The organism is Haemophilus aegyptius (assembly GCF_900475885.1).
GTDB lineage: Bacteria > Pseudomonadota > Gammaproteobacteria > Enterobacterales > Pasteurellaceae > Haemophilus > Haemophilus influenzae.
This window is the reverse complement of record NZ_LS483429.1, coordinates 400109-630794: the sequence shown is the minus strand read 5'-3', so window position 1 is coordinate 630794 and position 230686 is coordinate 400109. Positions and strand designations below refer to the sequence as shown.

General features: G+C 38.4%; 218 protein-coding genes, 9 tRNA genes, 3 rRNA genes, 7 pseudogenes and 1 other annotated feature (2 of these 238 cut by a window edge). Of the genes and pseudogenes, 116 read left to right on the top strand and 121 right to left on the bottom strand.

What is annotated here, in order from left to right:
• The 4 genes from lon to serA form a co-directional block, all read left to right on the top strand.
• On the top strand, positions 1-24 hold the 3' end of the coding sequence (gene lon, locus DQN49_RS03330; protein WP_006995155.1) for an endopeptidase La. 2388 nt of this gene lie to the left of the window's left edge; 24 of the gene's 2412 nt are visible here — the last part of the coding sequence; its start codon lies beyond the left edge, outside the window; its stop codon occupies positions 22-24.
• Between the two features lie 116 nt (positions 25-140).
• A complete protein-coding gene (gene hemW / locus DQN49_RS03325; protein ID WP_006995156.1) occupies positions 141-1292 on the top strand; it encodes a radical SAM family heme chaperone HemW in 1152 nt (383 codons plus the stop codon).
• A gap of 132 nt (positions 1293-1424) precedes the next feature.
• Positions 1425-2084, top strand: coding sequence for a ribose-5-phosphate isomerase RpiA (gene rpiA / locus DQN49_RS03320; RefSeq protein WP_006995157.1), 660 nt, complete (start codon positions 1425-1427; stop codon positions 2082-2084).
• A gap of 29 nt (positions 2085-2113) precedes the next feature.
• Positions 2114-3346 carry a phosphoglycerate dehydrogenase gene (gene serA, locus DQN49_RS03315; protein ID WP_006995158.1) on the top strand — a complete coding sequence of 411 codons (1233 nt, stop codon included), beginning with the start codon at positions 2114-2116 and terminating at the stop codon, positions 3344-3346.
• A gap of 42 nt (positions 3347-3388) precedes the next feature.
• On the opposite strand, the gene ygfZ is transcribed toward serA, so the two are convergent.
• Positions 3389-4231, bottom strand: a complete 843-nt coding sequence (gene ygfZ / locus DQN49_RS03310; RefSeq protein WP_006995159.1) for a CAF17-like 4Fe-4S cluster assembly/insertion protein YgfZ — start codon at positions 4229-4231, stop codon at positions 3389-3391.
• A 9-nt stretch (positions 4232-4240) separates the two neighbouring features.
• Entirely contained in the window at positions 4241-5104 is an 864-nt protein-coding gene (locus tag DQN49_RS03305) for a YicC/YloC family endoribonuclease (RefSeq protein ID WP_005652072.1), read from the bottom strand.
• A 280-nt stretch (positions 5105-5384) separates the two neighbouring features.
• Positions 5385-5521: a sequence feature (His leader region), on the top strand.
• 29 nt (positions 5522-5550) lie between these two features.
• Between DQN49_RS03305 and hisG the strand changes: the two genes are divergently transcribed.
• From hisG to DQN49_RS03255, 9 genes are all read left to right on the top strand, one after another.
• Positions 5551-6462 carry an ATP phosphoribosyltransferase gene (gene hisG, locus DQN49_RS03300; protein ID WP_005656529.1) on the top strand — a complete coding sequence of 304 codons (912 nt, stop codon included), beginning with the start codon at positions 5551-5553 and terminating at the stop codon, positions 6460-6462.
• Positions 6463-6554: 92 nt separating this feature from the next.
• Entirely contained in the window at positions 6555-7838 is a 1284-nt protein-coding gene (gene hisD, locus DQN49_RS03295) for a histidinol dehydrogenase (RefSeq protein ID WP_006995161.1), read from the top strand.
• Positions 7839-7951: 113 nt separating this feature from the next.
• Positions 7952-9010, top strand: coding sequence for a histidinol-phosphate transaminase (gene hisC / locus DQN49_RS03290; RefSeq protein WP_005669332.1), 1059 nt, complete (start codon positions 7952-7954; stop codon positions 9008-9010).
• Between the two features lie 111 nt (positions 9011-9121).
• Positions 9122-10210 (top strand): bifunctional histidinol-phosphatase/imidazoleglycerol-phosphate dehydratase HisB, encoded by a 1089-nt coding sequence (hisB, locus tag DQN49_RS03285; protein ID WP_006995163.1) that lies wholly within the window; start codon positions 9122-9124, stop codon positions 10208-10210.
• Positions 10211-10275: 65 nt separating this feature from the next.
• Complete coding sequence (gene hisH / locus DQN49_RS03280) at positions 10276-10875, top strand: imidazole glycerol phosphate synthase subunit HisH (protein ID WP_006995164.1); 600 nt, start codon at positions 10276-10278, stop codon at positions 10873-10875.
• 35 nt (positions 10876-10910) lie between these two features.
• Positions 10911-11660, top strand: a complete 750-nt coding sequence (gene hisA, locus DQN49_RS03275) for a 1-(5-phosphoribosyl)-5-[(5-phosphoribosylamino)methylideneamino]imidazole-4-carboxamide isomerase (protein ID WP_006995165.1) — start codon at positions 10911-10913, stop codon at positions 11658-11660.
• Entirely contained in the window at positions 11642-12418 is a 777-nt protein-coding gene (gene hisF, locus DQN49_RS03270; RefSeq protein ID WP_005652059.1) for an imidazole glycerol phosphate synthase subunit HisF, read from the top strand. The genes hisA and hisF overlap by 19 nt, the downstream gene beginning before the upstream one ends.
• Positions 12418-13083: a bifunctional phosphoribosyl-AMP cyclohydrolase/phosphoribosyl-ATP diphosphatase HisIE gene (gene hisIE / locus DQN49_RS03265; protein WP_005649391.1), complete on the top strand. Its 666-nt coding sequence runs from the start codon at positions 12418-12420 to the stop codon at positions 13081-13083. The genes hisF and hisIE overlap by 1 nt, the downstream gene beginning before the upstream one ends.
• A 263-nt stretch (positions 13084-13346) precedes the next feature.
• A complete protein-coding gene (locus DQN49_RS03255) occupies positions 13347-14549 on the top strand; it encodes an aromatic amino acid transporter (RefSeq protein WP_005649395.1) in 1203 nt (400 codons plus the stop codon).
• Positions 14550-14734: 185 nt separating this feature from the next.
• Here DQN49_RS03255 and DQN49_RS03250 read toward each other — a convergent pair whose 3' ends face one another.
• The 11 genes from DQN49_RS03250 to DQN49_RS03200 all read right to left on the bottom strand — a co-directional run bounded on the left by DQN49_RS03250 (position 14735) and on the right by DQN49_RS03200 (position 22849).
• Positions 14735-15163 (bottom strand): F0F1 ATP synthase subunit epsilon, encoded by a 429-nt coding sequence (locus DQN49_RS03250; protein ID WP_005669341.1) that lies wholly within the window; start codon positions 15161-15163, stop codon positions 14735-14737.
• Positions 15164-15192: 29 nt separating this feature from the next.
• A complete protein-coding gene (gene atpD, locus DQN49_RS03245) occupies positions 15193-16566 on the bottom strand; it encodes a F0F1 ATP synthase subunit beta (RefSeq protein WP_005649402.1) in 1374 nt (457 codons plus the stop codon).
• 16 nt (positions 16567-16582) lie between these two features.
• On the bottom strand, positions 16583-17452 hold the full coding sequence (atpG, locus tag DQN49_RS03240) for a F0F1 ATP synthase subunit gamma (protein WP_006995166.1): 870 nt from the start codon (positions 17450-17452) through the stop codon (positions 16583-16585).
• A gap of 15 nt (positions 17453-17467) precedes the next feature.
• Positions 17468-19009 (bottom strand): F0F1 ATP synthase subunit alpha, encoded by a 1542-nt coding sequence (gene atpA / locus DQN49_RS03235; protein ID WP_006995167.1) that lies wholly within the window; start codon positions 19007-19009, stop codon positions 17468-17470.
• Between the two features lie 12 nt (positions 19010-19021).
• A complete protein-coding gene (gene atpH / locus DQN49_RS03230) occupies positions 19022-19555 on the bottom strand; it encodes a F0F1 ATP synthase subunit delta (protein ID WP_006995168.1) in 534 nt (177 codons plus the stop codon).
• A 12-nt stretch (positions 19556-19567) separates the two neighbouring features.
• On the bottom strand, positions 19568-20038 hold the full coding sequence (atpF, locus tag DQN49_RS03225) for a F0F1 ATP synthase subunit B (RefSeq protein WP_005649414.1): 471 nt from the start codon (positions 20036-20038) through the stop codon (positions 19568-19570).
• Positions 20039-20087: 49 nt separating this feature from the next.
• Positions 20088-20342, bottom strand: coding sequence for a F0F1 ATP synthase subunit C (gene atpE, locus DQN49_RS03220; RefSeq protein WP_005652035.1), 255 nt, complete (start codon positions 20340-20342; stop codon positions 20088-20090).
• A gap of 55 nt (positions 20343-20397) precedes the next feature.
• Positions 20398-21186, bottom strand: coding sequence for a F0F1 ATP synthase subunit A (gene atpB / locus DQN49_RS03215; protein WP_005629251.1), 789 nt, complete (start codon positions 21184-21186; stop codon positions 20398-20400).
• 36 nt (positions 21187-21222) lie between these two features.
• Entirely contained in the window at positions 21223-21597 is a 375-nt protein-coding gene (locus DQN49_RS03210) for an ATP synthase subunit I (RefSeq protein WP_006995169.1), read from the bottom strand.
• Between the two features lie 125 nt (positions 21598-21722).
• Positions 21723-22334, bottom strand: coding sequence for a 16S rRNA (guanine(527)-N(7))-methyltransferase RsmG (gene rsmG / locus DQN49_RS03205; protein ID WP_005652031.1), 612 nt, complete (start codon positions 22332-22334; stop codon positions 21723-21725).
• A 137-nt stretch (positions 22335-22471) separates the two neighbouring features.
• Positions 22472-22849 (bottom strand): PRD domain-containing protein, encoded by a 378-nt coding sequence (locus tag DQN49_RS03200; RefSeq protein ID WP_006995171.1) that lies wholly within the window; start codon positions 22847-22849, stop codon positions 22472-22474.
• A gap of 115 nt (positions 22850-22964) precedes the next feature.
• Here DQN49_RS03200 and DQN49_RS03195 point away from each other — a divergent pair, with 115 nt between their 5' ends.
• The 4 genes and pseudogenes from DQN49_RS03195 to DQN49_RS03180 all read left to right on the top strand — a co-directional run bounded on the left by DQN49_RS03195 (position 22965) and on the right by DQN49_RS03180 (position 25626).
• Positions 22965-23567: a beta-phosphoglucomutase family hydrolase gene (locus DQN49_RS03195; RefSeq protein WP_006995172.1), complete on the top strand. Its 603-nt coding sequence runs from the start codon at positions 22965-22967 to the stop codon at positions 23565-23567.
• A complete protein-coding gene (locus DQN49_RS03190; RefSeq protein WP_006995173.1) occupies positions 23567-24040 on the top strand; it encodes a YqaA family protein in 474 nt (157 codons plus the stop codon). Before DQN49_RS03195 ends, DQN49_RS03190 begins: the two co-directional genes overlap by 1 nt.
• Before the next feature lie 184 nt (positions 24041-24224).
• Positions 24225-24728: an S-ribosylhomocysteine lyase gene (gene luxS / locus DQN49_RS03185; RefSeq protein WP_005656552.1), complete on the top strand. Its 504-nt coding sequence runs from the start codon at positions 24225-24227 to the stop codon at positions 24726-24728.
• A gap of 101 nt (positions 24729-24829) precedes the next feature.
• Positions 24830-25626, top strand: a pseudogene (locus DQN49_RS03180) (IS3 family transposase).
• Positions 25627-25672: 46 nt separating this feature from the next.
• Here DQN49_RS03180 and aphA read toward each other — a convergent pair.
• A complete protein-coding gene (gene aphA, locus DQN49_RS03175; RefSeq protein WP_005652021.1) occupies positions 25673-26380 on the bottom strand; it encodes an acid phosphatase AphA in 708 nt (235 codons plus the stop codon).
• Between the two features lie 219 nt (positions 26381-26599).
• Here aphA and hslV point away from each other — a divergent pair, with 219 nt between their 5' ends.
• Together hslV and hslU are read left to right on the top strand one after the other, a co-directional pair.
• The gene (gene hslV / locus DQN49_RS03170) at positions 26600-27127 is read left to right on the top strand and encodes an ATP-dependent protease subunit HslV (RefSeq protein ID WP_006995175.1); all 528 of its coding nucleotides are present in this window, start codon (positions 26600-26602) and stop codon (positions 27125-27127) included.
• A gap of 10 nt (positions 27128-27137) precedes the next feature.
• Positions 27138-28472, top strand: coding sequence for an HslU--HslV peptidase ATPase subunit (gene hslU, locus DQN49_RS03165; protein WP_013527418.1), 1335 nt, complete (start codon positions 27138-27140; stop codon positions 28470-28472).
• A gap of 69 nt (positions 28473-28541) precedes the next feature.
• On the opposite strand, the gene DQN49_RS03160 is transcribed toward hslU, so the two are convergent.
• Entirely contained in the window at positions 28542-29594 is a 1053-nt protein-coding gene (locus tag DQN49_RS03160) for an extracellular solute-binding protein (protein ID WP_006995177.1), read from the bottom strand.
• Positions 29595-29734: 140 nt separating this feature from the next.
• Here DQN49_RS03160 and DQN49_RS03155 point away from each other — a divergent pair, with 140 nt between their 5' ends.
• The 9 genes from DQN49_RS03155 to DQN49_RS03115 all read left to right on the top strand — a co-directional run bounded on the left by DQN49_RS03155 (position 29735) and on the right by DQN49_RS03115 (position 39297).
• Positions 29735-31030: an NAD(P)/FAD-dependent oxidoreductase gene (locus tag DQN49_RS03155; protein ID WP_006995178.1), complete on the top strand. Its 1296-nt coding sequence runs from the start codon at positions 29735-29737 to the stop codon at positions 31028-31030.
• Between the two features lie 164 nt (positions 31031-31194).
• A complete protein-coding gene (gene rmuC, locus DQN49_RS03150) occupies positions 31195-32637 on the top strand; it encodes a DNA recombination protein RmuC (RefSeq protein ID WP_006995179.1) in 1443 nt (480 codons plus the stop codon).
• A gap of 163 nt (positions 32638-32800) precedes the next feature.
• On the top strand, positions 32801-33220 hold the full coding sequence (gene rbsD, locus DQN49_RS03145; RefSeq protein WP_005664526.1) for a D-ribose pyranase: 420 nt from the start codon (positions 32801-32803) through the stop codon (positions 33218-33220).
• A 13-nt stretch (positions 33221-33233) separates the two neighbouring features.
• Positions 33234-34715 (top strand): ribose ABC transporter ATP-binding protein RbsA, encoded by a 1482-nt coding sequence (gene rbsA / locus DQN49_RS03140; protein WP_006995180.1) that lies wholly within the window; start codon positions 33234-33236, stop codon positions 34713-34715.
• A 15-nt stretch (positions 34716-34730) separates the two neighbouring features.
• Entirely contained in the window at positions 34731-35699 is a 969-nt protein-coding gene (rbsC, locus tag DQN49_RS03135) for a ribose ABC transporter permease (RefSeq protein ID WP_005664522.1), read from the top strand.
• A gap of 19 nt (positions 35700-35718) precedes the next feature.
• The gene (gene rbsB / locus DQN49_RS03130; protein WP_006995182.1) at positions 35719-36597 is read left to right on the top strand and encodes a ribose ABC transporter substrate-binding protein RbsB; all 879 of its coding nucleotides are present in this window, start codon (positions 35719-35721) and stop codon (positions 36595-36597) included.
• A 96-nt stretch (positions 36598-36693) separates the two neighbouring features.
• On the top strand, positions 36694-37614 hold the full coding sequence (rbsK, locus tag DQN49_RS03125) for a ribokinase (protein ID WP_013527417.1): 921 nt from the start codon (positions 36694-36696) through the stop codon (positions 37612-37614).
• A gap of 27 nt (positions 37615-37641) precedes the next feature.
• Positions 37642-38640 carry a substrate-binding domain-containing protein gene (locus tag DQN49_RS03120; protein WP_005686992.1) on the top strand — a complete coding sequence of 333 codons (999 nt, stop codon included), beginning with the start codon at positions 37642-37644 and terminating at the stop codon, positions 38638-38640.
• Between the two features lie 105 nt (positions 38641-38745).
• Positions 38746-39297, top strand: a complete 552-nt coding sequence (locus DQN49_RS03115) for a TIGR00645 family protein (RefSeq protein WP_006995184.1) — start codon at positions 38746-38748, stop codon at positions 39295-39297.
• Positions 39298-39436: 139 nt separating this feature from the next.
• On the opposite strand, the gene rraA is transcribed toward DQN49_RS03115, so the two are convergent.
• The gene (gene rraA, locus DQN49_RS03110; protein WP_005649446.1) at positions 39437-39925 is read right to left on the bottom strand and encodes a ribonuclease E activity regulator RraA; all 489 of its coding nucleotides are present in this window, start codon (positions 39923-39925) and stop codon (positions 39437-39439) included.
• A gap of 51 nt (positions 39926-39976) precedes the next feature.
• The gene (gene menA / locus DQN49_RS03105; RefSeq protein ID WP_006995185.1) at positions 39977-40888 is read right to left on the bottom strand and encodes a 1,4-dihydroxy-2-naphthoate octaprenyltransferase; all 912 of its coding nucleotides are present in this window, start codon (positions 40886-40888) and stop codon (positions 39977-39979) included.
• 61 nt (positions 40889-40949) lie between these two features.
• On the opposite strand from menA, the gene tsaA reads away from it, so the two are divergent.
• On the top strand, positions 40950-41669 hold the full coding sequence (tsaA, locus tag DQN49_RS03100; protein WP_006995186.1) for a tRNA (N6-threonylcarbamoyladenosine(37)-N6)-methyltransferase TrmO: 720 nt from the start codon (positions 40950-40952) through the stop codon (positions 41667-41669).
• A gap of 52 nt (positions 41670-41721) precedes the next feature.
• Here tsaA and tehA read toward each other — a convergent pair whose 3' ends face one another.
• From tehA to DQN49_RS03050, 9 genes are all read right to left on the bottom strand, one after another.
• Positions 41722-42666, bottom strand: coding sequence for a dicarboxylate transporter/tellurite-resistance protein TehA (tehA, locus tag DQN49_RS03095; protein WP_013527415.1), 945 nt, complete (start codon positions 42664-42666; stop codon positions 41722-41724).
• A gap of 193 nt (positions 42667-42859) precedes the next feature.
• Complete coding sequence (rpoC, locus tag DQN49_RS03090) at positions 42860-47110, bottom strand: DNA-directed RNA polymerase subunit beta' (RefSeq protein WP_006995188.1); 4251 nt, start codon at positions 47108-47110, stop codon at positions 42860-42862.
• Between the two features lie 244 nt (positions 47111-47354).
• The gene (gene rpoB / locus DQN49_RS03085; RefSeq protein WP_006995189.1) at positions 47355-51386 is read right to left on the bottom strand and encodes a DNA-directed RNA polymerase subunit beta; all 4032 of its coding nucleotides are present in this window, start codon (positions 51384-51386) and stop codon (positions 47355-47357) included.
• Between the two features lie 382 nt (positions 51387-51768).
• A complete protein-coding gene (rplA, locus tag DQN49_RS03075) occupies positions 51769-52458 on the bottom strand; it encodes a 50S ribosomal protein L1 (RefSeq protein ID WP_005649467.1) in 690 nt (229 codons plus the stop codon).
• A gap of 4 nt (positions 52459-52462) precedes the next feature.
• Positions 52463-52891 (bottom strand): 50S ribosomal protein L11, encoded by a 429-nt coding sequence (rplK, locus tag DQN49_RS03070; RefSeq protein ID WP_005627653.1) that lies wholly within the window; start codon positions 52889-52891, stop codon positions 52463-52465.
• 171 nt (positions 52892-53062) lie between these two features.
• A complete protein-coding gene (deoD, locus tag DQN49_RS03065; protein ID WP_005658023.1) occupies positions 53063-53779 on the bottom strand; it encodes a purine-nucleoside phosphorylase in 717 nt (238 codons plus the stop codon).
• Between the two features lie 83 nt (positions 53780-53862).
• Positions 53863-55116: a NupC/NupG family nucleoside CNT transporter gene (locus tag DQN49_RS03060; RefSeq protein WP_006995190.1), complete on the bottom strand. Its 1254-nt coding sequence runs from the start codon at positions 55114-55116 to the stop codon at positions 53863-53865.
• 98 nt (positions 55117-55214) lie between these two features.
• Positions 55215-56003 carry a 4Fe-4S cluster-binding domain-containing protein gene (locus DQN49_RS03055; RefSeq protein WP_006995191.1) on the bottom strand — a complete coding sequence of 263 codons (789 nt, stop codon included), beginning with the start codon at positions 56001-56003 and terminating at the stop codon, positions 55215-55217.
• Positions 56004-56011: 8 nt separating this feature from the next.
• A complete protein-coding gene (locus DQN49_RS03050; RefSeq protein ID WP_006995192.1) occupies positions 56012-57556 on the bottom strand; it encodes a YjjI family glycine radical enzyme in 1545 nt (514 codons plus the stop codon).
• Between the two features lie 216 nt (positions 57557-57772).
• Here DQN49_RS03050 and yczE point away from each other — a divergent pair, with 216 nt between their 5' ends.
• Positions 57773-58429: a membrane protein YczE gene (gene yczE / locus DQN49_RS03045; RefSeq protein WP_005649480.1), complete on the top strand. Its 657-nt coding sequence runs from the start codon at positions 57773-57775 to the stop codon at positions 58427-58429.
• Here the strand turns inward: yczE and DQN49_RS03040 are convergent.
• The 4 genes from DQN49_RS03040 to DQN49_RS03025 form a co-directional block, all read right to left on the bottom strand.
• Positions 58385-59425: a glycosyltransferase family 9 protein gene (locus tag DQN49_RS03040; RefSeq protein WP_006995193.1), complete on the bottom strand. Its 1041-nt coding sequence runs from the start codon at positions 59423-59425 to the stop codon at positions 58385-58387. The genes yczE and DQN49_RS03040 overlap by 45 nt on opposite strands.
• 66 nt (positions 59426-59491) lie before the next feature.
• Positions 59492-60571 carry a class II fructose-bisphosphate aldolase gene (gene fbaA / locus DQN49_RS03035; RefSeq protein WP_006995194.1) on the bottom strand — a complete coding sequence of 360 codons (1080 nt, stop codon included), beginning with the start codon at positions 60569-60571 and terminating at the stop codon, positions 59492-59494.
• A 110-nt stretch (positions 60572-60681) separates the two neighbouring features.
• Complete coding sequence (gene pgk / locus DQN49_RS03030; RefSeq protein ID WP_005661004.1) at positions 60682-61842, bottom strand: phosphoglycerate kinase; 1161 nt, start codon at positions 61840-61842, stop codon at positions 60682-60684.
• Positions 61843-61937: 95 nt separating this feature from the next.
• Positions 61938-62732, bottom strand: a complete 795-nt coding sequence (locus tag DQN49_RS03025) for a ribonuclease T2 family protein (protein WP_006995195.1) — start codon at positions 62730-62732, stop codon at positions 61938-61940.
• Positions 62733-62809: 77 nt separating this feature from the next.
• On the opposite strand from DQN49_RS03025, the gene DQN49_RS03020 reads away from it, so the two are divergent.
• Positions 62810-63070 (top strand): YfhL family 4Fe-4S dicluster ferredoxin, encoded by a 261-nt coding sequence (locus tag DQN49_RS03020; protein WP_005649491.1) that lies wholly within the window; start codon positions 62810-62812, stop codon positions 63068-63070.
• Between the two features lie 137 nt (positions 63071-63207).
• On the opposite strand, the gene DQN49_RS03015 is transcribed toward DQN49_RS03020, so the two are convergent.
• The 3 genes from DQN49_RS03015 to tsaD are packed head-to-tail and all read right to left on the bottom strand — an operon-like array spanning position 63208 to position 66083.
• Positions 63208-64428: an aromatic amino acid transport family protein gene (locus tag DQN49_RS03015; RefSeq protein WP_006995196.1), complete on the bottom strand. Its 1221-nt coding sequence runs from the start codon at positions 64426-64428 to the stop codon at positions 63208-63210.
• 36 nt (positions 64429-64464) lie between these two features.
• Complete coding sequence (locus DQN49_RS03010) at positions 64465-65046, bottom strand: thymidine kinase (RefSeq protein ID WP_006995197.1); 582 nt, start codon at positions 65044-65046, stop codon at positions 64465-64467.
• 8 nt (positions 65047-65054) lie between these two features.
• Entirely contained in the window at positions 65055-66083 is a 1029-nt protein-coding gene (tsaD, locus tag DQN49_RS03005; RefSeq protein ID WP_006995198.1) for a tRNA (adenosine(37)-N6)-threonylcarbamoyltransferase complex transferase subunit TsaD, read from the bottom strand.
• Positions 66084-66314: 231 nt separating this feature from the next.
• Here tsaD and rpsU point away from each other — a divergent pair, with 231 nt between their 5' ends.
• From rpsU to rpoD, 3 genes are all read left to right on the top strand, one after another.
• Entirely contained in the window at positions 66315-66530 is a 216-nt protein-coding gene (gene rpsU / locus DQN49_RS03000; protein WP_005627632.1) for a 30S ribosomal protein S21, read from the top strand.
• 133 nt (positions 66531-66663) lie between these two features.
• Positions 66664-68445 (top strand): DNA primase, encoded by a 1782-nt coding sequence (dnaG, locus tag DQN49_RS02995; RefSeq protein ID WP_006995199.1) that lies wholly within the window; start codon positions 66664-66666, stop codon positions 68443-68445.
• 69 nt (positions 68446-68514) lie between these two features.
• Entirely contained in the window at positions 68515-70404 is a 1890-nt protein-coding gene (rpoD, locus tag DQN49_RS02990; protein ID WP_006995200.1) for an RNA polymerase sigma factor RpoD, read from the top strand.
• A 321-nt stretch (positions 70405-70725) separates the two neighbouring features.
• On the opposite strand, the gene aspA is transcribed toward rpoD, so the two are convergent.
• The 8 genes from aspA to ureA form a co-directional block, all read right to left on the bottom strand.
• The gene (gene aspA / locus DQN49_RS02985; RefSeq protein WP_006995201.1) at positions 70726-72144 is read right to left on the bottom strand and encodes an aspartate ammonia-lyase; all 1419 of its coding nucleotides are present in this window, start codon (positions 72142-72144) and stop codon (positions 70726-70728) included.
• Positions 72145-72299: 155 nt separating this feature from the next.
• Positions 72300-73115 (bottom strand): urease accessory protein UreD, encoded by an 816-nt coding sequence (locus DQN49_RS02980; RefSeq protein ID WP_006995202.1) that lies wholly within the window; start codon positions 73113-73115, stop codon positions 72300-72302.
• A 74-nt stretch (positions 73116-73189) separates the two neighbouring features.
• Complete coding sequence (ureG, locus tag DQN49_RS02975; protein WP_006995203.1) at positions 73190-73867, bottom strand: urease accessory protein UreG; 678 nt, start codon at positions 73865-73867, stop codon at positions 73190-73192.
• 103 nt (positions 73868-73970) lie between these two features.
• Positions 73971-74678: an urease accessory protein UreF gene (locus DQN49_RS02970; RefSeq protein WP_005694141.1), complete on the bottom strand. Its 708-nt coding sequence runs from the start codon at positions 74676-74678 to the stop codon at positions 73971-73973.
• A complete protein-coding gene (ureE, locus tag DQN49_RS02965; protein WP_006995204.1) occupies positions 74663-75220 on the bottom strand; it encodes an urease accessory protein UreE in 558 nt (185 codons plus the stop codon). The genes DQN49_RS02970 and ureE overlap by 16 nt, the downstream gene beginning before the upstream one ends.
• 127 nt (positions 75221-75347) lie before the next feature.
• Positions 75348-77066: an urease subunit alpha gene (gene ureC, locus DQN49_RS02960; protein ID WP_005688620.1), complete on the bottom strand. Its 1719-nt coding sequence runs from the start codon at positions 77064-77066 to the stop codon at positions 75348-75350.
• 11 nt (positions 77067-77077) lie between these two features.
• Positions 77078-77383 (bottom strand): urease subunit beta, encoded by a 306-nt coding sequence (ureB, locus tag DQN49_RS02955; RefSeq protein WP_005687041.1) that lies wholly within the window; start codon positions 77381-77383, stop codon positions 77078-77080.
• Positions 77384-77459: 76 nt separating this feature from the next.
• On the bottom strand, positions 77460-77762 hold the full coding sequence (gene ureA / locus DQN49_RS02950; RefSeq protein ID WP_005688619.1) for an urease subunit gamma: 303 nt from the start codon (positions 77760-77762) through the stop codon (positions 77460-77462).
• A 162-nt stretch (positions 77763-77924) separates the two neighbouring features.
• Here ureA and DQN49_RS02945 point away from each other — a divergent pair, with 162 nt between their 5' ends.
• Together DQN49_RS02945 and groL are read left to right on the top strand one after the other, a co-directional pair.
• Positions 77925-78215, top strand: a complete 291-nt coding sequence (locus tag DQN49_RS02945) for a co-chaperone GroES (protein ID WP_005629492.1) — start codon at positions 77925-77927, stop codon at positions 78213-78215.
• 21 nt (positions 78216-78236) lie between these two features.
• Positions 78237-79883 (top strand): chaperonin GroEL, encoded by a 1647-nt coding sequence (gene groL, locus DQN49_RS02940; protein ID WP_005649509.1) that lies wholly within the window; start codon positions 78237-78239, stop codon positions 79881-79883.
• Between the two features lie 173 nt (positions 79884-80056).
• Here the strand turns inward: groL and rplI are convergent, their stop codons facing one another.
• The 5 genes from rplI to infA all read right to left on the bottom strand — a co-directional run bounded on the left by rplI (position 80057) and on the right by infA (position 81873).
• Positions 80057-80506, bottom strand: coding sequence for a 50S ribosomal protein L9 (rplI, locus tag DQN49_RS02935; protein ID WP_005669433.1), 450 nt, complete (start codon positions 80504-80506; stop codon positions 80057-80059).
• Between the two features lie 16 nt (positions 80507-80522).
• Positions 80523-80750, bottom strand: a complete 228-nt coding sequence (rpsR, locus tag DQN49_RS02930; RefSeq protein WP_005598105.1) for a 30S ribosomal protein S18 — start codon at positions 80748-80750, stop codon at positions 80523-80525.
• A gap of 12 nt (positions 80751-80762) precedes the next feature.
• Positions 80763-81089, bottom strand: coding sequence for a primosomal replication protein N (gene priB, locus DQN49_RS02925; RefSeq protein ID WP_006995205.1), 327 nt, complete (start codon positions 81087-81089; stop codon positions 80763-80765).
• Positions 81076-81453 (bottom strand): 30S ribosomal protein S6, encoded by a 378-nt coding sequence (gene rpsF / locus DQN49_RS02920; protein ID WP_005627620.1) that lies wholly within the window; start codon positions 81451-81453, stop codon positions 81076-81078. The genes priB and rpsF overlap by 14 nt, the downstream gene beginning before the upstream one ends.
• 201 nt (positions 81454-81654) lie before the next feature.
• Positions 81655-81873: a translation initiation factor IF-1 gene (infA, locus tag DQN49_RS02915; protein ID WP_005627617.1), complete on the bottom strand. Its 219-nt coding sequence runs from the start codon at positions 81871-81873 to the stop codon at positions 81655-81657.
• A gap of 135 nt (positions 81874-82008) precedes the next feature.
• On the opposite strand from infA, the gene DQN49_RS02910 reads away from it, so the two are divergent.
• The 3 genes from DQN49_RS02910 to rsmA all read left to right on the top strand — a co-directional run bounded on the left by DQN49_RS02910 (position 82009) and on the right by rsmA (position 84887).
• Positions 82009-82857 (top strand): glycosyltransferase family 25 protein, encoded by an 849-nt coding sequence (locus tag DQN49_RS02910; protein ID WP_006995207.1) that lies wholly within the window; start codon positions 82009-82011, stop codon positions 82855-82857.
• Positions 82858-82887: 30 nt separating this feature from the next.
• Positions 82888-83940 (top strand): glycosyltransferase family 4 protein, encoded by a 1053-nt coding sequence (locus tag DQN49_RS02905; RefSeq protein ID WP_006995208.1) that lies wholly within the window; start codon positions 82888-82890, stop codon positions 83938-83940.
• A gap of 83 nt (positions 83941-84023) precedes the next feature.
• Positions 84024-84887: a 16S rRNA (adenine(1518)-N(6)/adenine(1519)-N(6))-dimethyltransferase RsmA gene (gene rsmA / locus DQN49_RS02900; protein WP_006995209.1), complete on the top strand. Its 864-nt coding sequence runs from the start codon at positions 84024-84026 to the stop codon at positions 84885-84887.
• A gap of 38 nt (positions 84888-84925) precedes the next feature.
• Here rsmA and DQN49_RS02895 read toward each other — a convergent pair whose 3' ends face one another.
• Positions 84926-85798, bottom strand: coding sequence for a glycosyltransferase family 25 protein (locus tag DQN49_RS02895; protein ID WP_006995210.1), 873 nt, complete (start codon positions 85796-85798; stop codon positions 84926-84928).
• A gap of 118 nt (positions 85799-85916) precedes the next feature.
• Between DQN49_RS02895 and apaH the strand changes: the two genes are divergently transcribed.
• Together apaH and DQN49_RS02885 are read left to right on the top strand one after the other, a co-directional pair.
• On the top strand, positions 85917-86744 hold the full coding sequence (apaH, locus tag DQN49_RS02890; protein ID WP_006995211.1) for a bis(5'-nucleosyl)-tetraphosphatase (symmetrical) ApaH: 828 nt from the start codon (positions 85917-85919) through the stop codon (positions 86742-86744).
• A gap of 9 nt (positions 86745-86753) precedes the next feature.
• Positions 86754-87377 carry a glucose-6-phosphate 1-dehydrogenase family protein gene (locus tag DQN49_RS02885; protein WP_006995212.1) on the top strand — a complete coding sequence of 208 codons (624 nt, stop codon included), beginning with the start codon at positions 86754-86756 and terminating at the stop codon, positions 87375-87377.
• A 125-nt stretch (positions 87378-87502) separates the two neighbouring features.
• On the opposite strand, the gene gnd is transcribed toward DQN49_RS02885, so the two are convergent.
• The 8 genes from gnd to DQN49_RS02845 form a co-directional block, all read right to left on the bottom strand.
• Positions 87503-88957, bottom strand: coding sequence for a decarboxylating NADP(+)-dependent phosphogluconate dehydrogenase (gnd, locus tag DQN49_RS02880; RefSeq protein WP_006995213.1), 1455 nt, complete (start codon positions 88955-88957; stop codon positions 87503-87505).
• Between the two features lie 435 nt (positions 88958-89392).
• Positions 89393-89926: a transposase gene (locus DQN49_RS02875; protein WP_006995214.1), complete on the bottom strand. Its 534-nt coding sequence runs from the start codon at positions 89924-89926 to the stop codon at positions 89393-89395.
• A gap of 87 nt (positions 89927-90013) precedes the next feature.
• Complete coding sequence (locus DQN49_RS10390) at positions 90014-90172, bottom strand: DUF1304 family protein (protein ID WP_223395594.1); 159 nt, start codon at positions 90170-90172, stop codon at positions 90014-90016.
• 93 nt (positions 90173-90265) lie between these two features.
• Complete coding sequence (gene pgl / locus DQN49_RS02865) at positions 90266-90964, bottom strand: 6-phosphogluconolactonase (protein WP_006995216.1); 699 nt, start codon at positions 90962-90964, stop codon at positions 90266-90268.
• 84 nt (positions 90965-91048) lie between these two features.
• A complete protein-coding gene (zwf, locus tag DQN49_RS02860; protein ID WP_006995217.1) occupies positions 91049-92533 on the bottom strand; it encodes a glucose-6-phosphate dehydrogenase in 1485 nt (494 codons plus the stop codon).
• Between the two features lie 75 nt (positions 92534-92608).
• A complete protein-coding gene (gene cysQ, locus DQN49_RS02855) occupies positions 92609-93418 on the bottom strand; it encodes a 3'(2'),5'-bisphosphate nucleotidase CysQ (protein WP_032826246.1) in 810 nt (269 codons plus the stop codon).
• 4 nt (positions 93419-93422) lie between these two features.
• Complete coding sequence (locus DQN49_RS02850; RefSeq protein ID WP_006995219.1) at positions 93423-93839, bottom strand: hypothetical protein; 417 nt, start codon at positions 93837-93839, stop codon at positions 93423-93425.
• A 52-nt stretch (positions 93840-93891) separates the two neighbouring features.
• Positions 93892-95880 (bottom strand): OPT family oligopeptide transporter, encoded by a 1989-nt coding sequence (locus tag DQN49_RS02845; RefSeq protein WP_006995220.1) that lies wholly within the window; start codon positions 95878-95880, stop codon positions 93892-93894.
• A 228-nt stretch (positions 95881-96108) separates the two neighbouring features.
• Here DQN49_RS02845 and hslR point away from each other — a divergent pair, with 228 nt between their 5' ends.
• The gene (gene hslR / locus DQN49_RS02840; RefSeq protein WP_006995221.1) at positions 96109-96504 is read left to right on the top strand and encodes a ribosome-associated heat shock protein Hsp15; all 396 of its coding nucleotides are present in this window, start codon (positions 96109-96111) and stop codon (positions 96502-96504) included.
• Positions 96505-96530: 26 nt separating this feature from the next.
• On the opposite strand, the gene asnC is transcribed toward hslR, so the two are convergent.
• Positions 96531-96983 carry a transcriptional regulator AsnC gene (gene asnC / locus DQN49_RS02835; protein WP_006995222.1) on the bottom strand — a complete coding sequence of 151 codons (453 nt, stop codon included), beginning with the start codon at positions 96981-96983 and terminating at the stop codon, positions 96531-96533.
• 153 nt (positions 96984-97136) lie between these two features.
• Between asnC and asnA the strand changes: the two genes are divergently transcribed.
• On the top strand, positions 97137-98129 hold the full coding sequence (asnA, locus tag DQN49_RS02830; RefSeq protein ID WP_005649541.1) for an aspartate--ammonia ligase: 993 nt from the start codon (positions 97137-97139) through the stop codon (positions 98127-98129).
• Between the two features lie 64 nt (positions 98130-98193).
• Here the strand turns inward: asnA and DQN49_RS02825 are convergent, their stop codons facing one another.
• From DQN49_RS02825 to DQN49_RS02810, 4 genes are all read right to left on the bottom strand, one after another.
• Complete coding sequence (locus DQN49_RS02825) at positions 98194-98868, bottom strand: phosphoglycolate phosphatase (protein ID WP_013526394.1); 675 nt, start codon at positions 98866-98868, stop codon at positions 98194-98196.
• A 45-nt stretch (positions 98869-98913) separates the two neighbouring features.
• Positions 98914-99588 (bottom strand): ribulose-phosphate 3-epimerase, encoded by a 675-nt coding sequence (rpe, locus tag DQN49_RS02820; protein WP_006995224.1) that lies wholly within the window; start codon positions 99586-99588, stop codon positions 98914-98916.
• A 151-nt stretch (positions 99589-99739) separates the two neighbouring features.
• A complete protein-coding gene (gyrB, locus tag DQN49_RS02815; RefSeq protein WP_006995225.1) occupies positions 99740-102160 on the bottom strand; it encodes a DNA topoisomerase (ATP-hydrolyzing) subunit B in 2421 nt (806 codons plus the stop codon).
• Between the two features lie 125 nt (positions 102161-102285).
• Positions 102286-104607: a Tex family protein gene (locus DQN49_RS02810; protein ID WP_006995226.1), complete on the bottom strand. Its 2322-nt coding sequence runs from the start codon at positions 104605-104607 to the stop codon at positions 102286-102288.
• Positions 104608-104701: 94 nt separating this feature from the next.
• On the opposite strand from DQN49_RS02810, the gene greB reads away from it, so the two are divergent.
• Entirely contained in the window at positions 104702-105190 is a 489-nt protein-coding gene (gene greB / locus DQN49_RS02805; protein ID WP_006995227.1) for a transcription elongation factor GreB, read from the top strand.
• A 57-nt stretch (positions 105191-105247) separates the two neighbouring features.
• On the opposite strand, the gene fabR is transcribed toward greB, so the two are convergent.
• Together fabR and oxyR are read right to left on the bottom strand one after the other, a co-directional pair.
• A complete protein-coding gene (gene fabR, locus DQN49_RS02800) occupies positions 105248-105865 on the bottom strand; it encodes an HTH-type transcriptional repressor FabR (RefSeq protein WP_005629669.1) in 618 nt (205 codons plus the stop codon).
• Positions 105865-106770 (bottom strand): DNA-binding transcriptional regulator OxyR, encoded by a 906-nt coding sequence (oxyR, locus tag DQN49_RS02795; RefSeq protein WP_005649559.1) that lies wholly within the window; start codon positions 106768-106770, stop codon positions 105865-105867. Before oxyR ends, fabR begins: the two co-directional genes overlap by 1 nt.
• Positions 106771-106893: 123 nt before the next feature.
• Here oxyR and pgdx point away from each other — a divergent pair, with 123 nt between their 5' ends.
• Positions 106894-107619, top strand: a complete 726-nt coding sequence (gene pgdx / locus DQN49_RS02790; RefSeq protein ID WP_005692022.1) for a hybrid peroxiredoxin PGdx — start codon at positions 106894-106896, stop codon at positions 107617-107619.
• Between the two features lie 87 nt (positions 107620-107706).
• Here pgdx and DQN49_RS02785 read toward each other — a convergent pair whose 3' ends face one another.
• Positions 107707-107928, bottom strand: a complete 222-nt coding sequence (locus tag DQN49_RS02785; RefSeq protein ID WP_005649565.1) for a SlyX family protein — start codon at positions 107926-107928, stop codon at positions 107707-107709.
• A 97-nt stretch (positions 107929-108025) separates the two neighbouring features.
• On the opposite strand from DQN49_RS02785, the gene fkpA reads away from it, so the two are divergent.
• The 5 genes from fkpA (at position 108026) to DQN49_RS02760 (ending at position 110538) form a co-directional block, all read left to right on the top strand.
• The gene (gene fkpA, locus DQN49_RS02780; protein WP_006995228.1) at positions 108026-108751 is read left to right on the top strand and encodes an FKBP-type peptidyl-prolyl cis-trans isomerase; all 726 of its coding nucleotides are present in this window, start codon (positions 108026-108028) and stop codon (positions 108749-108751) included.
• Between the two features lie 89 nt (positions 108752-108840).
• On the top strand, positions 108841-109506 hold the full coding sequence (locus DQN49_RS02775) for a helix-turn-helix transcriptional regulator (RefSeq protein ID WP_006995229.1): 666 nt from the start codon (positions 108841-108843) through the stop codon (positions 109504-109506).
• A complete protein-coding gene (tusD, locus tag DQN49_RS02770) occupies positions 109506-109886 on the top strand; it encodes a sulfurtransferase complex subunit TusD (RefSeq protein WP_005654661.1) in 381 nt (126 codons plus the stop codon). Before DQN49_RS02775 ends, tusD begins: the two co-directional genes overlap by 1 nt.
• Positions 109883-110242, top strand: a complete 360-nt coding sequence (gene tusC, locus DQN49_RS02765; RefSeq protein ID WP_005654660.1) for a sulfurtransferase complex subunit TusC — start codon at positions 109883-109885, stop codon at positions 110240-110242. The genes tusD and tusC overlap by 4 nt, the downstream gene beginning before the upstream one ends.
• A gap of 8 nt (positions 110243-110250) precedes the next feature.
• Positions 110251-110538, top strand: coding sequence for a DsrH/TusB family sulfur relay protein (locus DQN49_RS02760; protein ID WP_005649577.1), 288 nt, complete (start codon positions 110251-110253; stop codon positions 110536-110538).
• A 129-nt stretch (positions 110539-110667) separates the two neighbouring features.
• Here the strand turns inward: DQN49_RS02760 and tuf (DQN49_RS02755) are convergent, their stop codons facing one another.
• The 5 genes from tuf (DQN49_RS02755) to mnmG all read right to left on the bottom strand — a co-directional run bounded on the left by tuf (DQN49_RS02755) (position 110668) and on the right by mnmG (position 117177).
• Positions 110668-111852 (bottom strand): elongation factor Tu, encoded by a 1185-nt coding sequence (gene tuf, locus DQN49_RS02755; RefSeq protein ID WP_005654658.1) that lies wholly within the window; start codon positions 111850-111852, stop codon positions 110668-110670.
• A gap of 64 nt (positions 111853-111916) precedes the next feature.
• Positions 111917-114019 (bottom strand): elongation factor G, encoded by a 2103-nt coding sequence (fusA, locus tag DQN49_RS02750; RefSeq protein WP_005651039.1) that lies wholly within the window; start codon positions 114017-114019, stop codon positions 111917-111919.
• A gap of 83 nt (positions 114020-114102) precedes the next feature.
• Positions 114103-114573, bottom strand: coding sequence for a 30S ribosomal protein S7 (gene rpsG, locus DQN49_RS02745; protein WP_005626581.1), 471 nt, complete (start codon positions 114571-114573; stop codon positions 114103-114105).
• Between the two features lie 157 nt (positions 114574-114730).
• A complete protein-coding gene (gene rpsL / locus DQN49_RS02740) occupies positions 114731-115105 on the bottom strand; it encodes a 30S ribosomal protein S12 (RefSeq protein ID WP_005543325.1) in 375 nt (124 codons plus the stop codon).
• A 182-nt stretch (positions 115106-115287) separates the two neighbouring features.
• The gene (gene mnmG, locus DQN49_RS02735) at positions 115288-117177 is read right to left on the bottom strand and encodes a tRNA uridine-5-carboxymethylaminomethyl(34) synthesis enzyme MnmG (protein ID WP_006995231.1); all 1890 of its coding nucleotides are present in this window, start codon (positions 117175-117177) and stop codon (positions 115288-115290) included.
• Between the two features lie 499 nt (positions 117178-117676).
• Between mnmG and DQN49_RS10385 the strand changes: the two are divergent.
• Positions 117677-117775: pseudogene (locus DQN49_RS10385) on the top strand (MerR family transcriptional regulator); the annotation flags it as partial.
• An 86-nt stretch (positions 117776-117861) separates the two neighbouring features.
• On the opposite strand, the gene cpdB reads toward DQN49_RS10385, so the two are convergent.
• Complete coding sequence (gene cpdB, locus DQN49_RS02725; protein ID WP_006995232.1) at positions 117862-119832, bottom strand: 2',3'-cyclic-nucleotide 2'-phosphodiesterase; 1971 nt, start codon at positions 119830-119832, stop codon at positions 117862-117864.
• 509 nt (positions 119833-120341) lie between these two features.
• Here cpdB and hdcC point away from each other — a divergent pair.
• The 5 genes and pseudogenes from hdcC (at position 120342) to hisS (ending at position 125167) form a co-directional block, all read left to right on the top strand.
• Complete coding sequence (hdcC, locus tag DQN49_RS02720) at positions 120342-121703, top strand: histidine-histamine antiporter (protein ID WP_006995233.1); 1362 nt, start codon at positions 120342-120344, stop codon at positions 121701-121703.
• Positions 121704-121726: 23 nt separating this feature from the next.
• The gene (locus tag DQN49_RS02715) at positions 121727-122878 is read left to right on the top strand and encodes a histidine decarboxylase (RefSeq protein ID WP_006995234.1); all 1152 of its coding nucleotides are present in this window, start codon (positions 121727-121729) and stop codon (positions 122876-122878) included.
• A 65-nt stretch (positions 122879-122943) separates the two neighbouring features.
• Positions 122944-123123, top strand: coding sequence for an APC family amino acid transporter, D-serine/D-alanine/glycine transporter (locus DQN49_RS02710; RefSeq protein WP_006995235.1), 180 nt, complete (start codon positions 122944-122946; stop codon positions 123121-123123).
• Positions 123089-123734: pseudogene (locus DQN49_RS10640) on the top strand (amino acid permease). The gene DQN49_RS02710 and the pseudogene DQN49_RS10640 overlap by 35 nt, the downstream one beginning before the upstream one ends.
• Positions 123735-123910: 176 nt before the next feature.
• Complete coding sequence (hisS, locus tag DQN49_RS02695) at positions 123911-125167, top strand: histidine--tRNA ligase (RefSeq protein WP_006995238.1); 1257 nt, start codon at positions 123911-123913, stop codon at positions 125165-125167.
• 122 nt (positions 125168-125289) lie between these two features.
• Here hisS and dcuC read toward each other — a convergent pair whose 3' ends face one another.
• From dcuC to DQN49_RS02680, 3 genes are all read right to left on the bottom strand, one after another.
• The gene (gene dcuC / locus DQN49_RS02690) at positions 125290-126585 is read right to left on the bottom strand and encodes a C4-dicarboxylate transporter DcuC (RefSeq protein WP_006995240.1); all 1296 of its coding nucleotides are present in this window, start codon (positions 126583-126585) and stop codon (positions 125290-125292) included.
• Positions 126586-126602: 17 nt separating this feature from the next.
• Positions 126603-127307, bottom strand: coding sequence for a dipeptidase PepE (gene pepE / locus DQN49_RS02685; RefSeq protein WP_006995241.1), 705 nt, complete (start codon positions 127305-127307; stop codon positions 126603-126605).
• A gap of 461 nt (positions 127308-127768) precedes the next feature.
• Complete coding sequence (locus tag DQN49_RS02680) at positions 127769-130780, bottom strand: TonB-dependent hemoglobin/transferrin/lactoferrin family receptor (protein ID WP_065246942.1); 3012 nt, start codon at positions 130778-130780, stop codon at positions 127769-127771.
• Between the two features lie 304 nt (positions 130781-131084).
• On the opposite strand from DQN49_RS02680, the pseudogene DQN49_RS10635 reads away from it, so the two are divergent.
• The 3 genes and pseudogenes from DQN49_RS10635 to cydC all read left to right on the top strand — a co-directional run.
• Positions 131085-131174: pseudogene (locus DQN49_RS10635) on the top strand (ABC transporter); the annotation flags it as partial.
• A 123-nt stretch (positions 131175-131297) separates the two neighbouring features.
• Positions 131298-133043, top strand: coding sequence for an ABC transporter ATP-binding protein/permease (locus DQN49_RS02670; protein ID WP_006995243.1), 1746 nt, complete (start codon positions 131298-131300; stop codon positions 133041-133043).
• The gene (cydC, locus tag DQN49_RS02665; protein ID WP_006995244.1) at positions 133036-134694 is read left to right on the top strand and encodes a thiol reductant ABC exporter subunit CydC; all 1659 of its coding nucleotides are present in this window, start codon (positions 133036-133038) and stop codon (positions 134692-134694) included. The genes DQN49_RS02670 and cydC overlap by 8 nt, the downstream gene beginning before the upstream one ends.
• 83 nt (positions 134695-134777) lie before the next feature.
• Here cydC and DQN49_RS02660 read toward each other — a convergent pair whose 3' ends face one another.
• From DQN49_RS02660 to glpX, 4 genes are all read right to left on the bottom strand, one after another.
• Positions 134778-135809 (bottom strand): type II toxin-antitoxin system HipA family toxin, encoded by a 1032-nt coding sequence (locus tag DQN49_RS02660; protein WP_006995245.1) that lies wholly within the window; start codon positions 135807-135809, stop codon positions 134778-134780.
• Entirely contained in the window at positions 135806-136126 is a 321-nt protein-coding gene (locus tag DQN49_RS02655) for a HipA N-terminal domain-containing protein (RefSeq protein ID WP_006995246.1), read from the bottom strand. Before DQN49_RS02655 ends, DQN49_RS02660 begins: the two co-directional genes overlap by 4 nt.
• Entirely contained in the window at positions 136114-136422 is a 309-nt protein-coding gene (locus tag DQN49_RS02650) for a helix-turn-helix domain-containing protein (protein ID WP_005661200.1), read from the bottom strand. Before DQN49_RS02650 ends, DQN49_RS02655 begins: the two co-directional genes overlap by 13 nt.
• 199 nt (positions 136423-136621) lie before the next feature.
• Entirely contained in the window at positions 136622-137623 is a 1002-nt protein-coding gene (gene glpX / locus DQN49_RS02645; protein ID WP_005672749.1) for a class II fructose-bisphosphatase, read from the bottom strand.
• A 161-nt stretch (positions 137624-137784) separates the two neighbouring features.
• Between glpX and DQN49_RS02640 the strand changes: the two genes are divergently transcribed.
• The 4 genes from DQN49_RS02640 (at position 137785) to DQN49_RS10180 (ending at position 139405) form a co-directional block, all read left to right on the top strand.
• Entirely contained in the window at positions 137785-138003 is a 219-nt protein-coding gene (locus DQN49_RS02640) for a cell division protein ZapB (protein ID WP_005650820.1), read from the top strand.
• A gap of 96 nt (positions 138004-138099) precedes the next feature.
• Positions 138100-138540 (top strand): FMN-binding protein MioC, encoded by a 441-nt coding sequence (gene mioC / locus DQN49_RS02635; RefSeq protein ID WP_005667635.1) that lies wholly within the window; start codon positions 138100-138102, stop codon positions 138538-138540.
• The gene (gene dtd / locus DQN49_RS02630; RefSeq protein WP_006995247.1) at positions 138537-138971 is read left to right on the top strand and encodes a D-aminoacyl-tRNA deacylase; all 435 of its coding nucleotides are present in this window, start codon (positions 138537-138539) and stop codon (positions 138969-138971) included. Before mioC ends, dtd begins: the two co-directional genes overlap by 4 nt.
• 266 nt (positions 138972-139237) lie before the next feature.
• The gene (locus tag DQN49_RS10180; protein WP_006995248.1) at positions 139238-139405 is read left to right on the top strand and encodes a hypothetical protein; all 168 of its coding nucleotides are present in this window, start codon (positions 139238-139240) and stop codon (positions 139403-139405) included.
• A gap of 69 nt (positions 139406-139474) precedes the next feature.
• Here the strand turns inward: DQN49_RS10180 and ispF are convergent, their stop codons facing one another.
• From ispF to gpt, 4 genes are all read right to left on the bottom strand, one after another.
• Entirely contained in the window at positions 139475-139951 is a 477-nt protein-coding gene (gene ispF / locus DQN49_RS02625; protein ID WP_006995249.1) for a 2-C-methyl-D-erythritol 2,4-cyclodiphosphate synthase, read from the bottom strand.
• Entirely contained in the window at positions 139948-140625 is a 678-nt protein-coding gene (ispD, locus tag DQN49_RS02620; protein WP_006995250.1) for a 2-C-methyl-D-erythritol 4-phosphate cytidylyltransferase, read from the bottom strand. The genes ispF and ispD overlap by 4 nt, the downstream gene beginning before the upstream one ends.
• On the bottom strand, positions 140625-140903 hold the full coding sequence (gene ftsB / locus DQN49_RS02615) for a cell division protein FtsB (protein ID WP_006995251.1): 279 nt from the start codon (positions 140901-140903) through the stop codon (positions 140625-140627). Before ftsB ends, ispD begins: the two co-directional genes overlap by 1 nt.
• A 122-nt stretch (positions 140904-141025) precedes the next feature.
• Positions 141026-141493: a xanthine phosphoribosyltransferase gene (gene gpt, locus DQN49_RS02610; protein ID WP_005650775.1), complete on the bottom strand. Its 468-nt coding sequence runs from the start codon at positions 141491-141493 to the stop codon at positions 141026-141028.
• 110 nt (positions 141494-141603) lie between these two features.
• Between gpt and pepD the strand changes: the two genes are divergently transcribed.
• Positions 141604-143058, top strand: coding sequence for an aminoacyl-histidine dipeptidase (gene pepD / locus DQN49_RS02605; protein WP_006995252.1), 1455 nt, complete (start codon positions 141604-141606; stop codon positions 143056-143058).
• A gap of 40 nt (positions 143059-143098) precedes the next feature.
• Here the strand turns inward: pepD and xerC are convergent, their stop codons facing one another.
• On the bottom strand, positions 143099-143998 hold the full coding sequence (xerC, locus tag DQN49_RS02600) for a tyrosine recombinase XerC (protein WP_006995253.1): 900 nt from the start codon (positions 143996-143998) through the stop codon (positions 143099-143101).
• Positions 143992-144432 carry a GNAT family N-acetyltransferase gene (locus DQN49_RS02595; protein ID WP_005655034.1) on the bottom strand — a complete coding sequence of 147 codons (441 nt, stop codon included), beginning with the start codon at positions 144430-144432 and terminating at the stop codon, positions 143992-143994. Before DQN49_RS02595 ends, xerC begins: the two co-directional genes overlap by 7 nt.
• Positions 144433-144597: 165 nt before the next feature.
• On the opposite strand from DQN49_RS02595, the gene tpiA reads away from it, so the two are divergent.
• Positions 144598-145389, top strand: coding sequence for a triose-phosphate isomerase (gene tpiA / locus DQN49_RS02590; RefSeq protein WP_006995254.1), 792 nt, complete (start codon positions 144598-144600; stop codon positions 145387-145389).
• A gap of 83 nt (positions 145390-145472) precedes the next feature.
• Here tpiA and glpE read toward each other — a convergent pair whose 3' ends face one another.
• The 3 genes from glpE to ilvY are packed head-to-tail and all read right to left on the bottom strand — an operon-like array spanning position 145473 to position 147579.
• Positions 145473-145790 carry a thiosulfate sulfurtransferase GlpE gene (gene glpE, locus DQN49_RS02585; RefSeq protein ID WP_006995255.1) on the bottom strand — a complete coding sequence of 106 codons (318 nt, stop codon included), beginning with the start codon at positions 145788-145790 and terminating at the stop codon, positions 145473-145475.
• Positions 145791-146669 carry an EamA family transporter RarD gene (gene rarD / locus DQN49_RS02580; RefSeq protein ID WP_005655039.1) on the bottom strand — a complete coding sequence of 293 codons (879 nt, stop codon included), beginning with the start codon at positions 146667-146669 and terminating at the stop codon, positions 145791-145793.
• 31 nt (positions 146670-146700) lie between these two features.
• Positions 146701-147579: an HTH-type transcriptional activator IlvY gene (ilvY, locus tag DQN49_RS02575; RefSeq protein ID WP_005694606.1), complete on the bottom strand. Its 879-nt coding sequence runs from the start codon at positions 147577-147579 to the stop codon at positions 146701-146703.
• A gap of 652 nt (positions 147580-148231) precedes the next feature.
• Between ilvY and ilvC the strand changes: the two genes are divergently transcribed.
• Positions 148232-149710 (top strand): ketol-acid reductoisomerase, encoded by a 1479-nt coding sequence (gene ilvC, locus DQN49_RS02565; RefSeq protein WP_005654301.1) that lies wholly within the window; start codon positions 148232-148234, stop codon positions 149708-149710.
• Between the two features lie 110 nt (positions 149711-149820).
• On the opposite strand, the gene glpC is transcribed toward ilvC, so the two are convergent.
• From glpC to glpA, 3 genes are read right to left on the bottom strand one after another with little or no spacing between them, the layout of a single operon-like run.
• Positions 149821-151101 (bottom strand): anaerobic glycerol-3-phosphate dehydrogenase subunit GlpC, encoded by a 1281-nt coding sequence (glpC, locus tag DQN49_RS02560; RefSeq protein WP_006995258.1) that lies wholly within the window; start codon positions 151099-151101, stop codon positions 149821-149823.
• Positions 151102-151112: 11 nt separating this feature from the next.
• A complete protein-coding gene (glpB, locus tag DQN49_RS02555; RefSeq protein WP_006995259.1) occupies positions 151113-152411 on the bottom strand; it encodes a glycerol-3-phosphate dehydrogenase subunit GlpB in 1299 nt (432 codons plus the stop codon).
• Positions 152401-154092 (bottom strand): anaerobic glycerol-3-phosphate dehydrogenase subunit A, encoded by a 1692-nt coding sequence (glpA, locus tag DQN49_RS02550; protein WP_006995260.1) that lies wholly within the window; start codon positions 154090-154092, stop codon positions 152401-152403. Before glpA ends, glpB begins: the two co-directional genes overlap by 11 nt.
• Before the next feature lie 291 nt (positions 154093-154383).
• On the opposite strand from glpA, the gene glpT reads away from it, so the two are divergent.
• The 4 genes from glpT to DQN49_RS02530 all read left to right on the top strand — a co-directional run bounded on the left by glpT (position 154384) and on the right by DQN49_RS02530 (position 158836).
• Positions 154384-155826: a glycerol-3-phosphate transporter gene (glpT, locus tag DQN49_RS02545; protein ID WP_006995261.1), complete on the top strand. Its 1443-nt coding sequence runs from the start codon at positions 154384-154386 to the stop codon at positions 155824-155826.
• 104 nt (positions 155827-155930) lie between these two features.
• Entirely contained in the window at positions 155931-157025 is a 1095-nt protein-coding gene (gene glpQ / locus DQN49_RS02540) for a glycerophosphodiester phosphodiesterase (RefSeq protein ID WP_006995262.1), read from the top strand.
• Positions 157026-157150: 125 nt separating this feature from the next.
• Positions 157151-157975 (top strand): lipoprotein e(P4), encoded by an 825-nt coding sequence (gene hel / locus DQN49_RS02535; protein ID WP_006995263.1) that lies wholly within the window; start codon positions 157151-157153, stop codon positions 157973-157975.
• A 177-nt stretch (positions 157976-158152) separates the two neighbouring features.
• Entirely contained in the window at positions 158153-158836 is a 684-nt protein-coding gene (locus DQN49_RS02530; RefSeq protein ID WP_006995264.1) for an rRNA large subunit pseudouridine synthase E, read from the top strand.
• Between the two features lie 45 nt (positions 158837-158881).
• Here DQN49_RS02530 and ppx read toward each other — a convergent pair.
• From ppx to rraB, 5 genes and pseudogenes are all read right to left on the bottom strand, one after another.
• Positions 158882-159933, bottom strand: a pseudogene (gene ppx, locus DQN49_RS02525) (exopolyphosphatase); the annotation flags it as partial.
• A 7-nt stretch (positions 159934-159940) separates the two neighbouring features.
• Positions 159941-163837, bottom strand: a complete 3897-nt coding sequence (gene tamB, locus DQN49_RS02520; RefSeq protein WP_006995266.1) for an autotransporter assembly complex protein TamB — start codon at positions 163835-163837, stop codon at positions 159941-159943.
• 9 nt (positions 163838-163846) lie between these two features.
• Entirely contained in the window at positions 163847-165583 is a 1737-nt protein-coding gene (gene tamA / locus DQN49_RS02515; protein WP_013527386.1) for an autotransporter assembly complex protein TamA, read from the bottom strand.
• 148 nt (positions 165584-165731) lie between these two features.
• Positions 165732-166343: a peptidylprolyl isomerase gene (gene slyD, locus DQN49_RS02510; protein WP_006995268.1), complete on the bottom strand. Its 612-nt coding sequence runs from the start codon at positions 166341-166343 to the stop codon at positions 165732-165734.
• A gap of 79 nt (positions 166344-166422) precedes the next feature.
• The gene (gene rraB, locus DQN49_RS02505; RefSeq protein WP_006995269.1) at positions 166423-166845 is read right to left on the bottom strand and encodes a ribonuclease E inhibitor RraB; all 423 of its coding nucleotides are present in this window, start codon (positions 166843-166845) and stop codon (positions 166423-166425) included.
• 108 nt (positions 166846-166953) lie between these two features.
• On the opposite strand from rraB, the gene truD reads away from it, so the two are divergent.
• From truD to mutS, 6 genes are all read left to right on the top strand, one after another.
• The gene (truD, locus tag DQN49_RS02500; RefSeq protein ID WP_006995270.1) at positions 166954-167973 is read left to right on the top strand and encodes a tRNA pseudouridine(13) synthase TruD; all 1020 of its coding nucleotides are present in this window, start codon (positions 166954-166956) and stop codon (positions 167971-167973) included.
• A 9-nt stretch (positions 167974-167982) separates the two neighbouring features.
• A complete protein-coding gene (gene surE, locus DQN49_RS02495) occupies positions 167983-168732 on the top strand; it encodes a 5'/3'-nucleotidase SurE (RefSeq protein ID WP_005667683.1) in 750 nt (249 codons plus the stop codon).
• An 8-nt stretch (positions 168733-168740) separates the two neighbouring features.
• Complete coding sequence (locus DQN49_RS02490; protein WP_006995271.1) at positions 168741-169319, top strand: YqaA family protein; 579 nt, start codon at positions 168741-168743, stop codon at positions 169317-169319.
• Between the two features lie 8 nt (positions 169320-169327).
• A complete protein-coding gene (locus DQN49_RS02485; RefSeq protein WP_005654318.1) occupies positions 169328-169513 on the top strand; it encodes a hypothetical protein in 186 nt (61 codons plus the stop codon).
• A gap of 23 nt (positions 169514-169536) precedes the next feature.
• Entirely contained in the window at positions 169537-170754 is a 1218-nt protein-coding gene (nlpD, locus tag DQN49_RS02480) for a murein hydrolase activator NlpD (RefSeq protein WP_006995272.1), read from the top strand.
• Positions 170755-170888: 134 nt separating this feature from the next.
• Positions 170889-173474, top strand: coding sequence for a DNA mismatch repair protein MutS (gene mutS / locus DQN49_RS02475; protein WP_006995274.1), 2586 nt, complete (start codon positions 170889-170891; stop codon positions 173472-173474).
• Between the two features lie 393 nt (positions 173475-173867).
• Here mutS and DQN49_RS02470 read toward each other — a convergent pair whose 3' ends face one another.
• Positions 173868-174956, bottom strand: a complete 1089-nt coding sequence (locus DQN49_RS02470) for an ATP-binding protein (RefSeq protein ID WP_006995275.1) — start codon at positions 174954-174956, stop codon at positions 173868-173870.
• Between the two features lie 71 nt (positions 174957-175027).
• On the opposite strand from DQN49_RS02470, the pseudogene DQN49_RS10605 reads away from it, so the two are divergent.
• Positions 175028-175135: pseudogene (locus DQN49_RS10605) on the top strand (selenocysteine synthase); the annotation flags it as partial.
• A 53-nt stretch (positions 175136-175188) separates the two neighbouring features.
• Here DQN49_RS10605 and DQN49_RS02460 read toward each other — a convergent pair.
• Entirely contained in the window at positions 175189-178167 is a 2979-nt protein-coding gene (locus DQN49_RS02460) for a TonB-dependent receptor domain-containing protein (RefSeq protein WP_081457549.1), read from the bottom strand.
• Positions 178168-178225: 58 nt separating this feature from the next.
• Entirely contained in the window at positions 178226-178396 is a 171-nt protein-coding gene (locus DQN49_RS10380; protein WP_408609791.1) for a PT domain-containing protein, read from the bottom strand.
• Positions 178397-178696: 300 nt separating this feature from the next.
• Here DQN49_RS10380 and tig point away from each other — a divergent pair, with 300 nt between their 5' ends.
• From tig to htpX, 8 genes are all read left to right on the top strand, one after another.
• Positions 178697-179995 (top strand): trigger factor, encoded by a 1299-nt coding sequence (gene tig / locus DQN49_RS02455; RefSeq protein WP_006995277.1) that lies wholly within the window; start codon positions 178697-178699, stop codon positions 179993-179995.
• Positions 179996-180087: 92 nt separating this feature from the next.
• Positions 180088-180699, top strand: a complete 612-nt coding sequence (gene clpP, locus DQN49_RS02450) for an ATP-dependent Clp endopeptidase proteolytic subunit ClpP (protein WP_257005503.1) — start codon at positions 180088-180090, stop codon at positions 180697-180699.
• A gap of 9 nt (positions 180700-180708) precedes the next feature.
• On the top strand, positions 180709-181944 hold the full coding sequence (gene clpX / locus DQN49_RS02445) for an ATP-dependent protease ATP-binding subunit ClpX (protein WP_005661954.1): 1236 nt from the start codon (positions 180709-180711) through the stop codon (positions 181942-181944).
• A 143-nt stretch (positions 181945-182087) separates the two neighbouring features.
• The gene (gene secE / locus DQN49_RS02440) at positions 182088-182504 is read left to right on the top strand and encodes a preprotein translocase subunit SecE (RefSeq protein WP_005658616.1); all 417 of its coding nucleotides are present in this window, start codon (positions 182088-182090) and stop codon (positions 182502-182504) included.
• Position 182505: 1 nt separating this feature from the next.
• Positions 182506-183063 carry a transcription termination/antitermination protein NusG gene (gene nusG, locus DQN49_RS02435; RefSeq protein WP_005648601.1) on the top strand — a complete coding sequence of 186 codons (558 nt, stop codon included), beginning with the start codon at positions 182506-182508 and terminating at the stop codon, positions 183061-183063.
• A gap of 150 nt (positions 183064-183213) precedes the next feature.
• Positions 183214-183966: an MlaA family lipoprotein gene (locus tag DQN49_RS02430; protein WP_006995279.1), complete on the top strand. Its 753-nt coding sequence runs from the start codon at positions 183214-183216 to the stop codon at positions 183964-183966.
• A 55-nt stretch (positions 183967-184021) separates the two neighbouring features.
• The gene (locus DQN49_RS02425) at positions 184022-184411 is read left to right on the top strand and encodes a RidA family protein (RefSeq protein WP_005630808.1); all 390 of its coding nucleotides are present in this window, start codon (positions 184022-184024) and stop codon (positions 184409-184411) included.
• 164 nt (positions 184412-184575) lie between these two features.
• Entirely contained in the window at positions 184576-185430 is an 855-nt protein-coding gene (htpX, locus tag DQN49_RS02420) for a protease HtpX (RefSeq protein ID WP_171034777.1), read from the top strand.
• Between the two features lie 42 nt (positions 185431-185472).
• Here the strand turns inward: htpX and tusA are convergent, their stop codons facing one another.
• On the bottom strand, positions 185473-185712 hold the full coding sequence (gene tusA / locus DQN49_RS02415; RefSeq protein WP_005661958.1) for a sulfurtransferase TusA: 240 nt from the start codon (positions 185710-185712) through the stop codon (positions 185473-185475).
• A 115-nt stretch (positions 185713-185827) separates the two neighbouring features.
• Here tusA and DQN49_RS02410 point away from each other — a divergent pair, with 115 nt between their 5' ends.
• The 16 genes from DQN49_RS02410 to rseB all read left to right on the top strand — a co-directional run bounded on the left by DQN49_RS02410 (position 185828) and on the right by rseB (position 201537).
• Positions 185828-186448 carry a YigZ family protein gene (locus DQN49_RS02410; RefSeq protein ID WP_032826248.1) on the top strand — a complete coding sequence of 207 codons (621 nt, stop codon included), beginning with the start codon at positions 185828-185830 and terminating at the stop codon, positions 186446-186448.
• A 2-nt stretch (positions 186449-186450) separates the two neighbouring features.
• Positions 186451-187914: a TrkH family potassium uptake protein gene (locus tag DQN49_RS02405; protein ID WP_006995284.1), complete on the top strand. Its 1464-nt coding sequence runs from the start codon at positions 186451-186453 to the stop codon at positions 187912-187914.
• A gap of 358 nt (positions 187915-188272) precedes the next feature.
• Positions 188273-189812: ribosomal RNA gene (locus tag DQN49_RS02400) — 16S ribosomal RNA — on the top strand.
• A 79-nt stretch (positions 189813-189891) separates the two neighbouring features.
• Positions 189892-189968 (top strand) — tRNA-Ile (locus tag DQN49_RS02395).
• A gap of 85 nt (positions 189969-190053) precedes the next feature.
• Positions 190054-190129: transfer RNA gene (locus DQN49_RS02390), tRNA-Ala, on the top strand.
• Positions 190130-190534: 405 nt separating this feature from the next.
• Positions 190535-193544 (top strand): 23S ribosomal RNA (locus DQN49_RS02385).
• A 242-nt stretch (positions 193545-193786) separates the two neighbouring features.
• A 5S ribosomal RNA gene (rrf, locus tag DQN49_RS02380) occupies positions 193787-193902 on the top strand.
• The 16S, 23S and 5S rRNA genes sit together here with 2 tRNA genes alongside, the layout of an rRNA operon.
• A 225-nt stretch (positions 193903-194127) precedes the next feature.
• The gene (gene def / locus DQN49_RS02375) at positions 194128-194637 is read left to right on the top strand and encodes a peptide deformylase (protein ID WP_006995286.1); all 510 of its coding nucleotides are present in this window, start codon (positions 194128-194130) and stop codon (positions 194635-194637) included.
• Between the two features lie 75 nt (positions 194638-194712).
• Positions 194713-195669 carry a methionyl-tRNA formyltransferase gene (fmt, locus tag DQN49_RS02370; protein ID WP_006995287.1) on the top strand — a complete coding sequence of 319 codons (957 nt, stop codon included), beginning with the start codon at positions 194713-194715 and terminating at the stop codon, positions 195667-195669.
• Positions 195669-197024, top strand: coding sequence for a 16S rRNA (cytosine(967)-C(5))-methyltransferase RsmB (gene rsmB, locus DQN49_RS02365; RefSeq protein WP_006995288.1), 1356 nt, complete (start codon positions 195669-195671; stop codon positions 197022-197024). Before fmt ends, rsmB begins: the two co-directional genes overlap by 1 nt.
• A 12-nt stretch (positions 197025-197036) precedes the next feature.
• Positions 197037-198413, top strand: a complete 1377-nt coding sequence (gene trkA / locus DQN49_RS02360; RefSeq protein WP_006995289.1) for a Trk system potassium transporter TrkA — start codon at positions 197037-197039, stop codon at positions 198411-198413.
• 73 nt (positions 198414-198486) lie between these two features.
• Complete coding sequence (gene mscL, locus DQN49_RS02355) at positions 198487-198873, top strand: large-conductance mechanosensitive channel protein MscL (RefSeq protein ID WP_006995290.1); 387 nt, start codon at positions 198487-198489, stop codon at positions 198871-198873.
• Between the two features lie 89 nt (positions 198874-198962).
• Positions 198963-199220 carry an FAD assembly factor SdhE gene (locus DQN49_RS02350; RefSeq protein WP_006995291.1) on the top strand — a complete coding sequence of 86 codons (258 nt, stop codon included), beginning with the start codon at positions 198963-198965 and terminating at the stop codon, positions 199218-199220.
• 108 nt (positions 199221-199328) lie between these two features.
• On the top strand, positions 199329-199898 hold the full coding sequence (gene rpoE / locus DQN49_RS02345) for an RNA polymerase sigma factor RpoE (protein WP_006995292.1): 570 nt from the start codon (positions 199329-199331) through the stop codon (positions 199896-199898).
• Positions 199899-199922: 24 nt separating this feature from the next.
• On the top strand, positions 199923-200510 hold the full coding sequence (locus DQN49_RS02340; RefSeq protein ID WP_006995293.1) for a sigma-E factor negative regulatory protein: 588 nt from the start codon (positions 199923-199925) through the stop codon (positions 200508-200510).
• 79 nt (positions 200511-200589) lie between these two features.
• Positions 200590-201537: a sigma-E factor regulatory protein RseB gene (gene rseB, locus DQN49_RS02335; protein ID WP_006995294.1), complete on the top strand. Its 948-nt coding sequence runs from the start codon at positions 200590-200592 to the stop codon at positions 201535-201537.
• Between the two features lie 90 nt (positions 201538-201627).
• Here the strand turns inward: rseB and coaA are convergent, their stop codons facing one another.
• Complete coding sequence (gene coaA, locus DQN49_RS02330; RefSeq protein ID WP_005655205.1) at positions 201628-202551, bottom strand: type I pantothenate kinase; 924 nt, start codon at positions 202549-202551, stop codon at positions 201628-201630.
• A 216-nt stretch (positions 202552-202767) separates the two neighbouring features.
• On the opposite strand from coaA, the gene DQN49_RS02325 reads away from it, so the two are divergent.
• The 8 genes from DQN49_RS02325 to dusA all read left to right on the top strand — a co-directional run bounded on the left by DQN49_RS02325 (position 202768) and on the right by dusA (position 206368).
• A tRNA-Thr gene (locus DQN49_RS02325) sits at positions 202768-202843 on the top strand.
• 29 nt (positions 202844-202872) lie between these two features.
• Positions 202873-202957: transfer RNA gene (locus DQN49_RS02320), tRNA-Tyr, on the top strand.
• A 42-nt stretch (positions 202958-202999) separates the two neighbouring features.
• Positions 203000-203074 (top strand) — tRNA-Gly (locus DQN49_RS02315).
• A 3-nt stretch (positions 203075-203077) separates the two neighbouring features.
• Positions 203078-203153 (top strand) — tRNA-Thr (locus tag DQN49_RS02310).
• A gap of 104 nt (positions 203154-203257) precedes the next feature.
• A complete protein-coding gene (gene tuf, locus DQN49_RS02305; RefSeq protein ID WP_005654658.1) occupies positions 203258-204442 on the top strand; it encodes an elongation factor Tu in 1185 nt (394 codons plus the stop codon).
• A 473-nt stretch (positions 204443-204915) separates the two neighbouring features.
• Complete coding sequence (locus DQN49_RS10375) at positions 204916-205203, top strand: chloride channel protein (RefSeq protein WP_006995295.1); 288 nt, start codon at positions 204916-204918, stop codon at positions 205201-205203.
• Positions 205200-205376 carry a hypothetical protein gene (locus tag DQN49_RS10370; RefSeq protein WP_006995296.1) on the top strand — a complete coding sequence of 59 codons (177 nt, stop codon included), beginning with the start codon at positions 205200-205202 and terminating at the stop codon, positions 205374-205376. The genes DQN49_RS10375 and DQN49_RS10370 overlap by 4 nt, the downstream gene beginning before the upstream one ends.
• A 2-nt stretch (positions 205377-205378) precedes the next feature.
• Entirely contained in the window at positions 205379-206368 is a 990-nt protein-coding gene (dusA, locus tag DQN49_RS02295) for a tRNA dihydrouridine(20/20a) synthase DusA (RefSeq protein WP_032826249.1), read from the top strand.
• 48 nt (positions 206369-206416) lie between these two features.
• Here the strand turns inward: dusA and DQN49_RS02290 are convergent, their stop codons facing one another.
• Both DQN49_RS02290 and trpS read right to left on the bottom strand, forming a co-directional pair.
• Positions 206417-206707 (bottom strand): YfcZ/YiiS family protein, encoded by a 291-nt coding sequence (locus tag DQN49_RS02290; protein WP_013527375.1) that lies wholly within the window; start codon positions 206705-206707, stop codon positions 206417-206419.
• A gap of 22 nt (positions 206708-206729) precedes the next feature.
• Positions 206730-207734 (bottom strand): tryptophan--tRNA ligase, encoded by a 1005-nt coding sequence (trpS, locus tag DQN49_RS02285; RefSeq protein ID WP_006995299.1) that lies wholly within the window; start codon positions 207732-207734, stop codon positions 206730-206732.
• Between the two features lie 128 nt (positions 207735-207862).
• Between trpS and hflD the strand changes: the two genes are divergently transcribed.
• From hflD to glmU, 5 genes are all read left to right on the top strand, one after another.
• Positions 207863-208480 (top strand): high frequency lysogenization protein HflD, encoded by a 618-nt coding sequence (gene hflD, locus DQN49_RS02280; RefSeq protein WP_005688125.1) that lies wholly within the window; start codon positions 207863-207865, stop codon positions 208478-208480.
• Positions 208481-208502: 22 nt separating this feature from the next.
• Complete coding sequence (gene purB, locus DQN49_RS02275) at positions 208503-209873, top strand: adenylosuccinate lyase (protein WP_006995300.1); 1371 nt, start codon at positions 208503-208505, stop codon at positions 209871-209873.
• A 271-nt stretch (positions 209874-210144) separates the two neighbouring features.
• Complete coding sequence (gene rplJ, locus DQN49_RS02270) at positions 210145-210636, top strand: 50S ribosomal protein L10 (RefSeq protein ID WP_005626605.1); 492 nt, start codon at positions 210145-210147, stop codon at positions 210634-210636.
• 54 nt (positions 210637-210690) lie between these two features.
• On the top strand, positions 210691-211062 hold the full coding sequence (gene rplL / locus DQN49_RS02265; protein WP_005650892.1) for a 50S ribosomal protein L7/L12: 372 nt from the start codon (positions 210691-210693) through the stop codon (positions 211060-211062).
• Positions 211063-211222: 160 nt separating this feature from the next.
• Positions 211223-212593: a bifunctional UDP-N-acetylglucosamine diphosphorylase/glucosamine-1-phosphate N-acetyltransferase GlmU gene (glmU, locus tag DQN49_RS02260; RefSeq protein ID WP_006995301.1), complete on the top strand. Its 1371-nt coding sequence runs from the start codon at positions 211223-211225 to the stop codon at positions 212591-212593.
• 40 nt (positions 212594-212633) lie between these two features.
• On the opposite strand, the gene DQN49_RS02255 is transcribed toward glmU, so the two are convergent.
• From DQN49_RS02255 to DQN49_RS02225, 7 genes are all read right to left on the bottom strand, one after another.
• Positions 212634-212945: a DUF5389 family protein gene (locus tag DQN49_RS02255; RefSeq protein ID WP_006995302.1), complete on the bottom strand. Its 312-nt coding sequence runs from the start codon at positions 212943-212945 to the stop codon at positions 212634-212636.
• Positions 212946-213040: 95 nt separating this feature from the next.
• Positions 213041-213117: transfer RNA gene (locus tag DQN49_RS02250), tRNA-Arg, on the bottom strand.
• A gap of 57 nt (positions 213118-213174) precedes the next feature.
• Positions 213175-213251, bottom strand: a tRNA-Arg gene (locus DQN49_RS02245).
• A 20-nt stretch (positions 213252-213271) separates the two neighbouring features.
• Positions 213272-213365, bottom strand: a tRNA-Ser gene (locus tag DQN49_RS02240).
• Positions 213366-213480: 115 nt separating this feature from the next.
• Positions 213481-214419, bottom strand: a complete 939-nt coding sequence (locus DQN49_RS02235; protein WP_006995303.1) for an alpha/beta fold hydrolase — start codon at positions 214417-214419, stop codon at positions 213481-213483.
• Positions 214420-214473: 54 nt separating this feature from the next.
• Entirely contained in the window at positions 214474-215589 is a 1116-nt protein-coding gene (asd, locus tag DQN49_RS02230) for an aspartate-semialdehyde dehydrogenase (protein ID WP_006995304.1), read from the bottom strand.
• A 158-nt stretch (positions 215590-215747) separates the two neighbouring features.
• Positions 215748-216464 (bottom strand): MgtC/SapB family protein, encoded by a 717-nt coding sequence (locus tag DQN49_RS02225; RefSeq protein WP_006995305.1) that lies wholly within the window; start codon positions 216462-216464, stop codon positions 215748-215750.
• 151 nt (positions 216465-216615) lie between these two features.
• On the opposite strand from DQN49_RS02225, the gene rimO reads away from it, so the two are divergent.
• Positions 216616-217953, top strand: a complete 1338-nt coding sequence (rimO, locus tag DQN49_RS02220) for a 30S ribosomal protein S12 methylthiotransferase RimO (protein WP_006995306.1) — start codon at positions 216616-216618, stop codon at positions 217951-217953.
• 62 nt (positions 217954-218015) lie between these two features.
• On the opposite strand, the pseudogene DQN49_RS02215 reads toward rimO, so the two are convergent.
• The 5 genes and pseudogenes from DQN49_RS02215 to waaA form a co-directional block, all read right to left on the bottom strand.
• Positions 218016-218572: pseudogene (locus DQN49_RS02215) on the bottom strand (NAD(P)H-dependent oxidoreductase).
• 286 nt (positions 218573-218858) lie between these two features.
• Positions 218859-220871 carry a DNA helicase Rep gene (gene rep / locus DQN49_RS02210; RefSeq protein WP_006995308.1) on the bottom strand — a complete coding sequence of 671 codons (2013 nt, stop codon included), beginning with the start codon at positions 220869-220871 and terminating at the stop codon, positions 218859-218861.
• A gap of 5 nt (positions 220872-220876) precedes the next feature.
• Positions 220877-221089, bottom strand: a complete 213-nt coding sequence (locus tag DQN49_RS02205; protein WP_005654525.1) for a YceK/YidQ family lipoprotein — start codon at positions 221087-221089, stop codon at positions 220877-220879.
• The gene (gene coaD, locus DQN49_RS02200; RefSeq protein ID WP_006995309.1) at positions 221086-221556 is read right to left on the bottom strand and encodes a pantetheine-phosphate adenylyltransferase; all 471 of its coding nucleotides are present in this window, start codon (positions 221554-221556) and stop codon (positions 221086-221088) included. Before coaD ends, DQN49_RS02205 begins: the two co-directional genes overlap by 4 nt.
• Entirely contained in the window at positions 221553-222836 is a 1284-nt protein-coding gene (waaA, locus tag DQN49_RS02195; RefSeq protein ID WP_006995310.1) for a lipid IV(A) 3-deoxy-D-manno-octulosonic acid transferase, read from the bottom strand. The genes coaD and waaA overlap by 4 nt, the downstream gene beginning before the upstream one ends.
• Positions 222837-222898: 62 nt before the next feature.
• Between waaA and DQN49_RS02190 the strand changes: the two genes are divergently transcribed.
• Entirely contained in the window at positions 222899-223663 is a 765-nt protein-coding gene (locus DQN49_RS02190) for a glycosyltransferase family 2 protein (protein WP_006995311.1), read from the top strand.
• On the opposite strand, the gene DQN49_RS02185 is transcribed toward DQN49_RS02190, so the two are convergent.
• The 9 genes from DQN49_RS02185 to DQN49_RS02145 all read right to left on the bottom strand — a co-directional run.
• Complete coding sequence (locus tag DQN49_RS02185) at positions 223660-224223, bottom strand: DNA-3-methyladenine glycosylase I (RefSeq protein WP_006995312.1); 564 nt, start codon at positions 224221-224223, stop codon at positions 223660-223662. The two genes, DQN49_RS02190 and DQN49_RS02185, sit on opposite strands and share 4 nt — an antisense overlap.
• Before the next feature lie 114 nt (positions 224224-224337).
• Positions 224338-225090 (bottom strand): DUF3800 domain-containing protein, encoded by a 753-nt coding sequence (locus DQN49_RS02180; RefSeq protein ID WP_006995313.1) that lies wholly within the window; start codon positions 225088-225090, stop codon positions 224338-224340.
• An 11-nt stretch (positions 225091-225101) separates the two neighbouring features.
• Positions 225102-225908 carry a shikimate dehydrogenase gene (aroE, locus tag DQN49_RS02175; protein ID WP_006995314.1) on the bottom strand — a complete coding sequence of 269 codons (807 nt, stop codon included), beginning with the start codon at positions 225906-225908 and terminating at the stop codon, positions 225102-225104.
• Between the two features lie 3 nt (positions 225909-225911).
• A complete protein-coding gene (locus DQN49_RS02170) occupies positions 225912-226463 on the bottom strand; it encodes a Sua5/YciO/YrdC/YwlC family protein (RefSeq protein ID WP_006995315.1) in 552 nt (183 codons plus the stop codon).
• 15 nt (positions 226464-226478) lie between these two features.
• Complete coding sequence (locus DQN49_RS02165; protein ID WP_006995316.1) at positions 226479-227015, bottom strand: DNA topoisomerase family protein; 537 nt, start codon at positions 227013-227015, stop codon at positions 226479-226481.
• 9 nt (positions 227016-227024) lie between these two features.
• A complete protein-coding gene (locus tag DQN49_RS02160) occupies positions 227025-228941 on the bottom strand; it encodes an ABC transporter ATP-binding protein (protein WP_006995317.1) in 1917 nt (638 codons plus the stop codon).
• Between the two features lie 160 nt (positions 228942-229101).
• A complete protein-coding gene (locus tag DQN49_RS02155; RefSeq protein WP_005650837.1) occupies positions 229102-229398 on the bottom strand; it encodes a helix-turn-helix domain-containing protein in 297 nt (98 codons plus the stop codon).
• On the bottom strand, positions 229391-229750 hold the full coding sequence (locus tag DQN49_RS02150) for a type II toxin-antitoxin system RelE/ParE family toxin (RefSeq protein WP_005694481.1): 360 nt from the start codon (positions 229748-229750) through the stop codon (positions 229391-229393). Before DQN49_RS02150 ends, DQN49_RS02155 begins: the two co-directional genes overlap by 8 nt.
• A 260-nt stretch (positions 229751-230010) precedes the next feature.
• On the bottom strand, positions 230011-230686 hold the final stretch of the coding sequence (locus DQN49_RS02145; protein ID WP_408609792.1) for a TonB-dependent hemoglobin/transferrin/lactoferrin family receptor. Its footprint extends 2066 nt past the window's final position; 676 of the gene's 2742 nt are visible here — the last part of the coding sequence; the start codon falls outside the window, past its right edge — the gene reads right to left on this strand; it ends in the stop codon at positions 230011-230013.

Here is a 230686-nt window from a genome sequence, read left to right as displayed (position 1 = left end):
AAATCAGAAAGAGCGGTCAATTAATTGAATGTTTTAGGGCTTGTGAAAACAAGCCCTTTTATTGATTTTAGAGATGATAATTTCATCTTTACACAAGGTTAATTTATACTTTTCCAAATTGAAAACTTGTTAATAACACAATGCCAAAACTTCCTCCACTTTCCCTTTATATACATATTCCTTGGTGCGTTCAAAAATGCCCTTATTGTGATTTTAATTCGCACGCACAAAAAGGCGATATACCAGAACAAGACTATATTTATCATCTTCTGCAAGATTTGCAGGCTGATTTGCAACGCTTTAAAGATGCTATTCAACAACGAAAACTCCATTCAATTTTTATTGGTGGCGGTACGCCAAGTTTGTTCTCGGCAGAAAGCATTGCGTATCTCTTAAAAGAAATAAAAAAGCAGATTGATTTTGAAGATAATATTGAAATCACATTAGAGGCTAATCCCGGTACGGTAGAAGCTGAACGTTTTAAAGGTTATGTTTCAGCAGGCATTACGCGAATTTCTATGGGAATTCAAAGTTTCAATGATGACAAATTACAGCGTCTTGGGCGGATTCATAATGCAGCAGAGGCAAAAAGTGCGGTCAATTTAGCGAAAGTTTCTGGGCTAAAAAGTTTTAATTTGGATTTAATGCACGGTTTGCCTAACCAAACGTTGGAAGAAGCCTTAGATGATCTTCGTCAAGCAATTGAGCTATCTCCTCCCCATATTTCTTGGTATCAGCTGACTATTGAACCAAATACGATGTTTGCTTATCGCCCACCTAAATTACCAGATGATGACGCACTTTGGGACATTTTTGAGCAAGGTCACCAACTTTTAACGATGGCAGGCTACCAGCAATATGAAACCTCAGCTTACGCAAAAGCAGGTTTTCAATGTAAACATAATTTGAATTATTGGCGATTTGGGGATTATTTAGCCATTGGCTGTGGCGCACACGGGAAATTGACGTTTCCGACTGGCGAGATTACTCGCTTTTCTAAAACCAAGCACCCGAAAGGTTATTTGCGTGGCGAATATCTTTACGAAGAAAAAAACGTGCCAAAAATTGACCGCCCTTTTGAGTTTTTTATGAATCGCTTTCGTTTGTTAGAAGCGGTACCCAAACAAGAATTTGAAGATTACACAGGCTTGTCGCAAAGTGCGGTGAAAAATCAAATTGATTTTGCCATTCAACAAAACTATATTGTGGAAAACGCTGATTCTTGGCAAATCACTGAACACGGCAAGTTATTTCTCAATGAACTTTTGGAATTATTTTTAACGGAAGAATAGCCTAATCGTGAAATAACCTAGTCGTGAAATAACATTGCTTGAGAAAAACGCCTGTTAAAAATTACACTTGTTTATTAAATACTCTCGTAATAAAGTAACACAATCGTTTACTTATTAAGATAAGGAAAAGAAATGAATCAATTAGAAATGAAAAAACTCGCCGCACAAGCTGCATTACAATATGTAAAAGCAGATACGATTGTTGGGGTGGGAAGTGGCTCCACGGTGAACTGCTTTATTGAGGCTTTGGGTACAATCAAAGATAAAATTCAAGGTGCCGTTGCGGCTTCAAAAGCATCAGAAGAATTATTACGTAAGCAAGGTATCGAAGTATTTAATGCAAATGATGTCTCTAGCTTAGATATTTATGTGGATGGTGCGGATGAAATCAATCCACAAAAAATGATGATTAAAGGCGGCGGCGCAGCACTCACTCGTGAAAAAATAGTCGCTGCATTAGCGAAAAAATTTATTTGTATTGTGGATTCAAGTAAGCAAGTGGATGTCTTGGGTTCAACTTTCCCATTACCAGTTGAAGTGATTCCTATGGCACGCTCACAAGTAGGCAGAAAATTAGCCGCACTTGGTGGCTCACCTGAATATCGTGAAGGCGTGGTGACAGACAACGGCAATGTGATTTTAGATGTGCACAACTTCAGTATTTTAAATCCAGTCGAAATGGAAAAAGAATTAAATAATGTTGCAGGTGTCGTCAATAATGGGATATTCGCGTTACGTGGCGCAGATGTTGTGATCGTCGGGACGCCTGAGGGTGCCAAAGTTATTGACTAATTCATAATAAAAATCATAAGGAAGCAAACATGACAAACAAAGTCTCTCTAGACAAATCAAAAATCAAATTTGTATTGTTTGAAGGTGTGCATCAAAGCGCACTTGATACGCTCCATGCGGCAGGCTATAGCAATATTGATTACTATAAAAAAGCACTAGATGGCGATGAATTAAAAGAAGCCATTAAAGATGCACATTTTATCGGCTTGCGTTCTCGCACCCATTTAACGGCAGAAATGATTGAGGCCGCACCCAAATTAATCGCTGTGGGATGTTTCTGTATTGGTACCAACCAAGTGGATTTAAATGCAGCAAAAGTGCGTGGAATTCCTGTATTTAATGCCCCATTCTCAAACACTCGTTCCGTCGCAGAACTAGTATTAGGCGAGATTTTATTACTTATGCGCAATGTGCCACAGGCTAATGCCGAAGTACATCGTGGTATCTGGAATAAATCCGCGACGGGATCTTATGAAGTGCGGGGGAAAAAATTAGGCATTATTGGTTACGGTCACATTGGTTCACAATTAAGTATTATTGCTGAATCATTAGGGATGGATGTGTATTTCTACGATATTGAAAACAAACTTCCACTCGGTAACGCCAAACAACTTCGTAGCCTTGAAGAATTACTCAGTTCTTGCGATGTGGTTTCATTACATGTGCCAGAACTGCCCTCTACCAAAAACTTAATGAACGCAGCACGTATCGCACAATTAAAACAAGGGGCAATTTTGATCAATGCTGCGCGTGGCACAGTGGTAGATATTGACGCTCTCGCTCAAGCCTTAAAAGACGGGAAACTTCAAGGTGCAGCAATTGATGTATTCCCCGTTGAGCCCGCTTCAATTAATGAAGAATTTATCTCGCCGTTACGTGAATTTGATAATGTGATTTTAACGCCACATATCGGCGGCTCAACAGCGGAAGCACAAGAAAATATCGGTTTTGAAGTGGCAGGCAAATTTGTCAAATATTCAGACAACGGATCAACCCTTTCTTCGGTAAACTTCCCAGAGGTCTCTTTACCAGAACACGAGGGAACAAAACGCTTATTGCATATTCACGAAAATCGTCCTGGTATATTGAACAAACTGAACCAAATTTTCGTCGAAGCTAACCTCAATATTGCAGCGCAATATTTACAAACTGACCCGAAAATTGGTTATGTTGTCGTAGATGTAGAAACGAATGATGCATCGCCATTACTGACGAAATTGAAGGAAATAGATGGCACAATTCGTGCGCGAGTGCTTTACTAAATAGAAAAAAGATCAGGTTAATGCCTGATCTTTTTTGCTTTATTATTCAGTAATCGAATAAGGTAACTGCACTCGCTCTAACAATATTTCACTATTCAGCAACCTAAATTGTTGCTCTGAATCAATGTCGTTATTCATCACAACTTGCAACCATAAAACACCGTCTAAATTGACCGCACTTGTAATCGTGCCAGTCTTACGCCAATTAGCTTCAAGCTGCATTTCAATTTCACTGCCAATTTCCGATTCCTGCTGAGTTTGTGCTTTAAAAATAAACATTGCGCGTTTGTTTGCACCACGATATTTCGCACGAGCCACAGTTTCTTGCCCAATATAGCAACCTTTGGTAAAAGAAATGGCTTGCTCAATAGCCTGTAAATTTAGGGCTTGTGGGATAAATTCATTTTGCGTTTGAGGACTTAAATTTGGCAATCCTGCTTGAATATCAGCTACTTCCCAAATTTTTTCATCGCCATTAAAATTCACGGGCAATTCAGTTTCATTTAATAAAATTGAACGTTGTTCATCAATTTCTAATGAAAAGTGCGGTGTAATTTTTCCACATTTTTCACCTATTACGCCGATAATTTGCCAATCACGTAAATCAAAACTAACTTTGGAAAATACCGCATATTTTTTCAAAGCATCTAGCCCGCTTGGCAAAATATCTTTCTTAACGAGTAAAAAGAATTGTTCACTGCTCACTTTAAACAAACGATAAATTGCATTCATTTTACCTTTTGGGTCGCAGTGAGCTGTAAGCGTCGTTGCGCCACTTGCTAATCGCACAACATCAGAAGTTAATTGCCCTTGCAAATATTTTTCGGCATCCGCACCCTGTACTTCAATCAGCTGATATTGAGTAAGAGAAATAAATTGAGACATTCTGTTTTCCTATTCTAAATTCTGAATTTGCTCACGCATTTGTTCAATAAGCACTTTTAGCTCCACCGCAGAAGCCGTGATATCTGCATTAATGGATTTAGACGCAAGCGTATTCGATTCCCGATTCAATTCTTGCATCATAAAATCTAATTTACGTCCAACTGCACCGCCTTTTTTCAAAATATTCGTGGTTTCTTTCACGTGCATTTGTAAACGATCTAGCTCTTCCGCCACATCAACGCGTTGAGCCAGTAAAATCATTTCTTGTTCCACACGTTGCGGATCAAGATTAACTTGAGCATCTTCAAAACGTTGCAATAAACGTTCACGCTGCCATTGTAAAACTGCTGGCATTTGTGACCGCACTTTATCCGTTTCCACTGCAATGGAATCTAAACGTTGTTGAATAATATCGTTCAGTTTTTCCCCCTCACGACCACGCATTGCAATAAAATCTGTCAGTAAATCATCAAAGGCTGTCAATAAATCTTGACTAATCGCATCTAAATCTTGCTCTTGCGCTTCCACCACGCCGGGATAACGCAACACGTCTGTCAAATTAATTTCCCCTTCTCCAGCTTGAGCTTTAATCCATTGCAAAGACTGAATTACTTGATTCGCAAGCTCTTTATTTAAATTCAACTCAGCATTTGCTTGTTTTTTTGTTTCAATGCGTAGAGAACATTCGATTTTACCGCGAGTAAGGCTTTGACGAAGTTTCTCACGCAACGTGTTTTCTAATCCGCGAAATTGCTCGGGCAAACGGAAAAAGTTTTCTAAATAACGTTGATTAACGGAACGAATTTCCCATACCGCATCGCCCCAATCTTTTTTCACTTCAAGGCGTGCAAAGGCAGTCATACTGTAAATCATAAGCTCTCCTATTTTCTCTTAGCTTTGTCTTAGTTGATTCGCTAAGTATTGTAACGAGATGAACACAGAAAGGGAAAAGAAAATTAACACAATAAAAATCTGGAAAATTATACCCCTTAAGTAAACATTTTTGATAAATTTTAACGATAGTAAAAATGTACTAAAAACACAATTTTTTCAAAAAAATTGCTTTTTTTAATTTTAAAGTGTATTTTTAAGGCCATATAAAATCTAATAACATTTGAGCGAGCATATACAATATGAATTTTATCTGCACTTACCATCATCACCACACCTGATTATCTTTCAGGCGTGATTGTATGTTTGGAAGATAATAAAATATCTTCCGAGTGTAATAAAAATCAGTGTAAAAGCAATAAATACCCCTCGGAAGGCAATTTTCGAGGGGTTTTCTTTTATCTCAACTTTAAAATAGGAAAAACATTATGACAAACACAACAATGCAACCAAACCGCCTTCGTATTGCTTTGCAAAAAAAAGGGCGTTTAAGCCAAGATTGTGCCATATTACTTAAACAATGTGGCGTGAAAATTAATTGGAATGAACAACGTTTAATCGCTTATGCGGAAAATTTGCCGATTGAAATTCTTCGCGTACGTGATGATGATATTCCTGGATTGATTTTTGATGGCGTAGTGGATCTTGGGATTATTGGCGAAAATGTGTTAGAAGAGGAAGAGCTTGGTCGCCGTGCAGCAAATGAAACAGTTACATACAAAAAACTTCGCCAACTTGATTTTGGTGATTGTCGTCTATCACTTGCGGTTGATCGCGATTGTCATTATGAGAATGTGAAAGATCTTGCTAATAGGCGTATTGCAACTTCTTACCCGCATTTACTCAAACGTTATATGAATGAGAATGGGGTGTCGTTTAAAAGTTGTTTATTAAATGGTTCAGTAGAAGTCGCACCTAGTGCGGGTATTGCTTATGCGATTTGCGACTTAGTATCATCAGGGGCAACGCTTGAAGCAAATGGCTTAAAAGAAGTGGACGTGATTTATCGTTCTAAAGCTTGTTTAATTCAGCGTGCTGAACCGCTTGAATCAACTAAACAAGCTCTTGTGGATAAACTACTCACTCGTATTCAAGGTGTGCAGCAGGCAGCAGAAAGTAAATATATTATGCTCCACGCTCCGAAAGAAAAACTTGAAAAAATCACTGCGCTTTTACCTGGCGTTGAAAATCCGACCATTTTACCATTAGCCAGTGATACAACTCGGGTAGCAATGCACGTAGTGAGCCAAGAAAATTTATTTTGGGAAACAATGGAACAGTTAAAAGAGGCAGGAGCTAGTTCAATTTTAGTGTTACCAATTGAGAAGATGATGGAGTAAATGTAGTGCGAGCTTTGACTCGCCATTTAAATAATCAATATCTCAAAATGCTGGGTTATCATCCATTTTACGGATACAAAGGAAAATAAACAATGCAAACAATTATTTGGAATCATTTATCAGAAACTGAAAAACGCAAAGTCATTATGCGTCCAGTCCAACAAAATGGGAAAAACATTCAGCAGGCAGTTAATGTCATTCGTGAAAATGTGGCATACAATGGCGATCGGGCGTTATTTGAACTCTGTGAAAAATTTGATGGCGTGAAGTTAGATAAACTCATTGTTTCGGTAGATGAAATTCAAGCGGCAAGTAGTCGGATTTCTGTAAAACTTCGCAATGCGATTGAGCAAGCCAAAACGAACATTGAAGCCTTTCACAAAGCACAGCAAAATCAGGAAATTGACCTAGAGATCCAAGAAGGCGTGCGTTGCCAAGTTGTGACTCGTCCAATTTCTTGTGTAGGGCTTTATATTCCAGGTGGTTCAGCACCGCTGTTTTCCACCGTATTGATGTTAGCTATTCCTGCTAAAATTGCAGGTTGTAAAAAAATCGTGCTTTGTTCACCGCCACCGATCTCAGATGAAATTCTCTACACTGCTCATCTTTGCGGTGTGGAAACTATCTACGCTATAGGTGGTGCTCAGGCAGTTTTTGCGATGGCTCAAGGCACGGAAAGCGTGGCGAAAGTAGATAAAATTTTCGGACCTGGAAACGCATTTGTGACAGAAGCAAAACGTCAGGTAGCACAAAATAGTACAGCGATTGATATGCCAGCGGGACCTTCAGAAGTGTTAGTAATTGCAGATGAATCGGCAGATCCTGAATTTGTGGCAAGCGATTTACTCTCTCAAGCGGAACATGGGGCAGATAGCCAAGTGATTTTGGTGGCGACCTGTCAAACTCTGGCAAAAGAGACCGCACTTGCGATTGAACGCCAACTTGCTCTATTACCTCGTGCTGAAACCGCTCGAAAAGCGTTAAACCACAGCCGTATATTTATAGCAGAAAGCCTTGAACAAGCGGTAGAAATTAGCAATGAATATGCCCCTGAACATTTAATTGTGCAAACAAAAAACGCCCGTAAATTATTACCATATTTAGATAACGCAGGCTCAATTTTCTTAGGTGCATATTCGCCTGAAAGTATGGGCGATTATGCCAGTGGTACAAACCACGTTTTGCCTACTTATGGTTACACCAAAACTTATTCTAGTCTAGGATTAGCTGATTTTAGTAAGCGAATGACAGTACAAGAACTCACACCAAAAGGTTTTAAAAACCTTGCTGAAACGGTGGAAGTGATGGCAGAAGCTGAGCAATTGGCAGCACATAAAATGGCAGTAAGTGTAAGATTGGCGAAACTCAATATCTAAGATATTAATTGTAGATCTAAGCACGACACGTAAGCAGTCAAATTTTCATACAACAATACGAAATATGTATGAATGATTACAATTCGCACATTTTACAATGGAAGAAAACAATAATGACAATCACAACTTTATCCCGACAAAATATACAAGCCTTAACGCCATATCAATCCGCTCGAAAACTCGGCGGCAATGGTACGATTTGGCTGAATGCAAATGAATATCCAACCTCGCCTGAATTTCAGCTTTCGGGTAAGGATTTAAACCGCTACCCCGAACCTCAGCCTCAAAGAGTGGTACAGGCTTATGCGAATTATGCGGGCGTTTCAACTGAAAATGTACTCGTTACTCGTGGCGGTGATGAAGGCATTGAATTGATAATCCACACTTTTTGCGAACCCAAACAAGATGCCATTTTATTCTGTCCTCCGACTTACGGAATGTATGCAGTGAGTGCTGAAACGGCAGGTGTGCTAAGTAAGACCGTGCCTTTAACTGACGATTTTCAGCTTAATTTGCCAGAAATCAAAAATCATCTTAATGATGTAAAAGTAGTCTTTGTATGCAGCCCAAATAATCCGACAGGTAATTTGCTCAAGCAATCAGATATACTCGATCTTTTGCAAATCACGGCAGGCAAAGCGATTGTGGTGGTGGACGAAGCCTATATTGAGTTCTGTCCTGAAGCAAGCGTTATTAATTTGCTTAAAAATTACCCGCACTTAGCAATTATCCGCACGCTCTCTAAAGCCTTTGCTTTAGCTGGATTGCGTTGTGGTTTTGTGTTAGCAAACCCTGAGCTAATTGACATCTTAAGTAAGGTAATCGCTCCATATCCTATCCCTGTGCCGAGTGCTGATCTTGCGGAACAAGCGTTAAGACCTGCGAACATCGCCACTGTTCAAGCTCTCACACAAGAACTTCTTTCCAATCGTCAATGGCTTGCTAAAGCTCTTTTAGTTTTACATCAAGTGGAAAAAGTGTATGAAAGTGAAGCTAATTATCTGTTGATCAAATGTCAAAACGGGCAAGCTGTGTTTAAGGCATTGTGGGAACAAGGAATTATTTTAAGAGACCAGAATAAGACATTACATTTACAAAATTGTATTCGCATTACTGTGGGAACAAGGAATGAGTGTGAGAGAGTTGTTGAAGCAATTAAGGAGGTAAAATGAACCACCTCCTATTTAAGTCACAGAGCGATTCGAGATTATTTAGTTTTATACTGTTTGTATAAAGCAAATGATAAACCTCATACCATTCATATAACATACACGGAGAAAAATATGCAACCTACTCTTTTTATCGACCGAGACGGCACATTAATTGATGAACCAAAAACTGATTTCCAAATTGACAGTTTAGAGAAACTAAAATTAGAACCGAAAGTGATTCCCGCACTCCTCAGACTGAAAGCGAAATACCGTTTTGTGATAGTTTCTAATCAAGATGGGCTTGGTACGGATGCTTTTCCGCAAACAGATTTTGATAAGCCCCACAATGTAATGATGGCATTATTTGAATCTCAGGGCATTACCTTTGATGAAGTGCTCATTTGCCCGCATAAGCCCGAAGAAAATTGTCTATGTCGCAAACCAAAAATTAAGTTGCTTGATCACTATATTCGTAAAAATTTATTCGATATTGACCGCTCTTTTGTCATTGGTGACCGAGAGACCGATGTGCAATTAGCAGAAAATCTAGGTATTCGAGCTATTCAATACGATCCACAGAAAATGAATTGGGATCTGATTGCAGAAAAATTGTTGGGGGAAACGGTCACAAACTGTGGCAAACGTCCGCCACGTTTTGCAGAAGTAATTCGTCAAACTAAAGAGACCGATATTAAAGTGCAGGTTTGGCTAGATGAAGCTGGTGTAAATGAAATCAAAACCGGTGTTGGTTTTTTTGACCATATGCTCGATCAAATCGCCACACACGGTGGGTTTAGAATGAACGTGCAGTGTAAAGGCGATTTATGGATTGACGAACATCACACGGTGGAGGACACCGCTCTCGCCCTTGGACAAGCACTGAAACAAGCCATTGGTGACAAACGTGGTATTGCCCGTTTCGGCTTTGTGCTTCCAATGGACGAATGTAAAGCAGAATGTGCTTTAGATTTATCGGGCAGACCTTGGATCAAATTCAATGCCTGCTTTAAACGCGATAAAGTGGGTGATTTTAGTACGGAACTCACTGAACATTTCTTTCAATCTTTGGCATTTTCAATGCTTGCCACGCTTCATTTAAATGTCACGGGTAATAACGATCATCATAAAATAGAGAGCTTATTTAAAGCCTTTGGGAGAACATTAAGACAGGCGATTCGGATTGAAGGAAATGAAATGCCAAGTTCAAAAGGAGTTTTATAGTTGAAAGAGCGGTTAATTTTTGTCGTATTTTTGCAAAATTCGACCGATTGTAAAAGGATAAAAAAATGACAAACATCACGATTATAGACACAGGTTGTGCCAACCTTTCTTCTGTAAAATTCGCCTTTGACCGATTAGGTTACAATACCGAGATCACTTTTGATCTTAATAAAATCAAATCTGCCGATAAGCTGATTTTACCTGGCGTAGGCACTGCAAATGCAGCAATGTATAATTTACAAGAACGTCAATTGATCGAAACCATTCAAAATCTAACACAACCAGTGCTAGGAATTTGTTTGGGTATGCAGTTAATGACCGAATTTTCCGAAGAGGGTAATGTGCCGACCTTAAACCTAATAAGCGGAAAAACTAATCGAATTCCCGATACGGGTTTACCGTTACCTCAAATGGGATGGAATCGCGTGCAATTTGTAAAAAACTGTCCGTTATTTGATGGTATTGTGCAAAATAGTCACTTCTATTTTGTGCATAGTTATGCAGTTAGCCAAAATAAACATTCGGTGGCAATAAGCAATTATGGTGTGAATTTTTCTGCTGCGATAGCGAAAGAAAATTTTTACGGTGTACAATTTCATCCCGAACGTTCGGGTAAAAATGGTGCGTTGTTGCTAAAAAATTTTGTGGAAAAAGTACCGTTTTAATCACTAGATCATATAGTCATACAGGATCAAACACAATGAAACAATCTATTATTATCCCTGCTCTTGATCTTATCAATGGTCAAGTTGTGCGGTTACACCAAGGCGATTATGCCAAGCAAACTACCTATTCTGAAAATCCAATTAAGCAATTTGATAATTATGTACGTCAAGGAGCAAAACAACTACATCTAGTCGATTTAACGGGAGCGAAAAATCCCCAGTCAAGACAAACCGCACTTATTGGAAAAATCGTTGAAGCAACACAATGTAAAGTACAAGTGGGAGGAGGCATTCGTACAGAGCAAGATGTGGCAGATTTATTGGCTGTGGGTGCGAATCGCGTGGTGATTGGTTCAACCGCCGTAACTCATCGTTCAATGGTGAAAAACTGGTTCATCAAATATGGTGCGGAAAAATTTGTTCTAGCATTAGACGTGAATATTAATGCAAGCGGTCAGAAAATCGTTGCGATTAGCGGTTGGCAGGAAGAAAGTGGTGTACTATTAGAAACGTTGATCGAAGATTTCCAAACCGTTGGCTTACAACAAGTTTTATGTACCGATATTTCACGCGATGGCACCTTGACAGGTTCAAATATTGGACTTTATCAAGAAATTTGTGAGAAATATCCACCTATTCAGTTTCAATCTTCTGGAGGGATTGGTTCACTGGCTGATATTGAGGCTCTAAAAGGCACAGGTGTGTCAGGTGTAATTGTAGGTCGAGCTTTATTAGAAGGAAAATTTACGCTTTCGGAGGCAATCAAATGTTGGCAAAACGGATAATTCCTTGTTTGGATGTACGTGATGGACAGGTGGTAAAAGGGGTACAATTCCGTAACCACGAAATTATTGGCGATATTGTGCCACTTGCTCAACGCTATGCGCAAGAAGGAGCTGATGAATTAGTATTTTATGATATTACGGCTTCATCAGACGGTCGTACCGTGGATAAAAGTTGGGTAGAACGAATCGCTCAGGTAATTGATATTCCGTTTTGCGTAGCAGGTGGGATTAAAACCATTGAAGATGCGGAAAAATTGTTTGCATTTGGGGCGGATAAAATTTCGATTAATTCCCCTGCTCTCGCTGATCCAACGCTCATTTCTCGCTTAGCAGATCGCTTTGGCGTACAAGCGATTGTAGTAGGTATTGATAGTTGGTTTGAACAGGAAACAGGTAAGTATTGGGTAAACCAATATACAGGCGATGAAACACGTACCCGACAAACTCATTGGCAGTTGTTAGATTGGGTAAAAGAAGTACAACAATGCGGTGCAGGAGAAATCGTGCTAAATATGATGAATCAAGATGGTTTACGAAACGGGTACGATTTAGCCCAGCTCAAGCTGGTGCGAGGAGTATGTAGAGTACCTCTAATTGCATCTGGCGGTGCGGGTAAAATGGTACATTTTCGTGATGCTTTTATTGAAGCAAAAGTTGATGGGGCATTAGCTGCCAGCGTATTCCATAAACAGATTATTGAAATTGGCGAGTTAAAATCCTACCTTGTGAAATCAGCCATCGAGATTCGGAGTGAATAATGAATATTACTAAAATAGACTGGCAAAAAGTTAATGGTCTTCTTCCTGTTATTATTCAAAATATAAGTACTCGTGAGGTACTAATGCTTGGCTATATGAATGAAGAAGCCCTTACAAAAACCATCAAAGAACGTAAAGTAACTTTCTTCTCTCGTACCAAACAACGATTATGGACAAAAGGAGAAATCTCGGGCAATTTTTTAAATGTGGAAGAAATGAGCTTAGATTGCGATAACGACACTTTGCTCATTTTAGTTGATCCCATTGGGGCAACTTGCCACACAGGTGAATACAGCTGCTTCCATCAATTTACCTCTCCACAATCAGAGAACAAGAAGCAACAATTTGCAAATTGGGCGTGGTTTATAAAATTAGAACAACATTTAAAAGAAAAGAAAAATGCAGATCCTTCTAATTCTTATACTGCAACATTACACGCAAAAGGTACCAAAAAAATCGCCCAAAAAGTGGGGGAAGAAGGTGTGGAAACTGCCTTGGCTGCGGTCGCACAAGATAAAGCAGAAGTCATTTCTGAAGCTACAGATTTGGTCTATCACTTAACCGTATTATTACACAATCAAGATCTTCAGTGGTACGAAATTATCGCAAAACTACAAGAACGCCATCAAGGGATTGGATTACATCCAGAAGGAGGAAATAAATAAGAAAATTGTCAGGCAATATTAAGTGAGCAATTAGAAGATTTGTTTGGACAATTCAATATCATCGTAAAATACAGTGAAACTGTGGTAATTAAATGTATTGATAAACAACAAAATTTAGGAAATATCATTTTATTCCTTCTTCTTAAGCAACAATATAGCAAGGAAGATAGTAAAAAATTCACAATTTATAAATTTTATTTACAGACTGTAAATTATACAATACAATTATCGTAAATTTTTTATTACATCATAAGGAAACAAAAATGAACAAAACTGTAGGCAGCACACTTCTTGTTGCTGGTACGATGATTGGTGCGGGAATGTTGGCTATGCCTCTCACTTCCGCTGGCATTGGCTTCGGCTTTACTTTAGTCTTGTTATTGGGGCTTTGGGCATTATTAACTTTTAGCGCACTTTTATTCGTTGAACTCTATCAAACTGCGGAAAGTGATGCAGGTATCGGCACACTTGCAGAACAATATTTTGGTAAAACAGGACGCATTATTGCCACAGCCGTGCTAATTATTTTCTTATATGCATTAATTGCCGCTTATATCAGCGGTGGCGGTTCACTACTAAAAGATTTATTACCAGAAAGTTTTGGCGATAAAGTTAGCGTCTTATTATTTACCGTGATTTTCGGTTCATTTATCGTCATCGGCACACATAGCGTAGATAAAATTAATCGCGTGTTATTTTTCGTTATGCTTGCTGCCTTTGCTGTGGTGTTAAGCTTAATGTTGCCAGAAATCAAATTTGATAACTTAATGGCGACGCCAATTGATAAGGCTTTAATTATCTCTGCAAGCCCTGTATTTTTCACGGCGTTTGGTTTCCACGGTTCCATTCCAAGTTTAAATAAATACTTAGATGGCAATGTAAAAGCATTGCGCTTCTCTATTTTGGTCGGCTCTGCCATAACACTTTGTGCTTATATTCTATGGCAACTATCCACGCACGGCTTGCTTACACAAAATGAATTTTTACAAATCTTAAAAGAAGATGCGACTTTAAATGGCTTAGTAAAAGCAACCTTCGCCATCACTGGAAGCAATGTGATCGCAAGTGCGGTAAAATTATTTTCTACATTAGCACTTATCACTTCTTTCTTAGGTGTGGGATTAGGATTATTAGAATGTATTGAAGATTTACTAAAACGTTCATTTAACGTTACAGCAGGTAGAATTTCACTTGGTTTACTGACTTTTATTCCACCACTTGTTTTTGCATTATTTTACCCAGAAGGTTTTATTTTAGCACTAGGCTACGCAGGTCAAATGTTTGCATTCTACGCCGTAGTATTGCCAGTTAGCCTTGTTTGGAAAGCTCGTCGTGTTCACCGTAATTTGCCATATAAAGTGTGGGGAGGAAATCTGACTTTAATTATCGTATTGGTATTAGGCGTGATCATTACATCCATTCCATTTGCGATTCGTGCGGGTTATTTACCCTTTGTTGTAGGTTAAAAACAAACTAAAAATTTACCGCACTTTTTATCTAAAAAAGAGTAAATATTATCCTAATTAATTTAGATAAAAATTTCAGACAAAACTTATCATTAATCTCATACAACAAAAAGGCTAAGTTCTAAAATTATAGAACTTAGCCCTTAAACTAAATGAAGTTCACTTCATCTATATTATACTTTCAATTATCGTCTTGTTTTCAATAGTTTTTCAGTGAGTTCATAAGCTCGAAGTTTTGCTAACTCTTTAGAAAGTTTTGCAACAAGTAAGTCGTGATCTGCATCAGATCCGTGAGATACTATATTTTCTTCTGCTTTACGTTTTGCTTCGTGAATACGATCTGCATCTAATTCACTACCTCGAATAGCAATATCTGCTAATACTGTCACAATATTTGGTTGAACTTCTAAAAAACCACCAGAAACATAGATAACTTCTTCATTCCCATCTTTAAGAGTAAATTTAACAATCCCAGGCTTAATTGCTGTTAGCAATGGCGTATGTCCGGGCAAAATACCAAGCTCCCCTTCCACACCAGTTACCTGAATTTGTTTTACTTCACCTTCAAAGATTTTCTGCTCTGCGCTTACTATTGTTAAATTAAATGTCGCCATTTTGTTCTCCTTCAAATGACTTGAAGTGATTACATATTTTTGGCTTTTTCTAACACTTCATCGATTGAACCAACCATATAGAACGCTTGTTCAGGAATATGGTCATATTCGCCATCTAAGATACCTTTGAAGCCACGGATGGTGTCTTTTAATGTCACGTATTTACCTGGTGAACCTGTGAAGACTTCTGCAACAAAGAATGGTTGTGATAAGAAACGTTCAATTTTACGTGCACGTGCTACCACTAGTTTATCTTCTTCAGATAATTCATCCATACCAAGAATTGCAATAATATCCTTCAATTCTTTATAACGTTGTAAAATACCTTGTACACCACGAGCAACATCATAATGTTCTTGACCAACAACAAGCGGGTCTAACTGACGTGAAGTTGAATCTAATGGATCAACTGCAGGGTAAATACCTAAAGATGCGATTTGACGACTTAATACAACAGTTGAGTCTAAATGTGCGAAAGTTGTTGCTGGAGATGGGTCAGTTAAGTCATCCGCTGGTACGTACACCGCTTGCACAGAAGTGATAGAACCTGTTTTGGTTGAAGTGATACGTTCTTGTAACACACCCATTTCTTCTGCCAATGTCGGTTGGTAACCTACCGCGGATGGCATACGACCTAATAACGCAGATACTTCCGTACCAGCAAGGGTATAACGATAAATATTATCCACAAAGAATAATACATCTCGACCTTCATCACGGAATTTTTCAGCCATAGTTAAACCAGTCAATGCAACACGTAAACGGTTACCTGGTGGCTCGTTCATTTGACCATAAACCAAAGATACTTTATCTAATACGTTAGAATCTTTCATTTCATGATAGAAGTCATTACCTTCACGAGTACGTTCGCCTACACCCGCAAATACAGAGTAACCTGAATGCTCAATCGCAATATTACGAATCAACTCCATCATATTTACGGTTTTACCTACACCTGCACCGCCGAATAAACCAACTTTACCACCTTTTGCGAATGGACAAATTAAGTCGATCACTTTGATACCAGTTTCTAATAATTCCGTACTGTTTGATTGTTCTTCATAGCTCGGTGCCGAACGGTGGATAGCCCAACGCTCTTCTTCACCAATTGCTCCTTGTTCGTCAATTGGTTCGCCCAACACATTCATAATACGACCAAGTGTTTTTGTACCTACTGGTACTTGAATTGGGTTATTTGTGTTTTCTACTTTTAAGCCACGTTTTAAACCATCAGATGTACCCAATGCAATACAACGAACTACTCCGCCACCTAATTGTTGTTGCACCTCAAGTGTTAAACCTGATTCAACTTTTAATGCATCGTAAACTTTTGGCACTGCATCTTGTGGAAATTCAACGTCAATCACCGCACCGATGATTTGTACAATTTTTCCTGCTGACATTACCGTTCCTCTTTTCTTAAATCGCTGCCGCACCGGCTACGATTTCATTCAATTCATTTGTGATACTTGCTTGACGAGCTTTGTTGTACACCAACCGCAGATCATTAATTAAATTACCTGCATTATCCGTTGCTGCTTTCATTGCTACCATTCGAGCCGCTTGTTCTGAAGCTAAATTATCTACAACCGCTTGATAAATTTGGGATTCTAAATAACGAACTAAAAGGCTATCTAATAGTACTTTTGGTTCTGGCTCATAAAGATAATCCCAAGTCTGTTGTCTTTCATTTAAATGATCGTCTTTAGATTCTGGTAAAGGAACTAACTGTTGCACAACAGGTTTTTGCGACATCGTATTAACAAATTTATTGTATGCAATATAAATTGCATCAATTTCACCATTACGATAAGCATCAAACATTGTATTTGCCACACCAATTAACTCTTCTAGAGCGGGCGTATCGCCTAAACCAGAAAGCTGACCTTTGATATTAAATCCAAAGGAACGGAAAAAACTAATCCCTTTTGAACCTATTAAGCCCAAATCTGTAGAAATATTTTGTTCTTTCCAATTTTTTATTTGGTTAAGTATGGTTTTGAATAAATTAACATTTAACCCACCACACATCCCACGATCTGTTGAAATAACCAAGATACCGATTTTCTTCACTTCTCGTTCAACTAAGAACGGATGTTTATAACCGATACTTGCCTTAGACACATGACTAATAACATTACGGATAGTTTCAGAATACGGACGAGATGCAGCCATACGATCCTGCGTTTTACGCATTTTCGAGGTTGCCACCATTTCCATTGCCTTAGTGATTTTTTGTGTACTTTGTACACTGGCAATTTTGGTTTTTATCTCTTTTGCACCTGCCATCTTATCTCTCCGTTACTACCAAGCACTATTCGCTTTAAAACCATCTAAAATACTTTTTAACGTATCTTTGATTTCATCATTATAGTTACCGGTTTTATTAAGCTCTTGCATAAATTCAGCATGATTACGGTTAGAATAATCTAAAAGTGCGGTCTCAAAACTTGCAATTTTTGATAATTCCACGTCATCCAAATAACCAAATTCAACAGCAAACAATATAACCGCTTGTTCTGCAACAGATAATGGCGCGAATTGTTTTTGTTTTAATAATTCAGTTACTTTTTCACCGTGAGAAAGTTGCTTACGAGTCGCATCATCTAGATCTGATGCAAACTGTGCAAACGCTGCTAATTCACGATATTGAGCTAGCGCGGTACGAATACCACCCGCTAATTTCTTAATAACTTTAGTTTGCGCTGAACCACCCACACGAGATACCGAAATACCTGGGTTTACCGCAGGACGAATACCTGAGTTAAACAAGTTAGATTCTAAGAAGATCTGACCATCGGTAATAGAAATTACGTTGGTTGGAACAAACGCAGATACGTCACCAGCTTGGGTTTCAATAATCGGAAGTGCGGTTAAAGAACCTGTTTTTCCTTTTACTTCGCCTTTAGTGAATTTTTCTACATAATCTTCATTTACACGAGAAGCACGTTCTAGTAAACGAGAATGTAAATAGAACACATCACCTGGATAGGCTTCACGACCTGGTGGACGACGTAATAATAATGAAATTTGACGATAAGCTACGGCTTGTTTTGATAAATCATCATAAACAATTAACGCATCTTCGCCGCGATCACGGAAATATTCCCCCATCGCACAACCAGCATAAGGGGCTAAATATTGTAACGCTGCTGATTCAGATGCAGATGCAGCTACCACGATAGTATTTGCAAGCGCACCATGTTCTTCTAATTTACGCACGACGTTTGCAATAGTAGAGGCTTTTTGACCAATCGCAACATAGATACATTTAATACCTGAATTACGCTGATTAATAATAGCGTCAATTGCTAACGCAGTTTTACCCGTTTGACGGTCACCGATGATTAACTCACGCTGACCACGACCAATCGGTACCATGGAATCGACAGCTTTATAACCAGTTTGAACAGGTTGATCAACAGAACGACGATCGATAACACCTGGCGCAATCACTTCTACTGGTGAGAAACCATCATTTTCAATTTCGCCTTTACCATCGATTGGCTGACCAAGCGTATTAACTACACGACCTAATAAACCACGACCAACTGGTACTTCAAGAATACGACCTGTACATTGAACTTCCATACCTTCCGCTAAATCTGCGTAAGGTCCCATAACTACAGCACCAACAGAATCGCGTTCAAGGTTAAGTGCCATCGCATAACGATTACCTGGTAAGGCGATCATTTCACCTTGCATCACATCGCTTAAACCGTGGATGCGAATAATACCATCGCTTACAGAAACAATTGTCCCTGTATTACGCGCTTCACTGACCACGTCGAATTGAGCGATGCGTTTTTTAATCAATTCACTAATTTCAGTTGAATTTAGTTGCATCTTGTATTCCTCTTATAATTGCAACTCGTTTGCGAGACGAGTAAGTTGCCCACGGCTACTTCCGTCAATCACAAAGTCTTCAGTACGAACAATCACACCAGCAATAAGTGCGTTATCCACGTTGCAATTTAATTTCACTTTGCGAGCTAATCTTTTTTTCATTGCAGCTGCAATTTTTTCGATTTGTGTTGCATTCAATGGTTGCGCAGATGTTACTTCAACTTCTGCAATAGCTTGGTGTTCCTCTACGTGATGTTTAAATTCTTCAAACACCGCAGGAATAGCACTCAAACGCTTATTTTCAGCCATTAACCGAATAAGATTTTGCCCATATTGATCCAATTGTTCGCCACAAATAGAAATTACTGTATCAGCTAATTTCTGTGCAGAAAGAGAACTACTTAAGTAAGCTTTTACCGTTTCATCTTCAGCTACGGCAGCAGCAAAACCTAACATTTCAGTCCATTTTTCGACCGCACTTTGTTCAATGGCAAAGTCGAATGCAGCTTTTGCATAAGGGCGAGCTATTGTAGTTAATTCTGACATAAGCTAAGCCTCTTATAACTCTGCAACTAATTTATCAATAATGTCATTGTTTGCCGCTTCATCAATAGAACGACCCACAATTTTCTCAGCACCAGCCACAGCCAATGAAGCCACTTTAAGACGTAATTCTTCTTGAACACGTTTACGTTCTGCTTCTACTTCTGCATAACCTTGAGCAATAATTTTTGCTTTTAGTTCTTCGGCTTCTGCCTTCACTTCGTCTAATACTTCATTGCGACGTTTATTCGCAGCATCTAAAATGTCTTGAGCTTGTACTTTTGCAGCTGAAAGTTCTTGTTCAACAAGATTTTTCGTATCTGCTTGCTCTTTTTTAGCTGCTTCAGCTGACGCTAAAGCGTTCGCAATTTGGCTTTGACGTGTTTCAATCGCATTAATAATTGGTGGCCAAACAAATTTCATGCAAAACCACACAAAAAGTGCGAATGCGATAAGTTGACCAATCAATGTTGCATTTAAATTCACAACGTCCTCCTTACTATGCTTGTTTTACGTTGATAAGCAAATAAGGTGATTAGTTTAATAAACCGATGAATGGGTTTGCGAAAATGAAAAGTAATGAAATACCAACAGCAATCATTGCAATCGCATCTAAAAGACCAGCTACGATAAACATTTTAGTTTGTAAGCTAGATGCTAATTCTGGTTGGCGAGCTGATGATTCTAAGAATTTACCACCTAGAATAGCAAAGCCAATTGCAGTACCTAATGCAGCAAATGCAAGAAGAATTGATGCACCGATGATTGTCGCTGTAATTACAGTTTCCATAATTTTCTCCAATAGAAGTTAAGTTTTAGCCCTAGAGCTGGTTAATAAAAAACGATTAATGATCTGCTTTGTTATAAGCAATACTTAAATAAACAACCGTCAACATCATAAAGATGAAAGCCTGCAAGGTAATAACCAAAATATGGAAAATAGCCCAAGCAAGATGTAACGGAATCCCTAATGCTGCAATGGCCATATTAGCGGAATACATTACAGCGATAAGAATAAAGATTAACTCCCCTGCATACATGTTACCGAATAAACGGAAAGCAAGTGAAATTGGTTTAGCCAATAAAGTCACCGTTTCAAGAATAAAGTTAACAGGAATAAACGCCCAATGATTGAATGGATGAAGCGTATATTCTTTAACTAAGCCTTTGAATCCTTTAGATTTTATTGTGTAGAAAAGAATTAAAAAGAAAACACAAATGGACATACCCAAAGTTGCGCTAATATCTGCTGTCGGCACTGCACGAAGATAATGAATACCGAACAAACCTGCAAATTGAGGTAAGAAATCAACAGGAATTAAGTCGATAGCATTCATGATGAATACCCAACAGAAAATTGTTAATGCAAGTGGTGCAACTACGTTACGTGGACCATGAAAATTTTCTTTCACGATTCCATTAACCCATTCCACAACAATTTCAACTAAGCATTGCATTTTTCCTGGAACGCCAGTTGTTGCTTTTTTCCCTACTCGAGAAAAAACAAATAGGAAAATAACCGCAGCAAGAATAGAAAAGAACAACGTATCTATATGAACATTCCAAAATCCATCCCCTGTTTTGAGAAAGGATAAATGGTGGCTAATGTATTCCGATGTTGTTTGTCCAGACATAATCGATCCTTTGTTCTGAAGAAGAATAACCCAAAGTTAAATTTTATTGAGAATAAGTGGAATAATATTATTCAGCACTAATGCCAATAAAAAACCAACAAAAAACGCAATAAAATTGATAACGAATAACCATTTGATGGCAACAATGATAAAAACCATCGTTAAAATAAACTTTATTGCTTCAGCACGATAAAGTGCGGTCAGTTTTGTTGAAAAATTTTGTTTTCTGTAAAAAATGATAAATATAAATGTACAAAAAGGCAAAAAGGCACTTAAAAAACCGTAGCTAAAATCTACCGCACTTTGGCGTTGCCATCCATAAATAAGCAAATAAAAAACTACAAGCAAAAGACTCTCAATAATAATAGCTTTTCTGTAGTTTTTTTTAGCGTGAGATAAAATGCGCGACATCACTTTTACAAAATAATTTTAGCCCGCCGATTATACCTTTGCTGGCTTTAGATTCAACTTAAAAACACATAAAAAGTGTTATATAAATCACACTTTTAGAAAATAATTTATCTATTTGTTACTTTTTAACGTAAAACGATTAAATGTCGTTCGCCTATAAGTTCAGGAACAGATAATTCAATCACTTTTTGAATAGTATATTTTTTATTCAATTCATTAATTTCATCTTCCTGATAAATCCCTTTTAATGCATAAAAATATCCATTTTCTTTTGGTAAATGATGACACCAATCTGTCATATCTTTTAACGAAGCAAAAGCACGGCTTAATACACCATCAAATTTATCTTCAGGTTGATATTCTTCTACTCGACTTAAAACGGGGGTTACATTAGTTAGTCTAAGCTCACGTATAGCATTTCGAATAAAACTAATACGCTTACCTAAGCTATCAAGGAGGACAAATTGTTTGGAAGGATTAATAATTGCCAAAGGTAAACCAGGCAAACCAGGCCCTGTACCGACATCAATAAAACGATCACCTTGTAAATAAGGACTTACAACAAGACTATCTAAAATATGTTTAACTAACATTTCTTGTGGATCACGAACTGACGTCAAATTATAAGCTTTATTCCATTTATTGAGTAAATTGACCAGATTAATCAACTGCTGAATTTGTTGATCACTTATTTTTATATTTGCTTGCGCAAGTAAACTGACTAATTTGGCTTTCATATTTATTATCTCTTTGAAAAATTACGCTATTTTACTTAAAAGTGCGGTAAATTTCCTTAATGTTTTAGTAATTTGAGAATTATTTACCGAATCAATGTCCAGTTTTACACCATAAATTGAATGCACCTCCGCATAATTCATTTCAAAGGCTTTAATTGCTTCTGTTCAAGAACCAAAGAATGAATGTTCGCTAAAAAATAAGTTTGTTCTGCTTCAGGAATGGAAAATGGCATTAACTTGAGTAAATCTCGATGAATAGCTAAAACTTGTGGAAAAATGACCGCACTTTGCATTTCTTCGAGCATTTCTGAATAAAGCGAAGAAACACAACCTCCTCGTTCTATTCGACCTAAGCTGCAAGCAATGTGTAGCAGCATAAAATCCACTTGAGGCGTATTCACATCAGCTTGCCAGTAATGAGCTAATCGATTTCGTAAACGAAATATCACATCAATAATAGATTGATTTATTTGCTTGCGAATTTTCCAACGTTCTAGTTGCTTAAATAACCGCATTTGTTTTTGTTAGTTCAAAATTTGTTCGCTAATTTACCGCACTTTACTGAAATAAAACAGTGCATAGATCACAGTTTTGTAGCAAAATGGTAAAAAAATTTGTAAGGATGTAAAAATGTTAGATTACGAGATCTTCAATCCATATGAAGGATTGATTTTTGATATGGATGGAACTTTAATTGATACAATGCCCGTGCATGCACAGGCTTGGACAATGGTGGGAAAGAAATTTGGCTATGAATTTGATTTTCAAATTATGTATAACTTCGGCGGGGCGACGGTTCGAACTATCGCGGGGGAAATGATGAAAGCGGCGAATATGCCACTAGATCGAATTGAGGATGTGCTGGCTGCAAAACGTGAGTTGTCTTATCAACTTATTCCGACTCAATCAAAGTTATTGCCAACCTTTGAAATTGTTAAATCCTTCCATCAGAAAAAGCCGATGGCTTTAGGTTCTGGCTCACACCGTAAAATTATTGATATGTTGATGGATAAACTGGCTATCGCACCTTACTTTAATGCAATTGTCAGTGCAGATGATGTAAAAGAACATAAACCACACCCAGAAACTTTTTTACGTTGTGCGGAGTTAATTCAAGCAAATCCAAGTCGTTGTATCGTATTTGAAGATGCGGATTTAGGCGTGCAAGCAGGATTAAGTGCGGGAATGGATGTGTTTGATGTTCGCACACGAGAAATTATTTCGCCAAGATAATGGATATTTTTTCATTTTTTAGTGCTGATTTTTGGCAGGCTAATAGCTTATGCTTTATGTTTATCAGCGCGTTTTTGAGTGCAACAGTATTACCAGGTAATTCAGAAGTTATATTTGTTGCGCTTGCTGTACCTAAATTAATGTTAGGTTCTTTATTTAACGCAGATATATTAGCTCTAATATTGATTGCAACCGCTGGAAATAGCTTAGGAAGTTTAACCACTTACGGAATTGGACGATGGATGCCAAAATTCGAGCCCAAAAATTACCGCACTTTATGGGCAATAAATCAGCTACGGCGTTATGGGGCGATTGCTTTACTTTTGAGCTGGCTGCCTGTAGTTGGCGATTTATTTTGTGCCATAGCTGGTTGGTTAAGATTAAATTTTGTAACGAGTAGTCTCTTTATCTTTCTGGGAAAAATGGTTCGTTATGTTGCGTTATTGTTTTTGAGTACACCATTCTTACTATAAAATGAGCAAGAAAAAACCCCACAATAAATGTGGGGCAAATAACCTAAGGAACCAATTTTATTAAAACAACTGCAAGTTGCTTATTCTATAAGACAATGAACCTTACTATAAAGTTCATTAAAATTTGTAAAAAATAAATATTTATTCAATTATTTCTTAACCAACTGATTTATAAGGAAAATTTATGCCATTACTTGATAGTTTTAAAGTGGATCACACAAAAATGAACGCACCTGCAGTACGCATTGCAAAAACGATGCTCACGCCAAAAGGCGATAATATTACTGTTTTTGATTTACGTTTTTGTATTCCAAACAAAGAAATTCTTTCCCCAAAAGGCATTCATACACTTGAACATTTATTTGCTGGATTTATGCGCGATCACTTAAATGGCGATAGCATAGAAATTATTGATATTTCTCCGATGGGATGTCGCACGGGATTTTATATGTCTTTGATTGGCACACCAAATGAACAGGAAGTGTCTGAGGCTTGGTTAGCTTCAATGCAAGATGTTTTAGGTGTACAAGATCAAGCTTCTATTCCCGAATTAAATATCTATCAATGCGGAAGCTATACGGAACATTCCTTAGAAGATGCACACGAAATTGCCAAAAATGTTATCGCACGCGGTATAGGTGTAAATAAAAATGAAGATTTGTCACTCGATAATTCCTTATTAAAATAGGAAGACGCTTGATTAACCTAAAAAAGTTAGTAGTAAAAAACGCATTTTATGATCTACACCCCAAAAATTGACTAAATAACCAACTAAGGTGTAGATTTTTTATGACCAAATACAACACTCTTTTCAAACAACAAGTCATCGAATTTGATCTTCAAAATGGTAAAAATCGTTCACTTACCCGCAGGTATTTTCAACTTGCCTAAATAACACTAAAACGTTGGATTAACCAATTAATCATAGTTAAATCAATAGATTATCCGTACTTAGTAAGAAGCAAAATTACTTACCTGAATTTAAACTTAACATAATACAAGCGGTTAAAAATGGGCAATTTTCTGCAGAAGCCGCATATTTACATTTTGGCATTACCAATTCAGACGTTGTTAATCAATGGCTGCAAGCCTTTGAAAAACAAGGTATAAACGGCTTAATCCTCAAACCTAAAAGTCGTCCAATCATGAAACCGAAATACCCTAAGATGCCACCTAAACCGAAAACATGAGGGGAAGAACTAGAATTGGAAAATTTACTACGTGCGGAGAACGCAATTCTAAAAAAGTTGCAAGAACTCAACCAACAAAAAAGACTTGAAGACGCAAAACCCAATTTTACATTCCGACCAAGGTTGGCTGTATCAAATGGTCGGTTATCAGGCGATTTTACGAGAGAATAGCATTCAACAGAATATGTCAAGGAAAGGAAATTATTTAGATAACAATGCGATGGAAAACTTCTTTGGACGATTAAAAACTGAATGTTATTACGACAAACGATTTGAGAAGTTCAAACAACTGAAAAAACAACTCATGAGTATATTCATTATTACAACCATGATCACATTCAGGGGAAACTAAAAGGGCTGAGCCCTGTGAATGACAGAACTCAGTCCTTGAACTAAATCAATCTAACTTTTTGGGGGAAGATAAATCCCAACTTGCGGTCAATTAATAGCTTGAATTGATTAACACTTCTTCGCCATAGCCGCCTAAAGTTGGCATTGGTTGATAAGTAGAGTTTGCGGCACGCATTAAACGAATACCACGAACACCTGCTTCTTTAGCTGCTAGTACATCATCATCGCTGTCGCCATAGTGAATACTCACTTTATGTGAAATGATTGCAGGCGTTTTGTTATATTTTGTTGTACGTTCACGGCTGCCCATAAATTCAACTGGGTGCATATTCTTAATATTGAACGTTTTTTCTAAAATTGGTGTTACACCATCCACTTTGCCAGCAGTACGGCCAGTGAAAAAGTAAACTTGGTCGCCACGTGCTTGGTGCATATTAATTAAATCTATGGCAATTTGTTTAGGAATAGAATATTTATCGCAACCTGCATTTACTTCATTCCAGAAATCTTGGTTTTTCAAATAATCGTGTTTACCTGGTGAGAATTTTTGTTGTCCGTGGTAAAAGCAAGGGCTACTGAAAAGCACGGTATCATCAATATCAAAGCTTACATTAATTGGTGCTTTACCTTCTAAACTTTGTTTGATTTGATCAACACTAATCCAATGAATTGCTTGCTCTTGTAACATTTCACGAGCATTAGTGCCAGATTGAGTATAAGGTTCTGTTTTGCCTGCCATCGCTGGAACTGCAGCTGCAGTTAAAAGTGCGATTACAGATAATTTTATGCCGTTTTTCATTGCCTTTCCTCACAAACGTTGATTTAAAAACCGCTCAGATCATACATTTTTTTAGCTTATATTCAATAATTAGCAATCGTTTGCTGTTTCAAAGTATGATCCACTTCACATTTTTTATTTATGAGTGAAGAATAAATCTACAATATAAATTTCCCTCTTGAATTTAATCAATTTGTCGCCATATAACGAACAACTTTTCACTTTATAAAGGACAGAACAATGACAACGATTGTAAGCGTACATCGCAATGGGCAAGTCGTCGTAGGCGGTGATGGACAAGTTTCTTTAGGCAATACCGTAATGAAAGGTAATGCCCGTAAAGTACGCCGTTTATATAATGGCAAAGTGCTTGCTGGTTTTGCGGGTGGAACGGCAGATGCATTTACACTTTTTGAATTATTTGAACGTAAACTTGAAATGCATCAAGGGCATTTGCTAAAAAGTGCGGTGGAATTAGCGAAAGATTGGCGTACAGATCGCGCACTTCGTAAGTTAGAAGCGATGTTAATTGTGGCGGATGAAAAAGAAAGTTTAATCATCACGGGTATTGGCGATGTGGTTCAGCCCGAAGAAGATCAAATTTTAGCAATCGGATCGGGGGGTAACTATGCGTTGTCTGCAGCACGTGCATTGGCGGAAAATACCGAACTTTCTGCTCGTGAAATTGTTGAAAAATCTTTGAAAATTGCGGGTGATATTTGCGTGTTCACAAATACCAATTTCACTATTGAAGAATTACCGAATTAAGGAAAAAGCTATGTCTGAAATGACTCCTCGTGAAATAGTTTCTGAATTAGATCAACATATTATTGGTCAAGCCGATGCAAAGCGTGCAGTGGCGATTGCGCTGCGTAATCGCTGGCGTCGTATGCAGCTTCAAGAACCTCTGCGTCACGAAGTAACCCCAAAAAATATCCTGATGATTGGCCCAACTGGTGTGGGTAAAACTGAAATTGCGCGCCGTTTAGCAAAATTAGCTAACGCACCATTTATCAAAGTGGAAGCAACGAAATTTACTGAAGTAGGTTACGTGGGGAAAGAGGTGGATTCCATTATTCGTGATTTAACGGATAGTGCGATGAAACTTGTTCGCCAACAAGAAATTGCGAAGAACAGAGCAAGAGCTGAAGACGTGGCTGAAGAGCGTATTTTGGATGCTTTACTTCCTCCAGCAAAAAATCAGTGGGGCGAAGTTGAAAACCATGATAGTCACAGCAGTACTCGCCAAGCGTTCCGTAAAAAATTACGTGAAGGTCAATTAGATGATAAAGAAATCGAAATTGATGTGTCTGCTGGCGTATCTATGGGGGTTGAAATTATGGCTCCTCCAGGCATGGAAGAAATGACAAATCAACTGCAATCATTGTTCCAAAATTTGGGTTCAGATAAAACGAAAAAACGCAAAATGAAAATTAAAGATGCGTTGAAAACGTTGATTGATGATGAAGCAGCGAAATTAATTAACCCTGAAGAACTTAAACAAAAAGCCATTGATGCTGTGGAACAAAATGGTATCGTCTTCATCGATGAAATCGACAAAATTTGTAAGAAAGGCGAATACAGTGGTGCTGATGTATCGCGTGAAGGCGTGCAACGTGATTTACTTCCGTTAGTAGAAGGCTCGACAGTTAGCACCAAGCACGGAATGGTTAAAACTGATCATATCTTATTTATTGCATCGGGTGCATTCCAAGTTGCTCGTCCTTCAGATTTAATCCCTGAACTACAAGGGCGTTTGCCGATTCGTGTTGAACTTACCGCATTAAGTGCGGCGGATTTTGAGCGTATTTTAACAGAGCCACATGCTTCTTTAACCGAACAATATAAAGCGTTGATGGCAACAGAAGGCGTGAATATTGAATTTACAACAGAGGCGGTTAAGAAAATTGCTGAGGCGGCATTCCGAGTGAATGAAAAAACGGAAAATATCGGTGCACGCCGTTTGCATACGGTAATGGAGCGTTTAATGGATAAAATTTCTTTCAGTGCAAGCGATATGAATGGTCAAACGGTCAATATTGATGCGGCTTATGTTGCGGATGCACTTGGCGAAGTGGTTGAAAATGAAGATTTGAGTCGTTTTATTCTTTAAAGATAAAAATTTTACATATAAAAGTGCGGTAAATTTTTACCGCACTTTTTTGTTTTCTAAATTGAGAAACTAATTAGTTTTTAATTTACTCCAATATTTTTCATAAATATCGACCGCTTCTCCTACATCGCCTTGCATAATTCCTTTTTCCACTTCTTCCGCTGGTGGGAATAATTTTGGATCATTAGCAACTTCCGTGCTTAGCAATGTTTTCGCCCCATTATTTGGCATAGAAAAGCCCATACGTTCGATAACAATTTTTGCATTTTCAGGGCGAAGTAAAAAGTCGATGAACTTATGTGCGCCTTCCACGTTTTGAGCGGAATTCGGAATAGCATAATTATCCATCCAGAAAATAGCCCCTTCTTTTGGATACACAAATTGAAGAGATTGATTTTCTTTCTGCGCTAAATAAGCTGAACCATTCCAAATCATACCAATTGCAACTTCGCCTTGTACGTAAGGGACTTCAGGAGAATCAGAGTTAAAAGTCGCTACATTTGGTAACAGTTTTTCTAAACGCTCATAAGCTGTTTTGATGTCTTCTTCATTGGTGGTATTTGGCGATTTACCATCCAGCAATAATGCTACGTGAAACACTTCACGCGCATCACTGGTCATGAGAACTTTGCCTTTAAATTCAGGTTTCCATAAATCCGCCCAGCTAGTGATGGTTTTAGGATCAATCTCATCCGCATTAACTTCAATACCTGTTAAGCCGTAAACGTAAGGTAATGAATATTTATTTTCTGGGTCGAATTCTTTATTTAATAAATGTTTAGGGATTTGATGAATATTGGTCAATTTACTTTGATCAATCGGTTGGAGCATCTTTTCCTTAATCATTTTATTTACGTAGTAACTTGATGGAAACACCAAATCATAGCCAGAACCAGTATTCTGAGTAAGTTTAAGTTTCGCATACATTTCTTCGTTGCTTTCAAAGGTAGAATAAATTACCTCGATGCCAGTTTCTTTAGAGAACTGTGCGACTAAATCAGAAGGCACATAGTCTGTCCAGTTATAGACGTAAAGTTTGTTATTGGCAAAAGCGGAAGCCGCGAAAAGTGCGGTGGTGGAAAGGAAAAGATTTTTGAGTGAGTGAGCAAAGAATTTTTTCAATTTATTGACCTCCGAGGGTTATCGTTCATCATAAAACACGCAAATTTTGCGCGCGCACAGTATAGCATTTTTTTCTAAAAGGTTTGACATATTTCCCTTTCGGGGTAAGATTTTGCCAGTTTTTTCCTAAGGGATTTTTTATGCTTAATTTTGCCTATCAAGAACACGTTCGCTCTTATTATTTCGACTCTCGTAACCAAGATTTTCAATTCCCGCCGCTCACTCAAATTGAACATGCTGATGTATGTGTGATCGGGGCTGGATTTTTTGGTTTATCTGCAGCATTAGAACTGGCGGAGAAAGGAAAAAAAGTCATTGTATTAGAGGGCGCTCGAGTAGGATTTGGTGCTTCTGGTCGTAGTGGTGGGCAGGCAATTAATGGCTTTGAAGAAGGCATTGATGAATACGTTAAACAAGTTGGCGAAGATAAAGCACATAAACTTTGGAATATGTCATTAGAGACCATTGATATTATTGATGAACGTATTGAAAAATATAGCATTCAATGCGACTGGAAAAAAGGCTATGCCACATTAGCATTAAATGAACGCCGAATGGATGACTTAATTGAAATGGAAAAAGAAAGTCATAAAAATTTTGGCTATCAGAATATGCAACTTTGGGATAAAACTAAATTAAAACAGCACTTAGGCAGTGATATTTATGTGGGGGGGCTATTTGATAGTAATTCAGGGCATTTGCATCCACTTAATTATTGTTTAGGTTTAGCGAAAGCTTGTGTCGATCTGGGTGTTCAGATTTTTGAACAATCTCCTGTCGTGGATATGGTTGAGAAAAATGGTTGTGTTGAGGTTAAAACAGCTAAAAGTGCGGTTATTTCTCAAGACGTTATTTTAGCCACCAATGCTTATATTGATGTCCTCCCGAAATCTATTCATCACGGAATTAATCGTAAAATATTACCTATGGAAAGTTTTATTATCGCCACAGAGCCGTTAAGCCAAGCGGTTGCTGATTCTGTCATTAATAATGGCATGTCGGTGTGCGATAACAATTTATTATTAGACTATTATCGTTTAAGTGCTGACAATCGCTTGCTTTTTGGTAGTGATTCGAGCTCAGAAAAAGATATGGTCGCGATTATGCGGAAAAATATGTTGTGTGTATTTCCGCAACTTGAAAATGTAAAAATCGATTATGGCTGGGCTGGCCCGATTGATATGACCTTAAACTCAACGCCACATTTTGGTCGTATTTCTCCGCATATTTATTTTGCTCATGGTTATTCTGGTCACGGTGTTGCTTTGACTGGTCTTGCGGGGCGAATTGTAGCTGAGGCGATTTTGGGTGACGATGAACGTTTATCTATTTTTGAAGGACTGAAAGTCCCTTCTGTTTATGGTGGTCGAATTATCAAAGATCTTGCGACAAAGATTGGTGTGCAGTATTACAAGTTTTTAGATAAATACCGTTAAAATACAACAATTTTTTTCTAAAGCATTGCCATCAAAATTGACTAAAATAATTAAATTTTGTATGGATATAAATTCTAAATCAGTTAAAAAATTTACCGCACTTTAAAGCAAGAATTAAAATAATATTTTTCGCTACAATTTGTGTTTTCCATTAAGAGAGAAATATGTCAGAAAATTTGTTACTTTTCAGCTTGTTAGCTGTTGTTATTATATTGATTTTATTACTTATTCTACGCCAGCAAAAATATACACATCTTCATCAAGAATTATCGAAGACGACTCAAGATTATAATCAGCTTGCCAGTAAATTTGATGAACTTAGTAGCATTAAAAACCAGTTTGAACAACAAACAATTAAAGTACAGACTGAAAATCAAGGACTGCAATATCGTTTAACTGAACGTGATGAACAAATACATCATCTCACGCAAGAACGACAAAATTTGACTGAAAAATTGACCGCACTTTCTCAAGAATTAACGGGGTTACAAACAACCTTAACAGAGAAAGAAAAATATTTTTCCGCACAACAACAGAACTTTGAACAATCTAAGCTGCAGTTGAGTGTGGAATTTCAAAACCTAGCAAATCGTATTTTGGATGAAAAAAGTCGATCATTTAGTCAATCAAATCAAACGGCATTGGAAACCTTGCTCAAGCCTTTCCGTGAGCAAATTGAAGGTTTCCAAAAACGCGTCAATGAAATTCACTCCGAATCCGTGAAAGGCAATGCTGGATTGGAAGCGGAAATTAAAAAAGTGCTGGAAATTGGTCTGAATATGTCGCAAGAGGCGAGTAATTTAACTTCTGCACTGAAAGGCGAAAAGAAAACGTTAGGCAACTGGGGCGAAGTGCAATTAGAACGAGCGTTGCAACTGGCAGGACTTGAAGAAAATGTACATTACCGCACTCAAGTGCATTTTAAAGATGAACAAGGTGGACGAAATTATCCTGATTTTGTGTTGAATTTACCTGATGAAAAACACTTAATTATCGACAGCAAAATGTCGTTAGTGGCTTACGAAAGTGCGGTGAATTCTGAGGATGATTTTGAACGAGAGCGTTTACTGAAAGAACATATTTCTGCATTAAAAACCCATATTAACGATCTGCATAAAAAAGATTACAGCAATCTGATTGGCATGCGTAGTCCGAATTTTGTTCTTATGTTTATTGCGGTGGAACCTGCGTATATTGAGGCTTTAAAAGCTGATCCTGCCTTATTTAATTACGGTTATGAACGCAATGTAATTATGGTCTCTCACACTACGCTAATGCCGATTTTACGCACCGTGGCAAACCTCTGGCGTATCGAACGTGGTAATGCTGAAGCCAAAGAAATTGCTGAAAAAGCGGGCGAAATCTATAACCAAATTTGTTTGGTGGCAGAGCGTTTAAACAAACTCGGCAATACGCTTTCCACTGTCAGCAACCAATACAACAGCACCGTCACCGCACTTGTTGGCCAACAAGGGTTAGTTGGCAAAGTAGAGCGATTTAAAACCCTTTCCGCAAAAGCCAATAAAACGATGCCCGATGTGGACTTATTGAATAATCAGCTGGATTTGGCTAGATTGAATGTCTTAAATCAAGAAAATCTTCAATAATTTATTCTCCGATTGAATGTAAATTTGGTCGGAGAATTTTTTATCCTATCTAGAAATTTTGTGATCAATATCCCAAATTTGAAATTTCTTAGTTGTTTTTCTATTTTTGTTATCTATATTTGTCTTATCGAAACGTTTCGATAAAGGTGGAAAGAGGAAATATATGAAAAAAACAATGTTATTAAATGCGCAACTTTCTCGTTGTATCGCTTCTGTTGGTCACACAGAAAGTTTGACGATTTGCGATGCGGGACTTCCAATTCCATTAAGTGTGGAACGTATCGATCTCGCATTAACTGCGGGTGTACCAAGTTTTCTACAAACGTTGAATGTAGTAACGAATGAAATGTATGTTGAACGCGTTGTTATTGCAGAAGAAATTAAAGAAAAAAATCCAGAAATATTGACCGCACTTTTAACACAACTTCAACAACTTGAAAGCCATCAGGGTAATCAAATACAAGTGGAATTTGTATCGCACGAAACTTTTAAAAAATTCACCCTCGAAAGTAAAGCTATTGTTCGTACTGGAGAATGTTCACCTTATGCCAATGTGATTTTATATTCTGGCGTGCCATTTTAATCAGGGTGAAATTATGGAAACTTTACTCAAAATTAGTGGTGTTGATAAGTCATTTCCAGGTGTGAAAGCCTTGAATAATGCCTGTTTCTCTGTTTACGCTGGACGCGTAATGGCATTGATGGGAGAAAATGGGGCGGGTAAATCGACTTTGATGAAGGTGCTTACTGGTATTTATTCTAAAGATGCAGGCACAATTGAGTATCTTAATCGATCAGTTAATTTCAATGGACCTAAAGCCTCACAGGAAGCTGGCATTAGTATTATTCACCAAGAACTGAATTTGGTCGGTAATCTCACGATTGCAGAAAACATTTTCCTTGGTCGTGAATTTAAAACCTCGTGGGGAGCGATTAACTGGCAGAAAATGCACCAAGAAGCAGACAAGCTACTTGCGCGTTTGGGGGTAACTCACAGCAGTAAACAGCTTTGCGCTGAACTTTCTATTGGTGAGCAACAAATGGTGGAGATAGCCAAAGCCTTAAGTTTTGAATCCAAAGTTATCATTATGGATGAACCAACCGATGCGCTCACAGATACGGAGACCGAAGCCCTATTCAATGTGATTCGTGAACTCAAAGCAGAAAATCGTGGCATTGTTTATATCTCTCATCGTTTAAAAGAAATTTTCCAAATTTGTGATGATGTGACGGTTTTACGCGATGGTCAATTTATCGGTGAACGCATTGTGGCAGAAATTACAGAAGATGATTTAATTGAAATGATGGTTGGTCGTCGTCTTGATGAACAATATCCGCATTTATCACAAGAAAAAGGCGAATGTGTATTGGATGTGAAACATGTGAGCGGAAGCGGCATTGATGATGTTTCCTTCAAATTGCATGCTGGTGAAATTGTTGGTGTCTCGGGCTTAATGGGCGCGGGTAGAACGGAACTCGGCAAGCTACTTTACGGTGCTTTGCCAAAAACGGCGGGAAAAGTGCGGTTAAAAAATCAAGAGATTGAGAATCTCAGTCCGCAAGATGGTTTGGATAATGGTATTGTATATATTTCTGAAGATCGTAAAGGTGATGGCTTGGTTTTAGGAATGTCAGTAAAAGAAAATATGTCACTCACATCGCTCGATCATTTTTCACAAAAAGGCAGTATTCGTCATCAAGCGGAAAAAATGGCAGTAGATGACTTTATTCTGATGTTTAACATTAAAACACCTAATCGTGATCAACAAGTAGGTTTGCTATCTGGTGGAAATCAACAAAAAGTGGCAATTGCTCGTGGATTAATGACTCGCCCAAATGTGTTAATTTTAGATGAACCAACTCGTGGCGTAGATGTTGGCGCGAAGAAAGAAATTTATCAGTTGATTAATGAATTTAAGAAAGAGGGCTTGAGTATTTTAATGATCTCATCTGATATGCCAGAAGCGCTTGGTATGAGCGATCGAGTGTTGGTAATGCGTGAAGGTAAAATTAGTGCAGAATTTTCTCGTGAAGAGGCAACACAAGAAAAGTTATTAGCAGCAGCTATTGGTAAATAAGAGTAGGTAAGTATGATGAAAAATGAAACATCTAATTTTCAAATAGGAAGATTTTTGATTGAACAGCGTTCTTTTATTGCGTTGATTATTCTTATCGCGATTGTATCAATGATTAATCCTGATTTTTTTAGCGTAGATAATATTTTGAATATTTTACGCCAAACTTCAGTTAATGCGATTATTGCCGTGGGTATGACTTTCGTTATTTTAATTGCAGGTATAGATCTTTCTGTTGGATCTGTATTGGCATTGACAGGTGCAATCGCCGCTTCAATGGTGAGTATCGAATTGCCTATTTTTTTAGTCATTCCTGTGGTTTTATTGATTGGAACACTTCTTGGTGGCATAAGTGGTGTAATTGTGGCAAAAGGGAAAGTTCAGGCTTTTATTGCTACCTTGGTTACCATGACCTTACTGCGTGGTATAACAATGGTTTATACAGATGGTCGCCCTATTACGACAGGTTTTTCGGATAATGCTGATCTATTTGCTAGCATTGGTACAGGCTATGTTTTAGGTATCCCAGTACCAATTTGGATTATGAGTATCGTGTTTGCGGTTGCTTGGTATATTTTAAAACACACACCAATCGGTCGCTATATTTATGCTTTAGGTGGAAATGAGGCAGCGACCCAACTTTCAGGTATTAACGTCAATAAAATCAAAGTATTTGTTTTTGCGGTGAGTGGATTTCTTTCTGCGCTGGCGGGTTTAATTGTAACTTCACGTTTATCTTCCGCTCAACCCACTGCTGGCGTATCTTATGAATTAGATGCAATTGCCGCCGTGGTAGTCGGTGGAACCAGTTTGATGGGGGGGAAAGGTCGTGTAATGGGAACTCTCATCGGTGCATTAATCATCGGATTTTTAAACAATGCATTAAATTTATTAGATATTTCATCTTACTATCAAATGATAGCAAAAGCGTTGGTTATTTTGGTTGCTGTTTTAGCCGATAACTATCTTGGTACAAAAAAACTGTAACTCACTTTAAGGAGAAACTATGAAAAAACTAACCGCACTTACTTCTGCTTTATTATTAGGTTTGGCTGTTTCTGGCTCTGCTTCTGCACAAGACACAATCGCTTTGGCAGTATCTACATTAGATAACCCATTTTTTGTAACGTTAAAAGATGGCGCACAGAAAAAAGCGGATGAATTAGGTTATAAGTTAGTCGTGCTTGATTCACAAAATGACCCTGCTAAAGAATTAGCTAATGTCGAAGATTTAACTGTGCGTGGTGCAAAAATATTATTGATCAATCCAACTGATTCTGAAGCAGTTGGCAACGCAGTGGCGATTGCAAACCGTAAGCATATTCCAGTAATTACATTAGATCGTGGCGCAGCTAAAGGAAACGTAGTGAGCCATATCGCATCTGACAATATCGCAGGTGGTAAAATGGCAGGTGATTTTATCGCACAGAAATTAGGCGATAATGCCAAGGTGATTCAACTTGAAGGTATTGCAGGAACATCTGCGGCACGCGAACGAGGTGAGGGTTTCAAACAAGCTATTGATGCTCATAAATTCAATGTGCTTGCCAGTCAGCCAGCAGATTTTGATCGAACAAAAGGTTTGAATGTAACGGAAAATTTGTTGGCATCTAAAGGTGATGTTCAAGCAATTTTTGCGCAAAATGATGAAATGGCATTAGGTGCATTACGTGCGGTGAAAGCCGCAAATAAAAAAGTCCTTATCGTAGGTTTTGATGGTACCGATGATGGTGTTAAAGCGGTAAAAAGTGGCAAAATGGCAGCAACTATCGCACAACAACCCGAGCTTATTGGTTCATTAGGTATTGTTACCGCTGATAAAATCTTAAAGGTCGAAAAAGTTGAAGCGAAAATTCCAGTAGATTTGAAAGTAATAAGTGAATAATCTATCTACTAAATAAGCTCGTTATATCACATTATGGGGCAAATTATATTGTCCCATTGTGTAGAAAGAAAAAATATAACAATACAGGATAAAATAATGAGAAAAACCCTCACGGTTCTCGGTAGTATCAATGCTGATCACGTTATTTCTGTGCCTTACTTTGCTAAACCCGGTGAAACGCTAACAGGTCAAAATTATCAAATTGCCTATGGTGGCAAAGGTGCCAATCAAGCAGTGGCAGCCGCTCGTTTAGGGGCAAAGGTCGCGTTCATTAGTTGCATTGGATCAGATAGCATAGGCAAAACAATGAAAAATGCGTTTGAGCAAGAAGGAATTGATACAACCCATATTAATACCGTTTCACAGGAAATGACGGGAATGGCATTTATTCAAGTCGCCAAGTCTAGTGAGAACAGTATTGTGTTGGCTAGCGGTGCAAATGCACATTTGGGTGAGATGGTTGTTCGTCAAAGTGAGGCACAAATTGCACAATCGGATTGCTTGTTAATGCAATTAGAAACCCCACTTTCTGGTGTGGAGCTGGCTGCTCAAATCGCTAAGAAAAATGGTGTTAAGGTTGTGCTAAATCCTGCTCCAGCGCAGATTTTATCGGACGAATTATTGAGTTTGATTGATATTATTACACCAAATGAAACTGAAGCTGAAATCCTGACGGGGGTAGCGGTAACCGACGAGCAAAGTGCGGTGAAAGCTGCGAGTGTTTTTCACGATCAAGGCATTAAAACCGTAATGATTACCCTTGGTGCGAAAGGCGTGTTTGTCAGTCGAAAAGGTAAAAGCCGCATCATTAAGGGCTTTTGTGTGCAAGCAATAGATACTACCGCAGCTGGTGATACATTTAATGGCGGTTTTGTTACGGCTTTATTGGAAGAAAAATCCTTTGATGAAGCCATTCGTTTTGGGCAAGCTGCCGCTGCGATTAGTGTGACGAAAAAAGGGGCTCAATCCTCTATTCCAATGCGGCAAGAAACTTTGGAATTTCTTGAACACGCTTAAAGTGCGGTGAATTTTTAGGGTGTTTTTATGGCGACAATGAAAGATATTGCACGACTGGCGCAAGTTTCGACTTCCACAGTTTCACATGTCATTAATGGATCGCGTTTTGTTAGCGATGAAATTCGTGAGAAAGTGATGCGTATTGTCGCTGAACTGAATTACACCCCCTCAGCTGTTGCACGAAGCCTTAAGGTGCGCGAAACCAAAACTATCGGGCTACTTGTCACCGCAACAAATAATCCCTTCTTTGCGGAAGTGATGGCTGGCGTGGAGCAATATTGTCAGAAAAATCAATATAATCTTATTATTGCTACAACGGGTGGAGATGCCAAACGCCTACAACAAAATCTGCAAACTCTAATGCACAAACAAGTGGATGGTTTGCTTTTGATGTGTGGTGATAGCCGTTTTCAGGCTGATATAGAGTTAGCCATTTCGCTGCCACTGGTTGTGATGGACTGGTGGTTTACTGAGTTAAATGCAGATAAAATACTCGAAAATTCAGCACTTGGTGGCTATTTGGCGACAAAAGCATTAATTGATGCAGGACATCGTAAAATTGGCATTATTACGGGAAATCTCAAAAAATCTGTCGCACAAAATCGTTTGCAAGGTTATAAAAATGCGCTCTCGGAAGCAAAAATTGCGTTAAATCCTCATTGGATTGTCGAAAGTCATTTTGACTTTGAAGGCGGTGTACTTGGCATACAATCTTTACTTACTCAATCTTCACGTCCAACAGCAGTTTTTTGTTGTAGTGACACCATTGCTGTTGGTGCATACCAAGCTATTCAGCAACAAGGCTTACGTATTCCGCAAGATCTTTCAATTATGGGTTATGATGACATTGAATTGGCTCGTTACCTCTCGCCTCCTCTCTCCACCATTTGCCAACCGAAAGCTGAACTTGGCAAACTCGCTGTTGAAACACTATTGCAACGAATTAAAAATCCTAATGAAAATTACCGCACTTTGGTTTTAGAACCGACTTGTGTGTTAAGAGAGTCTATTTACAGTTTCAAATAAAATTAGAATAACTCAATTTCCTTATTGCTATTTTCAAAAAAACTGCTATTTTCTTGCGTTTTTTTTGTTTATTTAACCCACTGTTTAATTTAGGAATAAAATCTTATGAAAGAAAACAAACCTGTTGATCCTTATGCGAAATATAACGAACAATCGAATATTATCGCGAAAATCATTTTTGCTAGTCGCTGGTTGCAAGTGCCGATTTATTTGGGCTTGATTGTCACCCTTGCAATCTACTCTTATAAATTTATCAAAGGATTATGGGCGTTGGTGATTAATGTCAATGATATGGATTCCAACACAATTATGTTAGGCGTGTTGAATTTGATTGATGTCGTGATGATCGCCAACTTGCTTGTGATGGTGACTATCGGCGGTTATGAAATCTTTGTATCTAAATTGCGTACGCGTAATCATCCTGATCAGCCTGAATGGATGAGCCACGTAAATGCCACCGTGTTGAAAGTTAAACTTTCTATGTCTATTATCGGCATTTCATCTATCCATATGTTGCAAACTTTTGTGAATGCAAGCAATATGCCAGAAAAAACGATGATGTGGCAGTTATTGTTGCACTTAGGCTTTTTAGTGTCGGCAATTGCTTTAGCTTATACGGACAAAATTTTGTATAGCACAAGCCATAAAACACATTAAAAATTTACCGCACTTTTAACCCCGTTCAAATTGAACGGGGTTTTATATATGATATAGTTACAATTTAATTTTTTAGTATCATACGCCGTTTAGAATAGGAAAGCTTAAATAAAATACTAAGATGTTAATCAAGTAGAAATTAATCTTCTAAATCTAGAGGCTCTTGCGAAAGTATAATTCCTGTCAGATCTGCGTAAATATAATCTTCTGGGAAAAAGGTTACGCCACCAAAATTCACTGGAATATCACTCTCGCCAGCACTGCTTTCATCTGCACTGACTGGAATTGGCGCAAGGGCATGAATACCAATATCGAGGTTTTCTAATTGCTGAATTTGGCGTACTGCACCATATACAATAATGCCTTCCCAACCATTATCAACGGCAAGTTGAGCCAATTCTGCATCAATCAAACCACGGCGTACCGCACCACCGCCATCAATGACAAGCACTCGACCTTCGCCGTTTTCTTCTAATACTTCAGCAATTAATCCATTACTTTCAAAGCATTTTACTGTAGTGACTTTACCGTAAAAATGACTTACGCCACCAAAGCTTGAAAAAATTGGCTCCACGACATCCACTTGTTCTGCATAAAGATCGCAAAGTTCTGAAGTATCAATAAACATAACTTTCCCCTATCGATTGTTAAAATTTTGTTTGCTTTAGTATATGCCGATTTAGCCGATAAGCAAGCCTAAACTAAACAAGATATTGATTAATAACGAAATCATAGACATTTGAGCCAACATTGGACGCAATTCACTTGGCTGCTGACTGTGATAAACAAAGATCGCGTGTTTAGCTAACAACGGCATTGCTAATACAAATAAATAATTTGTCCAAGAAATAGCCGTTACCACCGCAAATGCTAAATAACATAGGGTCGCCACACTTAATAAAATACAATGATAAACACGCCCTTTATATGCACCTAAACGAACGGCTAGGGTATTTTTGCTAGCTTTCGCATCCTGTTCAATATCGCGTAAATTATTGATATTTAATACCGCACTTGCCAATAAGCCAGAACCAATAGCAGGCAAAATAATGTGGCTATCAATACTGTGAGTTTGCAAATAATAAGTACCGCCAACACCAAGCAAACCAAAAAATACCAACACAGAAATATCGCCCAAGCCCATATAACCATAAGGTTTTACCCCAACTGTGTAAGTAATGGCAGCAACAATAGCTAAAATTCCAAGCCCAGCGAAAGCGAATAAATCTGAGAGATTTTCATAAGCGATTCCAATCAAGAAACTTCCTGAAAGAAAACTTGCCATCACCATTAGAATTAATCCCCATTTCAGTTCTTTTGCTGAAATTGCGCCTTTTTGAATGCCACGTAATGGCCCAATACGTTCTTCAGTATCTGAACCTTTTTGATGATCCCCATAATCATTGGCAAAATTAGAAAGCACCTGCAATAAAATTGTCGTGAGTAAACAAAGCACCATTACAAGCCCATTAAAACCTTGTGGATTCGCCCAATAACCTAATGCCGAACCCGTGAAAATCGATGCCAACGCTAAGGGCAAAGTTTTTGGTCGAGCCGTTTCCCACCACATTTTCAATTTTTCATTTGTCATTTTTTTTGACCGCACTTTTGATTACAATAAGCCGCGTATTCTACACTAAGACACCCAATTTATGAATGATTTAACCTTATCGCCTATCGCCATTATCTACACGCCTTATAAAGAAAAATTCTCCGTACCACGCCAACCTAATTTAGTTGAAGACGGAGTAGGCATTGTAGAACTCTTACCGCCTTATAATTCGCCTGAAGCCGTGAGAGGATTAGAACAATTCAGTCATCTTTGGTTAATTTTTCAGTTCGACCAAATCCAACAAGGAAAATGGCAACCCACCGTACGCCCACCTCGGTTAGGCGGTAATCAACGAGTTGGTGTATTTGCTTCACGCACAACGCACCGCCCAAATCCTCTCGGTTTATCCAAAGTTAAATTACATCAAGTAGAATGCATCAACGGTAACGTTTTTCTCCATTTAGGTGCGGTGGATTTAGTGGATGGCACGCCCATTTTCGATATCAAACCCTATATTGCCTATGCGGATAGCGAGCCAAATGCGCAATCGAGCTTTGCCCAAGAAAAACCACCAGTAAAACTGACTGTTGAATTTACCGAGCAAGTCAAAAGTGCGGTAAAAAAACGAGAAGAAAAACGACCGCACTTAAGTCGTTTCATTCGCCAAGTGTTAGAGCAAGATCCTCGCCCAGCCTATCAACAAGGTAAACCGAGTGATCGTATTTATGGTATGAGTTTGTATGAATTTAATGTGAAATGGCGAATTAAAGCGGGTACGCTTGATTGTGTAGAAGTGATTGAAATAGAAAAAGACAAATAGATGTAATATGTAAATAAGGCAGGTAATCCCTGCCTTAGTTAATTTAAATGTCTTATTTTAGGAAAAACTGCCCTTTAGCTAATTTAATAACTGTTATTAGAACTAATAAGCCAATCATTAAATTTGAGAAAACAAAGGCAAAAATAGACACGCCTTGTAAAACATTGCCATGATAGAAAGCGGTAGCACTGTTTGCCATAGACGCTAATCCGAATGAGAATGCCCATAAGCCAATGTTAAGTCCTTTTTCCACAATCCAAGGGAATAATCGCAATAAGAAAAATAATTGCAAAAATCCATATCCCCAAAGGATTTTAGCTAACGTATCCACCTCGCCGTGATTGAGTGACAAATAAGCAGATACACACACAAACGCAGGTGCTAAAACAATCCCCATTGTGGCTCTAAATGGTGGCTCAAGAGATGAAATACGTAAATGTTGTAATAATACAGGCTCAAAAAAAATCCAAGCAATCATTCCTGCGCCAAAGAATAAGTAGGCTAAATCATGATAGCCAAGTAATGCTAATGAACTTGCGCTGGTAAAATTTGCAGCAACCGCAGGCAAATAAAACGAAGGATGAGTAGATTTTTGCTCAAATACACCACCTTGCCATAATTCACTGACACGTAATGTTGAGAAAAGTAATTGACCAATCGTTCCAATCCAAATTAAAACTTCAGCAATTAAAGGATTCCAACGATAAAGAATATCGCCTACCAACATAGTTGTAATAGGAATCAATGCAATAAAGGAAAAACGAACTGGGCTATGATACTCTGCACGAACTTCCTCAAAGTAATAACGAAGTTTATACGCATACATTAAAATAAATAAAATCCAGACCGCACTTGCTACAATGCCAAGAACATCACTTACCATTCGCGCAGCAGGAAATAAGTTTTCTAAATGAAACCAAGCTAAAGATAAGGCTGCCAAACCAAGAGGAATACCGAAATATCCTGTTGGAAGAGGAAAAGGCTTTGTTATATTCATAGTATGATCCTTATTTTGAAAAATATGAGCAAAGTGTAACATAACTATCAACAACAGACTTTTCTAAAAGTCTCAAATTTTTGTGAATTTCTATGAAGAAACATACTTGTTGTTCTGGCATAAAACCTCTACCCATTTTCATAAAAATAAAAAACCCGAACTTTCATTCGGGTTTTCTCATACAGGGAATTAATTATTCCGCATCATCTGCCATGTTAAGCATTTCAGCTAAGTTCGCACTTGCATCATCTGCAGTCATAACAAATTCATCAGCGATAGCAGCTTCATCTTCTTCAGATAATTTCGCTACGACATCATCAACTAAACGATGTTTGTGACGATTTTGATGATACGCAAAACCTGTACCTGCTGGGATTAAACGACCTACGATTACGTTCTCTTTCAAGCCACGCAATTCATCACGTTTACCTGCCACTGCTGCTTCGGTAAGAACACGAGTAGTTTCTTGGAACGATGCGGCAGAGATGAAGGATTCAGTCGCAAGAGACGCTTTAGTGATACCCAATAATTCACGTTCAAATTCAACTGGTGGTTTACCTTCTGCTTCACGTTGGCGATTAACAATTTTCACGCGAGCCACTTCGACTTGTTCTCCCTCAAGGAATTCTGAGTCGTAAGCTTTAGTAATTACCGCTTTACGTAACATTTGGCGAACAATTACTTCGATATGTTTATCGTTGATTTTTACCCCTTGTAAGCGGTAAACATCTTGCACTTCGTTCACGATGTATTCAGTTACTGCACGCACGCCACGTAAACGTAAAATGTCATGTGGTGTTTCAGCACCATCAGAAATTACGTCACCACGTTGTACCATTTCGCCTTCAAATACGTTGAGCTGACGCCATTTTGGAATCATTTCTTCGTAAGTTTCGCCTTCTGCAGGAGTAATTAATAAACGGCGTTTACCTTTGGTTTCTTTACCGAAAGACACGATACCAGAAATTTCAGCTAAGATAGCGGGTTCTTTTGGTTTACGTGCTTCAAATAAATCCGCAACACGTGGTAGACCACCAGTAATATCTTTAGTACCCACAGATTCTTGCGGAATACGTGCTAATGGTTCCCCTACTTTCACTGCTGCGCCATCGTCTAAACTTACAATTGCTTTACCCGGTAAGAAGTACTGTGCAAGAACATCAGTTTCAGGTAAGAAAATATCGTTGCCATTTGCATCAACTAATTTAATAGTTGGACGTAAATCTTTACCCGCAGTTGCACGTTCACCCACATCTTGAACCACGATTGATGATAAACCTGTTAATTCATCTGTTTGACGCGTCACAGTTAAACCATCAATAATGTCTACAAATTTCACAAAACCAGATACTTCAGAGACAACTGGCATGGTATGTGGATCCCAATTTGCGATAGTTTCGCCTGCAGTGACTTCTTGACCGTTACCTTTGCTTAATACCGCACCATAAGGCACTTTATAATGTTCTTTAGTACGACCAAATGCATCAGTAATAGTTAATTCCGTGTTACGAGAAGTTAATACTAGTTTGCTTTCATCGTTAGTCACGAATTTTGCATTCATTAAATGCACTGTACCAGTGTTTTTAACTTGCACACTAGATTCTTTCGCTGCCGCAGATGCCGCACCACCAATATGGAACGTACGCATTGTTAGCTGTGTACCCGGCTCACCGATAGATTGAGCGGCAATAACGCCCACCGCTTCGCCTTGGTTGATTAAATGACCACGCGCAAGATCACGTCCATAACATTTCGCACATACACCAAAATCAGTATCACAAGTTACAACAGAACGTACTTTTACGCTATCTACAGAGTTTGCATCCAACACATCACAGAGTTTTTCATCTAATAAGGTGTTACGCGGAATTAATACTTCTTCTGTACCTGGTTTTAAAATATCTTCTGCAGCTACACGACCTAACACTAATTCACGAAGTGGCACTTTTTCATCTCCACCTTCAATTAATGGGGTCATGACTAAGCCTTCATGCGTACCACAGTCATCTTCTACGATCACTAAGTCTTGTGCCACATCAACTAAACGACGAGTTAAGTAACCTGAGTTCGCTGTTTTTAATGCGGTATCCGCCAAACCTTTACGAGCACCGTGGGTTGAAATAAAGTACTGTAATACGTTCAAACCTTCACGGAAGTTTGCTGTAATTGGGGTTTCAATGATCGAGCCATCTGGACGAGCCATCAAACCACGCATACCTGCTAACTGACGAATCTGCGCTGCAGAACCACGCGCACCAGAATCAGCCATCATAAAGATACTGTTAAAGGACGCTTGTTTTTCAGGATTACCTTCGCGATTGATGACTTCTTCTTGAGATAAGTTTTCCATCATCGCTTTCGCTACGCGCTCATTCGCGGCAGCCCAAATATCGATTACTTTATTATAGCGTTCACCTGCCGTCACAAGACCTGATTGGAATTGTTCTTGGATCTCAGCTACTTCTTCTTCCGCTGCAGAAATAATTTCGTATTTCTTCGCTGGAATTTCCATATCATCAATACCAACTGATGAACCAGAACGTGCTGCATACGCAAAACCGGTATACATAATTTGGTCAGCGAACATTACCGCTTCTTTTAAACCTAAACGACGATAAGCTTCGTTAATCAGTTTAGAAATGGCTTTTTTACCTAATGTTTGGTTGAACAATGAATAAGGCATGCCTTTCGGCGCGATCATCCATAAGATTGCACGACCGATAGTTGTATTAGTCAGCGTGGTTTTCGCATCAAATTCGCCCACTTCATTTTTCACATATTCAGTAATACGCACTTTCACGCGAGAATGTAATTCTGCTTCGCCTGTACGATATGCTTTTTCAGCTTCGCGAGGATCTTGCAATAACATACCTTCACCTTTACCGTTCACTTTTTCGCGGGTCATATAGTAAAGACCTAATACCACGTCTTGTGATGGAACGATAATAGGATCACCGTTTGCTGGAGAAAGCACGTTATTGGTGGACATCATCAACGCACGAGCTTCCAATTGCGCTTCAAGGGTTAATGGAACGTGTACCGCCATTTGGTCACCATCGAAGTCTGCGTTGAACGCACCACAAACGAGTGGGTGTAATTGAATAGCTTTACCTTCGATTAAGATCGGTTCAAACGCTTGGATACCCAAACGGTGAAGTGTTGGCGCACGGTTCAATAGAATTGGGTGTTCACGAATAACTTCCGCAAGAATATCCCAAACGATCGCATCTTCACGCTCAACCATTTTCTTAGCCGCTTTGATTGTCGTAGCATAACCACGGCTTTCTAATTTCGCATAGATAAACGGACGGAATAATTCCAATGCCATTTTCTTAGGTAAACCACATTGGTGTAAGTGCAAGTATGGACCAACAGTGATTACAGAACGACCTGAATAGTCAACACGTTTACCTAATAAGTTTTGACGGAAACGACCTTGTTTACCTTTGATCATATCCGCTAATGATTTTAATGGGCGACGGTTAGAACCTGTAATTGCACGACCGCGACGACCATTATCTAATAAGGCATCAACAGATTCTTGTAACATACGTTTTTCGTTGCGCACAATAATATCTGGCGCAATTAAATCTAATAAACGTTTTAAACGGTTGTTACGGTTGATCACACGACGATATAAATCATTCAGATCTGAAGTCGCAAAACGACCACCATCAAGTGGTACTAATGGGCGTAAATCTGGTGGAAGAACTGGCAGTACCGTCATAACCATCCATTCTGGTTTATTACCAGATTGAACAAATGCTTCTAATAATTTTAAGCGTTTAGTGATTTTTTTACGTTTAGTTTCAGAGTTAGTTTCTTGTAATTCTTCACGTAATTTTTCATATTCAGATTCAAGATCCATACCTTTTAAGAGATCTTGAATCGCTTCGGCACCCATTTTCGCTTCAAATTCATCTTGCCAACGATCTTCAGCGTCAAGGTATTGTTCCTCTGTTAATAATTGACCGCGCTCTAAGTCCGTCATACCAGGTTCGGTCACGATGTACATTTCAAAATAAAGTACACGTTCGATATCGCGCAATGGCATATCTAAAAGTAAACCGATACGAGACGGCAATGATTTTAAGAACCAAATATGTGCAACTGGCGATGCAAGTTCAATATGACCCATACGTTCACGACGAACTTTAGTTTGAGTGACTTCAACACCACATTTTTCACAAATCACACCACGGTGTTTTAAACGTTTATATTTACCACATAAACATTCGTAATCTTTTACAGGCCCGAAGATACGCGCACAGAAAAGACCATCACGTTCAGGTTTGAACGTACGGTAGTTAATGGTTTCAGGTTTCTTCACTTCACCAAATGACCAAGAACGGATCATATCTGGGGAAGCTAACCCAATTTTAATCACATCAAAATCTTCACTGGTTTTTGATTGTGCTTTTAAAAACTTAACTAAGTCTTTCACAAATGTTCTCCTGTCGGAGTTAAAGGTTTAAAGTGCGGTTAAAAATTTCGGAGAATTTTGACCGCACTTCGGCGATTTCAAATCTTATGTTGTTGTTCCTCTTGCCTTCCCCTGCTTTGCGGGGGAAGGTGCCCGAAGGGCGGAAGGGGGCTTAGGATATAAATCCCCCCTCAGTCGCTTCGCGCCAGCTCCCCCCGTAAACGGGTGGAGCCAAGGGATCAGCACCATTTATAGTAATCAGTGATTACTCTTCGTCTAACTCGATATTTAAACCAAGTGAGCGGATTTCTTTCATAATTACGTTGAAAGATTCCGGTGTGCCTGGGTCCATATGTTGGTTGCCACTTACGATATTTTTATACATCTTCGTACGACCATTCACATCATCGGATTTCACAGTTAGCATTTCTTGTAAGGTGTAGGCTGCACCATATGCTTCAAGTGCCCATACCTCCATCTCACCGAAACGTTGGCCACCGAATTGAGCTTTACCACCCAATGGCTGTTGTGTAACAAGGCTATAAGAACCTGTTGAACGAGCGTGCATTTTATCATCAACTAAGTGGTTCAATTTTAGCATGTACATATAACCCACGGTTACTGGACGTTCAAATTTCTCGCCAGTACGACCATCGTAAAGGGTGATTTGACCTGAAGTTGGTAATCCACCAAGTTTTAATAGCTCTTTGATTTCCGCTTCGTCTGCACCATCGAACACTGGCGTTGCAACTGGTAAGCCCTTACGTAAATTTCCCGCTAAACGCAATACTTCTTCATCAGTAAAGGTGCTTAAATCCACTTTTTGTGAACCATTACCTAATAAATCGTATGCTTTTTGGATATAGCTACGTAATTTTTCCACTTCTTGTTTTTGTTTAAGCATTGCATTGATTTGATCACCAATACCTTTTGCCGCTAAACCTAAGTGAGTTTCAAGGATCTGACCGATGTTCATACGAGACGGTACGCCCAGTGGGTTTAATACGATTTCAACTGGCTGACCATTTTCATCGTATGGCATATCTTCAACTGGGTTAATTTTCGAGATAACACCTTTGTTACCGTGACGACCCGCCATTTTATCCCCCGGCTGGATTTGACGTTTCACTGCAAGGTAAACTTTCACCACTTTTAATACGCCTGGTGCAAGATCATCGCCTTTAATGATTTTCTTACGTTTCACTTCAAGTTTATGTTCAAACTCTTTACGAAGTTCTTCGTATTGCTCAGCAAGCTGTTCTAATTGGTTTTGTTTTTCTTCATCTGCAATGGTTTGTTCTAACCATTTAGTACGCTCTACTTTATCTAATTGCGCCGCATCCGCACCACTAGAAATAAGAAGATTACGCACACGAGCAAATAAACCAGCTTCTAAAATCTCTAACTCTTCAGTTAAATCTTTTTTCGCTTCACGAAGTTGCATTTCTTCGATTTCTAATGCACGTTTATCTTTTTCTACGCCGTCACGAGTGAAGACTTGAACATCAATAACCGTACCTGATGTACCATTTGGCACGCGTAATGAAGAATCTTTCACATCGGAAGCTTTTTCCCCAAAGATTGCACGTAACAATTTTTCTTCTGGGGTTAATTGAGTTTCGCCTTTAGGGGTTACTTTACCTACTAAGATGTCGCCACCTTTAACCTCAGCGCCGACATAAACGATACCAGATTCATCAAGTTTGCTTAACGCTGATTCACCTACGTTTGGAATATCCACAGTAATTTCTTCTGCACCTAACTTAGTATCACGCGCAACACAAGATAATTCTTGAATATGGATGGTAGTGAAACGGTCTTGTTGAACAACACGTTCAGAAACTAACATTGAGTCTTCAAAGTTATAGCCGTTCCAAGGCATGAACGCTACGCGAATATTTTGACCTAATGCAAGTTCCCCTAAATCAGTTGAAGGACCATCTGCTAATACTTCGCCACGATTAATTGGATCGCCTAAATTCACACAAGGAATTTGGTTAATACAAGTATTTTGGTTAGAGCGAGTGTATTTAATTAAATTATAAATATCAATACCAGCTTCACCTGCAATGGTCTCATCTTCATTTACTTTAATCACAATACGAGACGCATCAACGTACTGAACGGTACCACCACGTTTTGCAACAACCGCAACACCTGAGTCAAGTGCGATTGGTTTTTCCATACCTGTACCAACTAATGGTTTATCCGCACGTAATGTTGGAACTGCTTGACGTTGCATGTTCGCACCCATCAACGCACGGTTCGCATCGTCATGCTCAAGGAATGGAATTAATGCAGCCGCAACAGATACCACTTGTTGTGTCGAAACATCCATATAGTGAATATCTTCAGGTTTATATAAACCAGATTCACCACGTTCACCACGAGCAGTAACGAAAGCATCAGTAAAACGGTTATTTTCGTCTAAGTTTGAGTTTGCCTGTGCAATGATGTAGTTTGCTTCATCAATTACAGATAAGTATTCAATTTCTTCAGTAACTTGACCATCAACCACTTTACGATATGGTGTTTCTAAGAAACCATAATCATTAGTACGTGCAAAAGCAGAAAGTGAGTTGATCAAACCGATGTTTGGACCTTCAGGGGTTTCAATCGGACATAAACGACCATAGTGAGTATTATGTACGTCACGCACTTCAAAGCCTGCACGCTCACGCGTTAAACCGCCTGGACCTAATGCAGAAATACGACGTTTGTGTGTCACTTCTGACAATGGGTTGTTTTGATCCATAAATTGCGAAAGCTGTGAAGAACCAAAGAATTCTTTTACTGCCGCAGAAATCGGTTTCGGGTTAATTAAGTCTTGTGGCGTGATCGCATCTAAATCGCCTAAAGATAGACGTTCTTTGACCGCTCTTTCAACACGCACTAAACCGATACGGAATTGGTTTTCAGCCATTTCGCCCACGCTACGGATACGACGGTTACCCAAATGGTCAATATCGTCTACTTCGCCACGACCATTACGGATGTCGATCAATTTACGCATTACCGCAATAATATCTTCATTGCTTAAAATACCCGCACCTTCCCCTTCTGGAAAAGCTAAAGAACGGTTGAACTTCATACGACCTACTGTAGATAAATCATAACGTTCTGCAGAGAAGAATAAATTATTGAATAACACTTCTGAAGATTCTGGTGTTGGTGGCTCGCCCGGACGCATCATACGATAAATTTCGTAAAGCGCACTAGTTTTGTCATAAGTTGGATCGACACGTAGCGTTTCAGAAATATATGGACCATAATCTAAATCATTAGTAAATAAAGTTTCGATCGTGGTGTAACCAGCTTGTGCTAATTTTGCGAGGGTTTCTAACGAAATTTCGCCATTTGCAGGACAAATAATTTCGCCAGACTCTAAATCAACATAATCTTTCGACGCAACTTTACCTAAAATATATTCAGAAGGCACAACTACTTGTGAGATATTATCTTTTTCTAATGCTTTAATGTGACGAGCAGTGATGCGACGACCACGTTCAACATACACTTTGCCATTTGCTTCAATATCAAAAGAAGCCGTTTCACCACGTAAACGTTCTGGCACTAAAGTCATTAACAATTTATCGCCAGCGATTTCAAAGGTAATTTTATCAAAGAATAAGTTTAAGATTTCTTCAGTGGTGTAGCCTAATGCACGAAGAATGATTGTTGCCGGTAATTTACGACGACGGTCAATGCGCGCAAATAAGTTATCTTTTGGATCGAATTCAAAATCTAACCAAGAACCACGGTAAGGAATAATGCGTGCGTTATAAAGCACTTTACCTGAAGAATGGGTTTTACCTTTGTCAGAATCAAAGAATACACCTGGACTACGGTGTAATTGTGAAACGATAACACGCTCGGTACCATTAATTACAAAAGTACCGTTATCCGTCATTAATGGGATTTCCCCCATATAAACTTCATTTTCTTTAATATCTTTAACTGCGCGTGAAGAAGATTCTTTATCGTAGCTCACTAAACGTAATTTTACACGTAAGCCTGCTGCATAAGTTGAGCCACGAATTTGGCACTCACGTACATCAAACTCTGGCTCTTCTAAACGATAATCTACATATTGTAATTCTGTATAGCCATTATTACTGACAATAGGGAATACAGAACGGAATGCCGCTTCTAAACCTTGCTGACCTTCAGGATCTTTTTGAATAAATTTATCAAAAGAATCCAACTGAATGGTTAATAAATAAGGAACATTTAAAACTTGCGGACGTTTACCGAAATCTTTACGAATTCGTTTTTTTTCAGAATAGGAGTAACCCATTGGTTTTCCTCTGCTAACTGTTCAGTGACCTAGCCACAAACTAACTGTGACGTGAATGACCGTTAAAATGACCGCACTCTGAACCTTACTTCTATAGTGGGGTGACAACTCAAATTACATAGAACGACAACTTGAGCAAAACAACGACAAATAACGGTGAATTTGTCATTGTGTGGATGTGCTTTCTATCAAAAACACGGTTAAATTAAGCAATAAAAGGTCAAAATTGATTAAAAATCAATCTAAATCTTTGCTAATTTTAAGGCGGTAAATTTTAAATGAATGCAGCTTTCTCGTCAAGTTGAAAAATTATTTAGAAATTTTATGAAATAAAAAACCGCACTTTCAAAAAGTGCGGTTTAAAATCTATCAATTCTTTAAATTATAAAGAAGCTTGATCAACAGCAACACCTGCACCCATAGTGGTAGAGATGCTTACTTTCTTGATGAAAATACCTTTAGCAGTAGTTGGTTTTGCTTTATTTAAAGCAGCCAATAATGCTTGAAGGTTTTCTTTTAATTGAACTTCAGAGAAGTTTGCTTTACCGATAGTGGTGTGGATAATACCGTTTTTATCATTACGATAACGGATCTGACCAGATTTAGCATTTTTAACTGCTTCAGCAACGTTTGGTGTTACAGTACCAACTTTAGGGTTTGGCATTAAACCACGTGGACCTAATACTTGACCTAATTGACCAACAACACGCATTGCATCAGGAGAAGCGATAACAACATCAAAGTTCATTTCGCCTTTTTTGATTTGCTCTGCTAAATCTTCCATACCCACTAAATCAGCACCAGCTTCTTTAGCTGCATCTGCGTTAGCACCTTGAGTGAACACAGCTACACGTACTTCACGACCAGTACCGTGTGGTAATACAGTTGCACCACGAACGTTTTGATCAGATTTACGAGGATCGATACCTAGGTTTACTGCAACATCAACACTTTCTACGAATTTAGCGGTTGCGAATTGTTTTAATACCGCGATCGCTTCGTTAATTTCGTATGCTTTAGTAGAATCTACGCCAGCTTTGATTGCTTTCATTTTTTTAGTCAATTTAGCCATCGTATTATTCCTCCACCACTAAGCCCATAGAGCGAGCAGTACCAGCAATTGATTTCATTTTGGTTTCGATAGACGCACCAGTCATATCTGCTGCTTTAGTTTCAGCGATTTGACGAACTTGATCTAAAGTTACTTTACCCACTTTATCTTTGTTCGGTTTACCAGAACCAGATTTGATACCTGCAGCTTTTTTCAATAATACTGCTGCTGGTGGAGTTTTAGTGACGAAAGTAAATGAACGGTCTGCATATACAGTGATAACAACTGGAATTGGTAAACCTTTTTCTAAGCTCTCAGTACGAGCGTTGAATGCTTTACAGAATTCCATAATGTTCACACCTTGCTGACCTAATGCAGGACCAACTGGTGGTGATGGGTTAGCCATACCAGCTGCAACTTGCAACTTAACATAGGCTTGGACTTTTTTTGCCATTTTAGTTTTCCTCTAATTGGGTAATAACGCTATTAAATAGCTCCCCGATAATTTTTAGTGCAAAATTCATTGCACCACACAAAAATATGAGCCGCGAACGGCTCATAATGGGCGCCGATTATATAAAAAGTGCGGTTGTTTTTCAAGCACTTCTTAAATCCACTATAAGAATTACTGTGCATCACCAATTAATACTGAATCTAACGCAATTTCAATCATATCATTGAATGTTAATTGACGTTCTTCTGCCGTGGTTTGTTCGTGAGTACGAATGTGATCAGAAACAGTACAAATCGTTAATGCTTTTGCACCATATTCTGCAGCCACACCATAAATTCCAGCAGCTTCCATTTCCACACCTAAAATGCCGTATTTTTCCATTACATCGAACATTTCTACATCGGGTGTATAGAATAAATCCGCTGAGAATAAATTACCGACACGAACAGCTTTGCCTTTTGCTTTTGCAGCTTGAACAGCAGCTTGTGCCATATCGAAGTCAGCAATAGCTGCAAAGTCGTTATCTTTGAAACGAATACGGTTTACTTTTGAATCAGTACATGCACCTAAACCGATAATCACATCGCGCACTTTCACGTCCATACGAACTGCACCACAAGAACCTACACGGATAATTTTTTTCACGCCATATTCAGTGATTAATTCTTTCGCGTAAATAGAGCAAGATGGAATCCCCATTCCGTGCCCCATAATAGAAATTTTACGACCTTTATAAGTTCCAGTAAAACCAAGCATATTACGAACATTCGTCACTTCAACAACATCTTGTAAAAAAGTTTCTGCAATGTATTTTGCACGAAGTGGATCGCCAGGCATTAAAACAACATCAGCAAATGCACCTTCAGGCGCGTTAATATGTGGAGTCATAATTTTTCCTTATTTTTAATAATGAATAAAAATGAATAAAGTGCGGTCATTTTTTACCGCACTTTTTAATTGATTAAGATAAATTAAAGTGCTGCAGCACCTAAGCCGATAAATAAACCAGCAATAGTTGCACTCATTAAGTTAGCGAGAGTACCAGCGATAACGGCTTTGATACCTAAACGAGCAACATCACTACGACGGCTTGGTGCCATACCACCTAAACCACCAATTAAAATTGCAATTGAGCTGAAGTTAGCAAAACCACAAAGCGCGAAAGTAATAATCGCTTTGGTTTTTTCAGTTAATACAATTGCAGAATCTGGTTGTAAATATTTTGCAAATTCAAGATAACCCACAAATTCATTAACCGCTAATTTCATCCCGATCATTTGTCCTGCAATACCTGCTTCAGCACCATCAGTTACACCGATTAAGTATGCTAATGGTTTAAAAATTAAACCAAAGATAGATTGTAAGGTTAAGTCGCCATAGCCGAACCATCCGCCTACGCCACTTAAAATACCATTAATTAATGCAATTAAACCAACGAATGCGATTAACATTGCACCTACGTTTAACGCAAGTTGCATACCTGCACTCGCACCGCCCGCCATTGCTTCAAGTACGTTAGTTGGTTTTTCTGAATCATTGTCTTCTGGTTGTTTATCTGTGAATTGTTCGGTTTGTGGGAACATTAATTTCGCAAATAATAAACCTGCTGGTGCCGCCATAAATGACGCAGCGATTAAGTATGCCAATGGCACGCCCATTCCTGCGTAACCTGCCATTACTGAACCCGCGATAGACGCTGTACCACCCACCATAATGGCAAATAATTCAGATTGGGTCATATTTTTAATGTAAGGGCGAACAACTAATGGTGCTTCAGTTTGACCGACGAAGATATTCGCCGCCGCTGACATTGATTCCGCTTTTGACGTACCCAATGCTTTTTGTAATGCACCACCTAATACTTTAATCACGACTTGCATAATGCCGAGATAGTAAAGCACAGAAATTAAGCCAGAGAAGAACACGATAATCGGTAATACTTTCACTGCAAAAATGAAACCGGATGGTTTACTTGGATCCGCTAATCCGCCGAAAACGAAATTAATCCCGTCATTACCATAGGCAATAACATTGGATACCATATCCGCAGCGGCACCCAACGCTTGTTTACCTGCTGGCACATATAAAATAAGGGCGGCAAATCCTACTTGGATTGCTAACGCCCCTACTACGGTTCGAATACTAATCGCTTTACGATTATTAGAAAGTAACACGGCAATAGCGATTAATACGACCATTCCCAAAATGCTGCTTAACACACTCATTTGATTCCCCTAGATTAGTTAAGTTAATAAAATTCGGCTTATTCTACTTGTTTTCTTATGAAAAGTCGGCGAATTTTCACCGCACTTTTTGTAAACGTCTATAAAATAGTCAAAATCTTGTTAATTCCACATTGACGCGCATAAGCAGATAGCGCATTAGTTTCTTCCACACTTGGGATATACGCTGATAACCCAGCTTCATCACGTACGCCCTTGCTATGCACACGGATAATTTTTAATGCCACGTCTGGATAATTTCGTAGTAGTTGAGCAACTTTGCCCACCAAATGTTCAGCATCAAAAAAATGCTTTAAAAAAACCAACCGCACTTCTTCCACTTTATTTAATGGCAACAAGGCAGCTAAATTTTGCAAATTCCGCTCCAGTTTATCGTTTTTTATATGCAAACGTTCTAGTATCACTTGCTGTGGTACAATGCCTGCTTGATTTTTCCGATCAAAACAAAGTGTTTGCAAGCCAATGCCCTCGCCTTTGAGATCAAATAAAAATTTGTCAGTGACATCAATTAACGAACAAACACGATCAAACTCAAAAAAGCCACTACTATCCAAATAACAAGTCAATCCTTGCGAACGTAAAGCCTTAAAGAGTGGCACAAGTTTTTTGTGATGAATAGTGGGTTCTCCACCAGAAACCGTTACACCGCGAATAAATGGAACTGCCTCCATAACCTGTTCATACAAATACTGTAGACTAACCAATTTCGCATTTTCCGTATAACGAGGAATAGTTTCAGGATTATGGCAATACAAGCAATTTAGCTTGCAACTTTGCAGAAAAATGCTTGAACGATTGCCTTGCCCCTCTACATTTGAAAACGGAATAATCCGATGTAACGGCACAAAAATCTCAGAAAGTGCGGTCATTTTTCTAATTATTTTTCAGCAGTGACATCTTTTTCATCGCGTAATTGGCGATCAAACACGTTGGCACATTCATCCGTACCCGAGCCATACCAAGTTGTATCGCGTAATGCGACTTCGCCTTTACGGTATTTTTCAACTTCGCTTTTCTTCACTAGATAACCTGTAACTCGAATTAAATCTGTATTTTTCAAATAGGTGGTAATGTAGCGATAGCCTAAGGAAAATGCGCCATCAATAATATCCATCACTGCATCGCAGTGATCTACATGGGTTTGATCAAAGGCGAATAAATCCCCTGTACCAGATGGGAAATATTTATGGAACGGTGCAGACTGTTTCAAATGTGCAAGTAACGTTGGTTCTTCGCCTACACGAATACGGTGAGCCGGTGCGTTACGCTTGTCTTCTTCGTGGTTACTTGCGCCCACTTGTGCGTGTAATAAATAACGATTGCCAGTACGTTCGGCATAAACTCCTTCGTGCGCATCAGTAATTTCTTTTAATTTATCCATAATCGCTGTCGCAATTTCATCGCCACGAACGCTCGTACCAAAGGTTTCATTTAAGCCTTCACATTGCAATAAGTGATTTGTGGCATCAGCCAAGCCCACAATCGCAAACATTCCTGTAAAATTAGTGCGTTTGATAAATCCCTCTTTTTCGAGGAATGAACTGTTAAAGAAATTACTTTCTTCCACTACAAATTTGTGGCGTTTATCCATGGTTGAAAGAGTACATTTCGCCACACGCGATAATAATTCATTCAGCATTTCATCCGCACTTTTACAGGCGCGAGCAATTGTCCCTAGACGTAAACGCGTTAAGGTGTAGGCACCGCCACATTCAGGCAGTGCGTTATAGCAACTTGCTACGCCGTATTCTTCGCCTAGATCGGAAATATAGTAAGCATCGTTTGCAAAAGATGGTTTAGAAACCAACAAACAGGCTTTTGCTGCAAGTTCAGCAAACTCACGGCTTGTTTTCGATTTGTCATAACGAATAGTCATATTCGGTGTTGGTGCTTCAAGCTCAATCACGGCGCGTAAAATCAAGCGACCCGCTTTCGTATCATACGGCCCAATATTGGCATGACAGAATGAATCTGGCACAGTTTTATCAATATGATTTAAGAAACGTTTAATTTTTATGTAATCTTTTTCTTCATCAGTAATGAACGGTTCGAGCAACACATCAAGACGCCCAACATAAACAGGATAAGTCGTAATGGATGGCACGTGGGAGTAAAGAATCAATAATCCATCAAGTGCCTCATCAAGATCTTTTGGAGGCGGCAACTCTAAAAACTCGCAGCCCTTTTGGATATACACATTGTAATCAGGCAGGATATAACGAGGACGATAAATTGCGTAACCTTCACATAAATCACAAATCATCTGATTCTGTAAAAAGCCCCATTCTTCATCGGTATAACCAAGCAAATCGCGAGGATCAAATAAACGCTCGGCAATATTGCCTAATGTCATTAATTTTTGATGATAAGTCAGATTATTGGCTTTAACCGTATCAAGAATATCTTGAAGTGAAGCTAACATAACATCCCCCTTTGAAAATGGTTTTGTATTGTACGCAATGGTAACAAAATAGACAATTTTGAAAATGTGAGGAAGATCACAGTTTTAGAAAATAAACATTATGCAAACGGTTACTCAAAATAAATAATATGTTTTTGATATAAATGAACTGACAAAATTATTTCTGTTTTTGCATCTTTCCTTTTATGATAAAACGGAATATAAAAGGTAATAAATATGAAGAAAAAAGTACGCGTTATACCCCACACATCTTGGGCTGCCACATCATTATGGACCGCGCAATATAAAACCATTTCAATCTTACTTTTTGCTCTTTCTATTTTAGGTATTGGAGATGGGCTTATTGTATTATCAGGTTTAGGATCGACACCTTGGACTGTACTTTCACAAGGTATAGCAATACAGACAAATTTTGATATTGGCTGGTCATCTTTTTTAATTAGTTGCGCAGTAATGTTGGTATGGAAACCTCTCAAATTACGCCTTGGGCTTGGGACATTATTAAATATTATCGTTATTGCTCTATTTCTAGGAATCACAACAAAAATACTGGCGCCGCCAACCGCACTTTTTTCACGAATGATCTTCTGTCTGATCGGTATATTACTCTATGGTTTTGGAACTGCTTTATATCTCACTTGTCACTTAGGTGCGGGCCCTCGAGACGGATTAATGGTTGGTATTTGCCAACGTTTTCATTTAAGCATCAACGTGGTACGCTCAAGCCTTGAAATCTCGGTTTGTTTACTTGGTTTTTTACTTGGTGGTGTCGTTGGCTTGGGTACTGTCCTTTTCGCCACCAGCATAGGCAGCGTTGTTCAATTCTTCTTAAATATTATTGCTCGTTTGCCACATATTCCGTATGAAAAGTGATATTTCAGCTAACGCATTGTCTATTGAAATTAACTCTAAATTCATTTGAGTCTCTTTTCCTGCGGGTGGGCAAAAGGCAAGATGCTTATCGACATCATTAATCGGTTTCCAGCGTCTCGGCTGAGAAGAACGACTATTTGGATAAAACCCGATAGTCGGAATATTAAACGCACTGCTCAAATGCAATGGCCCAGTAGATCCCGCAATAAATAAATCTGCACAAGCCAAAGAATGAGCAAAATCCACTAAACCTTTATTCTTATCGTAAATGGCTACGCGTAAATCATTCACAAGATTTGCTAATTCATAGGCTTTTTCACTTTCGCCAGACCCTGCTGTCAGCACAATATTGCAATCAAACTCAGCCAATAAGCCTTTAATTAAATCCGCATATTGCGCTAAAGAAAGATTCGTAGCTGAACCACCAGAACCACTATGCACAAAGATCCATTTTTTATTTGCGGAAAGCCCTAAACTCTCTTGTAAAAAAACGTGCTGATTTTCCACCGCACTTTTCTCAAAGATTAAATAAGGCGGTTTAGGTTCAACAACTGGCATATTATGCTTTTGCAAAAAAGCCCGAACTAAATCTTGATTGTATTCCGCTTCTGATTTTTCAGAACGAGAACGGCGTTGTGTTAGACGGTGATTATAGAGAATTTGAACCCATTTAGTCGCAGGTGCAAGGCGATATTTAATTCCACTTTTCCAAGCGAGTTTTCCATTATGGGTATTGGAAAAGAAACTAATCATGCCATCAAACTGCTGCGCTTTGATTTCCTGCACAAGACGATTGAAATCCGTTTTATCATTTTTTTTGCTATCAATAATGACATGATCAATAAACGGACAAACTTCCGCTAGAGGCGCTGTGTAACTCGGCACAAGTGCGGTTAATTTTAAAGAAGGATTCGATAACTTCAGCATAGCAAAAGCGGGCCATGCTTGCATAAAATCGCCTAATTTATCGTTACGAATAACTAAGATCTTTTCCATAATTTCTCCGCTAAAACAAAAAACCGCACTCGAAAGTGCGGTCGTATTTTATGTTATTTTTGTGGATTATAAAACATCGACACAATTTAAGTCTTCGAAAGATTGCTCTAAGCGTTTAGACATAGATTCTTCCATTTTACGTAACCATACACGTGGATCGTAGTATTTTTTGTTTGGCGCATCTGGGCCTTCAGGGTTACCTAATTGACCTTGAAGATAAGCTTCATTTGCTTTATAGAAATTCAAAATACCATTCCAAGACGCCCATTGAGTATCGGTATCAATGTTCATTTTGATTGCACCGTAGCCAATTGCTTCGCGGATTTCTTCGCGGCTAGAACCTGAACCACCGTGGAATACGAAATTAATTGGTTTTGCAGGAAGATTGCGTTCTTTCGCAACGAACTCTTGTGATGCACCTAAAATAGATGGTTTTAATTTTACATTACCTGGTTTGTAAACACCATGTACGTTACCGAATGCAGCAGCAACGGTAAAATTAGAGCTTACTGGATGCAATTGATCGTAAACATAAAGCACATCAGAAGGTTGTGTATATAAACGTGATTCATCAACATCAGAGTTATCTACGCCGTCTTCTTCGCCACCAGTAATGCCAATTTCGATTTCAAGGGTCATCCCCATTTTATCCATACGAGCAAGATATTCACGGCAGATTGCCATATTTTCTTCCATTGACTCTTCAGATAAATCAATCATATGTGAAGAGAAAAGTGGACGACCCGTTTCGGCAAAATGTTTTTCGCCTGCATCTAATAAACCGTCGATCCAAGGTAATAATTTTTTCGCTGCGTGATCAGTATGAAGAATAACAGGCACACCGTATTCTTTCGCTAAAGTATGAACCTGTTTCGCTCCAGCAATCGCCCCTAAAACATCTGGACGAGTACCACTCGTTGGTTTGATACCTTTACCTGCGTAGAACGCTGCGCCACCATTTGAAAATTGGATAATCACTGGTGCTTTTACGCGTGCAGCAGTTTCTAACACGGCATTAACGGAGTCTGAACCCACACAGTTTACGGCAGGAATAGCAAAGTTATACTCTTTAGCATAAGCAAAAACTTTTTGCACATCTTCGCCTGTTATAACACCGGGTTTCACGATATCTAATAATTTAGCCATACTTGTGTTTCCTTTTTATGTTTAGCGGGATAAGCCCACAATTTGAAGAATTTGTATTGATGATGGCATTTTTGATGCCACCATCAATATGTTATAGAGGAAAAGTGCGGTTAGTTTTTCGCACGTTTTTCAAGAATTTCTACTGCAGGTAATACTTTGCCTTCTACAAATTCTAAGAACGCACCGCCACCCGTTGAAATGTAAGAAATCTTATCAGCAATACCAAATAAATCGATAGCCGCTAAAGTATCTCCGCCGCCAGCAATAGAGAATGCATCGCTGTTTGCAATGGCGTGAGAAATGATTTCAGTCCCTTTACGGAAGTGAGGGAACTCAAACACGCCAACTGGGCCATTCCATAAAACGGTTTTTGCATTTTTGATAATTTCAGCCAATTGTTCTGCTGATTTATCGCCAATATCAAAAATAGATTCATCATCTTTCACTTCGTTTACTGCTTTTTCTGTTGCAGCTGCCGTTTCAGAGAACTCTAAACCTACACGCACATCAACTGGAACTGGAATATCTGTATTTGCGGCTAATTCTTTCGCAACTGGAATTAAATCAGCTTCATATAAAGATTTACCTACATTGTGACCAGCTGCCGCGATGAAAGTATTCGCAATGCCACCGCCCACAATAATTTGGTCAGCGATTTTTGAAAGAGAATTTAATACTTCTAATTTAGTGGAAACTTTAGAACCACCAACAATAGCCACCATTGGACGAGCAGGTTCTTTTAATGCTTTACCTAATGCATCTAACTCAGCCGCTAATAATGGGCCTGCACAAGCGATTGGCGCAAATTCTGCAACGCCATAAGTTGAAGCTTGCGCACGGTGAGCTGTACCAAAAGCATCCATTACAAATACATCGCAAAGTGCGGCATATTTTTTACCTAATTCTGGATCATTTTTCTTTTCGCCTTTGTTTACGCGTACGTTTTCTAAAACAACGATTTCGCCATCTTTAACATCCACACCATTTAAATAATCTTGTTCTAAACGCACATTAAAGCCTGCGTTTTTTAAGTAATCAACAACTGGTTGTAAAGAATCTTCTGGTTTGAATTCTCCTTCAGTTGGACGACCTAAGTGAGAAGTTACCATCACTTTCGCGCCTTTTTCTAAGGCTAATTTTAAAGTAGGAATGGTCGCACGAATACGCGCATCTGAGGTCACTTTGCCATCTTTTACTGGCACATTAAGATCTGCACGGATAAATACACGTTTACCCGCTAAATCTAAATCGGTCATTTTGATTACTGACATAATCTATCCTCTTGTTAAGTTAAAATTAAAATTGAAAATTTTTCGTATTATACCTACTTCGTACTAGGTTGTAACGATTTAGATCAAAGAAATTCTTATTTGCTTTGGCAATTCATTACCTGCCATTTTTTATCATAACAAATAAATAATTCATTTCGACTAGCCCTCAAATACGCATTTTTTAATTGTGGATTATGTTGCTTCATCCAACCAAAAAGTTCATCTCTACTTAATTTTTGATTCGGTAATTTTAATGCGTTAAATAATTCCTGCTCCTTAGCAAAATATTGCTGGGCAGAATCAAAGGCGCAACTACCGTGTTTTTCCCATTCGCCTTGCAATAATTTCTCGCCCGGAGAAATCGCCAAATATTGTGCTAATAAACCTTTTGGCAAGGCGGGTAAATCGCCTTTGCAAAAACGAGGATGATCTGAAACAGCGCGAGCATTTGCATTTTGAGGCCATAATCCATGTACAACCCAACCAAAAGTGCGGTTATTTCCACATTGATATTGAGAGGAATAAGGCAATTGATCGCCATATTTTTCACGCTGAATATCACAAAATCCAGGCGACCAAGATAATGCCAACATATAATAATCGACAGGTGCCTTTGCATTTTGCCCAATATGATCATTGCGCATAATCACATCATAGTTTGCAAAAACATCTGGATTTTTTACCGCACTTTTTTCAATATCCGTCCGCTTTGTCTCAAATTGAGGCTCGAATTTAGGTTCAAATTTAGGCTCAGATACTTTTGTTTGCTTCGTCTGCTCAATTACGGGCGAAGATGATTGATGTTTAGTTTTGGTTGTATCGGTAAAATATTGCCAAATTGCTAATATAACGAGAACAATAAGAGAAAGAATGGAAGTAAGTTTTTTCATAAATTTTGTTTAGTTTTTGTCAATCAAGTTTTTGTCGGCTATAATTCGCCGCTTTCAACTCTCTATTAAGGATCACAATGGCATTACTCATCACTAGCAAATGTACCAACTGCGATATGTGCTTGCCTGAATGCCCAAACGAAGCCATTTCCATTGGCGATGAAATTTATGTGATCGATCCTATACTTTGTACGGAATGTGTCGGCCATTACGACACCCCAACCTGCCAAAAAGTTTGCCCAATCACTAACTGTATTAAGCCCGATCCTGAACATCAAGAAACCGAAGAACAGCTTTGGGAACGCTTTGTAATGATTCATCATTCGGATAAATTGTAGAAAATAACTTCCCTTCCCTACTTGTGGGGGAAGGTGCCCGAAGGGCGGAAGGGGGCTTTCTATATCTCCCCTCAACCTTCGGCAGCTCCCCTGCAAACAGAGGAAGAAAAGTGTTTTCTCTAGGGAAAAATCAAATATTACCCCGCCACCACTGGTAAATATCCCCATTGAATTAAAAATGGAATGAGCATAATCACGACGCCAATTAATAACGCAAACACCAAAGCGAAATTACCGCCAGAAACACGATATGGCAATGTTGGATTTTCAATACGTGTACGCCATGCCAAGCTAATTGGTAAAATTAAGCAATAGAACGCACACAATAAACCTGCGTAACTTAATGCTGTAATAAATCCTTCAGGATAAAACAATGCAAATACAAGTGGCGGTAAAAATGCGACTACAGTTAAAACAAAGCGATTATTTGGCAAATGATAACGCTTGAATAAATCCCCCAATCCCTCAAATACACCAAGCATTACGCCTAAGAAAGAAGTAATCAGTGCAAGTGATGAAAACACACGCACAACCTCTCCCATAAAATGCGAACCTGTAATTTCACGTGTTGCATTCACTAAGCCATTTAGCGTTGGGTCAGCTTGTAAAATACGCACAAATTCACTTTGACTTAATACACCATGAGTTGCTAACTGCCATACAAGGTAAGCAGCTAATGGAATCGCAGTACCAATCAAAATGGCACGACGAAATTTATCAAAACTTCCACCTAAGTAGCTATTCACACTCGCCATAATAACGTGGAAACCGAAAGAAGTAAAAAATATTGGTGCCGCAGAAACCACAAAAGCATAATCCAAAGGCAATGCCATTAAATTATCTGTTGCTACTTTTGGAAGCATCATAAACAGCACAAAAGCAAAGGCGATTAACTTACCAATAAATAAGACGCGAGTTAAGCCATCCACGCCTTTCGTTCCTACAACCACGAAAGAACCTAATACAACAGTAAAGATAATAATCGCCGTTTTAAGTGAGATTGCGTCCATTCCAAAAGCCGTTGGCAAGCCTGAAAGTAAAGATCCACCACCAGTAATATAAGCGGCTGAAAGTGCATAAAGTAAAACTAACAAACTCAACGTGGCTAAAATTCGCCCAGGAACCCCAAAATATTTTTCAGCGAGCGTGGCGACACCATCATCCAACTGATCCGCTGTTTGATACACTTCTACAAACAACAATCCGCTGTAAACCAACAAAGCCCACAAGCCAACGAGCAATAACACGGTATAACCAAAGCCCATACCCGCTGATGTAAGCGGCATAGCAAGCATACCTGCTCCAATGGTTGTGCCTGCAATAATCAGCGCACTCCCAAAAGTTTTGTTTTTTAGCATAAAATTGTCCTTATAATGTTGTGTTTAAAAACTAATTTAAATTTGACCGCACTTTTCTTTATAGTGTAAACGGCAAACAGAAAGATAAGAATCATTGCCTCCAATTTGAATTTGTGCGCCTTCTTTAATGACCTCGCCCTGATCATTTAAACGCAAAACAAAATTAGCCTTGCGGCCACAATAACAAATTGTTTTTAATTCTTCGAGTTGATCCGCCCAAGCCAGTAAATATTTACTTCCTTCAAAAAGTTCCGCTTGGAAATCTGTACGCAAGCCATAACAAAGCACAGGGATTTTGAGTTTATCAACAACATCACTCAACTGGTAAACTTGTTGTTTGCTAAGAAATTGAGCTTCATCCACCAACACGCAATGCACTTTTTCTTTTTTTAAGTGCTCATTGATTTCATCAAACAAATTGGTTTCCGAGCGAAATAAAAAGGCATCTTGCAAAATGCCAATACGCGATGTGACTTTTCCCACGCCAAAACGATCATCAATCGCAGCCGTATAAACTACTGTGTTCATATCGCGCTCACGATAGTTATAGGAAGATTGTAGCAACGTCGTTGATTTTCCAGCGTTCATTGTGGAGTAATAGAAGTAGAGTTTCGCCATTTTTCCTCCTAAATTGCCGGTAATTCCGTCATTGCCCAACGAGGTTTAACATCAATAGCCAGATCGCTATGCTGACCTTGTTTTAAACGTAAAAAACCTGTGTAAGCAATCATTGCGCCATTATCTGTACAAAATTGAGGTTGAGGATAAAACACTTCGCCACCTAAATTTTGCATTAAGTGCGCAAGCGTTTCTCGGAGTTTTTTATTTGCGCTCACCCCTCCCGCAATCACTAAACGTTTATAACCTGTTTCTTTCAATGCACGCTTACATTTAATGGCAAGAGTATCCACCACCGCATCTTGGAAAGCATAAGCAATATCTGCTTTAGTTTGCTCTATCAGTTCGCCCTCGTTTTTAATTGCTTGATTAACTGTATTCGCGGCAAATGTTTTTAAACCAGAAAAACTAAAATCAAGACCTGCACGATCTGTCATTGGGCGTGGAAATATGAAACGATTTGGTGTACCTTTTTCCGCTAAACGAGAAAGTGCCGCGCCGCCTGGATAATCTAGTCCAAGTAATTTTGCTGTTTTATCAAAGGCTTCGCCAGCAGCATCATCAATAGATTCTCCAATCACTTCATATTTTCCTACACCATCGACACGCACTAATTGAGTGTGGCCACCCGATACCAACAGAGCAACAAAAGGAAAGTGCGGTGAATTTTCATCAAGCATTGGCGCAAGTAAATGCCCTTCCATATGATGAACACCAATCGCTGGCACATTCCAAGCATAGGCTAAAGAACGTGCAATCGTAGCACCGACAAGCAATGCGCCAACAAGCCCAGGACCACTCGTGTAAGCAATACCATCAATATCGCTTGCGGTTAAATTGGCTTCCTCTAATGCCGCTTTAATAAGAGGCGCTGTTTTCCGAATATGATCACGTGATGCTAATTCAGGAACCACACCACCATAATCTGCATGCAGGGCAATTTGAGTATAAAGTTGATTAGCAATTAACCCTTTTTCTTCATCATAAATCGCCACGCCCGTTTCATCACAGGAAGTTTCAATGCCTAAGATTTTCATTGATTTTCTTAATTTATTACCTAAAATGTTGCGCGATTTTACCCTGTTTAAGCGGTTTTAACCAGTTGAAACCACAAATATTAAGGTGAATTGGCATTCTATCCTTTACTTTTTCCCTAAAAATAGATTAGAATTGCGTCCTTTATTAAATTTGTCATTTACACACAGGTGCTTTGGCAAAAATAAAATTTTAAATTGCAATTAAATTAAACTCATTGAGGTGATTGGCTTATGCCTGTAATTAAAGTACGTGAAAACGAATCATTTGACGTAGCTTTACGTCGTTTCAAACGCTCTTGCGAAAAAGCGGGAATCTTAGCTGAAGTACGCGCTCGCGAATTTTACGAAAAACCAACTACAATTCGTAAACGTGAAAATGCAACACTTGCAAAACGTCACGCAAAACGCAACGCTCGCGAAAACGCGCGCAATACCCGTTTATACTAATTTATAGTATTTTCTGACTCGAGTTAAGACAAACCGTGAATCCTTTGGACTCACGGTTTTGTTACTTTAAGCACAATAAAAATCTACGCCAAAAACGACCGCACTTTCACACCACGATCACGGAGGCTCGACAATGAAAGGTTCTATTCCTCGCCCCTTTATTGATGATTTGCTGACAAAGTCCGATATTGTCGATGTGATTAACACCCGCGTAAAACTAAAAAAAGCTGGCCGCGATTATCAAGCCTGCTGCCCTTTCCATCACGAAAAAACACCATCCTTCACAGTTAGCCAAAAGAAACAGTTTTATCATTGCTTTGGTTGTGGCGCACATGGTAATGCGATTTCCTTTTTAATGGACTATGACAAACTTGAATTTGTCGAAGCCATTGAAGAACTTGCAGCTATGGCAGGGCTTGAAATACCTTACGAAAAACGTGCTAATCACAGCGGAAAACCTCAAGCTAATTACCAAACCAAACGAAATCTCTATGAATTAATGCAAGAGATTGCCACGTTTTATCAAAACCAATTGCCATTAAATTCTCAAGCACAAGAATATTTACAACAACGTGGGCTTTCAGCTGAAATTATTGAGCGTTTCCAAATTGGGTTTGTGCCGAATGCAATGGATACTGTACTGCGTAAATTTGGTGTTAATCGTGAAGAACAACAAAAACTCATTGAATTAGGCATGCTTTCTCGAAATGATCGTGGCAATATTTACGATAAATTCCGAAATCGCATCATGTTTCCGATTCGTGATAAACGTGGTCGCACAGTGGCTTTTGGTGGGCGTGTATTAACAGATGAAAAACCGAAATATCTGAATTCGCCAGAAACCATTACTTATCATAAAGGTAAGGAGCTTTATGGTTTGTATGAAGCCTTGCAAACCAACGATGAACCCAAACAATTACTTGTTGTTGAAGGTTATATGGATGTAGTGGCATTAGCACAATTTGGCGTGGATTATGCGGTGGCTTCTTTAGGTACGTCCACGACATCAGAACAAATTCAACTTATTTTTCGTTCGACCGAACAGGTTGTTTGTTGTTACGATGGTGACCGTGCAGGGCGTGATGCTGCTTGGCGCGCACTAGAAAATGCGTTGCCCTATTTAGAAGATGGCAGACAACTCAAATTTATTTTCTTGCCAGATGGAGAAGATCCTGACACTTACATTCGTCAATACGGCAAAGAAAAATTTGAAGAATACATCGAAAGTGCGCAATCTTTAAGCGAGTTTATGTTTGCTCACTTAAGCCCACAAGTTGATTTTTCCACTAAAGAAGGGCGCGGAAAATTAGTTGCGCTAGCTGCGCCGTTAATTCACCAAATTCCAGGAGAAATGCTTCGCTTATCGCTACGCAATATACTTGCTCAAAAACTTGGGATTTTTGATCAAACTCAGCTGGAAAATCTTATTCCCAAACAATTAGAACAAGCCAATACACAACAAAAAGTCACTCATAATAAGATCAAAAAGACACCGATGCGAATGGTCATTTCATTGCTTCTGCAAAATCCTGAGTTAGTAAAACGTATGTCTGAAAGCGGCGTACAAGCATTACGTGCGGAAGCAGGGTTTGAAATTCTGGAAAAATTGACCGCACTTTGTCGCCAACGAGAGGGCATTACTACGGGGCAAATTTTGGAATACTTCCGCAATACATCTTACAGTAATCCCCTTGAAATACTGGCAACTTGGGATCATTTATTAGACGAATCCGACATAATCAACGCATTTTCTCAAAATTACCGTCGCTTAAATATTCAAGCTATTGAGCGCGATATTGAAATGCTTATTGCTAAAGAACGAACAGAGGGTCTCACTAATGAAGAAAAAACGGTACTTGTACATCTTTTAGCTGGTAAAGAACAGCAGAAAAAACAGTTAGTGAATCCGCTATAACAATGGTAGAATCTCAAGTTCATAAAAAATCTTATCTTCTCAATCACATCAAGCAAAACGAGTATAAAAATGGGAAAAAATCAACAATCTACGGCTGAACAATATTCAGAACAAATTGAGCAATTGATGGAGCTAGGTCGTACACAAGGGTATTTAACTTTTGCTGAAATCAATGACTTATTGCCCGAAGATGCTATTGATCCTGAATATTACGACAAATTGCTACAAACGTTGCAAAATGATGCTGGTATCCCTGTATTAGATGAAGCACCAGAAAGCGATGATATGATGTTGAGTGATACCATACCTGATGAAGATGCAGTGGAAGAAGCAACTCAAATTCTTTCAAATGTAGAATCTGAAATAGGTCGAACAACGGATCCCGTACGCATGTATATGCGCGAAATGGGAACGGTGGATCTTCTTACTCGTGAAGATGAAATTAGCATTGCAAAACGTATTGAAGGAGGGATTGATGAAGTTCAAACCTCTATCGCAGCCTATCCTGAAGCATTAAATGGATTACTAAAAAACTATGATGATGTAGAAAAAGGTAATTTCCGTTTGACCGATTTAATTACGGGTTTTGTTGATCCAAATGCCGAAATAGAAGAACACAACGGACTTGATGAAGACTTTTCTGACGAAGATGATGAAGAAGAATCTAGTAATGCAGATGTGGAAGACAATGAAGATGAAGAAGACAATGAATCAGAATCTACATCAGATTCAAGCGACTCTGATAACAGTATTGATCCTGAAGTTGCTCGCGAAAAATTTCAGCAATTAAGAGAACAGCACTCTAAAACCCTTGCTGTTATTGAAAAACACGGTCGCTCTGGAAAACGTGCCCAAGATCAAATTGCACTACTTGGCGAAATTTTTAAACAATTCCGTTTAGTACCAAAACAATTTGATTTACTCGTTCTATCAATGAAAGAAATGATGAAACGTGTGCGCTACCAAGAACGTCAGCTACAAAAAATATTAGTGGATATAGCAGGAATGCCAAAGGATGATTTTGAAAAAATTATTACCACTAATGGCAGTAACAGTGAATGGGTAGCAAAAGCATTAAAATCTAGCAAACCTTGGGCTAAACGTTTAATTAAATATGAAGATCGTATTTATGAAGCCTTAAACAATCTAGCGATAACAGAAGAAAATACTAAACTTACCATTACTCAAATGCGTGACATTTGCGATGCAGTCGCACGAGGCGAACAAAAAGCACGTCGAGCTAAAAAAGAAATGGTTGAAGCTAACTTGCGTTTAGTAATTTCCATCGCGAAAAAATACACAAATCGAGGTTTACAATTCTTAGATTTAATTCAAGAAGGGAATATCGGTTTAATGAAAGCGGTAGATAAATTTGAATATCGACGTGGCTACAAATTCTCTACATATGCTACTTGGTGGATTCGTCAAGCAATCACTCGCTCTATTGCGGATCAAGCGCGTACAATCCGTATTCCTGTGCATATGATTGAAACAATCAATAAACTTAATCGTATTTCTCGCCAGTTGTTACAAGAAATGGGACGTGAAGCAACACCAGAAGAATTGGCAGAACGTATGGGAATGCCAGAAGATAAAATCCGTAAAGTACTGAAAATTGCAAAAGAGCCGATTTCTATGGAAACACCTATTGGCGATGACGATGATTCGCATTTAGGGGATTTTATTGAAGATTCAACCTTAGAACTTCCTCTTGATTCTGCCACAGCACAAAGTTTAAAAGTTGCAACTCACGAAGTGCTAGAAGGCTTGACGCCACGTGAAGCAAAAGTATTACGTATGCGTTTTGGCATTGATATGAATACCGACCATACACTTGAAGAAGTGGGTAAACAATTCGATGTAACACGCGAACGTATTCGTCAAATTGAAGCAAAAGCATTACGTAAATTACGTCATCCTAGCCGTTCTGAAACACTGAGAAGTTTTTTAGATGAATAGAGAGAAACATAAAAGAGAAAAATCGATCTAATCTTAAAAAATCAGATACATTTGTTTAAGGACTAAATTCTATAATCCGCAGAATTTAGTCCTTTTACTTTTACTTTTACTTTTACTTTTACTTAAAGCACCGCATTAATATGCATTCAAATTTCAACTATTTTAGTTAGATAAGCCATTAACATTTAACAATGGCAACAAATATTGGTTATTTAAAACATTTTAATCATAAAAAAATCTGCGCCCCAATTAGCTGGTTTATTTATTCAGCTTTAAGGCACAGATTAAAGTGCGGTAAATTTTTTTGATATTTGGCGTAAATTATTTATTTAATTTCGCTTTGTAAGCTGGATTCATTAAGTTTTCTACAGAAAGAATGTCATCTAATTGTTCTTCTGTTAATAAACCTTTTTCTAACACAACTTCACGCACGCCTTTACCTGTTTGCGCACAGATTTTACCCACTAAGTCGCCGTTGTGGTGACCGATAAATGGATTCAAGTAAGTCACAATACCAATTGAATTAAACACGTAGTTTTCACAAATTTCTTTGTTTACAGTGATGCCATCCACACATTTATCGCGTAAGTTCACACAAGCATTGGTTAAGATGTCGATAGATTCGAACATTGCTTGACCAATCACTGGTTCCATTACGTTTAATTGTAATTGACCTGCTTCAGATGCGAAGGTCACAGTGGTATCGTTACCAATTACTTTAAAGCATACTTGGTTCACCACTTCAGGAACAACTGGGTTTACTTTTGCTGGCATAATAGAAGAACCCGCTTGTAATTCAGGGAGATTAATTTCTTTTAAACCTGCACGTGGGCCAGAAGAAAGTAAACGCAAGTCATTACATACTTTAGAAAGTTTCACTGCAGTACGTTTTAATGCACCGTGAACCATGACATAAGCACCACAGTCAGATGTTGCTTCAATTAAGTTTTCTGCTGGTACACAAGCTAATCCAGTTACTTCAGCAAGATGTTTTACAACTAATTCTGTATAGCCTTGTGGCGTATTTAAACCAGTACCGATTGCAGTCGCACCAAGGTTTACTTCAAGTAATAAACCTGCTGTACGTTTTAAGTTACGCACTTCTTCTTCAAGTAATACGGCGAAAGCTTTGAATTCTTGACCAACAGTCATTGGCACCGCATCTTGCAATTGGGTACGACCCATTTTTAAGATATTTGCAAACTCTTTTGCTTTATTATCAAAACCGTCGTGTAAATATTGAATTTTATCGATCAATTTTAAGATGCTGTTATACACCGCAATACGGAAACCAGTAGGATACGCATCGTTGGTTGATTGGCTTGCATTAACGTGATCCATCGGATTAATCACGTTATATTCGCCTTTTTTATGACCAATTTTTTCAAGGGCAAGATTAGCAACCACTTCATTAGTATTCATATTGACAGACGTACCTGCACCACCTTGATATACATCTGATGGGAATTGATCTAAGCATTTTCCAGTGGTAAGGATTTCATCACAAGCTGCTACAATCGCTTTTGCAATATCACTTGGAATTGCACCTAATTCGCCATTGGCTAAAGCCGTTGCTTTTTTTACCATTACCATACCACGCACAAACTCAGGCACGTCAGAAATGGTTACGTTAGAAATATTGAAATTTTCTACCGCTCTTAATGTATGAATCCCCCAATATGCTTCTGCAGGCACATCACGTTCGCCGAGTAAATCTACTTCTTTTCTAAATTGAGTCATTTTAATTACCTTTTTGGGTTAGTTAATTTATCGTCATTATAGAAATTTCAAGAAGAAAAAACTTGATGAAGATCACATTTTCAAAAAATGCTCTCAAGACATATTTTCATTTTTCGGATTAGTTTTTTTAGGGAAAAATGTTCTATCTATCAATCTTACACAGATTTCAATAGCCTACCAATTTTCTCAAATAATTTCTGAATTTGCTCTGCACGACACCCGAGTACCCGCACCATTAAACCATATTCATTGAGTTGTGATATGCCTATCAGTAGATCTTTTTCTTCCGTACTTTGTTGCTGCAAGGCTTGCACCTGTTGTTTGATTTCCGCATTATTTTTCGCCAAATTTAGATAAGTCAGCGAACCTTGATGGGAATAATTTTCCATCTGACTCAAAGCGGTAAGATTCATTTTAGACGGCAGCCACTGGATACAATCACTGACAAGCGGTCGTTTTTTGCCATCGTCTTTCAAAGTATAAATCTTCAAATGGGAAGAAAACTGACGGAAGGCAAAACGTTCATCATTCAACACCCGCCCAATCGCCACGATTTCACCGTAAATCAGCTCGCTTTGTTCGCCCATTTCAATCTGGGTTTGCTGCTTAAAAACGGAATCTTTATGTAACACCAACGGATGCGGCAAATAGAATAAACGACTGTTTTCCGCAAGCAAAATATGGGTTGTTTGCATCGCACTGTCGCCTTCATTCATCGCCTGCACCCGAGTAAATGCCTGCGTATTTAAAGAAAGTGCGGTCGATTTTGCCAATGAAATGTCGATCTCTAACAGATCGCACGCCAGCACGCCAGGGGAGGAGGACATTTGCATCGCACTCAAGCCATTCGCCCACGCATCATCGTAACTTGGCAACGTTATCACTTTAAAAGGTGGCGTCGCAAAGTATTCGGCAAGCCGGGTTTTGCCTCTTGAGGAAAGTTTGGTGGAAAGGGATAATTTGCTGTTCATAGATTTTGTAGGGGCTAATTACATTAGCCCCGATATTTCACCAATAATTGGGCAAATGTAATTTACCCCTACGATTAACGAACCAAAGATGCGGGTTCTTCTACATGCTTCAACAACGCATATTTTTCGATCCAACCGATCACGCCATCCAGATTTTCTTTTTTCATCAAATTAGTGAAAATAAACGGCTGACCGTTACGCATACGGCGGGCATCACATTCCATCACGCTTAAATCTGCCCCTACAAATAGTGCAAGGTCAGTTTTGTTAATCACAAGTAAATCTGAACGAGTGATACCCGGCCCACCTTTACGAGGGATTTTTTCCCCTTGAGCCACGTCAATCACGAAAATTGTCACGTCTGCCAAATCTGGGCTAAAAGTCGCCGAGAGGTTATCGCCGCCCGATTCAATAAATACAATTTCCACATCAGGGAAACGAGCCACCATTTCATCAACCGCTTCTAAATTCATCGAGGCATCTTCACGAATTGCTGTGTGCGGGCAACCGCCTGTTTCCACGCCCATAATTCGCTCTGGTGGAAGCAAACTATTTTTCGTTAAAAATTCCGCATCTTCTTGGGTGTAAATATCGTTAGTAATGACTGCTACGCTATATTTTGACGCTATTTCACGAGTGAGTTTTTCAATTAACGCGGTTTTGCCTGCGCCAACAGGACCTGCTACGCCAATTTTAATGTAGTTACGCATAATGTTCCTTTTGTTTATCATCGTAGCAACTGTGTTGCTCATGGGTGTAGGGGCAAGTTACATTTTCCCCAATATATCAACGATATGTTCAAGGGCAAATGTGATTTGCCCCTACAAGTAAAATTTCAATAAAAAATAACCGCACTTACGACATATAAAGTCGCGTATAAAGCACTTCGTGTTGCATAGCCCGAATATCATTCGCCAGCGTTGCTGCACCAAGCCACTCTTCGTCGGGGTCAAGGCTTAATTCCACCGCTTGCACGAGCGAGCCACGCAAGTCAAACAGAATATCTTGTCCATCCATTTGGCTGAGAGGAATTAGCTTCACGCCGTTAGTGATTACACCAACTGCTGCGTTATAGTAGAACGCATAGAGTGTATCTGCTTTGCTTAAACCCATGGCTTGAGCAACCATTGCAAACACTATTGGGAAATAGCCCTGTACTCGTTTTTCTGCAATCGCTTGCTGGTAAGCTGTGAGCAACGTATGTGTTTCATAGCGAATAAAAATTTTCAACAATCGTACGCCGAGTTTGAAACTCCCTTCGCGGCTTTCGCGTGCCACTTTGGTGGCAGAAAGTTGCCAATCCAGTTCGCACAAGCGGTCAAAATTCCCCTCACACATTGCATCAAAGGCAAGAGAAAGATACGCCCCGTCGTTGTAAATCCAGTTTTGTAAAAGCTGGGTTTGCACATATTCTTCTAGGGTCGCTTTGCTTTCTACCACACGTTGCTGGACGAAGGTTTCCAAGCCATTGGAATGGTTAAATCCACCAATCGGTAAAGTTGGATCGACCAAGTGCAACAACGCACCTAAATCCGTTAAAGAGCGGTTTAATGTTTGTGCCAATGTCCATCTCCGTGATGATGATAGCCATGATGATCATGCGAATGGCTATGAGAATGTCCGTGCCCTTGTGCAGAATTTGCTCTTAACGCTTGGCTTAAACGGCGTTCTGCTTTTTGCGGATGAAATCCCGCGGCTTGCAGCCATTCAAACATCGGCTTATCGTAAGGTAATGTTACTTCATCGCCATCTAAAAAAAGCGGCGAATGTTTGTTGCCGATTTCATAACAGGCTCTCGCCATTTCAGGCAAGGTTTTGGGCGACAGCACAATCACGTCACTCGGTAAAATTTCAATCGCAATCACTAATTCATCGCTGATAAACACTACATCATCGTGTTTCAAGCGTTGCCCCTCTTTTAGCAAGCGAAATGCTACTTCACGCCCCGTATTTGTAGTTTTACGCAAAATATTGCGTTCGCTTTCATACCACTGCAATGCTATTCGTTCAATGGGCTGTGTGGTAATTTTGCCATCTGCTTGAAGTGCGGTTAAATTTCCCAAGATATTTTCTATAATAGGGAGAATTGGGTTAATTATTTTCATCTTTCCTCTATAAATCCACTTTCTTCTCTTCGAAAGAAAAACTACAGCTACAATGATTTCTTATTTATCAAGTAAGAGGCGTATCGTACACGCCCTTTTACACTAATTCGTCTATGAAAACAGTCCTTTAGAATAGGAAATATCGCTGACCCAATGGTACGCTATCCACTGGTTCACAGGTAATTAACTCTCCATCCACTCGAACTTCATAACGTTCAGCATCAACAGTAATGTTTGGTGTTACATCATTATGAACCAGATCTTTTTTACCTACGTTGCGGCAGCCTTTCACAGCAATGGTTTCTTTGTGTAAACCGAATTTTTCACGAATATCGGCTTTTTCAGCGGCTTGTGAAACAAAAAATACCGCTGTTTGTGCCGTTGCTAAGCCTTGTGCACCGTACATTGGACGGTAGAATACAGGTTGCGGCGTTGGAATTGAGGCATTTGGGTCGCCCATTTTGGCGTAGCTAATAAAGCCTTTTTTAATGACGACTTCAGGTTTTACGCCAAAGAACATCGGTTTCCATAACACGATATCTGCGATTTTACCCACTTCTAACGAGCCAATATGCTCCGCAATACCGTGTGCAATTGCTGGGTTGATGGTGTATTTCGCGATATATCGTTTAATACGGAAGTTATCGTTTCCTTCATTACCTAGCTCACCACGTTGCATTTTCATCTTATCTGCAGTTTGCCATGTACGAATAACGACTTCGCCAATACGTCCCATCGCTTGAGAGTCTGAACTCATAATGGAGAAGACGCCCATATCATGCAAAATATCTTCTGCAGCAATGGTTTCAGGGCGGATACGGCTATCGGCAAAAGCTACGTCTTCTGGCACACGTTTATCTAAGTGATGGCAAACCATCAACATATCCAAATGTTCATCAATGGTGTTTTTGGTAAACGGACGAGTCGGGTTGGTTGAAGCAGGTAATACGTTTGAATACATCGCTGCTTTAATGATGTCAGGTGCATGACCACCACCCGCACCCTCCGTATGGAAAGTGTGAATGACACGTCCATCAATCGCTTTCATCGTGTCTTCCAAAAAGCCACTTTCATTTAGCGTGTCTGTATGGATTGCCACTTGAATATCCATTTCATCTGCGACTTTTAAGGCAGAATCAATCACGGCAGGCGTTGCGCCCCAGTCTTCGTGGATTTTTAAACCTAATGCACCCGCTTCAATTTGCTCACGCAGAGGATCTAGGGTTGAACAGTTGCCTTTACCAAAAAATCCGACGTTTACAGGCAAGGCTTCTGCCGCTTGAAACATACGTTCCATATACCATGCGCCAGGGGTACAAGTGGTTGCGTGCGTACCATCAGCAGGGCCAGTTCCACCACCAATTAACGTGGTAACGCCACTTTCAATTGCATGTTGTGCTTGTTGTGGACAAATAAAGTGAATGTGGGTATCGATACCACCAGCGGTTGCAATTAAATGTGCACCGTTATGAACTTCTGTGCTTGCACCGATAATCATGTTTGGTGTGACGTTATCCATGGTGTCAGGGTTACCTGCTTGTCCAATGCCCACAATACGCCCATCACGAATACCAATATCTGCTTTGATAATGCCTAATTTAGCATCAATGATCATCACGTTGGTAATCACAAAATCCAATACATTCGGATTGTCGCGAGTTGCCGTACCGCTTTGAGCCATGCCATCACGCACGCTTTTACCGCCACCAAATTTACACTCGTCGCCTTTGGTCAATAAATCTTGTTCAATGGTTGCCCATAAATTGGTATCGCCTAAACGGACTTTATCGCCAACTGTTGGGCCATAAGTTGCTACGTATTGAGCTCTTGAAATTGTTAATGCCATCTTGCCCTACCTTATAATTTGCCATCAATTTGATTATGGAAACCATAAATGATTTGGTTACCACCAAAAGCAACTAATTCTACTGATTTCACTTCACCGGGTTCAAAACGCACCGCATTGCCAGATGGAACATTTAAGCGCATTCCACGCGCCAAAGTGCGGTCAAATTTAAGGGCATTATTGGTTTCAAAAAAATGGTAATGCGAGCCAACTTGAATTGGGCGGTCGCCTGAATTTGTTACTTCGATTTTTACGGTTTTTCTGCCGACATTAGCGAGAATATCGCCTTCGGCTAATTGGTATTCGCCTGGGATCATATCTTTGTTCCTTGTAGGGTGGGCTTTAGCCCACCATTGATATTTTTATTTTGGTGGGCTAAAGCCCACCCTACGGTTATCTGATTGGATTATGCACGGTAACAAGTTTCGTGCCATCGGGGAAAGTAGCTTCAATCTGGACTTCATGAACCATTTCTGCCACACCTTCCATGACATCATCAACGGTTAAAAGTGTTGAGCCATACTGCATCACTTCAGCCACGCTCATTCCGTCTCTTGCTGCCTCTTGTAAATGGCTCGCAATATAAGCAATAGTTTCTGGATAGTTTAATTTAACCCCGCGTGCTTTGCGTTTTGCCGCAAGTTCGCCCGCGAGGAAAAGCATCAATTTTTCTTGTTCTCTGGAAGTTAAGTGCATATTTTCATTCCTTAATTTATTATACGAAAGTCAGCGAATTTTACGTAAAAAATCTAAAATAGGAAAAATATTTTGTCAGAATTTTTTGTAAGCCCCTTGAAAGAAAAAAAATCCTCCTTATATAGAAACCGCACTTACAAATTCTTAAGAAGGAAATTAATCATGAATATTCGTCCTTTACACGATCGTGTAATTATTAAACGTGAAGAAGTCGAAACCCGTTCAGCTGGCGGTATCGTATTAACCGGTTCAGCAGCGACTAAATCAACCCGTGCGAAAGTATTAGCTGTGGGTAAAGGTCGTATTTTAGAAAATGGCACCGTTCAACCTTTAGATGTTAAAGTTGGCGATACAGTCATTTTCAACGACGGTTACGGCGTGAAAAGCGAAAAAATCGATGGTGAAGAAGTGTTAATCATTTCTGAAAACGACATCCTAGCAATTGTAGAATAATTATTAAATGAGGGAAAAAAAATGGCAGCAAAAGACGTAAAATTTGGTAATGACGCACGCGTAAAAATGCTTAAAGGCGTGAATGTATTAGCGGATGCAGTAAAAGTAACCCTTGGCCCGAAAGGTCGTAATGTAATTTTAGATAAATCATTTGGCGCACCAACTATCACTAAAGACGGTGTGTCTGTTGCTCGTGAAATCGAATTAGAAGATAAATTCGAAAACATGGGGGCACAAATGGTGAAAGAAGTGGCATCTAAAGCAAATGATGCTGCAGGTGACGGTACAACTACTGCAACTGTACTTGCGCAAGCTATCGTAAATGAAGGCTTGAAAGCAGTAGCTGCAGGTATGAATCCAATGGATTTAAAACGTGGTATTGATAAAGCAGTAAGTGCGGTTGTTTCTGAACTTAAAAATTTATCTAAACCTTGTGAAACAGCAAAAGAAATTGAACAAGTAGGTACCATTTCTGCAAACTCTGACAGCATTGTGGGTCAATTAATCTCACAAGCGATGGAAAAAGTGGGCAAGGAAGGTGTAATTACTGTTGAAGATGGTACGGGTCTTGAAGATGAATTAGATGTGGTTGAAGGCATGCAATTCGACCGTGGTTACCTTTCTCCATATTTCATCAACAAACCAGAAACTGCAACGGTTGAATTAGATAATCCATATCTTCTTCTTGTAGATAAAAAAATCTCTAACATTCGTGAATTACTTCCCGTGTTAGAAGGCGTTGCGAAAGCAGGTAAACCGTTATTAATCATCGCTGAAGATGTGGAAGGCGAAGCGCTTGCAACCTTAGTAGTAAACACTATGCGCGGTATCGTGAAAGTTGCAGCAGTGAAAGCACCAGGCTTTGGAGATCGTCGTAAAGCGATGTTACAAGATATTGCAATTTTAACAGCGGGTACTGTGATTTCTGAAGAAATTGGTATGGAGCTTGAAAAAGCAACATTGGAAGATTTAGGTCAAGCAAAACGCGTTGTTATCAATAAAGATAACACAACCATTATTGATGGTATCGGCGATGAAGCACAAATCAAAGGTCGTGTGGCTCAAATTCGTCAGCAAATCGAAGAATCAACTTCTGACTACGACAAAGAAAAACTCCAAGAACGCGTGGCTAAATTAGCAGGCGGTGTGGCAGTAATCAAAGTGGGCGCAGCAACTGAAGTTGAAATGAAAGAGAAAAAAGATCGTGTAGATGATGCATTACATGCAACTCGTGCAGCGGTTGAAGAAGGTATCGTTGCTGGTGGTGGCGTTGCATTAGTTCGTGCAGCAGCGAAAGTTGCAGCAAGCCTAAAAGGTGACAACGAAGAACAAAATGTGGGTATCAAACTTGCATTACGTGCGATGGAAGCGCCTTTACGTCAAATCGTCACTAACGCAGGTGAAGAAGCTTCAGTTGTGGCAAGTGCGGTTAAAAATGGCGAAGGAAACTTTGGTTATAATGCAGGAACAGAACAGTACGGCGATATGATCGAAATGGGTATCTTAGATCCAACTAAAGTCACTCGTTCTGCATTGCAATTCGCAGCTTCTGTAGCAGGCTTAATGATTACCACTGAATGTATGGTAACTGATCTTCCAAAAGATGATAAAGCCGATTTAGGTGCTGCTGGAATGGGCGGTATGGGTGGAATGGGCGGAATGATGTAATTCGCTTATACGAGTAAAAAATCTATCCCAACAGAAAATTTGAGCTCTATATGACTTAGGGCTCAAATCTACTAAAATAAAGGATATTTTTTATTACCCTATTCTAAATTTATATATGATAAAAATAAAAAAACCCAGTTTTAAACTGGGTTTTATTTTATCTATTGGATAAATTATTCTGCAACAACGATTACATCTAATGTTGCAAATACTTCACCGTGAAGTTGGAAACGAACATCGTGGTCACCAAGAGTACGGATTGGACCGTTTGGTAAACGAACTTCACTTTTCGCAATTTTAACGCCTGCTGCAGTTACTGCTTCTGCCACATCACGAGTAGTGATTGCGCCGAATAAACGACCTTCATCACCTGCTTTAGATGCGATAGTCACAGAACCTAATGCAGTAACTTCTGCTGCACGAGCTTGAGCTGCTGCAAGATTTGCTGCCGCTGTCGCTTCTAATTCTGCACGACGTGCTTCAAAGTGTTCAATGTTAGCTTTAGTTGCCATAACTGCTTTACCTTGTGGGATTAAGAAGTTACGTGCAAAACCTGATTTAACATTTACTTGATCGCCCACTTGACCTAAGTGAACAATTTTATCTAAAAGAATTACTTGCATTACCGTGTCTCCTTAATTACTGATGATTGTCAGTGTATGGAAGTAACGCTAAATAGCGAGCGCGTTTGATTGCACGAGCTAATTGACGTTGGTACTTCGCACGAGTACCGGTAATACGGCTAGGTACAATTTTGCCGCTTTCTGAAATATAGTTCTTTAATGTAGCGATATCTTTATAATCGATTTCAACAACATTTTCCGCTGTGAAACGGCAGAACTTACGACGACGGAAATAACGTGCCATTTGGCTAGTCTCCTAATCTATAAATTCGATTTGCTCGGCATGTAAAACTAATTGGCATAACCCACTTTGGGTTTTATGTGATGTAATAAATCCCACCACCAAAATTTTACTACCGACCGTAATGCTTTGAGTTTTTTCTATCAATTGATTACCACTAATTTGAACAGGCATTTTTAACCAAGCTTGACGTGTGAAACCACTTTCAATCTGATCAGAACAATGTTCTAACAAAAACTTGCAATGCTCAATTCCACTAGGGCTTTTTAATCGCTTTGGCAACTGAGAAACGACTCCCATAACCGAAAAACGATTATCAATTTTCAAATTACTCTTCAGCATCCTCAAAATCGTTGTTTTCAACTTCAGCTAAAGGTTTACGTTCTTCTTTAGCCGCTTTCATTGGGGACGCTTCGGTTACGGCGTGCTTAGTATGGATAACAAGACTGCGTAATACAGCATCGTTATAACGGAAAGTCGTTTCTAGCTCGTCGATGACTTGTTGAGGCGCTTCTACATTCATAAGCACATAATGTGCTTTGTGTAATTTATTAATTGGGTACGCTAATTGACGACGACCCCAATCTTCTAGGCGATGAACTTGACCACCAGCTTCTTTTACAGAACCGGTGTAACGTTCGATCATACCTGGTACTTGCTCGCTTTGGTCCGGATGAACCATAAACACGATTTCGTAGTGACGCATTACTGCTCCTTACGGGTTAATCAGCCTTTGACGTAGATCAGCCACCAATCTGCAAAGGCAAGGAACGAAAAATTCAATGTGGCTAAGGGTTGCGGATTATACCGATTTTTTTACGCTCCGCAACCAATTTGAGTTCTTTTTGAGCAAAAAAAAAGAAGGCCGATATTATAACAATATCGGCCTATCTCAAATCTTCTGTAATTAACGACTACGGAAAATAATACGACCTTTACTTAAATCATAAGGCGTCATTTCTACAGTCACTTTATCCCCAGTCAAAATACGGATATAGTTTTTACGCATTTTTCCAGAAATATGTGCAGTAACCACGTGACCGTTTTCCAACTCCACGCGGAACATAGTATTCGGTAAAGTCTCTAAAATTGTGCCTTGCATCTCAATGCAATCTTCTTTCGCCATTGTATCCTCTAAAAATAATCGATTTTTTATCCGCACTTTAGGCGGAAAAGTTAAGAAAAACGGGCGGATTATAGCCGTTTTTAATGTTAGACGAAAGATTAAAATAAAATTGAACAGAAAAAAATAACCCTTATAATGCAAAAGCCTTTTCTCAGTAAGTATGATCCTCAAATGCATATAAATTACGTTATTAGTCTTACTTCAGCATATCAACGACGAGAGCATATTCAAAAAGAATTCTCTCAACAAAACATTCCTTTTGAATTTTTTGATGCTTTAAAACCTTCAAAAGAACTAACCTCGTTAATAGAAAAATTTATCCCTAATCTACTCCATGCAAAGTTAACTGAGGGAGAAAAAGCATGTTTTATGAGCCATTACATGCTATGGCAAAAATGCTTGTCCGAAGATCTACCCTATATTTACATTTTTGAAGATGATGTATTATTAGGTGAGAATGCAGACAAATTTCTAGCTGAAGATGAATGGTTAGAAGAACGTTTTAAACAAACTGATAAATTTATTTTAAGATTTGAAACATTCCTAAATTTTTCTAAATGTAAAGATAAAAAAATTAAACCTTATTCAGGTAGAAAAATATTAAAACTAGTATCAGAAAATTGTGGCTCCGCAGGGTATGTTATATCTAGAGAAGCAGTTAAACAACTAAGTACTCATATCTGTTCGCTCACATCCAACCATCTACTCGCGATAGATTTATTAATGTTTAATATATTTAATCAGTCTAGATACCAGGTATCACCAGGTGTATGTGTTCAAGAAGAACAGCTATATCCAAATGATATAAAATTACATAGTCAGTTAGAAACGGAAAGACAAAAATATCTTAGTGTAAAGAAAAAAAGAACACTAAAAACAGTATTAATATCTTTAGCAGGAAAACCTAAAAAAATATTGAGAAAAATATTGAGAAAAATATACAGAAAGCTATTTATTTCTAAACACATAGTACCATTTAGATAATCCAACATTATACTTTGATAAAGTAAAAATATGACTAAATTAATAACAATTTCATTAACTTGCCAAAAATTTCAATATAGCGGAGGAATGGAAAGATATCTTCTTGATATTGTTAATGGATTATCTAAGACAAATATTACACCTAAAATCTACTCTGCCAAATTTGATACAACATTATCAGAATATAATCTAATTAATCCAATTAAGATTAATCTTTCTTTTGTTCCTAAAAAATGGAGAACCTCGTTTCTTTCCTACTTTTCAAATAAATATAAAGAAACATCAGAAGTCTCACTTACCACCTCTTATACCCTATCTGACGTGGTTATTTGTGGTGGTAATCATAAAGGATATCTACAAGCATCAAAGAAAAAGCCAAGCATATCAGATCGATTTAAAATCATGGGTGAACAAAAATCCTTAAATCAATCCAAATATGTCATCGCTCATTCTGCATTGATGAAAAAAGAACTCGTTGAGTTATATCATATCCCAGAAAACAAAATTGATGTGATTTATCCCCCCATTAATACAGATAAATTCACACAAATCAATGAAGAAGAAAGAATGAAGCTCAGAGAAAAGTTGGGTTTCAAAAAAGATGAAATCATTTACCTATTTCCTTCTACTGGGCATACGCGAAAAGGTTTTGATATTTTAAAAAAATATTTTGAAAAAACTCAGTTACCGATTCGCTTAGTGGTAGCAGGAACGCCTGTAGAAGAAAATCCTAAAATCTCTTCGCTTGGTTTTTGCAAAAATATGCCTGAATTATATCAAGCGGCAGATTTCACCATTATGGCATCTCAATATGAGCCATTTGGGCTTGTTGGACTAGAATCCATATTATCTGGTACGCCAGTTATTTTTTCTGAAAACATGGGATGCCTAGAAGTATTACAAAACGAATTTGGCTATACATTTTCTAGAGAAAACATAAGTACTTTAGATGATGCAATTCAAAAATCAGTAAAACAAGCATCTGAACAGCAACACCGTATTTTCAATCCAATGGACTGTATTCGTTATAATCCAAGTTTGAGTCATCATATTAAAGCAATACTGGAAGTCATCGCTAAATGATATTGCCCATGACTGTTACACTAAAATTTACAAAAGAAATACAGGCTCTATAATAACCGCACTTTTCTTATTAAATAGTACTTATGAATTCAAAAAAACACTTAGGCCATACGGCGCGTAAACGCTTTGGTCAAAACTTTTTACATAATACTTCTGTGATTCAAGGTATCGTGGCGGCGATTTACCCACAACCTAATCAATTCTTAGTGGAAATTGGTCCAGGGCTTGGTGCATTAACAGAGCCTGTTGGTGAACTAGTCGATCATCTGACCGTGGTAGAGCTTGACCGAGACCTTGCAGAACGTTTACGCCACCATCCATTTTTACATCAAAAGCTCACCGTTATTGAAACGGATGCGATGCAATTTGATTTTGGTGCGCTTTACACAAAAGAAAATTTAGCAGAAAAAGGGCAAAAATTACGTGTGTTTGGTAACTTACCTTACAACATTTCTACGCCATTGATGTTCCACTTGTTTAAATATCATGATGTGATTCAAGATATGCACTTTATGCTGCAAAAAGAAGTGGTAAAACGCCTATGTGCCGCACCAAATAGCAAAGCCTACGGTCGTTTAACCATTATGGCGCAATATTTCTGCCAAGTGATGCCTGTGCTTGAAGTACCGCCTTCGGCATTCAAACCTGCACCGAAAGTAGATTCAGCCGTTGTGCGTTTAATTCCGCATAAGGAATTGCCGCACCCTGTAAAAGATTTATATTGGTTGAACCGTGTTTGCTCCCAAGCGTTCAATCAACGTCGTAAAACATTACGCAATGCACTCTCAACTCTATTTTCACCTGAAAATCTGACCGCACTTGGTATTGATTTAAATGCACGTGCAGAAAATTTGGCTATCGCAGATTATGCACGTTTAGCGAACTGGTTAGCGGATAATCCACCAGCAGATGTCAATAAAGATGAAATCTTAGATTCAGAAGAGTAAAAATAATAAAGGTGTAACCCTTGTTACACCTTGGCTTTCTACATAAAACGAACAATTTCTTTACCTTGCATTTCTTTAATACGTTGTTGTTCTTTCCATTTTTTTCTATTTAAAGCTCGTATAATATTTTCTTTTATCCGAGTTAAACGCTGTTTCAATGTCTTTTTCTTACGGATTTTTGGACGTTTTTGTCGTTCTTTTTCCAATCCGCTTGTTAATACACTTTTACTTTGATTCGCTTGGAGTTCTTGAATACAAATTGCTGGATTCAGTTGATAGACAATATAATTATCAACATCAACTAATTTATTAAAAATAAGTTGATCAACTGCAACAATTTCATCAGAAGGAATATTCTTTAAATATTCAATTAAATATTTAGCCGCACCTTGAGAAATAATATAACCTGCCGTCCCCCAGTGAGTTGATTTTAAAATATCAAAGTTCCTAGAATTAAAAGGTGGAATTTTAGTTTGTTTCTCAAGTTTAACTGGCTGTAAAAAAGTTTCTAAACGAATAATAAAAATATCATTAAAATCAAAACGTGTTTTTAACCATTCATTTTGGTTCAAAAATACTTCCGCATTCTCGCCAAGAATTACATCATCTTCAAAAATTTTGAGATATTCCAAATTTTCATTCACACACTTATTCCATAATAAGAAATGGCTAATTAAACAGCCTTTTTCTCCTTTAGTAAGTATTCTAGATTCCTCTATATTATGTAATATGGAGTTTGATTGATTGATTGATTGATTGATTGATTGATTGATTGATTGATTGATTGATTGATAAGTGTACGCATTAAAGAAACTAAATGAAAGTTTTTTTGATTCAAATTGCTTAGTAATATGTTTGCGACGTTCAGTTGCATTTTCCATACTAATGACAATATTTTCAATAGCACTCATATTTAAATAAAAATGGAAATAACTAAATTTTTCGCATTCTACTATACAAAAAGAATAAATCAACAATAAAAGTCTGTGTTAAAATTTTCAAAATTTATTTATAAAAGAGCGGTCAAAAATGGCAACCTATTTCGTCGGTGATTTGCAAGGCTGTTATGATGAATTACAGCTTTTATTAGAACGTGTAGATTTCAATCCTACGCAAGATAAACTTTATCTTGTGGGGGATCTTATGGCACGTGGGGATAAATCACTTGAATGTCTTCGTTTTGTAAAATCACTTGGTAATGCAGCGCAAACCGTACTAGGGAATCACGATTTACATTTAATTGCGACCGCACTGGGTATTAAAAAAGTAAAACCGCATGATCGTGTTGATGCCATTTTTAATGCGCCCGATTTTGATGAGCTGATTCATTGGTTACGTCATCAGCCATTACTTGTGCATAATGAAAAGTTAAACTTCCTGATGGTGCATGCAGGCATTTCACCTGATTGGGATTTGAAAACTGCGAAATCTTGTGCGGCTGAAGTTGAACAGATTTTACAGCACGGCGATTTTCATTATCTTATTGAAAATATGTATTCTGAACAGCCTGATCGCTGGTCGCCAGATTTACAGGGCTTAGCACGTCATCGCTACATTATTAATGCTTTCACTCGAATGCGTTTTTGCTATTTGGATCATCGCTTTGATTTTGCTTGTAAATCCCCTTTAAAAGATGCGCCAGCGGAGCTCACGCCTTGGTTTAATTTAGATAATCCACTTTATAAACAGATTCCCATTGTCTTTGGGCATTGGGCAAGTTTAGTCGATGAGCCTACTCCAAAAGGTATTTATGCCTTAGATACGGGTTGTGTGTGGAATAATCGAATGACTATGTTGCGTTGGGAAGACAAGCAGTTCTTCACTCAAAGTGCGGTCAAAAATTACAGTGATTTTTAAGGAAACACTATGCTCTCGCTTACGACTGAATCTTGCGAACTGTTCAACATTCCTTTCTACCAATTCGCCCAAATGAAAAAATTCTGCCCAGAAGATATTCCAGCGATTAAAGCGGATTACAAATTACATTGGGATAATTGGAAAGCGATAATTCAATCTGTTTCAGCACAACTCGGTACGCCTTTTGCGAAACCGCATATTGAAAGCTGGACCAATGGTTGGCAAGTACGGGCTCATTTCTTCGCTTATTTTAAATACGAGTTTAACCAAAATTCTGCCGCAATCTTTTCTGTGCTATTAAATCGTCGCCGACTAAGAGTGTGTTTAGATTGGCATTGCTATCGTGCAGATCGCTCACAAATTAATGTGCAACAATATAATCAGTGGCTTGATCAATTTGATTTCAAACAATTTGCTGATTTTGAGATTTGGCGAGAGGATGAAAGTGAATATGATGATTTTCGCCAAGTGAAGGTCATTTCTGAAAAAAATCTGATCTTACGTTCAGATGAGGATTTTTGGTGCATTGGGAAAAGTATTGAAAAAGCCGAGTTAAATCAAATAGATCCCGTTTTATTTATTACACACACCATTCAACAATTACAACCGCTTTACGATCGCTGCCATCAATAAAGTATACCCTTAGTATAAATAATTGAGCTCTACATTATGCAGAGCCCAATATTTCAGCAAATTAATAAACTATCCAAATTTATGGCAACAGTTTAAAGTGCGGTAATTCTTATTGATGTTTTTAACTACACATCATAAGTAGTTGATGCTGTATTACCGCCACGACCAGTCCAGTTGGTGTGGAAAAACTCGCCACGAGGTTTATCTGTGCATTCATAAGTATGAGCACCGAAGTAGTCGCGTTGTGCTTGCAATAAGTTTGCTGGTAAACGTGCTGAAGTATAGCCATCTAAGAAAGTAATCGCAGACGCCATACAAGGCATTGGGATACCCACTTCGATAGATTTTGCCACCACTTTACGCCAGTCACTTAATGCGTTTTCTAAAATGCCTTTGAAGTAGCTATCTGAACCTAAGAAAACAAGATTTGGATTTGCTTCATAAGCATCGCGAATATTACCTAAGAAACGGCTACGAATGATACAACCTTCACGCCATAACAACGCAGTTGCACCATAGTTAATATCCCAACCAAATTGTTCAGAGGCTTCACGAATCAGCATAAAGCCTTGTGCGTAAGAAATAATTTTTGACGCTAATAATGCTTTACGTACCGCTTCAATCCATACTTTTTTGTCGCCTTCAACTGGTGTAATAGTTTTGCCGAATAATTGATTAGCCGCAACACGTTGATCTTTAAAGGAAGACACACAGCGTGCAAAAACGGATTCAGTGATTAAAGTTAATGGAATACCAAAATCTAACGCATTGATACCTGTCCATTTACCTGTCCCTTTTTGACCTGCAGTATCCAAGATTTTTTCGACTAAAGGTTCTCCACTTTCATCTTTATAGCCAAGAATGTCGGTAGTAATATCAATCAAATAACTATCAAGTTCCGTTTTTTTCCATTCTGCGAAGATGGCTTGCATTTCTTCATAGCTTAAGCCTAAACCTTCTTTTAAGAATTGGTATGCTTCGCAAATTAACTGCATATCGCCATATTCAATACCATTGTGAACCATTTTCACAAAATGACCAGCACCTTCGCCGCCGACCCAGTCACAACAAGGTTCGCCTTGTTCTGTTTTAGCTGAGATTGCTTGGAAAATTGGTTTCACATACTGCCACGCTTCTTGATTACCGCCCGGCATAATTGAAGGCCCGTGACGCGCCCCTTCTTCGCCACCAGACACACCTGAACCGATAAAGCGAATACCTTTCTCCGCCAAGGCTTTCACTCGACGGTTCGTATCTGGATAGTTTGAGTTACCGCCATCAATAATGATGTCGCCCTCTTCTAAATGTGGTAATAATGCTTCAATGAATTGATCCACCACATCACCTGCGCGCACCATTAACATCACTTTACGTGGTTTTTCTAATTTAGCAGCTAAATCTTCTAAAGAGTATGCGCCGATAATATTGGTGCCTTTTGCCGCACCTTGTAAAAATTCATCCACTTTTGAAGTGGTACGGTTATATGCCACGACTTTAAACCCGTGGTCGTTCATATTTAAAATGAGGTTTTGCCCCATTACGGCTAAGCCGATAACACCGATGTCGCCTTTTACTGACATTGTTTTCTCCTGTTGGATTACTAAATCTTTGTTTATGATGGGGGCGCCCCTACATGTTTGTCTATGATGTAGATAAATTGTAGGAGGGAATTACATTCGCCCTTTTAATCTACATATAATTTATCTTGTTCCCATAAAATAGGATTATTTTGAATATATTCATAAATCTGTATACTGAATCTTTGTTTATGATGAGGGCTAATATAATTAGCCCCTACATGTTTTGTCTATGATGTAGATAAATTGTAGGAGGGAATTACATTCGCCCTTTTAATCTACATATAATTAATCTTGTTCCCATAAAATAGGATTATTTTGAATATATTCATAAATCTGTATACTAAATCTTTGTTTATGATGAGGGCTAATATAATTAGCCCCTACATGTTTGTCTATGATGTAGATAAATTGTAGGAGGGAATTACATTCGCCCTTTTAATCTACATATAATTTATCTTGTTCCCATAAAATAGGATTATTTTGAATATATTCATAAATCTGCAAATAGGATTTTTCATCACGAATAATATGTTCATAATAATTTCGCTGCCAAACATCAAAAATTTCACTATTTTTTCTTGCCCAAGATGTTACACCTGCTTTAAATCCACGAACTATTGAGCCAATTGTTTGAGATGTTCCCTTTTGTGCTGCTCTTGATTGTAGGGGCAAATTACATTTGCCCTTTACCTGTTCAATAATTTCAATAATACCGTGTAAATGATTTGGCATAATAACAAATTCATCAATTCGTACTTGTGGAAAGAACATTGGAATATTTTCCCAACACTGTTTTACGTAATTCCCTAAATCATTTAATTGCATTTGTTGATTAATGATATGCCCAAATAGACATTCTTTATTTTTACAACAAATGGTGATGAAATAAAATCCTTCAGAACGATAATTATAATGTTTTAAACGAATCGATCTTCGATGATGAATACCTGCATTATATTTCGTAGTCATACATTCCGCTGTAATTGTTTTTATAGGGCAAATGTAATTTGCCCCTACAAGCGATCAATTTTGCCAACACTGCAGGCAACCCCTGCTTTACCAATATCCCTTATTCTTCGTCGTAACTGCCCCAAAAACTGCGGCGATAATCACACAACCTAAAAATAAATAAATCACCGAAATTTGGTTGATGGCATAACCAAAAATAATCCCTGCTGCCAAAAAGCCGTTGTATAACCCTTGATTGGCGAACACCACTTTTGCTTTCAATGGTGAACATTTCTAAATAGAGAATGTAGAAATGTTCAAGGGTGACAAGTGCAGTTAAAATATAGGCTAAAATTTCCATTAGAGCAGCCTTGCCGCTGCTTTATCCAAATACCACTCCGTCACCCCATTTTTTGCTTTAATTTTGGCAGCGGGATAAGGCAAGTTTTCTGCTGGGGTAGTTTGAATTTCTTTTAAAATATCCGCCTTGCTTTCGCCTGTCACCAAATAGGTAATGCGTTTAGCTTGTTCAATGAGTTTGGCTGTTTTAGAAATACGAATTTGACCGCTTTCAGGGTGTTTTGCAATGACAGCAAGGTTTTCATCATCAAAATTGGTTTGATGTGGGAAAAGAGAAGCAGTATGACCATCAGTTCCCATACCTAAAATAATCCTATCAAAAACACCGTTTGGAATGACCGCACTTAATTCTTCTTCGAAACGTTTTAGCTCAAAGTGCGGTTCATTTTCACCACGAATTCGATGGATGTTTTCCGTTGGAATTTGAATATGATCGAATAAAAGTTTTTGCACTTCGCCATAGTTACTTTCAGGATCAGATGGCGGAACCATACGATCATCTCCCCACCAAAAATGCAGATTTTTCCAGTTAATTTGTTCCGCATAAGGTGATTTGGCTAGGGTTTTAAATAATAACTTAGGCGTCGAACCACCAGAAAGGGAAATATGCACAGGGTGAGTTAATTGACTATAAATCACAAATTCTTGTGCAATTTTATCGACTGCATGTTGAGCAGTTGGGAAGCTGATATAGTTCATTGATTTTCCGTAGGGTGGGCTTTAGCCCACAATTTATTATGTTAGTAAGAGCGGTGGGCTAAAGCCCACCCTACATTAGATTAGTTAAACTTTTTTCTTCATCAATCCACTTGGTTTACGCCACACTTTGCCTTGTTTTGCGATTAATTTATCAGCTGCAACAGGCCCCCAAGTGCCAGCTTCATATTCGTGAATACGACCACCATTGGCTTTGTAATCTAAAATCGGTTGCACAAATTTCCATGCGGCATGCACAGCATCAGTACGAGCAAACAAGGTTGCATCTCCTTTCATCGCATCCAACAATAAACGTTCATAAGCGGTTAATACTTGCGCGCCTGCTAAATCTGCATAACGGAAATCCATTGATACTTCTTTCGCTTCAAAACCTGCACCTGGTTTTTTCAAACCAAAACGCATTGAAATCGCTTCATCAGGTTGAATACGAATAATTAATTTATTCTCTGGTGCATTTTGGCTGAATACAGGATGTGGCGTAGTTTTAAAATGGATCACAATTTCAGTCACACGAGCTGGTAAGCGTTTACCCGTACGAACATAGAACGGCACACCAGCCCAACGCCAGTTTTCAATTTCACAACGTAATGCGATGTAGGTTTCAGTACGAGAATTTGCCGGTACGCCTTTTTCTTCTAGATAGCCTTTTTCCATTTTGCCGTTAATTTCAGCCGCAGTGTATTGACCCAAAACAAGGTTATTCTCCATATCCTCCGAAGTTAATGGACGCAAACTATGCATCACTTTTGCTACTTCATCACGCATTGAATTCGCGTTAATAATCGCTGGCGGCTCCATTGCCACCATCGCTAACACTTGCAATAAATGGTTTTGGAACATATCTCGCATTGCGCCAGAACCATCATAATAGCCCCCGCGATCTTCCACGCCAATAGATTCTGCACCGGTAATTTCCACATAATCAATGAAATTACGGTTCCAAAGCGGCTCAAACCACCCATTTGAGAAACGTAAAACAAGTAAGTTTTGTACAGTTTCTTTACCAAGATAATGGTCAATACGATAGATTTGATGCTCTTCAAAGAAACGATGAATTTGAACGTCGAGTTCTTGCGCCGTTTTTTCATCGTAGCCAAAAGGTTTTTCCACAATAATACGTTTCCAGCCATATTCTTCCGTATTTAAACCGTGTGCAGCCAAACACTCAGGAATCACGCCATAAAGACTTGGCGGAGTGGACATATAGTAAAGGGTGTTACCACAAGTTTGATATTTATCATGAAGATCATCTAAGTGTGGAACAAGTTTGCCATAATCTTGAGCATCAGAAGTATTCACAGCTTGGTAATAAAGATGAGAGCAGAAAGCATCTAAGGTTTCTGGTGTTGTTTCTTCATTATGGATTAACGCCTCACGCATTTTTTCGCGGAAAGTTTCATCGTTCAAGTCAGAACGTGCAACACCTAGAACGAAAAAGTTTTCACTCAAACGCCCGATCTTGTAGAGATTATAAAGAGCTGGAATGAGTTTACGGTGAGTTAAGTCACCAGACGCGCCAAAGATGACGATACAGTTATTATCAGTTTGCATAATTATTCCTTATAAGATTCCGAGTAATATCGGAAAATAATGCCGTATTCTAGAGAAAAAAACCAATCGAACCAATCAATTAAATTGAAAGATAGAACGCCAATCGAGCGATTGATCGCCCACCATTAAAAAATGCGGATTAATCAAGGTTTCACGTTGGTTATAGGTTAAAGGCTCAAAATGAGAGTCAAAAATGGCACCGTGAGTTTCACCCAGCAACACTTCAGCACCAGCGGTATCCCATTCGCCTGTTTTCCCTAAACAAACATAACAATCCACTGCACCTTCAGCCACCAAACCGCTTTTTAAGCTACTTGAACCGACCACAACAAATTTACAAAGAAAATCCTTCGGTAAAATCGACCGCACTTTTTCTTGAGAAGTGGTTGAACCTACCGCAATTCGTAAAGTTCGGTCAAAATCTGTCGTGTTTTTAGTGAGTTTTTTTACCTGATCCAGTTGTTTTTTAAATGCGCCGAAATTATCCATTGCATAATAAGTGATTGATAAAACTGGCGCGTGAATAACGCTTAACACTGGTTTATTTTTACGAACTAAGGTAATCAACACAGAAAATTGATCGGTACGATTAATAAATTGTTGTGTGCCATCAAGAGGATCAATTAACCAATATTCTTTCCAATTTTTACGCTCTTCAAAGGAAATATGGCAATTTTCTTCCGAAAGAACAGGGACATTAGGGAAAAGTGCGGTCAATTTTTCTGTTAAAAATTGGCTCACAAAAAGATCTGCTTCCGTCACAGGCGTATTGTCTTCTTTCCATTCAATATGAACCTGTTTTTGATAAAACTGTTGCAAATGCTTACCCGCTTGATAAGCAATCAGCAATACTTGGTTGAGTAAATGTTCGTTTAACGTCAGCATAAAATCATTCTCTTGTTTTTGGCAGCAACCACGGCATAACAAATAGAGCATAAAATACCATTCCGCACGTACTCACTAATCCGAGAGATAACCCACCCTCCGTTATCCATTGCCAAAAGGAAGCTTCTTGTTTGCCGAGCAATAACAAATAAAAATAAGATGCCATGTTGCAGTAAACAAATGAAATAATCGATGAAACGAATACAATCGAAGCAATGTTATAACGTATGTAACGGAATTTTGCAGCTAAAAGTGCGGTTAAAAATGCGGGAATTGTGGCGAGAAGAAATGCTGTGAGAGCATAGCGAGAAAAAGGAACGATAACGCCACTTGAATCATCATCAAACCAAATCAAAAGTGCGGTGACGATGACCTGCAAAATCAGAGGGAAAAAAATAAGTGTTTTTAAGTAAGATTTCATAATAAAAAATAGGCTATCCAAAAGGTAGCCTATTCTAAAATAAATTTAAGGATTAATCAGATTTTTTCGCACGTAATACGCGAGATGCAAAAATCACAATGCCCACGATAAATACGATTAAACCTAACCACTCGCCAATCGTATCCCAGTTTTCAAGATTTAAGGATAATGGCCCTTCAGAACCGCCTGTGGTAACAGAAGCAGCGATAATGAATGCTAAAATCACACCCATTAAGCTTTCACCTACAATTAAACCCGCAGAGAAAAGCGTACCGAAACGTTCTGCTTTAGCTGACACTTCTTTGTTACCAAGTTTTGCAATATGACGAGTCATGATCCACGCTAAGAATGCACCGACAATCACAGGCATATTAATTGATGGCGGTAAGTAAATACCAATCCCCACAGCAATAACTGGCAAGCCAAAGACTTTGTTGCTGACTTTTTTCAAGAATGCATCAATCGTAATTAACACAGCACCTAAACCTATACCAGTTAAGATGTAAGTCCATTCCAATTTATTTGTGAAAATACCTTGAGAAATGGTGGTCATTAGTGTTGCTTGTGGCGCAGATAAGGCTTGTGACGGATCCATATCTGGGCGTGGCAACGCACCGCTGAAACCATACGCGTGATACAAGATTTCTAATACTGGTGCGATAACAAGCGCACCCACAAAGCAGCCGATAATTAATGCGACTTGTTGGCGCCAAGGTGTTGCTTCAACTAATAAACCCGTTTTTAAATCTTGTAGATTATCATTAGAAATACAAGCTGTAGTGATTACGATAGATGCCGTAAACAATGTAAGTGCGGTCAAAAATTTCTGACCATCTACGGTTTCAAATAAGCCCGAAGCATTACCGATTGACACCAATACTAATGAAGTCACAATAACAGAAATAATTCCGATACCAGAAATTGGGCTTGAAGATGAACCCACTAAACCTGCCATATAACCAGAAGCTGCAGCCACAAAGAAGCCGATAAATACAGCTAAGAAAGTACAAACTACCACTAATAAAATGGAAAGTTCTGGTGAAATTGGTGCAGCCGAAATAAAGTGGTGTAATGAAATAACGACTAACACAACAGTCGCGATCAAGATGTAAATCATTGTTTTTGGAGAAAGGTCGATATCAACGCGGTGCTCAGATTCAACTTGTCCACCTTTCAACATACGGAAAGAATGTACCATCCCTTCAATCATTGGTTTCATTAAAATAAGTAATGTCCAAATCGCTGCGATACCAATTGTACCTACACCAATAAAGCGTACTTTCGTTTTCCAAACCACCATTGCGGCATCAATTAAGCTTGCGTCTGCTGCAATATCACCTGACATAGTGAAATATGGCACAGCCACACCCCAAGTCAAAATCACACCAACTAACATTGCGATACCGCCTACGATACCAATTAAATAACCCGCCCCAAGCAAGGCAAGTGAAAAGCCCATTGGTAATTGGAAAGCAGCTTTACTCGTTTGAATCCAAGCGCTTGCACCATCAGCCATAACGCGTAAACCATTGGTTAAAAATGCAACTAAGCTCGCTAAAACACCACCGTAAACAATATCTTTCACACCGCTGTCCCCATCTGCATGATTACCCGCTTTCAAAATTTCTGCAGCAGCTACACCTTCAGGATAAGGTAAATCACTGTTTACCACCATCGCACGGCGTAATGGAATAGTGAATAACACACCTAATGTACCACCAGCGGCACAAATCAACATGGTTTGCCAGAATGGGAAGTCTTGCCAGTAACCCATCATTAGTAAACCGGGTAAGACAAAGATGACGGAAGAAAGCGTACCCGCAGAAGATGCTTGAGTTTGCACCATATTATTTTCAAGGATACTGGAATCTTTGAAAAATTTCAGCACAGCCATAGAAATCACCGCAGCCGGAATAGATGACGCAAATGTCACCCCCACTTTTAGACCGAGATACACATTGGATGCAGTGAAAATCACTGTAATCAATGCGCCGAGGATAATTCCTCGAACGGTCAATTCTTTTAAGTTTTCGTTATGCATAAAAATGTTCCTTGAGTAAAAAAAAGAAAACCGCTCAACCTTGTCAAAAATTTGACCATTTTTCAAGTTTTTTTAACATAAAATTTGTTTTATTGAAAAATGTTTAAATTAACCTGTTTTGATTTTTTTTCATTTAATAAAAATCCTATTAAAGAATAAAATTTTTAATAACAGTTCATTAGCATACTTTGTGGTACTATTTTGTCGAATTAAAATAAGGAGAAAATAATGGCAGAAAAAGAAGTCAGATTAGATAAATGGTTGTGGGCTGCACGATTTTACAAAACACGTAGCATTGCTAAAGCCATGATTGAAAGTGGTAAAGTGCATTACAACAATCAACGTGCGAAAGTAAGTAAAATTGTGGAAGTGGGCGTAATGTTAAAACTTCGTCAAGGAAACGAAGAAAAAGAAATAAAAATTATCGCCTTAAGCGATCAACGCCGAGGTGCGCCAGAAGCACAATTACTTTATCAAGAAACCGAAAATAGCGTGAAAAAAAGAGAAGAAATCGCGTGGGCAAGAAAAAACAATTCACTTTCAATGCCCCATCCTGATCGTCGCCCAAACAAAAAAGAGCGGAGAGATTTATTGAAATTTAAACATCAGGATAAATTTGAATAAAAATCTTACCGCACTTTTCTGTGTTTTTAAGGTTTAATATCTCGCAAAATTGGATTTTGCATTGAAATCAAGGTTTCAGTGGATTGAATTTCATCTATTAACTGAATCTTTGTCGCCAAAACAGAATGTAATTCTGCGATTGTGTGTGTCATCACTTTTAAGAAAATTGAGTAATTACCCGTTGTATAATAGGCTTCCACTACCTCATCGAAACTTTCTAGCTTTTTGATTACCTTCTCATAATCTTTTGCGCTTTTTAGAATAATGCCGATAAAACAACATACATCATAGCCTAATTTACGCTCATCAATGATCACCTTCGTGCCTTCAATAATGCCCGATTGACGCATTTTTTCGACCCGAACGTGAATCGTTCCTGGACTGACGCCAAAGTTTTTAGCCATTTCGGCATAGGGAGTTCTCGCATCTTTGGTGAGTACACGTAAGATTTGCCGATCTAAACTGTCAATATTGTGCATAAAACAACCTCCTTTAGATTTTATTTAATTTTTCATTACTGAATTAGATATTATCTAATCAAAATAAGAAAGTAAATAAAATACTTGAAATAAAATCATAATTTATTGAATAATACTCAAAAATATTATTCCTCATTAAAAAAGGTTATCAAAATGAAAAAGACATTTATTTTACAACAACAAGAAATCAGCTTTGTGAAGAACACTTTCACGCAAAATCTTATTGAGCAACTTGGCATTATTGAAGTGCAAGGCCCAATTTTGAGCCAAGTGGGTAACGGAATGCAAGATAACTTATCTGGCATTGAAAAAGCCGTTCAAGTTAACGTGAAATGTATTCCAAATGCCGTATTTGAAGTAGTACATTCTCTTGCGAAATGGAAACGCCATACATTAGCTCGTTTCAACTTTAAAGAAGACGAAGGCTTGTTTGTTCATATGAAAGCATTGCGTCCCGATGAAGATTCTCTTGATCCAACGCACTCTGTTTATGTAGATCAATGGGACTGGGAAAAAGTGATTCCTGAAGGTCGTCGTAATTTTGCATACTTAAAAGAAACGGTAAATTCTATTTATCGTGCTATTCGTTTAACAGAATTAGCCGTAGAAGCACGTTTTGATATTCCTTCCATTCTTCCAAAACAGATTACCTTTGTGCATAGCGAAGATTTAGTAAAACGCTATCCAGATTTAAGCAGTAAAGAGCGTGAAAACGCAATTTGTAAAGAATACGGTGCAGTATTCTTAATCGGGATTGGCGGCAAACTTTCAGATGGCAAACCTCATGATGGTCGTGCACCTGACTATGATGACTGGACAACAGAATCTGAAAATGGCTACAAAGGCTTAAATGGCGACATTTTGGTATGGAACGACCAATTAGGCAAAGCCTTTGAACTATCCTCAATGGGTATCCGCGTGGATGAAAGTGCATTACGCTTACAAGTTGGCTTAACAGGCGATGAAGACCGTTTAAAAATGGATTGGCACCAAGATTTATTAAACGGAAAATTGCCATTAACTATCGGCGGTGGTATCGGTCAATCTCGCTTAGCGATGCTTTTACTTCGTAAAAAACATATCGGTGAAGTGCAATCAAGCGTATGGCCAAAAGAAATGTTAGAAGAATTTTCAAACATTCTTTAAAATCAATTAAGTAGATAACAAAAGTGCGGTAAAAATTAACCGCACTTTTTATTAGATGGAAAACCTAAAGAATACTTAATAGCTGGGCAAAATCATCAAACACCCAATCTGGATTGGATTCACGGATAGGGATATTGTAATTGTAGCCGTAAGTTAAACCAACAACTGCACAGCCCGCAGCGTGAGCCGCGATAATATCATTTTTAGAATCGCCCACGAAAAGCACTTGGCGTGGTTCAAAACCAAATTTTCCGCATAAATAATAAAGTGGAGCTGGATGTGGCTTAATGGCAGGTAAGGATTGACCACCCAACATTTCACTAAATAAATGATCAATGCCAAATGCTGCCAACACAGGTTGAACGTGCTTTGTGGGTTTATTGGTAACAACTGCTAGGACATAGCCTTTTTCTTTCAAGGTTTCTAAAGTTTCTTTTACATTTGGATACAAGCGACTGACATTACATAAATTCTCGCCATAATAAAAATTAAAACGTTCTGTTACTTGCTTAACCTCTGTTTCAGTTAGCACTTTTCCTGTTTGTTTTTTCGCCCAATCTAACGCTCGAGCAATTAATACAGGTGCACCATTGCCGATCCAAGTTAAAACTAATTCTTCTGGCGCTTGCGGTAAATTAAATTCAGCCAAGGCAGAATTTACGGATAACGCTAAATCAGGCAGGCTATTTACCAAGGTGCCATCTAAATCAAAGCCAATAAGTTTAAATTGTGTGTTCATTGTTTTTCTCTGTTCTATTACGATCATATTTTATTAAAATAACGGTTATACGCTAACTCTCGCTAACTGTGTACGCATTTGGTCAATAACTTGTTTATAATCTGGCTTACCAAAAATTGCAGAACCTGCCACGAACATATCTGCACCCGCCGCGGCAATTTCTGCGATGTTATCAACCTTCACGCCACCATCTACTTCAAGACGAATGTCATAACCACTTTCATCAATGATCTTACGAGCCTGTTGTAATTTCTTCAATGTTGCTGGAATAAAAGATTGTCCGCCAAATCCAGGATTCACTGACATTAATAAAACCACATCCACTTTATCCAAAACATAATCTAAATAGCTCAACGGCGTCGCAGGATTAAAAACTAATCCAGATTTACAACCACAATCGCGAATAAGCTGCAAAGAGCGGTCAATATGTTCGCTAGATTCTGGGTGAAAAGTGATGTAGTTCGCACCCGCTTTAGCAAAATCGGGAATAATGCGATCGATCGGTTTTACCATTAAATGCACATCTATCGGTGCGGTAATGCCATAATCACGTAAAGCTTGACATACCGCAGACCCAAAAGTGAGATTAGGTACATAATGATTATCCATAACATCAAAATGAATAACATCCGCGCCTGCATTAAGTACGTTTTGTACGTCATCGCCAAGACGTGCAAGATCGGCAGAAAGAATTGATGGGGCGATAAGATAAGGTTTCATAAAGGTTCTCCGTTGAGAAAATGAGTGCATTTAGTTTACTCACTTAAGTTCAAAAAACCAATAGTAATCCTTATATGAAATAACAAGATAAACAAAGAAAGGGCACTTTGGTGCCCTTTCAGTCATGAATTGAATATAAATAGACGAAAATTTACACGTCCAAATTTGCTCTTAACGCATTCAGCTCAATGAACTCACGACGTGGCTCAACTTCATCTCCCATTAAGGTCGTGAAGAGTTGATCCGCTGCAACGGCGTCCTTAATAGAAACCTTCAACATACGACGTGAATTTGGATCCATTGTGGTTTCCCAAAGTTGATCTGCATTCATTTCCCCAAGTCCTTTATAACGTTGTACTTCAAGACCTTTACGAGATTCTTTCACTAGCCATTCAACGACTTGTTCAAAACTACGTACTGGTTGTACTTTTTCGCCACGAATAACATAAGCACCCTCTTCTAATAAACCATTGAGTTGTTTATTAAGAGAAACAATTTTCGCGTATTCATTGCCGTGAACAAAATCAAAATTCAAGAAATAATCGGTATCAATACCGTGTTTGCGAACAGTAATCACCGCTTCATACACTTGGCGTTCCGCATTAAATTGTGTACGCACTGAATATTGATGTGCTTCTGTTTCTTTTGCAGTCAGTTGTTCAACAAAAGATTTACCCCAATTTTCCACCGCACTTTCGTTTTTCATCATTTCAACAGAAATTGGCGACTGATAAATTAATCCTTGCAATACAGGCACTGGGTAATGACGGTTTAAACGACCGATAAGTTTTTGTACGCTGTTATATTCTGCCACCAATTTCTCAAATACAAGGGCATTCATTGCTGGTGCATTTGCGCTGATATGTAATTCTGCGCCATCTAACGCAAGGGTTAATTCATATTGCTCCATTTCATCCGCATCTTTAATGTAGCGTTCTTGTTTTCCTTTTTTCACTTTGTAAAGTGGCGGCTGAGCAATGTAAACATAACCACGCTCAATCAGCTCAGGCATTTGACGATAGAAAAACGTTAAAAGCAACGTACGGATGTGAGAACCATCCACATCAGCATCGGTCATAATAATGATATGATGATAACGTAATTTATCTGGATTATATTCATCACGACCAATACCGCAGCCTAAAGCAGTAATTAATGTGCCCACTTCTTGGGAAGACAACATTTTGTCGAAACGTGCTTTTTCTACGTTTAAGATTTTACCTTTCAATGGCAAAATTGCTTGAGTTTTACGATCACGACCAACTTTCGCAGAACCACCCGCAGAGTCACCCTCCACCAAGTAAAGTTCAGAAAGTGCAGGATCTTTTTCTTGGCAGTCTGCAAGTTTACCCGGTAAACCTGCAATATCTAATGCCCCTTTACGGCGCGTCATTTCACGCGCTTTACGTGCGGCTTCGCGCGCACGAGCAGCCATAATAATTTGATTTACAATGATTTTTGCATCTGCAGGATTTTCTAATAAATATTCCTGCATTTTTTCATTCATCGCTGATTCCACCGCACTTTTAACTTCTGAAGACACGAGTTTGTCTTTCGTTTGCGATGAGAATTTTGGATCAGGCACTTTAACGGAAATAATCGCCACCAAACCTTCACGCGCATCATCGCCTGAAGTCGCCACTTTTTCTTTTTTCAGCATGCCTTCGTTTTCCATATAGCTATTTAAGCTACGGGTTAAAGCCCCACGGAAACCAGCTAGGTGAGTACCGCCATCACGTTGAGGAATGTTATTGGTAAAGCAGTACACGTTTTCATTTACACCATCATTCCATTGCAATGCAACTTCTACGCCAATACCATCTTTCTCAGCGGTAAAATAAAATGGCTTTGGATGAATTGGGTTTTTATTTTTGTTCAAATATTCTACGAATGCTTGAATACCACCTTCGTAATGGAAATGATCTTCAGATCCATCACGTTTATCGATTAAACGAATAGATACGCCAGAATTCAAGAAAGAAAGCTCACGTAAGCGTTTTGCTAAGATTTTGTAATCAAAGGTTGTGATAGCAAAAATATCTGAGCTTGGCCAGAAACGAACCGTTGTCCCCGTTGCCTCTGTTTCGCCAATCACTGTTAATGGCGATTGAGGCTCCCCTAAATGATAAAACTGCTCGTGAACGTGACCTTGACGACGAATGGTTAATTGTAACTTATCAGAAAGCGCATTCACTACAGATACGCCCACGCCGTGTAAACCGCCCGATACTTTATAAGAGTTATCGTCAAATTTACCGCCTGCGTGAAGCACAGTCATAATCACTTCCGCTGCAGAAACGCCTTCTTCAGGATGAATATCCACAGGAATCCCGCGCCCATCATCTTGCACCGATACAGAATTATCATCGTGAATTGTCACGATAATATCGGAACAATGGCCAGCGAGGGCTTCATCAATGGCATTATCCACCACTTCAAATACCATATGGTGCAAACCCGTACCGTCATCGGTATCGCCGATATACATACCAGGACGCTTACGCACCGCATCAAGGCCTTTTAATACTTTAATGCTCGATGCACCATAGTTATCATTGGTCGTTTCTGACATAATTTATCTCATTCTTTTGTAAATAAAAATCGGGCGAGATTATAGCAAAAAATCGCCGTTTTGGCGATGCTTTTCGGGAAAGGAAAGCGATAAAAAAAGGGCGAATAATTTCGCCCTATAACTTGTTATTTTTTCCAATTTTTTAGCGCATCAGCAAAGGCATTGCCCATCGCATTATTACCTCTTGAACTACGCGCCTCTCGCTGCGTATTTCCACGAGGTCTTGCGGATAAAGTGCGGTCAGATTTACCGTCATTTTTGACCGCACTTTCATCTAATCGCATCGTCAATGCAATGCGTTTACGTGACACATCTACTTCTAACACTTTGACTTTTACAATATTGCCTGTTTTTACCACTTGATGGGGATCTTCCACGAATTTATCGCTTAATGATGAAATATGCACTAAACCATCTTGATGAACACCAATATCCACAAATGCGCCAAAATTGGTTACATTAGTCACTGTTCCTTCTAAAATCATACCAGGTTTTAAATCCGTTATTTCTTCCACGCCTTCTGCAAATACGGCAGTTTTAAATTCACCACGGGGATCGCGCCCTGGTTTTTCCAACTCTTTGAAAATATCTTGGACGGTCGGTAAACCAAATTGCTCATCAATGAATTGTTTTGCATCAAGCTGACGTACCACACTGGCATTACTCATTAAATCTTGAATAGATTGCGCGGTAGCTTGCAAGATTTTTTCGACCACAGGATAAGCTTCTGGGTGAACACCTGAAGCATCAAGTGGATTTTTCCCGTTTGCAATACGCATAAAGCCTGCACATTGCTCAAAGGCTTTTGGTCCTAAACGCGGCACTTTTTTCAATTCTGCACGGCTTTCAAAACGCCCATTTTCATCACGATATTCCACAATGTTTTGTGCTAAGGTTTTTGTCATACCAGCTACACGAGCTAATAATGGTGCGGATGCGGTATTCAAATCCACACCTACTGCGTTTACACAGTCTTCCACTACTGCATCGAGTTTACGCGCAAGTTGGGTTTGGTTTACATCGTGCTGATATTGCCCCACACCAATGGCTTTCGGTTCGATTTTCACTAATTCTGCCAATGGATCTTGTAAACGACGTGCAATAGAGACCGCACCACGTAAAGATACATCTAAATTCGGGAATTCATTTGCGGCAAATTCAGAAGCTGAATAAACGGACGCGCCAGCTTCGCTTACTACAACGGTTTGTGGTTTATTTTCTTTATTTTCTTTAATTTCTTTAATCACGTCTTTCGCAAAACGTTCAGTTTCACGAGAAGCCGTACCATTACCAATGGCAATTAATTCCACGTTATGTTTGCGGATTAAGCTGAAAATCGCCACTTGAGCTTCAGCTTCACGCCCCGTGTGTGGATAAATGGTGGTGGTATCTAATAATTTACCTGTGTTATCCACTACTGCAACTTTAACTCCCGTACGTAAGCCTGGGTCTAAGCCCATAGTACTTTTCGCCCCTGCCGGTGCTGCCATTAAAAGTGCGGTCAAATTTCTGGCGAAAACATCAATGGCTTCTTCTTCCGCTTTTTCACGTAAACTTGCCATTAATTCCGTTTCTAAATGCAACGAAACTTTAATTTTCCATGTCCACGCAATCACTTGCTCACGCCATTTATCTGCTGGCTGACCAGTAAAACGTACATCTAAATAATCACGAATAATTTCTTCGCAATAACTTTGACGACTTCCCTCTTCTGCATCAGGATCAGCATTTAAACTTAATTGTAAAATGCCCTCATTACGTCCACGGAACATGGCCAATGCTCGGTGAGAAGGCACTTTTTTCAATAATTCTTGGTGGTCGAAATAATCTTGGAATTTTGCGCCTTCCGTTTCTTTGCCTTCGATCACTTTTGATACGATAACGGCATTTTTTGCTAAATAATCACGGACTTTCGCTAATAAGCCCGCATCTTCAGCAAAACGCTCCATTAAAATATAGCGAGCACCGTCTAACGCAGCTTTACTATCAGCTACGCCTTTTTCAGCATCAACAAAGGAAAATGCGGTTGATTCTGGATCATTTTTTGGCTCGTTCCAAAGTAAATCAGCCAATGGCTCAAGACCAGCTTCAATGGCAATTTGCCCTTTGGTGCGACGTTTAGGTTTGTACGGCAAATATAAATCTTCTAATTCGGTTTTGCTTTGTGTCGCATCAATTTTGTCACGCAATTCATCAGTCAATTTTCCTTGCTCTTCAATAGATTTCAAGATGGTTTGACGACGTTCTTCTAACTCACGTAAATAAATTAAACGGGTTTCAAAATGGCGAAGCTGGGTGTCATCTAAGCCCCCTGTGGCTTCTTTACGATAACGTGCAATAAATGGAATGGTGTTGCCATCATCTAATAATTGAATGGCAGCAAGAATTTGTTGGGGTTGAACGGTTAATTCTGCCGCAATAATTTGGCTAATTTGTTGATTTAACATTGTCGTACTTCTTTATTATAAAAAAACGAAGATAGAATACTGGTTTTAGCGGGATGGCTCAAATATAATTCAAAAAACTTTCTTTTATTTTATTATGGCAAAATCAAATTATATTACCCGTCAAGGCTGGCTTGCGCTTGACCAAGAACTCAAGTTTTTGTGGAAAGAAGAACGCTCAAAAGTCACTCAAGCCGTTTCAGATGCAGCTGCACTAGGCGATCGTAGCGAAAATGCCGAATATATTTATGGTAAACGTCGCTTACGTGAAATTGATCGCCGCGTGCGTTTTTTAACTAAAAGATTGGAAGTGCTACAAATTGTCGATTACAACCCAAAGCAAGAGGGAAAAGTTTTCTTCGGTGCGTGGGTGGAATTAGAAAATGAAGAAGGCGAAACCAAGCAATATCGTATCGTCGGTTGTGATGAATTTGCCCCTGCGAAAAATTGGATATCCATTGATTCCCCAGTTGCTCGAGCTTTAATCGGAAAAACATTAGACGACGAAGTGCGGGTAGAAACGCCATCAGGTTTTATTACCCTTTATATAAATAAAATTTGGTATGAGAATAACTCGGAAAAATAAAAGATAGCAAATACCTAAGCACAAAGAAAAATTAATTGACTAGATATAAAAACTATCTTATTTGCCTCTTTCCTTATTTGCAGCAAAATCAGCACCTTTTGCAAGCATTCTCAACTGCAAAATCACTCGAGCTTTAAGTTGCTCACGCTCAGCTTTACTCATATCTAAAGCATTCGCCCCTGCAGTGAATACGATTGTTACGATGCCTTCCGCTTGAACATAAGCAACATATTGCGAATATTGATGTTTGTAGGAAATATATTCTGCTAACTCATCAACAAAATGCTTAATTTCGCGTGCTGCCGCAGTACGAAAAGCTTGAGAAGTGCCTGAACTTTCGCGTAATAACAAGCGAAAAACGTTCGTGCTATTAGTAATAAATTCAAAAAATGTATCCACAGAAACAGAAATAACACTACCGCCCGCATCAATGCGTTTACGCGCTTGACGCATTAATTGGCGCAACATCAAACCTGCTTCATCCACCATTTCTAAGCCAAGTTCATCCATATCACTAAAATGGCGATAGAAAGAGGTAGGCGCAATACCAGCCTCGCGCGCCACTTCTCGTAAACTTAAATTAGAAAAACTTTTTTCTGCGCTAAGCTGATTAAATGCCGCATCCACTAAAGCGCGACGAGTCTTTTCTTTTTGAACAGCACGAACACCAGCCATTATTTCAACCCATCTAGAATAGATTTAACTTCATCGCTGACCGCACTTGCCACACGCTCATAACGATTACGTAATGGCGAACCAGGACGATAAACCAACGCAATGGTGCGTGATGGCTCTGGCGAATAACAAGGAATATATTTCACACCTTTGCGCGTACCTTCATTTAGTACCGCTAATTCAGGCATAAAAGTGATACCAGCATTCGCTGCCACCATATTGCGCAAAGTTTCAAGACTAGTTGCTTGGAAATGGGAATTTTCTTTCGCACCAGCAGTGAAGCAATAATCTAGCGCTTGATTGCGCAAACAATGACCATCATCAAGCATTAACATTTCTTGACCATTTAATTGGTTCATTGGAAGTTTACTTTCTTGAGCCCAAGGATGATGCTCTGATACGGCGAGTAACATTTTCTCGTTGAAAATAGGTACTTCAATAAAAGCCTCAGTTTCTGGAACAGTGGCAACGATAGCACAATCTAAACGCCCCGTTTCCAATTGTTCTAATAATTGATGCGTTTGCGCTTCATAAAGAAACACTTCTAAATCAGGGAATGCCGCTTTTAACATTGGCACAATATAAGGGAGCAAATAAGGACCAACCGTTGGAATTAAACCGATGTGTAATGGCCCGGTCATTTCTTTACCTTGATTACTCGCCATTTCTTTCAATAATTTTACTTCTCGAAGAACTGTACGAGCCTGATCAACCAATAACATCCCAGATTGAGTAAACAACACTTTACGGCTAGTACGTTCTAACAAAATAATACCGAGCTCATCTTCTAATTTACGAATTTGCCCACTTAATGTTGGTTGGCTCACATTACAAGAATCGGCAGCACGGCGGAAATGTTTATATTCAGATAAAGCAACAAGATATTCTAGATCACGGATATTCATGAGATTTTCCCTATAGAAAAATTCAATTAAAAGAATAGAATTAATTGATTATGACTATATCATAATTTTCCCTATAATACAGCACGTAAAATTTAAATTAACAACCAATAGGAGAAAAAAACAATGTCTAGTATGGAAGGAAAAAAAGTCCCTCAAGTGACATTCCGCACTCGTCAGGGTGATAAATGGGTTGATGTAACTACCTCAGAGTTATTTGATAACAAAACAGTGATCGTGTTCTCATTACCGGGCGCATTCACTCCAACTTGCTCATCATCACACTTACCACGTTACAACGAATTAGCGCCAGTATTCAAAAAATACGGTGTAGACGATATTCTTGTTGTATCTGTAAATGATACTTTCGTAATGAACGCATGGAAAGAAGATGAAAAATCTGAAAACATCACTTTCATTCCAGATGGTAATGGTGAATTTACCGAAGGCATGGGTATGTTAGTTGGTAAAGAAGATTTAGGCTTCGGTAAACGTTCATGGCGTTATTCTATGCTTGTGAAAAACGGTGTAGTTGAAAAAATGTTTATCGAACCAAACGAACCAGGCGATCCGTTCAAAGTATCCGATGCTGACACTATGTTGAAATACCTTGCACCACAACACCAAGTGCAAGAGTCTATTTCAATCTTCACAAAACCTGGCTGTCCTTTCTGTGCAAAAGCAAAACAACTTTTACACGATAAAGGCTTAAGCTTTGAAGAAATCATATTAGGTCACGATGCAACAATCGTGAGCGTACGTGCAGTTTCAGGTCGTACTACTGTTCCACAAGTATTTATCGGTGGTAAACATATTGGCGGTAGCGACGATTTAGAAAAATACTTTGCATAAGCAAGTATTTAGCTGATTATTATTTGGGAATGTAATTTAAAGGGCGCATTAAGCGCCCTTTTCATTTGTACGAATTTATTGCAAAAATCAATAATGGGGCGGTGGCGTTTCTTCAGATTGACTTGCAATGTTAGACGGTTGAAAGTCTTTTAATTTATTTGCCATATAACGCAATTGGACTTGCATTTTATCAATATCAAATTGCTGTTGAACTAAAGCGTGATTTAATTCATCTAATAACTGTTCCTGAAATGCAATTTTCATTTCAAGTTCTTCGATGCGATTTTCTAACATTTGTTGAATTTGCATAAATTTTCTCTAAATTCTAAAAAAAAGTTGAGAATAGATAGAAAGCCATTTAATCTATTCCTCGTATTATTCCATTCATTATAAAGGATTAACTTATATGTTAAAAATTCAAAAATTATCTATCGCAGCATTAATGGTAAGTGCGGTGATTTCTGGCCAAGTTTTTGCAGAAGATAACACATTCGATGAAAAAGCGGCATCTTATGCAGTAGGTACGCTCATGGGCAGTCAAATGAAAGATCTTGTTGATTCCCACAAAGAAGTTATTAAATATGATAATGCGCGTATTTTAGATGGCTTAAAAGATGCTTTAGAAGGCAAAGTGGATGTTCGTAAAGATGAAAAAATCCAAAAAACCTTAGAATCTATTGAAGCAAAATTAGTGGCTGCATCAAAAGCAAAAGCAGAATCGATTGCTAAACAAGCAAAAGAAGAAGGCGATAAATTCCGTGCTGAATTTGCTAAAGGTAAAGATGTAAAAACGACGCAATCTGGTTTAATGTATAAAATTGAAAGTGCAGGTAAAGGCGATACAATCAAATCAACGGATACCGTTAAAGTACATTACACGGGTAAATTACCAAATGGAAAAGTATTTGATAGCTCTGTCGAGCGCGGACAACCTGTAGAATTCCAACTTGATCAAGTAATTAAAGGCTGGACTGAAGGTCTTCAATTAGTGAAAAAAGGCGGAAAAATTCAATTAGTTATTGCACCTGAATTAGGCTATGGCGAACAAGGTGCTGGTACATCTATTCCACCAAATTCAACATTAATTTTTGATGTGGAAGTATTGGACGTCAATCCGAAATCTGAAAAATAACGGATAAGTTTAATAGCGCGCGTTCTTTAACGCGTGCTTTTTATTATAAAAAACGAGCGGAATTTTTACCGCACTTTTAACCTAACGCTATGACATTAAACGATAAATATCCTTTCACTGATGAAGATCAGGCTATCATAAATTCCTACAAACCAGTCGTTGATGGTGTCAGCGCACTGATTGGCGAGCACTGCGAAATCGTGCTTCATTCTCTGGAAAATATTGAACATTCTGCTGTTTGTATTGCCAACGGACATAACACTAATCGACAAGTTGGTTCGCCAATTACTGATCTTGCCTTACGTTCGCTACGAAATATGCAAAGCGAAAGTGTTTCAAAACCTTATTTTACACGAGCAAAAGGCAGCGTACTGATGAAATCAGTTACTATCGCTATTCGTAATAAAACTCAACGTATTATTGGTTTGCTTTGCATCAATATCAATTTAGATGTACCCATGTTTCAATTTTTGCAATGCTTTATGCCAACGGAGCATACGAATGAAACATCTTCAGTGAACTTTGCGAATTCAGTGGAAGACTTGGTTACGCAGACTATTGAAAAAACAATAGAAGAAGTCAATGCGGATCGTGCTGTTGCCAATAATACTAAAAACCGACAAATCGTCCTTTCTCTTTACGAAAAAGGTATTTTTGATATTAAAGATGCGATTAATTTAGTCGCAGAACGCTTAGATATTTCCCGACATACGGTTTACCTGTACATCCGCCAAATCAAACAAGAGCAAGAATAATGCGCTATGTTATCGCCGTCAAAAGCCCTATTTACGGAAAGCAAGGGGCATTTTTAGCTTATCAATTTGCAGATGCCTTAATCAAAAAAGGACACGAAATCTCACAGATTTTTTTCTTCCAAGATGGAGTGAGTAACGGAAATGCATTAGTGTATCCAGCCAATGATGAAGTTAATTTACAAAAACATTGGCAAATGTTTTCTATTACCTACAATATTCCTTTACATTTATGTGTTGCAGCATCTCAAAGACGAGGTGTTGTTGATAACTTAACTACACCAACTACAGCTCACTACAATCTTGCAGAGGGATTCACAATTGCAGGTCTTGGAGAATTTATAGCAGCAAGTTTAAACGCAGATCGAGTAATAACCCTATGAAGATAGCCTTTTTATTTCGCACATCTCCACATGGCACATCCATTTCACGAGAAGGCTTAGATGCAATTCTTGCCGCGACAGCTTTTTGTGAACCCAATGATATTGGGATATTTTTTATCGATGATGGCGTATTAAATCTTATCGATAACCAACAACCCGAAATCATTCAACAAAAAGATTTCATTAGAACCTTTAAATTATTAGATTTATATGATGTAGAACAACGCTTTATCTGCACAGCGTCTTTGCAGAAATTTAAATTAGATAATAGAGAACTTATCCTATCTTGTGAAAAAATTGACCGCTCTTTATTGCTAGAAAAGCTTAATCAAGCAGAAAAATTGTTTACTTTCTAAGGAATATTATGCTTTATACATTTTCTCAATCAGATTATCCCAAAACTGAACTCGATGACTATTTTTCATATATTACAGAAAAAGATGCGGTAGTACTATGGCAAGACGGTGTGTTATTGGCAATAAAATATCCTGATTATTTTGCCAAATGTAAAGGGAATTGCATGATATTAAAACAAGATATTTTAGCAAGAAATCTCACCGCACTTTTACCTCAAAGCAGCAAGATAAAATTAATATCAATAGAAGAACTTGTTGGAATCACTGAAAATTATTTACCACAGCTATCACTATAAAAATCAAATAATTTAGTAAATACTCAAGCAAAGTATCAGATATAGAATAAAAAATGCGGAGAATTTTCTCCGCACTTTTCTTTTTACTTCTTCTGTCTTTTATCTTTAAGACATTCAAGAATTCATCAATTATTTGATGATTTTCGCAACAACGCCTGCACCTACTGTACGGCCACCTTCACGGATTGCGAAACGTAAACCTTGATCCATCGCGATTGGGTGGATTAAGCTTACTGTCATCTTGATGTTATCCCCTGGCATTACCATTTCCACGCCTTCTGGTAATTCAATAGTTCCAGTCACGTCTGTTGTACGGAAATAGAATTGTGGACGGTAACCTTTGAAGAATGGAGTATGACGACCACCTTCATCTTTTGATAATACGTACACTTCTGATTCGAAGTCAGTGTGTGGTGTGATTGAACCTGGTTTCGCTAATACTTGACCACGTTCGATTTCTTCACGTTTGGTACCACGTAATAATGCACCGATGTTTTCACCTGCACGACCTTCGTCAAGTAATTTACGGAACATTTCAACACCCGTTACAGTAGTTTTCGCTGTATCTTTGATACCGACGATTTCTACTTCATCACCTGTACGGATGATACCACGTTCTACACGACCTGTTACTACAGTACCACGACCTGAGATTGAGAACACATCTTCGATTGGAAGAAGGAACGGTTGGTCAATCGCACGTTCTGGTTCTGGAATATAAGTATCTAAGTGACCCGCTAATTCTAGGATTTTTTCTTCCCATTCTGCTACGCCGTTTAATGCTTGTAATGCAGAACCACGTACGATTGGTGTATCGTCACCTGGGAAGTCATATTGAGATAGAAGTTCACGAACTTCCATTTCTACTAATTCTAATAACTCTTCGTCATCTACCATGTCGCATTTGTTTAAGAATACGATGATGTATGGAACACCTACTTGGCGACCTAATAAGATGTGTTCACGAGTTTGTGGCATTGGACCATCTGTTGCTGCTACGACTAAAATAGCACCATCCATTTGTGCCGCACCAGTAATCATATTTTTAACATAGTCGGCGTGTCCCGGACAGTCTACGTGTGCGTAGTGGCGAGTCGGTGTATCGTATTCAACGTGTGAAGTGTTGATGGTAATACCACGCGCTTTTTCTTCTGGCGCGTTATCAATTTGGTCAAATGCACGCGCTGCACCACCGTAATGTTTTGCTAATACGGTTGTGATTGCTGCTGTTAAAGTTGTTTTACCGTGGTCAACGTGGCCGATTGTACCCACGTTTACGTGCGGTTTTGTACGTTCAAATTTTTCTTTAGACATTGCTAATGTTTCCTAAGAAGTGCGGTATAAAACAATCATATTTTACACCGCTGGTTTACAAAAATTATTTTTTACGCGCTTCAATTACTGCAGCTGCCACACTTGTTGGAGCTTCAGCATATTTTAACGGTTCCATTGAGTATGATGCACGACCTTGAGTTTGTGAACGTAAGTCTGTTGCATAACCGAACATTTCTGAAAGTGGAACTTCAGCATCGATCTTAACAACAAACTCGTTCGCTTCTTGACCGTTTACCATAGCACGACGACGGCTTAAATCACCAATTACATCACCAACATATTCAGGTGGAGTTTCAACTTCAACTTTCATAATTGGCTCAAGTAATACTGGGTTTGCTTTTGAGAATGCCGCTTTAAATGCTAAAGACGCAGCAAGTTTAAATGCTAACTCAGATGAATCCACATCATGGTATGAACCGAAGTGTAAACGTACACCAAGATCAACTACTGGGTAACCCGCTAATGGACCAGATTTAAGTTGTTCTTGAATACCTTTATCAACGGCTGGAATGTATTCACCAGGAATTACACCACCTTTGATTTCGTTTACAAATTCATAACCAGGGCCTTCTGGATCTAATGGGTATAAGTCGATAACAACATGACCATATTGACCGCGACCACCAGATTGTTTAGCGTGTTTACCTTCTACATCATTAACACGAGTACGGATAGTTTCACGGTATGATACTTGTGGTTTACCAATATTAGCTTCCACTTTGAACTCACGTTTCATACGATCAACAATGATATCTAAGTGCAACTCACCCATACCAGAAATAATGGTTTCACCAGATTCCTCATCTGTGTGAACACGGAATGAAGGGTCTTCTTGTGCTAAACGACCTAATGCTAAGCCCATTTTTTCTTGGTCAGCTTTAGTTTTTGGTTCTACCGCAACAGAAATTACTGGCTCTGGGAATTCCATACGCTCAAGGATAATTGGTGCATCAATTGCACATAATGTATCACCAGTAGTTACATCTTTTAATCCGATAGCAGCTGCGATGTCACCTGCACGAACTTCTTTAATTTCTTCACGTTTATTAGCGTGCATCTGTACGATACGACCAAAACGTTCACGTTTTTGACGTACAGAATTCAATACTGTATCTCCAGAATTAATCACTCCAGAATATACACGGAAGAATGTTAAGTTACCGACGAATGGGTCAGTTGCAATTTTAAATGCTAATGAAGAGAATGGTTCTTCATCACTTGCGTGACGCTCACCTTCAGTTTCATCTGGATTGATACCTTTAATAGCAGGAATATCAGTTGGTGCTGGTAGGTATTCAACAACTGCATCAAGCATTGCTTGAACACCTTTGTTTTTGAACGCAGAACCACAGGTTACCAAAATAATTTCATTTGCTAATACACGCTGACGTAATGCTGACTTAATTTCTTCTTCAGTTAAGTCTTCGCCACCTAAGTATTTTTCCATTAATTCTTCTGATGCTTCAGCTGCCGCTTCAACAAGATTTTGACGCCATTCTTCACAGTCTGCTTGCATATTAGCAGGCACTTCTTCATAAGTGAAAGTCATACCTTGGTCTGCTTCATTCCAATTGATCGCTTTCATTTTGATCAAATCAACTACACCTGTGAAGTTTTCTTCTGCACCAACAGGGAGTTGAAGAGGAATAGCATTAGCACCTAAGCGAGTTTTTAATTGTTCAACAACACGTAAGAAATTAGCACCAGTACGGTCCATTTTGTTTACGAACGCAATACGTGGAACTTCATATTTGTTAGCTTGACGCCATACGGTTTCAGATTGTGGTTGAACACCACCAACCGCACAGTAAACCATTACCGCACCATCAAGAACACGCATAGAACGTTCTACTTCAACAGTAAAGTCCACATGTCCCGGAGTATCAATAACATTGATACGATGTTGTGGGAATTGTTGTGACATACCAGACCAGAATGCAGTTGTTGCCGCAGAGGTAATGGTGATACCACGCTCTTGTTCTTGTTCCATCCAGTCCATCGTTGCTGCACCATCGTGCACTTCACCGATTTTGTGGCTAACACCAGTATAGAATAAGATACGCTCAGTAGTAGTAGTTTTACCCGCATCAATATGCGCACTGATACCTATATTACGATATCTTTCAATAGGGGTTGTACGAGCCATTATTATAACCTTGTTTATTTAATATCAGTTTATATAAGGGTAAGGCTTCATCAACGATGAAGCCCTTTAAATTCAAAAACTTATTACCAACGGTAGTGAGCAAATGCTTTGTTAGCTTCAGCCATGCGGTGAACGTCTTCACGTTTTTTCACTGCTGCACCTTTATTATCTGAAGCATCAGATAATTCGTTTGCAAGGCGTAAAGCCATTGATTTATCACCACGTTTACGTGCTGCTTCAACGATCCAACGCATACCTAATGCGTTACGACGTACAGGGCGCACTTCAACTGGCACTTGGTAAGTAGAACCACCAACACGACGAGATTTAACCTCAACAGTTGGACGTACGTTTTCAAGTGCAACTTCAAACGCTTCTAAAGGCTCTTTACCCGTGCGTTGTGCTAAAGTTTCTAAAGCACCATAAACGATTGATTCAGCAACGGATTTTTTACCGTCTACCATGATTACATTAATAAATTTTGCAAGTAATTCTGAACCGAACTTCGGATCTGGAAGAATCTTGCGTGCTTCAACACTACGACGACGTGGCATTGCGAATTTCTCCGTATTTTAATCTTCAGGATATCCAAAACCCATCAGCAATATTTCTCATTGAGAAAATTTGCAGCACAAAGCGCTTTTTGACTGGAGTTTATGGTTTAAATTGTTTTGCTAATTTAGACGTTTGGCCTTACTTAACGGAGAACCATTAAGCTTTAGGACGTTTAACGCCGTATTTAGAACGACCTTGTTTACGATCTTTAACGCCTGCGCAGTCTAATGCACCGCGTACTGTGTGGTAACGCACACCCGGTAAGTCTTTAACACGACCACCACGGATTAATACAACACTGTGCTCTTGAAGGTTATGACCTTCACCACCGATATAAGAAGTTACTTCAAAACCGTTAGTTAAGCGGATACGACATACTTTACGTAACGCTGAGTTTGGTTTTTTAGGAGTTGTAGTATATACACGAGTACATACACCACGTTTCTGCGGGCAAGCCTCTAATGCAGGAACGTTGCTTTTTACAACCTTTTTCACACGCGGTTTGCGTACTAGCTGGTTGATAGTTGCCATTAAAAAAGCTCCAGTTTAAATGTTATTCAAGAATAGAATGTTGCTCAAAAAATCTACTTCTCTATACAGAAGTAGGTGGTAAATTCTAATAGTTTTACGCTTTATTGTCAATAATTAAACAATATACTCTAGGATTAAAACTAGATTAAAATTTACCGCACTTTTGTTTTTTATAAAAAACTTTATTCCCCACGTTTTAGCATTCCTTGTTTTTTCAAATTCACCAAAATAATTGAAATTGCTGCAGGGGTGATACCTGAAATTCGGCTCGCTTGTCCAATGGAAACCGGACGATGCTGTTCTAACTTCGCACGTACTTCATTAGATAAACCGGAAACTTTACTATAATCAAAGTTAGCTGGAATAGCCGTATTTTCGTGGCGTTTTTGTTTTTCGATTTCTTCTTGTTGATGCTCGATATAGCCTTGATATTTAATAGCAATTTCTACTTGCTCAACAGCTTCCTTATCTTCCATTGCCGGTTTATATGGCGTTAAAGAAGTCAAAATATCGTAGGTCATTTCAGGACGACGCAATAAATCTTCACCGCTAGCCTCACGTACAAGTGGACTACCAAGCACTTTATTCGCTTCTTCTAAATATTCCGAACGTGGATGCAACCAAATACTGCGTAAGCGTTGGCGTTCCTGTTCAATATTTTCCATTTTTTGATTGAAACGTGCCCAGCGAGCCTCATCAATCAAACCTAATTCATGGGCAATTGGTGTTAAACGAATGTCTGCATTGTCTTCACGTAGTAATAAACGGTATTCAGCACGAGAAGTAAATACGCGATATGGTTCTTTGGTACCAAGTGTACAAAGGTCATCAACCAATACGCCAGTATAAGATTGATCACGGCGTGGATACCATGCATCCTTCTCTTGAACATAAAGACCTGCGTTAATCCCAGCCAATAAACCTTGTGCCGCTGCTTCTTCATAACCGGTTGTACCGTTAATTTGACCTGCGAAGAATAGACCCGAAATTGATTTAGTTTCTAATGTTGGTTTTAAATCGCGCGGATCAAAATAATCGTATTCAATGGCATAACCTGGTTTCACAATACGTGCGTTTTCTAAACCTTTCATAGAATTCACAATGCCCATTTGCACGTCAAACGGTAAACTGGTAGAGATCCCGTTTGGATACACTTCATTACTGGTTAAGCCTTCTGGTTCTAAATAAATTTGATGTGAATTACGATCCGAGAAACGCATCACTTTATCTTCAATGGATGGGCAATAACGTGGACCGATCCCTTCAATCATACCTGTATACATTGGACTACGATCCAAGTTATTACGGATCACTTCATGGGTTTGTTCATTGGTATGGGTTATATAACAAGGAATTTGTTGAGGGTGATCATCAACAGATCCCATAAAAGAGAACATGGGCAACACCTCATCACCATGTTGTTTAGTTAAAATATCAAAATTGATCGTACGTGCATCAATACGTGGTGGTGTACCTGTTTTAAGGCGATCTACACGTAATCCAAGATCTCTTAATCGATGTGAAAGATTTACAGAAGCAGGGTCCCCTGCACGACCACCTTCATAATTTTCCAAACCTATGTGGATCTTACCGGCTAAGAACGTACCGGCCGTTAAGATCACTGATTTTGCACGGAAGGTTAATCCCATTTTTGTGCTAACGCCTGTAACTCGATCTTGCTCAATCAGAATATCAGTCGCTTCTTGTTGGAAAATATCTAAATTAGGTTGATTTTCTAATGCAGTACGAACAGCTTGACGATATAGAACTCTGTCAGCTTGAGCTCGAGTAGCACGCACTGCTGGGCCTTTACTGCTATTTAAAGTACGAAATTGGATCCCTGCTTTATCTGCAGCATGCGCCATTAAACCGCCCATTGCATCTACTTCTTTTACTAAATGACCTTTACCGATCCCACCAATTGCAGGGTTACAAGACATTTGCCCTAAAGTATCTACATTATGTGTTAATAAAAGGGTTTTAAATCCCATACGAGCTGGTGCAAGCGCGGCTTCTGTACCCGCATGACCACCACCGATCACAATCACATCATAAGTTTCAGTGTAAAACATATCTATCTCTATTTATTCTGATCAAAAAATTGGCGTTATTCTACAGAAATTTAAAACACCTGACAAAAAAAGAATGGATCTATTGATCCTTTGAAAGATCAGGTTTGTATTAGTAAATAAGATCTCTTTTTATATAAAGATCTTATTATTGTTATTATTAAGATCTTTTTTGGTTGTGAGTAACCTTATTCGATCCTTATGGAAACAGGTGTTATAGGATCCAAAAATCTTGTGAAAATGCGATCATTTTCTTTAAAAATCTTGTGTGTAAAATGGAAAGTTATTAACAACTTTATTTTTTCTCAACGTTACTAAGTGAGTAAAAACAGTTTTATGACAGATTATTTATGAGTTATCCACAGATAAAAATGAATTTTTATTGAAATCCCTATAATTTAGTTTTTTTAAACAATTAATTTTATTAAATGTACGTTTTATGATTTGACTTTGTAGTTACTACAGGTTTTATGCTTCCTTAAAATCAAATAGTTAAGGAAATAAAATCAAAGATTTTTTACAGTCAATTGTTACTGAAAGTGAACATAATGAAGAGGAATGTAAAGCAATAGAAGGATTGAAAAGCAAATGTAATTTGTAAAAATATTCAAAAATTTGACCGCACTTTAGGAAGAAAAAATGCCACCTAAATTTTAATATTTAGACGGCATTTTATTTTTCTAGCTATTATTTAGACAAATCAATTTGATATACAGCAAATCCAACTTCATCTGTACCAACTTGTTTCATTGGATATTGTGCTTTTTCAGCGATAAATTTCGCCGTTTGTTCGCTTGGCGATGTTTCAAAACGGACATCTAATTTATCGTTACCTGTGATAGGCACAAAACGCCAGTTTTTATCCGCATTTGGATTGACTGAACCCTCTTTCTCACTGGTTGCTTTAATATAATCAGCCAAAATTTGACGGCTTTCATCTGGTGAAGCGTAAACAATATGTTGATCGCCAGTACCTGGGAATTTATTGCCGTAAGCACGATAGTTATTAGTTGCAATCAAAAATTCTGCTTTTGGATCAACTGGTTTACCTTGATAAGTGAGATTCACTACACGATGTGATTCTGGGTTAATTAATTTACATTCGCCATCGTAACGAGCAGGTTTGGTTAGATCGTATTCATAATTAACACCATCAATCACATCAAAGTTATAAGTGCGGAAACCTTCCCAGTCGATTAATGATTGTGGTTTATCACTTGTAGGGTCAATTTGTTTAAACATACCAGCACTACATTCTAACCATTCTTTTAATTGTTCGCCTGTTGCTTTAACAACCACTAGCGTATTTGGATAGAGATATAAGTCTGCAGCGTTACGGAAAGTTAATTTACCTTTATTCACTTCGGTATAACCCGTTGGGTCATTTTTACGACCACCCGCTTTAAATGGTGCGCCTGCACTTAAAATAGGTAAGCCAGCCATTGCTGCAACACTTGGTGCAACTTTCTCTACATACGCTTTTTGTGCTTGGTTTACAATTTGAATGGTTGGATCATCTTGTACTAATGCAAGGTAACTATACATATTGTCTGTGGCTTTGCCGATAGGTTGAGAAACATATTTACGTGTCGCTTCGTGAACTGGTTTTAAAAGTGCGGTAATTTCTGGGTCATTTTTTGCAAGTGCTTTTTTGGTTTCTACATCATAAATTGGACGAAGCACAGCTTTGCCAGAAGTCACGATCCATTTACCATTGTGTTCTGTTAAGCCTAAATCCACCACGCTGATATTATTTGCCCAGTAACCAGCCATACTTTCTGGTACGCCTTTTACGGTACCATTTACGATGTCTGCATTTGGTGATTTCGCAAATTCTTTATTTGGGAATAAACGGTGTGAGTGACCAAAAATAACCGCATCAATATGTGGAACATCCGCTAAATAGAATGCAGAGTTTTCAGCACCTTCTTGATAAGGTTCATCAGATGGGCCAGTGTGAGCTAATGCAACGACAATATCAGCCCCTTTTTTCTTCATTTCAGGTACATATTTTTGTGCTGTTTTTACAATATCACGGGTTTCCACTTTGCCTTGAAGGTTTGCTTTATCCCAAACCATGATTTGCGGTGGCACAAAACCGATGTAACCAATTTTTAATTTATGTGTTTTGCCATTATTATCCACCACAGATTTTTCTTGAATGACATAAGGTGTGAAATAAGGTTCTTCTGTCCCCGCTTTTACTACGTTCGCATTCACAATCGGGAATTTAGCTTGTTTGATGGCATCTGCAAGATAATTGAGACCATAGTTAAATTCGTGGTTACCTAATGTACCCACTTCATAATTCATCGCATTTAAACAATCGACCGCAGGGTTAGATTTGCCTTCTTTATAGCCTTGTGCGGCTTGATAGTCTGCAATTGGATTACCTTGAATTAAATCCCCGTTATCAACCAATACGCTATTTTTTACTTCAGCACGTGCTTGACGAATAAGGCTTGCCGCACGAGTAAAACCGAATTTATCGGTTGGTGCATCTTTATAATAGTCAAAATCGGTCAAGAAACTATGAACATCTGTTGTTGCCACAATGCGTAGTTCAACATCGCTCTTTCCTTTTGCCATCGCAAAACGGTTTGCACTTAATGCAAGAATACTGGTCGCACCAATTTGAATAAAATGACGTCTGTTCATTTTTATTTATTCCTTTAGTAAATGATAATTTATATTATATTTTACAAAATATTTATATTTTTTCAATAAAAATATATCTAAATGTTAAAAAGATGTAAAATTGTTTTATGTTTTTTAACTAAAATAGTTACATAAATAATATTATTAATAAATATTATAAAAAATATTATTATATCTATTGACAATATTTTTTATGAGGTTCAGAATTTGCAAAAGAAAGCTTAAATAAGGAAATAGGAGCAAAACATGCCAAAACATGCCAAAGTATAGGGATAAATAATATCCTCAAAAATAATTTTCACTTTATCTTATTATTACCTAATTTACCATTCTTATCTTGCCATAAAAAAGGCGATCTCTATTATCCACCTTCTATATAAATATTTATTTTTAAATTATATATTATTTCATATCTGATTATTTATTTAAAATAAATAACATTGATTTTTTCGTAAATAAATTTTGAAAAGTTTATTAATAATTAAAAGTTAGAACAAAAGGAAAATAATATGAGTTCTGAAATAAGTGTAAAAAAAGCTAAAAAAATGGGTGTATTAGCTTTAACGCTTGTGACCGCTTCTAATATGATGGGGTCTGGTGTTTTTCTACTACCAACTAACCTTGGTAGTATAGGGGCTATTTCTATTTTTGGATGGATTATTACTATTCTTGGTGTTATGGCACTTGCATTGGTATTTGCTAAAACATCTCTCATCCATGAAAAAATTGGTGGGATAGTAGCCTATTCTCGAGATGCATTTGGTCCATTTGTTGGTTTTCAATCTACGGTTGCTTATTGGGTTAGTGCTTGGATTGGTAATGTTGCATTATTAGTTGCTGGTGTAGGTTATTTAGCCTATTTTTTCCCTATATTAAAAGATCCTACGGTAGGTACAACTTATAGTTGCATAGTGGCAATAGCTATCTTATGGATCTACGTATTTTTGTCTTCATTTGGTGCCAAAGTAGCAGGTTCAGCTCAATCATTTACAGCACTTTGTGGTTTAGCTGTTATTCTTGGTGTTGGTATCTTCGGTTGGTTCTATTTTAAACCGGAAACTTACTTAGAAGTAATTAATGATACAGGTAATAGTAATTTTAGTGCTATTATCGCAGCAGCTTCTTTAGCTTTCTGGGGATTTTTAGGAGTTGAATCAGCAGTGGTATCAACAGGACAAGTTGAAAATCCTGAAAAAACTGTGCCTAAAGCAACTGTTTATGGATTATTAATTGCTGCTGTATGTTATGTAGCAAGTAGTACTGTTATTGCAGGAATTATTCCACATGAAGTATTAAAAAATTCAAGTGCTCCGTTTGCAGATGTAGTGAAATATATGTTTGATTCTGAATTGGCAGGTTCAATCGCATCAGCATTAAGCATACTTGCTTGTTTTGGATCTATTTCTGGATGGTTTATTTTACAGTCAGAAGCTCCTCGTGCTGCAGCAGAATCTGGATTATTTCCTAAATGGTTTGCTGAATTAAATAAAAATGATGTACCAATGAAAAGTTTAATATTTACTGCAGTATTAATGTGTTGCGTATTGTTATTGACAGCAAGCCCTAATCTTGCAGAACAATTTCAAATTGTAATTTTAATGTCTGTGTACTGTTCTTTACTTCCATATTTATATACTATTACCGCATTACCAATTTTGTGGACAGCGAAAAAACTTAAAAAAGATGGCAATTATAAATGGCATACATTATTGGTTCTCATAAGTATTTTATATTGTATGTTTGCCTTAGTTGGTTCGGGTGCAGATTCTATTTTCTGGGGTACTTTACTTGTTACCTTTATGATACCAGTATTTACTTTTCCAGCATTAAAACTTATTAACAATAAAGAATTAGATGTAAAAATAGATTAATTTTTATTAGAGAGGAATAAAAAATGAAATTATCAATGAAAGATCAAGTTAAATTAGATGAATTTTATGGTTATTGTTTAAAAAATCGTTTCTTTAACTTAGGGTACCCTGAATCAGCAGATATTGATTATTCGGTTTTAGAAAAGTTTTGGAATATTAATTTTAATAACTGTGGTGATTGGGCTGAATACTGTAATTTTAAATTAAATACATTTGAATTTGAAAAAGATGTAATGGAATATTTTTATGATTTATTTAAAATTAGTAAGGAAGATGCTTGGGGATATGTGACAAATGGTGGTACAGAAGGGAATATGTTTGGTATATGGCTAGCCAGAGAAACTTTCCCTAACTCAACGCTATTTTATTCAAAGGAAGCTCACTATTCTGCAGCTAAAATTGTAACTTTACTTAGAATGAAATCTTGCGTGGTTGAACGTCAAAAAGATGGTGTTGTTGATTATGAAGATTTAATTAATAAGATTCTACAATCAGGAGAAAAACATCCTATTATTTTAGCTAATTTAGGTTCTACAGTACATGGTGCTATTGATGATATAAGTAAAATTCAAAAACTTATGTCACAAGCTGGTTTTAAACGTGAGGATTATTATATTCATGGTGATGCTGCATTAAGTGGAATGATTTTACCATTCGTTGATGATCCTCAACCTCATACTTTTTCTGATGGTTTGGATTCAATAGGTGTTTCTGGTCATAAAATGCTTGCTTCACCGATCCCATGCGGTATAGCTATTGGTCGCAAAAAGTTAGTAGATAACATTACAGTTGAAGTAGATTATATTGCAGCTCATGATAAAACTATAACAGGTTCTCGTAATGGGCATACTCCACTAGTACTATGGACAGCTATTAAAGGGCATACTTTTGATGCTTTTAAAGCAAGAATAGATAGATGTTTATCTATGGCTGATTATGTGGTTAATAGAATTCGCTCTGCAGGCTATAATGCTTGGAAACATAAAAATTCTATTACAGTGGTTGTTCCTCGACCTGAAGAGTCTGTCTGGGAAAAATGGTCACTTGCACCATCTGGTAATGAAGTTCATGTTGTTACAACAGCTCATAACGAATGGGAAACGGAGAGAGTAGAACAATTATGTGATGAATTGATTGAAAACTATAGAAAAATAAATTGTCAAGATAAAATCTAATAAAAAATAAGGGCTACTAATAAATTTATTAGTAGCTTTTTATTTATAAATTTATGTGAGGGTTTATGAGTGATAAAGAAGTTAATAAAAGTTTAACACTAAGACATATTCAATTTTTAGCTTTAGGTTCTGCTATCGGTACAGGGCTATTTTATGGATCTTATGAGTCTATAAAATTAGCTGGATCATCTGTTATATTTGGATATCTGATTGTTGGATTTATTATTTTATACACAGTTAAATAAAGATAGTTTAGAACAAATTGCAAGCATTAATAATTTAATAAAGTATGGAGGTTTTTTTCCTAATGGATTAGAAGGATTTATATATAGTTTGTCGATTATTGCATTTTCTTTTGGTGGTATAGAAATTATTGGTATTAGTGCAGGTGAAACGCTTGATCCTAAAAAATCTATCCCTATAGCAATTCGTTCAGTTCCATTTAGGATTATTTTTTTCTATATTTTTACTATATTTATTATCTTAACTATAGTTCCTTGGAATAATTTAGATAGTTCAAAAAGTCCTTTTGTCATTATATTTGAGTATATAGGTATTCCTTATTTCAGATATTTTAAATATTGTTATTATTTCTGCTTCAATATCTGCAATTAATAGTGATGTATTTAGTGCTAGTAGAATAATTTATAGTATGTCAAAAAGAAATCAAGCTCCAATAATATTATCTCGAATTTCAAAACAAGGTATTCCTTGGCTAGTTGTTTTATTGGTTTCTTTTTTATTATGTTTTGGTATATTTTTAAATTACTTATTTCCTGATAAAGTTTTTATTTTTATAGCATCATCTGCTAGCGTTATAACTATTTTTGTTTGGATTATTATTCAGTTTTATTAGTTTTTTACAAAAAAATAAATTTATATTGTTTTCTATTTTTTCTCTTGTTTTTATTGTTTTATTTATGTTGTTAAATAAAGAAACAAGATGGGCTTCTTTAGTTGGTGTTTCTATAATTTTATTAATTTTTATAATAGGTACTAAATTTAATAATATCATATGTAAGGATAATAAAGATGAGTGTTAAATATCAATCTATTAAGGGGATGAAAGATGTATTACCTAGTGAATCACCGAAATGGATTTTTTTTGAAAGAATAATTATTGAGTGGATGAAAAAATATGGGTATGAGCAAATTAGAACGCCAATAATAGAGAATACAAATTTATTTATTCGTTCTATTGGAGAAGCTACGGATATTGTCGAAAAAGAAATGTATTCTTTTGTAGATTCTTTAAACAAAGATAAATTAACATTAAGACCTGAAGGGACAGTAGCATGTTTAAGGGCATGTTTAGAAAATAATTTATTATATAATTCTACACAGCGTCTATGGTATATGGGACCAATGTTTAGACATGAAAAACCACAAAAAGGAAGATATCGTCAATTTACGCAAGTTGGAATTGAAGCATTAGGTTTAGAGGGGCCAGATATTGATGCTGAAATGATTACAATGACGAAAGATCTTTGGAATCAACTTGGTTTCAAAAATATAGAATTGCAAGTTAATACTTTAGGAACTGTTGCAGAGAGAGTCAAATATAGAAATATTTTGATTAAATATTTAGAAGATAATATTGATGTTTTAGATGAAGATGGACGAAGACGATTATACAGTAATCCACTTAGAGTATTAGATTCTAAAAATAAATCTATGCAAGATATATGTAATAACGCTCCTAAGTTAATTGAATATTTAGGAAAAGATAGTTTATGTCATTATTATACTTGGTTGAATTTTTTAGAAAAACTAGGTATTTCTTATGTTGAAAATACAAGATTGGTTAGAGGTTTAGATTACTATAATAATTCGGTATTTGAATGGGTTAGTTATGCTAATGAATCCCCATTAACATTTTGTGCAGGTGGACGTTATAATGGATTAATGGAAGAACTTGGCGGAGAATCTAAAGCTGGTATTGGTTTTGCAATGGGAGTTGAACGTGTATTAGATATGTTGGATACAAAGGTAATTCCTGAAAATAATAATTTAATATATATAGTACATTTTGGTAATAATACAGATGAGTATGGTTTGTTAATAGCTCAAAAATTACGTAATATAGGATTTAATGTAAAACAAGATTTTGAACATTCTTCTATAAAGTCTCAATTAAAACGTGCAGATAAATATAATGCAAGATTTAGTATCATTATAGGAGAAAATGAAGTTTATTTAAATAAAGTAAAGGTTAAAGAAATGAAATCTAGAAATGAAGTTCTTATTGATTTAAATAATCTGATAGATTTTTTTATAAAAAATAATTAATAAAAGAGATACATGGACAATATTTCATTTTATTGTCCATATTTATTTCATTTTTTTCTTCCTTTAAAAGGCTATAAAAACAGACCGCACTTAAAAAAAGTGCGGTCAATTTTTTACTATTTTTACAACATAAATAATGCTAAGAATAAAACAGCAAGTATCATGCCTGGCGCGGTACGTTTTACCATTTCTACTGGGCTTACCATCGCAAGGCCTGCACAAACAATGGTTACGCCTGCAATTGGTGAAGCTGTACGACCAATTGCACCAGCAATGGCTGCTGCCATACCAAGATTTACATGAGTGTAACCGAGTTCTACAGCATGTGGTGTGACGGCAGTGTTAAAGGCAATTGCTGCTGCATCGCCAGAGCCTGTAATTAAGCCCATTAAGAATGGTCCAATTGTTGCACCCCAACGTACAAATTCGTTGGATTCTTTTAAGAAAGAAATTGCAGCATCCACTGCACCTGTAGATTTTAATCCTGCCACAAATACACTGGCTGCAATGATAATACCAAGTACGTTTGCATAAGAATTTCCCATACCATTGAAAAATTCTTCAGTGATTTTTACTGGGGAAATACGAGTGACGATAATGCCGTAAATTGCACCAATTAGCATCGCTTGAGGAACGCCCATTTTAGTCCATTCAAGACCCGGTACTTGTTGTAATGATGTTCCACCAATCACTAAAATAACTAATGGTATTAATGGTGCAAGGGCATAAAGTACATTGACGCCTTCAACAACTTTTATTTCACTTTCTTTTTGTTCTGCAAGATAAGCTTTACGATGTTGTTTACCATAATCTTTAAAAACAAGCGCAAGAATTGTTAAAACAACCGCACCTATTGCTCCCGCAATCATATTATATGGTGCATGTGAAAGGTTTACTTGAGTGATAGTTAAGCCTGACATTTCACTAATCATTGCTGAGTGAGAAGAACCTGGGCTCATCATTGATCCAAAAGTTCCTGCTAAAATAGCTGCACCAGCAGTAGCTGGTCGAACACCCGCACTTTTTAAAACGGGAATTAATGTTGCGCCAACCGCAGCAGCACAACCAGCTGCAGAAGGAATAGCAATATTGATGAAAAAGGTGATGACTGTTGCAATTGGAATTAAGAAGAATTTTAATCCGCTTAATGGTTTGGTAAGTAAATGTACCAGATGAGTATCACATTGAGTGTATTTCATTACATAAGCAAAACCCATACTGGAACAGATAGCCATAATTAATCCGCCAGATGTCATGCTTTTGGCAAAAGCATCTAATGCACCCATTGGATTCAGCGTTAGAATGGACATTATTAAACCTACACCAATCAAAACAGTTCGGGTTTCGGCTTTTTTAATCAGAAAATAAATTGTGGCAATAATGCCAATCACTGCAACGATGGATTTGAATAATTCCATTGTATGTTCCCTTTAAGTTAATAAGAAAAAGTTGTATTGATATCAAATGTGCCACATTCCATATTTTCACTGAAGCACAAAATAGGATTTTCGCCCAATACGGTTGCCATTTCATTTTGTATATGAAGCGCAGAACCTTCAGGCAATGCATATACAAATGCAGTTGGATTAACGAGTAAAAATTCTGCCAAACGTTCTTCTCGGCTTTCACCATTGTGGCCTTGCATTTTACCTGAAATAAAGTGCGGATTAATTTGATGAGGAAAAAGTTGTAATGCTTGAAATGAAGGAGGATAAGTAATTGGCATATCATTAGTTGTCATAATAGATGCGCCAGCTACATTTGCCCCAGCACTCCAACCAAAATAAGGCGTACCGTTATTTACTTTTTCACGAATGATATCAATCAAATTATGTTCATAAAGTTGTTTTAACAAACAAAATGTATTTCCACCGCCAATAGCGATGACATCTGCTTGTTCAATAATATCTCGATGCTGTTTGCCACGATGAACGGAAACAATATTCATCCCTAAATCAGAAAGTGCATTTTGCACAGTTTTTTCATATTCATCAAAAGTGCGGCTCACCCCAGCATAAGGTACAAAAGCAATTGTTTTACCACGATAATCAGCCAAGAAATTTTGTAACCAAGGTAGGGTGTGTTCAAGATAACCCGTGTTCTTGTATTTTGAGCTACTGAGCAGTAACATATTTTTCATATTTATAATCCTTTTTAGGGATGAAAAGTTATTGCTATTATGCCTAAGCTAAAAACAAAATCCAGCATAAAAGCTGGATTTTTTATGGATTGCGTAGCATTATTGATTTAGTTGAAAACGACGCTTTTCAGGAATTAAAAATGACAAAAGCCACCTTTTAGGTGGCCTTGCCTCAATATTGTAGGGGGGGGTTGATAATGCTATCAGTGACCAACGTTCCCTATCGTCGGGGCGGAGTCTATGGTAAAACAATTCAAATGTTAAGTGATAAGTAGGATTATATGTTATCAGCAACGCAATTTCTTGTTTTAGAAAAAGCACTTAGTAAGGAAAGATTATCTACATACAAAAACTATGTGAAAAATAAAACTTCACAATAAAAAATGAGGATTTCCTGTTTAGTATATGAGTGTCAAACTCAATCTAAACAGGAAATGCTCGTATTTTATTTTTACAACAGATTAGAATTCAAACTGAACTGACATTTTATAATTTCTACCTGGTGCGTAGAAACGGTTAATGCCTAATCCTGTTGATTGTTCTATAACATTACTTGTTCCAAATGAACGAATTGAACGAGCAGAATCCCAAGTAATGTATTTACGGTTTGTAAGATTATATACACCAGCTCTTATGGTTAAATTTTTAATTGGTTGCACATATCCAATAAAATCTAGAATAGTATAAGATTTGCTTCTCCATTTAATTGTGCTGTCTGTTTTACCTTCTTCTTTATAGAACATATTATAAGTATCTTCTGGATTTTTACTTGCTACATGTGTCGTATAGAAATCGAAACCAAATTTATGATTTGGATGATCATATCCTAAACCATATACCATAGTTCTAGGCTGAATTGCATTCATAGGAATATTGCCATTCATTCTGCCTTTTTGATAGGTATATTTATAGCTTAGGTTAAATCCATCCATAAATTTTGCCATTTTACCAAGGAATACTTTTGAATTAATTTCAATACCTTTTAAAGACGCATTATCTCTATTTATATTTTGATAAAGAGAAAATGGTAATGTTTCACCTCTTCCAGAGCCGCCTACTTTAAAAGTTTCTTGCTTTTTAAATATTAGGTCAATAAAGTTTTTATAGTTAGTTTTAAACAGACTTGTCGAGATAAATCCCCAATCATCATTATGTAATGTGAAAGCAATTTCTTTGGTTTTTGCTATTTCTGGTTTTAAATCAGTATTTGGCAAAATAGTGAAATCAGGGTGTTTAAAGGTGAAATACATTTCATCTGAAGTTGGTGTTCTAAAACCTTTAGAATATTTTAGTTGTAAACGAAGAAAACTCGTTGGATCAATGGTTGAAACAAAACTATAAGAATGTGCTTTATATTTTTTGTTCTGTTTGGCGATATAGTCAATATTTTGTTGTACATTTTCCTTAACTTTATTAGGATCTGAATTTGAATTGTTTGGTAATGGAATAAATAATCCTTTCACAATATCATCGGGTAATTTGGGTGTGATACCGTGTTTATATTTTGGTTGATAATGGATATTGTCATAACGATAACCCAAATCAAAAGATAAATAATCAGTTATAACAAAATTATCAAAGAGATAGACTGATTTTCCTGTTGTTTTAATGGGTAATAAGTAAGAAAATTCAGGATCAACTCGAGGACAAAGGTTAGCATTCCACTCATAAGTCGTTGCACAAGTGTGAGGTTTTCCAGTCCAAGAATCCTCACCAAGCGTAGGTGTTGCCCACCATTGCACATCAGAAGCATCGTTGCCAGCACGATTAACCATGCGCTTCATCGCGGTATTATATGATCCACCATATTGTAGATTATGTTCAATATGCCAAATTTTGAAGTCTTTGGTTAAATCTAAATTTAATTGTTGGGTGTTGGTGTCCAAATCTCTCTCTTGCCAGAGGCGTTCTAAATAACCAGGTGAAGAGGGAAGAATAGATTTTATTTTCCTATCATTATCCTTTATTTTAGCGAATTTTTTGCCATTTAATTCTTTTATTTCAAGGTCAACTTCTTTCCATTTTCCATCATAGCCATAATAATTGTTACCTTTAAAAACTTTTATTTTTGCGTTATTTTCACAATTAAATATTGAACAATCATACCAAGTGTCAGAGGGGTTCTTTAGGACTAGTTTATCGTCTATTACTCTCTTATCAGTATCAATAAATTTCTTGAAGTCATAGGTTTTATCACTACTCTTAGCTGTATTGTTTTTTTCCTCAAATTGAAGGTCTGAACCATCTCGACGTGTTATTTTCCCATTTGTTACTTTTAGTCCCGTAGGATTGTCTGTGCCTTCACAATGTCTTACACCAGCATCACAATACTCATCTGTGCGTGCACGAGTTTTAATACGTTGATCAGAATAAGTGAGTTTTAGCGTATCCCAAAATGGAGTTTGAGAGAAATTTTCATAACTAAATGAAATATTACGTCTCTTTGTTTTATCATTGGTGTGTCTAGAATCAACTTCAGGGGTTTCATTACCACTACGTTGATATTTTAATGTATAGGATAAATCTTGCCCACGAGAACGATGTTCATATAAATCAGCGGCAAAGGTAAAACGATGATTTTCTGTAGGATTGAAAGATAATTTTAATAATGTACTATCTTGTTCAATTTTATATGGATCTGCTTTTTCTCTTTTTTTACCTTGAATTTTATCGTTATAATTTTTATAACCATAGTTCTCAAGTTCATGCCCATTTCTGCTTGTTGTAACCACTAGCACATCGAACTTTTTATAACGTCCTGCAAGAGTAAGGGTATCGAATGATTGATTATTTTCCGTAGCGTATCCCTTTTTGTAACTTACATAGTAATCCTTGTTTATGAGATAATCTCTCGCATCTTTTGTTTTATAAATTACAGAACCACCTAAGGAACCACTACCATTCTTAATAGAATCAGCCCCTTTTGTGATATTTACTTCTTTTAAGGTTTCAATTTCTGCACCATTACGCGTGTTATTGAAATTACCATAACCTTCAAAAAGCTCTTTAAAGCCTTGAGAAGATAAGGTTTCAGCTTGACGTAATCCATCAATATTAATCGCTACACGATTTTCATCAACCCCTCTAATCGCAAAACCGCTTTGACCAAAACGCCCAGCTTCAACAACAGTAATGCCAGTCTCGTATTTAACGATGTCTTTAATGTTGTTTGCTTGTTCTCTTTCTAGCGTTTTAGCCGTTTTTACAGTTTCGGCAATTTTAGGCGGAGTTTTCGTATCAGTATTTTCGGTAGAGCCAGATACATTTATTTGCTCTAGTTGTTCAGAAGCATTACTATTTTGGTTGGTTGGTTGGTTGGTTGGTTGGTTGGTTGGTTGGTTGGTTGGTTGGTTGGTTGGTTGGTTGGTTGGTTGGTTGGTTGGTTGGTTGGTTGGTTGAGCTGCATAAGCAACACTTGCCGTTAGCCCAAGCATAACGGAATAGGCAAGCACGTTTAATCTAAAATTGGTCATATTTAATCCTATAAAAAAATAATAATAATTCTCAAATATATTATATGAAGAAGTATTTTCTCACAACAATAAAGATTGATTTTTGATAAAAATCAAGAAATAAAAACTATTCTTATTATTTTCTGTATTTAAACCTGCTTGTTTCCTATAATGCGAACCGTTGATTGTTGATTAGTAGTTGTAGGGTGGGCTTCAGCCCACCAACAAACAATCGTGAGATATTTTGGTGGGCTAAAGCCCACCCTACATTAAGTACGCATAATTCTTTCTATGCGTACTTCTTTTTATTTTAGGAGTAATCATTATGATGATAGATAAACGCCTAATTAACACGGTGGCTGACAGCAAAAAATGGATTGGTATCACGGTGTTGTGGAATTGGGTGGCGTTAGTAGTTGTAGGGTGGGCTTCAGCCCACCAACAAACAGTCGTGAGATATTTTGGTGGGCTGAAGCCCACCCTACGTTAAGTACGCATAATTCTATGCATACTTCTTTTTATTTTAGGAGTAATCATTATGATGATAGATAAACGCCTAATTAACACGGTGGCTGACAGCAAAAAATGGATTGGTGTCACGGTGTTGTGGAATTGGGTGGCGTTAGTTGGCGGGATTATTAGTGCCGTTGTGTTTTCTTATATTTTACAGACGGCTTATTTTCACGAATTAAGCCTGTTAAGTGCGGTCATTTTGGGCATCGTTTTGATTGCAGCATTGGCATTGCGTGCTTTTGCAGGGAAAAAATCGGTGCAGGCGTCTTATTTTGCCAGCACAAAAGTGAAGCATGAATTGCGTAGCCTTATCTATCGTAAATTGGCTTCTATGCCGCTTAACCAAGTGAACCAGCAATCCACTTCAAGCATTATTCAAGTGGCATCAGAAGGTGTGGAACAGCTTGAAATTTACTTTGGGCGTTATTTGCCGCAGCTTTTTTATAGCTTGCTTGCACCGCTTACTCTTTTTGTTTTCTTGATTTTTTTCAGTTTTAAAACTGCCGTGATTTTGTTGATTTGTGTTCCGCTTATCCCTATGTCGATTATTGCGGTGAATAAAATTGCGAAAAAACTTTTGGCAAAATATTGGTCGATTTATGTGGGGTTAGGCAGCAGTTTTTTAGATAACTTACAAGGTTTAATTACGCTAAAAATCTATCAAGATGATGCTTATAAAGCGAAAGCGATGGATAAAGAGGCTGAGCATTTCCGCAAAATTACCATGAAAGTGCTTACTATGCAGCTTAACTCGGTTTCTCTTATGGATTTACTCGCTTACGGTGGCGCGGCAATCGGGATTTTAACCGCACTATTGCAATTCCAAAATGCACAACTCAGCGTGTTAGGCGTGATTTTATTTATTCTCCTTTCCTCCGAGTTCTTTATTCCGCTTCGTTTGCTTGGTTCATTCTTCCATGTGGCGATGAATGGCAAAGCGGCTTCAGATAAGATTTTCACATTGTTAGATACGCCAGTGGAAACCCAAAAAAGTGCGGTGGATTTTGAAGCAAAAAATAACGTTCAAGTGGAAATTAAAGATCTGCATTTTTCTTATAGTGAAGAAAAACCAGCAATTACAGGTTTAGATTTGAGTATCTTACCAAATCAGCTTACGGTATTTGTGGGTAAAAGTGGTTGCGGTAAATCGACCTTAGTTTCGTTGTTGATGGGTTTTAATCAAGCGCAACAAGGTGAAATTTTGTTTAATGGACAAAACGCCCTCAATATTGACCGCACTTCTTTCTATCAAAAAGTATCATTAGTAAGCCACAGCAGTTATGTGTTTAAAGGCTCGCTGCGTGAAAATATGACGATGGCGAAAATTGATGCCACAGATGAACAAATTTATGCTTGTTTAGAACAAGTGAATCTCGCCCAATTTGTACGCGAAAATGGCGGCTTAGATATGCAGCTATTAAGCCGAGGTGCGAATTTATCGGGCGGTCAGATTCAACGTTTAGCTTTAGCGCGTGCTTTATTACACAATGCCGAGCTTTATATTTTTGATGAAGCGACCAGTAATATTGATGTGGAAAGCGAAGAAATTATTTTGCAGTTCATTCAACAATTTAAACAACAAAAAACCATTGTGATGATTTCCCACCGCTTGGCAAATGCGGTAAATGCCGACTGTATTAACGTACTTGACCAAGGCAAATTGATTGAGCAAGGCACACACGAAACTTTAATGTCAAAACAAGGTGCGTATGCTGAAATGTTCCAACAACAAAAAGATTTAGAACAAATTAGAGAGGTGGCAAATGCGTAAAAATGGTTTTGTTGTAATGGGGCATTTGTTGAAATTAGTGACACCACTGGCGCACATTATGGCGTTTACCATTACTATGGGTACGCTCGGTTTCCTTGCTGCCATTTTTATTATGGTGCTGGGTGCGATGGGGTTAGTAAATCTCTTAAACTTTGACACCCATTTAAGTTTTTCTGGAATTTTGACCGCACTTATCGTATTGGCGGTGGCTCGTGGCGTATTGCGTTATTTAGAGCAAATGTCAGGGCATTATATTGCTTTTAAATTACTCGCATTATTGCGTGACAAAGTGTTTTCTTCTTTGCGTCGTTTGGCTTTTGTGAAGTTGCAAGATAAACAAGCAGGGCAATTAGTGTCTTTGGTGACTAACGATATCGAATTGCTCGAAGTATTTTATGCGCACACCATCGCACCAATTATGATCGCGTTCTTTACCTCTGCGATTTTATTGTTGGTTTTTGCTCATCTTTCAGGTTGGTTTGTGCTTGTGGCATTGGCGGCGTATTTAACAGTGGGCGTAATCCTACCGATTATTACCACCAAATTGGCACGTGAAGATGGCAGACGTTATCGTGAATTAGTCGGCGAAATGAATGATTTCTTCCTCGATAGCGTGCGTGGTATGAAAGAAATTCAGCTTTTCGGTTATGCGAAACAACGGTTAGATGAAATTCAACAACGCAGCCAAAAAATTGATACGGCGTTTGAGCGTATTAAAGACCAAGAAGCAAAAGTCCGTGTTTATACTGAAGTGGCAGTATCTGTTTTCAACATTATTATGCTGTTTACTGGCTTAATTTTATTTAGCTTAGATAAAATTGATTTCGCTGCCTTTTTAATCGGCGTGATTTTATTGATGTCGAGCTACGGGCCAGTTATCGCCTTAAGTAACCTTTCAAGCAACTTGTTACAAACTTTGGCTTCTGGCGAACGAGTATTAAGTTTATTAGCGGAAGAGCCAGAGTTAAAAGACGTAGAAAGTGCGGTGGATTTAAAAGAGGTTTCTCGCATTGATGTGGAGAACCTAAATTTCGCTTACGGCGAAGAACAAATTTTATCGGATGTCAGCTTATCTGTGAAAAAAGGGGAAATTTTAGGTATTCACGGCAGAAGCGGCAGCGGTAAAAGTACCTTGTTGAAATTGCTGATGCGTTTTTACGATCCTAAATCAGGTAGCATTAAAATTAACGGCGAAACTTTACAGAATATTAACACTCGTAGCTTGCGTGACAATATGGCATACATTACTCAGCAAACCTATATTTTCAACGAAACTATTGAGGAAAATATTCGCCTTGCGCGCCGTGATGCAACCTTAGAAGAAATTATGGAAGCCGCGAAGAAAGCCTCAATTCATGATTTTATTTTGAGTTTGCCACAAGGCTATCAAACAAAAATGACGGAATTGGGTGGCAATCTCTCTGACGGAGAAAAACAACGTATCGGTATTGCACGAGCATTCTTACATAATGCCCCGATTATCTTGCTTGATGAGCCAACTAGCAATTTGGATAGCTTAAACGAAGCAATGATTTTGAAATCATTACTCAATGTTAAAGCTGAAAAATTGATTATTCTCGTCAGCCACCGCCAATCTACCATGGCAATTTGCGATCAGGTAATTGGCATAGAAAACGGCAGAATGTCCTAAATTAATATAAGAAAAAATCGCACTGTTAAAGGTGCGATTTTTTTGTTAGAGAGAAAAAGTGCGGTAAAAATTCCCTTTGGATTTTATAGTTCAGGTTCATTTAATAGGTTAAGCAAAGCTAAACGCTTGCGATAAGTTTTCAGCACGCAATCAATATGTGGCTGCGGCATAAAGGATTGTGAATAAATCTGCTCTACTTTTTCCTTTTCTTGTGTAATTTCAGGAATTAATTTTTGAATAATCACATTTTTATTTAATCCAATATTTTCCCCAAACTCGACAAAATCATCACCGATATATTCACCGTATTGAGTATTAAATCCTTTGGCTAGTGTGGCATTACCTTCTTCTCGCGCTAACAATGGCAAGGCAAGTAGTGTTGAATTAAATATTTCAGGATAGGGCGACACCGACACAAAATCATAAATTGGAGCAAGTTTTGGATGACTATTTTTGGGATAAATAAATGAAAAATTGCGTAAGTGAAGATCATTATTTCCTAATAAATAAGCGTAAATAATTCGACGAAAAATTTCTCGTTGCTGAGCTAAATGATTTTCAGTGTGCTGCAAAATAAACTTAGCAATTTGTTCATAACTCACATATTGCTCATTATCTGCACCTATTTTTCCGTACTTGTCTCGAATATTCATTGCACCATCAAGTTGTTCTTGGTGCATTGGTTTTTGCTGTTCATCACGATCAAAACGCTTTATAACAAAAGCAAATTCCTTATGATTTTGTTCGCCAGCAAAAGAAACTAAACCATTTTCTGGCACATCAAACCCTAATTCTTTCATAATGCGCATGGTGGCGTGTTCATTTTCAGCTAAAAAAGGATACTCTTCTGGAGAGGGCTTTAAAATATAATTTCCCTGTTGATTTACGCTGTCAAAGTGCCCATCTTTGATAATAAGCTGTAATTTTGGTTGAAAACCTGAAATGCTCATTCCTTGCTGTTTTTGGGGTTTCACTGTAATAAATTCTTGGCGAGAAAAGGGTAATTCAGGATTAAAATGTTTATTGCCTGTAAGGTAATGCAAACCTTCAGCACTGTAACCTGAAAGTGCTTCATTTTTCTTCAATGGCTTTAATAAAATACGACAAAAATTCATTGTTTTTCTTCCTGAATTTGCACTGCGCCTAACATATTTTCCCCGTTATTAAGTAAAAAGCGAAACATATCGCTTTCATTAATTCGTTGATGAAGTGCATATTTGTGTTTTAGCCAGCCTTCTGGGACGAGCGATGCAAAATAAGGGAATAAGGTGTCAGAATGAAAAGGACTTTGCTCAATAGGAAAGCTGAGAGAGAGCGGTATTCCTTGATAATCGGGGTTGTAAGAAAAATGAAAACCACGATGATCTTCTCTAAGTAAGCCAATAAATTCACCGTAGAGAAATACTTTTCCCGAGCGGACTAAATCGCGCATAGTGAAACCCCTAATGTTTGAGCAACAAGAAACACGGTTGTAAATCTCACTTGGCTTGGATCTTGAAATAATCGGTTCAAGGTAGAAATAGACACGCCAGTTTGCAGTTCTAGCATACTAAGCTCAATACCAAGTGATTTACGCTTATCATTGAGCATTTTTCCAAATGCTTTGAGATCGGTAATTTTCCCTGCGTAAAGTTGTTGTCTTTGCGCTTGTTCATAGGTAATGACTGATTTCTGAAGCTTTTTTAATTCATCAATTTGATTTTCTAATTGTGCACTAAGGTTATTCATATTTGATACTTTTTCTTTTAATAAAATATTTTTATATCATATATGGTTTTTCGCTTTTTTGAATATCTTTTTTGATTTTTTTAGGAAAAAAATTTTAGGAATTATTCAAAAATGATACTTAAAATCTGCTCTGTCCATTTGTAATTTGTCCCATTTTTTGGAGAGCAGATTAAATTAATTGAAATGTTGTTTGCTTGAGCTAAATATTCAAAATTTTATAAAGGTCATCCAAATAATGAATAGATTGAATTTTACGAATTGTGCGGGATTTTCCTCGAATTAAAATGGTTTCAGTACTGGCTAAATTGCCTTTGCGGGAGATACCTTTAAGCAAATCGCCATTGGTAATGCCTGTTGCAGTAAATACAAGATTGTCATCACGCACGAGATCTTCAAGTTTTAACACTTCATTCACTTTTACGCCCAGTGCTGCACAACGCTGAATTTCATTAGCTGCAATTTTTTTATTTTCTTCGGTGTCGCCTTTTACTTCATTGCGTGGGATTAAACGAGCTTGCATATCACCACCTAATGCTCGAATGGCTGCAGCAGCTGCCACGCCTTCTGGCGCACCACCAATTCCATAAAGAAGATCGACTTCAGCATCAGGTAAGCAGCAAAGCACAGAACCTGCCACATCGCCATCAGGAATTGCCAATACTTTCGCGCCCAAGTTATGTATTTGTTTAATTACAGCATCGTGACGTGGTTTGGCTAATACCATTACGGTAAGGTCAGAAAGGGATTTTCCTAGCTTAGATGCGATGCGGCGAAGATTTTGTTCCAGTGGTAAATTTAAATCAATGATGCCTTTTACATTTGAACCCACCACTAATTTTTCCATATACATATCAGGTGCTTTTAAAAAGGTATTTTTGCCACCTGCAGCCAAGACAGAAATAGCATTAGATTGCCCCATTGCGGTCATACGTGTACCATCAATAGGATCTACTGCGATAGAAACTAATTCCCCTAAGCCAGAACCGACTTTTTCGCCAACATAAAGCATTGGGGCTTCATCAATTTCGCCCTCTCCTATAACGATTTCAGCGTCCATATGAATCAAATTCAGCATATAACGCATCGCTTTTACCGCTGCATCGTCTGCCGCATTTTTATCTCCTCGACCAAGCCACGTGTAAGCTGCTAGAGCGGCGGCTTCTGTTACTCGTGAAAATTCGATGGCTAATGCTCGATTCATTATTATTCTCCTTCTGCTTATTTTTCAAGATTATGGTAAAAATAGCATCATTCTATCACTGAGTAATCGTTTGCATAATAAATTTTTATTCAATGCTTTAAAAAGGTAAATTTACTGGGTAAAATACCCCCAAACTTACCCATATTTAAAAGGAAATCATTATGTCTTTAGAAATTTTAGACCAGCTTGAAGAAAAAATTAAACAAGCGGTAGAAACTATCCAATTACTTCAATTAGAAGTTGAAGAATTAAAAGAGAAAAACGCAGAATCTCAAAGAAATATCGAAAACTTACAAACTGAAAATGAACAGCTGAAAAACGAACATCGTAATTGGCAAGAGCATATTCGTTCATTACTTGGTAAGTTTGATAACGTTTAATTGTAATAAAAGGCTTAGATTTTCTAAGCCTTTTTGTTTTAATCATTTCAATAATTTTCTTTTCTCTTTGAGAAAAAATAAATATAGGATAATAAAATGCACATTTGCATTCTTTCAGGCAGCACTTTAGGTGGTGCGGAATATGTTGCCGAGCATTTAAACGATGTTTTAGAAACTCAAGGTTTCTCCACCGCACTTTTTCACGGACCAAATTTATCTGACATTGAAAACGAGAAAATTTGGCTGATTGTTACTTCAACGCATGGTGCAGGCGAATTGCCAGACAATTTAAAACCTCTATTTGATGAATTAGCGAATAGCCAAAAGGATTTTTCAGATGTTCGCTTTGCGGTCGTTGGATTAGGTAGTTCTGATTATGATACTTTTTGCTATGCAGCGGACAAAGTGGAGCAAACACTTCAAGCAAAAAGTGCGGTAAAAATTTGTGAGACTTTAAAAATTGACGTGTTAAACGTGGATGATCAAGAAAGTTATGCTGAAGAATGGTTACCGAGTTTTATTGAGGGATTGAAATGATCGCCCTAATTCAGCGTGTGTCTCAAGCAAAAGTGAATGTAAAGGGCGAAACAATAGGGAAAATTGGCAAAGGTTTGTTAGTTTTGCTTGGTGTAGAAAAAGAAGATAACCGAGAAAAAGCGGATAAACTCGCTGAAAAAGTGCTTAATTATCGAATTTTCAGTGATGAAAATGACAAAATGAATTTAAATGTTCAACAAGCGCAGGGGGAATTGCTTATCGTTTCGCAATTTACATTAGCAGCGGATACGCAAAAAGGTTTACGCCCGAGTTTTTCAAAAGGTGCGCCCCCTGCATTGGCTAATGAATTATATGAATACTTTATCCAAAAGTGCGCAGAGAAATTACCTGTTTCAACAGGGCAATTTGCAGCGGATATGCAAGTGAGCTTAACAAATGATGGGCCTGTGACATTTTGGTTAAATGTATAACAAGAAAATCTAAGTTGGCAATAAGCTCACTGTTTTACATTTGTTTTATTAAATGGTTTAGTTAATGGAATATTCTCGTTAAAGCGTATAAATTCCATCAATTAATAATGAACCATATACTACCTAACAACAAGGTTGGTAAGCAAAAAGGCGGACTGAAGCCCTCCATTGCTCCCTCACCCATAAATGGGCGTTTCCTTTCACCAATGGTCACTTAATAATAACGAGCAATCGCTTATTATTTCACTGATTTGGGATAATCAGGAATGTCAGACAACAGCCCGCCAAACCCAATAGGCAAATTGCACAGTGCAATGCCAAACGGCGCAAACTTCCTTTCTTGCGCCAAAACCTTTTCATTTATTGTTTGTATTATCAACTACAAACTGACTGTACAAGAATATGGTATGCCTTTTCTTTGGTTAAAACTGTGATCCAGATCACAAAAATAAAAATGCGATGAAATTCTTTTAAAATTTCACCGCACTTTTAAGGATAGGCAATTATTGTCGGATTAAAAGAGCAACGGCTTCACAAGCAATCCCCTCTTGTCTTCCTGTAAAGCCTAATTTTTCGGTAGTCGTTGCTTTTACATTAACTTGCTCAATATCGCATAGGATATCTTCAGCTATTTTGGCACGCATTGCATCAATATGTGGGCGCATTTTAGGTGCTTGAGCGATGATGGTAATATCAACATTACCTATTTTATATCCCTTTTCTTGTACTTGACGAAACGCTTCACGCAGTAAGCCTCGACTATCCGCATTTTTATATTGCATATCGGTATCGGGGAAAAGTTTTCCAATATCGCCTAAAGCTGCAGCCCCTAAGATTGCATCAGTTAATGCGTGTAATGCCACATCGCCATCTGAGTGCGCAATAAAGCCCGTATGATAAGGCACTTCTACACCACCAATAATTAATGGACGATCTTCGCCAAAAGCGTGAACATCAAAGCCGTGTCCAATTCTGATCATAATTTATTCCTTGTTAAATAAAATTCTGCTAATGCTAAATCTTCTGGACGAGTCACTTTTAAATTATCGCTACGTCCAGCCACTAAGCGCGGTCGAAATCCAGCAAGTTCTATCGCTGATGCTTCATCTGTTATATTCGCACCTTGTTGAATTCCTGTGGAAAGCGCATCTCTTAATATATCTACTGGGAAAAACTGCGGTGTCATTGCTTGCCAAAGCTGGCTACGATCTTCTGTTTTTACAATACATTGCTGATTGTCCGCTCGTTTAATCGTATCTGTTACTGGGATTGCCAAAATCGCACCTTGTTTATCTTCAATAGCTAACAATTTATCAATATCAGCATGTTGTAAACAAGGGCGAGCAGCATCATGAACAAGCACCCAGGCATTTTTTTCCGCAATTGCATTTAAACCATTTAAGACAGATTCAGCTCGCGTTGTGCCACCTTCCACTAACTGAATTTTAGGATCGAGCGATAGTGTAGAAATATAAGGATCATCTTTGCTTACCGCCAAGATAATTTTAGATACAGCAGGATAAGAAAGCATAACATCGAGTGTATGTTCAAGCAGTGTTTTGCCAAGCAGCGTTAAATATTGTTTCGGTTTATCCGCTTGCATCCGAGAACCAACACCAGCAGCTGGCAAGACCGCAATAATTGAACGAGCCATTATTTACTCTCTTTTACAATATGATAGAACACTTCATTTTCTTTCACTAAGTCATGTTGCATTCGTGCGCGTTCTTCGATCGCTTCAAAACCTTTTGTTAATCCTTGAATTTCTGCATTAATACGCTGATTACGTTGAGATAGCTTTTCATTTTCTGCTTGATTTTCCTTAATTTTCTCAGCATTTTGACGATAATCTAAAAAACCGTTACTGCCAAACCAAAAATTATATTGAAACAATACTAATACAGAAAGAAGGATTAAAATAAGAAGTCGCATACGGATATTTATTGTGAGTAAAATTTTAACCTGTTTACCGTGAAAAATTAGGAAAAACGATAAAATGAAAGAAAGTGCGGTTAAAAATCCTTTTATTTTAACCGCACTTTTTTGTATAAAAATTATTTTCTAGAGAGAGGTGGAACAAAGGTTAAACCTAAATCCCAAGGTTGCTCAATCCAAGTATTTTGTGGAATATCAATTACGTAATCATCCACTAATTCCGCACCTGCAGGTTTTGCAAATACAGTGACAAATTTTGCATTAGGGTACATTTGACGAATCGCACGTGCCGTATTACCCGTATCAACTAAATCATCTACCACGATAAATCCTTCGCCGCCATTTGGCACTTGGGCTGCATGAAGAACTTGTAATTCACCTTGATTGTTATGATCGTGATAACTTGCGATACAAACGGTTTCAATATGACGAAGACCCAATTCTCTAGCCAATACAGCCGCTGGAAACAAACCACCGCGACTCACCGCAATAATACCTTTCCATTGGGAAGCTGGAAGTAAACGTTCTGATAATCTACGGGCATGCATTTGAAACATATCCCAAGTCACCACATATTTTTCGCTCATAATTACACCTTAGTTTAAATTTATCGAGAAATAAAAAATTGCGTAAGGATAACCCGAAATGGCGTTTTATGCTATTATTTCGTAAATATTTTCAGTAAAAAGGAGCAATTATGTCTGAAATTACAACACTTCAACCTTCACTGTTATGGAAATGGTTCGATCAAATTTGTGCAATCCCTCATCCTTCTCATTATGAAGATACGTTAGCTAACTTTATTGTAAATTGGGCAAAAGAAAAGCATTTTTTTGTTGAACGCGATGAAGTAGGTAATGTCCTCATTCGTAAACCTGCAACAAAAGGAATGGAAAATCACACACCTGTTGTGCTACAAGCGCACTTAGATATGGTGCCACAGGCTAATGAAGGCAACCCACATGATTTTACCAAAGATCCAATTCAACCTTATATCGATGGAGAATGGGTGAAAGCACGAGGTACCACACTAGGGTCTGACAATGGTATCGGTTTAGCCTCTACTTTAGCGGTGTTAGAAAGCAATGATTTAGCCCATCCACCTCTTGAAGTGCTTTTAACAATGACAGAAGAAACAGGCATGGATGGCGCAAAAGGCTTACGTCATAACTGGTTACAATCTGAAATTTTAATCAATACAGATACCGAAGAAATTGGCGAAATTTACATTGGTTGTGCGGGCGGGATTAACGCAAACTTTGAAATTCCCGTTCAATATGAAACCAATACGTTTGAGCACAGCGTACAAATCACCCTTAAAGGTTTACGTGGCGGTCACTCTGGCGGCGATATTCATACAGGGCGCGCAAATGCAATCAAAGTGTTAGCGCGAGTATTAGCAAAACTCTCTCAAAATCAACCGCACTTTACTCTCTCTGAAATTCGTGGTGGCTCAATTCGTAATGCAATTCCTCGAGAAGCAGCAGCTGTGTTAGCCTTTAATGGCGATGTAAAAACCATAGAAAGTGCGGTAGAAAATCTCGCGGTTGTGCTTAAAGAAGAATTAGCAATTGCAGAACCTAATTTCACACTTTTTGTAGAATCCGCAGAAAAAGCCCCTACCGTATTCACCGCACAAAGTACTCAAACGGTAATTAACGCACTCAACGTATTGCCAAACGGCGTAATCCGCAATAGTGATGTAGTTAAAAATGTTGTAGAAAGTTCATTAAGCGTTGGCGTATTGAAAACAGAAGGTAATGTTGTAAAAAGCACCATTTTAGTTCGTTCATTAATTGAAAGCGGTAAATATTACGTAACTGAAATGCTCAGCTCACTTGCAATCTTAGCAAATGCAAAAGTTGAGTTTTCTGCACCTTATCCGGGCTGGCAACCTGTAAATGACTCAACTATCTTAGACGTTACTCGCAAACATTATGCTGAAGTGCTAGGCGAGCAACCTGTAGTGAAAGTCATTCATGCAGGATTAGAATGTGGTCTTTTAAAAGAACATTATCCAAACATTGAAATGATTTCTGTTGGGCCAACAATCCGAAATGCTCACTCACCAGATGAAAAAGTGGAAATCGCAACAGTACAAACCTATTGGGATTTATTGACAAGAGTACTTGCCGATATTCCTGCGAAGTAATCTAATATTAATTAAAAGTGCGGTTAAAATTTCTTTTGTTTTAACCGCTCTTTTGTTTTTTTCGTTTCGCTCTTGGGTGCGCCTGATCGTATACTTCCGATAGATGTTGAAAATTTAAGTGAGTATAAATTTGTGTGGTGGAAAGGTTGCTATGCCCAAGCAATTCTTGCACGGCGCGTAAATCAGAACTGGCTTCCAACATATGCGTCGCAAAAGAATGACGTAATTTGTGCGGATTAAGATGGCTATTTAAGCCTTGACGAATACCCCAAGTTTCTAAACGTTTTTGAATGGCTCGATGAGAAATACGATTTCCAAGCTGGCTAACAAATAATGCCTCATCTTTTGGGTTAAATAATGCCCGCACTTTTAACCATTCTTGAATAGCATGTGAAGCGTAACGCCCAAATGGCACTACTCGCTCTTTGTTACCTTTCCCGATAACGCGTACTTCCCGCACTCGGGTATTAATGCTGTTTAAATCTAAACCTTGTAATTCAGATAAACGTAAACCTGAACTATACATTAATTCCAAAATCGCACGATCACGAATATCAATCGGCTCTTTGCTATCGTTGGCAAGCAACTGCTGAACTTGCTCGCCATCCATATTTTTCGGTAAATGCTTGCCTTGTTTCGGTGCAGAAATGCCTGTGGCGGGATTCACTTTCAATTCGCCTTGTTGCACCAAAAAACTGAGAAATCGACGCAATGCGGATAAACGCAAAGCCAAGCTTTTTTCTTTTAAGCCTTGTTTTTTGCTTTCCGCTAAAATAAAGCGCACCACGCTGGGTGTCACTTGTGTCCAAGCGTGAATATCTTGTTGCGCTAAGATTTTGATGGTGGCATCAAGCTGATGTTGATAATTAGTGATTGTGTGAGGACTCATTTGGCGTTCAATCCGCAAATAATCCCAATAACGATTTAACGCTGTTAGCATGACAAACTCAATTCAAATAAACGTTCTTTCGGGTTCAATTTAAACCCTTCCGATTCCAACATTGAATATTGATTTTGCGCTAATTCTGCCACTAAACGATTGGATTGCGTGAAATGCACAAAGTCTTTTGCTTTAGAAATCAACGCCGCATAAATTTCTGTTTGTTGAGCATGTTCCAACACAAAAATATCGGTGATTTGCCAATAACGTTGCAATTGTAAAGAAGAAAGGCGAGGGAAAAGCTGCACAAAGCCAATAGCCTTTTCATTTTCATCCACCGCAATAAAAAACAGGCTTTCATTAAAACGCATACGATTAGTTAAAAAAGCTAAGGTACGTTCTGGATTTTCTGCTTGCCCATAGGCTTGGCGATAGGCTTCAAAAAGAGGAAGAAGCACTTCAATATTCCATTGTTCAGCTTTGAAAAGTTTCATAATTGGTTATTTTTTATTGGTTCCATACAGGTAATTGTAGCTTTTTAGCTCAAGATAATCATCTTTCTGTGAGAATTTTTTTAATTTTATGATCTTCTGCAAAGAATAGGAGCGAAATTTTGGTATAGTAAGCAAGTTAATTTTATCAACTATGGAGAAACAAAAATGGCACGTCGTCCTTTAGTTATGGGTAACTGGAAATTAAACGGTAGCAAAGCATTCACGAAAGAATTAATCGAGGGATTAAAAGCGGAATTACATGATGTAACAGGTTGTGATGTAGCAATTGCCCCCCCCGTTATGTATTTAGGTACGGCTGAAGCAGCACTTTCTGGTTGTGGTTGCAGCTGTGGCGGTAAAAGTGTGGTTCAATTAGGTGCACAAAACGTAGATATCAATGTGAAAGGTGCATTTACTGGTGATATTTCAACTGAAATGTTAAAAGATTTCGGTGCAAAATATATCATTATTGGCCACTCTGAACGCCGCACTTATCATAAAGAAAGCGACGAATTTGTGGCGAAAAAATTTGGTGCATTAAAAGAAGCTGGTTTAGTGCCAGTATTATGTATTGGTGAATCTGAAGCAGAAAATGAAGCAGGCAAAACTGAAGAAGTATGTGCACGTCAAATTGATGCAGTCATCAATGCATTAGGCGTAGAAGCATTCAACGGTGCAGTGATCGCATACGAACCAATCTGGGCAATTGGCACGGGTAAATCTGCAACTCCAGCACAAGCACAAGCCGTTCATGCATTTATCCGTGGTCACATCGCAGCGAAATCACAAGCCGTGGCAGAGCTAGTAATTATTCAATACGGCGGTTCTGTAAATGATGCAAATGCCGCTGAATTATTTACTCAGCCAGACATCGATGGCGCATTAGTGGGTGGCGCATCATTAAAAGCCCCTGCATTTGCAGTAATTGTTAAAGCAGCAGCTGCAGCGAAAAACTAATTTTCAGTTAATTAGAATAACAACAAAAGTGCGGTAAATTTTTACCGCACTTTTTTATATCTTACATATTTTTGATGAATGGGTTAGTAAGCGGTATCAATCGGTAATTCTGCTCTGCACCATCCATCAAATCCGCCAATCATACTAAATACATTTTCATAGCCTTGTTCCATGAGAAAAGTCGCTACATTTCGACTGCTCACGCCGTGATAACAACTCACAATAATAGGCGAATCAAAATCTGCTAGTTCTTCAAATTGCAAAAAACTTTGGTTTGTTAAATGAAAAGCACCTTTAGGATGTGAATAAGCAAAGCGCATATTATCTCGAATATCGACTAATATTGCGCCTTGTTGCATCATTTCCCAAGTCTGCTGTGGAGTTATTTCTTTAAATGACATTTATAAACTTCCTTTTGCGTGTTGTTTGTAAACGCCATCAACCATAACGAGAATCATCGCGATGACTAAACAAATAAAAAGTGGGTAGCTTTCGCTATCAATTTGTTCTCCGATCAAAAATGATACGCATAGCATCATAATAGTTTCAACATAACCAAGCAGACCGAGTAAATTCATAGGAAGCATATTACTGGCTATTACATAGGCAATTAACGCAGTACCGCTGATTAATCCTAGTAAGACAAGCAGCCCCCAAATAAACGGATTGGTTTGTTGTACTGTCGCGAAATCTGTTTGTAAAGCAAAATAAATACTGACAGGCATAAGGCTTAACATTTCTAAACAAAAGGAGGCAAGATCGGTATTTTTTAATGCTTTTCGGATAGAAAAATATGCGGTGTAACCTAAACAGATAACAATGGCTTCCCAAGAAAGACCGCCTTTTAGCACAATATTAGAAATTACGCCTAATGTTGCAATGATAACTGCAATAAATTTGAATGTTGAAATGCGTTCTTTAAAAAACACGCGACCTGCCGCCACCATTACAATTGGTAAAAGTAAATAACCAAAAGATACGCTTAATGAACTGCCATTATTCGGTGCCCAAAGAAAAAGCCACATTTGAAAACCCATTAATAATCCGCAAAGTAAATATGACAATGCCAAGTGCGGTCGTTTTTGAATGCGTTTTAAACGTTCAATTAAAGCCGCTTTTTGTTTAAATAATGTGACGGACAACAGGACAAAAGGAAAAGTAAATATCATCCGATAACCGAAAATATCCGTGCCACTCAAAGGTTTTAGTAACGTAGAAAAATAATACATATAGCCAAATAAAAACGAGGCTAATAATGAAACGAGAATACCTTTAAACATAAGAAATCCTTATTTTAAACCATTATTTATTCTATTCTAACATCGCCCAAAATGCACGGACTAGGGGCTGTTCGAGATTTCTTTTTTGGGTGCAAATACCTAATTCAAAAGGCTCAATTGGTTTATCAAGATTAAGTCTGGAAATTTGGTTATTCATTGGGCTGCTGTCAATTACTGCATCAGGCAACATTGCTAATCCAAATCCTAATCCCACCATTGGCACAATTCCTTCGTGTCCCGCAACAGTAGCATAAATTTTCGGGTGTTTAATTTGTTTCTCCCTTAACCATTGTTCAATTCGCTGCCGTGCGTGACCTTCAACGGGAAAAATAAAAGGCATTTGCTGCCAATCAATAGGTTTTTCTTGCAATAATTGTGTCGCCAAACAAGCCACTCGTGGTGCAATTAGGGACAAACTAATATCATCTATTTTATGAAACACTACACTAGAAGGCAGATTATTTGGTTTGCCCGCAAGTGCGAGATCGACTTGTTGCGCTTGAATTAATTCTAGTGCTAACGCTGGATCACCCGTAGTCAGTTGAATTTCCACTTTAGGATAACGCTGACGAAATTCTTTAAGTACGTGAGGAAGATGGCTATAAGATGCGGTTACAGAACAAAAAAGTTTAATTTCACCGCAAAGTTCATCGGATTCATCTTTCAGTTGTTGTTTAAATTGTTGCCAGTTTTGCCATTCTGTTTTAGCAAATTGTAAAAATTTCTCGCCATATTCAGTAAGTTTGACTTGACGATTATCACGAATAAAAAGTGTCTTCCCTAACTCGTCTTCCAATCGTTGAATTTGACGGGAAAGGGTAGAGGGAGACATGTGGTTTTGGGTGGCAGTTTTGGTGAAGTTTTTTGTATCACTGAGGTGGATGAATATTTGTAGGTCGGTAAATTCCATAATTTCTTCTTTTATTTATTTAATATCGGGTTTCGCCGATGGCGACCTACTTTTTCTTTGCTCGTGCAAAGCAAAAGTAGGCAAAAAGAAAACACGCCCTACTTTGCCTTATTTCCTGAAAAATTGGAAATTTGCTTAACGGAAATTTTCTGAACTCGCTACGCTCAAACAGACGAAAATTTCCTACAAATTTCCAATTTTTCAGGCGGCAAAGAAGGGAACCCATTTTGTTCTTTCTTAAATTTAAAAACGAATGCAAAACTAACCGCACTTTTTAAATAACACTAAGGTAAATTATGCCCCATATAAATCGCCTTTGCGACTTTCAATTTTCAGGCAATTTGCGTCTGTTTGAGCGTAGCGAGTTCAGCAAATTGCCGTTAAGAAAATTGAAACAAAGCAAAGAACAGCGATTTAACTGGGGCGTGTTTTCTTTGCCTACTTTCTTTTACACGAGTAAAAGAAAGTAGGTCGCTCATCGAGCGAAATACGATGCCAATTCAAAAAAACAAAATAATTGCATAAATCGCAACATTGCATTCCCATAATATCACTTTACGCAATCATAAAAAATCCTATAATCAAACCACAACAAAAAATATGCAAACACAACATCATACAATTATCAACCTTACACAATTAAGGACAAAAAATGGCTAACTATTTCAACACTTTAAATTTACGTCAAAAATTAGACCAATTAGGTCGTTGTCGTTTTATGGATCGCGAAGAATTTGCAGATGAAGCAAACTTCTTAAAAGGTAAAAAAATCGTTATCGTAGGCTGTGGTGCGCAAGGTTTAAACCAAGGTTTGAATATGCGTGATTCTGGCTTAGATATTAGCTATGCCTTACGCCCTGAAGCGATTGCTGAAAAACGTGCGTCATTCCAACGTGCAACCGAAAATGGTTTTAAAGTGGGTACTTATGAAGAATTAATTCCAACTGCAGATTTAGTCGTAAACTTAACGCCAGACAAACAACACTCTAAAGTAGTTGCTGATGTGATGCCTTTAATGAAAAAAGACTCTGCATTTGGTTATTCACACGGATTCAATATTGTTGAAGTTGGCGAAGAAATCCGTAAAGATATTACGGTTGTGATGGTTGCGCCAAAATGTCCAGGTACTGAAGTTCGTGAAGAATACAAACGTGGTTTCGGTGTGCCAACATTAATCGCAGTTCATCCTGAAAATGACCCGAAAGGCGAAGGCATGGCGATCGCAAAAGCATGGGCTGCTGCAACTGGCGGTCATAAAGCAGGTGTTTTAGAATCTTCATTCGTGGCAGAAGTAAAATCTGACTTAATGGGTGAGCAAACTATCCTTTGCGGTATGTTACAAGCAGGCTCTATCGTATGTTATGACAAATTAGTGGCAGATGGTAAAGATCCAGCATACGCAGGTAAATTAATCCAATACGGTTGGGAAACCATTACCGAGGCATTAAAACAAGGCGGTATCACATTAATGATGGATCGCCTATCAAACAGTGCAAAATTACGTGCATTTGAACTAGCTGAACAAATCAAAGAAAGCCTTGGTTTCTTATATTACAAACACATGGATGACATCATTAGCGGTCACTTCTCTGCAACAATGATGGCAGACTGGGCAAATGGTGACAAAGATTTATTCGCATGGCGTGAAGCAACAGGTAAAACAGCCTTTGAAAATGCGCCAAAATATGATGGCAAAATTAGCGAACAAGAATACTTTGATAATGGTGTATTAATGATTGCAATGGTGAAAGCGGGCGTAGAATTAGCCTTTGATGCGATGGTTGCTAGCGGTATTTATGAAGAATCAGCTTACTACGAATCACTTCACGAATTGCCATTAATTGCGAACACTATCGCACGTAAACGCTTATACGAAATGAACGTGGTAATTTCTGATACTGCAGAATATGGTAACTACTTATTCTCTAACGTAGCAACCCCAATTCTTGCAAAAGAAATTATCCCTAACCTTCAAAAAGGCGATTTGGGCGAGCCAACTCCAGCAGTGGAAGTCGATAACATTACCTTACGTGATGTAAACGATGCAATTCGCAACCATCCTGTTGAATTAATCGGTCAAGAATTACGTGGTTATATGACAGATATGAAACGTATCGCAGTTGCAGGTTAATGTTAAATTGAACTGAATTAAAAACCGACTTTGTCAATATAAAGTCGGTTTTTTCATAGATAAAATTAATCATAAAAATGCACGTTAATTACAACGTGCATTTTTCTTATTTAAGCATCCATCGACATACAAAGTAAAGTTAATGGATGAATACAGGTCACGTTAGATGACATATCAATTTGCCATTTACAGGTTTGACATTCAGATATAACGTAATCAAATCCACCCTCGTTAATATTATCGAATAGATTTTTACCAATAGATTGTGAAATTTCATAGTTTTCTGATTTAAAACCGTAAGTCCCCGCAATACCACAGCATTGGCTAGGTAACATAATGATTTCTAAACCCGGAATTTTTTTCAACACTTCCAAAGTATAAGGTGCCCAACCCGCCTTATCTACGTGACAAGCAGTGTGATAAGCCACTCGGAGTTTGAGTGGTTTCAACGGTAATGTTTTACCCTCTTTGAAAAGCTGATATAAAAATGGGGTTACCATATGGATATGCGGACGGACTTTGGCGTTATCGATACCTAAAATATGATGGTATTCGTCACGCAGATTAAGTGAACAACTTGATGCCTCACTAATCACATCTATTCCATTTTCATCTACCATTTTTCCAATGTAATCGGTATTGAATTGTGCAATATTGCGAGCACGATTAGGAAAACCGTTTACCATTAATGGTAAGCCACAGCATTTTTCTTTTTCTAATAACATCACCCCAATGTTCATCGCATTGAACACTTTAAGGAATTCTTTGCCAAGCTGTGGATTATTATAATTAACATAACAACCGTGGAAATATGCTACTTTTCGCTCAAATTTTTGTTGGTCTTGTAACGCATTTTTCATATACCAGCTACGAAACGTGCCAAACGCATATTTAGGTAAAGTACGTTCTTTACTGATTTTAAGGGTTTTTTCCAACATAAATTTGGTGGCTTTTAGGCTTGTGATGGTGTTTACAATCGGCGCTAATGGCGTATTGATTTTCCCCATTACATCGGTGTTACTTAAAATCGCATCACGCAATTTATTCATTAACGGTTTTTTAGACTGCGCTAAGTGATTATTACGCGCACGTACAATTAAATCGCCAATTTTCACATCAGACGGACAAGCCACTTCACAACGTTTACAGTTGGTGCAATATTTAAGTGCTTCATCATAAAGTTCAGCAGATTTTAAGCGTAAACGCTCGCCATCAGGTCCTGATTGTTTTGGCCCTGGATAAAGCGGATTATTACGTGAAACAGGACAAACAGCAGTACAAGCAGTACATTTAATACAGCTTTCAAAACTTTCATCAATATATTTATAGCTTTCAGGCGAATTAAGGGATTGTTTTGCACTATCAATGAGTCGTTGAATATTATTATCCATATTATTCCCCCTTATTTCGCTAAGATTTCATCTGCCACTGCCAAGGCAGTTACAACAGCCACACCCGAACCACAACCAAGTTCAAGGGCATTAAAACCACCAATCACATTACCGACGGCATATAAATTCGTTAAAAATTGACCGCACTTTTTCACTTGGCACTGGGCATTAATCGCTACGCCTGCTGATTGATAAGGTTGTGGATGAGCAAAGCGATGAGCAGTCCAAGTGAAACGATCTTTCTGGTTGAAACCTTCAACACCGATAATATCGGATTCAAAAACAGGTTCATAAATTTTATCAAATTCGGAAATAAGCCCTTTGCTGAAGAAACTTCCTGACGCCAATACAAAATTATCTGCAGTGATTTCTTCATTTTCTAGTAAACGAGTATTGATACAACGTACTTTATTTCCTTCAAATGTTGCATTCAATGCACTGTCGCCATTAATCATTAAACCACCCAAGGATTCAAATTTATGGCGTAATTGGATTCGTTGGCGCATACCAAGTAATGATGGTGGCAGTGTTGGTAATTCAAATAATGCAAGTTTAGTTGCATCACGAAGTGCGGTCATAAATTCTTGGTTTTCTAAACCAAAGCAAGCAGGTAAAAAGACCGCTTCTGCACCTTGCGCTGATTCTATGATTTCTTTAACTAAATCTTTAAAAGCGAGTTTATGTTCTAAAAGTTGAGAGATATTGACACTACGGAACTCACGAGCATTTTTGCGAAGTTCATCTAATTGTGGAATATTTAAGAAACCACTCGTTACTTCACAATGTTCAAATTGTGGGTTTAACACCAAATTTGCCGCTAAAAGTTGAGGTTGAAAATCGTGATAACCTTCAATTCCTAGCACCGCAATACGTTTATGCGGAAAAGGTTCATTACCTTGCACAGTTGGCACGCTATTTGGCGAAAGCCACGCACCGCGTAAACTGCCTAAGCCTGTTACACGCCAGTGATTTTTTTCCGTAGAACCAATTAAATCAAGATTTAATTCATTGGCTAAACGTTCAAAATCTTGTGCTTTAGCAAGCACTTTCTCTGCACCCAATAAACTATAAGGATGAGCAGGTAATTCATTGCGAAGTGCGGTAATATTTTCTTTTAAATTTTCTACTGCGCGGTTTTCCCCATATGTCGTTGATGGCATGCGGCTTAATAAATCTAAAGAGCCAGATGCAAAATCAATGGCTGCTTGACCGTTGTTGATAATCACGCAACGTTTGCCGCGTTGTTGAAGGGCGATGCCACAGGTTAAACCCGCTAAACCACCGCCAATAATGGCTACATCAAAATTCATTGCTATCCGTCCCTTGTTGTGCTTGTTCATCAAGCGGTTTCACATCATTTAAACCTAATACACTAGCATACATCCAAGAGGTAAATTCGGCTTCGCGAATAGCTTCCCCCCAAGCAATCGGTTCAATACCACGCCAGCGTTCTTCCATAAAGGCGGAAAGTTGAGTAGTTGATTGACGTGGTGTTGCCACTTCAAAACGATTTATTAATCCTGCAGCACGACAAGCACAGAGTTCAGCTTGACAAGTTCCCATTCCAACTCGGGAACGACGACGTAAATCGACGAGATTATTTACATCCAGTTCATCAACAGCGTAACGAACTTCCCCAGCTGTTACCGCTTCACATTCGCAAACCATTGAACGATCTAGACGTTCTTTTTCAAGCAAACGAGTAGCCCGTGAACCGTGACGATATACGGCAGAATAACGAATAGTACTTGGTAATGAAATAACTTTTTGATTGGTCTCTTGGCGGCTTTCAGTCGAACCTGGTAGAGCCTGTTCAGCAGTAACACAACGAGCCGTTTTATTGAGTTTTTTACAAACAAGGTCAGTCGCCCATTCAGCCATTAAACGATAAGTCATTAACTTACCGCCAGTGATAGTAATAAAGCCATCTAAGCCATCACGTTCTGCGTGGTCAAGTAGCACAATACCACGGCTCACATTACGACCTGATGGATCATCATCGCTTGCAACTAATGGTCGCACCCCAGCATAAGCACGTAATACGCGAGTATGACGCAAGCTAGGTGCGAGTTTTTCACCTTCACGGAAAAGAATATCCACTTCTTCTGGCGTAACTTGCATGTTATCGATTTGATCATAAGGAACACGACTTGACGTTGTACCAATCACACAAATTGTATCGCCAGGGACGAGAATATCCGCATCAGCAGGTTTACGGCAGCGGTTAATTACAAGTTTATTAATGCGATGACCCATTACGAGTAATGCGCCTTTTGCAGGGAACATTTTAATTTTGAGATCGGCATATTCCGCAATCCCTTGTCCCCAAATACCACCAGCGTTTACAACAAGCGGTGCAAAAAATTGGCGTTCTCTGCGATTTTTGTGATCGTACACATTCACGCCAATCACTTTTCCACCTTCACGAATCAAGTTTTTTACTTCGCAATAAGTGAACATTTTTGCGCCGTTTTCTGTGGCGTCCATCATATTAGAGGCGGTTAAACGGAATGGGTCAATAGAACCATCTGGCACAACAACAGCGCCCACTAAATCAGGGTTTACAGAAGGCTCCATAATTTTAGCTAGTTCAGGATCAATGGCTTGCGCATCAATTCCAGATTTTGCACAGCTCTCAAGGAAGGTTTTTTGATAGTCGAGCGAATCTTCAGGCAAAGTGATAAATAAGCCTTCCGTTTCATCTACGCAATGACGCGCAATTTTGCGCAAAATGCGGTTTTCTTTAATACATTCTTCAGCAGATTCTTGGTCGTTCACGGCGTAACGCGCACCACTGTGTAATAATCCGTGGTTACGTCCTGTGGCTCCTGTCGCAATATCTCGACGTTCCAATAAAATACAATCAATGCCACGAAGTGCGCAATCGCGCGCAATACCTGCTCCTGTTGCGCCACCACCGATAATGATCACATCAGTGCTAAGTGACGAAAGATCTCCAACATCTTTATAGATACTAGGCGATAATCCCATTGTTTACCCCCGATTCCCAAAATGTAAGAAAAAATAATATAAAAAGTGTAATCATTGTAGAGAAGTGCGGCAAAATTAACAACATTTTGAGTGTAAAAGAAAGCGATTTTGTGATATTGATCACAATAATTTTCGCATTCGTTCAAACGGTGTAAAGATTTGTGAAACACTTCACATTTTTGATTTTTTTTACTTTCTTATTTTTTATTTTCTTTTATGATTCGCAAATCCCTTACTGTTTCAAAAGGGTAAATTTAGATGACACATAATTAAAAAGTTGGAGAAAAAATTATGTTTGGACCATTCAAACCCGCTCCGCATATTGCGGAACTTCCAGCGGAGAAAATTGATTCCACGTATAAACGCTTACGTTGGCAAGTGTTTGCAGGGATCTTCTTTGGTTATGCCGCTTACTATTTTGTGCGTGCAAACTTTGACTTAGCACAACCTGGTTTAATTCAAGCCGGCTTGTACTCAAAAGCGGAACTCGGTGTTATCGGCTCAGCGGCTGGTCTTGCTTACGGTTTATCAAAATTCGTTATGGCAGGTATGTCTGACCGTTCTAACCCTCGTGTATTCTTACCATTTGGTTTATTGCTCTCTGGTTTATGTATGACCTTAATGGGTTTATTCCCATGGGCAACTTCAGGCATTGCCATTATGTGGGTAATGATCTTCTTAAATGGTTGGTTCCAAGGTATGGGTTGGCCTCCATGTGGTCGTACTATGGTGCATTGGTGGTCTAAATCTGAACGCGGTACTATCGTGTCAATTTGGAATACGGCGCATAATATCGGTGGTATGGTGCCTGGTGCAATGGTGTTATTAGCTAGTGCAATTTTCTTCAGTACTCACGGTATTGAAGCGCAGGCGAAAGATGTTTGGCAACAATCATTATACTTCCCTGGTATTGCTGCGATGATCTTTGCAATTCCTGTGTACTTCGTGATGCGTGATACTCCACAATCTTGTGGTTTACCATCAATCGAAAAATGGCGTAATGACTACCCAGATGACTATAACGAAAAAACTTACGAAAACGATTTAACTGCAAAAGAAATCTTCGTAACTTATGTATTAAAAAACAAATTGTTATGGTATATCGCGATTGCTAACGTGTTCGTCTATTTAATCCGCTACGGTGTATTAAAATGGTCTCCAGTTTACTTGAGTGAAGTGAAACACTTCAACATCAAAGGTACTGCATGGGCATACACAATCTATGAATTAGCAGCGGTTCCAGGTACATTATTATGTGGTTGGGTATCAGATAAAGTGTTTAAAGGTAAACGTGGTTTAACTGGTTTCATCTTTATGATCTTAACCACAGCAGCGGTTGTTGCGTACTGGATGAACCCAGCTACACCAGAAGCAGAGCTTGCAAACTATGCAGCTTGGTATGAAAACCCATATCAATTAACTGATTTCGTATTAATGACCTTAATCGGTTTCTTAATCTACGGTCCTGTAATGTTAATTGGCTTACATGCTCTTGAGCTTGCACCGAAAAAAGCAGCAGGTACGGCAGCAGGTTTCACTGGTTTATTCGGTTACTTAGGTGGTACTGTATCAGCTTCAGCAGTTATTGGTTGGGCTGCTCAACATTACGGATGGGACGGTGGTTTCTACGTAATGATCGGCGGTGGCGTATTAGCAGTGTTATTACTCTTAATCGTAATGGTTGAAGAAGGAAAACACAAAGCGAAATTAGGCGATACCTACGGTACTAAATAATTAGCTTAAAAAAGGCGGCGGGCAAATTGCTTAGTCGCCTTTTTTGTAACTAACATCTAAAAAAAACCATAAAAATTTACCGCACTCTTAAGGAGAAAATACTTATGAAACTTAAAACTTTAGCCCTTTCTTTATTAGCAGCTGGCGTACTAGCAGGTTGTAGCAGCCATTCATCAAATATGGCGAATACCCAAATGAAATCAGACAAAATCATTATTGCTCACCGTGGTGCTAGCGGTTATTTACCAGAGCATACGTTAGAATCTAAAGCACTTGCGTTTGCACAACACGCAGATTATTTAGAGCAAGATTTAGCAATGACTAAGGATGGTCGTTTAGTGGTTATTCACGATCACTTTTTAGATGGCTTGACTGATGTTGCGAAAAAATTCCCACATCGTCATCGTAAAGATGGCCGTTACTATGTCATCGACTTTACCTTAAAAGAAATTCAAAGTTTAGAAATGACAGAAAACTTTGAAACCAAAGATGGCAAACAAGCGCAAGTTTATCCTAATCGTTTCCCACTTTGGAAATCACATTTTAGAATTCACACTTTTGAAGATGAAATTGAATTTATCCAAGGCTTAGAAAAATCGACGGGTAAAAAAGTAGGAATTTATCCAGAAATCAAAGCACCTTGGTTCCACCATCAAAATGGCAAAGATATTGCTGCTGAAACGCTCAAAGTGTTGAAAAAATATGGTTATGATAAGAAAACCGATATGGTTTACTTACAAACTTTCGATTTTAATGAATTAAAACGTATCAAAACGGAATTACTTCCACAAATGGGTATGGATTTGAAATTAGTTCAATTAATTGCTTATACAGATTGGAAAGAAACACAAGAAAAAGACCCAAAGGGTTATTGGGTAAACTATAATTACGATTGGATGTTTAAACCTGGTGCAATGGCAGAAGTGGTTAAATATGCCGATGGTGTTGGTCCAGGTTGGTATATGTTAGTTAATAAAGAAGAATCCAAACCTGATAATATTGTGTACACTCCGTTGGTAAAAGAACTTGCACAATATAATGTGGAAGTGCATCCTTACACCGTGCGTAAAGATGCACTACCCGCGTTTTTCACAGACGTAAATCAAATGTATGATGCCTTATTGAATAAATCAGGGGCAACAGGTGTATTTACTGATTTCCCAGATACTTGCGTGGAATTCTTAAAAGGAATAAAATAATTTCTATTATAACCGTAGGTAAGTTTATTTACGGTTATTAATGCCATCTATGATGAAAAACACTTTTCAATTGAAAAGTGTTTTTCAGAAAGACTTACTATACCCTTAATGAATAGGAACATAATATGAAAACAACGTTAAAAATGACCGCACTTGCGGCTCTTTCTACTTTTGTTTTAGCTGGCTGTGGTTCACACCAAATGAAATCAGAAGAACATGCAAATATGCAATTACAACAACAAGCGGTGCTTGGATTAAACTGGATGCAAGATTCTGGCGAATATAAAGCATTAGCTTATCAAGCGTACAATGCGGCAAAAGTTGCATTTGATCACGCAAAAGTGGCAAAAGGTAAGAAAAAAGCGGTTGTGGCTGATTTAGATGAAACTATGTTAGACAACAGCCCTTATGCTGGCTGGCAAGTTCAAAATAACAAACTATTCGATGGTAAAGATTGGACTCGTTGGGTAGACGCGCGTCAATCTCGTGCCGTTCCTGGTGCGGTAGAATTTAATAATTATGTAAACAGCCACAAAGGTAAAGTGTTTTACGTAACAAACCGCAAAGACAGCACTGAAAAAGCAGGCACTATCGATGATATGAAACGCTTAGGTTTCAATGGCGTGGAAGAATCTGCATTTTATTTGAAAAAAGACAAATCAGCTAAAGCGGCTCGTTTTGCAGAAATTGAAAAACAAGGCTATGAAATCGTACTTTATGTAGGCGATAACTTAGATGACTTCGGTGATACCGTATATGGCAAATTAAACGCTGACCGCCGTGCATTCGTTGATCAAAACCAAGGCAAATTTGGTAAAACTTTCATCATGTTACCTAACGCAAACTACGGTGGTTGGGAAGGCGGTTTAGCTGATGGGTATTTCAAAAAAGATACACAAGGCCAAATCAAAGCTCGTTTAGATGCAGTACAAGCTTGGGATGGTAAATAATTTTCCATTAAAAAGATCGATTTAAATATCGATTTTGAAAATTTAATTGAGAGGCTAAGTTCAGTTTTTACTGGCTTAGCCTTTTTAGTTTTTTAGATTAACTCAAGTAATCATCATTACTACAGCTTGAAGTTTTGCTATGATGTTGCAAGCCTTTCAAAATAGAAATCTAATTCAATGAAGAAGAATTTTTTAGTGGGGAAATTGCCGTCTAAAGGAAAAAGTGCGGTTAATTTTTACCGCACTTTTAAACCAAAATCAAAGCCCCAAACGCTGTCGTTGGATGAAACCAAAGTTGTGTTATTCAATAAACCTTTTGATGTACTCACGCAATTTACCGACGAACAAGGGCGTGCTACCCTGAAAGATTTTATTTCAATTCCAAATGTTTATGCGGCAGGTCGATTAGATAGAGACAGTGAAGGATTACTGATTTTAACCAATAATGGCGAATTACAACATCGTTTGGCAGATCCCAAATTTAAAACAGAAAAAACCTATTGGGTGCAAGTGGAAGGTATCCCTGAAGAAACCGATTTAGCACAACTCAGAAAAGGTGTAGAACTTAAAGATGGCGTGACTAAACCCGCTAAAGTGCGGTTAATTTCAGAGCCAAATTTATGGGAACGCAATCCACCTATCCGAGAACGGAAAAATATTCCCACAAGCTGGTTAGAAATTAAGATTAGTGAAGGGCGCAACCGCCAAGTGCGGAGAATGACTGCGCATATTGGTTTCCCCACTTTACGATTAGTGAGAGTGAGTATGGGCTCATTATCTATTAATGGATTAGAAAATGGCTCATTTAGATTATTATCATTGGATGAAATAAAAGCGTTATTTCAGACCGTCAAATTATAAAAATAGGGCAAGTATTTAGTTTGCCCTAAATTTTTTCTCCCATAAATATTGTGCACTGAGTAAATTAGCACTATCCGCAACGCGATGAGCTTGAGCTTGGTCAATATTGAATTGCTCACTTAACCCTCAAGCGGTGCGCGCTCGAATATCTGCAACTTGGAAGTTTTTTCTAGGCTATAAATGACGCCTTCGCGCAATGCACCGTCAGAATAGCGCATTTGTTGAATATGAAAAACGTCAAACACTGCACTTAAAATTGCTAAACCGGGTACAAAAACATCCACGCGGTCTTGGTTTAAACCGTTAATATTTAGCTCGGTAAAATGCTTGGCTTGTAGTGTTTGTTCAATTAGAGCATTTAATCGCTCGGCTGTAATGGTTCCATTTGGATCGAGATTAGTCGCAATGACTTGCGCAACAGTTTTAATCGTCCCCGATGAGCCGAGCACAGATTGCCAACCTAATTTGCGATATGCAAGGCCTAAATCTTCGATTTTATTGACCGCACTTTGGCGCGCTCGTTGAAAGTTTTCTGGGGAAATGATGCCATCGGTAAAAAATTGAGTCGCAAAACTCACGCATCCCATATGTCGGCTTTCAGCTATAAGCGGCGTGAAATCATCGCCGATAATCATTTCTGTCGAGCCACCACCAATATCTATAACAAGCTTTCTGCCTTTTTCTGGTTGAGTGTGGCATACGCCAGCGTAGATGGTTTTCGCTTCAGTTTGCCCACTAATAATATTAATGGGATAGGGGAAAACTTTGGCTGCTTGACGTAAAAATTCGTCATTATTCACCGCTCTTCGTAACGTATAAGTACCAACCACATTGACATTTTCAACAGGAAATCCTTGTAAACGTTCAGCAAATAAGGCTAAGCAATTCACGCCACGTGTGATGGCCTCTTGATTAAGCACGGCATTTTCGTCTAAACCTTCTGCGAGTTTAACTTTTTGTTTTAAGCGCGAAAGCACTTGGATTGAGCCGTTTACAATACGCGCAACAATCATATGAAAGCTGTTTGAGCCAAGATCAATCGCGGCAATTTCACGTACATTGCCACGATGTTTGGGTTCTAAAATAGCGTCATTCATAACATTCCTAAAATTCAAATTTATAAAGTAAATCAAACACTTGGTTTGTACTAGAAACGGATTGAAAATAAAGCTGTGGCATTAGGCGATAACGTAATGTAACTTCTGCTAAGCCATCAAATAAACCTACGCCATATTTTATTTGTAAGCGATTGGTAATATTACCACTTACCGTCACTTTGGATTTATCGCCCACGCCAGATGTACCAAGGTTTAAGTCTTGAATACCAAAAACTTCGCCAATACTGCCCACTAATTTACCGCTCTTTGAAATGCCTAAACCAATCAATGCTGCGCCAACTGATCCCGTTGAACCCACTTCTCCGCTGCTTTCTAACGAACGACCTGTTAATAAATAAGAAAGTGCTTGATCTTGTGGTTTGCTTGGTTCACTGAAAATAGTGACTTCTGGGCTATCAGCTATGCCAATCACTCTCACGCCAGCAGTAATTTTGCTGTCTTCCATTGTTTCAGGATTACGAATAGCCTCAATATTCAATGTAGGTTGTGTCGCTTGCCCAGAAAAGCTAATAAGTCCTTTACGAATGAGTAAATCTTGCCCGAAAGAAGCATAGCGACCTTTGGTTAAATTGATTTGACCGAATAAACCTAAATTGCCTTTATCTTGTTTCACAGAAAGTAAACCATCAAGATTGGTTTTTAAGCCATAGGCATCAAGGCTAACGTCTTTACCAATATTGATGCGTAAATCAGAGCGAATTTCCATTCCTGATTTTGTTTTTGCGGCAAATTCACGTTTAATCAGTTCTTCTTTGCTCTTGTGCGGGCCATTTAAAATAACTTCATCTTCACTCACTGGCTCAGCAGTATCTGGCAGACTGTCAATTTTAATACGCGCCCAAGGAATATCCACTGTTCCGCTTAAATTCAATTCCTTCGGATTGGCTTTTATCGTGATATTTGGACTGAAACGTAGCTTCGCCATAGAAGGAATATCCACGTTGAAATTATTTGCTTGCGCATTTAATTCTGTTGTCCAATGTTCAATATTAGCCCAGTTTGCACGTCCAGTTAAGTTTAAGTGACTATCTACTGTTTTGATTTTCCCTTGCAATGTTGAACGGTTACCATTAAAGCGCAGGGCAATATCGCCATCAGTAATATTGACTGGCATAGATTTTAATTTGGTACGAATATTACGAATATTGAAGTCACCATTTAATAATGGTTTCTCTAAATTCCCACCGAAACGCAATTTTGATACCACTTCTCCATTCACGGATTCGCCTTGAGTGAGTAGTTGATTCGCAATACTCAAACTTAATCGTTCTATCGCAAGGCTACCGCCAAGTTGGCGATTTTTAGCCAGGTCATTTAAATGAATATCGCCAACAATTCTGCCTTGATTATGCACATTGATGTCTGTTTTTAAAACCAAATTATTATTTTGAATGTCGGCGTTAAGGGTTAATTTTGGAATATCCAATTTAAATGTACGGTAATCCAATTTTTGAGAGAAGGCTAAATGATTGCCATCTACGTTGGCGGTAAATTGGAATGGTTTATCCGTAAACCAAGCCACATTTCCTTGCACTTGTAAATTGCCTTTGAGGCTGTTTTGTTCGATAAGTTTATTCACTAAATCCAAATTAACACGTTTAAATTGGAAAGGAATATTGCCTTGCTTGCCTGCATTGAATGCTTGTGGGAAACATAATTCTACATCGGTGTTTTGCCAGCAATGTGAGGCAATATTGGCTTGTGTTTGTTTGTTATCGTAGGACACCGCAATCGCTTGGTTGGATTTTACATCGCCAATCGGAGTTTCGAATTTTGCTTGGGAAATTGTGCCTTTCCACTGTTCCAAAGTGCGGTCAAAATGTCCGTTAATTTGTAAATTTGCAGCAACAGGCTCGCCTTGAGATTTTAGGCTTAGTTTGTGATTTTGTTCATCGCCTGATAAATCAAGATCAAGTAAATGGAGTTTAATATTTTCGCCATAATGAAGTTGTTCTGCTTTAATATTCAATTTTCCACTCGAGAGTGAGGCATTGTTTATATGACCTTTTATACTTGCTTTGGCTAACTGAAAACCCTGTAAATGTAAATTAGATGAAGTTAAATCAAGATCAAGATTAGGTGTCGTAATTTGACCAGAAATCGCTACTCGACCTTTTACTCGCCCTTTTAAATCTGACCATAATCCACGTAAATTTGGTGCATTTATATCTAGTGCAAAATCAGAATGATCATCTAATACGCCACTGGCTTTAAGATAATTTTCGCCATATCTAATCTGTAAATCAGGCACTGTTAGAAGTACATTTTGATTGAGCGTTGCAGAACCTTTTAAACTGATAGGTTTTGCAGAAAGCATTCCGTTTAAATCGGCTACTGGTACTTCCACTTGCCATCCTTGAGAGCCTGCAAAACCACGTGAATGCAATTTACCAGATAGTGTTGCAGGCATTACAGGAACAAAAAAACCAATATTCATTTTTTCTAAATCGGCTTGAATATCCCAGTTTGCACCCTCTTTCCAGTTTGCAGTCCCCACAAATTCACTTTTACCGTCTAATGAATCTATCCCCAATTTATTGACGGTGACTTCATAAAGTTTGCCGTCGGCATTAAGTTCCACTTGAGATGCGGGAATATAATTCATTCCTACTACATTGCCCTTAAGTTCAGCGTGATAATTTAGTAAATCCCCTGTGAGTTTAAGCGTCACATCATTAATTTTGAGTGGCGTCATTGTGTTTACAAAAGTGTATTGTCCTTTTGCCACGTTTAATGTGAGGTTTAAGGGCATTTTATCTTGTGCTAATTGCACGTCGCCATTCAGTTCAGCATCTAATACGCCTTTTGTTTTCAAAGAAAGTGCGGTAGATTTTTTCAATGATCCCGAAAGTGCAAGATCCACATCACTCGCGGGTAAAATTTCTTTTCCATCAGATTTCAATGGCTCCAAATGGGATTTTAAAGTTAAATCGAGAGGCATATCGCCATCAAGTTGTAATTTACCTTGTGAAGAAAGATTACCCAACGAGCTTTCTACCGCTAATTTTTGTAATTGCAGTTGGTTATCGACGGTATCCGCCTGTGCAATTAAACTAGACATTTCAACAGATTGAAGCGTTTCGCCTTTTTCATTCACTGCTTGATACTGCCAGTTTTTGCCTGAAATTTCAGGAATATGTAAATCAAAAGGAAGAATGATTTCTGATACATTACCTAAAAAAGCAGGCGTTAAAGATTGCTCAATCGTAGCCCAATCTACAGGCTTATTCGGCTGTTCGGCTTTCAGATCTGATTTAACTTCAGACAATTTTTTTGCAATCACTGAAATATCGTTAATTTCAGTCGGCGCAATAGTTAAGCCTTTTTCATTATTTAAACTTACCGCACTTTTAAAATTTCCAAGCGTAATACTAGTCTGATCAATGTTTACAGATAAATCTTGCACCACCAAATTTTCTGCATTGATACTAATTGGCAAGGAAATACGCTTCATTGAGCCAGACTTTGAATTATCAGGTGCCGATGGAGGCAATAATGCAGTATTAATCGCAATCGTCGGTTTATTTAAGGTGAAGTCTCGTAAACAAACTTCACGTGAAAGCAAACAACCAAAATCGAGCTGTAAACGTGCTTGTGCAATATGTGTCTCAATCCCAGCGGTTTGATAACGAACATTCTTTAACACCAAGCCATTTTGTAATCCGCCTTCAATTTGCTCAACGGAAAAACTATCAAGCATTTTATCGACAAGTTGAATTAAACCTCTTTGCCCCGCATCGAAAGAAAGCGTCCCAGCAACACCTAAAACAGGTATAAAAATGACCGCACTTCCGATACAAACAGCCTTGCGTACCCAATGTTTTTTATTAGGTTTCTCAGGTGATTTTGGTGAAGTTTCTGATGCTTGTATTTGTTCTGTCATAAATTCACCTTAAATTTCTGTACCAAGTCCAATGTAAAATTGAATATTTTTGCTGTTATCTTTATCACGAATGGGTGTGGCAATATCAAATTTAATCGCACCAACTGGCGATGCCCAACGCACACCAACGCCTGCGCCATAACGCAGCTCTTTTTCTGTGTAATCATTAGCGGCTAAGCCACTATCTGCAAAGGTTGCCGCCCACCAATTCGGATAAACTTGATATTGATATTCTAAAGAAGTGGTAAGCAATCGCGAACCACCAACTAATTTTCCGTTTTTATTTTTAGGCGCAATTTTTTTATAGCCGTAACCGCGCACACTACGATCGCCACCAGCAAAGAAACGCAGTGTAGGCGGAATTTTTTCAATATCTTTTGTATGTAAATACCCGATTTCAGCACGAGCAACGATACGATGATTTTCTGCATAAGTACGAACCCACGCGCTAGATGCTTGAACTTTTATAAAAGAAGATTCTGATAGCCAAATTCGTTTGCTTAAATCAAAAGTAATTTTTTGCACATCGCCCCAAGTGGCAAAGGAACCACCACGTAATCGAGTGCGAGTAAATCCAACAGTTGGATAAAGAAGTAAGGTTTTATCAGTGATATCCGCTTGTGTAAAACTGTCGTATCGCGTACGAAGTCCGCCAAAATATTGCCAACCATGCGCATTATTCCAATAACGTAACGCTGACAACGTAAGCACTCTCGTATTGGTATCATTCTCTTTTTCCCCTTCCCAACCGACGGCAAAATCATAGTAATAATTTAATGGATTTTTAAGCAGTGGCATTCGATAAGTTGCTTCTAGAGTTTGTTTCGGTGCAGAGAGATAAAGATTTGAACGCAAACTATGTCCACGGCTATTAATCCAAGGTTTTGTCCAGCCTATTTGTCCGTGAACGCCGCCATCAGTGGCAAAGCCCACACCCAGTTCCATCGCATTTTTTTTACGTGGATAAAGAATAATTTCCACATCCACTGTTTTGTTTTTATGATTTACATTAGGCTGAACCAATACCGAACTAAACCAATTTGAAGATGAGAAATCACTGGTTAAATCCGACAAACTATTCATTAGATACGGCTCGCCAGATTTGATATTAAGAATGTTATTTAGGTAATCATCACGAATTTGTGAATGACTAAAAGTAATATTGCCATAATGATAACGAACGCCACTATCAAATAACATTCGCCACCATGCTTGATGGGTTTCTGGGCTAATTTCTAAACGTGAAATTTTAAATTCGCCATCAAAATATCCACGATTTGATGCCAAACGTGAAATCGCTGTTTTGTAATCATCATAAGTTTGGTGTTCAACCAAAACGCCTTCTTTGGGCAAATTTTTACGCAGCCCATCAAAATTTTCATCTTGTGTTGCCTCTCCCTTAATTTGCACATCAGTGCCCGCAATTTTTGTTGGCTCGCCTGGTGTAACATGAGCAATTAATAAATCGCGTTTACCTTGACGCTGTTTTCGCTCAAAACGTACGGAAGATTCATAATAACCAAACACACGCAAACCGCGATCAACCGCTTGAGTCACTAAATGTTGATAGCGTTCAGAACCGTCCATTTCTTCTTTGTTAATCAGATGAACATTGAGATCTGTATTGCGCACAGCACGAAAACCACGAATGCCCTGAACTTCAATATCTACAGTTTGTTCAGCAAATGCAGGAAAGCAACTTAATGCTAAAAAAAGTGCGGTGAGTTTTGACAGTGTTTTATTCATTTTAGGACAAAAGTTTTTGAGTGAATTGCTCCATAGTCTACCGAGAAGTTCGCAAGGATCCAATATTTTCAGCACATTTTGTCTCGTTTTTAACAAAAAATACCGCACTTTATTGCTAAAGTGCGGTATTTTTCTCAGTTTTTTTAAATTAATGACTGTCGCAGCATCCGCTGTGACCATGTCCGTGACCACCGCCACAACATCCGCTGTGCTCATGATCATGGTCGTGATGGTGATGATGCCCGCCACAGCCACAACTGTGACCTTCTTCGTCATCATCATGATGGTGGCTATGCGCACCGTGAACATGACCGTGTGCAATTTCTTCTAACGTTGCTTCACGTGTTGCGACAACTTCAACGGTGAAGTGTAATTCTTGACCTGCTAACATATGGTTTCCATCAACCACAACTTCATCGCCATCGATTTCAGTAATCACTACTGGAACTGGGCCAATGTCAGTATCCGCTAAAAAACGCATACCCACTTCAAATTCATCAACACCTTGGAATACATCTTTTGGTACACGTTGAACCATATTTTCGCTGTATGCACCATAACCTTCTTCAGGTTGTACACGTACTTCAAATTTGTCGCCTACTTCTTTACCTTCAAGTGCTTTTTCAAGACCGATTACTAAATTATTGTGACCTTGTAAATATTCTAGTGGTTGATTCGCTGGTGCTTCATCGACCAATACGCCATCTTGCGTGCGAACTTGGTAAGAAATGCTCACCACTACATTTTTTTCTACTTTCATTATGTTTTCCTTATAAAAAATCCGTTAAAAAAGTCGTACCATTGTAGCGAAAATTATTCCGCGCGCAAGACTTTACGGATTAATGAACACGAGGCTCTTCTTCATCTTCATCATCAAAAAATTCCCCATCGTCACCGTATTCATCGTCATCGGCATTTGGGTCTTCAAAATAAGTTCCCCAACCGTCGTAAATACCATTATGTTTTTCTAATAACGGAAGGATTTCTTTTTGTTGTGCATCGATAATTTCAGCTTTTAATTCTACTTCACTGATGATGTCAAAACAGAAAATTGGTTTACCGTCATCATCTTTAAATTCTTCCGCTTCGGAAACTTCATAGCCCGCTTTAAACGCATCAACCGCAATTTTTTCTAACAAATCAAAATCGTGGTGTGCAATGTGATGTTCAATAATATAAAGCGCATTTGGATCACTGCCATCATTAAGTAAATCTTCGATAATTTCACGGGTTTCTGCTTGTAATTCAGCCAATTTTGACATAATAAAATCCTTCAACAAGAACAAAAGTGCGGTTATTTTAGTGGATAAATCACGAAAAGTCGCATAGAATTTCGCACAATTATTTTCGATAAAAAAGAGCCCTTAACTATGCTCGAACAACTCCCTTATTTGGCATTAAAAACTCCGCCAAAAACCACCGCACTTTTAAAGGCTGAATGTGCGGATTTTATTGTAAAAGAGCATTTAGGCTATGAAATGTCAGGCGAAGGGGAGTTTGTTGCGTTGTATGTACGCAAAACAGATTGCAACACCTTATTTGTTGGCGAAAAATTAGCTAAATTTGCTGGTGTTTCTGAACGCAATATGGGATATGCAGGGTTGAAAGATCGTCGAGCGGTGACAGAACAATGGTTTTGCTTGCAAATGCCAGGAATGGAAACGCCCGATTTCAGTCAATTTGAATTAGATGGCGTAGAGATTTTAACGGTTACTCGACATAACCGAAAAATTCGCACGGGTAGCCTTGAGGGAAATTATTTCGATATTTTATTACGCGGTGCAGAAGAATCTGATGAGCTTAAAGTGCGGTTGGATTTTGTGGCAAATTTTGGTTTCCCCAATTATTTTACGGAACAACGTTTTGGTCGGGAAGGTCATAACCTCACGCAAGCCTTGCGTTGGGCTCAAGGGGAAATCAAGGTAAAAGATCGCAAAAAACGCAGTTTTTATCTTTCCGCCGCACGCAGTGAAATTTTTAATTTAGTTGTGGCTGCGCGTATTGCAAAGAGCGCAACAAATCAAGTTTTGCCAAATGATATTGTGCAATTAGCAGGTTCGCATAGTTGGTTCAAAGCGGATGAAAAAGAAGACTTAACTGCCTTGCAAGTGCGGTTAGAAAATCAAGATATTTTGCTTACTGCCCCTTTAATTGGCGAAGATATTTTGGTGGCGAGTGAGATTGAAAATGAAATCGTAAATCAACATTCAGTTTTCGATCCTTTAATGAAACAAGAAAGAATGAAAGCGGCGCGTCGCCCATTGTTAATGAAAGCAAAAGGGTTTTCTTGGGCATTTGAGCCAGAAGGCTTGCGTTTAAAATTTTATTTGCCAGCAGGCAGTTATGCCACGGCATTAGTTCGTGAGTTAGTAAATTACACAGAAGAATAAGGAAATATAATGCGAATTTTAGTTAGTAATGATGATGGTTTTCACGCGGAAGGCATTCAAGTTTTAGCAACGGAATTAAGAAAAATTGCAGAAGTCATTATTGTTGCACCCGATCGTAATCGAAGTGCAGCATCAAGCTCGCTCACATTGGTTGAGCCATTACGCCCACGCCATTTAGATAATGGCGATTATTGTGTAAATGGCACGCCTGCAGATTGCGTACATTTAGCGTTAAACGGATTTTTATCTGGCCAAGTGGATTTAGTGGTATCAGGCATTAATGCGGGTTGTAATATGGGCGATGATACGATTTATTCAGGCACATTAGCTGCAGCCCTTGAAGGTCGCCATTTAGGACTGCCCGCTATTGCGGTTTCGTTAGATGGTCGTCAGCATTATGAAACAGCAGCACGAGTGGTATGTGATCTCATTCCTAAATTACATCATCAATTATTAAACCCTCGTGAAATTATTAATATCAATGTGCCTGATTTGCCTTTTGAAGAATTAAAAGGCTACAAGGTTTGTCGCTTGGGTTACCGCGCATCTTCAGCAGAAGTGATTAAGCAAAAAGATCCTCGTGATGAAACCATTTATTGGATTGGTCCTTCAGCATTACCCGAAGATGAAAGCGAAGGAACAGATTTTTATGCCGTGAAGAATGGTTATGTGTCTATCACACCAATTCAAGCGGATCTTACCGCATATCATTCATTGCTTTCTTTGCAAAATTGGTTAGATCAGGAATTTACCAAATAGAGAAAAATATGAAAATTTTCGGCACGATGTACGATAAAACGATGGAATGGTCAAAACATCGTTTTGCTGTTTCTTGGCTCTCTTTTGTAAGTTTTATCGAGGCGATATTTTTTCCTATTCCGCCCGATGTGATGTTGATCCCAATGTCTATGTCAAAGCCAAAAGGTGCGGTGAAATTTGCATTTTATACGGCAATTGCGTCTGTAATCGGCGGAATTATCGGTTATGCTATTGGTTTTTATGCAACGGACTGGGTGGAAAACATTGTGCAACAATGGGGATATGCTGCGCATTGGGCAAAAGCCGTCAGTTGGTTTGAGCAATGGGGTGTATTAGTTGTGTTTGTGGCGGGTTTTAGCCCAATTCCTTACAAGGTGTTTACGCTCTGCTCTGGCGTGATGCAAATGGCATTTTTCCCTTTTGTTATCACCGCATTTGTTTCACGTTTAGCACGTTTCTTGCTAGTAGCAAAATTAGCTGCATGGGGCGGTGAAAAATTCGCAGCAAAATTGCGAAAATCTATTGAGATTATTGGCTGGTCAGTGGTTGTACTGGCTATAATCGCTTATTTTATACTGAAAAATTAGGATAGAAAATGAACAAATTAAGTCTTGTTTTAGTAGCTGGATTTCTTTTGGTTGGATGTGCATCTGAACCAGTTAAAGATCCAGACGCATTACCAAATGGCATTATGCAACCAGTAGAAGGCACAGGTGCCGTTGCTGGCGGTAGTTTTATGCCAGAAATTCAAAAAAATACGATACCAACACAAATGAAATAATAACGGAACAATAAGGAATAACTATGAAAAAATCATTTCTCTTACTCCCTTTGAGTCTTGTTGTATTATCGGCTTGTACCTCTAATTTTCCTGCACCTATTTCTGATGCAGATGGAAATTTTTCCCCTAGTGTAATGCAATCTGTAAATGGCAGTAATGTAGGTGGTGCTTGGCAACCTGAAATTCAAAAAAATTCATTACCTACAATCGGAAATATGGTCACGCCACAACCAAATTTTCAACCGATTAATCAACAACCAACAATGCCAACAGCACCTGCACAACCTGCATTTCAACCCTCTCCGAAAACCGTAGTTAGCGCACCGACAGTACAAACAAAAACAGTTACCAAAACAGTCGCTGATTGTGTAGATGGACAGCATATTAATATCCCACGTAATCCAAATACCAATGTGCCAGATTACAGCAAAATCTCAAAAGGCTCTTACAAAGGCAATACCTATAAAGTAAACAAAGGCGATACAATGTTCTTAATCGCTTACTTGGCGGGGATTGATGTAAAAGAATTGGCGGCGTTGAATAACCTATCCGAACCTTATAATTTAAGTTTAGGGCAAGTTTTAAAGATTTCTAATTGTAGCACAAAAACGGTTACTACAACGGTTTCTGTAAAACAACCTGCAGTCACAGCATCAACAGCAATGCCAGTTAAACCTGCAGTCACTTATACTCCAGGCGCAAACGGTACTCAAATAGGATCTGACGGTACTATTATTGGCCCCATTAAATCAGAGGCTGGCACATCGTCTAGTGTACCTGTGGCAACTTCATCAACACAGGTTACATCATCTGTAAATAATGCGAATAGCACACCAATTAATTCCAATGTCGTTGCGCCAATCGCCTCAAATGTTGCGTGGCAATGGCCGACTTCAGGTAATATCATCCAAGGTTTCTCAAGCACAGATGGCGGTAACAAAGGAATTGATATTAGTGGTTCACGAGGACAAGCTGTAAAAGCGGCTGCAGCAGGGCGAGTAGTGTATGCAGGCAATGCTTTACGTGGTTACGGTAATTTAATTATCATCAAACATAATGATGATTTTTTAAGTGCCTATGCGCATAACGACAAAATTCTTGTCGTCGATCAACAAGAAGTCAAAGCAGGTCAAGACATCGCCAAAATGGGAAGTTCTGGCACGAATGCTGTAAAACTCCATTTTGAAGTTCGTTACAAAGGCAAATCAGTAGATCCAGTACGTTACCTCCCAAGACGTTAATCTTCCTGTAAAAAGTGCGGTAAAAAATCTCAACAAATTTTTACCGCACTTTTTTATCTGGCTTTTTCCCCTTTCGGCACCTAAAATAACAGCCACAAAACCTATCTTTATTCAGTTTCAAAGCAGGTAATTAGATGATTTCCGAAGAAAATTTCCAACAACATACGCCAATGATGCAGCAATATCTAAAACTCAAAGCGGAGAATCCAGATATTTTGTTGTTTTATCGCATGGGGGATTTTTACGAGTTGTTTTATGACGATGCGAAAAAAGCGGCGGCATTGTTGGATATTTCTTTAACGAAACGAGGTCAATCTGCAGGACAGCCCATTCCGATGGCAGGAATGCCTTATCATGCGGTGGAAGGTTATTTAGCAAAATTAGTGCAGTTAGGTGAATCTGTGGCGATTTGCGAACAGATTGGCGATCCAACGACGAGTAAAGGACCAGTGGAACGTCAAATTGTGCGAATTGTTACACCTGGGACAGTAAGTGATGAAGCGCTTTTGCCTGAACGCCAAGATAATCTGATTGCTGCGGTATATCAAGAAAAAGAAAAATTTGGATTAGCCACTTTAGATATGACCTCTGGCCGTTTTCAGCTTTGTGAACCTGCGGACAAAGAAACTTTGCGTGCGGAATTACAACGTATTGCACCTGTGGAATTGCTGTATTGTGAAGAATTTAATGAAATGGCTGCGATTGAACATTGTAAGGGATTACGCCGTCGCCCGATTTGGGAATTTGAACTTAGCACAGCCATTACGTTATTAAATCATCAATTTGGCACAAAAGATTTACGTGCCTTTGGTGTGGAAAAATCCCCTCTAGGCTTAAGTGCGGCTGGTTGTTTATTGCAATATGCAAAAGAAACGCAACGTACCGCATTACCCCATATTCAAAGCATTAGCTTGATTCAAAATCAAGACTGCATTCAGTTAGATGTCGCCACGCGCAGAAATCTTGAATTAACACAAAATCTTGCGGGTGGCACAGAAAATACGCTAGCGTCTGTATTGGATAAATGCGTTACGCCAATGGGCAGTCGCTTATTGAAACGTTGGATTCATCAGCCTATTCGTGATGTGGAAAAATTAGAACAACGCCAACAAGCGATTGCGGAAATTCTGAATTTTGATTTAGTCGATGAACTTCAGCCTTATTTGCAATTAGTCGGTGATATGGAGCGTATTTTAGCGCGTGTTGCGCTACGTTCAGCTCGTCCACGCGATCTCACTCGTTTGCGCACGGCGTTAGAACAAATTCCAGCATTACGCGCGATTGTGCAACAAAAAACACCGCTATTTTTAACCGCACTTTTCAGCCAAATTGCCGATTTCAGCGAGCAGTGCGATTTATTGCAACGTGCATTGATTGAAACGCCTCCGCTTTTAATTCGCGATGGTGGTGTGATTGCTGAAGGTTACCATGCCGAGTTGGACGAATGGCGTATGCTGTCTGATGGCGCAACTCAATATTTGGAAAATCTCGAAAAACGTGAGCGTGAAAGCACAGGCATTGATACGCTAAAAATCGGTTTTAATGCAGTGCATGGTTATTACATTCAAATTAGCCAAGGGCAAGCGCATAAAGCGCCTATTCATTATGTACGTCGCCAAACCTTGAAAAATGCAGAGCGTTATATTATTCCCGAACTCAAAGAATATGAAGACAAAGTGCTGAAATCAAAAGGCGCAGCGTTAGCATTAGAAAAGCAACTTTACGATGAATTATTTGATTTATTATTACCGCACTTAGGCGCGTTGCAACTGGCGAGCCTCGCGCTTTCTGAATTGGATGTATTGGTCAATCTTGCCGAGCGTGCAGACACCCTCAATTACGTTATGCCAACATTCTGTGATGAAGTGAGCGTGAAAATTGAAAATGGTCGCCATCCTGTTGTGGAACAAGTATTGAAAGATCCTTTCATCGCCAACCCAGTGGAACTCAATCACAATCGTCATTTATTAGTTATCACTGGGCCAAATATGGGCGGTAAAAGCACTTATATGCGCCAGACCGCATTAATTACATTGCTGGCGTATATCGGCAGTTTTGTGCCAGCAGACAGCGCGCGAATTGGGCCGATTGATCGTATTTTCACTCGAATTGGTGCGTCTGATGATTTAGCCTCAGGGCGTTCAACCTTTATGGTGGAAATGACTGAAATGGCAAATATTCTTCATCAAGCCACTGCGCAAAGTCTCGTGCTTATTGATGAAATCGGACGCGGCACATCCACTTATGATGGCTTATCCTTAGCTTGGGCTTGTGCGGAATGGTTAGCCAAAAAAATCCGCTCGCTTACATTATTTGCCACCCATTATTTTGAATTAACCGCATTGCCAGAACAGCTAGAAGGCATCGCGAATATTCATTTAGATGCTCTTGAGCATAACAACACCATCGCCTTTATGCACGCCGTACAAGATGGCGCAGCAAGTAAAAGTTATGGTTTGGCAGTCGCGGCTTTGGCAGGCGTGCCACAATCCGTCATTAAACTAGCAAAACAGAAATTGACACAATTAGAAAAAAACTCAAGCTATTCAGTCGAAGAGCAAATTCAAGCGCTGCGTGAAGCCAATCACAATCAGGGCGAATTATTGTTTGAACAAGAAACGGATGCACTAAGAGAGGCTATTGAAAAACTGGATCCCGATGATTTAAGCCCTAAACAAGCCTTGGCGTATTTGTATCAGTTAAAGAAAATGGTGGGGTAAATATTATATCCTAGCGATAAATTCAAATGTTTACGGTGCTTTATCTACCATACGCAATAATAAAGAAGCTTACGCATTGGGTTTTGCTGGTGGATTGTTTACGTGGATTTATGCGGGTTTATATGGATTGGCTGAGGGGAATGGGAGTTGAATTTAAATCCTAATGCTATAAAAATAAGGATATTATTTTTTTTTAGTATTAAAATTATGGTACAAAATATGGTACTAAAAAATTTTTTTCATTGATTTTTGATTGTTTTTTTAATCAAATTTGAAAGCACCCCTAAATGATGATTTGCCAGTGTCTAAAATCAAACTTTGAACATCTTAAAGCCACCAGCAAAAAAGAAAAATGCGATCTCTTTGACCGCACTTTATTGTTTGATATTTGCCTTAGCTATTTTCCTTAATCCACGTTTGAAAATATGGGCTGTTTATTTTTATTGTGCCGTTCGCGTTACGTGTAATCAGCTCTTTTCTTTCTAGTTTTCGCACTTTCCCTTGTATTGTGCTTGAGCTAATATCTTCTATCCCTAACGCTTTAGCAAAATAGGCGCGTTTTTCTTTGCTATATAGCGCATTTTCGCCATTTACAACGCTCTTTAGTATTTCCCGTTCTATTGAGCTTAATTCGCGCCATATCTTCACACTGTCGCCTAATTCACTCATTTGAGCAATCCTATATTCTGATGCTTGTTTAAGTGATAGATTCGGGTTGATAATCATATCTTGAGCAATTGAACGCATATAAAGAGGGGTAAAATTAAATCGTTCAAAGAGTTCATAAAATTGATTTTTGTCGATTTCTTGCCCTGTTCTACTGTGATAAATATCGGCTAGAAAATCAGTAAAATTCTTGCCTAAATTTGGGAAATCTAAAGGGTGTGCAAAATGAAAAAACGGTGCTTTGTTGTCATTAAACATTGCCCGCAATCCATTTGTGCTACTCCCTGTGAAAATCACTTTTATCTTTTGTTGATTTATATCTAAACCAGTGCGCAATGAACGGATTAACCCTATAGTATGGCTCACTCTTGCCAGTTCTTGAATTTCATCAAGTAACATTAAAATAGGTTTATCGCTAGATTCTGTAATGGCATTAATAATCTGAACAAGGCTTAATTCATCAAGTTTAGTTTGATTTTTATCTTGTAATTCAACGCCTACGCCCATTAAGTCAATGGCTTTTAGTTTATCAAACAAATTATTGGTTTTGCCGTCCACCACATCAAGAAAGTGTATTAGCTCACGTGTAAAAACATGGCCCAATTCGTTACTAGTCCTATCCATAAAACTAAAATAGAACACATTAAACCCTAATTTCTCTGCTTTCGGCTTTACGTCATTAAGCAAGAATTGGGTTTTTCCCATTCTACGGGGAGCAAAAAGGGTTATGGCGTGTAATATTCCGTCTTTTAGGCTTGATAGTAATCGCTCTGCTAATTCAGAACGGGGGAAATAAAGCGGGTCTACCTGTGTCATTTTTAGCCTCTTTATATTGTTTTATACTCTCTATGTATAATTATACGTTTAATGTATAAAAATGTATAAAACTTTATGAAATAGCTCCTTACGCAGCAGGAGAGCAGGATTTGTTGCTCTATTTTGGGCAATTAGAAGAGTTATTTAAAGCAGAATTTAGACAGGGTAATGATATTTAAATCCTTTAAACAATAATCCGCACGTAAAATGTGCGGATTATTTTTACATAGTATTAAAACTCAAACTGAACAGACATTCTGTAATTTCTGCCTGGTGCATAAAAGCGGTTTAAGCCTTCACCAGTTGCTGTTTTTACTCGGTTAATGGTGCCAAGATGTCGAATAGAGCGAGCAGAGTCCCAAGTGAGATATTTTTTATTGGTTAAATTATACACACCAGCGGTAAATGTAAGATTTTTAATTGGTTTCCAATAGGCAATCGTATCGATCACTGTATAGCGATTATTACGCCATAATCCGCGAGAATCTTTTACTTCTTTGCCGTTTGCTTTTGAAGCTGGTACATCTGTTTCACTGCCATAAATCTTTTCTTTTCGTTTAACCATACTTGTCCATTGAGAATTAAAGCTGTCTTTTGCTTTTTTGGCTGCAACATTAGTGATATACACATCCATTCCCCATTTTCTGCTTGGTGCATCATAGCCAATATTGTATACCGATGTGGTTGGTTGTAAGGCATTCATTGGTTGAGGTTTACGAGCAATGGCTTCGTATTCTGGATGTTCAGCTTTATTCAAATCCAAAAATTCTTTATATTTTGGATTTAATCCATTGTCTTTAATTCTTCCTTTTTGATAGGTAAATTTATAGCCTAAATGGAATCCTTGTAGTTTTTCAAACAAATCGCCCATTTCTAGACGTGAAGCAATTTCGATACCTCTGACTCTTGCTCGATCTCGATTTTGGTTCTGATGGAACGGATAAGTGATAGCATAGCCTCCTTCAATAGGACGTGATCCTACTTCTACTAAGTCAATAAAATTACGGTAATCGTTTTGGAATGCATTTAACGTAATATAACTGCTGTTTTTATAAAAAGTGAATGCGACTTCTTTTGTTTTAGAGGTTTCAGCTTTTAAATCCGTGTTAGGCTGAATGGAAAAATCTTGATGCTTGAATGTCATATAAATTTCATCAGAGGTTGGCGCACGAAAACCATTGGCGTATTTAAGCTGTACACGAAGCCAATCTGTGGGATCAAGATTTAACGCTAAATTGTAAGAATGATGTTTATAGTCAGTTTTGCGTAATAGCAGTGCAAGATTTTTTTTCACATTATTTTTATAACAATCAGTGTTATAGCGACAATCCTTATATCCTGCAGGAATATACGTGCTATAAACAACATCTTTTTCATCAAAAGGTACAAATATTCCTGCAATTAAGCCACCTGGAATGGGAGTTTTTTCATCATAGCCAGGTAAATATTTTACGTGGTCATAGCGATAATTTAAATCTAGCCCTAGCCAAGAGGTAAGTTGCACATTATCTCCAAAATACAACACATTATTTTTAGTGGTAACAGGGATTAAATAAGTGTACTTGTAGTTTTCATAATTCATTAAAGCACATCTATGTGCACTATAACCAGGTGCTGGCTTACGTTCAATAGGGAATGTGCCGTCCACAGCTTTATTACAGAAAAAATAGTCAGCCCACCATTGCACATTTGCAGCGGTATAGCCTTCGTTATTGACCATATTCTTCAGTGTTTTTTCATAAAAACCACCATATTTTAAACTGTGTTGAGTGCTCCCTAGATTAAACTCTTTATCAAGATCGAGTTTAATTTGTTTGGTATGTGTATTTAAATCGCGATCATTATAGAAGTCGTTGCTGTATCCTGAGCTTTTTGGGAATAAAAAACGTGCGGATTCTTCTTGTAGAGGCCCACCAGTCCAGAGTGGCTTCTCTCCCTTTTTCAGTGGAATTTTTCCATATTTTTTACCATTTAAGGTTTCAGTGGTAATATCTCGGTTTTCATACTCATATTTATCATTCCCATCTTTATCTTTTTCAACAAAAACCCGAAATTTTTTACCTTCACAATTTAATTTTTCGCAATCAATTAAGACCGAATCAAGTGAGCCTCCAGAGGAATCTATATCATTATCAACATCTTCATCCTTATTATTCTTAAATTTACGATAATAGCCAGCTTCTACGCTTTTAAATTCACCTCCATTTTTATCGACAATGCTATAAACGCCATCCTTTTCCACTAACTTTAACCCTTGCGGATTACTTACACCAGGACAAGTGGATTGATGACAATATTCATCAGAACGTGCTTTATTGGTGATTTTTTGTGAAGAATAACTTAGTTTAATATGATCCCAAAAAGGCGTTTGACTGAAATTTTCATAACTAAATTGAATATTTTTTCGTTTGGATTGATCGTTAATAATACGCTCACCGTATTTTTCATTGTTAGCTGTACTATATGGTCTAAGAGCGTAAGACAAATCTATACCCTTTGTTTCTAAAGTAGAATCATCTAATGCCACACTCAAGCGATGGTTTTCATTAGGCTGAAAGCCCAGTTTTATTAATGTGCTTTGGCGGGTAATTTGATACGGATCAGCTTTTTCACGGGTAGGACCAACCGCACTTAAATCAGCCTGTTTGTTGGGATAAATTTTATAATCGTAGTTTTCTATTTCGTGCCCATCACGCGTTGTATCAACGACTAAAATATCAAATTTTTTAGAACGTCCTGCTAATGTAAGTGTCTTAAGGTTTTGATTATTCATTGTTTGATAGCCACGTTTATAGGAAAGATAATAATCTTTATCTAGCAGATAATCTCGAGCATCTTTAGTTTCAAATATAACAGAGCCACCCAATGCGCCACTACCAGATTTTAAGGAGTCAGCACCTTTTGTAATTGTTGCCTGTTTTACATTTTCAATTTCAATGCTATTACGAGTATTATTAAAATTGCCATAGCCTTCAAATAACTCCTTAAATCCTTGAGAGCTTAAGGTTTCAGCTTGACGAAGTCCATCAACCATAATACCCACACGGTTTTCATCAACCCCTCGAACAGCATAACCACTTGCGCCCGTTCTACCTGTTTCAACCACCGTAATACCTGTTTCATAGCGAACGAGATCTCGAGAATCAGACGCCTGCTGTTTCGCTAATTTTTTGGCTGAAATTTGGGTTTCCCCGACTTTTTTCTCTTTGATATTAATATTTTCTGATGAGCCTGAAACATTAATTTGTTCTAGTTGTTCAGAAACATTACTATTTTGGTTGGTTGGTTGGTTGGTTGGTTGGTTGGTTGGTTGGTTGGTTGGTTGGTTGGTTGGTTGGTTGGTTGGTTGGTTGGTTGGTTGGTTGGGCAGCATAGACTGTGCTTGCATTTAATGCAAATGCAATAGAGCAAGCAAGCAGGCTGAATTTAAAGTTGGTCATAGGTTTCCTTATTTTTTTAATGATAATAATTATTATACATATTAAATAATTGAATTTATTTAATCAATATCAAAAAAAAGTATAATAAGTACAAAATCCTAATTGCTTTATATGAGCATAAAAGAAAATCATTTTAACCGCACTTTTGTTTGTAAGTCGTATTTTAAAATCATCAAAATTTAATTTTTAATCACTCTTTTATCGACTGCGTAGATTTCTTTCGTTATAATTGAGCGTCTTTTTATTTAACAAACGTGTTCGGTGTGGATTTGACCGAGTGCAAATTAATTGAGGTAACAAATGTCATTAAATATTGAAACAACTCAAGGTTTAGAACGCCGCGTAGCGATTACCGTTCCAACTGAAATTGTCTCTAAAGCCGTTCGTGAAGAATTTAAACGTGCTGCAAAAAATGTGCGCGTAGATGGTTTCCGTAAAGGTCATGTGCCTGCCCATATCATTGAACAACGTTTTGGTGCGTCAATTCGTCAAGATGTATTAAACGATTTATTACCACGTCATTTTTTTGATGCTGTTATTGCAGAAAAAATTAATATTGCAGGTCGTCCAACTTTTGCTATTGAAACTTTTGAAGAAGGTAAAGACTTAGTTTTCACTGCAACTTTCGAGGTTTATCCAGAAGTTAAATTACAAGGTTTAGAAAATATCAAAGTTGAAAAACCAACTGTTGAAATCACGGAAGCTGACATTGATAAAATGATCGATGTGTTACGTAAACAACAAGCTACTTGGGCTGAAAGTCAAGATGTTGTAAAAGCAGATGATCGTGTCACTATTGATTTTGTTGGCTCTGTAGATGGCGAAGAATTTGAAGGTGGTAAAGCTACTGACTTCGTATTATTTATGGGTCAAGGTCGTATGATTCCAGGTTTTGAAGAAGGAATTGTTGGTCATAAAGCAGGTGAGCAATTTGATATTGATGTGACTTTCCCAGCGGAATACCACGCAGAAAACTTGAAAGGTAAAGCAGCAAAATTTGCGATCACTTTGAAAAAAATCGAAAATATGGTGTTGCCTGAATTAACAGATGAATTTGTTGCTAAATTTGGTCCTAATACTAAGTCTGTTGCTGATTTGCGTGCAGAAATCCGTAAAAATATGGAACGTGAATTGAAAAATGCGTTAGTTTCTCGTGTTAAACAACAAGTAATCAATGGTTTAATTGAACAAAATCCGATTGATGTGCCAGCTTCTGCAGTAGAAGAAGAAATTAATGTATTACGCAATCAAGCAGCTCAACGTTTTGGCGGTAATGCACAACAAACTGCACAGTTACCACGTGAATTATTTGAAGCTGAAGCAACTCGTCGTGTTCAAGTGGGTTTATTATTCTCTGAAGTGATTAAATCTAATGAATTAAAAGCTGATGAAGAACGCGCCAAAGCAATGATTGCAGATATTGCATCAGCTTATGAGCAGCCAGCAGAAGTTGTGGAATATTACAGCAAAAACGAAGAGTTAATGAATAATATTCGTAACGTAGTATTGGAAGAACAAGCTGTTGATGCAGTACTTGCAAAAGCACAAGTAACAGAAAAAGTTTCTTCATTCGATGAAATTATGAATCCACAAGCATAATAAGTAATATTATTATGATTGAATAAAAGTGCGGTCGCTCTTTTTAATAAAAGCGATCGCATTTTTATTTGTGGGTTATTTACGATAAAATAATTAGCAGTTTTAATGAAAAAGGTAAGAAAATGAGTGTAATTCCTATGGTCGTTGAACAGACTTCGCGTGGCGAACGTTCGTACGACATTTATTCCCGTTTATTAAAAGAACGTGTGATTTTCCTAAGTGGAGAAGTGGAAGATCGTATGGCAAATTTAATTGTGGCACAGCTTCTTTTTTTAGAATCGGAAGATCCAACTAAAGATATTAATATTTATATTAACTCTCCAGGCGGTTCTGTGACCGCAGGTATGGCAATTTACGACACAATGCAATTTATTAAGCCAGATATTCGCACTCTTTGTATTGGTCAGGCTTGTTCAATGGGCGCATTCTTACTTGCTGGCGGAACCGCTGGCAAACGAGCTGCGTTACCCAATGCGCGAGTGATGATCCATCAACCTTTGGGTGGTTTCCGTGGTCAAGCATCGGATATTCAAATTCACGCACAAGAAATTTTGAAAATTAAACACACCTTAAATGATCGTTTAGCATTCCATACTGGACAAAGTATTGAGCGTATAGAGAAAGATACTGACCGCGATAATTTTATGTCAGCTGAAGAAGCACAAGTGTATGGTTTGGTGGATGAAGTCTTGGTTAAACGTTAAGGGTATACAATGACAGACAAAGATAAAGATTTGCACTGCTCTTTTTGCGGAAAGGAAAAAGGCGAAGTAGATAGATTAATTGCTGGCACAGACGGTTATATTTGTAATGAATGTATTGAACTTTGTCACTCAATGCTTGAAGAAAGTCATGATAAAAATTTAGAGGAAAGTGCGGTAGAAAATGAAGAAAAATTACCAACGCCTCACGAAATTCGCGCTCATCTAGATGATTATGTTATCGGTCAAGATTATGCGAAAAAAGTGCTTTCTGTGGCAGTTTATAATCATTATAAACGCTTGCGAACTAACTATGAAAGTAATGATGTAGAGCTTGGTAAAAGTAATATTTTACTTATAGGCCCTACAGGTAGCGGAAAAACGTTACTTGCGCAAACATTAGCTCGTCGTTTAAATGTACCCTTTGCGATGGCGGATGCAACCACATTAACGGAAGCTGGTTATGTGGGGGAAGATGTGGAGAATGTGTTACAGAAACTTTTGCAAAATTGTGAATACGATACTGAAAAAGCAGAGAAAGGCATTATTTATATTGATGAAATTGATAAAATTAGCCGTAAATCGGAAGGCGCATCAATTACTCGAGATGTTTCAGGAGAGGGGGTGCAACAGGCTTTATTAAAACTTATTGAAGGTACAATCGCTTCCATTCCACCTCAAGGCGGTCGTAAACATCCACAACAAGAAATGGTAAAATTGGATACGTCTAAAATTCTCTTTATTTGCGGCGGTGCATTTGCAGGATTAGATAAAATTATTGATAAACGCACTCAAACCAGTACGAGTATTGGTTTTAATGCCAAAGTTGAAAAAGATGAAAAACAACAATCTCTTTCTGAATTATTCCGTCAAGTTGAACCTGATGATTTAATGAAATTTGGTTTAATTCCAGAATTTATTGGACGCTTACCAATGATTGCCCCATTAAGTGAATTAGACGAAGATGCGCTGATACAAATTCTCACAAAACCAAAAAACGCATTAATTAAACAATATCAAGCCTTATTTGGATTGGAAAAAGTAGAATTGGATTTCACACCAGAAGCATTAAAAGCAATGGCGAAAAAAGCACTTGAAAGAAAAACGGGTGCGCGTGGCTTACGTTCTATCGTAGAAGCAGTGTTGTTAGATACAATGTATGATCTACCGTCTCTTGAGAATTTACAAAAAGTTATCGTTGATGAATCGACAATTGTAGATAATCTTGCGCCAAAATTAGAATATTAGATTTAATCGCAAAAGTGCGGTTGTTTTCGCCAGATTTTCTATGTTGATGCTTATTTTCAATAGGCAAGGCGAAAAGAAAATGCTACAATCGCACGTTCTTATGGCATTATTTTTACATTTCCATTTAAAACGGATTCAATTCTATGGCAACCGAAATTGTTGATAAAAAGAAAAATACGCAAGAAGTGATCGTTGAAGGCAAATCTAAAGGTTTAAATACATTCCTTTGGGTTTTAGTTGTGATCTTTTTTGCTGCTGCGGCAATTGGGAATATTTATTTCCAACAAATCTATTCTTTACCGATTCGTGTTATTGGTATGGCTATTGCATTAGTCATTGCATTTATTTTAGCGGCAATTACTAATCAAGGAACAAAAGCACGCGCGTTCTTTAATGACTCTCGTACAGAAGCGCGTAAAGTCGTATGGCCAACCCGTGCTGAAGCACGTCAAACAACATTGATCGTTATCGGGGTAACAATGATTGCTTCTCTCTTCTTTTGGGCAGTAGATTCGATTATTGTGACAGTGATTAATTTCTTAACTGATTTGAGATTCTAAAATGACTGAAGAAACAACAGTATCAAAAAAACGTTGGTATGTATTACAAGCGTTTTCTGGCTTTGAAAGTCGTGTAGCTCTAACTTTACGTGAATACATCAAACAACAACAAATGGAAGATCAATTTGGTGAAGTTTTAGTGCCAACTGAAGAAGTGGTGGAAAATGTAGCAGGTAAACGTCGCAAAAGTGAACGTAAATTTTTTCCAGGTTATGTACTTGTAGAAATGGAAATGAATGATGAAACTTGGCATCTAGTAAAAAGTGTGCCAAGAGTGATGGGTTTTATCGGTGGTACACCAGATAAACCTGCACCTATTTCCAAACGTGAAGCGGATACTATTTTAAATCGTCTTGAACAAAATACTGATAAACCTCGTCATCGTAATGAATATCATCCGGGTGAGGAAGTTCGTGTGACTGAAGGGCCATTTGCTGATTTTAATGGTACAGTAGAAGAAGTGGATTATGAAAAAGGTCGCTTAAAAGTGTCTGTATCAATCTTTGGCCGTGCTACACCAGTTGAGCTTGAATTTGGTCAAGTTGAAAAAATACACTAAGAAATGATTAAAATATAACCGCACTTTTGTAGTGCGGTTTTTTGTTTTTAATGTTTGTTGAAACAGCATAAAAGAGTGTTTTTATACGCAAAATTTGTTGTTATTTCACAAATTAGGTAGAATAATCCCATATTTATGTAAGGATTAAAAATGAAAACAAAGGCAATTTTGACCGCACTTTTGGGTGCCATTGCACTAACAGGTTGTGCAAATAACAACGACACGAAACAAGCGAGTGAGCGTAATGATTCCCTTGAAGACTTCAATCGAACAATGTGGAAATTTAACTATAATGTTATAGATCGCTATGTGCTAGAACCCGCTGCAAAAGGTTGGAATAACTATGTACCTAAGCCGATTTCTTCTGGTCTTGCTGGCATCGCAAATAATCTTGATGAGCCAGTCAGTTTCATAAACCGCTTAATTGAAGGTGAACCGAAAAAAGCATTTGTTCACTTTAATCGCTTTTGGATTAACACTGTATTTGGACTAGGTGGTTTTATTGATTTTGCGAGCGCAAGCAAAGAATTACGCATAGATAATCAACGTGGATTTGGGGAAACTTTAGGTAGCTACGGCGTAGATGCTGGCACTTATATTGTGCTACCGATTTATAATGCAACAACGCCACGCCAATTAACGGGTGCTGTGGTTGATGCGGCTTATATGTATCCATTCTGGCAATGGGTTGGTGGCCCATGGGCATTAGTGAAATATGGTGTGCAAGCAGTGGATGCCCGTGCGAAAAATCTCAATAATGCAGAATTGTTACGTCAAGCTCAAGATCCATATATCACGTTCCGAGAAGCTTATTACCAAAATTTACAATTTAAAGTAAACGATGGGAAATTAGTCGAAAGCAAAGAATCACTTCCCGATGACATACTAAAAGAAATTGATTAATAAACAGAAAAGTGCGGTAAAAATTACCCAGTTTTTATCAACTAAGGAGAAAATGATGACTCAAATTATTCATACTGAAAAAGCACCGGCAGCCATTGGCCCTTATGTTCAAGCGGTTGATCTTGGCAATTTAGTTTTAACCTCAGGGCAAATTCCAGTGAATCCTGCAACAGGCGAAGTGCCAGCTGACATCGTTGCACAAGCACGCCAATCTTTAGAAAACGTGAAAGCGATTATCGAGAAAGCAGGTTTAACCGCAGCCGATATTGTAAAAACAACGGTTTTCGTGAAAGATCTTAATGATTTTGCTGCGGTTAATGCAGAATACGAACGTTTCTTTAAAGAAAATAATCATCCTAACTTCCCTGCTCGTTCTTGCGTAGAAGTTGCGCGTTTACCAAAAGATGTGGGATTAGAAATTGAAGCGATTGCTGTAAGAAAATAATTTTCTGTTTGGTAATCCCTGCTTAAAAGTGCGGTCATAAACTCGCATGTTTTAGACCGCACTTTTTGTTTATCTGCTGATAGCAAAAATTTTACATTACACCTTGAATTTTTTGTGAATTTTCCCCACTAAGGAAATACTTAACCCTAACTTTGAGAGAACACATTATGATGCGTATTCTTCTTTTCTTGGCAACCAATATGGCAGTAATGCTGGTATTAGGTATTATTTTAAGTGTGACTGGTATTGCAGGAAATAGCATCGGCGGTATTTTAATTATGGCTTTGCTATTTGGTTTTGCTGGTTCATTAATTTCCTTATTCCTGTCTAAAACGATGGCATTACGTTCTGTGGATGGAGAGGTGATTACTCAACCTCGTAATCAAACTGAACGTTGGTTAATTGATACCGTTAGTCGCCAAGCGCAGAAAGCGGGTATTCCCATGCCAGACGTGGCGATTTATCATTCTCCCGATGTGAATGCTTTTGCGACAGGCGCGACAAAAAGCAATTCTTTGGTGGCAGTGAGTACGGGATTATTAAACAACATGACGGAGGCTGAAGCTGAAGCTGTTTTAGCGCACGAAATTTCCCATATTTCCAATGGGGATATGGTGACGATGGCGTTATTGCAAGGCGTATTAAATACTTTCGTGATTTTCTTATCGCGCGTTATTGCAACGGCGGTAGCAAGTTCGCGTAACAATAATGGAGAAGAAACGCGCAGTTCAGGTATTTATTTCTTGGTTTCGATGGTATTGGAAATGCTCTTTGGTGTACTTGCAAGTATTATCGCAATGTGGTTCTCGCGCTACCGCGAATTTCGTGCAGATGCAGGTTCCGCAAGTTTAGTAGGCAAAGAAAAGATGATTATGGCATTGCAACGTTTGCAACAACTTCACGAACCCCAAAATCTTGAAGGTTCTTTAAATGCCTTTATGATTAATGGTAAACGCAGTGAACTCTTTATGAGCCATCCACCACTCGAAAAGCGTATTGAAGCCTTACGTAATCTTTAAAAAATTATAAAAAATCGACCGCACTTTAATGAGGTCGATGTTTTATTTTCCTCTTTTCACCCAATATTTGAACGGGGGCTTTTCCACTTCACATTGCAGTAATGTGTGATCCATAAATTGACAGAAACTTGGAATATCTCTTGTTGTTGCAGGATCGTCAGCAATAATCAAAAGTATTTCTCCATCGTTAAGATGACGAATATTTTTACGAACAAGCATGACAGGTTCTGGGCAACGTAATCCTAAAGTATTTAGGGTTTGTGTGACGGAAATTTCAGACATATTCTTTTTTCTTTTGAAAAACAGAGCCATATCATACCGCACTTACGGCAAAATTTCGACAAATCCCAGTCATCAGTGATAGACTAGTGTCATTGAAATTACCTTGAAAAAAGAAATGGCGGAATACCTCGTTCCTAAAAGTGCGGTTGTTTTTGAAGAAGAAATTAAGAAAAGCCGTTTTATTACTTATTTACAGCACACCGAAGGTTTAGAAGACGCAAGAGCTTTTTGGGCAAAGATTAAACAAGAACATCCAAATGCTCGGCATCATTGTTGGGCTGCCGTAGCAGGCAAGCCAACAGATTCTCTACAACTTGGTTTTTCTGATGATGGCGAACCTGCTGGAACGGCAGGAAAGCCAATGTTGAGTGCATTGCAAGGCAGTCAATTAGGTGAAATCAGTGCGGTGGTGGTTCGCTATTATGGCGGTATTTTGCTTGGAACGGGCGGATTAGTTCGTGCTTACGGCAATGGTGTTCAACAAGCGTTAAAGCTGGTTGAAAGCGAAATTAAAGTTGAACGAACCCTTTTCAAACTTGATTGTGACTATGGTCAGTTAAGGTTGGTTCAACAACTTTGTGAAAAATATCAGGTTGAGATTTTATCTCAAGGTTTTCAGGCAAATATTCATTTGATTTTAGGTATTAGTGAAAAAACAATAGAGGCGTTTTCTTCAGAATTAACGGAAAAGTCTTCAGGTAGATTAGTTATTCAACTTTTAGAGATAGGCGAATAGTTGTGCGTATTTTATCGATTATCCGAATTATTGGTATTCTTGTGATGTGTTTTTCAGGTACGATGCTAGTTCCTGCATTTGTTGCTCTGATTTATGGTGATGGGGGCGGCAAGGCATTTATGCAGGCTTTTATGTTGAGCTTGACAGCGGGCACATTGCTTTGGTGGCCATGCCATCACCATAAACAAGAATTACGATCCCGTGATGGTTTTTTGATTGTTGTGGCTTTTTGGTTAGTTTTAGGAAGCCTGGCAACATTGCCTCTTTTATTGTTCGATTCACCACATTTAACTATTGCTTCAGCCGTATTTGAAGCATTTTCTGGCTTAACTACTACTGGTGCAACGGTAATGACGGGGCTGGATAATTTACCTAAATCTATTTTGTTTTATCGTCAGTTTTTACAATGGTTAGGTGGTATGGGGATTATCGTATTGGCTGTGGCGATAATTCCGCTGTTGGGAATTGGTGGGACACAATTATATCGAGCAGAATCTTCAGGCCCTCTTAAAGATCAAAAATCTTTGCCTAAAATTTCAGAAGTGGCGAAAGCTCTATGGATTATTTATGCTTCATTAACTGTTCTTTGTGCCATTGCATATTGGCTATCAGGAATGAATCTTTTTGATGCCATTGGGCATAGTTTTTCAACAATTTCAAATGGCGGATTTTCAACGCACGATGCAAGTATTGGCTATTTTAATCAAGCTTCCATTTATTGGGTTACAACAATTTTTATGCTGATTGGTGGTGTTAATTTTAGTTTACATATTTCCGCTTTTCTTGCACTAGGTAAAAGAAATATTTGGCGAAATTATTGGAAAGATCCCGAATTTCGTTTTTTTCTAACGATGCAAATTATTTTTATTGGTATTGTATCTCTATCTTTATATAGTTACGGTTTAGTTTCAGATATGAACGAGGCTGTAACAAAAGGTGCATTACAATTAACATCAATGTCAATGACTGCTGGTTATACGATTTTTGATATTGATAATCTTCCGCCTTTTATTGGACTTTTACTGGTAATTTCTGCGGTAATTGGCGGTTGTGGCGGTTCAACAACTGGGGGATTAAAAGCGATACGGACACTTATATTGTGGAAACAAATCGATCGAGAACTGCATAGTTTAATCCATCCAAATTTAGTACAACCAATTCGAATAGGTAAAAATCGTCTAGCACCAAGAATGATAGAAAGTATTTGGGCATTTTTCATTATTTTTATACTAGTTTATTGGGGGTGTGTTTTTGCTGTTATTCTTTGTGGAATGAATGTTTTTGATGCGATGGGGGCAGTATTCGCCACATTAACGAATGCAGGACCGGGACTTGGTTTTATTCACGAAAGTTTTATTGGTGTTCCAGAAAGTGCTAAATTAGTCTTTAGTTTTGCTATGATCTGTGGACGTTTAGAAATGTTTTCATTAATCGTGCTATTTATTCCAAGCTATTGGAAAAAATAATTTTTGAAAAATTATTGTATTTTTGACCGCACTTTTTAATGAAATGTTTATATTTCCATCAAAAGATCATTTTTTTAAATATTTTTACAAAAAAGTACTTGCAAGGGATTTGAAAATCCCTATAATGCACCGCACACAACGACGCACTGTTGTGAAGTTTTTTAAGTTTCCAAGTGCGTCGTTCTTTTTTGCTCTTTAACAATATATCAGACAATCTGTGTGGGCACTTGTTGATTGACTTGTTTTAAAAATATTTTTTAATTTTGAAGTCTTAATAGGTGCTTAACTGAAAATTCATTATTACTTTTTTAAGTAGTGTTTTATTTATAGCTAAGCAGTTTATTGAGCGATTGAACTTGAATTGAAGAGTTTGATCATGGCTCAGATTGAACGCTGGCGGCAGGCTTAACACATGCAAGTCGAACGGTAGCAGGAGAAAGCTTGCTTTCTTGCTGACGAGTGGCGGACGGGTGAGTAATGCTTGGGAATCTGGCTTATGGAGGGGGATAACGACGGGAAACTGTCGCTAATACCGCGTAGTGTCGAGAGACGAAAGTGCGGGACTGAGAGGCCGCATGCCATAGGATGAGCCCAAGTGGGATTAGGTAGTTGGTGGGGTAAAGGTCTACCAAGCCTGCGATCTCTAGCTGGTCTGAGAGGATGACCAGCCACACTGGAACTGAGACACGGTCCAGACTCCTACGGGAGGCAGCAGTGGGGAATATTGCGCAATGGGGGGAACCCTGACGCAGCCATGCCGCGTGAATGAAGAAGGCCTTCGGGTTGTAAAGTTCTTTCGGTATTGAGGAAGGTTGATGTGTTAATAGCACATCAAATTGACGTTAAATACAGAAGAAGCACCGGCTAACTCCGTGCCAGCAGCCGCGGTAATACGGAGGGTGCGAGCGTTAATCGGAATAACTGGGCGTAAAGGGCACGCAGGCGGTTATTTAAGTGAGGTGTGAAAGCCCTGGGCTTAACCTAGGAATTGCATTTCAGACTGGGTAACTAGAGTACTTTAGGGAGGGGTAGAATTCCACGTGTAGCGGTGAAATGCGTAGAGATGTGGAGGAATACCGAAGGCGAAGGCAGCCCCTTGGGAATGTACTGACGCTCATGTGCGAAAGCGTGGGGAGCAAACAGGATTAGATACCCTGGTAGTCCACGCTGTAAACGCTGTCGATTTGGGGGTTGGGGTTTAACTCTGGCGCCCGTAGCTAACGTGATAAATCGACCGCCTGGGGAGTACGGCCGCAAGGTTAAAACTCAAATGAATTGACGGGGGCCCGCACAAGCGGTGGAGCATGTGGTTTAATTCGATGCAACGCGAAGAACCTTACCTACTCTTGACATCCTAAGAAGAGCTCAGAGATGAGCTTGTGCCTTCGGGAACTTAGAGACAGGTGCTGCATGGCTGTCGTCAGCTCGTGTTGTGAAATGTTGGGTTAAGTCCCGCAACGAGCGCAACCCTTATCCTTTGTTGCCAGCGACTTGGTCGGGAACTCAAAGGAGACTGCCAGTGATAAACTGGAGGAAGGTGGGGATGACGTCAAGTCATCATGGCCCTTACGAGTAGGGCTACACACGTGCTACAATGGCGTATACAGAGGGAAGCGAAGCTGCGAGGTGGAGCGAATCTCATAAAGTACGTCTAAGTCCGGATTGGAGTCTGCAACTCGACTCCATGAAGTCGGAATCGCTAGTAATCGCGAATCAGAATGTCGCGGTGAATACGTTCCCGGGCCTTGTACACACCGCCCGTCACACCATGGGAGTGGGTTGTACCAGAAGTAGATAGCTTAACCTTTTGGAGGGCGTTTACCACGGTATGATTCATGACTGGGGTGAAGTCGTAACAAGGTAACCGTAGGGGAACCTGCGGTTGGATCACCTCCTTACCCAAGACGAGAGACAGCGAGTGCTCACACAGATTGGCTGATAGTTGTAGACAAATGAGCAGAAGAAAACATTACCCTTGGGTCTGTAGCTCAGGTGGTTAGAGCGCACCCCTGATAAGGGTGAGGTCGGTGGTTCAAGTCCACTCAGACCCACCACTCTGAGAGTGGATAAGGGCGTAATGGTCAATCATTTATTATAAAAATATTAAGTAATTAATATAATAAATGATGAATGATAAATGGGGATATAGCTCAGCTGGGAGAGCGCCTGCCTTGCACGCAGGAGGTCAGCGGTTCGATCCCGCTTATCTCCACCACTTATCATCGTTAAGTAAATTAGAAAAGGACAAATTAATAAAGTATTAAGGTAGTGATTAAGCTATTTTAAATATTAGGTTATTTTATTCTTAGTTTTAAGTTTAATTTTAAATTTAATTTTGTTTTAGTTTATTTAACGATGATAACTGAAAAGTTTTATCAACTGTTCTTTAAAAAATTGGAAACAAGCTGAAAACAAGAGATTTTCGAGAGAAAGTCTGAGTAGGCAAGACAGGAAAGTGAAAAGAGGGAACTGAGAAGGAAACTCTAAAAACAAACCCTGTTTTGCATAAAATCTTGATTGAACAAAAGCAATCAAGTGTTTAGTTAAATGAAAATACGCATCAAATTGACCTCACTTTGAAGTGAAAACGTAAAGTGGTTGAAAACATTTGAGGTTGTATAGTTAAGTGACTAAGCGTACAAGGTGGATGCCTTGGCAATCAGAGGCGAAGAAGGACGTGCTAATCTGCGAAAAGCTTGGATGAGTCGATAAGAGGCGTTTAATCCAAGATATCCGAATGGGGAAACCCAGTAGATGAAGAATCTACTATCAACAAGTGAATTCATAGCTTGTTGAGGCAAACCGGGAGAACTGAAACATCTAAGTACCCCGAGGAAAAGAAATCAACCGAGATTTCGTCAGTAGCGGCGAGCGAAAGCGAAAGAGCCAGTAAGTGATAGCAATATAGTTAGGAGAATGTGTTGGGAAGCACAATCAAAGAGGGTGATAATCCCGTATCTAAAAACCATATTGTGGTACTAAGCTAACGAGAAGTAGGGCGGGACACGTGATATCCTGTTTGAAGAAGGGGGGACCATCCTCCAAGGCTAAATACTCCTGATTGACCGATAGTGAACCAGTACTGTGAAGGAAAGGCGAAAAGAACCCCGGTGAGGGGAGTGAAATAGAACCTGAAACCTTGTACGTACAAGCAGTGGGAGCCCCATCACTTAATCCGATTGGAAGGTGATGAAAAGCAACCGCACTTAAACAATGGTAAGAGGAGCGAAGCGAGTCAAACCACCCAAAAGAAGCAGTGGGATTAAGTGATGGGGTGACTGCGTACCTTTTGTATAATGGGTCAGCGACTTATATTTTGTAGCGAGGTTAACCGAATAGGGGAGCCGAAGGGAAACCGAGTCTTAACTGGGCGTTGAGTTGCAGGGTATAGACCCGAAACCCGGTGATCTAGCCATGGGCAGGTTGAAGGTTGGGTAACACTAACTGGAGGACCGAACCGACTAATGTTGAAAAATTAGCGGATGACTTGTGGCTGGGGGTGAAAGGCCAATCAAACCGGGAGATAGCTGGTTCTCCCCGAAATCTATTTAGGTAGAGCCTTGAGGTGACACCTTTGGGGGTAGAGCACTGTTTCGGCTAGGGGTCCATCCCGGATTACCAACCCGATGCAAACTACGAATACCAAAGAGTGATACTCAGGAGACACACGGCGGGTGCTAACGTCCGTCGTGGAGAGGGAAACAACCCAGACCGCCAGCTAAGGTCCCCAAGTCTATATTAAGTGGGAAACGAAGTGGGAAGGCTTAGACAGCTAGGATGTTGGCTTAGAAGCAGCCATCATTTAAAGAAAGCGTAATAGCTCACTAGTCGAGTCGGTCTGCGCGGAAGATGTAACGGGGCTGAAATATAGCACCGAAGCTGCGGCATCAGGCGTATCACTAATACGCCTGTTGGGTAGGGGAGCGTTGTGTAAGCGGATGAAGGTTCATCGAGAGGTGGGCTGGACGTATCACAAGTGCGAATGCTGACATAAGTAACGATAAAACGGGTGAAAAACCCGTTCGCCGGAAGACCAAGGGTTCCTGTCCAACGTTAATCGGGGCAGGGTAAGTCGGCTCCTAAGGCGAGGCTGAAAAGCGTAGTCGATGGGAAACAGGTTAATATTCCTGTACTTGGTAAAGCTGCGATGTGGGGACGGAGTAGGTTAGGTTATCGCACTGTTGGATATGTGCGTTTAAGTTGGTAGGTGGGAAGTTTAGGCAAATCCGGACTTCCTTAACACAGAGAGATGATGACGAGGCTCTACGGAGCTGAAGTAACTGATACCACACTTCCAGGAAAAGCCACTAAGCGAAAGGCTTTACTAAACCGTACTGAAAACCGACACAGGTGGTCAGGTAGAGAATACTCAGGCGCTTGAGAGAACTCGGGTGAAGGAACTAGGCAAAATAGCACCGTAACTTCGGGAGAAGGTGCGCCGGCGTAGATTGTAAGGGCTAGCCCCTGAAGGTTGAACCGGTCGAAGTGACCAGCTGGCTGCAACTGTTTATTAAAAACACAGCACTCTGCAAACACGAAAGTGGAGGTATAGGGTGTGATGCCTGCCCGGTGCTGGAAGGTTAATTGATGGTGTCATCGCAAGAGAAGCACCTGATCGAAGCCCCAGTAAACGGCGGCCGTAACTATAACGGTCCTAAGGTAGCGAAATTCCTTGTCGGGTAAGTTCCGACCTGCACGAATGGCATAATGATGGCCAGGCTGTCTCCACCCGAGACTCAGTGAAATTGAAATCGCCGTGAAGATGCGGTGTACCCGCGGCTAGACGGAAAGACCCCGTGAACCTTTACTATAGCTTGACACTGAACATTGAATTTTGATGTGTAGGATAGGTGGGAGACTAAGAAGATGATACGCCAGTATTGTTGGAGTCGACCTTGAAATACCACCCTTTAACGTTTGATGTTCTAACGAAGATTGCGGAACGTGGTCTCGGACAGTGTCTGGTGGGTAGTTTGACTGGGGCGGTCTCCTCCCAAAGCGTAACGGAGGAGCACGAAGGTTTGCTAATCACGGTCGGACATCGTGAGGTTAGTGCAATGGTATAAGCAAGCTTAACTGCGAGACAGACAAGTCGAGCAGGTACGAAAGTAGGTCATAGTGATCCGGTGGTTCTGAATGGAAGGGCCATCGCTCAACGGATAAAAGGTACTCCGGGGATAACAGGCTGATACCGCCCAAGAGTTCATATCGACGGCGGTGTTTGGCACCTCGATGTCGGCTCATCACATCCTGGGGCTGAAGTAGGTCCCAAGGGTATGGCTGTTCGCCATTTAAAGTGGTACGCGAGCTGGGTTTAGAACGTCGTGAGACAGTTCGGTCCCTATCTGCCGTGGGCGTAGGATGATTGATTGGGGCTGCTCCTAGTACGAGAGGACCGGAGTGGACGCATCACTGGTGTTCCAGTTGTCTCGCCAGAGGCATTGCTGGGTAGCTAAATGCGGAAGAGATAAGTGCTGAAAGCATCTAAGCACGAAACTTGCCAAGAGATGAGTCATCCCTGACTTTAAGTCAGTAAGGGTTGTTGTAGACTACGACGTAGATAGGTCAGGTGTGTAAGTGTAGTGATACATTGAGCTAACAGATACTAATTGCCCGAGAGGCTTAACTATACAACGCTCAAGTGTTTTTGGGAGCTAAGTGAAGTAAGAGATGAAAAGCGAAGCAAATAAAAGTAGAGCGGAAACCGAAGTAAAAGACTAAACAAAGAAAAGTAAATATAGAAGACTTAATAGAAAGGAAATTGAGTTCAGCTTGTGACCAATAAGAACGAGTGAAAGGTAGAGTAAAGACTGAGTAACGAGAGATAAAAGAGACGAGAGATAAAAGAGAAGACGAGTTATCAAAGAATTATCCTGGCGGCGATAGTGCGGTGGACCCACCTGAGACCATACCGAACTCAGAAGTGAAACGCTGTAATGCCGATGGTAGTGTGGGGTTTCCCCATGTGAGAGTAGGGCACCGCCAGGTTATCAAATACTTATCTAAGTTAAATAAAAACAGAAGAACCCCGTGTCGAAAGATGTGGGGTTTTAGCTTTTGGGAATCTACTCATTATTTAATCAAATAAGAGTCTAATTTTAATTTTCAATAAGTAAGTGATTTTTCAACTCATATGAAGTCACATTCCTATAAATGTTTTATTAGCTGTGCTATAATCCCGCTAAAATTCTACCCTTAAAAACAAGAGAAATTATGACCGCACTTAATGTATTAATTTATCCTGATGATCACTTAAAGGTTGTCTGTGAGCCTGTTACTGAAGTTAATGATGCAATTCGTAAAATTGTTGATGATATGTTTGATACGATGTATCAAGAGAAAGGTATTGGTTTAGCTGCACCTCAGGTGGATATTTTGCAACGTATTATTACTATTGATGTTGAAGGCGATAAACAGAATCAGTTTGTTTTGATTAACCCTGAAATTTTGGCTTCTGAAGGCGAAACGGGAATTGAAGAGGGGTGTTTATCCATTCCAGGGTTCCGTGCGTTGGTTCCTCGTAAAGAAAAAGTGACAGTGAGAGCATTAGATCGTGATGGTAAAGAATTTACTTTAGATGCGGATGGTTTGCTTGCGATCTGTATTCAACACGAGATCGATCATCTTAATGGAATTTTATTTGTTGATTATCTTTCCCCACTTAAACGCCAACGTATTAAAGAAAAATTGCTGAAATATAAAAAACAAATTGCGAAACAATAAGATTCTTATTCTTAATTAAAGTGCGGTTGATTTTAACCGCACTTTTTCCTATCAATCACCATAACGTAGAACATTATGAAATCACTTAATATTATTTTTGCTGGTACGCCAGATTTTGCTGCACAGCATTTACAAGCCATTCTAAATTCTCAACATAACGTGATCGCTGTTTATACGCAATCTGATAAACCAGCTGGTCGCGGTAAGAAATTGCAAGCAAGTCCTGTCAAGCAACTTGCTGAGCAAAATAACATCCGAGTTTATCAACCTAAATCCTTATTTAAAGAAGAAGCACAGTCCGAATTAAAAGCGTTAAATGCAGATGTAATGGTTGTTGTGGCTTATGGATTAATTTTACCGAAAGCTGTATTAGATGCCCCTCGTTTGGGTTGTTTGAATGTGCATGGTTCTATTCTTCCACGTTGGCGAGGTGCAGCACCAATTCAGCGTTCAATTTGGGCTGGCGATGTACAAACGGGTGTAACCATTATGCAAATGGATGAAGGTTTAGATACAGGTGATATGTTACATAAAATCTATTGTGATATTTTACCGACTGAAACTTCAACGAGTCTTTATAACAAACTCGCCGAGCTTGCTCCATCAGCATTAATCGATGTTTTAGATAATCTTGAAAACAGTAAATTTATAGCGGAAAAACAAGATGGCAGCCAAAGTAATTATGCAGAAAAACTTTCCAAAGAAGAGGCACAATTAGATTGGTCACTTCCTGCAATGCAACTTGAGCGTAATATCCGCGCTTTTAATCCTTGGCCAATTGCCTATTTTTTAACAGAAGACAAGGATGGCAATGCACAAATTTTAAAAGTGTATCAAGCGGAAGTGTTGCCTCATCAAGATAAACCAGCGGGAACTATTTTAAGTGCGGATAAAAATGGCATTCAAATTGCGACTGTCGATGGCGTCTTAAAATTATTGCAATTACAACCTGCAGGTAAAAAGCCTATGTCTGCACAAGATTTATTAAATGGCCGTGCAGAATGGTTTACTATTGGTAAGGTGCTTGCATAATGAAAAAATTTTCTTCTAAAACTATCAAAGTAAAAAATTCAGTAAAAATGACCGCACTTTCGACCAGGGCTATTGCAGCAAACTTAATTTTGCAAGTATTGGATGAGGGCAAATCATTGTCAGCGTTAATTCCAGAAGTGCAACTTTCTGTAAAAGCTCAAGATTTGCCTTTACTACAAGAAATTTGTTTTGGCGTGTGTCGAGTATTGCCTCGCTTAGAGCAAATTATCAAACGTGTTGTGGAGAAGCCGCTTAAAGGTAAAACTCGTATTGTTCATTGCCTGTTACTTGTAGGGTTATACCAATTGCTTTATATGCGAGTGCCTGCTCATGCGGCAGTTGATGAAGTTGTGAACGCAACAAAATCATTAAAATCTGATAGTTTTAGAGGATTAGTGAATGCGGTTTTGCGTAGATTTTTACGTGAGCAAGATGAAATTTTGGCAATTATCGATAAAAATTGGCAAACGCTTCACCCTGAATGGTTCGTGAATAAATTAAAAAAAGCCTATCCGAATTGGCGTGAGATCATTGAGGCGAACAATCAGAAACCACCAATGTGGATACGAGTGAATTCACAAAAAAACGCCCTCGAAACTTACCGCTCTTTACTTGAAGAACAAGGTGTTTCTTCGAAAACAAGCCATCATCCTAATGCGCTATGTTTAGATATACCGATTGCTGTGCAAAAATTACCGCACTTTGAAGAAGGGGCGGTTACGGTGCAAGATTTGAGTGCTCAATGGGCGGCAACGTTGCTTGAGCCAAAAAATGAGGAGTGGATCCTCGATGCTTGTGCGGCACCAGGCGGTAAGACGACCCATATTTTAGAACTGGCACCTCAAGCTAATGTGATTGCATTAGATGTAGAATCTCATCGCTTAAAACGAGTAGAAGAAAATCTTGCACGTTTAAATCAGCAAGCGATAGTGGTGTGTGGTGATGCGAGTAAACCTGACGAATGGTTAGCTGAAATCGGTAAAAGTGCGGCGAAATTTGACCGAATTTTACTTGATTCCCCTTGTTCTGCAACGGGAGTGATTCGCCGCCACCCTGATATAAAATGGTTACGCAAAGAAACCGATATCGCTCAGCTCGTTGAATTACAGAAGAAAATTTTGAGTGCGCTTTGGGAAAAACTGAAGCCAAACGGTGTTTTGCTTTATGCGACTTGTTCTGTATTGCCAGAAGAAAATTGCGAACAAATCCAAGCATTTTTAAATGCTCACACGGATGCGGAGTTATTGTCATTGCCCTTTAGTGATGATAAAAGTGCGGTGGGTTTTCAATTCATTCCGCAACCAAATAGTGGCGATGGGTTCTATTATGCGAAATTGCTTAAACGAGCATCATAAAGGAGGGTGATAATGAAAATTATCATTTTGGGTGCAGGTCAGGTAGGAACGACGCTTGCAGAAAACTTAGTCAGTGAAGATAACGATATTACCTTAGTGGATAATGAATCTCCTCAGTTACAAACATTGCAAGAAAAGCACGATTTGCGTGTGGTACAAGGCTCTCCATCATCTCCAAAAGTGCTTCGTGACGCAGGCGCAGCAGATGCCGATTTAATGGTTGCTGTGACAGCCTCTGATGAAATCAATATGGTCGCTTGCCAAATGGGCTATACATTATTTAATACGCCAACGCGAATTGCACGTATCCGTAATTCAGAATATTTACGTGAAAAAGACAAGTTGTTCAACAATGAAAATATTCCTATTGATCATTTAATTTCGCCTGAAAATCTTGTAACGGATGAAATTACGCGTTTAATTGCTTATCCAGGCGCATTACAAGTTGCCCATTTTGCCAATAATCGTATTAGTATTGTTGTAGTGAAAGCTTATTATGGGGGGGCTTTGGTTGGATATGCACTTTCAGCATTTCGCGAACATATGCCACATATTGATTGTCGCATTATGTCTATTTTACGTAACGGTAAACCGATTCGTCCACAAGGCTCAACTATTGTAGAAGCTGGCGATGAAATCACGTTTATTTGTGCTACTGAACATATTAAGGCGGTAATGGGAGAGTTACAACGTTTGGAGAAACCTTATAAGCGAGTAATGATTGTTGGTGGAGGAAATGTTGCTTCTGGCGTGGCAAAACGTTTGGAAAATTCTTGTATTGTAAAGCTTATTGAACGTGATTCAAACAGAGCGCAAGCCTTAGCAGAAAAGTTGCCAAAAACGTTAGTATTTAATGGAGATGCCTCAGACCAAAACTTGCTTTTTGAAGAACATATTGAAAGTGTGGATGTATTTCTTTCATTAAGTAGCGACGATGAAACGAATATTATGTCGGCTTTGTTAGCTAAGCGTTTAGGCGCGAAAAAAGCAATGGTACTGATTCAACGGATTGCCTATATTAATCTTATTCAGGGAGGCGTGATTGATATTGCGGTTTCTCCACAACAAGTAACGATTTCTGCTTTGTTAGGTCACGTGCGTAAAGGCGATGTAAAAAATGTGGCAACATTACGACATGGCATTGCCGAAGCCATTGAAATTGTTGCACACGGTAATGTGAATACTTCAAATATAGTAGGGCGAAAAATTGGTGAGTTGCGTTTGCCGATGGGAACAATTATTGGGGCTTTATTACGAGGGGATGATGTAATTATTGCTCGTCGTCAAGTTATTATTGAAGAAGGCGATCATATAGTGATTTATTTAAGTGATAAGAAAAATGTGCCAGAAATTGAGAAATTATTCCAACCAAGTGCATTCTTTATTTAGTTTTTTTACTTTTCAGAGTGATTAATTATAATAGTCTCTCTTTTTTATGTAATTTTTAAAGGGGAACATTATTATGAATTTTATTAAAGAATTTCGCGAATTTGCAATGCGTGGTAATGTTGTAGATATGGCTGTCGGTGTGATTATCGGTGGTGCATTTGGTAAGATCGTAAGTTCACTTGTTAGTGATATTTTTATGCCTGTGCTTGGTATTTTAACGGGTGGCATTGATTTCAAAGATATGAAATTTGTATTAGCTCAAGCACAAGGCGATGTTCCAGCTGTTACTTTAAACTACGGTGTGTTTATTCAGAATGTGATCGATTTCATTATTATTGCTTTTGCAATCTTTATGATGATTAAGGGACTTAATAAAGTGAGAAAACCAGAAGAGAAAAAAGCAGGTCCTACATCGGAAGATTTGCTCACAGAAATTCGTGATTTATTAAAGAATAAATAATATTAAAAAAATAAAAGTTAGCAGAAATGCTGACTTTTTTTATTACTATTTTTTAAGCTATAATCAACCCTCAATTTTAGGGAAATAAAATGGAAAAATATAATAAACTTGGCATTGAATGGGATTGTCGCCGAGGAATGTTAGAGTTAGATAAAATCATAATGCCTTTTTATTTGAAGCATTTTGATGAATTAACAGATGACAAAAAAGATATATTTATTCGTTTATTAGCAAGTACAGATCTGCAGCTGTTTTCTTGGTTTTTTAATCGTGGTAAATCATCAGATTCAGAAATTCAATCTATGGTGGAATATATCCAAAACGTACAAAAAATCACAACTAATTAAAATTATTAAGATACGTATGAACTTTTTTTACACACCTGTGTCTGAGATTGCAACAAGAGGTTGCTGTCTTGAATATTAAGGCGTGTTAGATATTGGCATAGGAGAAATATGGCTGAACAGCTAACAGATCAGGCTTTAGTAGAAAGAGTGCAGCAAGGGGATAAGAAAGCCTTCAATTTGTTGGTTTCTCGTTATCAGAATAAAGTGGCGGGGCTTTTGACTCGCTATGTATCACGTAACGATATTCCTGATGTGGTGCAAGAATCCTTTATAAAGGCTTATCGCTCAATTGAATCTTTTCGTGGCGAAAGTGCTTTCTATACATGGTTTTATCGAATTGCCGTTAATACGGCAAAAAATTATTTAACGGCTCAAGGTCGCCGTCCACCAAATGAAGATATTTTGGCAGAAGATGCTGAAAATTATGATGTGGGTACGCATTTGCGGGATGTGGATACACCCGAAAATGAAATATTGTCTAGTGAGTTAGAAAGAATTGTTTTTGATACTATTCATAACTTACCAGAAGATTTAAAAACCGCGATTACGTTACGAGAGCTAGAAGGTTTAAGTTACGAAGAGATTGCAGAAATTATGGATTGTCCTATTGGTACGGTTCGTTCCCGAATCTTCCGAGCAAGGGAAATGATCGAAAATAAAATTCAATCTCTAATGTAGAGCGAATAAAAGTTGGAGTTTACTATGCAAAAAGAGCAGCTTTCAGCCTATATGGATGGCGAACAAGTCAAAACTGACTTGACAGATGCTTTATTAAGAGACGAAGAATTACAAGCGTCTTGGCATTCATTTCATACCGTTCGTTCAGTAATGCGTAAAGAAAGTGCAGTCTTTTTAGGGGCGGATTTTACCGCTAAAATGGCAGATTTGATTGAGTTAGAAGACGTGAAGAAAGTCGATGTTATTGCGGTGTCTCAACCTGAACCAGAAGATGCACATAATTCTGCATTTATGCAAAAATTAAAGGCATTTTTTGCGCCAATGACGCAAGTTGCTGTTGCTGCTGGTGTATGTTTAGTGGCAGTACTTGGTGTTCAATCTTTCAATAGTAAAAACGAAGCGTCTAATTTACCAGAAGTGTCAGTGTTGCAAACCTTGCCATTTAATAATGCGGTTCAAGAGGTTAGCTATAATGCGCCAAGTAAAGATACATTAACTTCAGATCAGCTTGAGAAAAAAAGTCGTCGTATTGGCGCAATGTTGCAAAACTATGAATTGCAACGTCGTATGCACTCTGATTCTTCAGATGTAAGTAGAAGTCAAGTAAGATAAATTGATTTCCTTTGTTCAGATTATTGATTCACCACCTAATTGTTATTTAGTGTGGTAAATTTTTATCCTTTAGATTTCTATGAAAAAAATCCTATTAAAATTTACCGCACTTTCTCTTTCTTTGTTATTCTCTAGCATTGCTTCTGCTGAAGAGCTTTCTGCGAAGCAGTCTTTAGATAAAATGACACAAGCATTGGATAATCTCAATTATGAAATTGCTTTTGTACAAACCACTCCTGCAAATATGGATTCATTTCGTTATCGACATATCAAACAAGATAACAAAACCTACGCACAATTAGTCATTTTAGATGGTCGCCAGCAAGAAATTATTCAACGTGATAATTTAGTCAGTTATTTTCAGCCAAATGCTCAAGCATTTACGCTTAATAGTGGCAATATAGTTGATACGATGCCTGCGGTTGTGCGTGCAAATTTTGATAAGCTTTCTTCTGATTATGATTTCGTAAAATTAGGTAAAGATCGCGTTGCTGGGCGTTTCGCTGATACGATTAGAATTGTTCCTAAAGATGATTTTCGGTATCAATATTTGGTGTTTATCGATGAAGAAAATGGCTTGTTATTACGCAGTGATATGCTTGATCGCGAAGGCAAGCTACTTGATCAATTTAGAGTTGTAACACTTTACATCGATGACAGATTGAGAGGATTAACGGATTATATTAACAAGGTATCATTGCCCCCTTTATTGAAAGAAAGTAAAAATGAACAAAGTTCAGATATAACTTGGTCTGCAGGTTGGTTGCCACAAGGTTTTTCTTTAGTTCGATATACTCAAGAAATATTAGAAAATGAAATCATAGATAGCGCATTATATAGTGATGGCTTATTTACTTTTACGTTGTTTGTCTCTAATGTAGGCTCTAATGACCTACCAGAAAATACTTGGAAACAAGGGGCTTATACGATTTATAGCGAGGTCATCGGAGGAAAAGAAATTACTTTTATTGGGCAATTACCAATCTCGACGGCAAAACGCATTGTACAAGACGTCAAATTTAGATAAAAAGTGCGGTAATTTTTTACGATATTTTTATCAATAACTGATTTTGAGTTAGGCATTGACTAAGATTCGCACATTTTTACGTGCGAATTTTTATTTTCTTAATTTTATTAATTCTACTTGGTGATTGTGACCTTTTTTTAGAATTAGATTTGCTCGCTCACGAGTTGGAAGAATATTTTGATTAAGGTTTAACCCGTTAATTTCATCCCAAATTTTACTAGCGGTGGTAATGGATTCTTCTTTCGATAAATTGGCATAATGTTTAAAGTAAGAATTAGGATCGTTGAATGCGCTTTCGCGGAATTTCAGAAACCGTTTGATATACCATTCTTTCAATAATTTTTCTTCTGCATCAACATAAATAGAGAAATCAACAAAATCTGATACGAATGTTTGATTGGTTTTATTATTACCCGTTTGAAGTACATTCAAGCCCTCTAAAATAAGAATGTCAGGTTTATTTATCACATTAAATTTATCAGGAATAATATCATAGGTTAAATGCGAATAGATTGGTGCTTCCACCTCAGTTTTGCCAGATTTTACATCAGCTAAAAAATGAATAAGTTTGGGCGTATCATAAGAAATAGGGAAACCTTTTTTGTGTAAAAGATGATCTTTTTTTAGTTTTTCTAATGGATATAAAAAACCATCAGTAGTTATAAGATCTACTTTGCGCTCCGCTGGCCAATGGGAAAGAAGTGATTGGAGTATTCGTGCTGAAGTGCTTTTCCCTACCGCTACGCTACCTGCAATGCTAATGATATAAGGTACTTTTGTTTTATTACGCCCTAAAAAACGGTGTAAAACAGCTTGTCTGCGAAGGTTTTCGTCAATGTAATAATTAATTAAACGAGCTAATGGTAAATAAATCATACTGACTTCATCCAAAGATAGCTCTTCATTAAAACCTAAAAGCGGTTTAAGATCTTGTTCTGTAAGTTTTAGGGGGACAGATTTACGCAATTCTGCCCATTGTTTGCGGTTAAAACTTAAAAAAGGGGTTAGATTCATTGAGATATTATTGAGTCAAATAGACAAATTGGAGAAAAATATACGCTATAAATAAAAATTTAGCATTCATTTTTCATTAAATGTGCGCTAATTTGATTAAAAAATCACTTTTTTGATTGTGATTTAAACGAATAATCAAAAAAATAAACTTTTTTATAAAAAATACTTGTCAGTTAAAGTTTTTTCCATATAATACGCCTCACTTGCTTACGACACGCCGACTTAGCTCAGTAGGTAGAGCAACTGACTTGTAATCAGTAGGTCATCAGTTCGATTCCGATAGTCGGCACCATTCTTTCGTATCAAGTATTCATTTAGTGTGGAGGGGTTCCCGAGCGGCCAAAGGGGGCAGACTGTAAATCTGTTGGCTCAGCCTTCGAAGGTTCGAATCCTTCTCCCTCCACCATCTTTTAGATGGATCCTGATGGGACAGACGAATTTAGGACTTGCGGGCATCGTATAATGGCTATTACCTTAGCCTTCCAAGCTAATGATGCGGGTTCGATTCCCGCTGCCCGCTCCAGACGCTGATATAGCTCAGTTGGTAGAGCGCACCCTTGGTAAGGGTGAGGTCGGCGGTTCAAATCCGCCTATCAGCACCAGTCTTATAATTCCTCATCCTTATATCAATCAGCAAATAAATTTATTGGTTAATGTGGTTTAATTTACCCATCGATAACCGTGTCTATTTAGAGGGACTATTTCAATGTCTAAAGAAAAATTTGAACGTACAAAACCGCACGTAAACGTGGGTACAATCGGCCACGTTGACCACGGTAAAACAACTTTAACAGCAGCAATCACAACCGTATTAGCAAAACATTACGGTGGTGCAGCGCGTGCATTTGACCAAATTGATAACGCGCCAGAAGAAAAAGCGCGTGGTATTACCATCAACACTTCACACGTTGAATACGATACACCGACTCGCCACTACGCACACGTAGACTGTCCGGGACACGCCGACTATGTTAAAAATATGATTACTGGTGCGGCACAAATGGATGGTGCTATTTTAGTCGTAGCAGCAACAGATGGTCCAATGCCACAAACTCGTGAACACATCTTATTAGGTCGCCAAGTAGGTGTTCCATACATCATCGTATTCTTAAACAAATGCGACATGGTAGATGACGAAGAGTTATTAGAATTAGTAGAAATGGAAGTTCGTGAACTTCTATCTCAATATGACTTCCCAGGTGACGATACACCAATCGTACGTGGTTCTGCATTACAAGCGTTAAACGGCGTAGCAGAATGGGAAGAAAAAATCCTAGAATTAGCGGGTCACTTAGATACTTATATTCCAGAACCAGAACGTGCGATTGACCAACCGTTCCTTCTTCCAATCGAAGACGTGTTCTCAATCTCAGGTCGTGGTACTGTAGTAACAGGTCGTGTAGAACGTGGTATCATCCGTACAGGTGATGAAGTAGAAATCGTCGGTATCAAAGATACAGCGAAAACTACTGTAACGGGTGTTGAAATGTTCCGTAAATTACTTGACGAAGGTCGTGCAGGTGAAAACATCGGTGCATTATTACGTGGTACAAAACGTGAAGAAATCGAACGTGGTCAAGTATTAGCGAAACCAGGTTCAATCACACCACACACTGACTTCGAATCAGAAGTGTACGTATTATCAAAAGATGAAGGTGGTCGTCATACTCCATTCTTCAAAGGTTACCGTCCACAATTCTATTTCCGTACAACAGACGTGACTGGAACTATTGAATTACCAGAAGGCGTGGAAATGGTAATGCCAGGGGATAACATCAAGATGACAGTAAGCTTAATCCACCCAATTGCGATGGATCAAGGTTTACGTTTCGCAATCCGTGAAGGTGGCCGTACAGTAGGTGCTGGCGTTGTTGCGAAAATCATCAAATAATAGATGAACTCTTGAATGTCTTAAAGATAAAAGACAGAAGAAGTAAAAAGAAAAGTGCGGAGAAAATTCTCCGCATTTTTTATTCTATATTTGATAATTCGTTTAAATATTTATTAAGTTAATAGATTTTAGATAATAAGTCATTTATTTGATTCCTAGAACAATAAATACATTGCTCCTTATAAATGACACTTCTATAATTTTTAATTAATTGGTATTAATCAAATAAACTACTATGTTATGTCCACTCAAATTTCACTTACTCTATTTTTTCCATAAGAAATTACGTCAAACATACAGAATTCCCCACAAAAGTTTAGAATTTATCTGCCTAATCATAGGCATAGCTTGCCTGACTTGGTTTACGAAAAAATATACTCCATATGTTGGAGGAAGTGGTATTCCGCAAGTATTAGTTGAATTCAGCCAAACTATTTGGAAAATTCCTCTTACCTTTTTGGCTATGCTTATCGGTGCATCAGTTGGGCGTATTAGCTGCTGGTTTTATTCTTGTCGCGATTCAAGGAAACAGCCCTTATTTTCCACGTTATCAAGGGGCAACATCGGTTTCTTATCTCTATCTTTGGCTTGCAATTTGTGGGGTGGGTTGTGGCATTCTAGGTGGCATATTTGGACGATTATTAGCAAAAGGTATCGCAGGATTATTACCTGAAAAATGGCGTGGCTGGGTTCGCCAACCTCCTATTTATATTGCTTTATTATTGGGTTTAGTGCTTGCCGCACTGTTGGAGTGGAAATGACAGGCGCGCAACTCGTTCTCATTTGGCTCTTGATTTCCAGCATTATTGCATCCATAATCTCGCGCCAATTTAGTCCTAAACCATTTTACCACTTTGCTGCAGGCCGTTTTCGCCAGCAAATGCAAGCTCGTCAAGCCGAAGAATTACGCAGCAAAACCGAACAAGAGAAATAAAAATGCCTCAAAATCTACCGCACTTTTACCGCGGCCGTTTTTCTGTTGCGCCAATGTTAGATTGGACAACACGCCATTGTCGTTATTTTCATCGCCAATTTTCAAAGCATGCGTTACTTTACACTGAAATGGTCACAGCACCTGCGATTATCCATGCCAAATACGATCACTTGGATTTTGATTTACAAGAAAATCCCGTTGCGTTACAGCTGGGAGGAAGCGATCCTGAACAACTCAAACATTGTGCAAAACTTGCTGAGGAACGAGGTTATCACGAAATTAATCTTAATGTAGGATGCCCTTCTGATCGCGTACAAAATGGAATGTTTGGTGCTTGCTTAATGGCGAAAGCAGATTTGGTGGCAGACTGTGTAGAACAAATGCAAAGTGCGGTCAAAATTCCAGTCACTGTGAAAACACGTATTGGTATTGATGAATTAGACAGCTATGAATTTTTATGTGATTTTATTGAAAAAGTTCAAGGAAAAGGTTGCCAAGAGTTTATTATCCATGCACGAAAAGCTTGGCTTTCAGGGTTAAGTCCCAAAGAAAATCGAGAAATTCCACCATTAGATTATGCTCGGGTGTATCAACTAAAACGTGATTTTCCACATCTAACTATCGCAATTAATGGCGGCATAAAAACCATTGAAGAAATGAAACAACATTTGCAATATGTGGACGGCGTGATGGTTGGGCGAGAGGCCTATCAAAATCCAAGTTTACTTGGGCAAATTGACCAAGCCTTATTTTATCCTAATGCTGCAATTGTTACCGCTCATGAAGCGGTACAGTCAATGCTTCCTTATATTGAACAACAACTTAACCAAGGAATACACCTTAATCATATCGTCCGCCATATGCTAGGCGCATTCCAAAATTGCAAAGGTGCCCGTCAATGGCGACGCTATTTAAGCGAAAATGCGTTTAAACAAGGTGCGGGAGTTGAAGTGGTTGAAACCGCCCTAAGCTTTGTAGAAAACGAATCCTAAAAAACAAAATAAGCCGCAAAAGTGCGGCTTATTTTTCAGCTGTTTTTCTTATGCAATACGCATTTGAAAAATCACCAATTCAGCTTGGCAACAGAAAGTTAAATCTGCCTTTAATAAATAGCCATCATCCACTTTTGTAATTTCAGATTGAATTTCACAAGGTTCACTTTCTACATCACGCGCTTTCTGAGTAAAAAATGCGAGCGCTTCTTGCGCTTGTTTCTCACTGTCATAAACATATTCAATAACCTGACTACAATCACGATTATCGAAAAGTGATTTCATATCAAATGTGTTACAACCTACACATTCAATCGGTTTTTCAGTTTGAATGGCCATAATATTATCCCTTTTATTCAGATTATTTTGCAGCAACAAAACCTAGTGCTTCATACACTTTCGCCAAGGTTTCTTGCGCTTTTGCACGAGCTTTGTCCGTACCTTGTCGTAAGATATTATCTAATAAAGCTTCATCATTACGATATTGATGGAAACGTTCTTGTAAACCAGCAAGTAAAGTTGATACTTCATCCGCCACTGCTGTTTTTAAATGTCCGTACATTTTACCTTCAAATTCTTTTTCAAGATCGGCAATTGGCTTATCCGTAACCGCAGAAAGAATATCTAAAAGATTGGATACCCCCGCTTTATTTTGCACGTCATAACGAACAACAGGTGGCTCATCTGAATCTGTTACGGCACGTTTAATTTTCTTCGCCACAGATTTTGGATCTTCCAAAAGTGTCACTACATTGTTGCGATTATCATCTGATTTTGACATTTTCTTTTCAGGATCTTGCAATGACATAATACGCGCGCCTGCTTTTCCAATGAAAATTTCAGGAATGGTGAAAATATTGCCATAAAGCGCATTAAAGCGGTTTGCAATATCACGCGTAATTTCTAAGTGTTGTTTTTGGTCATCGCCAACGGGCACGCTTTTCGCTTGATAAAGTAAAATATCCGCCGCCATTAACACAGGATAATCAAACAAACCTACGTTAATATTTTCTGCATAACGCGCTGATTTATCTTTGAATTGCGTCATTCGGCTCATTTCACCGAAATAGGTGTAGCAGTTTAACACCCAGCTTAATTGCGTGTGTTCTGGAACGTGAGATTGAACAAAAATAGTACTTTTATTTGGATCAATTCCGCACGCTAAATAAAGTGCAAGCACATCAAGCGTTGCTTTGCGCAGGGCAACAGGATCTTGACGTACAGTGATCGCATGTAAATCAACTACGCAGAAAATACATTCATAATCCTCTTGCATTTTTACCCAGTTGCGCAACGCACCCAAATAATTTCCGATAGTTAATTCACCAGAAGGCTGCACGCCACTAAAAACAATTGGTTTAGCCATAATCAATCCTTAATACCTTAAAATTGTTTTCACATCATACCAGAAACTCTAGGCTTTTTTAATGTTCGAGTTCAAAAGCTAGGTTAAAAATGCTATATTTAACGGAAACGTTTTCCTAATATTTCCTAATGAAAAACTACCACGATATTGTTCTTGCCCTTGCTGGAGTGTGTCAATCAGCAAAATTGGTTCATCAACTTGCAACAGAAAGTCGAGCAGATTCAGATACATTTTTAACCGCACTTAATAGCCTTTTCATTACCCAACCACAACGAATCGAAGATGTTTTTGGTGGAGAAGTTCGTCATTTAAAATTAGGTCTAGAAACCTTAATTCATCAGCTCAATGCACAAGGCGATCAAAATTTAACTCGCTATTGGTTAAGCCTTTTGGCATTAGAAGGGAAATTATCGAAAAATCCCGATGCTAAACAAACATTAGGCAATCGAATTTCTCGCCTAAAAGAACAGGAAATTCATTACGCTCGTGATAGTGAAACAATGCTATCTATTATGGCAAATATTTACAGCGATATTATTAGCCCATTGGGCAAAAAAATTCACATACTAGGCTCGCCTGATTATTTGCGACAAGAACTCGTGCAAAATAAAATCCGTGCAGTTTTACTTGCAGGCATTCGCTCTGCCGTGCTGTGGAAACAAATGGGCGGAACAAAATGGCAAATTTTATTTTTCCGCAGAAAATTACTTGCCACCGCAAAACAGATTTATTCTTCTATTTATTAATACAATTCTGGAGCAAACATTTATGCAACTCTCTACACTGACCGCGCTTTCCCCTCTTGATGGTCGTTATCAAGATAAAGTAACGCCATTACGTGCTATTTTTAGCGAATTCGGGTTAATGAAATTCCGTGTAGCTGTGGAAGTTCGTTGGTTACAAAAATTAGCTTCAACGGCAGACATTACCGAAGTACCGCCATTTTCTACGCAAGCAAATGCTTTTTTAGATGGAATTGTGGCTAATTTTAATGAGGCCGATGCTGCGCGTATTAAAGAAATTGAACGCACAACCAATCACGATGTAAAGGCCGTTGAATATTTTCTGAAAGAGAAAATTCAAAACGAAGTGGAACTAGTGAACGTGTCCGAATTCATTCACTTCGCTTGCACCTCAGAAGATATTAACAATCTCTCTCACGCATTAATGTTAAGCACCGCTCGTGACGAAGTGATTTTACCAGAATGGCAAAAACTGATTGATGAAATCACTTGTCTTGCAGAAGAATATAAAACGATTCCATTACTTTCTCGCACACATGGCCAGCCAGCTTCACCAAGCACCGTGGGCAAAGAAATGGCGAATGTCGTTTACCGCCTAAAACGTCAATTTAAACAACTCCAAAATGCGGAAATCTTAGGTAAAATCAATGGTGCAGTAGGTAACTACAATGCGCATTTATCGGCATATCCTAATATTGATTGGCATAAATTCAGCGAAGAATTTGTCACTTCATTAGGTATTCAATGGAATCCTTATACCACACAAATTGAGCCGCACGATTACATCGCTGAATTTTTTGATGCTGTAGTTCGCTTTAATACCATTATCATTGATTTTGATCGGGATTTATGGGGATACATTGCATTAAATCACTTTAAACAACGAACTATTGCAGGCGAAATTGGTTCTTCTACCATGCCACACAAAGTCAATCCAATTGATTTTGAAAACTCAGAGGGCAACCTAGGATTAGCCAATGCAGTGATGACCCATTTAGGTCAAAAATTACCAATTTCTCGCTGGCAGCGTGACTTAACAGATTCAACTGTATTACGTAATTTAGGCGTAGGATTAGGTTATTGTTTGATCGCTTATGCTTCAACGCGCAAAGGCATGAGTAAACTTGAAGTAAATCAACCGCACTTATTAGAAGAACTCAATCAAAACTGGGAAGTTTTGGCTGAACCAATTCAAACCGTAATGCGTCGCTACGGAATAGAAAAACCTTACGAAAAATTAAAAGAATTAACGCGAGGTAAACGAGTGACAGAACAGGCTATGCGTGAATTTATTGATAAGTTGGATATTCCACAAGAAGAAAAATTACGTTTACAAAAATTAACACCTGCTACTTATATTGGGGCTGCAGTGGAATTAGTAGAAAAACTATCATAGGAATTTGGCTCTTTTTTCAACAATATTCTTTACAAGAACATAGCTTTTCTCTATAATCCTGCGCCTGTGTTAGTCAATCTAACAAATTTCTGGTTGGTGCTTGACCTATTCAAGCCCCATCCAAGACCGTAGGGGAGTAATCTTAATTATCCTACGTAGATGGTGAACAGAATAAGAATTTTTCTTGCTTCTGGGCGCCGAAGTCATCCTAATCTTAGGATTAGGTAAATTAATTCCGAGTAATCGGAGTGTATTCAGGAGCTAAAAGCCAATGGCATTAAATCTTCAAGACAAACAAGCAATTGTTGCTGAAGTAAATGAAGCAGCCAAAGGTGCACTTTCAGCAGTAATCGCGGATTCTCGCGGTGTAACTGTTGAGAAAATGACTGAATTACGTAAATCAGCACGTGAAGCTGGTGTTACAATGCGTGTAGTTCGTAATACTTTATTACGTCGCGCAGTTGAAGGCACAGATTACGAATGCTTAAAAGATACGTTTGTAGGTCCAACACTTATCGCGTTCTCTAACGAACACCCGGGCGCAGCTGCTCGTTTGTTCAAAGAGTTTGCTAAAGCAAACGATAAGTTTGAAATTAAAGGTGCAGCCTTTGAAGGTAAAATCCAAGATGTTGAATTCTTGGCAACATTACCAACTTACGAAGAAGCGATTGCACGTTTAATGGGCACAATGAAAGAAGCTGCAGCAGGCAAACTTGCTCGCACCTTCGCGGCATTACGCGACAAATTACAAGAAGCAGCTTAATCATTAAGCGTTTCTTACTTCATCTAACTTTATTTATTTTAGGAATTGATTGTTATGTCATTAACTAACGAACAAATCATTGAAGCGATTGCTTCAAAAACTGTAACTGAAATCGTTGAATTAATCGCAGCGATGGAAGAAAAATTCGGTGTTTCAGCAGCGGCAGCAGTAGCAGCAGCTCCAGCAGCAGGCGGCGCAGCGGCAGCAGAAGAAAAAACTGAATTCGACGTTGTACTTAAATCTGCAGGTGCGAACAAAGTAGCAGTAATTAAAGCAGTACGTGGTGCAACTGGTTTAGGCTTAAAAGAAGCTAAAGATTTAGTTGAATCTGCTCCAGCTAACTTAAAAGAAGGCGTTTCTAAAGAAGAAGCTGAAGCACTTAAGAAAGAATTAGAAGAAGCGGGTGCAGAAGTAGAAGTTAAATAATTTCTATTTTAACCACTTTAAAATTCAAAAAAACCGATGGGAAACCATCGGTTTTTTCTTATATAAAAGTTTGTTATAGCTTTTACTTAAAAACTTACCATTTGCTATCTTTCTAAGATAGAATATTACCCGTTGTTATTGATGAATAAAGAGAAAATTTATGACAAAAAAAGCATTAAGTGCGGTAATTTTAGCAGCTGGAAAAGGTACTCGTATGTATTCTGATTTACCCAAAGTGCTACATACAATTGCGGGTAAACCAATGGTAAAACACGTGATTGATACTGCCCATCAATTAGGCTCAGAAAATATTCATTTAATCTATGGTCACGGTGGGGACTTAATGCGTACCCATCTTGCGAATGAACAAGTAAATTGGGTATTACAAACAGAACAACTTGGCACAGCACATGCAGTTCAACAAGCAGCTCCTTTTTTTAAGGATAACGAAAACATTGTTGTACTTTACGGCGATGCACCATTAATAACGAAAGAAACATTAGAAAAATTAATTGAAGAGAAACCAGAAAATGGCATTGCATTGCTTACCGTAAATTTAGATAACCCAACAGGCTATGGACGAATTATCCGTGAAAATGGGAATGTTGTAGCCATTGTAGAACAAAAAGATGCAAATGCAGATCAACTAAATATTAAAGAAGTCAATACTGGCGTTATGGTATCTGATGGTGCAAGTTTCAAAAAATGGCTAGCTCGTGTAGGCAATAATAATGCTCAAGGCGAATATTACTTAACGGATCTTATTGCTCTCGCAAACCAAGATAATTGTCAAGTTGTTGCTGTACAAGCAACAGATGTCATGGAAGTTGAAGGCGCAAATAATCGCTTACAATTAGCCGCACTTGAACGTTATCTCCAAAATAAACAAGCCTCCAAATTATTACTTGAAGGCGTAATGATCTACGATCCCGCTCGTTTTGATCTACGTGGAACATTAGAGCATGGAAAAGATGTGGAAATCGATGTTAATGTTATTATCGAAGGTAATGTTAAACTCGGTGATCGCGTAAAAATTGGCGCAGGTTGCGTATTGAAAAATGTTGTTATTGGCAATGATGTAGAAATAAAACCCTATTCAGTACTAGAGGATTCTATAGTAGGAGAAAAAGCAGCAATTGGTCCATTTTCTCGTTTACGTCCAGGTGCAGAACTTGCAGCTGAAACGCATGTAGGTAACTTTGTAGAAATTAAAAAATCTACCGTTGGTAAAGGTTCTAAAGTAAATCATCTAACTTATGTTGGCGATTCAGAAATAGGCTCAAATTGTAATATTGGTGCGGGTGTCATCACCTGTAACTACGATGGCGCAAATAAATTTAAAACGATCATCGGTAATGATGTATTTGTGGGATCTGATACACAATTAGTCGCGCCAGTGAAAGTCGCAAATGGCGCAACTATTGGTGCTGGGACTACAATTACACGTGATGTTGGCGAAAATGAATTAGTGATTACAAGAGTTGCTCAACGACATATTCAAGGTTGGCAACGACCAATAAAGAAAAAATAAAATAGCATAAAAAAATCCTACGTATTATCGTAGGATTTTTTTATAAACCAATTTTACAAATCGTAATGAAAATCACATAAAAAATGACCGCACTTAATGTTAATAATTTATTTGCTAGTTTAGGTTTATGTTGATGAAGACGGTATAGCATTCTAGCTGTAACAGCTAGAATAAAGGGATAAACCCAAAAAAGCGTTGAAAATAAATTGATTTGCCAGCTTGATAGATAGGGATTTTTACTAAATGCTGTAGAAATTAATAATGCCATTGGACACAATAATATAGGCGAACAAAAGGCAGCAAGACCCCAAGCAAATGGACTAAATTTAGTTGGTAAAGATTGTTTTTTCATATTTTAAATAATTAAAAATAAATAGATACAAGAAAGAAATATAATAAATATGTTGAATAGTAAAGAATATTTTAATGAAAGTAACAATGTAGAAATGGCGCACCCGAAAGGATTCGAACCTTTGACCGCTCGGTTCGTAGCCGAGTACTCTATCCAGCTGAGCTACGGGTGCGTAGATGATGCTTTAATTATTCATAACCACTTTAATAAGATAGAGTCGTTTTAAAAATGGCGCACCCGAGAGGATTCGAACCTCTGACCGCTCGGTTCGTAGCCGAGTACTCTATCCAGCTGAGCTACGGGTGCAGAATAAATAAAACAAACAATGGCGGTGAGAGAGGGATTCGAACCCTCGATGGAGCTTTTAACCCCATACTCCCTTAGCAGGGGAGCGCCTTCAGCCTGCTCGGCCATCTCACCACAATCAGTGTGAGCGGTATAATACGTTTTTTAGAAAATATGTCAAACCATTTTTTGAAAAACACACCTGTTTGAATATTTTATCTACACATTAAATATATTATTGAATAAAAATCTACTCATCATTCAAAAATACTAAAATCTTAGATATTGTTTCCTTTCTTAATTTGTCCTGTTCAAATAGAATTTCATGTTTAGCATTGAACACAACTTTACATTGAGCATTCGGAAAAAGTGCGGTTAATTTTTCAAGATTTTTGTTATCTACTATTTTTTCTTTTTCGGCTTGTAAAATTAGGATTGGAATTTCAATCTTAGGAATAACTTTCGGCAAGCGTTTAATTGCGTTCAAACACAAATGTACCCAACGGAATGTTGGCCCGCCAAGATTAATTGCTGGATTTTTACGATTTACACGATTCATCCATTTCATTCTGGTTTTACAGAAAGTTAATTCATTGTATTCCAAGTGGGCTTGTTGATAAGGCCCTTTACCAAAAACATAACGCTCGCCTTGTCCTAAAATATTCATTAGGGTAATAATCAGTTCATCTCTAATTGGATGTTTTAAAAGAATACCGTAAAAAGGCGAAGAAAGTACCGCTTTATTAATGTGATGATCATAATTTGCCAAATAATAGGTTGCAATCAATGCGCCCATTGAATGAGCAAGCAAATGCTGCGTTGAATAGCTGAAAAGTGCGGTTACTTTTTCGATGATTTTCGCCATATCATCGATATAGAAACGAAATTCATCTAAATGCCCTTTTTGAGGAATAATACGCTGTGAATAGCCTTGACCGCGATGATCAAATAGCAATACATCATAACCTTGATGATAAAAATCATAAGCGAGCTCTGACCATTTCAACATATTTTCAGCACGACCATTTACTAAAATCATCAATTTTCTGACCGCACTTTCAGGTTGAATCAAATGACGATAAGCTAATTTTATATTTCGTTTACCAGAAAGATATTGGGTAGGAAATTGCTCAAAAAAAGGCAATAATTCTGCAAGAGCAAATTGATGAAAATAAGGTTCTCTGATCATAATTTTTTAATGAAAAGGGCGTAGTAAATACGCCCTTTGTAGTGAAAGTAAAATTTATGCCACTAATTGTTTTAAAATACGGCGAACTGGCTCTGCCGCACCCCATAATAATTGGTCACCCACGGTAAAAGCTGCCAAATATTCAGGCCCCATAGCCAATTTACGTAAACGCCCCACTGGCACACTTAATGTACCTGTTACTTTAGCTGGCGTTAATTCACGCAATGTGATTTCTTTGTCGTTTGGAATTACTTTTACCCATTCATTATGTGATGCAATAATTTGTTCGATTTCTTCTAATGGTAAGTCTTTTTTCAGTTTGATGGTAAACGCTTGGCTATGGCAACGTAATGCACCGATACGCACACATAAACCATCAACAGGAATTGGATTGTCGCTTAAACCTAAGATTTTGTTGGTTTCTGCATAACCTTTCCATTCTTCTTTAGTTTGCCCTGTTTCAGGAAGAAGTTTGTCAATCCAAGGGATTAAGCTACCGCCCAATGCCGCGCCAAAGTTATCCGTTGGGAAGTTATCAGCACGCATTTCTGCCGTCACTTTACGTTCAATATCTAAAATAGATGAAGCTGGGTCTTTTAATTCACTTGAAACCGCTTGTTCTAATAAGCCCATTTGTGAAAGTAATTCACGCATATTTTTTGCGCCAGCACCTGAAGCCGCTTGGTAAGTTGCAACAGATACCCATTCCACTAAATCTTTTTCAAATAGACCGCCGATAGCCATCAACATTAAACTTACTGTACAGTTACCGCCCACGAAAGTTTTAATACCTTTTTTTAAGCCTTCAGAAATCACGTGTTGGTTTACTGGATCAAGCACAATAATTGCATCATCTTTCATACGCAACGCAGAAGCGGCATCAATCCAATAACCATCCCAGCCTGTTGCTTTTAATTTTGGATAGACTTCATTGGTGTAATCGCCACCTTGGCAAGTCACGATAATGTCTAATTTTTTAAGTTCTTCAATATCGAATGCACTTTTCAGGTCGCCTGCATCCTTGCCACCAAAAACAGGTGCTTTTTGACCTGCTTGTGAAGTTGTAAAAAATACCGGATTAAGATTCGCAAAATCATTTTCCTGCGACATACGATCCATTAATACGGAACCCACCATCCCGCGCCAGCCGATAAAGCCTACATTTTTCATTGTTGTTTCCTTAGTTTGTTGTGTTTGAATAGCATTATTAATTACAAGATAGCGTTAGCAAAATCAAGTATTTTTAATGAAAATTGATCTTTTGTGAAAGAAATTAAATAAAAAAGTGTAGTTAATTTAAAAGAAAATTTAATTTAATCACTCTTTTTCTAGTTATCTACTTCAACACTTATTACGCCATCTTCTGCTTTAAGTAAAGCATACGCATCTTTCAACATTGTGGAATCAATGGAAAAGCAACGAATTTGTAACCGCACTTCTCCACTACTTTGATCTTTGACTTGTATATGTTCAATACGATACTGATTATTTACTAACAATTGGGTAACTTTCCCTATGCTTTCCGCATCATTGACAAGAATATTGAATTTCGTCCGACGACGTTGTGATTTACGATGAACCCAACGTTGCACTAATGGACTTAATCGAATAGACACCAAAATCATCATAGTGGCGATAACCGCATCAAACACGAAACCTGCCCCAGCAGCAATACCGATCCCCGCAGAAGCCCAAATAATCGCCGCAGTGGTTAAACCTGAAATCGCATCATTTTTCTTATGCAAAATCACACCAGCACCTAAAAAACCGATGCCACTAATCACTTGAGCCGCAAGACGCATTGGATCCGTACGAATATTTTCTGAAACTTGTGCATAATGCTCTGCGGCTTGAATTGAAACAATGGTTAGCACACAAGTGGTAACGGCAATAATGGCGCAAGTTTTTACACCCACAGGCTTACGTTTAAGTTCACGTTCTAAGCCAATAACACTGCCAAGCACCATCGCTAATAGCATTTTGCTAAAAATAATTAAGTGATCAGGATTGAAAAGTGCGGTTAAAAGTAAAGATGAATTTTCCATAATGATAAAAATAAGTCCGACATACTCGTCTATTCTACATCACTTAGCTTAAAATCTTTACCCTTCCAAGCCTTTAATTTATCGCTTTTCTTGCGAAAATTGAGTAGAATCTTGCGTTTGAAATTTTATAGAGCGAAAGAACGGTTATTTTATGCAAAATTCAACCCCAAGCATTGGCTTTGTAAGCCTTGGCTGCCCAAAAAACTTAGTAGATTCTGAACGAATCTTAACGGAACTACGCACCGATGGTTACAACATTGTGCCAAGCTATGAAAATGTCGATTTAGTGATTGTGAACACCTGTGGTTTTATTGATAGCGCGGTTCAGGAATCCCTAGAATCGATTGGCGAAGCATTAGAAGAAAATGGGCGAGTTATCGTGACTGGCTGTTTGGGGGCAAAAGAAGACCAAATTCGTGAAGTGCATCCTAAGGTTTTGGAAGTCAGTGGCCCACATAGTTATGAAGCAGTGATGGCACAAGTACACAAATACGTGCCAAAACCGACACATAACCCTTACATCAGCTTAGTACCAAAACAAGGCGTAAAACTGACACCAAAACATTATGCCTATTTGAAAATCTCTGAAGGCTGTGATCACCGTTGTACGTTCTGCATTATTCCATCTATGCGTGGCGATTTAGAAAGCCGTTCTATTACGCAAGTTTTGGACGAAGCAAAACGTTTAGCCGAAGCAGGCGTAAAAGAATTACTTGTGGTATCACAAGACACTTCTGCTTATTCGATGGATTTAAAACGCCAAGAGGGCGGTGTAAAAACAGCTTTCTGGAATGGCATGCCAATTAAGAATGATTTAATGACGCTTTGTAAACAACTTGGCAAACTTGGCATTTGGGTTCGCTTACATTATGTGTATCCCTATCCCCATGTGGATGATTTAATTCCATTAATGGCTGACGGTACGCTCTTGCCGTATTTAGACATTCCATTACAACACGCCAGTCCTAAAATCTTAAAAGCAATGAAAAGACCAGGCAGTATTGACCGCACTTTAGAACGCATTAAACAATGGCGTGAAATTTGCCCAGATTTAACATTACGCTCCACCTTTATTGTTGGTTTCCCTGGCGAAACGGAAGAAGATTTCCAATTATTACTCGATTTCTTAAAAGAAGCCCAACTTGATCGCGTAGGCTGTTTCAAATTCAGCCCTGTTGAAGGTGCACCCGCAACAGATATGGCTGATCAAGTACCAGAAGATGTGAAAGAAGAACGTTTCCATCGCTTCATGCAATTACAACAAGAAATTTCTGCAAACCGTTTAAAACAAAAAATTGGTAAAACCCTTGATGTATTAGTGGATGAAATTGACGAAGATGGTATTATTGGTCGTTCAAAAGCCGATGCCCCTGAAGTAGATGGGTTAGTTTACGTAGATAATTTAAGCCGAATCAATGTCAAAGTCGGTGACGTGATTAAAGTAACTATCACAAATTCTGATGAATATGATTTGTGGGGCAGTTGTTAAGTAACAACAATCTCAACGAAATAAACAAAAAATCCATCTTCGTATTGAAGATGGATTTTTTATTAGCCGAACACTTTTTCCAAGTGTGCTTGGTAGTCTGCTAAGTATTGTTCTACTTGCGGACTTTTAACCACATCGTTACATAAGAATGTCGGCAGGCGAGTCAAGCCGATGAACTCGTTGAGTTTGTGGAAATGCATATACAAAACATCCACGCCTTTGCCTTCAAAGAAATCGCTTTCGCGGGTAAAGGCTTCAATCGGTGCATTCCAAGTCAGTGAAAGCATGTGTTTTTTGCCTTGCAACAAGCCGCCTGTGCCATAGCCCTCGGTTGGATTAACGCTGTGTCTGCCATCACTGTGATATAACTTGCCGTACCCACTGGTTAATACTTCGTCTATGTATTTTTTCACTGTCCAAGGCTCATGCATCCACCAGCTCGGCATTTGCCAAATCACGGCATCCATCCACAAGAATTTTTCGATTTCAGCTTCAACGTCATAACCAGCATCAATTACAGTTTCTTTGACATTGTGTCCAAGTTTTTGTGAAGCGTGTGGTTCAACTCGCCGTGAGAATGACCAAACGCCTTACCGCCGTCTAATAATAAAATATTCATCTTTTTGCTCCTAAAATAAATAATTATAAAAAATGGGGCTGCCATTATGCCTTTTTACGTTAATTTTTAAAAGTATATTTGTCTGCCACGTTATTTCTAGACTATAAGGAAGATTACAGCCCGTAGGGTGGGAATAAACCCTAGTTAAACGCGTGGGCTTACGCCCACCCTACATTGGCTACATTAGCTGGAATTGAAAGTGCGGTAAAAAATTGGTGGAAATTAAACGAAAAATGACCGCACTTTTAAAATAAAAAATCGGCAGAAAATTTCCTGCCGATTTTTATTAACTTTTCAAAATCGCCCTCAATCTATCAAGTTGGTTTTGTGTTTTTTCTTGTTTTTGCTCGGTGGTGAGTTTTGGTTTATCGCGTTCCCATAGCACATCGTCATTAGGTAATTCAGCTAAAAATCGGCTTGGTTCTGGGCGAACTAATTCGCCATATTGACGGCGTTCTCGACATAAAGAAAAAGTGAGTTCTTTTTGCGCTCTTGTGATACCCACATAAGCCAAGCGGCGTTCTTCTTCCACGTTATCTTCATCAATGCTAGTTTGGTGGGGCAAAATGCCCTCCTCCATACCGATTAAATAAACATAAGGAAATTCCAATCCTTTAGATGCGTGTAATGTCATCAGTTGAACTTGATCGCTGTCGTCATCGTCTTCGCTTCGCTCTAACATATCCCGTAATGTCAGGCGGGTTACCACTTGATTAAGGTTCATCGGCTCATTGGTTTCATCGCCTTTTAACATATCCGCAACCCAGTCAAATAACGTGGCGACATTCTTACTTTGCATTTCTGCCGCTTTAGGGCTTGTTGCGTATTCGTACAAATATTCTTCATAATGAATCACAGATAACATTGAACGTACCGCACGTTCTGGCTCAGAACGTTGAATTTCATCATTAAGTTCTACAATCCAACGGCCAAATTTTTGCAATGAATCATAGGCTTTTGGTGTAATGCGTTGAATAAGCTCAAACTCAAAAATAGCATCAAACAAACTGATGTGTTTTTCTTGAGCCAACTCGCCAAGTTTTTGTAAGGTTGCGGTGCCAATTTCACGCTTCGGTGTATTTACAATACGCAGGAATGCTGCGTCATCATCTTGATTTACCACCAAGCGCAAATACGCCATCATATCTTTGATTTCTGCACGGGAGAAAAAAGACGTACCACCCGAAATTTTGTAAGGAATACGGTTTTGCATCAGTACTTTTTCGAGTAATCGGGATTGATGATTGCCTCGGTACAAAATCGCATAATCTTTATATTTAGTTTTACGGCTAAAACGATGGGCGATCAACTCTGCGACAATCTGCTCTGCTTCGTGTTCTTCATTTTTTGCTTCAATAACAAGCAATTTTTCCCCTTCGCCAATGGTTGAAAAAAGTTTCTTATCAAACACGTGCTCATTGTTATCAATCAAAATATTGGCACAATGCAAAATACGCTGGGTTGAACGGTAATTTTGCTCTAGCTTAATCACGTTCAAACGAGGGAAATCATCGCGTAAACGCACCATATTTTCTGGTCGTGCGCCACGCCACGAATAAATAGATTGGTCATCATCGCCCACCACAGTGAAACAAATGCGATCACCCACTAAAAGTTTAATCAGTTCATATTGACTGGTGTTGGTGTCTTGATATTCATCCACCAACAAATAACGAATTTTTGCCTGCCATCTTGACCGCACTTCTTCATTTTGCTTGAACAACAACGTCGGCAGCATAATCAAATCATCAAAATCGAGAGCGTTGTAAGCTCGAATTTGTGTGGCGTAACGTTCATAACATTTTGCGAAAGTTTGATATTTAGCATCACGCGCCAACGCAAATGCCTGTTTTGGCGAAATCAAATCATTCTTCCAGTTAGAAATCACTGAAATTAGCTCACGCAATAAATCCTTATCTTCTTTTAACACATCAGCGGTTAGCTCTTTTAACAACGCAAATTGATCGTGCTCATCAAACAAGGTCATATTTGATTTAAAGCCCAACGCTTTATATTCACGCTTAATAATGTCAAAACCGAGCGTATGAAAAGTGGAAACAAGCAAGCCTTTAGATTGCTCTTTGCCAATGGAATGAGCCACACGCTCTTTCATCTCGCGTGCGGCTTTATTCGTAAAAGTGACGGCGGCAATTTGTTTCGGAGAATAACCGCACTTTTCAATTAAATGGGCGATTTTATTAATGATTACGCGAGTTTTACCAGAGCCTGCACCAGCAAGCACAAGACAAGGGCCTGTCACATATTCAACGGCTTGTTGTTGTTGAGGATTGAGTTTCATAAGAATTATTGAGCCCACGCATAGGGCAGTAATACAGTGTCTAATAAAAATGAGAGAGGCAAATCTAAGATTGGCAATCCCCATTGTTGAGCCATTTCAAGATCATAAGCAACCCCTGCATAGGCGGTATATTTTTCTGTTGGATCGATAAGTTTGACCACGGAACCACAACCAGATAAAACGATAAGTGCGGTTAAAAAAATAAAGGTTTTTATCATCGTGCTTTTAACGCATTGAACACAGACACAGGCACTAGCTCTGCCACATCGCCGCCGTGCAAATAAATTTCACGCACAATGGAGGAAGAAACAAACGCCCATTTTTCTACTGGTGGGAAAAACAGACTATCTACGCCTTTTGTGAGTAAACGATTAAGGGCAGCCAATTGCAGTTCATATTCAAAATCTGTTGTTGTGCGTACGCCGCGAATAATGGCAGAAATATTGTGCTGTTTAATCACATTTGCCAACAAATCAGAAAAGCCAAACACTTCCACATTGGATAAATGCACAACAGATTGACGAACAAGTTCTACGCGTTCCTCCAAAGAAAATAGTGGCTTTTTACTTGGGCTATTCGCCACCGCCACTAAAACACGAGGAAAAATTACCGCACTTCTTTCAATAATGTCTAAATGACCATTCGTAATCGGATCAAAAGTACCAGGATAAATCACACTCGTCATACATTGCGCTCCAAATAAGGTTTTAATAAATCTAACAAACGCTGTAATGCCCCTCGGTTTTCCATCAGCACTTCATAGCCAGCATTGCCTAAACGTTCGCGGGCTTCTTTTGAGTTTAATAAGGCTTCTACTGCGCGTTCTAAGGCATCTGCGGTGGAATTAACTTCCAACACACCTTGCACTTCCACCAACATTCTAAATATCTCGGGAAAATTGAAAGTATGCTTGCCAGTAATTACTGGCATTTTAAATGCAAGAGGTTCTAAAGGATTATGCCCCCCGTGTTTCACAAGGCTTCCACCCACAAAAGCAATATCGGAAATGCCATACATCAACATCAGTTCGCCCATACTATCGCCCAAAATCACTTGAGTATTCTCATTTGGTAATTCATTTGTGGAACGACGAATAAATTGAAATTTTTCCTTTTTAAGTAAATCAGCCACCATATTAAAACGCTCTGGATGGCGTGGAACGAGCAATAACAATAAATTTGGGTATTTTGCTAACAAAGTGCGGTGAGATTTTAAAATGATTTCATCTTCTCCATTATGCGTGCTGGCAGCAATCCATATTGGGCGATCTTGCTTCCAAAGCGTTCGCAATGAATCAATTTTACGTAATAGTTCATCATTCGTGTTGAGATCATATTTAATATTGCCCGTGATATTCAATTTTTCCTTTGGATAGCCCAAAGTGGCATAGCGTTTTCCGCTAATGTTATCCTGTGCTGCAATCAAGCTAATTTGCGACCACATTGTTTGTAAGTGCGCTTTTATTTTTCCGTAACGATGCGCAGAACGCGCAGATAAACGTGCATTAGCGATAACAAATGGAATATTGCGTAAAAATAATTGATGAATAAGATTAGGCCAAAGTTCTGTTTCCATCACGATACATAATTTAGGTTGTACAAAATTAATAAAACGCTGGATCGAAAAAGGCAAATCAAAGGGAAGATAATAATGAAAAACTCTGTCTCCAAAAGTGGCTTTGACGCGCTCTGAACCTGTGGGCGTAAAAGTTGTAAAAGTAATGGATAAATGCGGATAATCTTGTTGCAATTGACGAACCAGCGGTGTCGCAGCAATCACTTCCCCTACGGAGGCGGCGTGGATAAAGATCCCTTGTGGTGGTGGGCAAGACGCATTGCCATAAAAACCATAACGTTCAGCCAAACGCTGACGATAACGTGGGGATTTAACACTGAGCAAGCCAATAAAACACAATATCAACGGCTGGCAAATTAAAAGCAAGCTGGTATAAAAAAAACGCCACATAAATGAAATTCGGTTATACTTAAAAAAATTTCGGCTAGTATAGCAAAAAAAGGATTGAAAATATGCCTACAATTAGCGTTGCAATGATTGTAAAAAATGAAGCACAAGACCTCGCCAATTGCTTAGATACCGTAAAAGATTGGGTGGATGAGATTATCATTCTAGATTCTGGTAGCACAGATAACACTAAAGAAATTGCGCTCAGTTATGGGGCGAAATTCTATGAAAATAGCAACTGGCAAGGATTTGGTAAACAACGCCAATTAGCCCAACAATATGTAACCAGTGATTATGTACTTTGGCTAGATGCAGACGAACGCGTTACACCCAAGCTACAACAGGCTATCTTAAGTGCGGTTAAAAATGATCGAGAAAATACCGTTTATGAAATTCCACGAGTGAGTGAAGTATTTGGACGTGAAATTCGCCATTCAGGCTGGTATCCCGATTATGTAGTTCGCCTCTATCGCACAAACTATGCACAATATAATGATTCACTTGTACATGAAAAAGTGGAATTTCCAGCTGGCACAAAAGTAGAAAAATTGACAGGGGATTTAGAGCATTTCACTTATAAAAGTATCCATCATTATCTAGTGAAATCCGCAGGTTATGCCAAAGCCTGGGCAGACCAACGCCAAGCTAAAGGAAAAAAAGCCACACTTTGGCAAGGAATTTCGCACGCGCTTGGTTGTTTTATGAAGATGTATTTGTTAAAAGCGGGTTTTTTAGATGGCAAACAAGGATTTTTATTAGCGGTGTTATCAGCGCATTCAACCTTTGTAAAATACGCCGATTTATGGGAGCGCGATCAGCATAAACACTAGCGAGTTTTGCAAGGACAATCATTTAAATGATCGTCCACCAGCCCCATAGATTGCATAAAAGCATAGCACGTGGTTTCGCCAACAAAGACGAAACCACGTTTTTTTAAGGCTTTAGAAAGTGCTTTCGATGCTTCTGTTTTAGTTGGCACAATTCGCAAATCAGGCACATCATTGACAATCGGTTTATGATTTACAAATGACCAAATAAAATCACTGAAATTTTCACCGCACTTTTCCATTGCCAAATAAGCTTTCGCATTTTTAACAATGGCTTCTAACTTGGCTCGATGGCGAATTAATCCTGTATTTTGCATGCAAGCATCAATATCAAGTGCGGTCATTTTTGCGATTTTTTTCGGATCAAATTGATGAAAAGCCTCACGGTAAGATTCACGTTTTTTCAAAACTGTAATCCACGAAAGCCCCGCTTGCTGCCCTTCCAAACAAATTTTTTCAAATAGCTTTTGGCTGTCGAATTCAGGCTTTCCCCATTCCTTGTCATGATAATCAATATAAATAGGTTGTTCGCCAACCCAAGGGCATCTGGTTATTTGTTGCATATTAAAACTTGACAAAATAAAACATTTTGATATATTCCGAGCCAAGTGGATCGAGGGTGCTTGGTCGGCGTTATAGCTTCAGTGAGTTTCATTGAGGCTTTTCGCTTTTTAGGGCTAAGGGAAATGTTTCAGTCCTTTTTGATCAAAATTTTCCCCCTGTATTTTTCTTCCACCTTCACAATAAAATTTCTTTTTAAGGATCTCAAAGGCTCGATTTGGTTGATTACTATCTAAAATATGTCTCCCGATAGGTCTTGCCACTAAATCCGCAACTTGCAACCCCACAGAATTAATTTGTTTTGGCACAATCTTTACTTGAAAAGGCAAGGACTTTTTAAATTTATTTTGTCCATCACAAATACGTAAAAATTCCAGCTCTAACTCTCTATCCTCATTACGTCCACGGCTTTCCACGGCAACAAAAGTGATTTTATCTTCTTGATGCTTTTCACAAACAAATTCGTATAGGGTTTCTAAACAATGTTTGAGTGAAAAATGATAAGGGTGTGTTGTTTCATTTTGTGGCATTTTTCGCTTATCAATCACACAGGCAGCAAGAATAAAATTAGTATTTTCAATAATAGATGAAATACGTTCCATAAAACCTTCACGCTGTTCACGAGAAGTGAAAATATTAAAATCGCCTTTTTCTTTACGGATTTCATGCTCATGCAATATCACCATATCATGACCAAAATAATCAAATTTTAGCTTCTGTATCTGTGGAACAATATTATTTCGATAATGGTCTTTATAAAAAATACAGAATGCAAGTACAAACACAGGATAGTTTTTATCAATTGACTGTAAACTATGATCTCCACTTTCATCGACATACACCATAAAATCGCTGTATTTATTTTCCATTGCCAATTACCTTATTTTAATTGCTCATAAACCGAGACAAAATCTGGCATTACGCCTCGCCATAAATGGAAAGAATGTGCAGCTTGCGCGACTAACATTCCAAAGCCATCGCTAACATTGGTTAAACCTAACCTTTTGCATAATGCGATAAATGGCGTGTCTGTGCCTTTCGCATATTGCATATCGTAAAAAGCTGAGCCTAATTTTAAAATTTCAACATCAACTGAAGCCGTTCCACCACTTAATCCAGCGGAAGTCGCATTAATCACCAAATCATAAGTTTGTAGCGGAATCGAATCCATAGAGACAGCTTGAATATTGCCGTAAGGCTTAAATCTTTCAGCTAATTCTTTGGTTTTCGAAAAAGTGCGGTTAGCAAGCACAATATTTTGTTGAGCTTGTAAAAGTGGCAATAATACGCCTTTTGTTGCTCCGCCTGCTCCTAGAATTAATATGCGTTGATTTGGATGAAGCCAATTCAAACGTTGTAAATCCGTCACTAAGCCAATCCCATCAGTGTTATCCGCATAAAGTTTTCCATCATCGAGTTTTTTAAGCGTATTGCAGGCTTCCGCCAGTTTTGCTCGTTGGCTATATTCGTCTGCCAGCTGATAAGCTCGTTCTTTAAAAGGCGAAGTAATATTGCAACCTTTCGCACCCTCCTCAAAAAATGCCAAAAGCTGTTGTTCAAAAGCATCAAGATCGCCTAATTTTGCAATGTATTCCATAGTTTGATGGGTTTGTGCGGCTAACTTATTTTGAATTAACGGCGATTTACTTTGCACAATCGGATTGCCCCATACAGCATAAAGATCCATAAATTATCCCTGTCTAAAAAGTTGATTGGTGCGCAAGTCTCGAATTTCCGATGGATTATGCGCCCTGCCTACCATTTCATCCAATACTGGAAAATCCGCACCGAATTGTAACCGCACTTCATCGGCGGTACGGCAAGGAGGCTCTCCTGTTAGGTTTGCGCTAGTCGAAGTTAATGCAAAACCCGTGATTTCACACAAGGCTTTCACAGATGGGTGATCGCACAAACGTATTGCAATGCTATCAAATTTTCCTGTGAGAAAATGCGGAGTGGTGGATTTAGCTGGCACAATCCAAGTCGTTGGACGTTCATATTTACCTTGCAGGCGAGAAAGCTGTTCATCGTTAATCTGCTCAAAATCGACAAAAGGACGGAAAAAATCCAAGCTAGGTGCCACTAAAATCAGCCCTTTTTCCACTGGACGTTGCTTTAAATCGAGTAATTTTTTTACCGCACTTTCACTTTGCGGATTACAGCCCAAGCCAAATACAGCTTCAGTGGGATAAGCAACCATTTGATTTTGTCGAAGGGCATCGGCGATTTGTTCTCTATTCATTTCACTCTTTTACTTTTATTGCTCAAAAATATGACGGCAAGTTTTATTTGCACACTGGAAAATTTGTTTTTCCCCATTTTCGCTTTTTAACAAAGAAAGTGGAAAATGGCAGGTTGGGCAAGGCACGGCATAAGGCTTGGCAGGCAAAGAAAATTTACATTTAGGGAAATTATCACAGCCGTAAAAAATTTTTCCTTGGCGACCTCGACGAGAAATCAAATGCCCCGTTTTACAGTCAGGACAAGCAATTTTTTCCTCAGATTCAGATTCTTCCCGCACCACAAAATCGCATTCAGGATAATGGCTACAACCAATAAACATCCCAAAACTGCCTTGTTTCAACTGCAATAAATTACCGCACTTCGGGCAAATTTCATCAAGTGTTTTTAACACTTTATGTTCCGCCCGCTGCAAAGGTCGCAAATAATCACATTCAGGATAGGCAGAGCAACCTAAAAACAGCCCTTTTTTGCCTTGTTTAATTTGCAAAGGCGCACCACATTGAGGGCAATATTCCTGTTGTTTGCTATGATGAAAAAGGCTTTGATTCATAATCTATCCTTACGCTTGAAGCATTTCTTCCAATTCTTCCTGTGCGATCATCCATTCCGTTTCGACATCATCTAATGCTTTCTTCACATCCACTTGTTGAGCCAAAAGTGCGGTCAATTTTTCTTTATTTTCCGCATTATATAATTCAGCATCAGCCAGTTGATTTTCTATGTTCGCAAGCTCAGAAGAAAATTTATTCATTTTTTCTTCTAATTGCGTGATTTTTTTACGTAATGGTGCAGTTTGTTGGCGTAACTCTGCTTCACGGCGTTTTTGTTCCTTACGATTTTGAACCGAATTTTCATTATCGCCCACTTTTTCCGAAACTTTATTTTCAGATGTGCTATTTTGTTCATTCAGCCATTTTTGATAATCCTCTAAATCGCCTTTAAATTCTTCCACTTTTTTATCGTGAACTAAATAAAATTCTTCCACAGTATTGCGTAATAGATGACGATCGTGCGACACCACCACCAAAGAACCTTCGTAATCCACCAATGCTTCCGTTAATGCTTGACGCATATCCAAATCCAAATGGTTAGTCGGTTCATCAAGTAGTAACAAATTCGGGCGTTGCCAAACAATTAGCGCAAGTACCAAACGAGCTTTTTCTCCTCCAGAAAAAGATTTCACTGCTTGATTTACTTTATCGCCGTGAAACGCAAAACTGCCTAAATAATCCCGTACCTGTTGCTCCGTTTGCTCAGGCGAGAGTTTTTGCATATGCCAGAGAGCAGATTCGTCTGTGCGTAAAGTATCTAATTGATGCTGAGCAAAATAACCAAGTTGAACACCTTTAGCTAATTGTACCGTGCCTAAAAGTGCGGTCAGTTTTCCCGCTAAAAGTTTAATCAAGGTTGATTTTCCCGCACCATTTTTACCGAGTAAACCAATGCGCGAACTTGGCACTAAATTCAGTTTAATTTTACTTAAAATTTCTACCGCACTTTCTCCGCTGCCGTAACCCGCACTCGCCTGCTCAATCATCACTAAGGGATTTGGCAAGGATTGCGGCGGACGGAATTCAAAAGTAAAAGGATTATCCACATAAGCTGGTGCAATCAGCTCCATTCTTTCTAGTGCTTTCATACGGCTTTGTGCCTGTTTGGCTTTGGTCGCTTTGGCTTTAAAGCGATCAATATATTTTTGTAAATGGGAAATCTTTTGTTGTTGCTGACGATACATTGCCGTTTGTTGTGCCAGTTTAGTGGCTCGTTGCACTTCAAAGGAAGAATAATCGCCCGTGTATTCGTTGAGCTTCTGATTTTCGATATGGAGAATTTTCGTCACAATCGGATCGAGAAAATCACGATCGTGGGAAATTAATACCAAAGTACCTTGATATTGCACTAACCAACGTTCTAACCAAATAACCGCATCCAAATCCAAATGGTTGGTCGGCTCATCCAGTAACAATAAATCCGATGGACAAAGCAATGCTTGCGCCAAATTCAAACGCATCCGCCAACCGCCCGAAAAGGTTTTCACTGGCTGTATTGTTTCTTCTTGGCTAAATCCTAAACCATGCAATAAAGAAGCGGCACGAGATTGAATTGTCCACGCATCCAACATTTCTAATTGCCCGTGAATACGTGCAATAGCGTTACCGTCATTGCGTTCATTTGCACGTTCAAGCTCTTGTTGCAAACGGCAATATTCACGATCCCCTTGAATCACATAATCAATCGCAGAAATATCCAATGCAGGCGTTTCTTGATTCACCCAAGACACCCGCCAATTTGCTGGATAATTTACCTCACCGCCCTCTGGCATTAATTCTTTTTTTAATAAGGCAAAAAGCGAAGATTTTCCACAACCATTCTTCCCCACCAAACCGACTTTTTGCTTGGGGTTAATCGTAGCAGACGCATTTTCGAGAAGTTCCGTTTGCCCTCGTTTTAAAGATAAGTTACTAAATATAATCATTTTTCTACATAGGTCTTAATTTGAGGCTATTTTGCAATATTTTTTCTTTTCTCGGAACAGTCTATTCCGATTTTATCGATTTTCTAGTCAAAAAAGCCACGTATAATAAGACGCAATAAAAACTATTTATAATATAACAAATCAATATAACGGGTATATCTTAGGCATTTTTTACCCTTAGAGGAACAATCGACAGGGTTTTCCCTAAAGGAGCGAGCAATTTTAACAACGTTTCAAGCTGAGGATTCGTTTGTCCTTTTTCAATGCGAGCAATCATAGGTTGCTTCACACCGCTTAAGGTTTCAAGTTGTTTTTGGGAAATCCCAAGTTGCTGGCGAGAAGTAATCAATTCTTTAATTAAGGCTACACGCAAATTACTTTCTCGGATTTCTTCTTCATTGAAAATTTGCTGTTCAAACTCATTCCAATTTGAACCTAATGGGCTGATTTTATTCATTTTTCAATCTCTCTTTTAATTCACTTAAGCGTTGTTGGGCTGTTTGGATTTCTCGTTTTGGCGTTTTTTGTGTTTTCTTCATAAATTGATGTAGTAAGACAAAGCGACCATCCATTAATCTTGCAAACAAGATGCGATCCCTAATTGGACGAAGTTCCCAAATTTCACCGTCTAAATGTTTCACATAGGGTTTGCCAACAGACGTCCCGAGTTCGCTTAATAACTTTACATAATCTCGAATTTTATTCAGTTTAATTCGACTATCTTTGCTTTCATTTTGAGCCAGAGATAGCAGATACTCTTTCACTGGCTCAATGTCATTTTGGTCTCTGTAAAAGAGAATCTCGTACATAATTTATCCTATTTATCTACTTATTTCAATAACTAATAAGTTATTGATTTTTGATGTGTAATCATAAATAGAAACTAAAAATTTGGCGAGATAGTCATTTCAATCTTTCGATCTAGATCGCAAAAATAGCTTGATTTTCAAGGAGATTTTGCACAAATGCCGATGTTTGAACATTGGCTTTGAAAGAGAGAGTAAAAGATAGATCCTTTCTTAAGAAAAAGTGCGGTAAAAATTTACCGCACTTTTGATTTTAGATAGGTTTAAAACTCAAACTGAACTGACATTTTATAATTTCTACCTGGTGCGTAGAAGCGGTTAATACCTAATCCTGTTGATTGATCTATAACATTACTTGTACCAAATGAACGAATTGAACGAGCAGAATCCCAAGTAATGTATTTACGGTTTGTAAGATTATATACACCAGCTCTTATGGTTAAATTTTTAATTGGTTGCACATATCCAATTAAATCTAGAATAGTATAAGATTTACTGCGCCATTTTATGCTAGTGTCGGTTTGTCTTTTATCTTTCGCATAAATATCATAGGTATCTTCTGGATTTTTACTTGCTACATGTGTCGTATAGAAATCGAAACCAAATTTATGATTTGGATGATCATATCCTAAACCATATACCATCGTTTTAGGCTGAATCGCATTCATAGGAATATTGCCATTCATTCTTCCTTTTTGATAGGTATATTTATAGCTTAGGTTAAACCCATCCATAAATTTTGCCATTTTACCAAGGAATACTTTTGAATTAATTTCAATACCTTTTAAAGACGCATTATCTCTATTTATATTTTGATGAAGACGATAACGTAATGCGGACCCTATTGAAAGAAATTTTTCTCCTTTATATACTAAGTCAATAAAGTTTTTATAGTTAGTTTTAAACAGACTTGTCGAGATAAATCCCCAATCATCATTA

Bases quoted from the DNA above. Each gene is read 5' to 3' on its own strand.
- DQN49_RS02595 (WP_005655034.1), bottom strand. From the start codon at position 144,432: ATGAAACTTTTCAAAGCTGAACAATGGAATATTGAAGTGCTTCTTCCT.
- atpA (WP_006995167.1), bottom strand. From the start codon at position 19,009: ATGCAACTAAATTCAACTGAAATTAGTGAATTGATTAAAAAACGCATC.
- dnaG (WP_006995199.1), top strand. From the start codon at position 66,664: ATGAAAGGTTCTATTCCTCGCCCCTTTATTGATGATTTGCTGACAAAG.
- DQN49_RS03010 (WP_006995197.1), bottom strand. From the start codon at position 65,046: ATGGCGAAACTCTACTTCTATTACTCCACAATGAACGCTGGAAAATCA.
- DQN49_RS02885 (WP_006995212.1), top strand. From the start codon at position 86,754: ATGCTCTCGCTTACGACTGAATCTTGCGAACTGTTCAACATTCCTTTC.
- menA (WP_006995185.1), bottom strand. From the start codon at position 40,888: ATGACAAATGAAAAATTGAAAATGTGGTGGGAAACGGCTCGACCAAAA.
- rimO (WP_006995306.1), top strand. From the start codon at position 216,616: ATGCAAAATTCAACCCCAAGCATTGGCTTTGTAAGCCTTGGCTGCCCA.
- mioC (WP_005667635.1), top strand. From the start codon at position 138,100: ATGCACATTTGCATTCTTTCAGGCAGCACTTTAGGTGGTGCGGAATAT.
- tsaA (WP_006995186.1), top strand. From the start codon at position 40,950: ATGAATGATTTAACCTTATCGCCTATCGCCATTATCTACACGCCTTAT.
- atpB (WP_005629251.1), bottom strand. From the start codon at position 21,186: ATGTCTGGACAAACAACATCGGAATACATTAGCCACCATTTATCCTTT.
- DQN49_RS02165 (WP_006995316.1), bottom strand. From the start codon at position 227,015: ATGAATCAAAGCCTTTTTCATCATAGCAAACAACAGGAATATTGCCCT.
- truD (WP_006995270.1), top strand. From the start codon at position 166,954: ATGCTCGAACAACTCCCTTATTTGGCATTAAAAACTCCGCCAAAAACC.
- rraA (WP_005649446.1), bottom strand. From the start codon at position 39,925: ATGTTTATTGATACTTCAGAACTTTGCGATCTTTATGCAGAACAAGTG.
- DQN49_RS02845 (WP_006995220.1), bottom strand. From the start codon at position 95,880: ATGCATAACGAAAACTTAAAAGAATTGACCGTTCGAGGAATTATCCTC.
- pepD (WP_006995252.1), top strand. From the start codon at position 141,604: ATGTCTGAAATTACAACACTTCAACCTTCACTGTTATGGAAATGGTTC.
- rpsU (WP_005627632.1), top strand. From the start codon at position 66,315: ATGCCTGTAATTAAAGTACGTGAAAACGAATCATTTGACGTAGCTTTA.
- zwf (WP_006995217.1), bottom strand. From the start codon at position 92,533: ATGCAAACTGATAATAACTGTATCGTCATCTTTGGCGCGTCTGGTGAC.
- dtd (WP_006995247.1), top strand. From the start codon at position 138,537: ATGATCGCCCTAATTCAGCGTGTGTCTCAAGCAAAAGTGAATGTAAAG.
- DQN49_RS02910 (WP_006995207.1), top strand. From the start codon at position 82,009: ATGCAAAAGCCTTTTCTCAGTAAGTATGATCCTCAAATGCATATAAAT.
- DQN49_RS02235 (WP_006995303.1), bottom strand. From the start codon at position 214,419: ATGATCAGAGAACCTTATTTTCATCAATTTGCTCTTGCAGAATTATTG.
- atpG (WP_006995166.1), bottom strand. From the start codon at position 17,452: ATGGCAGGTGCAAAAGAGATAAAAACCAAAATTGCCAGTGTACAAAGT.
- DQN49_RS02290 (WP_013527375.1), bottom strand. From the start codon at position 206,707: ATGGCCATTCAAACTGAAAAACCGATTGAATGTGTAGGTTGTAACACA.
- dcuC (WP_006995240.1), bottom strand. From the start codon at position 126,585: ATGGAATTATTCAAATCCATCGTTGCAGTGATTGGCATTATTGCCACA.
- rplI (WP_005669433.1), bottom strand. From the start codon at position 80,506: ATGCAAGTAATTCTTTTAGATAAAATTGTTCACTTAGGTCAAGTGGGC.
- gpt (WP_005650775.1), bottom strand. From the start codon at position 141,493: ATGAGCGAAAAATATGTGGTGACTTGGGATATGTTTCAAATGCATGCC.
- luxS (WP_005656552.1), top strand. From the start codon at position 24,225: ATGCCATTACTTGATAGTTTTAAAGTGGATCACACAAAAATGAACGCA.
- DQN49_RS02205 (WP_005654525.1), bottom strand. From the start codon at position 221,089: ATGATAAAAACCTTTATTTTTTTAACCGCACTTATCGTTTTATCTGGT.
- rbsK (WP_013527417.1), top strand. From the start codon at position 36,694: ATGAGAAAAACCCTCACGGTTCTCGGTAGTATCAATGCTGATCACGTT.
- atpE (WP_005652035.1), bottom strand. From the start codon at position 20,342: ATGGAAACTGTAATTACAGCGACAATCATCGGTGCATCAATTCTTCTT.
- rpoE (WP_006995292.1), top strand. From the start codon at position 199,329: ATGGCTGAACAGCTAACAGATCAGGCTTTAGTAGAAAGAGTGCAGCAA.
- DQN49_RS02485 (WP_005654318.1), top strand. From the start codon at position 169,328: ATGAACAAATTAAGTCTTGTTTTAGTAGCTGGATTTCTTTTGGTTGGA.
- rpsR (WP_005598105.1), bottom strand. From the start codon at position 80,750: ATGGCACGTTATTTCCGTCGTCGTAAGTTCTGCCGTTTCACAGCGGAA.
- DQN49_RS03250 (WP_005669341.1), bottom strand. From the start codon at position 15,163: ATGGCGACATTTAATTTAACAATAGTAAGCGCAGAGCAGAAAATCTTT.
- DQN49_RS03120 (WP_005686992.1), top strand. From the start codon at position 37,642: ATGGCGACAATGAAAGATATTGCACGACTGGCGCAAGTTTCGACTTCC.
- DQN49_RS03015 (WP_006995196.1), bottom strand. From the start codon at position 64,428: ATGCTAAAAAACAAAACTTTTGGGAGTGCGCTGATTATTGCAGGCACA.
- rmuC (WP_006995179.1), top strand. From the start codon at position 31,195: ATGTCAGAAAATTTGTTACTTTTCAGCTTGTTAGCTGTTGTTATTATA.
- fabR (WP_005629669.1), bottom strand. From the start codon at position 105,865: ATGGCTGGTGTTCGTGCTGTTCAAAAAGAAAAGACTCGTCGCGCTTTA.
- tsaD (WP_006995198.1), bottom strand. From the start codon at position 66,083: ATGAAAATCTTAGGCATTGAAACTTCCTGTGATGAAACGGGCGTGGCG.
- DQN49_RS02640 (WP_005650820.1), top strand. From the start codon at position 137,785: ATGTCTTTAGAAATTTTAGACCAGCTTGAAGAAAAAATTAAACAAGCG.
- hslV (WP_006995175.1), top strand. From the start codon at position 26,600: ATGACAACGATTGTAAGCGTACATCGCAATGGGCAAGTCGTCGTAGGC.
- rseB (WP_006995294.1), top strand. From the start codon at position 200,590: ATGAAAAAAATCCTATTAAAATTTACCGCACTTTCTCTTTCTTTGTTA.
- hisC (WP_005669332.1), top strand. From the start codon at position 7,952: ATGACAATCACAACTTTATCCCGACAAAATATACAAGCCTTAACGCCA.
- fbaA (WP_006995194.1), bottom strand. From the start codon at position 60,571: ATGGCTAAATTATTAGATATCGTGAAACCCGGTGTTATAACAGGCGAA.
- cysQ (WP_032826246.1), bottom strand. From the start codon at position 93,418: ATGCTGACGTTAAACGAACATTTACTCAACCAAGTATTGCTGATTGCT.
- asnC (WP_006995222.1), bottom strand. From the start codon at position 96,983: ATGCACAATATTGACAGTTTAGATCGGCAAATCTTACGTGTACTCACC.
- DQN49_RS03020 (WP_005649491.1), top strand. From the start codon at position 62,810: ATGGCATTACTCATCACTAGCAAATGTACCAACTGCGATATGTGCTTG.
- ureB (WP_005687041.1), bottom strand. From the start codon at position 77,383: ATGATCCCAGGCGAATACCAATTAGCCGAAGGCGATATTCTCGCTAAT.
- ygfZ (WP_006995159.1), bottom strand. From the start codon at position 4,231: ATGTCTCAATTTATTTCTCTTACTCAATATCAGCTGATTGAAGTACAG.
- mutS (WP_006995274.1), top strand. From the start codon at position 170,889: ATGATTTCCGAAGAAAATTTCCAACAACATACGCCAATGATGCAGCAA.
- ilvY (WP_005694606.1), bottom strand. From the start codon at position 147,579: ATGGAATTTACCGACCTACAAATATTCATCCACCTCAGTGATACAAAA.
- DQN49_RS02170 (WP_006995315.1), bottom strand. From the start codon at position 226,463: ATGAATAGAGAACAAATCGCCGATGCCCTTCGACAAAATCAAATGGTT.
- glpQ (WP_006995262.1), top strand. From the start codon at position 155,931: ATGAAACTTAAAACTTTAGCCCTTTCTTTATTAGCAGCTGGCGTACTA.
- DQN49_RS02785 (WP_005649565.1), bottom strand. From the start codon at position 107,928: ATGCAAATTCAACAAATGTTAGAAAATCGCATCGAAGAACTTGAAATG.
- DQN49_RS02895 (WP_006995210.1), bottom strand. From the start codon at position 85,798: ATGAGTGCTATTGAAAATATTGTCATTAGTATGGAAAATGCAACTGAA.
- tusA (WP_005661958.1), bottom strand. From the start codon at position 185,712: ATGTCTGAAATTTCCGTCACACAAACCCTAAATACTTTAGGATTACGT.
- hslU (WP_013527418.1), top strand. From the start codon at position 27,138: ATGTCTGAAATGACTCCTCGTGAAATAGTTTCTGAATTAGATCAACAT.
- DQN49_RS02225 (WP_006995305.1), bottom strand. From the start codon at position 216,464: ATGGAAAATTCATCTTTACTTTTAACCGCACTTTTCAATCCTGATCAC.
- DQN49_RS03190 (WP_006995173.1), top strand. From the start codon at position 23,567: ATGGATATTTTTTCATTTTTTAGTGCTGATTTTTGGCAGGCTAATAGC.
- coaD (WP_006995309.1), bottom strand. From the start codon at position 221,556: ATGACGAGTGTGATTTATCCTGGTACTTTTGATCCGATTACGAATGGT.
- hisF (WP_005652059.1), top strand. From the start codon at position 11,642: ATGTTGGCAAAACGGATAATTCCTTGTTTGGATGTACGTGATGGACAG.
- DQN49_RS02185 (WP_006995312.1), bottom strand. From the start codon at position 224,223: ATGCAACAAATAACCAGATGCCCTTGGGTTGGCGAACAACCTATTTAT.
- pgl (WP_006995216.1), bottom strand. From the start codon at position 90,964: ATGAACTATATCAGCTTCCCAACTGCTCAACATGCAGTCGATAAAATT.
- asd (WP_006995304.1), bottom strand. From the start codon at position 215,589: ATGAAAAATGTAGGCTTTATCGGCTGGCGCGGGATGGTGGGTTCCGTA.
- DQN49_RS02905 (WP_006995208.1), top strand. From the start codon at position 82,888: ATGACTAAATTAATAACAATTTCATTAACTTGCCAAAAATTTCAATAT.
- hisA (WP_006995165.1), top strand. From the start codon at position 10,911: ATGAAACAATCTATTATTATCCCTGCTCTTGATCTTATCAATGGTCAA.
- glmU (WP_006995301.1), top strand. From the start codon at position 211,223: ATGACAAAAAAAGCATTAAGTGCGGTAATTTTAGCAGCTGGAAAAGGT.
- hisS (WP_006995238.1), top strand. From the start codon at position 123,911: ATGAGTGTTAAATATCAATCTATTAAGGGGATGAAAGATGTATTACCT.
- rpoB (WP_006995189.1), bottom strand. From the start codon at position 51,386: ATGGGTTACTCCTATTCTGAAAAAAAACGAATTCGTAAAGATTTCGGT.
- DQN49_RS03040 (WP_006995193.1), bottom strand. From the start codon at position 59,425: ATGGAAAAGATCTTAGTTATTCGTAACGATAAATTAGGCGATTTTATG.
- DQN49_RS02775 (WP_006995229.1), top strand. From the start codon at position 108,841: ATGACATTAAACGATAAATATCCTTTCACTGATGAAGATCAGGCTATC.
- hemW (WP_006995156.1), top strand. From the start codon at position 141: ATGCCAAAACTTCCTCCACTTTCCCTTTATATACATATTCCTTGGTGC.
- mnmG (WP_006995231.1), bottom strand. From the start codon at position 117,177: ATGTTTTACACTGAAACTTATGATGTGATTGTGATCGGTGGTGGTCAT.
- DQN49_RS10180 (WP_006995248.1), top strand. From the start codon at position 139,238: ATGTCAGACAACAGCCCGCCAAACCCAATAGGCAAATTGCACAGTGCA.
- DQN49_RS02410 (WP_032826248.1), top strand. From the start codon at position 185,828: ATGGCGGAATACCTCGTTCCTAAAAGTGCGGTTGTTTTTGAAGAAGAA.
- slyD (WP_006995268.1), bottom strand. From the start codon at position 166,343: ATGAAAGTAGAAAAAAATGTAGTGGTGAGCATTTCTTACCAAGTTCGC.
- DQN49_RS02825 (WP_013526394.1), bottom strand. From the start codon at position 98,868: ATGAACACACAATTTAAACTTATTGGCTTTGATTTAGATGGCACCTTG.
- glpA (WP_006995260.1), bottom strand. From the start codon at position 154,092: ATGGGATTATCGCCTAGTATCTATAAAGATGTTGGAGATCTTTCGTCA.
- hflD (WP_005688125.1), top strand. From the start codon at position 207,863: ATGAAAAACTACCACGATATTGTTCTTGCCCTTGCTGGAGTGTGTCAA.
- DQN49_RS02875 (WP_006995214.1), bottom strand. From the start codon at position 89,926: ATGACTACGAAATATAATGCAGGTATTCATCATCGAAGATCGATTCGT.
- deoD (WP_005658023.1), bottom strand. From the start codon at position 53,779: ATGACTCCACATATTAACGCGCCTGAAGGTGCATTTGCTGATGTTGTT.
- ureG (WP_006995203.1), bottom strand. From the start codon at position 73,867: ATGAGCAACACAGTTGCTACGATGATAAACAAAAGGAACATTATGCGT.
- DQN49_RS02715 (WP_006995234.1), top strand. From the start codon at position 121,727: ATGAAATTATCAATGAAAGATCAAGTTAAATTAGATGAATTTTATGGT.
- atpH (WP_006995168.1), bottom strand. From the start codon at position 19,555: ATGTCAGAATTAACTACAATAGCTCGCCCTTATGCAAAAGCTGCATTC.
- DQN49_RS02650 (WP_005661200.1), bottom strand. From the start codon at position 136,422: ATGAATAACCTTAGTGCACAATTAGAAAATCAAATTGATGAATTAAAA.
- rplK (WP_005627653.1), bottom strand. From the start codon at position 52,891: ATGGCAAAAAAAGTCCAAGCCTATGTTAAGTTGCAAGTTGCAGCTGGT.
- tusC (WP_005654660.1), top strand. From the start codon at position 109,883: ATGAAGATAGCCTTTTTATTTCGCACATCTCCACATGGCACATCCATT.
- trkA (WP_006995289.1), top strand. From the start codon at position 197,037: ATGAAAATTATCATTTTGGGTGCAGGTCAGGTAGGAACGACGCTTGCA.
- surE (WP_005667683.1), top strand. From the start codon at position 167,983: ATGCGAATTTTAGTTAGTAATGATGATGGTTTTCACGCGGAAGGCATT.
- DQN49_RS02660 (WP_006995245.1), bottom strand. From the start codon at position 135,809: ATGAATTTTTGTCGTATTTTATTAAAGCCATTGAAGAAAAATGAAGCA.
- rpoD (WP_006995200.1), top strand. From the start codon at position 68,515: ATGGGAAAAAATCAACAATCTACGGCTGAACAATATTCAGAACAAATT.
- DQN49_RS03055 (WP_006995191.1), bottom strand. From the start codon at position 56,003: ATGACCGCACTTTCTGAGATTTTTGTGCCGTTACATCGGATTATTCCG.
- DQN49_RS03210 (WP_006995169.1), bottom strand. From the start codon at position 21,597: ATGTCGCGCATTTTATCTCACGCTAAAAAAAACTACAGAAAAGCTATT.
- fmt (WP_006995287.1), top strand. From the start codon at position 194,713: ATGAAATCACTTAATATTATTTTTGCTGGTACGCCAGATTTTGCTGCA.
- DQN49_RS02350 (WP_006995291.1), top strand. From the start codon at position 198,963: ATGGAAAAATATAATAAACTTGGCATTGAATGGGATTGTCGCCGAGGA.
- secE (WP_005658616.1), top strand. From the start codon at position 182,088: ATGGCAACCGAAATTGTTGATAAAAAGAAAAATACGCAAGAAGTGATC.
- gyrB (WP_006995225.1), bottom strand. From the start codon at position 102,160: ATGTCAGAAACGACCAATGATAACTATGGTGCATCGAGCATTAAAGTA.
- DQN49_RS02850 (WP_006995219.1), bottom strand. From the start codon at position 93,839: ATGAAATCTTACTTAAAAACACTTATTTTTTTCCCTCTGATTTTGCAG.
- DQN49_RS02670 (WP_006995243.1), top strand. From the start codon at position 131,298: ATGATGATAGATAAACGCCTAATTAACACGGTGGCTGACAGCAAAAAA.
- DQN49_RS03155 (WP_006995178.1), top strand. From the start codon at position 29,735: ATGCTTAATTTTGCCTATCAAGAACACGTTCGCTCTTATTATTTCGAC.
- rpiA (WP_006995157.1), top strand. From the start codon at position 1,425: ATGAATCAATTAGAAATGAAAAAACTCGCCGCACAAGCTGCATTACAA.
- hisD (WP_006995161.1), top strand. From the start codon at position 6,555: ATGCAAACAATTATTTGGAATCATTTATCAGAAACTGAAAAACGCAAA.
- pgdx (WP_005692022.1), top strand. From the start codon at position 106,894: ATGTCTAGTATGGAAGGAAAAAAAGTCCCTCAAGTGACATTCCGCACT.
- ispD (WP_006995250.1), bottom strand. From the start codon at position 140,625: ATGGCTCGTTCAATTATTGCGGTCTTGCCAGCTGCTGGTGTTGGTTCT.
- rpsG (WP_005626581.1), bottom strand. From the start codon at position 114,573: ATGCCACGTCGTCGTAGTGTTGAAGCACGCAAGATTCTTCCAGATCCG.
- cydC (WP_006995244.1), top strand. From the start codon at position 133,036: ATGCGTAAAAATGGTTTTGTTGTAATGGGGCATTTGTTGAAATTAGTG.
- DQN49_RS10370 (WP_006995296.1), top strand. From the start codon at position 205,200: ATGACAGGCGCGCAACTCGTTCTCATTTGGCTCTTGATTTCCAGCATT.
- asnA (WP_005649541.1), top strand. From the start codon at position 97,137: ATGAAAAAGACATTTATTTTACAACAACAAGAAATCAGCTTTGTGAAG.
- rsmG (WP_005652031.1), bottom strand. From the start codon at position 22,334: ATGAAAGCCAAATTAGTCAGTTTACTTGCGCAAGCAAATATAAAAATA.
- DQN49_RS03200 (WP_006995171.1), bottom strand. From the start codon at position 22,849: ATGCGGTTATTTAAGCAACTAGAACGTTGGAAAATTCGCAAGCAAATA.
- DQN49_RS02760 (WP_005649577.1), top strand. From the start codon at position 110,251: ATGCTTTATACATTTTCTCAATCAGATTATCCCAAAACTGAACTCGAT.
- nlpD (WP_006995272.1), top strand. From the start codon at position 169,537: ATGAAAAAATCATTTCTCTTACTCCCTTTGAGTCTTGTTGTATTATCG.
- DQN49_RS02490 (WP_006995271.1), top strand. From the start codon at position 168,741: ATGAAAATTTTCGGCACGATGTACGATAAAACGATGGAATGGTCAAAA.
- hslR (WP_006995221.1), top strand. From the start codon at position 96,109: ATGGCAGAAAAAGAAGTCAGATTAGATAAATGGTTGTGGGCTGCACGA.
- DQN49_RS02655 (WP_006995246.1), bottom strand. From the start codon at position 136,126: ATGCGCGATTTAGTCCGCTCGGGAAAAGTATTTCTCTACGGTGAATTT.
- rarD (WP_005655039.1), bottom strand. From the start codon at position 146,669: ATGTTTAAAGGTATTCTCGTTTCATTATTAGCCTCGTTTTTATTTGGC.
- DQN49_RS02180 (WP_006995313.1), bottom strand. From the start codon at position 225,090: ATGGAAAATAAATACAGCGATTTTATGGTGTATGTCGATGAAAGTGGA.
- rplA (WP_005649467.1), bottom strand. From the start codon at position 52,458: ATGGCTAAATTGACTAAAAAAATGAAAGCAATCAAAGCTGGCGTAGAT.
- gnd (WP_006995213.1), bottom strand. From the start codon at position 88,957: ATGTCAGTAAAAGGCGACATCGGTGTTATCGGCTTAGCCGTAATGGGG.
- trpS (WP_006995299.1), bottom strand. From the start codon at position 207,734: ATGGCTAAACCAATTGTTTTTAGTGGCGTGCAGCCTTCTGGTGAATTA.
- DQN49_RS02945 (WP_005629492.1), top strand. From the start codon at position 77,925: ATGAATATTCGTCCTTTACACGATCGTGTAATTATTAAACGTGAAGAA.
- hisIE (WP_005649391.1), top strand. From the start codon at position 12,418: ATGAATATTACTAAAATAGACTGGCAAAAAGTTAATGGTCTTCTTCCT.
- rplJ (WP_005626605.1), top strand. From the start codon at position 210,145: ATGGCATTAAATCTTCAAGACAAACAAGCAATTGTTGCTGAAGTAAAT.
- DQN49_RS02160 (WP_006995317.1), bottom strand. From the start codon at position 228,941: ATGATTATATTTAGTAACTTATCTTTAAAACGAGGGCAAACGGAACTT.
- glpC (WP_006995258.1), bottom strand. From the start codon at position 151,101: ATGGATAATAATATTCAACGACTCATTGATAGTGCAAAACAATCCCTT.
- DQN49_RS02255 (WP_006995302.1), bottom strand. From the start codon at position 212,945: ATGAAAAAACAATCTTTACCAACTAAATTTAGTCCATTTGCTTGGGGT.
- rsmB (WP_006995288.1), top strand. From the start codon at position 195,669: ATGAAAAAATTTTCTTCTAAAACTATCAAAGTAAAAAATTCAGTAAAA.
- rpsF (WP_005627620.1), bottom strand. From the start codon at position 81,453: ATGCGTCACTACGAAATCGTGTTTATGGTTCATCCGGACCAAAGCGAG.
- yczE (WP_005649480.1), top strand. From the start codon at position 57,773: ATGAAGAAAAAAGTACGCGTTATACCCCACACATCTTGGGCTGCCACA.
- pgk (WP_005661004.1), bottom strand. From the start codon at position 61,842: ATGTCAGTAATCAAAATGACCGATTTAGATTTAGCGGGTAAACGTGTA.
- DQN49_RS02710 (WP_006995235.1), top strand. From the start codon at position 122,944: ATGAGTGATAAAGAAGTTAATAAAAGTTTAACACTAAGACATATTCAA.
- DQN49_RS03115 (WP_006995184.1), top strand. From the start codon at position 38,746: ATGAAAGAAAACAAACCTGTTGATCCTTATGCGAAATATAACGAACAA.
- tuf (WP_005654658.1), top strand. From the start codon at position 203,258: ATGTCTAAAGAAAAATTTGAACGTACAAAACCGCACGTAAACGTGGGT.
- hdcC (WP_006995233.1), top strand. From the start codon at position 120,342: ATGAGTTCTGAAATAAGTGTAAAAAAAGCTAAAAAAATGGGTGTATTA.
- tusD (WP_005654661.1), top strand. From the start codon at position 109,506: ATGCGCTATGTTATCGCCGTCAAAAGCCCTATTTACGGAAAGCAAGGG.
- priB (WP_006995205.1), bottom strand. From the start codon at position 81,089: ATGCTGAAGAGTAATTTGAAAATTGATAATCGTTTTTCGGTTATGGGA.
- glpE (WP_006995255.1), bottom strand. From the start codon at position 145,790: ATGTCATTTAAAGAAATAACTCCACAGCAGACTTGGGAAATGATGCAA.
- DQN49_RS03255 (WP_005649395.1), top strand. From the start codon at position 13,347: ATGAACAAAACTGTAGGCAGCACACTTCTTGTTGCTGGTACGATGATT.
- DQN49_RS02340 (WP_006995293.1), top strand. From the start codon at position 199,923: ATGCAAAAAGAGCAGCTTTCAGCCTATATGGATGGCGAACAAGTCAAA.
- atpD (WP_005649402.1), bottom strand. From the start codon at position 16,566: ATGTCAGCAGGAAAAATTGTACAAATCATCGGTGCGGTGATTGACGTT.
- tpiA (WP_006995254.1), top strand. From the start codon at position 144,598: ATGGCACGTCGTCCTTTAGTTATGGGTAACTGGAAATTAAACGGTAGC.
- aroE (WP_006995314.1), bottom strand. From the start codon at position 225,908: ATGGATCTTTATGCTGTATGGGGCAATCCGATTGTGCAAAGTAAATCG.
- rep (WP_006995308.1), bottom strand. From the start codon at position 220,871: ATGAAACTCAATCCTCAACAACAACAAGCCGTTGAATATGTGACAGGC.
- tamA (WP_013527386.1), bottom strand. From the start codon at position 165,583: ATGAATAAAACACTGTCAAAACTCACCGCACTTTTTTTAGCATTAAGT.
- ureE (WP_006995204.1), bottom strand. From the start codon at position 75,220: ATGAAAATAATTAACCCAATTCTCCCTATTATAGAAAATATCTTGGGA.
- ureC (WP_005688620.1), bottom strand. From the start codon at position 77,066: ATGGCATTAACAATTTCAAGAGCTCAATACGTAGCAACTTATGGCCCA.
- DQN49_RS02980 (WP_006995202.1), bottom strand. From the start codon at position 73,115: ATGAACAGCAAATTATCCCTTTCCACCAAACTTTCCTCAAGAGGCAAA.
- oxyR (WP_005649559.1), bottom strand. From the start codon at position 106,770: ATGAATATCCGTGATCTAGAATATCTTGTTGCTTTATCTGAATATAAA.
- tamB (WP_006995266.1), bottom strand. From the start codon at position 163,837: ATGACAGAACAAATACAAGCATCAGAAACTTCACCAAAATCACCTGAG.
- xerC (WP_006995253.1), bottom strand. From the start codon at position 143,998: ATGCTAACAGCGTTAAATCGTTATTGGGATTATTTGCGGATTGAACGC.
- rbsC (WP_005664522.1), top strand. From the start codon at position 34,731: ATGAAAAATGAAACATCTAATTTTCAAATAGGAAGATTTTTGATTGAA.
- greB (WP_006995227.1), top strand. From the start codon at position 104,702: ATGGCAAAATCAAATTATATTACCCGTCAAGGCTGGCTTGCGCTTGAC.
- DQN49_RS03025 (WP_006995195.1), bottom strand. From the start codon at position 62,732: ATGAAAAAACTTACTTCCATTCTTTCTCTTATTGTTCTCGTTATATTA.
- tehA (WP_013527415.1), bottom strand. From the start codon at position 42,666: ATGAATATAACAAAGCCTTTTCCTCTTCCAACAGGATATTTCGGTATT.
- rplL (WP_005650892.1), top strand. From the start codon at position 210,691: ATGTCATTAACTAACGAACAAATCATTGAAGCGATTGCTTCAAAAACT.
- DQN49_RS02470 (WP_006995275.1), bottom strand. From the start codon at position 174,956: ATGACACAGGTAGACCCGCTTTATTTCCCCCGTTCTGAATTAGCAGAG.
- fusA (WP_005651039.1), bottom strand. From the start codon at position 114,019: ATGGCTCGTACAACCCCTATTGAAAGATATCGTAATATAGGTATCAGT.
- glpX (WP_005672749.1), bottom strand. From the start codon at position 137,623: ATGAATCGAGCATTAGCCATCGAATTTTCACGAGTAACAGAAGCCGCC.
- tuf (WP_005654658.1), bottom strand. From the start codon at position 111,852: ATGTCTAAAGAAAAATTTGAACGTACAAAACCGCACGTAAACGTGGGT.
- rpsL (WP_005543325.1), bottom strand. From the start codon at position 115,105: ATGGCAACTATCAACCAGCTAGTACGCAAACCGCGTGTGAAAAAGGTT.
- DQN49_RS02430 (WP_006995279.1), top strand. From the start codon at position 183,214: ATGAAAACAAAGGCAATTTTGACCGCACTTTTGGGTGCCATTGCACTA.
- purB (WP_006995300.1), top strand. From the start codon at position 208,503: ATGCAACTCTCTACACTGACCGCGCTTTCCCCTCTTGATGGTCGTTAT.
- DQN49_RS02530 (WP_006995264.1), top strand. From the start codon at position 158,153: ATGAAGAAGAATTTTTTAGTGGGGAAATTGCCGTCTAAAGGAAAAAGT.
- rsmA (WP_006995209.1), top strand. From the start codon at position 84,024: ATGAATTCAAAAAAACACTTAGGCCATACGGCGCGTAAACGCTTTGGT.
- clpX (WP_005661954.1), top strand. From the start codon at position 180,709: ATGACAGACAAAGATAAAGATTTGCACTGCTCTTTTTGCGGAAAGGAA.
- rbsB (WP_006995182.1), top strand. From the start codon at position 35,719: ATGAAAAAACTAACCGCACTTACTTCTGCTTTATTATTAGGTTTGGCT.
- DQN49_RS02155 (WP_005650837.1), bottom strand. From the start codon at position 229,398: ATGAATAAAATCAGCCCATTAGGTTCAAATTGGAATGAGTTTGAACAG.
- aspA (WP_006995201.1), bottom strand. From the start codon at position 72,144: ATGACTCAATTTAGAAAAGAAGTAGATTTACTCGGCGAACGTGATGTG.
- DQN49_RS10380 (WP_408609791.1), bottom strand. From the start codon at position 178,396: ATGACCAACTTTAAATTCAGCCTGCTTGCTTGCTCTATTGCATTTGCA.
- infA (WP_005627617.1), bottom strand. From the start codon at position 81,873: ATGGCGAAAGAAGATTGCATTGAGATGCAAGGCACAATTTTAGAGACT.
- DQN49_RS02425 (WP_005630808.1), top strand. From the start codon at position 184,022: ATGACTCAAATTATTCATACTGAAAAAGCACCGGCAGCCATTGGCCCT.
- hisB (WP_006995163.1), top strand. From the start codon at position 9,122: ATGCAACCTACTCTTTTTATCGACCGAGACGGCACATTAATTGATGAA.
- DQN49_RS02680 (WP_065246942.1), bottom strand. From the start codon at position 130,780: ATGACCAATTTTAGATTAAACGTGCTTGCCTATTCCGTTATGCTTGGG.
- def (WP_006995286.1), top strand. From the start codon at position 194,128: ATGACCGCACTTAATGTATTAATTTATCCTGATGATCACTTAAAGGTT.
- rpe (WP_006995224.1), bottom strand. From the start codon at position 99,588: ATGAAACCTTATCTTATCGCCCCATCAATTCTTTCTGCCGATCTTGCA.
- nusG (WP_005648601.1), top strand. From the start codon at position 182,506: ATGACTGAAGAAACAACAGTATCAAAAAAACGTTGGTATGTATTACAA.
- waaA (WP_006995310.1), bottom strand. From the start codon at position 222,836: ATGTGGCGTTTTTTTTATACCAGCTTGCTTTTAATTTGCCAGCCGTTG.
- apaH (WP_006995211.1), top strand. From the start codon at position 85,917: ATGGCAACCTATTTCGTCGGTGATTTGCAAGGCTGTTATGATGAATTA.
- dusA (WP_032826249.1), top strand. From the start codon at position 205,379: ATGCCTCAAAATCTACCGCACTTTTACCGCGGCCGTTTTTCTGTTGCG.
- rbsA (WP_006995180.1), top strand. From the start codon at position 33,234: ATGGAAACTTTACTCAAAATTAGTGGTGTTGATAAGTCATTTCCAGGT.
- DQN49_RS03195 (WP_006995172.1), top strand. From the start codon at position 22,965: ATGTTAGATTACGAGATCTTCAATCCATATGAAGGATTGATTTTTGAT.
- glpB (WP_006995259.1), bottom strand. From the start codon at position 152,411: ATGAATTTTGATGTAGCCATTATTGGCGGTGGTTTAGCGGGTTTAACC.
- tig (WP_006995277.1), top strand. From the start codon at position 178,697: ATGTCATTAAATATTGAAACAACTCAAGGTTTAGAACGCCGCGTAGCG.
- DQN49_RS02150 (WP_005694481.1), bottom strand. From the start codon at position 229,750: ATGTACGAGATTCTCTTTTACAGAGACCAAAATGACATTGAGCCAGTG.
- DQN49_RS03060 (WP_006995190.1), bottom strand. From the start codon at position 55,116: ATGAGTGTGTTAAGCAGCATTTTGGGAATGGTCGTATTAATCGCTATT.
- DQN49_RS02810 (WP_006995226.1), bottom strand. From the start codon at position 104,607: ATGTTAAATCAACAAATTAGCCAAATTATTGCGGCAGAATTAACCGTT.
- ispF (WP_006995249.1), bottom strand. From the start codon at position 139,951: ATGATCAGAATTGGACACGGCTTTGATGTTCACGCTTTTGGCGAAGAT.
- aphA (WP_005652021.1), bottom strand. From the start codon at position 26,380: ATGAAAAACGGCATAAAATTATCTGTAATCGCACTTTTAACTGCAGCT.
- rraB (WP_006995269.1), bottom strand. From the start codon at position 166,845: ATGTCAAAATTGGCTGAATTACAAGCAGAAACCCGTGAAATTATCGAA.
- fkpA (WP_006995228.1), top strand. From the start codon at position 108,026: ATGTTAAAAATTCAAAAATTATCTATCGCAGCATTAATGGTAAGTGCG.
- cpdB (WP_006995232.1), bottom strand. From the start codon at position 119,832: ATGAACAGACGTCATTTTATTCAAATTGGTGCGACCAGTATTCTTGCA.
- rbsD (WP_005664526.1), top strand. From the start codon at position 32,801: ATGAAAAAAACAATGTTATTAAATGCGCAACTTTCTCGTTGTATCGCT.
- DQN49_RS03305 (WP_005652072.1), bottom strand. From the start codon at position 5,104: ATGATTTACAGTATGACTGCCTTTGCACGCCTTGAAGTGAAAAAAGAT.
- coaA (WP_005655205.1), bottom strand. From the start codon at position 202,551: ATGAATCTAACCCCTTTTTTAAGTTTTAACCGCAAACAATGGGCAGAA.
- groL (WP_005649509.1), top strand. From the start codon at position 78,237: ATGGCAGCAAAAGACGTAAAATTTGGTAATGACGCACGCGTAAAAATG.
- hel (WP_006995263.1), top strand. From the start codon at position 157,151: ATGAAAACAACGTTAAAAATGACCGCACTTGCGGCTCTTTCTACTTTT.
- ftsB (WP_006995251.1), bottom strand. From the start codon at position 140,903: ATGCGACTTCTTATTTTAATCCTTCTTTCTGTATTAGTATTGTTTCAA.
- DQN49_RS03050 (WP_006995192.1), bottom strand. From the start codon at position 57,556: ATGTTAGCTTCACTTCAAGATATTCTTGATACGGTTAAAGCCAATAAT.
- glpT (WP_006995261.1), top strand. From the start codon at position 154,384: ATGTTTGGACCATTCAAACCCGCTCCGCATATTGCGGAACTTCCAGCG.
- hisG (WP_005656529.1), top strand. From the start codon at position 5,551: ATGACAAACACAACAATGCAACCAAACCGCCTTCGTATTGCTTTGCAA.
- serA (WP_006995158.1), top strand. From the start codon at position 2,114: ATGACAAACAAAGTCTCTCTAGACAAATCAAAAATCAAATTTGTATTG.
- ureA (WP_005688619.1), bottom strand. From the start codon at position 77,762: ATGCACTTAACTTCCAGAGAACAAGAAAAATTGATGCTTTTCCTCGCG.
- mscL (WP_006995290.1), top strand. From the start codon at position 198,487: ATGAATTTTATTAAAGAATTTCGCGAATTTGCAATGCGTGGTAATGTT.
- pepE (WP_006995241.1), bottom strand. From the start codon at position 127,307: ATGAAAAATATGTTACTGCTCAGTAGCTCAAAATACAAGAACACGGGT.
- hisH (WP_006995164.1), top strand. From the start codon at position 10,276: ATGACAAACATCACGATTATAGACACAGGTTGTGCCAACCTTTCTTCT.
- ilvC (WP_005654301.1), top strand. From the start codon at position 148,232: ATGGCTAACTATTTCAACACTTTAAATTTACGTCAAAAATTAGACCAA.
- DQN49_RS02190 (WP_006995311.1), top strand. From the start codon at position 222,899: ATGCCTACAATTAGCGTTGCAATGATTGTAAAAAATGAAGCACAAGAC.